The sequence below is a fragment of the Neoroseomonas alkaliterrae genome (assembly GCF_014199195.1).
In the GTDB taxonomy this organism is placed as follows: domain Bacteria; phylum Pseudomonadota; class Alphaproteobacteria; order Acetobacterales; family Acetobacteraceae; genus Neoroseomonas; species Neoroseomonas alkaliterrae.
On sequence record NZ_JACIJE010000002.1, the window covers coordinates 1 to 220317 of the forward strand.

The 220317-nt window shown below is 72.1% G+C and carries 212 protein-coding genes, 2 tRNA genes and 1 pseudogene; 109 read left to right on the top strand and 106 right to left on the bottom strand.

Going from position 1 to position 220317, the window contains the following annotated elements; translation table 11 throughout:
* Nucleotides 1–86 precede the first annotated feature (86 nt).
* Both FHS88_RS03355 and FHS88_RS03360 read right to left on the bottom strand, forming a co-directional pair.
* Nucleotides 87–248: a hypothetical protein gene (locus FHS88_RS03355; RefSeq protein WP_184481357.1), complete on the bottom strand. Its 162-nt coding sequence runs from the start codon at nt 246–248 to the stop codon at nt 87–89.
* Nucleotides 249–412: 164 nt separating this feature from the next.
* Nucleotides 413–790 carry a hypothetical protein gene (locus tag FHS88_RS03360; protein ID WP_184481359.1) on the bottom strand — a complete coding sequence of 126 codons (378 nt, stop codon included), beginning with the start codon at nt 788–790 and terminating at the stop codon, nt 413–415.
* 76 nt (nt 791–866) lie between these two features.
* Between FHS88_RS03360 and FHS88_RS03365 the strand changes: the two genes are divergently transcribed.
* Nucleotides 867–1139 (top strand): type II toxin-antitoxin system ParD family antitoxin, encoded by a 273-nt coding sequence (locus FHS88_RS03365; RefSeq protein WP_184481361.1) that lies wholly within the window; start codon nt 867–869, stop codon nt 1137–1139.
* Nucleotides 1140–1141: 2 nt separating this feature from the next.
* Nucleotides 1142–1465 carry a type II toxin-antitoxin system RelE/ParE family toxin gene (locus tag FHS88_RS03370; RefSeq protein ID WP_184481363.1) on the top strand — a complete coding sequence of 108 codons (324 nt, stop codon included), beginning with the start codon at nt 1142–1144 and terminating at the stop codon, nt 1463–1465.
* Between the two features lie 8 nt (nt 1466–1473).
* Here the strand turns inward: FHS88_RS03370 and FHS88_RS03375 are convergent, their stop codons facing one another.
* From FHS88_RS03375 to FHS88_RS03440, 14 genes are all read right to left on the bottom strand, one after another.
* Nucleotides 1474–2430, bottom strand: a complete 957-nt coding sequence (locus FHS88_RS03375; RefSeq protein ID WP_184481365.1) for a phage tail tube protein — start codon at nt 2428–2430, stop codon at nt 1474–1476.
* 21 nt (nt 2431–2451) lie between these two features.
* The gene (locus FHS88_RS03380; RefSeq protein ID WP_184481367.1) at nt 2452–2880 is read right to left on the bottom strand and encodes a hypothetical protein; all 429 of its coding nucleotides are present in this window, start codon (nt 2878–2880) and stop codon (nt 2452–2454) included.
* A complete protein-coding gene (locus FHS88_RS21175) occupies nt 2877–3599 on the bottom strand; it encodes a DUF6441 family protein (protein ID WP_184481369.1) in 723 nt (240 codons plus the stop codon). Before FHS88_RS21175 ends, FHS88_RS03380 begins: the two co-directional genes overlap by 4 nt.
* 3 nt (nt 3600–3602) lie before the next feature.
* A complete protein-coding gene (locus tag FHS88_RS03390) occupies nt 3603–3911 on the bottom strand; it encodes a head-tail joining protein (RefSeq protein WP_184481371.1) in 309 nt (102 codons plus the stop codon).
* 6 nt (nt 3912–3917) lie between these two features.
* On the bottom strand, nt 3918–4193 hold the full coding sequence (locus FHS88_RS03395) for a hypothetical protein (protein WP_184481373.1): 276 nt from the start codon (nt 4191–4193) through the stop codon (nt 3918–3920).
* A complete protein-coding gene (locus FHS88_RS03400; protein ID WP_184481375.1) occupies nt 4190–4846 on the bottom strand; it encodes a structural protein in 657 nt (218 codons plus the stop codon). The genes FHS88_RS03395 and FHS88_RS03400 overlap by 4 nt, the downstream gene beginning before the upstream one ends.
* Entirely contained in the window at nt 4843–5193 is a 351-nt protein-coding gene (locus FHS88_RS03405; protein WP_109873289.1) for a DUF2190 family protein, read from the bottom strand. Before FHS88_RS03405 ends, FHS88_RS03400 begins: the two co-directional genes overlap by 4 nt.
* A gap of 128 nt (nt 5194–5321) precedes the next feature.
* The gene (locus FHS88_RS03410) at nt 5322–7439 is read right to left on the bottom strand and encodes a prohead protease/major capsid protein fusion protein (protein ID WP_184481377.1); all 2118 of its coding nucleotides are present in this window, start codon (nt 7437–7439) and stop codon (nt 5322–5324) included.
* A gap of 2 nt (nt 7440–7441) precedes the next feature.
* Nucleotides 7442–8917: a phage portal protein gene (locus tag FHS88_RS03415; RefSeq protein ID WP_338146383.1), complete on the bottom strand. Its 1476-nt coding sequence runs from the start codon at nt 8915–8917 to the stop codon at nt 7442–7444.
* A complete protein-coding gene (locus FHS88_RS03420) occupies nt 8914–9150 on the bottom strand; it encodes a phage head-tail joining protein (protein WP_184481379.1) in 237 nt (78 codons plus the stop codon). The genes FHS88_RS03415 and FHS88_RS03420 overlap by 4 nt, the downstream gene beginning before the upstream one ends.
* Complete coding sequence (locus FHS88_RS03425; RefSeq protein WP_184481382.1) at nt 9150–9758, bottom strand: hypothetical protein; 609 nt, start codon at nt 9756–9758, stop codon at nt 9150–9152. Before FHS88_RS03425 ends, FHS88_RS03420 begins: the two co-directional genes overlap by 1 nt.
* Entirely contained in the window at nt 9755–10108 is a 354-nt protein-coding gene (locus FHS88_RS03430) for a hypothetical protein (protein WP_184481384.1), read from the bottom strand. Before FHS88_RS03430 ends, FHS88_RS03425 begins: the two co-directional genes overlap by 4 nt.
* Nucleotides 10109–10121: 13 nt before the next feature.
* Nucleotides 10122–12020: a phage terminase large subunit family protein gene (locus tag FHS88_RS03435; protein ID WP_184481386.1), complete on the bottom strand. Its 1899-nt coding sequence runs from the start codon at nt 12018–12020 to the stop codon at nt 10122–10124.
* Between the two features lie 25 nt (nt 12021–12045).
* Nucleotides 12046–12558: a hypothetical protein gene (locus tag FHS88_RS03440; protein WP_099096615.1), complete on the bottom strand. Its 513-nt coding sequence runs from the start codon at nt 12556–12558 to the stop codon at nt 12046–12048.
* Nucleotides 12559–12725: 167 nt separating this feature from the next.
* Here FHS88_RS03440 and FHS88_RS03445 point away from each other — a divergent pair, with 167 nt between their 5' ends.
* Nucleotides 12726–12983: a hypothetical protein gene (locus tag FHS88_RS03445; RefSeq protein WP_099096616.1), complete on the top strand. Its 258-nt coding sequence runs from the start codon at nt 12726–12728 to the stop codon at nt 12981–12983.
* A gap of 16 nt (nt 12984–12999) precedes the next feature.
* Here the strand turns inward: FHS88_RS03445 and FHS88_RS20720 are convergent, their stop codons facing one another.
* From FHS88_RS20720 to FHS88_RS03540, 19 genes are all read right to left on the bottom strand, one after another.
* Nucleotides 13000–13833, bottom strand: a complete 834-nt coding sequence (locus tag FHS88_RS20720) for a DUF3489 domain-containing protein (protein WP_229678128.1) — start codon at nt 13831–13833, stop codon at nt 13000–13002.
* A 97-nt stretch (nt 13834–13930) separates the two neighbouring features.
* Entirely contained in the window at nt 13931–14155 is a 225-nt protein-coding gene (locus FHS88_RS03455; protein WP_176559886.1) for a hypothetical protein, read from the bottom strand.
* Between the two features lie 88 nt (nt 14156–14243).
* Nucleotides 14244–15512, bottom strand: coding sequence for a site-specific DNA-methyltransferase (locus tag FHS88_RS03460; RefSeq protein WP_184481388.1), 1269 nt, complete (start codon nt 15510–15512; stop codon nt 14244–14246).
* The gene (locus FHS88_RS03465; protein ID WP_184481391.1) at nt 15502–16971 is read right to left on the bottom strand and encodes a site-specific DNA-methyltransferase; all 1470 of its coding nucleotides are present in this window, start codon (nt 16969–16971) and stop codon (nt 15502–15504) included. The genes FHS88_RS03460 and FHS88_RS03465 overlap by 11 nt, the downstream gene beginning before the upstream one ends.
* 365 nt (nt 16972–17336) lie before the next feature.
* On the bottom strand, nt 17337–17888 hold the full coding sequence (locus FHS88_RS03470) for a hypothetical protein (protein ID WP_135468456.1): 552 nt from the start codon (nt 17886–17888) through the stop codon (nt 17337–17339).
* Nucleotides 17878–18105 carry a hypothetical protein gene (locus FHS88_RS03475; protein ID WP_184481393.1) on the bottom strand — a complete coding sequence of 76 codons (228 nt, stop codon included), beginning with the start codon at nt 18103–18105 and terminating at the stop codon, nt 17878–17880. The genes FHS88_RS03470 and FHS88_RS03475 overlap by 11 nt, the downstream gene beginning before the upstream one ends.
* Nucleotides 18102–18575, bottom strand: coding sequence for a hypothetical protein (locus tag FHS88_RS03480; RefSeq protein ID WP_037301628.1), 474 nt, complete (start codon nt 18573–18575; stop codon nt 18102–18104). Before FHS88_RS03480 ends, FHS88_RS03475 begins: the two co-directional genes overlap by 4 nt.
* A gap of 105 nt (nt 18576–18680) precedes the next feature.
* A complete protein-coding gene (locus FHS88_RS03485; RefSeq protein WP_202614864.1) occupies nt 18681–21101 on the bottom strand; it encodes a phage/plasmid primase, P4 family in 2421 nt (806 codons plus the stop codon).
* A complete protein-coding gene (locus FHS88_RS03490; RefSeq protein ID WP_184481395.1) occupies nt 21062–21823 on the bottom strand; it encodes a hypothetical protein in 762 nt (253 codons plus the stop codon). The genes FHS88_RS03485 and FHS88_RS03490 overlap by 40 nt, the downstream gene beginning before the upstream one ends.
* Nucleotides 21823–22197 carry a DUF6511 domain-containing protein gene (locus tag FHS88_RS20725; RefSeq protein WP_246419422.1) on the bottom strand — a complete coding sequence of 125 codons (375 nt, stop codon included), beginning with the start codon at nt 22195–22197 and terminating at the stop codon, nt 21823–21825. Before FHS88_RS20725 ends, FHS88_RS03490 begins: the two co-directional genes overlap by 1 nt.
* 15 nt (nt 22198–22212) lie before the next feature.
* Complete coding sequence (locus FHS88_RS03500; protein ID WP_184481397.1) at nt 22213–23898, bottom strand: DEAD/DEAH box helicase; 1686 nt, start codon at nt 23896–23898, stop codon at nt 22213–22215.
* A gap of 14 nt (nt 23899–23912) precedes the next feature.
* Nucleotides 23913–24557, bottom strand: coding sequence for a hypothetical protein (locus FHS88_RS03505; protein ID WP_184481399.1), 645 nt, complete (start codon nt 24555–24557; stop codon nt 23913–23915).
* Between the two features lie 3 nt (nt 24558–24560).
* A complete protein-coding gene (locus tag FHS88_RS03510) occupies nt 24561–25475 on the bottom strand; it encodes an ATP-binding protein (protein WP_297857086.1) in 915 nt (304 codons plus the stop codon).
* Nucleotides 25472–25774 carry a hypothetical protein gene (locus tag FHS88_RS03515; RefSeq protein WP_184481401.1) on the bottom strand — a complete coding sequence of 101 codons (303 nt, stop codon included), beginning with the start codon at nt 25772–25774 and terminating at the stop codon, nt 25472–25474. The genes FHS88_RS03510 and FHS88_RS03515 overlap by 4 nt, the downstream gene beginning before the upstream one ends.
* Before the next feature lie 147 nt (nt 25775–25921).
* Complete coding sequence (locus FHS88_RS03520) at nt 25922–26134, bottom strand: helix-turn-helix transcriptional regulator (protein WP_184481403.1); 213 nt, start codon at nt 26132–26134, stop codon at nt 25922–25924.
* Between the two features lie 92 nt (nt 26135–26226).
* Entirely contained in the window at nt 26227–27159 is a 933-nt protein-coding gene (locus FHS88_RS03525; RefSeq protein ID WP_184481405.1) for a hypothetical protein, read from the bottom strand.
* Complete coding sequence (locus FHS88_RS03530) at nt 27152–28318, bottom strand: hypothetical protein (protein WP_184481407.1); 1167 nt, start codon at nt 28316–28318, stop codon at nt 27152–27154. The genes FHS88_RS03525 and FHS88_RS03530 overlap by 8 nt, the downstream gene beginning before the upstream one ends.
* Before the next feature lie 120 nt (nt 28319–28438).
* Nucleotides 28439–29146 carry an ImmA/IrrE family metallo-endopeptidase gene (locus FHS88_RS03535; RefSeq protein WP_297857084.1) on the bottom strand — a complete coding sequence of 236 codons (708 nt, stop codon included), beginning with the start codon at nt 29144–29146 and terminating at the stop codon, nt 28439–28441.
* Nucleotides 29147–29169: 23 nt separating this feature from the next.
* Nucleotides 29170–29496 carry a helix-turn-helix domain-containing protein gene (locus FHS88_RS03540; protein ID WP_141853601.1) on the bottom strand — a complete coding sequence of 109 codons (327 nt, stop codon included), beginning with the start codon at nt 29494–29496 and terminating at the stop codon, nt 29170–29172.
* Nucleotides 29497–29974: 478 nt separating this feature from the next.
* Here FHS88_RS03540 and FHS88_RS03545 point away from each other — a divergent pair, with 478 nt between their 5' ends.
* The 7 genes from FHS88_RS03545 to FHS88_RS03575 all read left to right on the top strand — a co-directional run bounded on the left by FHS88_RS03545 (nt 29975) and on the right by FHS88_RS03575 (nt 42317).
* The gene (locus FHS88_RS03545) at nt 29975–30487 is read left to right on the top strand and encodes a DUF2924 domain-containing protein (RefSeq protein WP_184481410.1); all 513 of its coding nucleotides are present in this window, start codon (nt 29975–29977) and stop codon (nt 30485–30487) included.
* The gene (locus tag FHS88_RS03550; RefSeq protein WP_184481412.1) at nt 30484–31833 is read left to right on the top strand and encodes a recombinase family protein; all 1350 of its coding nucleotides are present in this window, start codon (nt 30484–30486) and stop codon (nt 31831–31833) included. Before FHS88_RS03545 ends, FHS88_RS03550 begins: the two co-directional genes overlap by 4 nt.
* Nucleotides 31830–32225 (top strand): hypothetical protein, encoded by a 396-nt coding sequence (locus tag FHS88_RS03555; protein ID WP_184481414.1) that lies wholly within the window; start codon nt 31830–31832, stop codon nt 32223–32225. Before FHS88_RS03550 ends, FHS88_RS03555 begins: the two co-directional genes overlap by 4 nt.
* Nucleotides 32226–32348: 123 nt before the next feature.
* Nucleotides 32349–35321 carry a DUF499 domain-containing protein gene (locus tag FHS88_RS03560; RefSeq protein WP_184481416.1) on the top strand — a complete coding sequence of 991 codons (2973 nt, stop codon included), beginning with the start codon at nt 32349–32351 and terminating at the stop codon, nt 35319–35321.
* Nucleotides 35322–35327: 6 nt separating this feature from the next.
* A complete protein-coding gene (locus FHS88_RS03565; protein ID WP_184481418.1) occupies nt 35328–35771 on the top strand; it encodes a DUF7680 family protein in 444 nt (147 codons plus the stop codon).
* A 4-nt stretch (nt 35772–35775) separates the two neighbouring features.
* On the top strand, nt 35776–38763 hold the full coding sequence (locus tag FHS88_RS03570) for a DUF1156 domain-containing protein (RefSeq protein WP_184481420.1): 2988 nt from the start codon (nt 35776–35778) through the stop codon (nt 38761–38763).
* Entirely contained in the window at nt 38760–42317 is a 3558-nt protein-coding gene (locus tag FHS88_RS03575) for a DEAD/DEAH box helicase (protein ID WP_184481422.1), read from the top strand. The genes FHS88_RS03570 and FHS88_RS03575 overlap by 4 nt, the downstream gene beginning before the upstream one ends.
* 265 nt (nt 42318–42582) lie before the next feature.
* Here FHS88_RS03575 and FHS88_RS03580 read toward each other — a convergent pair.
* Together FHS88_RS03580 and pip are read right to left on the bottom strand one after the other, a co-directional pair.
* Nucleotides 42583–42659: transfer RNA gene (locus tag FHS88_RS03580), tRNA-Arg, on the bottom strand.
* Nucleotides 42660–42684: 25 nt separating this feature from the next.
* Nucleotides 42685–43632, bottom strand: coding sequence for a prolyl aminopeptidase (gene pip, locus FHS88_RS03585; RefSeq protein WP_184481424.1), 948 nt, complete (start codon nt 43630–43632; stop codon nt 42685–42687).
* Between the two features lie 99 nt (nt 43633–43731).
* Between pip and FHS88_RS03590 the strand changes: the two genes are divergently transcribed.
* The 4 genes from FHS88_RS03590 to FHS88_RS03605 all read left to right on the top strand — a co-directional run bounded on the left by FHS88_RS03590 (nt 43732) and on the right by FHS88_RS03605 (nt 47463).
* Nucleotides 43732–44487 (top strand): hypothetical protein, encoded by a 756-nt coding sequence (locus FHS88_RS03590; RefSeq protein WP_246419425.1) that lies wholly within the window; start codon nt 43732–43734, stop codon nt 44485–44487.
* A gap of 81 nt (nt 44488–44568) precedes the next feature.
* Entirely contained in the window at nt 44569–45537 is a 969-nt protein-coding gene (locus FHS88_RS03595; RefSeq protein ID WP_184481426.1) for a metal ABC transporter solute-binding protein, Zn/Mn family, read from the top strand.
* A 35-nt stretch (nt 45538–45572) separates the two neighbouring features.
* Nucleotides 45573–46748 (top strand): hypothetical protein, encoded by a 1176-nt coding sequence (locus FHS88_RS03600; RefSeq protein ID WP_184481428.1) that lies wholly within the window; start codon nt 45573–45575, stop codon nt 46746–46748.
* 19 nt (nt 46749–46767) lie between these two features.
* The gene (locus FHS88_RS03605; RefSeq protein ID WP_211842684.1) at nt 46768–47463 is read left to right on the top strand and encodes an endonuclease V; all 696 of its coding nucleotides are present in this window, start codon (nt 46768–46770) and stop codon (nt 47461–47463) included.
* On the opposite strand, the gene pap is transcribed toward FHS88_RS03605, so the two are convergent.
* The 4 genes from pap to fsa all read right to left on the bottom strand — a co-directional run bounded on the left by pap (nt 47447) and on the right by fsa (nt 51318).
* Entirely contained in the window at nt 47447–48931 is a 1485-nt protein-coding gene (pap, locus tag FHS88_RS03610; RefSeq protein WP_184481430.1) for a polyphosphate:AMP phosphotransferase, read from the bottom strand. The genes FHS88_RS03605 and pap overlap by 17 nt on opposite strands.
* A gap of 116 nt (nt 48932–49047) precedes the next feature.
* Nucleotides 49048–49980 (bottom strand): tyrosine recombinase XerC, encoded by a 933-nt coding sequence (locus FHS88_RS03615; protein WP_184481432.1) that lies wholly within the window; start codon nt 49978–49980, stop codon nt 49048–49050.
* A 1-nt stretch (nt 49981) separates the two neighbouring features.
* Entirely contained in the window at nt 49982–50665 is a 684-nt protein-coding gene (locus FHS88_RS03620; protein WP_184481434.1) for a DUF484 family protein, read from the bottom strand.
* On the bottom strand, nt 50662–51318 hold the full coding sequence (fsa, locus tag FHS88_RS03625; protein ID WP_184481436.1) for a fructose-6-phosphate aldolase: 657 nt from the start codon (nt 51316–51318) through the stop codon (nt 50662–50664). The genes FHS88_RS03620 and fsa overlap by 4 nt, the downstream gene beginning before the upstream one ends.
* A 90-nt stretch (nt 51319–51408) precedes the next feature.
* On the opposite strand from fsa, the gene FHS88_RS03630 reads away from it, so the two are divergent.
* Nucleotides 51409–53610: a primosomal protein N' gene (locus FHS88_RS03630; protein WP_184482284.1), complete on the top strand. Its 2202-nt coding sequence runs from the start codon at nt 51409–51411 to the stop codon at nt 53608–53610.
* 110 nt (nt 53611–53720) lie between these two features.
* Here the strand turns inward: FHS88_RS03630 and ppk2 are convergent, their stop codons facing one another.
* From ppk2 to FHS88_RS03645, 3 genes are all read right to left on the bottom strand, one after another.
* Nucleotides 53721–54686 carry a polyphosphate kinase 2 gene (gene ppk2 / locus FHS88_RS03635; protein WP_184481438.1) on the bottom strand — a complete coding sequence of 322 codons (966 nt, stop codon included), beginning with the start codon at nt 54684–54686 and terminating at the stop codon, nt 53721–53723.
* A gap of 72 nt (nt 54687–54758) precedes the next feature.
* Complete coding sequence (locus FHS88_RS03640) at nt 54759–55502, bottom strand: metallophosphoesterase (protein WP_338146386.1); 744 nt, start codon at nt 55500–55502, stop codon at nt 54759–54761.
* Nucleotides 55499–56929, bottom strand: a complete 1431-nt coding sequence (locus FHS88_RS03645; RefSeq protein WP_184481440.1) for a cryptochrome/photolyase family protein — start codon at nt 56927–56929, stop codon at nt 55499–55501. The genes FHS88_RS03640 and FHS88_RS03645 overlap by 4 nt, the downstream gene beginning before the upstream one ends.
* Before the next feature lie 119 nt (nt 56930–57048).
* Here FHS88_RS03645 and FHS88_RS03650 point away from each other — a divergent pair, with 119 nt between their 5' ends.
* Both FHS88_RS03650 and FHS88_RS03655 read left to right on the top strand, forming a co-directional pair.
* Entirely contained in the window at nt 57049–57612 is a 564-nt protein-coding gene (locus FHS88_RS03650; protein ID WP_184481442.1) for a YeeE/YedE thiosulfate transporter family protein, read from the top strand.
* A 16-nt stretch (nt 57613–57628) separates the two neighbouring features.
* Nucleotides 57629–58192: a DUF6691 family protein gene (locus tag FHS88_RS03655; protein WP_184481444.1), complete on the top strand. Its 564-nt coding sequence runs from the start codon at nt 57629–57631 to the stop codon at nt 58190–58192.
* Nucleotides 58193–58229: 37 nt separating this feature from the next.
* Here FHS88_RS03655 and FHS88_RS03660 read toward each other — a convergent pair whose 3' ends face one another.
* Both FHS88_RS03660 and FHS88_RS03665 read right to left on the bottom strand, forming a co-directional pair.
* Nucleotides 58230–59834, bottom strand: coding sequence for an MBL fold metallo-hydrolase RNA specificity domain-containing protein (locus tag FHS88_RS03660; RefSeq protein ID WP_184481447.1), 1605 nt, complete (start codon nt 59832–59834; stop codon nt 58230–58232).
* 6 nt (nt 59835–59840) lie between these two features.
* Nucleotides 59841–60602 carry an SDR family NAD(P)-dependent oxidoreductase gene (locus FHS88_RS03665; protein WP_184481449.1) on the bottom strand — a complete coding sequence of 254 codons (762 nt, stop codon included), beginning with the start codon at nt 60600–60602 and terminating at the stop codon, nt 59841–59843.
* 210 nt (nt 60603–60812) lie between these two features.
* Here FHS88_RS03665 and FHS88_RS03670 point away from each other — a divergent pair, with 210 nt between their 5' ends.
* The 5 genes and pseudogenes from FHS88_RS03670 to ykgO all read left to right on the top strand — a co-directional run bounded on the left by FHS88_RS03670 (nt 60813) and on the right by ykgO (nt 64834).
* On the top strand, nt 60813–61565 hold the full coding sequence (locus FHS88_RS03670) for a Crp/Fnr family transcriptional regulator (RefSeq protein WP_184481451.1): 753 nt from the start codon (nt 60813–60815) through the stop codon (nt 61563–61565).
* Nucleotides 61566–61673: 108 nt separating this feature from the next.
* Nucleotides 61674–62571: pseudogene (locus tag FHS88_RS03675) on the top strand (hydrogen peroxide-inducible genes activator).
* 29 nt (nt 62572–62600) lie between these two features.
* A complete protein-coding gene (locus FHS88_RS03680) occupies nt 62601–63356 on the top strand; it encodes a DUF533 domain-containing protein (RefSeq protein ID WP_184481453.1) in 756 nt (251 codons plus the stop codon).
* 1 nt (nt 63357) lies between these two features.
* Nucleotides 63358–64584, top strand: coding sequence for a 3-sulfinopropanoyl-CoA desulfinase (gene acdA, locus FHS88_RS03685; protein ID WP_184481455.1), 1227 nt, complete (start codon nt 63358–63360; stop codon nt 64582–64584).
* Between the two features lie 124 nt (nt 64585–64708).
* Nucleotides 64709–64834: a type B 50S ribosomal protein L36 gene (gene ykgO / locus FHS88_RS03690; protein ID WP_137125466.1), complete on the top strand. Its 126-nt coding sequence runs from the start codon at nt 64709–64711 to the stop codon at nt 64832–64834.
* A gap of 66 nt (nt 64835–64900) precedes the next feature.
* Here the strand turns inward: ykgO and FHS88_RS03695 are convergent, their stop codons facing one another.
* Entirely contained in the window at nt 64901–65281 is a 381-nt protein-coding gene (locus FHS88_RS03695; RefSeq protein WP_184481457.1) for a hypothetical protein, read from the bottom strand.
* Between the two features lie 123 nt (nt 65282–65404).
* Between FHS88_RS03695 and FHS88_RS03700 the strand changes: the two genes are divergently transcribed.
* From FHS88_RS03700 to FHS88_RS03715, 4 genes are all read left to right on the top strand, one after another.
* Entirely contained in the window at nt 65405–66850 is a 1446-nt protein-coding gene (locus FHS88_RS03700; protein ID WP_184481459.1) for an FAD-linked oxidase C-terminal domain-containing protein, read from the top strand.
* Nucleotides 66847–68022: a glycolate oxidase subunit GlcE gene (gene glcE / locus FHS88_RS03705; protein ID WP_184481461.1), complete on the top strand. Its 1176-nt coding sequence runs from the start codon at nt 66847–66849 to the stop codon at nt 68020–68022. The genes FHS88_RS03700 and glcE overlap by 4 nt, the downstream gene beginning before the upstream one ends.
* A 122-nt stretch (nt 68023–68144) precedes the next feature.
* Complete coding sequence (locus FHS88_RS03710; protein WP_184481463.1) at nt 68145–69218, top strand: tartrate dehydrogenase; 1074 nt, start codon at nt 68145–68147, stop codon at nt 69216–69218.
* Between the two features lie 114 nt (nt 69219–69332).
* A complete protein-coding gene (locus FHS88_RS03715; protein ID WP_184481465.1) occupies nt 69333–69587 on the top strand; it encodes a hypothetical protein in 255 nt (84 codons plus the stop codon).
* A gap of 148 nt (nt 69588–69735) precedes the next feature.
* Here FHS88_RS03715 and cuyB read toward each other — a convergent pair whose 3' ends face one another.
* Nucleotides 69736–70443 carry a cysteate racemase gene (gene cuyB / locus FHS88_RS03720; protein ID WP_184481467.1) on the bottom strand — a complete coding sequence of 236 codons (708 nt, stop codon included), beginning with the start codon at nt 70441–70443 and terminating at the stop codon, nt 69736–69738.
* Nucleotides 70440–71201, bottom strand: a complete 762-nt coding sequence (locus FHS88_RS03725) for a sulfite exporter TauE/SafE family protein (protein WP_184481469.1) — start codon at nt 71199–71201, stop codon at nt 70440–70442. Before FHS88_RS03725 ends, cuyB begins: the two co-directional genes overlap by 4 nt.
* A gap of 16 nt (nt 71202–71217) precedes the next feature.
* Here FHS88_RS03725 and FHS88_RS03730 point away from each other — a divergent pair, with 16 nt between their 5' ends.
* Nucleotides 71218–72102, top strand: coding sequence for a sulfite exporter TauE/SafE family protein (locus FHS88_RS03730; RefSeq protein ID WP_338146388.1), 885 nt, complete (start codon nt 71218–71220; stop codon nt 72100–72102).
* A gap of 44 nt (nt 72103–72146) precedes the next feature.
* Here the strand turns inward: FHS88_RS03730 and FHS88_RS03735 are convergent, their stop codons facing one another.
* The gene (locus FHS88_RS03735) at nt 72147–73763 is read right to left on the bottom strand and encodes a long-chain-fatty-acid--CoA ligase (RefSeq protein ID WP_246419428.1); all 1617 of its coding nucleotides are present in this window, start codon (nt 73761–73763) and stop codon (nt 72147–72149) included.
* Nucleotides 73764–74015: 252 nt separating this feature from the next.
* Here FHS88_RS03735 and FHS88_RS03740 point away from each other — a divergent pair, with 252 nt between their 5' ends.
* Together FHS88_RS03740 and FHS88_RS03745 are read left to right on the top strand one after the other, a co-directional pair.
* Nucleotides 74016–74405 carry a rhodanese-like domain-containing protein gene (locus tag FHS88_RS03740; protein ID WP_184482290.1) on the top strand — a complete coding sequence of 130 codons (390 nt, stop codon included), beginning with the start codon at nt 74016–74018 and terminating at the stop codon, nt 74403–74405.
* Between the two features lie 43 nt (nt 74406–74448).
* Nucleotides 74449–74916 (top strand): DUF3237 family protein, encoded by a 468-nt coding sequence (locus FHS88_RS03745; RefSeq protein WP_211842364.1) that lies wholly within the window; start codon nt 74449–74451, stop codon nt 74914–74916.
* 24 nt (nt 74917–74940) lie between these two features.
* On the opposite strand, the gene FHS88_RS03750 is transcribed toward FHS88_RS03745, so the two are convergent.
* Genes FHS88_RS03750 through FHS88_RS03765 form a run of 4 tightly spaced genes read right to left on the bottom strand, consistent with a single transcriptional unit; the run spans nt 74941 to nt 77922 of the window.
* Nucleotides 74941–75633: an amino acid ABC transporter permease gene (locus FHS88_RS03750; RefSeq protein ID WP_338146389.1), complete on the bottom strand. Its 693-nt coding sequence runs from the start codon at nt 75631–75633 to the stop codon at nt 74941–74943.
* Nucleotides 75621–76301 (bottom strand): amino acid ABC transporter permease, encoded by a 681-nt coding sequence (locus FHS88_RS03755; protein WP_184481474.1) that lies wholly within the window; start codon nt 76299–76301, stop codon nt 75621–75623. The genes FHS88_RS03750 and FHS88_RS03755 overlap by 13 nt, the downstream gene beginning before the upstream one ends.
* 3 nt (nt 76302–76304) lie before the next feature.
* On the bottom strand, nt 76305–77048 hold the full coding sequence (locus tag FHS88_RS03760) for an amino acid ABC transporter ATP-binding protein (RefSeq protein WP_184481476.1): 744 nt from the start codon (nt 77046–77048) through the stop codon (nt 76305–76307).
* A 31-nt stretch (nt 77049–77079) separates the two neighbouring features.
* Complete coding sequence (locus tag FHS88_RS03765; RefSeq protein ID WP_184481478.1) at nt 77080–77922, bottom strand: transporter substrate-binding domain-containing protein; 843 nt, start codon at nt 77920–77922, stop codon at nt 77080–77082.
* A gap of 148 nt (nt 77923–78070) precedes the next feature.
* Between FHS88_RS03765 and FHS88_RS03770 the strand changes: the two genes are divergently transcribed.
* On the top strand, nt 78071–78277 hold the full coding sequence (locus FHS88_RS03770; RefSeq protein WP_184481479.1) for a hypothetical protein: 207 nt from the start codon (nt 78071–78073) through the stop codon (nt 78275–78277).
* On the opposite strand, the gene FHS88_RS03775 is transcribed toward FHS88_RS03770, so the two are convergent.
* The 5 genes from FHS88_RS03775 to FHS88_RS03795 are packed head-to-tail and all read right to left on the bottom strand — an operon-like array spanning nt 78265 to nt 83203.
* Nucleotides 78265–78936 (bottom strand): NUDIX hydrolase, encoded by a 672-nt coding sequence (locus FHS88_RS03775; protein ID WP_221244326.1) that lies wholly within the window; start codon nt 78934–78936, stop codon nt 78265–78267. The two genes, FHS88_RS03770 and FHS88_RS03775, sit on opposite strands and share 13 nt — an antisense overlap.
* Nucleotides 78929–79741 carry a nitroreductase family protein gene (locus FHS88_RS03780; protein WP_184481481.1) on the bottom strand — a complete coding sequence of 271 codons (813 nt, stop codon included), beginning with the start codon at nt 79739–79741 and terminating at the stop codon, nt 78929–78931. The genes FHS88_RS03775 and FHS88_RS03780 overlap by 8 nt, the downstream gene beginning before the upstream one ends.
* A 21-nt stretch (nt 79742–79762) precedes the next feature.
* A complete protein-coding gene (locus FHS88_RS03785; RefSeq protein WP_184481483.1) occupies nt 79763–81814 on the bottom strand; it encodes an acetate--CoA ligase family protein in 2052 nt (683 codons plus the stop codon).
* 7 nt (nt 81815–81821) lie between these two features.
* A complete protein-coding gene (locus FHS88_RS20730) occupies nt 81822–82271 on the bottom strand; it encodes a hypothetical protein (RefSeq protein WP_184481485.1) in 450 nt (149 codons plus the stop codon).
* Nucleotides 82272–82288: 17 nt separating this feature from the next.
* Nucleotides 82289–83203 (bottom strand): SDR family NAD(P)-dependent oxidoreductase, encoded by a 915-nt coding sequence (locus FHS88_RS03795; RefSeq protein WP_184481486.1) that lies wholly within the window; start codon nt 83201–83203, stop codon nt 82289–82291.
* Between the two features lie 133 nt (nt 83204–83336).
* On the opposite strand from FHS88_RS03795, the gene FHS88_RS03800 reads away from it, so the two are divergent.
* Together FHS88_RS03800 and FHS88_RS03805 are read left to right on the top strand one after the other, a co-directional pair.
* Nucleotides 83337–84638, top strand: a complete 1302-nt coding sequence (locus FHS88_RS03800) for an SAM-dependent methyltransferase (protein WP_184481488.1) — start codon at nt 83337–83339, stop codon at nt 84636–84638.
* Nucleotides 84635–85084: a GNAT family N-acetyltransferase gene (locus tag FHS88_RS03805; protein WP_184481489.1), complete on the top strand. Its 450-nt coding sequence runs from the start codon at nt 84635–84637 to the stop codon at nt 85082–85084. The genes FHS88_RS03800 and FHS88_RS03805 overlap by 4 nt, the downstream gene beginning before the upstream one ends.
* Here FHS88_RS03805 and FHS88_RS03810 read toward each other — a convergent pair.
* Complete coding sequence (locus FHS88_RS03810; RefSeq protein ID WP_184481491.1) at nt 85081–85968, bottom strand: alpha/beta fold hydrolase; 888 nt, start codon at nt 85966–85968, stop codon at nt 85081–85083. The two genes, FHS88_RS03805 and FHS88_RS03810, sit on opposite strands and share 4 nt — an antisense overlap.
* 133 nt (nt 85969–86101) lie before the next feature.
* Between FHS88_RS03810 and FHS88_RS03815 the strand changes: the two genes are divergently transcribed.
* Genes FHS88_RS03815 through FHS88_RS03850 form a run of 8 tightly spaced genes read left to right on the top strand, consistent with a single transcriptional unit; the run spans nt 86102 to nt 92568 of the window.
* Nucleotides 86102–86548, top strand: a complete 447-nt coding sequence (locus tag FHS88_RS03815) for an SUF system Fe-S cluster assembly regulator (RefSeq protein WP_184481493.1) — start codon at nt 86102–86104, stop codon at nt 86546–86548.
* A gap of 14 nt (nt 86549–86562) precedes the next feature.
* Nucleotides 86563–88059, top strand: a complete 1497-nt coding sequence (sufB, locus tag FHS88_RS03820) for a Fe-S cluster assembly protein SufB (protein WP_184481495.1) — start codon at nt 86563–86565, stop codon at nt 88057–88059.
* 2 nt (nt 88060–88061) lie between these two features.
* Complete coding sequence (gene sufC / locus FHS88_RS03825) at nt 88062–88808, top strand: Fe-S cluster assembly ATPase SufC (protein ID WP_184481497.1); 747 nt, start codon at nt 88062–88064, stop codon at nt 88806–88808.
* The gene (sufD, locus tag FHS88_RS03830) at nt 88805–90097 is read left to right on the top strand and encodes a Fe-S cluster assembly protein SufD (RefSeq protein WP_184481499.1); all 1293 of its coding nucleotides are present in this window, start codon (nt 88805–88807) and stop codon (nt 90095–90097) included. The genes sufC and sufD overlap by 4 nt, the downstream gene beginning before the upstream one ends.
* Nucleotides 90097–91344, top strand: coding sequence for an aminotransferase class V-fold PLP-dependent enzyme (locus FHS88_RS03835; protein ID WP_184481500.1), 1248 nt, complete (start codon nt 90097–90099; stop codon nt 91342–91344). Before sufD ends, FHS88_RS03835 begins: the two co-directional genes overlap by 1 nt.
* Nucleotides 91341–91814, top strand: a complete 474-nt coding sequence (sufU, locus tag FHS88_RS03840; protein WP_184481502.1) for a Fe-S cluster assembly sulfur transfer protein SufU — start codon at nt 91341–91343, stop codon at nt 91812–91814. The genes FHS88_RS03835 and sufU overlap by 4 nt, the downstream gene beginning before the upstream one ends.
* Nucleotides 91807–92190, top strand: a complete 384-nt coding sequence (locus FHS88_RS03845) for an SUF system Fe-S cluster assembly protein (RefSeq protein ID WP_184481504.1) — start codon at nt 91807–91809, stop codon at nt 92188–92190. Before sufU ends, FHS88_RS03845 begins: the two co-directional genes overlap by 8 nt.
* A 9-nt stretch (nt 92191–92199) precedes the next feature.
* Entirely contained in the window at nt 92200–92568 is a 369-nt protein-coding gene (locus FHS88_RS03850; RefSeq protein ID WP_184481506.1) for a HesB/IscA family protein, read from the top strand.
* Between the two features lie 63 nt (nt 92569–92631).
* On the opposite strand, the gene FHS88_RS03855 is transcribed toward FHS88_RS03850, so the two are convergent.
* Both FHS88_RS03855 and FHS88_RS03860 read right to left on the bottom strand, forming a co-directional pair.
* Nucleotides 92632–93585 carry an MBL fold metallo-hydrolase gene (locus FHS88_RS03855; RefSeq protein ID WP_184481508.1) on the bottom strand — a complete coding sequence of 318 codons (954 nt, stop codon included), beginning with the start codon at nt 93583–93585 and terminating at the stop codon, nt 92632–92634.
* Between the two features lie 71 nt (nt 93586–93656).
* Entirely contained in the window at nt 93657–94640 is a 984-nt protein-coding gene (locus FHS88_RS03860) for an MBL fold metallo-hydrolase (protein ID WP_246419430.1), read from the bottom strand.
* A gap of 214 nt (nt 94641–94854) precedes the next feature.
* Here FHS88_RS03860 and FHS88_RS03865 point away from each other — a divergent pair, with 214 nt between their 5' ends.
* Entirely contained in the window at nt 94855–95910 is a 1056-nt protein-coding gene (locus tag FHS88_RS03865; protein ID WP_184481512.1) for a class I SAM-dependent methyltransferase, read from the top strand.
* On the opposite strand, the gene FHS88_RS03870 is transcribed toward FHS88_RS03865, so the two are convergent.
* The 3 genes from FHS88_RS03870 to FHS88_RS03880 form a co-directional block, all read right to left on the bottom strand.
* Nucleotides 95883–97205, bottom strand: coding sequence for a class I SAM-dependent RNA methyltransferase (locus tag FHS88_RS03870; RefSeq protein WP_338146391.1), 1323 nt, complete (start codon nt 97203–97205; stop codon nt 95883–95885). The genes FHS88_RS03865 and FHS88_RS03870 overlap by 28 nt on opposite strands.
* Before the next feature lie 36 nt (nt 97206–97241).
* Nucleotides 97242–98438, bottom strand: coding sequence for an acyl-CoA dehydrogenase (locus FHS88_RS03875; protein ID WP_184481514.1), 1197 nt, complete (start codon nt 98436–98438; stop codon nt 97242–97244).
* Between the two features lie 92 nt (nt 98439–98530).
* A complete protein-coding gene (locus FHS88_RS03880) occupies nt 98531–100360 on the bottom strand; it encodes a DEAD/DEAH box helicase (protein WP_184482298.1) in 1830 nt (609 codons plus the stop codon).
* A gap of 247 nt (nt 100361–100607) precedes the next feature.
* On the opposite strand from FHS88_RS03880, the gene FHS88_RS03885 reads away from it, so the two are divergent.
* The 8 genes from FHS88_RS03885 (at nt 100608) to FHS88_RS03920 (ending at nt 111974) form a co-directional block, all read left to right on the top strand.
* On the top strand, nt 100608–101303 hold the full coding sequence (locus FHS88_RS03885; protein ID WP_184481516.1) for an alpha/beta fold hydrolase: 696 nt from the start codon (nt 100608–100610) through the stop codon (nt 101301–101303).
* Nucleotides 101304–101378: 75 nt separating this feature from the next.
* Nucleotides 101379–102965, top strand: a complete 1587-nt coding sequence (locus tag FHS88_RS03890) for an MFS transporter (protein WP_184481518.1) — start codon at nt 101379–101381, stop codon at nt 102963–102965.
* Between the two features lie 63 nt (nt 102966–103028).
* The gene (gene dps, locus FHS88_RS03895) at nt 103029–103526 is read left to right on the top strand and encodes a DNA starvation/stationary phase protection protein Dps (RefSeq protein ID WP_184481520.1); all 498 of its coding nucleotides are present in this window, start codon (nt 103029–103031) and stop codon (nt 103524–103526) included.
* A 194-nt stretch (nt 103527–103720) separates the two neighbouring features.
* Nucleotides 103721–104518 (top strand): SH3 domain-containing protein, encoded by a 798-nt coding sequence (locus FHS88_RS03900; RefSeq protein WP_184481522.1) that lies wholly within the window; start codon nt 103721–103723, stop codon nt 104516–104518.
* A gap of 73 nt (nt 104519–104591) precedes the next feature.
* The gene (gene parE / locus FHS88_RS03905) at nt 104592–106571 is read left to right on the top strand and encodes a DNA topoisomerase IV subunit B (RefSeq protein WP_184481524.1); all 1980 of its coding nucleotides are present in this window, start codon (nt 104592–104594) and stop codon (nt 106569–106571) included.
* A gap of 160 nt (nt 106572–106731) precedes the next feature.
* Nucleotides 106732–107808, top strand: coding sequence for a TauD/TfdA family dioxygenase (locus tag FHS88_RS03910; protein ID WP_184481525.1), 1077 nt, complete (start codon nt 106732–106734; stop codon nt 107806–107808).
* Nucleotides 107809–108111: 303 nt separating this feature from the next.
* Nucleotides 108112–110745, top strand: a complete 2634-nt coding sequence (locus FHS88_RS03915; RefSeq protein WP_184481527.1) for an AMP-binding protein — start codon at nt 108112–108114, stop codon at nt 110743–110745.
* Between the two features lie 74 nt (nt 110746–110819).
* Nucleotides 110820–111974 carry an aminotransferase class V-fold PLP-dependent enzyme gene (locus tag FHS88_RS03920; protein WP_211842316.1) on the top strand — a complete coding sequence of 385 codons (1155 nt, stop codon included), beginning with the start codon at nt 110820–110822 and terminating at the stop codon, nt 111972–111974.
* A gap of 109 nt (nt 111975–112083) precedes the next feature.
* Here FHS88_RS03920 and FHS88_RS20510 read toward each other — a convergent pair whose 3' ends face one another.
* The 3 genes from FHS88_RS20510 to FHS88_RS03930 form a co-directional block, all read right to left on the bottom strand.
* Nucleotides 112084–112614 carry a DUF6973 domain-containing protein gene (locus FHS88_RS20510; protein ID WP_211842315.1) on the bottom strand — a complete coding sequence of 177 codons (531 nt, stop codon included), beginning with the start codon at nt 112612–112614 and terminating at the stop codon, nt 112084–112086.
* Between the two features lie 191 nt (nt 112615–112805).
* Nucleotides 112806–114245, bottom strand: a complete 1440-nt coding sequence (gene glnA / locus FHS88_RS03925; protein ID WP_184481528.1) for a type I glutamate--ammonia ligase — start codon at nt 114243–114245, stop codon at nt 112806–112808.
* Between the two features lie 206 nt (nt 114246–114451).
* Nucleotides 114452–114790, bottom strand: a complete 339-nt coding sequence (locus FHS88_RS03930) for a P-II family nitrogen regulator (protein WP_184481530.1) — start codon at nt 114788–114790, stop codon at nt 114452–114454.
* Nucleotides 114791–115236: 446 nt separating this feature from the next.
* Between FHS88_RS03930 and FHS88_RS03935 the strand changes: the two genes are divergently transcribed.
* Together FHS88_RS03935 and FHS88_RS03940 are read left to right on the top strand one after the other, a co-directional pair.
* A complete protein-coding gene (locus tag FHS88_RS03935; RefSeq protein ID WP_184481532.1) occupies nt 115237–116433 on the top strand; it encodes an aminotransferase in 1197 nt (398 codons plus the stop codon).
* A 388-nt stretch (nt 116434–116821) separates the two neighbouring features.
* Complete coding sequence (locus FHS88_RS03940; protein ID WP_184481534.1) at nt 116822–117055, top strand: hypothetical protein; 234 nt, start codon at nt 116822–116824, stop codon at nt 117053–117055.
* Nucleotides 117056–117160: 105 nt separating this feature from the next.
* Here FHS88_RS03940 and FHS88_RS03945 read toward each other — a convergent pair whose 3' ends face one another.
* The 3 genes from FHS88_RS03945 to FHS88_RS03955 all read right to left on the bottom strand — a co-directional run bounded on the left by FHS88_RS03945 (nt 117161) and on the right by FHS88_RS03955 (nt 120230).
* Complete coding sequence (locus tag FHS88_RS03945) at nt 117161–117403, bottom strand: DUF3297 family protein (protein WP_184481536.1); 243 nt, start codon at nt 117401–117403, stop codon at nt 117161–117163.
* A gap of 69 nt (nt 117404–117472) precedes the next feature.
* Complete coding sequence (locus tag FHS88_RS03950) at nt 117473–118045, bottom strand: GATA-type transcription factor (protein ID WP_184481538.1); 573 nt, start codon at nt 118043–118045, stop codon at nt 117473–117475.
* 37 nt (nt 118046–118082) lie between these two features.
* Nucleotides 118083–120230, bottom strand: coding sequence for a malate synthase G (locus FHS88_RS03955; protein ID WP_184481540.1), 2148 nt, complete (start codon nt 120228–120230; stop codon nt 118083–118085).
* A gap of 138 nt (nt 120231–120368) precedes the next feature.
* On the opposite strand from FHS88_RS03955, the gene FHS88_RS03960 reads away from it, so the two are divergent.
* From FHS88_RS03960 to FHS88_RS03975, 4 genes are all read left to right on the top strand, one after another.
* Entirely contained in the window at nt 120369–121940 is a 1572-nt protein-coding gene (locus FHS88_RS03960) for a gamma-glutamyltransferase (RefSeq protein WP_184481542.1), read from the top strand.
* A gap of 90 nt (nt 121941–122030) precedes the next feature.
* The gene (locus FHS88_RS03965) at nt 122031–122456 is read left to right on the top strand and encodes a PilZ domain-containing protein (RefSeq protein ID WP_184481544.1); all 426 of its coding nucleotides are present in this window, start codon (nt 122031–122033) and stop codon (nt 122454–122456) included.
* Between the two features lie 131 nt (nt 122457–122587).
* Nucleotides 122588–123580: a Bug family tripartite tricarboxylate transporter substrate binding protein gene (locus FHS88_RS03970; RefSeq protein ID WP_184481546.1), complete on the top strand. Its 993-nt coding sequence runs from the start codon at nt 122588–122590 to the stop codon at nt 123578–123580.
* A gap of 108 nt (nt 123581–123688) precedes the next feature.
* Nucleotides 123689–124669, top strand: coding sequence for a Bug family tripartite tricarboxylate transporter substrate binding protein (locus FHS88_RS03975; RefSeq protein ID WP_184481548.1), 981 nt, complete (start codon nt 123689–123691; stop codon nt 124667–124669).
* A 149-nt stretch (nt 124670–124818) separates the two neighbouring features.
* On the opposite strand, the gene FHS88_RS03980 is transcribed toward FHS88_RS03975, so the two are convergent.
* Complete coding sequence (locus FHS88_RS03980; RefSeq protein ID WP_184481550.1) at nt 124819–125730, bottom strand: polysaccharide deacetylase family protein; 912 nt, start codon at nt 125728–125730, stop codon at nt 124819–124821.
* 64 nt (nt 125731–125794) lie between these two features.
* Here FHS88_RS03980 and FHS88_RS03985 point away from each other — a divergent pair, with 64 nt between their 5' ends.
* From FHS88_RS03985 to FHS88_RS04005, 5 genes are all read left to right on the top strand, one after another.
* Entirely contained in the window at nt 125795–127216 is a 1422-nt protein-coding gene (locus FHS88_RS03985; protein ID WP_184481552.1) for an amidase, read from the top strand.
* 15 nt (nt 127217–127231) lie between these two features.
* Nucleotides 127232–128107 (top strand): fumarylacetoacetate hydrolase family protein, encoded by an 876-nt coding sequence (locus tag FHS88_RS03990; RefSeq protein WP_184481553.1) that lies wholly within the window; start codon nt 127232–127234, stop codon nt 128105–128107.
* 35 nt (nt 128108–128142) lie between these two features.
* Nucleotides 128143–129111: a tripartite tricarboxylate transporter substrate binding protein gene (locus tag FHS88_RS03995; protein ID WP_184481555.1), complete on the top strand. Its 969-nt coding sequence runs from the start codon at nt 128143–128145 to the stop codon at nt 129109–129111.
* Between the two features lie 64 nt (nt 129112–129175).
* Nucleotides 129176–130354 (top strand): M20 family metallopeptidase, encoded by a 1179-nt coding sequence (locus FHS88_RS04000; RefSeq protein WP_184481557.1) that lies wholly within the window; start codon nt 129176–129178, stop codon nt 130352–130354.
* 32 nt (nt 130355–130386) lie between these two features.
* Complete coding sequence (locus tag FHS88_RS04005; RefSeq protein ID WP_184481559.1) at nt 130387–130947, top strand: TetR/AcrR family transcriptional regulator; 561 nt, start codon at nt 130387–130389, stop codon at nt 130945–130947.
* Here the strand turns inward: FHS88_RS04005 and FHS88_RS04010 are convergent, their stop codons facing one another.
* The gene (locus FHS88_RS04010) at nt 130948–131916 is read right to left on the bottom strand and encodes a tripartite tricarboxylate transporter substrate binding protein (protein WP_184481561.1); all 969 of its coding nucleotides are present in this window, start codon (nt 131914–131916) and stop codon (nt 130948–130950) included.
* 145 nt (nt 131917–132061) lie between these two features.
* On the opposite strand from FHS88_RS04010, the gene FHS88_RS04015 reads away from it, so the two are divergent.
* Nucleotides 132062–132508: an acyl-CoA thioesterase gene (locus FHS88_RS04015; RefSeq protein ID WP_184481563.1), complete on the top strand. Its 447-nt coding sequence runs from the start codon at nt 132062–132064 to the stop codon at nt 132506–132508.
* 148 nt (nt 132509–132656) lie between these two features.
* Here the strand turns inward: FHS88_RS04015 and denD are convergent, their stop codons facing one another.
* Complete coding sequence (gene denD / locus FHS88_RS04020) at nt 132657–133640, bottom strand: D-erythronate dehydrogenase (protein ID WP_184481565.1); 984 nt, start codon at nt 133638–133640, stop codon at nt 132657–132659.
* Nucleotides 133641–133704: 64 nt separating this feature from the next.
* Between denD and FHS88_RS04025 the strand changes: the two genes are divergently transcribed.
* The 6 genes from FHS88_RS04025 (at nt 133705) to FHS88_RS04050 (ending at nt 140242) form a co-directional block, all read left to right on the top strand.
* Nucleotides 133705–134889, top strand: coding sequence for a diaminopropionate ammonia-lyase (locus FHS88_RS04025; RefSeq protein WP_184481567.1), 1185 nt, complete (start codon nt 133705–133707; stop codon nt 134887–134889).
* A gap of 77 nt (nt 134890–134966) precedes the next feature.
* Nucleotides 134967–136304, top strand: coding sequence for a sn-glycerol-3-phosphate ABC transporter substrate-binding protein UgpB (ugpB, locus tag FHS88_RS04030; protein WP_246419431.1), 1338 nt, complete (start codon nt 134967–134969; stop codon nt 136302–136304).
* Nucleotides 136305–136348: 44 nt separating this feature from the next.
* Nucleotides 136349–137230, top strand: a complete 882-nt coding sequence (ugpA, locus tag FHS88_RS04035) for a sn-glycerol-3-phosphate ABC transporter permease UgpA (RefSeq protein WP_184481571.1) — start codon at nt 136349–136351, stop codon at nt 137228–137230.
* Nucleotides 137230–138117 carry a sn-glycerol-3-phosphate ABC transporter permease UgpE gene (gene ugpE / locus FHS88_RS04040; protein ID WP_184481573.1) on the top strand — a complete coding sequence of 296 codons (888 nt, stop codon included), beginning with the start codon at nt 137230–137232 and terminating at the stop codon, nt 138115–138117. Before ugpA ends, ugpE begins: the two co-directional genes overlap by 1 nt.
* 4 nt (nt 138118–138121) lie before the next feature.
* Complete coding sequence (gene ugpC, locus FHS88_RS04045) at nt 138122–139189, top strand: sn-glycerol-3-phosphate ABC transporter ATP-binding protein UgpC (protein ID WP_184481575.1); 1068 nt, start codon at nt 138122–138124, stop codon at nt 139187–139189.
* A 75-nt stretch (nt 139190–139264) separates the two neighbouring features.
* Nucleotides 139265–140242, top strand: coding sequence for a Bug family tripartite tricarboxylate transporter substrate binding protein (locus FHS88_RS04050; RefSeq protein ID WP_184481577.1), 978 nt, complete (start codon nt 139265–139267; stop codon nt 140240–140242).
* Between the two features lie 6 nt (nt 140243–140248).
* Here the strand turns inward: FHS88_RS04050 and FHS88_RS04055 are convergent, their stop codons facing one another.
* From FHS88_RS04055 to FHS88_RS04070, 4 genes are read right to left on the bottom strand one after another with little or no spacing between them, the layout of a single operon-like run.
* On the bottom strand, nt 140249–141052 hold the full coding sequence (locus FHS88_RS04055; RefSeq protein ID WP_184481579.1) for a shikimate dehydrogenase family protein: 804 nt from the start codon (nt 141050–141052) through the stop codon (nt 140249–140251).
* Nucleotides 141052–143184, bottom strand: coding sequence for an alpha-ketoacid dehydrogenase subunit alpha/beta (locus FHS88_RS04060; protein WP_184481581.1), 2133 nt, complete (start codon nt 143182–143184; stop codon nt 141052–141054). The genes FHS88_RS04055 and FHS88_RS04060 overlap by 1 nt, the downstream gene beginning before the upstream one ends.
* Before the next feature lie 3 nt (nt 143185–143187).
* Nucleotides 143188–143940 (bottom strand): SDR family NAD(P)-dependent oxidoreductase, encoded by a 753-nt coding sequence (locus FHS88_RS04065; RefSeq protein ID WP_184481583.1) that lies wholly within the window; start codon nt 143938–143940, stop codon nt 143188–143190.
* A gap of 9 nt (nt 143941–143949) precedes the next feature.
* Nucleotides 143950–145173 (bottom strand): ABC transporter substrate-binding protein, encoded by a 1224-nt coding sequence (locus tag FHS88_RS04070; protein WP_184481585.1) that lies wholly within the window; start codon nt 145171–145173, stop codon nt 143950–143952.
* Nucleotides 145174–145311: 138 nt separating this feature from the next.
* Here FHS88_RS04070 and FHS88_RS04075 point away from each other — a divergent pair, with 138 nt between their 5' ends.
* The 7 genes from FHS88_RS04075 to FHS88_RS04105 all read left to right on the top strand — a co-directional run bounded on the left by FHS88_RS04075 (nt 145312) and on the right by FHS88_RS04105 (nt 151126).
* Nucleotides 145312–146319, top strand: a complete 1008-nt coding sequence (locus FHS88_RS04075; protein WP_184481587.1) for an NAD(P)H-quinone oxidoreductase — start codon at nt 145312–145314, stop codon at nt 146317–146319.
* A gap of 1 nt (nt 146320) precedes the next feature.
* Entirely contained in the window at nt 146321–147058 is a 738-nt protein-coding gene (locus FHS88_RS04080; RefSeq protein WP_184481589.1) for an SDR family oxidoreductase, read from the top strand.
* A 20-nt stretch (nt 147059–147078) separates the two neighbouring features.
* Nucleotides 147079–147819, top strand: a complete 741-nt coding sequence (locus tag FHS88_RS04085) for an SDR family NAD(P)-dependent oxidoreductase (RefSeq protein ID WP_184481591.1) — start codon at nt 147079–147081, stop codon at nt 147817–147819.
* 7 nt (nt 147820–147826) lie between these two features.
* Nucleotides 147827–148012, top strand: a complete 186-nt coding sequence (locus FHS88_RS04090) for a hypothetical protein (protein WP_184481593.1) — start codon at nt 147827–147829, stop codon at nt 148010–148012.
* A gap of 19 nt (nt 148013–148031) precedes the next feature.
* A complete protein-coding gene (locus FHS88_RS04095; RefSeq protein WP_184481595.1) occupies nt 148032–149369 on the top strand; it encodes a Gfo/Idh/MocA family oxidoreductase in 1338 nt (445 codons plus the stop codon).
* A gap of 111 nt (nt 149370–149480) precedes the next feature.
* Nucleotides 149481–150368, top strand: a complete 888-nt coding sequence (locus FHS88_RS04100) for a DMT family transporter (RefSeq protein WP_184481596.1) — start codon at nt 149481–149483, stop codon at nt 150366–150368.
* Nucleotides 150365–151126: an alpha/beta fold hydrolase gene (locus tag FHS88_RS04105; RefSeq protein ID WP_184481599.1), complete on the top strand. Its 762-nt coding sequence runs from the start codon at nt 150365–150367 to the stop codon at nt 151124–151126. The genes FHS88_RS04100 and FHS88_RS04105 overlap by 4 nt, the downstream gene beginning before the upstream one ends.
* Before the next feature lie 256 nt (nt 151127–151382).
* On the opposite strand, the gene FHS88_RS21180 is transcribed toward FHS88_RS04105, so the two are convergent.
* Together FHS88_RS21180 and FHS88_RS04115 are read right to left on the bottom strand one after the other, a co-directional pair.
* The gene (locus tag FHS88_RS21180; RefSeq protein WP_184481601.1) at nt 151383–152618 is read right to left on the bottom strand and encodes an O-antigen ligase family protein; all 1236 of its coding nucleotides are present in this window, start codon (nt 152616–152618) and stop codon (nt 151383–151385) included.
* Between the two features lie 89 nt (nt 152619–152707).
* Nucleotides 152708–154111 carry an aspartate aminotransferase family protein gene (locus tag FHS88_RS04115; RefSeq protein ID WP_184481603.1) on the bottom strand — a complete coding sequence of 468 codons (1404 nt, stop codon included), beginning with the start codon at nt 154109–154111 and terminating at the stop codon, nt 152708–152710.
* A gap of 119 nt (nt 154112–154230) precedes the next feature.
* On the opposite strand from FHS88_RS04115, the gene FHS88_RS04120 reads away from it, so the two are divergent.
* On the top strand, nt 154231–156546 hold the full coding sequence (locus tag FHS88_RS04120) for a molybdopterin-dependent oxidoreductase (RefSeq protein WP_184481605.1): 2316 nt from the start codon (nt 154231–154233) through the stop codon (nt 156544–156546).
* Complete coding sequence (locus FHS88_RS04125) at nt 156543–157982, top strand: PhoX family protein (RefSeq protein ID WP_184481607.1); 1440 nt, start codon at nt 156543–156545, stop codon at nt 157980–157982. The genes FHS88_RS04120 and FHS88_RS04125 overlap by 4 nt, the downstream gene beginning before the upstream one ends.
* Nucleotides 157983–158360: 378 nt before the next feature.
* Here FHS88_RS04125 and FHS88_RS04130 read toward each other — a convergent pair whose 3' ends face one another.
* The 8 genes from FHS88_RS04130 to FHS88_RS04165 form a co-directional block, all read right to left on the bottom strand.
* Entirely contained in the window at nt 158361–160415 is a 2055-nt protein-coding gene (locus FHS88_RS04130) for a PhoX family protein (RefSeq protein WP_184481609.1), read from the bottom strand.
* 441 nt (nt 160416–160856) lie between these two features.
* Complete coding sequence (locus FHS88_RS04135) at nt 160857–161192, bottom strand: hypothetical protein (protein WP_184481611.1); 336 nt, start codon at nt 161190–161192, stop codon at nt 160857–160859.
* A 128-nt stretch (nt 161193–161320) separates the two neighbouring features.
* Nucleotides 161321–161707, bottom strand: coding sequence for a hypothetical protein (locus FHS88_RS04140; protein ID WP_184481613.1), 387 nt, complete (start codon nt 161705–161707; stop codon nt 161321–161323).
* Nucleotides 161708–161838: 131 nt separating this feature from the next.
* The gene (locus FHS88_RS04145) at nt 161839–162675 is read right to left on the bottom strand and encodes an ABC transporter permease (protein ID WP_184481615.1); all 837 of its coding nucleotides are present in this window, start codon (nt 162673–162675) and stop codon (nt 161839–161841) included.
* Complete coding sequence (locus FHS88_RS04150; RefSeq protein WP_338146396.1) at nt 162672–163604, bottom strand: ABC transporter permease; 933 nt, start codon at nt 163602–163604, stop codon at nt 162672–162674. The genes FHS88_RS04145 and FHS88_RS04150 overlap by 4 nt, the downstream gene beginning before the upstream one ends.
* On the bottom strand, nt 163601–163990 hold the full coding sequence (locus FHS88_RS04155) for a VOC family protein (RefSeq protein ID WP_184481617.1): 390 nt from the start codon (nt 163988–163990) through the stop codon (nt 163601–163603). Before FHS88_RS04155 ends, FHS88_RS04150 begins: the two co-directional genes overlap by 4 nt.
* The gene (locus FHS88_RS04160) at nt 163990–165747 is read right to left on the bottom strand and encodes a peptide ABC transporter substrate-binding protein (protein WP_184481619.1); all 1758 of its coding nucleotides are present in this window, start codon (nt 165745–165747) and stop codon (nt 163990–163992) included. Before FHS88_RS04160 ends, FHS88_RS04155 begins: the two co-directional genes overlap by 1 nt.
* Nucleotides 165748–165754: 7 nt before the next feature.
* Complete coding sequence (locus FHS88_RS04165) at nt 165755–166477, bottom strand: orotate phosphoribosyltransferase (protein WP_184481621.1); 723 nt, start codon at nt 166475–166477, stop codon at nt 165755–165757.
* Between the two features lie 63 nt (nt 166478–166540).
* Here FHS88_RS04165 and FHS88_RS04170 point away from each other — a divergent pair, with 63 nt between their 5' ends.
* Nucleotides 166541–167485: a mitochondrial fission ELM1 family protein gene (locus FHS88_RS04170; protein WP_184481623.1), complete on the top strand. Its 945-nt coding sequence runs from the start codon at nt 166541–166543 to the stop codon at nt 167483–167485.
* 17 nt (nt 167486–167502) lie between these two features.
* Nucleotides 167503–167979 (top strand): STY0301 family protein, encoded by a 477-nt coding sequence (locus FHS88_RS04175; protein WP_184481625.1) that lies wholly within the window; start codon nt 167503–167505, stop codon nt 167977–167979.
* Nucleotides 167980–168095: 116 nt separating this feature from the next.
* Here FHS88_RS04175 and FHS88_RS04180 read toward each other — a convergent pair whose 3' ends face one another.
* From FHS88_RS04180 to speB, 5 genes are all read right to left on the bottom strand, one after another.
* Entirely contained in the window at nt 168096–170030 is a 1935-nt protein-coding gene (locus FHS88_RS04180) for a TRAP transporter permease (RefSeq protein WP_184481627.1), read from the bottom strand.
* 81 nt (nt 170031–170111) lie between these two features.
* Entirely contained in the window at nt 170112–171263 is a 1152-nt protein-coding gene (locus tag FHS88_RS04185) for a TAXI family TRAP transporter solute-binding subunit (RefSeq protein ID WP_184481629.1), read from the bottom strand.
* Between the two features lie 66 nt (nt 171264–171329).
* The gene (locus tag FHS88_RS04190) at nt 171330–173042 is read right to left on the bottom strand and encodes an acyl-CoA dehydrogenase family protein (RefSeq protein ID WP_184481631.1); all 1713 of its coding nucleotides are present in this window, start codon (nt 173040–173042) and stop codon (nt 171330–171332) included.
* A 41-nt stretch (nt 173043–173083) separates the two neighbouring features.
* A complete protein-coding gene (locus tag FHS88_RS04195; RefSeq protein ID WP_184481633.1) occupies nt 173084–174319 on the bottom strand; it encodes a type III PLP-dependent enzyme domain-containing protein in 1236 nt (411 codons plus the stop codon).
* Between the two features lie 482 nt (nt 174320–174801).
* Nucleotides 174802–175698 carry an agmatinase gene (gene speB / locus FHS88_RS04200; protein ID WP_184481635.1) on the bottom strand — a complete coding sequence of 299 codons (897 nt, stop codon included), beginning with the start codon at nt 175696–175698 and terminating at the stop codon, nt 174802–174804.
* 68 nt (nt 175699–175766) lie between these two features.
* On the opposite strand from speB, the gene FHS88_RS04205 reads away from it, so the two are divergent.
* The 4 genes from FHS88_RS04205 (at nt 175767) to FHS88_RS04220 (ending at nt 181052) form a co-directional block, all read left to right on the top strand.
* Nucleotides 175767–176945 carry a pyridoxal phosphate-dependent aminotransferase gene (locus FHS88_RS04205; RefSeq protein WP_184481637.1) on the top strand — a complete coding sequence of 393 codons (1179 nt, stop codon included), beginning with the start codon at nt 175767–175769 and terminating at the stop codon, nt 176943–176945.
* Between the two features lie 64 nt (nt 176946–177009).
* Nucleotides 177010–177204, top strand: a complete 195-nt coding sequence (locus tag FHS88_RS04210) for a hypothetical protein (RefSeq protein WP_184481639.1) — start codon at nt 177010–177012, stop codon at nt 177202–177204.
* The gene (locus FHS88_RS04215) at nt 177201–178586 is read left to right on the top strand and encodes an amidase (RefSeq protein WP_184481640.1); all 1386 of its coding nucleotides are present in this window, start codon (nt 177201–177203) and stop codon (nt 178584–178586) included. The genes FHS88_RS04210 and FHS88_RS04215 overlap by 4 nt, the downstream gene beginning before the upstream one ends.
* 78 nt (nt 178587–178664) lie before the next feature.
* The gene (locus FHS88_RS04220; RefSeq protein WP_408902325.1) at nt 178665–181052 is read left to right on the top strand and encodes a recombinase; all 2388 of its coding nucleotides are present in this window, start codon (nt 178665–178667) and stop codon (nt 181050–181052) included.
* Here the strand turns inward: FHS88_RS04220 and FHS88_RS04225 are convergent.
* Entirely contained in the window at nt 181049–181840 is a 792-nt protein-coding gene (locus FHS88_RS04225) for a sterol desaturase family protein (protein WP_184481642.1), read from the bottom strand. The two genes, FHS88_RS04220 and FHS88_RS04225, sit on opposite strands and share 4 nt — an antisense overlap.
* 58 nt (nt 181841–181898) lie before the next feature.
* On the opposite strand from FHS88_RS04225, the gene FHS88_RS04230 reads away from it, so the two are divergent.
* On the top strand, nt 181899–182522 hold the full coding sequence (locus FHS88_RS04230) for a HupE/UreJ family protein (protein WP_184481644.1): 624 nt from the start codon (nt 181899–181901) through the stop codon (nt 182520–182522).
* A gap of 2 nt (nt 182523–182524) precedes the next feature.
* On the opposite strand, the gene FHS88_RS04235 is transcribed toward FHS88_RS04230, so the two are convergent.
* On the bottom strand, nt 182525–183730 hold the full coding sequence (locus FHS88_RS04235) for an MFS transporter (RefSeq protein ID WP_184481646.1): 1206 nt from the start codon (nt 183728–183730) through the stop codon (nt 182525–182527).
* 99 nt (nt 183731–183829) lie between these two features.
* Here FHS88_RS04235 and FHS88_RS04240 point away from each other — a divergent pair, with 99 nt between their 5' ends.
* Nucleotides 183830–184288 carry a MaoC family dehydratase gene (locus tag FHS88_RS04240; RefSeq protein WP_184481648.1) on the top strand — a complete coding sequence of 153 codons (459 nt, stop codon included), beginning with the start codon at nt 183830–183832 and terminating at the stop codon, nt 184286–184288.
* 17 nt (nt 184289–184305) lie between these two features.
* A complete protein-coding gene (locus FHS88_RS04245) occupies nt 184306–185016 on the top strand; it encodes a metal-dependent hydrolase (RefSeq protein ID WP_184481650.1) in 711 nt (236 codons plus the stop codon).
* Between the two features lie 42 nt (nt 185017–185058).
* Here FHS88_RS04245 and FHS88_RS04250 read toward each other — a convergent pair whose 3' ends face one another.
* Genes FHS88_RS04250 through FHS88_RS04260 form a run of 3 tightly spaced genes read right to left on the bottom strand, consistent with a single transcriptional unit; the run spans nt 185059 to nt 188039 of the window.
* The gene (locus FHS88_RS04250) at nt 185059–186048 is read right to left on the bottom strand and encodes a tripartite tricarboxylate transporter substrate binding protein (RefSeq protein ID WP_184481652.1); all 990 of its coding nucleotides are present in this window, start codon (nt 186046–186048) and stop codon (nt 185059–185061) included.
* 34 nt (nt 186049–186082) lie between these two features.
* A complete protein-coding gene (locus FHS88_RS04255; RefSeq protein ID WP_184481654.1) occupies nt 186083–187576 on the bottom strand; it encodes a tripartite tricarboxylate transporter permease in 1494 nt (497 codons plus the stop codon).
* A gap of 4 nt (nt 187577–187580) precedes the next feature.
* Nucleotides 187581–188039 carry a tripartite tricarboxylate transporter TctB family protein gene (locus tag FHS88_RS04260; protein ID WP_211842298.1) on the bottom strand — a complete coding sequence of 153 codons (459 nt, stop codon included), beginning with the start codon at nt 188037–188039 and terminating at the stop codon, nt 187581–187583.
* Nucleotides 188040–188288: 249 nt separating this feature from the next.
* Between FHS88_RS04260 and FHS88_RS04265 the strand changes: the two genes are divergently transcribed.
* The 10 genes from FHS88_RS04265 (at nt 188289) to FHS88_RS04310 (ending at nt 197994) form a co-directional block, all read left to right on the top strand.
* Nucleotides 188289–189917, top strand: a complete 1629-nt coding sequence (locus FHS88_RS04265; protein WP_184481658.1) for a thiamine pyrophosphate-requiring protein — start codon at nt 188289–188291, stop codon at nt 189915–189917.
* 47 nt (nt 189918–189964) lie between these two features.
* Nucleotides 189965–191011, top strand: coding sequence for an ABC transporter ATP-binding protein (locus FHS88_RS04270; protein WP_184481660.1), 1047 nt, complete (start codon nt 189965–189967; stop codon nt 191009–191011).
* A gap of 29 nt (nt 191012–191040) precedes the next feature.
* Nucleotides 191041–192378, top strand: a complete 1338-nt coding sequence (locus FHS88_RS04275) for an ABC transporter substrate-binding protein (protein WP_184481662.1) — start codon at nt 191041–191043, stop codon at nt 192376–192378.
* 58 nt (nt 192379–192436) lie between these two features.
* Nucleotides 192437–193390, top strand: coding sequence for a carbohydrate ABC transporter permease (locus FHS88_RS04280; protein WP_184481664.1), 954 nt, complete (start codon nt 192437–192439; stop codon nt 193388–193390).
* Nucleotides 193383–194285 carry a carbohydrate ABC transporter permease gene (locus FHS88_RS04285; protein ID WP_184481666.1) on the top strand — a complete coding sequence of 301 codons (903 nt, stop codon included), beginning with the start codon at nt 193383–193385 and terminating at the stop codon, nt 194283–194285. Before FHS88_RS04280 ends, FHS88_RS04285 begins: the two co-directional genes overlap by 8 nt.
* A 25-nt stretch (nt 194286–194310) precedes the next feature.
* Nucleotides 194311–195354 (top strand): C-terminal binding protein, encoded by a 1044-nt coding sequence (locus FHS88_RS04290; protein WP_184481668.1) that lies wholly within the window; start codon nt 194311–194313, stop codon nt 195352–195354.
* 126 nt (nt 195355–195480) lie between these two features.
* Entirely contained in the window at nt 195481–195885 is a 405-nt protein-coding gene (locus FHS88_RS04295) for a DUF3830 family protein (RefSeq protein ID WP_338146433.1), read from the top strand.
* Nucleotides 195886–195951: 66 nt separating this feature from the next.
* Complete coding sequence (cnbZ, locus tag FHS88_RS04300; RefSeq protein WP_184481672.1) at nt 195952–196707, top strand: 2-amino-5-chloromuconate deaminase CnbZ; 756 nt, start codon at nt 195952–195954, stop codon at nt 196705–196707.
* A 301-nt stretch (nt 196708–197008) separates the two neighbouring features.
* Nucleotides 197009–197881: a glycine-rich protein gene (locus tag FHS88_RS04305; protein ID WP_184481674.1), complete on the top strand. Its 873-nt coding sequence runs from the start codon at nt 197009–197011 to the stop codon at nt 197879–197881.
* Nucleotides 197878–197994, top strand: coding sequence for a PEP-CTERM sorting domain-containing protein (locus FHS88_RS04310; protein ID WP_184481676.1), 117 nt, complete (start codon nt 197878–197880; stop codon nt 197992–197994). Before FHS88_RS04305 ends, FHS88_RS04310 begins: the two co-directional genes overlap by 4 nt.
* Nucleotides 197995–198644: 650 nt before the next feature.
* Here FHS88_RS04310 and FHS88_RS04315 read toward each other — a convergent pair.
* A tRNA-Gln gene (locus tag FHS88_RS04315) sits at nt 198645–198718 on the bottom strand.
* Nucleotides 198719–198874: 156 nt separating this feature from the next.
* Here FHS88_RS04315 and FHS88_RS04320 point away from each other — a divergent pair.
* Together FHS88_RS04320 and FHS88_RS04325 are read left to right on the top strand one after the other, a co-directional pair.
* Nucleotides 198875–199936 carry a Ppx/GppA phosphatase family protein gene (locus tag FHS88_RS04320; RefSeq protein ID WP_338146399.1) on the top strand — a complete coding sequence of 354 codons (1062 nt, stop codon included), beginning with the start codon at nt 198875–198877 and terminating at the stop codon, nt 199934–199936.
* Nucleotides 199937–199946: 10 nt separating this feature from the next.
* A complete protein-coding gene (locus FHS88_RS04325; RefSeq protein WP_184481678.1) occupies nt 199947–200636 on the top strand; it encodes an RlmE family RNA methyltransferase in 690 nt (229 codons plus the stop codon).
* Between the two features lie 65 nt (nt 200637–200701).
* On the opposite strand, the gene FHS88_RS04330 is transcribed toward FHS88_RS04325, so the two are convergent.
* Entirely contained in the window at nt 200702–201547 is an 846-nt protein-coding gene (locus tag FHS88_RS04330) for a hypothetical protein (protein ID WP_184481680.1), read from the bottom strand.
* Between the two features lie 81 nt (nt 201548–201628).
* Between FHS88_RS04330 and guaB the strand changes: the two genes are divergently transcribed.
* From guaB to guaA, 5 genes are all read left to right on the top strand, one after another.
* On the top strand, nt 201629–203134 hold the full coding sequence (gene guaB / locus FHS88_RS04335) for an IMP dehydrogenase (RefSeq protein WP_184481682.1): 1506 nt from the start codon (nt 201629–201631) through the stop codon (nt 203132–203134).
* 60 nt (nt 203135–203194) lie between these two features.
* Entirely contained in the window at nt 203195–203872 is a 678-nt protein-coding gene (locus FHS88_RS04340; protein WP_184481684.1) for a haloacid dehalogenase type II, read from the top strand.
* Nucleotides 203869–205194 carry an RsmB/NOP family class I SAM-dependent RNA methyltransferase gene (locus FHS88_RS04345; RefSeq protein WP_184481686.1) on the top strand — a complete coding sequence of 442 codons (1326 nt, stop codon included), beginning with the start codon at nt 203869–203871 and terminating at the stop codon, nt 205192–205194. Before FHS88_RS04340 ends, FHS88_RS04345 begins: the two co-directional genes overlap by 4 nt.
* Entirely contained in the window at nt 205191–205745 is a 555-nt protein-coding gene (locus FHS88_RS04350) for a GNAT family N-acetyltransferase (protein ID WP_184481688.1), read from the top strand. Before FHS88_RS04345 ends, FHS88_RS04350 begins: the two co-directional genes overlap by 4 nt.
* Nucleotides 205746–205826: 81 nt before the next feature.
* Nucleotides 205827–207407 carry a glutamine-hydrolyzing GMP synthase gene (gene guaA, locus FHS88_RS04355; protein ID WP_184481690.1) on the top strand — a complete coding sequence of 527 codons (1581 nt, stop codon included), beginning with the start codon at nt 205827–205829 and terminating at the stop codon, nt 207405–207407.
* A 34-nt stretch (nt 207408–207441) separates the two neighbouring features.
* Here guaA and FHS88_RS04360 read toward each other — a convergent pair whose 3' ends face one another.
* A complete protein-coding gene (locus tag FHS88_RS04360) occupies nt 207442–208101 on the bottom strand; it encodes a glutathione S-transferase family protein (protein WP_184481692.1) in 660 nt (219 codons plus the stop codon).
* A gap of 107 nt (nt 208102–208208) precedes the next feature.
* Between FHS88_RS04360 and FHS88_RS20515 the strand changes: the two genes are divergently transcribed.
* Nucleotides 208209–208565: an ArsC family reductase gene (locus tag FHS88_RS20515; RefSeq protein ID WP_211842302.1), complete on the top strand. Its 357-nt coding sequence runs from the start codon at nt 208209–208211 to the stop codon at nt 208563–208565.
* 57 nt (nt 208566–208622) lie between these two features.
* Here FHS88_RS20515 and FHS88_RS04370 read toward each other — a convergent pair whose 3' ends face one another.
* Genes FHS88_RS04370 through FHS88_RS04380 form a run of 3 tightly spaced genes read right to left on the bottom strand, consistent with a single transcriptional unit; the run spans nt 208623 to nt 210067 of the window.
* Nucleotides 208623–208976, bottom strand: a complete 354-nt coding sequence (locus FHS88_RS04370) for a DUF1428 domain-containing protein (RefSeq protein WP_184481696.1) — start codon at nt 208974–208976, stop codon at nt 208623–208625.
* Nucleotides 208977–208997: 21 nt separating this feature from the next.
* Nucleotides 208998–209471 carry a VOC family protein gene (locus tag FHS88_RS04375; protein ID WP_184481697.1) on the bottom strand — a complete coding sequence of 158 codons (474 nt, stop codon included), beginning with the start codon at nt 209469–209471 and terminating at the stop codon, nt 208998–209000.
* Nucleotides 209468–210067, bottom strand: coding sequence for a TetR/AcrR family transcriptional regulator (locus FHS88_RS04380; protein ID WP_184481699.1), 600 nt, complete (start codon nt 210065–210067; stop codon nt 209468–209470). The genes FHS88_RS04375 and FHS88_RS04380 overlap by 4 nt, the downstream gene beginning before the upstream one ends.
* Before the next feature lie 145 nt (nt 210068–210212).
* Here FHS88_RS04380 and FHS88_RS04385 point away from each other — a divergent pair, with 145 nt between their 5' ends.
* A complete protein-coding gene (locus FHS88_RS04385; protein WP_184481701.1) occupies nt 210213–210428 on the top strand; it encodes a hypothetical protein in 216 nt (71 codons plus the stop codon).
* Between the two features lie 148 nt (nt 210429–210576).
* On the opposite strand, the gene FHS88_RS04390 is transcribed toward FHS88_RS04385, so the two are convergent.
* Entirely contained in the window at nt 210577–211602 is a 1026-nt protein-coding gene (locus tag FHS88_RS04390) for a hypothetical protein (protein WP_184481703.1), read from the bottom strand.
* Between the two features lie 120 nt (nt 211603–211722).
* Between FHS88_RS04390 and FHS88_RS04395 the strand changes: the two genes are divergently transcribed.
* The 5 genes from FHS88_RS04395 to FHS88_RS04415 all read left to right on the top strand — a co-directional run bounded on the left by FHS88_RS04395 (nt 211723) and on the right by FHS88_RS04415 (nt 219210).
* Nucleotides 211723–213297: an ABC transporter substrate-binding protein gene (locus tag FHS88_RS04395; RefSeq protein WP_184481705.1), complete on the top strand. Its 1575-nt coding sequence runs from the start codon at nt 211723–211725 to the stop codon at nt 213295–213297.
* Nucleotides 213298–213377: 80 nt separating this feature from the next.
* On the top strand, nt 213378–214949 hold the full coding sequence (locus FHS88_RS04400; RefSeq protein ID WP_184481707.1) for an ABC transporter substrate-binding protein: 1572 nt from the start codon (nt 213378–213380) through the stop codon (nt 214947–214949).
* Nucleotides 214950–214967: 18 nt separating this feature from the next.
* Nucleotides 214968–216248, top strand: coding sequence for an ArgE/DapE family deacylase (locus tag FHS88_RS04405; protein ID WP_184481709.1), 1281 nt, complete (start codon nt 214968–214970; stop codon nt 216246–216248).
* Between the two features lie 31 nt (nt 216249–216279).
* On the top strand, nt 216280–217983 hold the full coding sequence (locus tag FHS88_RS04410; RefSeq protein WP_184481711.1) for a GMC family oxidoreductase N-terminal domain-containing protein: 1704 nt from the start codon (nt 216280–216282) through the stop codon (nt 217981–217983).
* Nucleotides 217984–218175: 192 nt separating this feature from the next.
* On the top strand, nt 218176–219210 hold the full coding sequence (locus FHS88_RS04415) for an amino acid ABC transporter substrate-binding protein (protein ID WP_184481713.1): 1035 nt from the start codon (nt 218176–218178) through the stop codon (nt 219208–219210).
* Nucleotides 219211–219311: 101 nt separating this feature from the next.
* On the opposite strand, the gene rpoH is transcribed toward FHS88_RS04415, so the two are convergent.
* The gene (rpoH, locus tag FHS88_RS04420) at nt 219312–220196 is read right to left on the bottom strand and encodes an RNA polymerase sigma factor RpoH (protein WP_184481715.1); all 885 of its coding nucleotides are present in this window, start codon (nt 220194–220196) and stop codon (nt 219312–219314) included.
* Between the last annotated feature and the right edge of the window lie 121 nt (nt 220197–220317).

Here is a 220317-nt window from a genome sequence, read left to right on the forward strand (position 1 = left end):
AGAGACCCCAAACCATGTGCGGCGACCCTCTCCCAGCGACCGCCGCGCCACCCTAGCCAAAGAGGGCGCACCGGCAGGGACACCAGTTACAAGCCATGCGGCTTTCCCTCCCCGTCCCGGTGAGCGGTGGCGCCCTCGGCCATGCCGATGCGGATGGCGAGCAGCAGTTCGGCGGCGGCCCAGCCGGTGGCGCCGAGATCGCGCGCCGCGGCGAGCGCGCCGGCGGTGTCGAGGGTCAGGCCGGCCATGGTGACCGCAGCGCAGGTGGTGCCCGCCGCCCAGCAGGCGTGCCCTTCAACGCTGGCGGGGGTGTGCGCGGCGTAGGGGCAGGCATCGGCGCAGTCGCGGCCGAGGGCAGCACAGCCACGGCAGTATTCGGGCCCGCGGCCGAAGTGCCAGGCGGCGCGGGCCCTCAGCCGTTTCCCTCGGCGGCCACCGTGGCGACGGGGGCGGTGGCGCGATCCCAGAAGGCGGCGGCGATGTCGTCGAGGTCCATCAGCCGCTCGACCGCCTCGGGCGAGAGCGGCAGCGGCTTGCCGCCGGTGTCGCCGACGCCCTCCCAGGCGGTAACGGCGTGGCGGGCCAGCGCCTTGACCAGGAAGGCGAAGGAGAGCCCGCGCGACATGTCGGGGTCGAGGTCCGGGTCCGCGACGCGGATCGCGGCGAGGCGGCGTGCGGCGGCGGCCTGCGCGGCGGCCATCACCGCGGTGGTCACTGGTCGGATCTCGACGCGGACGCCGCGCGGGAGGTCGAGCCAGTACGGCTCGGTGGGAAGGTCCAGGGTGAGCATGGTAAGGTGGCCTCCGAGGGAAACATGGGTCCGCGCCCGGGCGTTGGCTGGGACAGCTTGGGCTGAGGAGATTGCGATGACGGTCGTTCGGCTGACCGAGGAGCAGGAGGCCATCGCCCAGTCGGCGATGGCGACCGGCCGCTACAACGGGCCGCAGGAGGTGATCGACGCGGCGCTCAAGCTGCTCAAGACGCGCGAGGAGCAGCGCGAGGCCTTCCTGCGCTCGCTCGACGATGCGCGCCGGGAGGGCGAGGAGCAGGGCTACGTCGAGATCGACGAGGTGGCGGTGGAGCTCGATGCCATCATCGCCGAGGCGGAGGGGAAGCTCGACGCGCGCAGCGGCCACTGACCTTGGAGAGATCGGCGCCTCGCGCGCGGCTCACGCCGCGGGCGCAGCGGGAGCTCACCGAGGCGGTGCGCTGGATCGCGCAGGAACAGCCCGCCGCCGCGCGCGCCCTTCGGGATGCTGTGCTCGGCGCGGCAGAACGCATCGGCCGCCACCCGGAGAGCGGCGCAGTGCGCGAGGACCTCGCTCCGCTGCCGGTGCGCTTCGTTGCCCTGCCGCGGTTCCGCTATGTCATCGTGTATGAGGCGCGGCCGCAGGAGCGGCCCGTCATCCTGCGCATCGTGCATGGTGCGATGGATCTGCCGGAGGTCCTCGGCCGGCGCGGCTGAGCGAAGGCTCACGCATACTCCGTCCCCGCCTGCTGGTTCTTCAGAACGGCGGTCATCATGCGCGTCGCGGTCGCGTTAAAGGCAGCCCTGAACTCGAAGCTCGCCTCGACGCCAGCGGGCCCCTCGATCGGGGTCTTCGCGAGCGCCAGGTACACCTCGTGCAGCGTGAAGGTGAGGCTGCGGTTGGCGTCGATGGTGAACGCGAAGGCGAACTCCGCCGCCGTGCCGTTCTGCGCCTGCGTCAGCAGCGTGGTGTCCGCGAAGCGCGCGGTGATCTGGCCGGTGGCGCGCGCGATGCCGGGATCCGCGCCCTCGATCTTGCGGTCGGCACGGATCGTGCGCACGGCCTCGACGCTGTTCGAGTAGGTGAGCCGCGCGCCCGTGACCTGCGCGAGCGCGGATCCGGCACGAGAGATGGAGCCCTGCGCCTTGTTGAAGGCGGTGTAGGCCGCCGAGACCGGCGTGCCGCCCGAGGAGGAGCCCGAGCGCGTCGAGCCCTGCGCAATGAGCTTGATCGTCGCGGTGGCCGGCCCCGTCGGCGAGAAGTCGATCTCCAGAGCATCCGCTCGCACGCCGGCGCAGACGTCGTAGCTCGGCACGTCGGGATAGCCGATCTCGATCGCCTGCGAGGGCAGCGTCGCCGCGCCGGAGCCGAAGGTGTGGGTGAAGTTCGGATTGGTGCCGGTGGTGGTGGGCGCGCCGAGCAGCAGCCGCAGCCAGTGGCCGATGTTGATCAGGTCGACCGGCACGACGACGTCACCCTCGACCGTCACCGTGTCGAAGAACGGCGCGGCGGGGTCGCGATTGCCGCCGAGGCCGATGACGTCGGCGTCGAGCAACGGTTGCTCGGCGCCGAGGTTGCAGGAGAGGAAGGGCACGCGCCGCCAGTTGCCGCCCGGGGCGGTGCCATAGGTGACCTCGGGGATCATCAGCAGGCGCGAGTTCGCGCCGATGGCACGGGGCATGGGGCGTCTCCGGGAGCGGGATCAGGCCAGCGGCGAGCCGGCGACGGTGAAGGACAGCGTGACGGGGACGGAGGCGGCGCGCGCCGCGGCGGCGCCCTCCGTCTCGGCATCGTCGAAGGTCGGCGCGCCGGGCTGCGCCCACTCGACCGCCCCGCCGAGGGTGCGATCGCCGGCGATCGCGGTGGCGATGTCGACCAGCAGCGCATCGAGGGTCGCGCCCGAGGCCGCGACGACCTCGACCTCGGCGCGATGCTCGATCGCCCAGGCGAGCGGCGAGAGGATCGGCGTCTCCTCCACCGTCTCGCCGTCACTCACCACGACGAGGCCGCCGGGCGGCAGGCGCTGGGGCACGGTCTCGTTGCGGAGGACCTTCGGGGCCGGGTTCCGCGCGGCCAGGGCGGCGCCCAGGCGGGCGTACAGGGCGGCCAGGGCCGTCTCGCGAACACTCACGCGGACCTCCCGGCTTCGGCCTCCCAGGCCGCCGCGAAACGCCGCGGCAGGCGCCGCAGGGCGCGCAGGGAGGCGCCGCGGACGTCGAGCCGCTTGGCCAGCTTCACCTGCGGCAGCAGGAGGAACATCGGCACCATCCCCTGTTCGAGCAGGCCGCGGGCCCAGGCCTCGCGGCCCTTGCGGTTGGCGGTGCCGACCTCAGCCACGCCGCCGGCGATGAGGCGGGTCCGCCGCCGTCGGCCCGTTGCTGCGCCCTGGCGCAGCGGCAGGCACCAGACGAAGCCGCGGCCGGAGCGGAAGGGCCGGAGGAAGCCCTGGCCGGAGGCGACCATCTGCGCCGGCGTGACGCGCAGCCCCTTGTCGCCGCGGCCGCGCCAGCCGCGGGCGGCGTTGAAGCCGGTGGCGATCGCCAGGAACCGCCCGCCGCCCTTGGGCCTAATCAGCGCGCCGCGCTCGAAGGCGTCGATCACCAGCGGGGTCTTGCTCCAGACCAGACCGGCGGCGCGCAGCGACACGCCGGTGCGCGGGAAGACCTGCGAGCGCCAGGCATTGGCGATGCCGCGCGCCTTGCCGCCGAGCGAGCCCGTGACCTGGCTGCGCAGTTCCCCCTTAAGTGCGTCGGTCTCAGAACGCACGACGCGGGAGGCGGCGCGCTCGCCGGCGCGGACCTCCTCGGCGAGCGCCTTGCGGAGATCGCCGACGATGGCGGTGAGCCGCACGGCCTACCGCCGGCAGAGCACGCGCCAGGCGACCCCGGCGGCGTCCCGCTCGGCGCTGTCCACCGTCAGCAGGTCGGCACCGATGGCGAAGGTGTCGCCGGGCTCGATCGCCGGCAGGGCAGCGATGGCGACCGTCAGGACGTCGGTCGCGCGCAGCACCGGCGTGTCGAAGGCGTCCACCACGCGATCGGGGCTGGAGCGCAGGATGCGGAGGGACACGGGCGCGCCGGTGCCGGCGGCACGGTAGGTCGCCTCGACGCCGAGGTTCGGATCAGCCGCGAGCACCGCCAGCGCATCGTCGAACACGCCCATGACGGGTCAGCCGAGCCCGAGCCAGGAGGCGAGCTTCGCGCCGACCGCGGCGCCGACGATGCCGCCGGCTGCGGCCGCGCCCGTGGCCGGGATTGCAGGCGATGCGCCCGGCAGGCCGGCGGCCGCCAGCGACAGCCGCGCCGTCAGGCCGGCCATTGCCTTGACCAGCTCGGTGACGGTGCGGGTCAGCTCGCGCATGTCCTTGTCACCCTCGGCCAGGCGCCGCTCGATCTCGGTCAGGCGGGTGACGATGGTGCCGAGTTCCCGATCATGGTCCGTCATCGGGTGACCTCCCGCTGCCGCTGCAGCCGCTGGTGGATGGTCCAGGCCGCGACGCCGATCACCGCGGCGGCGACGCCCCAGGGGCCGAGCGCCCGCAGGACCGAAGCCAGGCCCTCGCCATGCGGCGCCAGCGTGGTGACCGCATCGACCACCGCCGCCGCCGTGACGCCGGCGACCACCGAGCCCGCGGCGGCCCGGACCGTCCCACTGTGGGCAAGGCCGGGCTGGACCAGCCCCGCCATGCGCAGGCCCTCCGCGATCGTCTCCGGCGCGTAGGGCATGCCGCCGAGCTCATGGCGGATGATCGCCTCGACCAGCCCGCGCATGGTGGCCGCGTCGTGCAGATCGATCGGGTCGTCGAGCCCGACCCCGAGCCGCGCGGCGACCGCCGCCTGATAGGCGCGGGTGTCGTTCTCGGCGCTCGGCGCCCAGCGCGCGACGATGCCGCGCACCGTGCGCAGCCCGTGCCGGTCCTGGTAGCTCTGCAGCAGCAGGGCCAGCGCGCGAATGCCGTGCTGGTGCGACCGGAAGCGGCAGAACCGCCCGTCCGAGGGCGGCGTCTCGAGGCCAAGCCACTTGTTCGTGGGCAGGTGCTCGATGTTGCCGGGGTTGCGGTTTCGATAGCCCCGGCTGAGCTTCGGATCGCCGCTCATGCGCCGCTCGCCGGCACGCGGGCCAGCATCACGCGCACTGTGGCATCGGCCGCCAGGGCAGCGACAGTGCAGAGGCCGACCTGGAAGTTGCCGGTCGCGGTAGTGGTGATGCGGCGGTTGGTGTTGTCCCAGAACACCCGCGCGCCCTGGCTGATGGCCAGCGAGGGCTCCTTGGTCAGTTCGAACTCGCCGCGAGTCTCGCAGTCGACGCTGGCGTTCTGGGCGGCGTCGGACGCCGCCACCCCGAAGAAGGCGCCGACCAGCATGCCCTGGCCGGAGAGGATCCCGCCGGCATAGGGCACCACCATCGGGATGGAGCGCGCGTCGGGGCGGATGCAGTTGCGCATGGGAGGGTCTCCTGAAAGCGCGCAGGGCGCCGACCGACTCTCCGGGACCCCATCGCAGCCTGCTGCGATGGGAACCCGTCCGGCGGCGCCCTGGCGCGATGCGGATGGGGAGGAAGGAAGCGGCGGGATCAGGTGCCCGGGTTGAACCAGGCGCCGCGCCAGTCGATGGCGCCGACGCCGAAGTCGAAGATCACGCTGACCTCGACGCCATCGGCGCCCTGCACCGGGCCGGTCGTGACCTGCGGCCCCTCGGCACCATTGAGGTAGCCGTAGACATAGACCGGCGCGGCGACCGGGTCGGAGAACAGGTACCAGCGGTTCGCCTGGATCAGCGGCTCGATCACCGGCTGCACGAAGCCGGCAAAGACGTTCGCCTTGCCGATCTCGTTCGCCTGCACCACCACCGTCGCCTGGCGCGCGGCGAGTTCGAGGTTTGGCCCCACCAGCAGCCGCATGGTCTGGCCCATCGAGATGGGCAGCCCGTCCAGCGTGCGCTGCTTCATGATGGCGGTGCGGCCGGCGCCGATGGTCGTGGTGTCGAGCACCGTGCCGGTGCTGGCCTTGTTGGCGCGCGCCGCACCGGTGGCGAATACGGGCGCGCTGCCGGTGGTCAGCGTCGGACCGTCACCATTGGCGCTGTTGAGCAGGTTGTAGGCGGTGGCGTTCTCGAACTCGGCGACGCGCCGGCCGATCGCGGCGGCGAAGTCGGTGAAGGCACCCAGATCGTCGTTCACCAGCATCGGTCGCGTGACGCGGATACGCCGCGCGAAGGTCTGCAGGAGCACGATCTCCTGGCTCTCGGACATGGTGCCGACCTGGATCTCGCCGTTCTCCGCGAGCGGCAGCAGGGTCGGGAAGTCGCCAATGCGCAGGTGCCGGTGCGGCTTGAAGTCGCGGAAGTCACGGCGGAGGAAGATCTGGCGGTAGGTCGGCTGCGCCGGCTGGTAGGCGGCGAGCAGCATCTTGTTGGCAGCGGCAGCCAGCAGCAGCGGAAAGTCGGAGCTGGTGTGGAAGGCGCGCTCGGCGAGGAGCGTCGGGTTGCGGGGCACGCTCCGCGCGCCGCGGGCGCGCAGCAGTTCGCCGATCATGTCGGAGGGGCGCCAGCCCATGAACTCGGCATGGCGGCCCGAACCCTGCGGCTGGTAGCCGGGCATGGCACGGGCGGCGAGCGCTTCGGCCATGGCGTCGAGGATCTGCGCCGGGTCGTCGTGGCCGGGGCCGGTCTCGGGGCGGGCCGGGAGCGTCGGGCGGCTCGTCTGCGTCTGGGTGAAGGCGTCCCACAGGCGGCCTCGCAGCACCTCGGGGCTGACACGCTCGCGGATGGCGGCCTGGCGCAGCGCGTCGATGGTGTCCGCGGCGAGCAGGCCGCGGGCAGCGGCGAGGACCGGCTCGTAGCTGGCAATGCGCTCGGCGGCGGCGCGCTCGGCCTCGGCCCGGACGGCCTCGAGGTCGATCGCCGGCACGGCCGGTGCGGGCGCGGCGCGGGTCGGCTCGGGCGGCGTGGTCGGCGCGGGGCTGGTGGTCACGGTGGTCTCCTGGAACGGGGCGGTGGACGGCGACGCGGCAGGCGGCGCCGACGGGGCAGCAGCCGGCTCGGCCGGCGTCGTCTCGGGCATGGGTGGTTCCTCGTCAGGCAGGGCGGGCTCGATGGCGATGGCTGGCGCGCCCTGCGGCGCCTCGCCACGCACCGCCGCATCCCGGTCCACCGGGACCGGCACGACGGAGATCTCAAAGGGCTCCCAATCCACCGCACGGTGGACGGTCTCGCCGGTGGCCGGATCAGGCCGCGGCTCGTAGCGGTGCACGCGATAGCCGACGCTCACCGCCCGCAGCGTGCCGTCAGCGATGCGCTGCCAGACAGGCTCGACGTCGGCGGCAGTGCTGAACTGCAGCGTGGCATAGCCGCGCCCGCGCTCGAGGCGGGCGGCGGTGACCCGACCGAGCACGTCGCGCGCGCCACCGCGGCGGTGGGTATCGAGCACCGGGGCGCGACCGGAGCGCAGCGCCTCCATGCGCACCGCGTTGGGCGACATCTCCAGCTCCTCGGTGATCAGGCCGAGGGCCGGGACGAAGTTCCGCGCGCGAGCGCCGGTGGACCACACCACCTCGACGGTGCGCGCGGCACGATCGACGGTGGCAGGCGCTGTGATGGCACGCTGCGCCACGAGCGGAACGTCCGCCGCGGTGGGCGCAGCTGCCGGCTCCGGCGTGGCATCGCTGCCGCCCGGTTCGGTGGTCTCGGTCATGCTCAGCCCTGGGGTGCTGTGTCTCGGGGTGGCGCCGCTGCGCCGGTGGCGGCGATCTCGACCGCGGCCATCTGCGCGGCGTCCTGGGCGGCGCCGGACTTCGCGACGCGGCGCGGGTCGGTGTCGAGCGAGATGCCCGCCTCGTCCAGCAGGGCGTTGGCCTCGCGGATCATCTCCACGGCGGCGCGGAAGTCGTAGCCGAAGGCGCCGGCCGCCTCCGGCTGCGGCACAAAGCCGGCGCGCACCTGGGCGATCAGCGCCGTAGTGTCCTTCAGCGGGTCGATCATCTCGTGCGCCGGCGGGACGTGGCTGACGCCGTCCGGCAGCTCCGCACCCCACAGCCCGAGCAGCGCACCCTGCGCGTGGAAGCGGTCCGCGATGGGCCGCACGAGCATTGGGATGAGCATGCCGTACTGCACCTGCTCGCAGAGGCGGCGGAACTCGATCTTGCCGGCCCGCAGCGAGGAGTAGTTCGCCTGGGTCAGGTCGCCCGAGACCTGGTCGTAGGTGAGGCCGGCGCCGACCGCGGCCGCCTCGAGGGCGCGTCGGGCGAAGGCGGCGTGGCTGCCGCCGCCGGAGGGGTTCACCACCTCGACGCTGCCCATGCCGCGGCGATAGAGGATCATCCCCGGCTCGAAGCTCTCGACCGTCCGACCCTGGGCGTCGCGGAGCAGGCCGGTCGCCGCACCGGTGAGCGCCTCATCGCCCTCCTCGGTGACCACGGCTGCGAGGCAGGCTTCGATCTTGGCCTTCATCAGCAGCGCCGCCTCGTAGTCGCCGAGGTCGCGCAGCCGAAGCAGCACAGGAGCCAGCCAGGAGACGTCACGCAGCTGGCCGGGGCGGCGCTTGCGGTAGATGTGCAGCACCTCGGCCGCAGGGATCCGCTCGCTGCTCTGCCAGGTCGCACCCGGCAGGATCCAGGCCGCGCCGGGGTGGACCCGATGCAGCCAGTAGCCGACCGGCGCGCCCGCCTCGCCGAGGGCGATGCCCTGGATGGTCGGCGTGCCGTCCACCGTGCCGGTCCGCGCCGTGTCGAGGTGATCGCTCTCCAGCACCTGCAGGCGTAGGCCGATCGGGTTGGTGAGCGATGGCGACACCGTCAGGAAGCGCACGAAGCACTCGCCGCTCTCGACCACCGCCCGCATGACCAGCGCCTGCAGGCCGTAGAGGTCCAGCCGCCCCTCGGCGTCGCAGGCGGTGCTCTCCGCCCAGCGTTGCCAGGCGCGGCCATGCGCGTCGTCGGGCCAGCGCGTGGTGATGCCGGCGCCGACCGCGTTTCCGGTCCACAGATCGACGATGCGGCTGGCATAGGGATCGTTGCGGACCGCATCACGCGCGCGCCGCGCCACCGTCGTTGCCGCCAGGCCGACCTCGGCGTTGGGGCTACCGCCAGACGGCGCCCAGGCGGACGCCCGCTGGTCCTGTGCCGCGGCATAGCCGCGCAGCACCTGCCATGCATCGCGGAGGCGTCGGATCACCCGGTTCTCTCCCGCGAGAAGCTAGCGAGTGTCACGGAGGGACGGCGCGTTGCGCTCATCTCCGCACCGCGCAGCACGGCCAGCGCGCGGCCAAGCTCATCGAGGCTGCGATACTCCACCGTCCGCCCGTCGAAGCTCACGCGCGTCGTGCCGCCCGTGTAGGCGGCCGCCAGCGCCGCGGCGCGGCTCCCCTCCGGCTGCGCCAGCGCCCACGCGAGAACAGTCGGATCCATCACGCGGCCCGCAACGTCGGCAGCGGTGTCGCCGCGTTGACCAGGTAGGACAGCCCGGTGGGCGGGTTCGGCATGATCGGCACACCGGCCTGGTGCGTCAGCGCCGCGAAGAACCCGTTCTCGCTGCCGGTCGTGCCACCGCCGGCGCCGCCATCCGCCGCGGCCGAGCCGAGCAGCAGCGTGTTCCCGCCGCTGAACGCCTGCGTGCTGGTACCGCGTACCGAGGGAACCCCGGAGAAGCACAGCAGCAGCCACCAGATGCCGGCCGAGATCCAGCGCGGCTGCGCGAAGGGGCAGAGTGCGTTGCCAGTGGCGGCGGTGTCGGCGTCCACCACCGGCTCTTCGATCACCGCTCCCGGCCGGCCGGCACCATTGTCCGCCGCGAGCGCCATACGCAGGAGTCCGGCCGCGCCCGTCGTCACACTGACAGCCATGGCCGAGAACAGCCCGGGACGCGCCAGCACGTAAGGGACGCAGTACAGCCGGTTCGCCGTCATCGCGACCGCGCCGCCGACGGCGCGCGCATGCTGCGAGGCGTAGAAGCGCCCCGAGACGTGGGGCAGCATCGCCGGCGCCGGCGGCAGGTAGTGCTGGAACAGCGCGGTCATGCCAGGGGCCGGATGCCGAGGGTGAGAAGGCGCTCCGCCACCTGGTTCACCGGCGCAGCGGCGAGGCCGGAGCGCATCCGCAGCCAGCGCCAGCCGAGCAGAAGGGTGGGCGGCAGGGTGAGTGCCCGGCCGGCGGCGGCGGCCAGCACCAACTCATTGCCGAGATGGTCGTAGAGATCCGCCCAGCCGGCGGGCTCCCCCTCGTCGAGCGAGCCCTGCAGGGTGAGCGGGGCGTCGGTCCAGGCGGCGGGCAGCAGCAGCAGGCAGACGCCGTAGCCGACGCTGGCGACGGGTCCGCTCAGCGCCTGGCCGGCGGCGATGCTGGTGCGCACCGGGACGATGGCGGTCATGGGGTTCTCCAGGTCAGCGCAGCCAGCCGCTGCGCGGCGCGAGCCAGCCACGCGGGCGATGAGTGTCGGTCGCGACCGGTGGCGGTGATGGGGGAGCGACATTCCCGCCGGTGGGAAGCTCGCTCGGTTGGAGTGGGGCGTTGGCGACCTGCTCGCGCAGCTGCGCCCAAAAACGCTCGCCGTAGCGGTCGGCGCCGAGCAGCCAGAGCGCGGCACGCGCCAGTACGGCGCAGTCCAGCGCTTCATTCCTCTCGCGCAGCTTCGCCCATTCCTGCCGGGCGAAGCCGCGGCGGTCCTTCACCGTGCGCAGCTGCTCGGCGACCAGCTGCTTCACCCACTCGGCCTCGATGCCCTGCGGCAGATGCACCCAGCCGGGCGGGAACTCCTCTGCGTCGCCGCGGCCGAGCCAGAGCCGGCGGTAGAGGTCGGCCTTCCAGGTCGAGACCGACACCGTCCACAGCTTGAGGCCGCGGCGGAGCTTGCGGCCATCGACCAGCGCATCGACCGGTGTCGGACCCTGCACCGGCTGCGCCCGGTTCCAGCCCTCGACGCCCTTGGTCGGCGCGATGCGCGGGTCCCGCAGCCGGCGGAGATGGCCGTAGACGGCGGCGGTGTCGCGCCCGCCGGTGTCGACGCAGGCCTTGGCTATGCGGATGGTGCCGCCGCCTTCGCGCGGCCAGTCCCTGGCGAGCAGCTTCGCCAGCGCATCCCACGGCTCCCGCTCGCGCGGGCTGCCGGGGATGACCAGGTGGTCCACCAGCCAGGAGGAGAACCCCTCCGCCCAGCCCCAGACGTCGCACTCGAGCCGGTCGTCCTGCACGTCCACGCCCGCCGTCAGCACCAGCGCGCCTGGCGGGACGATGCCCATCCGGAAGTCCTCGCGCCGCTCGACCAAGCGCTCCCAGTCCGGCGCCTCGCCCTGCTCCTGCCAGGTCTCGCCGAGCACCGTGTTCTTGAAGGTCTTCAGGTCCTCGGGCTTCCCTTGCGCCGCCTCCCAGTCGCGGGCGATCTGCTCCCAGGAGAGCCAGCCCACCGGCGAGTAGAGTGCGGAGATGTGGAAGCCGACCGTGTGCGGGTCCTGCGCTTCCGCCGTGGGGCGCCACTCGCCGCCGGCCAGCATCGCGGTCTTGTGGTGCTCCTCGATCCCTTCGTCGCAGGCTTCGCAGTGGTAGCGGACCGAGCGCGGGTCGCCCTTCTCCCAGCGCAGGCGCTCGAACTTGAGCCACTGCATCTCCTGGCAGTGGGGACAGGGCACGAAATAGCGCCGCTGGTCGGAGGCAGCGTATTCGCGCTCGATCCGGCTGCGGCCGGCGATGGTCGGGGTCGAGACCAGGAAGGCCTTGCGCCGCCAGCCGAAGGTCCGCGCCCGCGCCTCGGCCAGCGCGATCGGGTCGCCTTCGCCCTCGACGTCGCCGGGATAGGCGTCCACCTCGTCGAGGAAGAGGAACCGCGCGGTCATCGAGCGCAGCCCGACCGCACTGTTCGCGCCGGTCAGCACCAGGATGCCGCCCGGGAATTCCTTCGACAGCAGCGTATTGCCGCTGTCCCGGGCGCGGGCGGGCGCGACGCGCTCCTTGAGCGCCGGCGTCTCCTCCAGCAAGGGGTCGATGCGCTGGCGCGAGAAGCGCTTGGCCAGCTCGACGGTGGGCTGCACCGCGAGCACCGGGGCCGGCACATGGTGGAGGATGTAGCCGAGCCAGCAGTTGCCGCTCTCGGTGGCGCCGACCTGGGCGCCCTTCATGAACACCACGCGCCGGGCGGGGTGCACCGCCGAGAGCGCGTCCATCACCTCGCGCAGGTACGGGGTCCGGCTGGTGCGCCAAGGGCCGGGTTCCGAGGAGGCACGGCTGCCGAGGATGCGGTGCCGTTCCGCCCATTCCGAGACCCTGAGCTGCGGCGGCGGACGGAGCATGGAGCCCGCCCGGCGCCGGACATGGTCACGGGTCCTGGGCCCGATCTCCGAGGCCTGGGGGATCGAAGCGATCGGCCGCCTCCGAAAGCAGGTCGGTGATGTGCCCCTGCAGGACCGTCTGCAGCAGGTGCGGGTCGACGCCGAGCTCGGCGGCAATCAGCCCGGAGACGCGGGCCGGCCAGTTCAGCAGCGCGTCGCGCATGGCGCCCGCGATCTCGTCGATCGTGGCGTTGACCTCCGCCACATCGAGCAGCCGGCGCTTGTTCTCATCGAGGGCAAGCCGCTGCGCCTCGACCTTGAGGGCGAGCTGCGCGACCTTCAGTCGGGCATAGGGCGTGCCCTCGGCACCCGAACCGCCAGCGAGCGGGGAGCGGTGCGGATCCGCGGTCTCCACCAGGCGGCGGCGGGTCTTGTCGATATCCCACTGGCCATCCGGCTCGCGGACGATGCGGCCGCTGCCCTCGGCCTTGCGCAGCGCCGTCTCGCTGATGCCGATGCGGCGGGCCGCCTCGCGGTTCGATGGGGTCATCTCGGGCATGGCGGCGACCTCCCGCCGCGCGCGACGATGATGCAGGCCTCGTCAGGTTGGATTGACGGCGCGCCGGGAGGATCGCCGGCGTATGTGATCGCGCGGCACCGCGCATTCTGCGTGCGTCTCACGGGGCACGCGGCGCATCATCGCCGCGACATCAGCGGAGAAGCGGGATGTCGCCGAAGGATCCCGAGAAGATGGTGATGGCGACCGCTTACGCGATGGCCATGGCGGACGGTGGCGTTGGCACGCCGCGGGTGGTTCGGCTCTACGTGGATGACGCGCGGAAGGTGCTGGTCGATGTACTGAAAGCGGCGAAGCGCCAGCAATGGGAGCTGTCGGAGATGCTGCTGGCGCTCGATCCGCCGAAGCCCAAACCGAAGCCCTGGGAGAAGTATCAGGGCCCGCTGCCGTCGCGCCGCGAGCCCTGAGCCGTTCTGCGGGGCGTCACCCGGCGATGCGGTACACCGTGTAGGAGCCGCGGGCGCCCTCCTTGTTCGGCCCGACCTGGCGCACCCGCTCCAGCACCTCGACCGCGATCCCCTGGCGCTTCTTCAGCCCGGCGAAGAAGCCGCGGACCGTGTGCGGCGCCCAGCCGGTCGCCTCGGCGATCTGCGCCACCGTCGCGCCCTCGGGCCGACGCAGCATGGCCAGCACCTGCTCCTGCTTCGTGCCCTCGCGCGGCTTGCGCGGCGCTCCGGGCTCGCGCGGCATGCGTGCCGGCTTGCCGGCCAGGGCGGCGCGGAGACGCGCCATCGGGCCTTCGAGGGCGCCGATCATGTCGGTGTCGCGGTTGGTCGCGTCCTCCCAGGCGGTGAGCACCGCCGCGGCGGCATCGCGCAGGCTGCCCCGCGGCGCGGGGCCTGGCGCCGCGAGGGCCTGGTCGAGCAGGGCAAGGTCCTCCGCGCGGGTGGCGTCGTCCGGCGCCGCAGGCGCGGCCTGGGTGGGTTCGGTGGCGCCGGCGGGGTTGGCCTGCGGTGGCGCCTCCGGTGCGCCCTTGGGCGCCGCGTCCGGGGCCGGTGCGGCGCCCTGCGGGTCGATGCCGATGGCGCGCAGTCCCTCGTCCGTGATCTTCAGCAAGACGCTGTCGCCATCCACCATCCAGAGGGCCTGCGCATCGTAGGCGGGGCGGTGCACCGCGATCACCAGGTCGTTCTTCAGCAGCGCCTTCGCCACCGCCTGCCGCGCCGCGGCCGGCAGGCGCTCGGGCGGGTAGGCCAGGTGCTCGGGGTGCCGCGCGGCGGCGGCCAGGATCGCCATCTGCGTCTCGGTGAGCTTCATCCTCGGGGTCCTCGGTCCGGCACCCGACCAGCCGGGTGCTACCGCCCCGAGCCCCGCCGGGCGCCACCCGGTCGGGGCCATGCGGGTGGCGACCGCATCAGCCGGCGTATTCGCCGCGCTTGAAGTGCTGGTCCGCGATGTCCTTCAGCTTCGCGGCGGCGTCCGCGAGCCAGGCGGTCTCGCCCCAGAGCACCGCCTCGGGATCGGCGCCGAAGTGATCCGCGCTGGCCTGCTGCAACTCCGCGAGCAGCGCATCGAACTCGGCCTTCTTGGCCAGGAAGGCCTCGAGGCTCCGCTGCTGGTTGGCTTCGCGCTTGGTCATCGGGCTCTCCGTCCTGCTCATCGCGTGACGGACCATTCGCGCTGCGGCGCGCCCGAGCCAAGCAACATGCAGCGTCAGATGATTGCTCTTATTGGGCTTTCTCGGTCATCCCAGCTTCGCCGACGCCGCGGGCCGCGGCGATGTCGCCGAAGGTGCGGTCCTCGCCGTCCAGGACGGCGGCCTCCCCGGTGGCCTCCTGCCAGCGCCGGACGATGACGTCGGCGTAGGCGGGATCGAGCTCGAGCAGCACGGCGCGCCGCCCGGTGCGCTCCGCCGCGATCATGGTCGTCCCGGAGCCGCCGAAGGGATCGAGCACGGTGTCGCGCTGCTTGCTGCTGTTGCGGATCGCGCGCTCCACCAGCGCCACCGGCTTCATGGTGGGGTGCAGGTCGTTCCGCGCCGGCTTGTCGAAGTGCCAGACGTTGCCCTGGTCGCGGGCGCCGCACCAGTAGTGCTGGGCGCCTGCCTTCCAGCCGTAGAGCATCGCCTCGAACTGCTGGTGGTAGTCGGCGCGGCCGAGCGCGAAGGTGTTCTTCGCCCAGATGATGGTGCTCGACCACTTCCCACCGGCCTCCTGCCAGGCGCGATGCAGCGTCGGCCACTCGGACGAGGACATGCAGACGTAGCAGGCGCCCTTCGTCACCGAGAGCAGGTTCGCCAGCGCCGGGCGAAGGAAGTCGAGGAAGCCAGAGCCCAGCGCGTCGTTGGCGATGGTCATCCTGGCCGCTGTGCCGCCCCGGTAGGCGACGTTGTAGGGCGGGTCCGTGAAGGCCATGTCGGCGAGGCGATCGGCACCGAGCGCCCGCTGCACGTCATCTAACCTGGTCGCGTCGCCGCAGAGCAGGCGGTGCTCGCCGCAGCGCCAGAGGTCGCCCGCGCGGGTGACCGGGACGGCGGGCGGCGGCGGGGCGTCGTCGGCGCCGTCTTCGCCGAGCCCGGCGTCGGCCGCGGCCAGCAGCCGGTCGAGCTCCATCCCTGAGAAGCCGAGGACGTCGAGGTCCACCGCCGCCTCGTCGCGGATGCGGGCGATCTCGGCCGCCAGGAGCGCCTCGTCCCAGCCGGAGTTGAGCGCGATCTGGTTGTCCGCCAGCCGCAGGGCCCGGGCTTGCGCCTCGGTCAGGTGGGCAAGGCGGATCGCCGGCACCGCCGCCATGCCGAGGCGCTTGGCCGCCATGACCCGGCCGTGGCCGGCCACCAGGACGCCGGCGGCGTCGACCAGCACCGGGTTCACGAAGCCGAACTCGGCGATCGAGGCGGCGATCTGCGCCACCTGCGCCTCGGAATGGGTGCGGGCGTTCTCGGCGTAGGGGATCAGCGCCGCCACCCCCAGCGTGGTGACCTGCAGATCAGGCTGCATCGGCCAGGGCCTCCGCACGCGCCGCGGCGATGGCGTCGTAATCCCGCCCGTCCTCCGCCAGCGTCACCGGCAGGTCCGGATGCAGCAGGCGCCAGCGGGCGATGGCCAGATCGACATAAGCCGGCGCGAGTTCGATAGCCCGCACCTGCCGGCCGATCCGCTGACCGGCAAGGAGGGTAGTGCCGGAGCCGGCGAAGGGCTCGAACACCGCCTCGCCCTCGTCCGTGTAGGCCCGCATCAGGAACTCCGGCAGCGCGACCGGGAACACCGCCGGGTGCTCGGTCTCGATGCCGCGGCCCTTGTGGCGGGTGATCCGCAGCACGCTGTCCGGGATCCGGCTCTCCTGCACCGGCAGGCCGATGTGGGTGTAGGCCTTCACCTCGCCGTCGGCGGCACGCAGGCCGCTACCCTTGTTCGGGGTGCCGGCCCACTTGCAGGGCACGATCTTGTTGGGCTGGCGCGGCTGGCGATTGAGGTGGAACACCAACTCGAAGGCCGGGGCGAGGCGGCCGTTCCAGTCACCGGGCAGGCCGGGGCCCTGGTCCCAGGCGTAGAGCCCGAACCGCCGCCAGCCCTGCGCTCGCATCCAGTCGAGCCAACCGGACCAGTAGGGCAGCCATTCCCCGTCGCGGTGGATCAGGCCGAGGTTCACCAGCACCTGGCCGTCAGCCTGAAGGGCCTCGCTCATGGCGCCGAACACGCCCCGCATCAGGGCATCCCAGTCCGACACGCCACCGGTGGTGTAGTCGCGCTGGTTCCCGTAGGGCGGGCTGGTGAAGAGCAGCGCCGCGCGGTCGCCGGCCATGACCTGAGCTACCGAGGCAGCGTCGGTGGAGTCCCCACAGAGTAGACGGTGGTCGCCGAGCAGCCAGAGATCGCCCGGGCGAGTGACGGCCTGACGCGGCGGGTCCGGTTCGGCATCGGCGGGATCATCCGCCGGCGCCTCGTCCGTGTCCGTCGCGCCGGGCGCGCCACCGCCGCTGGCCTCCGGCTGATCTGCCTCCTCGGGCGCATCGCCATCGGTGACGGCCGCATCCGCCGCCGCGAGGATTGCGGTCAGCTCGTCCGCCGAGAAGCCGAGCATGGCCACGTCGATCTCCGCCGCGGCCTGCACACCGGCCAGCGCCTCGCGCAGCAGCGCCTGGTCCCAGGTCGCGTTCTCGGCGATGCGGTTGTCAGCGAGCCGGAGCGCGTCCTTCTGCGCCGGCGAGAGGTGGCGCAGCACGATCACCGGCACCCGCTCGATGCCGAGCGCCACCGCCGCCTCGAGCCGGCCATGACCGGCGATCAGCACGCCGGCCTCGTCCACCAGCAGCGGGTTGGTGAAGCCGAAGGCCAGCATGCTGGCCTTGATCTGCTCGAGCTGCGCGGCGCCGTGCACGCGGGCATTGCCGGGGTGGGCGCGCAGCTCCGCCACCGGGCGCAGCAGGATCTTCGCCGCCATCCAGGGGAGCGTCATCGGGCCATCCGGGATCAGGGTGGTGCGAACCGTGCGCGCGGCCGGCGCGAGCCTCGCGCCGCCACGGTTCGCAGCTAAACGATTGAGATCAGGGCCGTGTGGTGCGAACCGCGAACCATGTTTTCGGCCTGGCGCTAGCGAAGTCGCGCGCTTCCGCTTCCCGCATACGCCAGGCCCAGGAAGGACCCTGCGGCTCGCGAGCCACTGTCTCGATCGAGCGACGCTGTGGCTGGTCGGCCGCTTCGCGCTCGCGCATCTTCAAGTTGGCCGCAGGATAGGACAGACGGATTCCAGGGCGCAACGCGACATTTCCGCGCAGGCGTTCCTTTGTTTTCGCTCCGAAGCCGGGTCACGGCGTGCGGCCGTCACGCCGCCCTCGTCCGCGGCACGAGGCCGAAGTGCCCCGCCAGCACACCGAGCGTTGCGACCAGCATGCCCTGCGCCTGCGGCGGCGAGACCGGCCGCCCTCCCCAGCCCTGGCGCGTCGCCCACTCGCGCACCGACATCTCGAGGCCGAGCACGTGCCAGGCGCAGGAGCCGGCGGCGCTGTCGTGACCGCCCAGCGCGTCGAGCGCCTCGGCCACGCGCCGTCGCGCGTCCATGGCGCGCTCGGACAGCGCGTCGGCGGTCCGGCCTGGCAGGCGCAGCAGGGAGGCGCGCACCATGCCGTCCAGCGCGGCGCGCCGGAACAGCACCCGGAAGCAGCCGCCCGCATCGTGCATCTCCTGGGTGATGGTGCCGTTGGCGAGCATCAGGCCAAGGGTGTCGATGGCGCGGCGATGGAGGACGGGCGCGCCGGTCTCCGGATCGGCCTCGCGGACGGGCTCGCTGAAGCCGCCATGCTGCAGGCGCCACCGGCTCGGCAGGGCGAGGCTCTCCTCCCGGGTGCGGGCCTTCTTCTTGCGCTTACCGGCCATGGCTCGGGCCTCCTGTGCGCGGCCCCCAGCGCCGCGTCGCTTCGTTGGTGAGGGCCTGGCGGAGCCAGGGATCGGCGATGTCCTCGAGGCGGAGGGCGACGACGCCCTGCTCGCGCCAGACGCGCCGGCGCATGGCCTCGAGGTCGGCCGGGTTGGCGGGGCTCGGCTCGCGGCCGAGGGGGCATCGCGGCAGCGCCGGCGCGCCGGGCAGCCTCACTGCACACCGCCCCGGGCGTCGATCGCCCACAGCAGCAGGGCGAGGGCATCCGCCTCATTGTCGTCCGCCGGCGCGAAGCCGCGCGCCCGCATGGCGGCGATCACCGCCTCCTTCGGTGCATTGCCCTTGCCGGTCGCGAAGCGCTTGATCGTGCCGACCGGGACGCCCTGGTAGGGGACGCCGGCGCCTTCGCACCAGGCGGTCAGGTGCGCGAGGAAGCCGCCATAGACATGGGCGGCGGTGGTGCCGGCGTGCCGCCGCACCTCCTCGAAGACGACGCTGCCGAGCGGGCCGGCGCTCGAGCCCATGCTGTCCAGCCAGCGGCGGAAGCGCAGCCAGCCCATGCCGCCGCCCTCGAAGCGGCCGGGCCGAAAGGCGGCGGTGCCGGAGGCGATGCTGCCATCCGGCAGCCGCAGCGCCCAGCCGAGAGAGCTGCCGAGGTCGAGGGCGAGCAGGCTTCCGTGACGCATGGTGACGATTGCGGCGGGTTTTTCCATTGACTGCTCACGCGCGCGCGCGCACGCGAGGGCATCAATAGGGGAGTGACGCGTCAATCCGTCACAATCGGTCATCGCTCAGAACTCCATCTCGATTTCGGAATGGGTTGTGTTCGCGCGCAGGCGCAGGCCGATGAAGCAGCGCTGCGCGCTGGTGCGGTGGGGCGAAAACCCGCGCGCGCTCAGCGTCTGCGAGAAGCGCTTGATCGAGCCGACGAATTCGCCGCTGGCTTCGGCCCAGGCCTTCCACGACGCGTAGAGGGCCGCAGTCGCCTCGCTGTGCTGGCTGCCGCGCTCGCAGCACTCCTCGATCCACCGCCCCAGCGCGTCCTCCGCCTCGAAGTACTCGTCGGTGGCGGCGAGCACGGTGGCGGGCGGGCGGAGCCCGACGCGCTGCCATTCGAGGCAGCCCTCGATCGCCCAGGCGAGGATGCCGTCGCGCTCCGCGAGCAGCCGCTCGGGCAGGCGCTTGTCGCGCCGGGCGGGCGGGATGGTGACCGTGAACGGCACCATGTGCAGCCGCCGCCGCATCGCCTCGTCGACATTGCGGATCGCTGGCTTGTGGTTGCCCGCGACCAGCAGCTTGAACTGCGGGGTGAACTCGAAAAAGTCCTGCCGCATGAAGCGCGCGGTGATGCGGTCGCCCCCCGTAAGCGCCTTGAGCTTGCTCTCGGCCCAGCGGCTGCCCTGCTCGGTCTCGATCGAGGTGACGATGCGGGCGCCGCGCAGCCCGGCCATGTCGGTCGGATGGCGTTCGCCGCTGGTCGCCATGAACATGTCCATGGGCGCGACGGTGGCGTAGTCGCCGAGGAGGGCGGTGAGCGTGTTGAGGAACACCGACTTGCCGTTGGCGCCGGTGCCGTAGAGGAAGAACAGCGCGTGCTCGGTGGTCACGCCGGTGAGCGCGTAGCCGACCACCCGGCGGAGGTAGGCCTGCAGCTCGGCGTCGCCGCCCGTGACCTGGGCGAGGAAGGCGAGCCAAGCCGGGCAGTCGCCCCGGGGCGCGGCGGTGGTGATCTTGGTCATGCAGAGGGCGCGGTCGTGCGGGGCGAGCGCGCCGCTGCGCAGATCCACGACGCCGGCCGGGGTGTTCAGCAGCCAGGGATCGCGGTCCCAGACCTCGGCGGTGGTGGCGTGGCGCCGATCGGCGCGCGCCAGGCGCTCGACGGCGGCGACGGTTGCGGCCTGGGAGAGCTTCGTGCGGACCCTGGCGTTGTTGGCGCGGTTGGCCGCGGCGCGGCAGACGTGGCGGGCGAGGTCGAAGGCGCGCAGCGTGCCCTCGCGCTCCCAGCGCGTTCCGGTCCAGGTGAGCCAGGCGCCCCAGACCGCGACATGCCGCCAGTCCTCGCCATGCTGCGCGCTGAACGCGGCGGCGAGGGCGTCCTCGGTGAAGCCGACCGGCAGCGGGCCATCGTCGCCCGGCCCATCGCCCTCGGCTACGGCCTGGTCGGGCTCGCCTGCACCTGTGCCGGGGTGACTGGCCTCGGCGCGGCGCCACAGCCGCTCCGCCTCCTGGCGCAGCCGGTCCTCGGGCCAGGGCGGGCTGATCCGTGCGGCGTTGTAGTCCTGGATCTCCTGCCAAGCCTGGGCCGCGGTGACGAAGCCGTCCTGGCAGCGGCGGATCCAGTAGCCGATGATGCGGGAGAGCGCCTCGAAGCGGGTGAGGCCATCGGCGCCGCCCTCGCGCACCACCTGGGCGAAGAGCTCGGTCACCTCGCCGCGGCCGGCGCCGTTGAAGTCGAGCGGGTCCTCCGCCGGGTCCGGCGCCACCTCGCTGCCCACCCCCGCCAGGGGCGGCATGGCGAGCACCGCCTCGGCGAACTCCGTGAGGTCGCGGTCCGCGCCGCCCGAGGAGAGGATGGCGACCAGCCTCGGCTGCCCGCCCTTGGCATGGACAGACCCGGCGACGCGGATCGGCTGGTGCGCCGAGCGGAAGGCCGGATCGCCGCCGACCTTCACCGCGATCGCGTGCCGCAGCCGGCACACCGTGGCCAGGTCCTCGCCGGTGGCCGGCTCGGTGAGCCGCCAGTAGAGGTGGAGCTTCGCCTGGCCCTCCGGCGTGACGCCGCCGGAGGCGACCTCGAGGCTGGGCGGGCCGAGGTGCCGGACCAGATGCGCCCGCTTCGCGGCGATGTCGCCGCCGTCGAGATCGACCAGCACCACCTGCATCTGCACGATGTGCTCGGCGCTGGCCTGGCCGGGTGCGACGACCGTGCCGGGGATGACGTAGAGCGCCATGCCCGCCTCGGCGGCCCAGCGCGCCTGCACGGCGAGCTTCGCCGGCAGCTCGCCATCGGCGGGCAGGAAGGGCGTGTGCGGCGCGCGGTCGGGCCCGCCCTTCTCGGCCAGCGCCCGGACCGCGACCCAGCCCTCGCACCAGCCGAAGACCATCTCGGCATAGGCCGCGACCATGGCGGGATCGGGGGCGACCGGCATCGGCGGGTTCACCTCGGCGGCGCTCATGACCAGCACCGCGTGCGCCAGGGGCAGCGCGCACATTCGGGGTGATCGGGCTCGGCGGCGATGCGCGGCAGCCACTCGCCGGCGTCGCAGGCCTGCAGGACGCGCACCGCCTTGTCGCTGGTGGCCTGGGCCAGCGCGCCGTCGAAGGGCACCAGCTCGTGGTGCAGCTCGGCGGTGTCCTTGTTCACCGCGGTGAACAGGGCCGGCGCCTCGGTCAGGCCCATGTACGCCTGGTAGAGCGCGACCTGCGCCGCGTAGATCGGCTTGGCCGCGGCGACGCCGCGCCGGACGATCTCCTTCCAGTTGCGGGCGTTGGCCGACTTGCATTCCCACAGCGCCGGGACGGCGACGACGCTCTGGGCGGAGGCTGGCGCTGCCACGACCACGCCGTCGATGTGGCCCTGCACGCGGCCGGCCGCGACCGAGAAGCCGAACTGCTCGCCGGCGCGGCTGCGGGTGCGGAGGTCGAAGCCGGCGCGGCGGAGCCAGCCGATGGCGAGGTCCTCGAAGACGTGCCCCACCGCGAAGATCCGCAGCGTCTGGCCCGAAAAGGCGGTCTCCGGGTCGCGCGGGACGTCCAGGAACTCGTACTGCAGCCGGCGGACGCAAGGGTCGCCGAGCCGGGAGCCGCCGAGGTAGTCCCGGCGGGGCCGGGTGCCGTTCTCCGCCACCAGCGCGGTGTCGATCAGGGCGTTGATCGCCTCCGCGGCTGTCGGCGGCTTCGGGCGATGGTTGAAGTCGAGGCTGTGCTCCGCCATCAGAACGGCACCTCCGGCGACGCTGTGGAGGCGGAGGCGCGCATCGCGTCCTGGAAGGCGCCGACCGCGACCTCCGCCAGCGTCAGCACCTGCTGCTCCGAGAGCGCGTTCAGCGCCGTGGTCCAGCCGATCTCGGCCATGACCTCGGCCATGGCCCGCATGGCGGCGCGGAGGGCAGCGCGCTCGTGTTCGGTGAGGTCAACCATGGCGGTGGACCGCCGCGCCAAGCGCACCCACCAGCCCTGGCAGGTGATGGAGCAGAAGGAGACCGAGGGCCGCGGCGGCCTCGACGATGTCGGGTCGAACCAGCCGAAGCCGCGCTCCGGCCGCCGACAGGCGGCGCAGAGCGAGCGCGGCGCGGGTGCGAGGGGCATGGTCGTGCGCCGGGGTCATGCCGCCCTCCCCAGGCCGCCGGGAAACACCGCGGCCAGGATCTGCGGCCGGTGCCAGAGGAAGTTCAGCCGGCAGTTCGCGGCGTACTTCGACAGGCCGAAGTCCAGCGCAGGATCGGCGTCCCCGGCCTTGACCAGCAGCTCGCGCTGGCGTGGGCTGGCGGGGTGGTTCAGCCACAGGCGGCTCTTGGTGGCGGCGGCCCCGGTCTCGGCCTGGCGCAGGAAGTCGTCGGCCCCGGCCAGGACCTGGGCGCGCTCGCCGACCCCGAGGTGGCGCAGCCGCCCCTGGCGCAGCTTGCCGACCGCGTGCCAGTGCTCGCCGTCGAAGAACACGCCGGCCCAGGCGTCGAAGCCGGAGGCGATCATGGCGTGGCCGTCGCCGTGCATGTCCCACCAGCGGAAGGGCGAGCGGTCGAGCAGGTCGATCTCGGTCAGCCCGAAGCACTGGAGCGGGCGCTTCTCGCGGAGCTTGCGCTCCCAGACGTGGCCGCAGAACGGGCAGGCGAGGGTGCCGAGCGGCACCTCCGCCTCGCAGTCCGGGCAGGTCTTGTAGGGCGCCTGGCCCGGCTCGGCTTCCTCCTCCTCGGAGAGCATCCCGTCGTGCTCGATCGAGCCGTGGCGCTGCGCCGCGCCGGCGAAGTCGAGGACGACGCAGTCGGTCTTCACCACGCCGGGGAAGCGCTCCGGGTCCACCTTCCGCAGCCCCCGCCCGATCGCCTGGATGAAGGTGCCGCGGTGGAGCATCGGGCGGAGGACGACGATGCAGCCGACCGGCTGGCTGTCGAAGCCCTCGGTCAGCACCATGCAGTTGGTGACCACCTGCACCTCGCCGCGGTCGAAGCGGGCGAGCAGCGCCGCGCGCTCCTTCGCCGGCATCTCGCCGGTCACCGTCTCGGCGGTGATCCCCGCGGCGCGGAAGGCGGCCGCGACCGCCTCGGCGTGGGCGACCGTGGCGCAGAAGGCGATGGTGCGGCGGTCGCCGGCCCGCTCGCGCCAGTGCTCGACCACCGCCTCGTTCACCACCGCCCGGTTGAGCACCCTGGCGGCGGCGTCCATGTCGTACTCGCCGGCCGTGGCGCCCACCTGGTCCAGGTCGTCGGAGACGCCGACATCGATGGTGAAGGTGCGCGGCGGCACCAGGATGCCCTGGGCGATCAGCGCCGAGATCGGCAGGTGGAAGGCGATGTTCGAGAAGGTCTTCCGGAGGCTCCGCCCGTCGCCGCGCTCGGGCGTGGCCGAGAGGCCGAGCAGCTTGACCTTCGGGTTCGCGGCTCGCGCGTCGGCGATGATGGCCTGGTAGCTGTCGGCGGCCGCGCGATGGCACTCGTCGATGACGAGGTGCGAAACCTGCCCCATGCGGGCGCGCCGCGCGGAGCGGGCCAGCGTCTGCACGCTGCCGAACACGACCTGGCCGGACCAGTCGTCCCGCTCGGCCTTCACCACCGAGGCGGACAGCCCGGCGACCCGGCCGATGGTGGCGCGGTTCTGCTCGATCAGCTCGTCCGTGTGCTGCAGCACCAGGATGCGGGCGCCGGGCTCGGCCGCCGCCTCCTCGCCGATGTAGAAGCCGGCAACCACGGTCTTGCCGGCGCCCACGGGAAGCGCGACCAGCGTATTGCCCTCCGTCGCGGTCTTGGCGCGGGCGGCGGCGACCGCCGCCCGCTGGTAGTCGCGCGGGATCATCGGGGGCCTCCCGCTCAGCGCGCCCAGAAGGGCGCGTTGCCCGCCGCGGCGGGCGGCTGGGAGGGCTGAGCCGCTGCCCAGGGCGGCGCGGCGCCGCCAGTGGCCGGGGCCGCCGGGCCGGGCGGCATGGGCTGCGCCGGCGCCGCCCCCATCAGCCGGGCGTAGTCGGCATGCTCGGGCCCGATGGCGGCGGCGATGACGTTGCGGCCCGGGCCGCGCGGATCGTCGCGGTCCTTCTCAAGCCCGATGCGGGCGACGAACTCCATCCCGTTGAGGTCGCCGTAGCCGCGGATGGTGCGCGCGGCGCGGGCGCGGTCGGAGCTGTCCTTCGCGGCGATGCCGCGCGCGCTCTCCAGGATCCCGCGGATCAGGGCGCGACCGCGGTTGGCGTAGGTGTCGTCCCCGCCCTGCGCGCCCTTCCCGCGGAGGCCGATGCGCGTGTAGACGCGCCGCCGCGCATGCGGCCCCTCCACGATCACCGCCTCGGTGTTGAGGTACTGCGCCTCGCTGGTGCGGCTCTGCGTGACCCAGCCCTCCGGACCGACGCCGCCGGGCCGGATGGTGAGGCGGACCTTCGCCAGCGTGCCGGCGGGAATGGGCTCGAAGGCGTCCTGCTGCGCCTCGGCGCCGTTGAAGTCGTGCGTGAAGTTGCCGGACATGGCTCAGCCCTCCTGCGCCGTCGTGCTGGTGGTGGGGGTCGCGGGCGCCGCCGCGAGCAGTGCGACCTGGAACTGCGCCGCGGGCGGCGAGGCGAGCGGACGGCGGATCTTCTCCATCAGCCGGCCGAGATGCGGCTCCTCGATCGTCGCGAGACGACCGCTGCGGTCCTTCGCCGGGTAGCCGAAGGGATTGAGCGTGGTGCAGACGAAGGCGCGATACGGCGCCTCCTTCTCGCGCGGGATCTCGGCGAGGGTGATGACCTCATCGACGATGCCCGGCAGCTCGAGCCCGGTCTTGCTGCCCTCGATCTGCAGCGAGAAGTACGGGCGGTTGAAGTCGTCGAGCTGCTTGTTGAGCAGGCCGACCAGCCAGACGTTCTTGTCCGGCGTGTGCTGGAGGTGCGTCAGCCAGCCGATCATCTCCTGGCCGAGCAGGCCGTAGGCGCCGCGCAGGTCGGGCTTGCCGCTGCGGTCGGAGACCGCCTGCGGCTGCCCTTTGCACCACTGGAGGCACAGGCGCGAGGCGACGGTGATGCTGTCCACGAAGATGGTGTCGTACTTCGCCAGCTGCTCGGGGCTGCCGAAGGCGGCACAGACGCGCTCGTAGTGGGTCGTGTCGTAGGGCTGGTCCGGTCGCATCGCCGGGTTCGGCCCGCCGATCCAGCACGCCAGGTCGCGCGCCATCTCCCAGCTGCGCACGCGAACCTCGTCGCCGGGCCAGCCCTGCACGGCGAGTTCGCCGGCCTCGAGGTTGATGAACAGAGTCCGGCCCGCGTCCAGCGTCCAGAGCTGCGAGGTCTTGCCGATACCCGAGATGCCGATCAGCACGCCCTTGATGCCGCGCCGCTCGGCCATCCGCTCGTCGGCGGTGATGATGCGGAAGCCGCCCGGCGGCCGGCTGTCGAAGGGGGCGCTCACGTGCGGCGCTCCTCGAAGCGGGCGGCGGCCTCCACGGCCAGGTCCGCGCCGCGGGCACCGGCGCGGCGCGCGCGGTCGTGCAGCTGCTTCAGCGCGGTGACGCGGCGGTAGATCGCGTCCGCCTCGTCGCCGAGCGCCTGGATGGCGAAGGCGACGTCGTCCACCGTCGCGTCGGTGAGCGCCTTGCTGAGCGGCTGGCCGTACTCGCCGAGCTCGCCGGTGCGGAAGCTGTCCGGCAGGTCGGCCAGTGCGTAGGAGGACTCGCGGAGCCGCTGCAGCGGCGTCGTGGTCTTGAACATGGGAGCTCGACTCCTTCGTCGTCGCGCTCCTGGTCCGTCGATGGAGGTGCTGCCGGGCCCCGACGCGGCGGAGCAGACCGTCCCGGTGTTTCCGCCTCGCGGCGGTGTTGCATTCCCAGGAAGACCCGGCAGGAAAGCCGGGCGCGGTCAGGCGGCGTTGCGGGCGTCGGAAACGGCGGAGCTGGAGGTGCGCAGCTGCGCCGCCTCGTACGCCTCGATGTCCTCGAGGCGATAGGCGACGCGGCCGCCGATCTTGAGGAAGCGCGGCCCCTGGCCGAGCCAGCGCCAGCGCTCCAGCGTGCGCGGGCTGATATTCCAGCGGCGAGCCAGATCGGCCTGGTGCAGATGCCTGACGGACATGGCGACTTCCCTCGAAGACCTGCGGGGAAGGTCGCGCCGAGGCAGGCAGAAAACCGAGCCGGCGATCGGCAGAAGAAGCGGCAGAAATTCGGTTAGGGCTCGAACCCCCAGAGGCCCCCGTCGCTCTTCAGGAACGGCGCCAGCCGTGACCACTTCGCCTTGCCGAAGAAGGTCTGCAGGCTGTGGTGGTGGGTCAGGTCCCGTGCGCGGAGGCGGGTGCCCGCATAGAAGGCGTCGACCAGTTTCCGTATGGCCTCCTTCTGCGCTTCACTCCGGAAAAGGATTGGGTCGCCATCGTTGATCGAGAGCTTGGTGCCGTCAGGGGACAGGACCAGCGGCCCCGCCGCAACTGGCGGCACTCCCCGAAGCCGGGCGTCGAGGATGTCGGGGCTGACGGCGAGACGGTCCGGAGCGGCGAGTACGTCGTGCAGGGCCACCACGACGGCCCCCGGAATGGCGACGTTGGTCAGGCGGGCCGGGCGCGTGCTCGTGAGGATCACCCGCTGGCGGGTGTTTGGTCGGGCTCGAGCTGCTTCGGCGACCTGCCGATTGACCGCGGGATCGCCGAGGCGGCGTGTGAACCAAAGCGGGTCGCGCTCGCGACGACGCCCAATACGCACATCGCCGAGCTCCCACAGCAATCCATCGACGAGGGGAAAGGCTGGCCGATTGCGCGGCCGGTCCAGGCGTTCGGCAACGGCATCGAGGACCACGTCGATATCGACGCGGTGCCGCACCAACCGTTCCCGAGGCACAGCCACCGGCCCCACGGCGGGACTGAAATAGGCGAACCCCCCAGCCGCTTCGGACCAGATGAGCGAAACCGGCGTGTCCTCGTGATCGGCCAGGGATGCGCTGACCGCTTCATGGTCATGCGGCACGAGCAGGCCGGCCGCCTTCAGCAGCGCCGCGGCTCGGGGGCCTAGCTCTGCCGCAGCGCCGGACAACAGCGGCTCCCGAAGCTCAAGGATCTCAAGGATTAGGTCCACCGCCTCGGCATCGAGCGGCGGCTGGCCCTCAGACATCGCGCAGCAGCCGCCAGCGCCGGAGGTACTTCTCCCCGATGATGCGCTCGCGCTCGGTGCGGTCCTTGAGATCGCAGCCCTTCGGCATGGTGATGGTGACCGGCAGGGTGCGGCCGCCACGGGTCCCGGGCGCCGCGCGGAACTTGATGGTGAGCCGCACCACAGTGATGGCATAGCCCTCGATGCCATGCTCCTGGCCCCTCAAGCAGTCCGCGGCGGCCTGCCAGATCGTGGAGTCGTCGCCGCGCATGCACTCGACGGTGATGCGCCTTCCCTGAGTCTCGTAGGGCATCAGCTTCATCATGGTGATGCGCACCGATTCGATGCCGTCCTCCGGGTCGGTCGGGAAGTCGAAGGGCTGCCGGAGGCGATCGAGGCTGAATTGACGGATGGGCAGCCGCTCCCCCTGGAAGGCCGTGCCCAGGAGATGCTCGGCGAACAGCCGGACGAGGTCCTCGCGGGTCTCCCGGGCCGCGGCGACCACCTCGATCGCCCCCGTCGCCGGCTCATAGGTCAAGGCCGCCTCGACCACCGGCTTGTGGGGGCGGCGCGAGAGCCTGCCGTCCACGAATTCGAGGACGTCGCCCGCGCGTCCCTCCCGGTAGACGGCGGCCTGGACCAGCGCCGCGTCAGGGCCTTCGAGCATCGGGCGGGAGCGATCGCAGATCTCGACCTCGACGTTCGCGCTGCCGAAGCGCTCCGCGACGGCCTGCCGGAACGCTTCGACGGCGGCGCCGCCGCGCGCGACGGTGAGGTGCGGCCGACCGGCGAAGCCGTCCCACATGCGGCCGAAGCGCTTCTCGTCGGCGAAGCGGACCTCCTCGGCGTGGCGGAAGGTGGTCTGGTCGTGCAGGAACACCCACAGGGCCCGCGCATGACCGTTCTCCATCCCGTCGAGCAGCTCGTGGTGGGGGCACACCGAATAGATCGCCGCCTGGCCCGGCTCGTCGGCCATGGCGCCCACCCGCTCGGCGTCGTTCATCACCCGCAGCCGATCGGCCTCGTCCATGGCGTCCACCGCGCGGAGGAGCGGCGCCGCGATCGCGCCGGCCGGGCCGTCCCAGGGGATCTCCGCCGGCAGGGGGGCGGCGAGGGTGCTGAAGTAGCTGCGCAGCGACGTCGGCGGGGTGCTGCGGATGAAGCTCGCCAAGGTGAGCATGCTCGGACTCCGATGGGCGAATCGCGCCGGGTCATCCGGCGATCCGCTCATTGCCGTATCAAAGGGACGGCAGCGAAATCAACCGCAATTCTACGCGGAGTGGCGTAGCGGCGCCGGCGCTCAGTCGAACAGCGTCGGCGCCCGGCGCTCCGTGGTCAGGAAGTCCAGCTTGAGGAGGCGGACCCGCGCCGCGTCCGGGGAGACCCGGAAGGCCTCGACCACCCGCCCGACCATCTCCGCCGCGAGCGGCGATTCGACGTGCACGGCGGCGTGGATGCCGCGGGGGACGCAGAGCTCCGCCACCAGGCGGCCGAGGACGGAGCGCGGCATCAGGATGGCGCCACTGACGTAGCCCGCCTGCCACTCCATCCAGTCCACCTCGCGGGCCTCCAGGATGGAGTCCCGCTTGCAGATCGCCTTCGCCTCCGGGTCGGCGCGGTCGAACAGGCCACCGCGGGAGAACCGCTCGGCCCAGAGGGCGCGATGGAACTGGGCGTGGCCGAGCTCGTGCGCCAGCGTCGTCCGCAGCCGGTTCTCGCGCCTCGGGTCCGAGGACAGGCGCTCGGACACCGCCACCGCCGGCAGCTCGTCCGGGAAGAACTCGGTCATGCCCTCGACGTCCTCGCCGTGGGCGGACAGGTCGGCGTAGAGGTCGAGGCTGGAAGTGTACCGCTCCACCAGCACCGTGAGGTCATCGGTCGAGATCGGGTACCGCGCCTCGCCGTACCGGCCGCGGAGGAAGGTGCCGACGATCGCCTCGCACTCCCGGTCGAGCTCCTCCCGGCTGAAGTGCGGGCGCCGGCCGAATCGGCCGGATCTGTCGGGCACCCAAGCCACCATGCGCCACCCCCTCAGTTCGACACGCTCTTCCGGAAGTTCCGGAACGCCGCGGCGACCTTGTCAGGATCGCGGGCCTTCAGCCGCACCTCGTCGGGGATCTTGCCGGCCAGCACGAAGAGGTAGTTCTCGTCGACGCCCAGGGCCCTCGCGAACTGGCGGATCAGGTGGTCCGAGCTCGGGCTGCGCCGGTCGTGCTCGATGTCGTTCAGGTACTGGGGCGAGATCGGTCCGGAGCCGTCGTCCTTCAGCACGGACGCCGCCAGGTCCTTCTGGCTGATGCCCTTCTCCTTGCGGGCCGCCACGATGGCCTTGCCCAGCGTCGTCGCCCGCGACGTCATCGCGCGTCCATCCCGCGGCTTCCCATCCTACGGTGCTTCGCGGATTGACGTATCTTGGCTGGCGGCTCCGAGGTCAAGCAGGGATTAGGAGCCCGCCGGGAGGCGATGGCCGCGACTCGGGCTGCCGGCCCGGGAGCGAGGCGGGCGGCGGGTGCGAGGGAGGCTGCGCACGGCTGCCTTCTTCTTCGCTGTGGTTCGCTAAGAGATTGTTTTGGCTATCCAAATTGGCCGGTCAGGGTGATCTTGGGTGCGAACCGATGATCCCGAGCCCCTCACCCCACTCCGCCGCCCTGCAGCACCTCCCGCCGCACCTCCGCGAGGTCTGCGCCCTCCTGGCCGCCGGCCTGCTGCGGCTGCGCAGCCGCGCCGCCGAGGAACTGGCGCGCGACGCCGCCGAGGCCCGGGACCGGGGAGAGGTTCGCCTACACTCCGCGCCCCGGCAGCGCCGTCATGCCAACCCGACTCGTCGGAGACAGGCATGACGAAACGCCCGAATCGCAATCGCGAGGCCACCGCGCAGACCGCGGTGGTCACCAGCATCCCGCCCGCCAGCGTGCTGCCCCGGCTGGCGGCCCTGCAGACCGCCGACATCGCCGAGCTGAAGCGGCAGTGGCGCGAGCTCTGCGGCACCGAACCGCCGCCCTACAATCGGAAGTTCCTGGAGAGCCGGCTCGCCTACCGCATCCAGGAGATGGCCTACGGCGGGCTGAAGCCCGAGACCGTCGCCAGGCTCGAGGCCCTGGGCGAGCAGCTCGACGGCGGCAACGTGGTGCTGCGCCGGATCCGCGCCGGCGAGGACCGGCCGATCGCGGGCACGCGGCTGGTCCGGGAGTACCAGGGTGTCCAGCACACCGTCACCGTGCTGGCGGATGGCTTCGAGTACGAGGGCCGGCCCTACCGCTCCCTCTCGGCCATCGCCCGCGCCATCACCGGCACGCGCTGGAACGGCTGGAGCTTCTTCGGCCTGAAGAACCAGCGGGGGCAGGCATGAGGCGGAAGGCCACCGCCGCGGCCCACGCCGGCACGCCGGCCACGGTGAAGAAGCTCCGCTGCGCCGTCTACACCCGGAAATCGACCGAGGAGGGGCTGGAGAAGGAGTTCAACAGCCTCGACGCCCAGCGCGACGCCTGCGAGGCCTTCATCGCCAGCCAGCGCGCCGAGGGTTGGGTGTTGGTGCCGGACCACTACGACGATGGCGGCGTCTCTGGCGGCACCCTGGAGCGCCCCGCCCTGCAACGCTTGCTGCGCGACATCGAGGCCGGCCGGGTCGACGTGGTGGTGGTCTACAAGATCGACCGCCTGTCCCGTTCCCTCATGCACTTCGCCAAGCTGGTCGAGGTGTTCGACGCGCACAGCGTCACCTTCGTCTCGGTGACGCAGAGCTTCAACACCACCACCTCCATGGGCCGGCTGACGCTCAACATCCTGCTCAGTTTCGCCCAGTTCGAACGCGAGGTGATCGGCGAGCGGGTGCGCGACAAGATCGCCGCCTCGAAGGCCCGCGGCATGTGGATGGGCGGCTCGGTCCCGCTCGGCTACGAGGTGCGCGACCGCAAGCTGGCGGTGAACGAGGACGAGGCGGCGCGGGCGCGACGGGCGTTCGAGCTCTTCGCCGAGACCGGCTCCGGGGTGGAGGCCGTCCGGCGGCTGCGCGCGGAGGGCGTGCTGACCAAGACCGGCCGGCCCTTCGACAAGGGGGCGCTCTACCGGCTGCTGAACAACCGGACCTTCCTCGGCGAGGTGACCCACAAGGGGAAGGTCCATCCCGGCGAGCACCGGGCCATCGTGCCCAGGGAGCTGTGGGACCGGGTCCACGTCATCCTGCAGGAGAGCCCGCGGGTCCGCGCCAACCGGAACCGCCGGCAGACCCCGGCCCTGCTCAGGGGCCTCATCTTCGGGCCGGACGGCCGGGCCATGTCGCCCACCCACACCCGGCGGCGGGGGCGGCTCTACCGCTACTACGTCAGCCAGGCCGTGCTGAAGGGCGAGACCAGCGACTGCCCGGTCCGGCGCCTGCCGGCGGCCGAGATCGAGGCCGCGGTGGTGGACCAGGTCCGGGCGCTGCTGCGCCAGCCCGAGGTGGTGGTCGGCACTTGGCGGGCGGCGCGGGCCGAGGCGCTGGACCTGACCGAGGCCGAGACCCTGGCCGTCCTGGAGCGGCTGGACCCGCTGTGGGACGAGCTGTTCCCGGCCGAGCAGGCGCGCATCGTCCGGCTGCTGGTGGAGCGGGTCGACATCAGCGGCGCCGGTGCTGACGTCCGCCTTCGGCTAGAGGGGTTGGCCAGTCTAGTGCGCGACCTCGGCGGCATCGGGGCCGACACGCGGAGGGCGGCGTGACGGCGGCCACCAGCATCACGGTCCGCGTGCCACTGGTGATCCGCCGGCGCGGTGGGCGGAAGCTGGTGGTCACGCCGGACGGCGGCGCGCCTGGCGCCGCGCCGGCGCGACTGCGGGCCGACCCGGCCCTGGTCAAGGCACTGGCCCGGGCGTTCCGGTACCGGAGGCTGCTGGACCAGGGGCGCTACGGCTCGATCAGCGAGATGGCCACCGCCGAGCGAATCGACCGCGGCTACCTCGGCCGCCTCCTGCAGATCACGCTGCTCGCGCCGGACATCGTGGAGGCAATCCTGGACGGGCGGCAGCCGGACGGGCTGGGGCTGCCTCAACTCCTGAGGGTGCTACCCGTGCAATGGGAAGCGCAGCGACAGCTTGCCCGGGGAGCTGGATAGGGGACACCGGCAGGGAGCGGCGCTACCCGCCCGCAACCCGAGGGGTATAGCCTCGACCGATCTGCAATCTTCCGGTAAGCGTGCTTGCTGGCACGGAGTCCGCTCTACGGATCATGAGCAGGCATGTTCCCGGACGGTGCCAAAGCATTCGGGCGGGGTCTATCGGGCATGGGTGTCAAGGCTGGCAGTAAGCCCCGTGACGATGTTCGTCATGGAGAGCTTGATGACGCGATCTTCGCCGCGAGCTTCGGAAAGCTGATCCGGAACGAAGGTCCAGACATCTACAAGAAGCCCGGTCCCTTCTTTCAGAACACCCATCCCACAGCGGCCCTGTCAAAGCTTTGCCGTGACGTCTTCGGCCGCCTTGCATCCCCGACCGAAGGGGGGGCTGTCCTCCGTCTCTCCACCGGATTCGGCGGCGGCAAAACCCATGCGCTGATGACCCTCTGGCATCTCGCGCAGAACATCGGCGACCCCACGATGGGGACCGACCTGCTGCCGCCCGCCGGGCGCCCGAAGAGCGTCCGGGTTGTCGGCATCGACGCTGAGGGAGCGGGCTATCCGATCTTCGCCCGGCATGGCGACCAGGAGGCCCGCAGCCTGGCCGCGGAACTGGCTTTCCAATTCGGCGGCGCAAGTGCCTTGAATGCCTTCGGCCCCGCCAACTCTGCCGCTGCGTCGCCCGATGCCGCAACAGTCGAGGCCATGCTTCCGAACGAACCCGTCCTGATCCTGCTGGACGAACTCGTTCTCTACATGGCCAAGCTGACGGCACAGGAGGTTGGCAACCTCATCGGTTTCCTCCGCACGCTGATGACGGCGGTCGTCACGCGCAAGCAGGCCGTCCTCGTCATCACAGATCCGAAGGACCAGCCGGCCGACGCCGAGAATGCGGCGCGGCTCGAGCACCTGGCTCGAATGATCGAGCAACAGACCGGGCGGCAGGCGACCGTCATCGAGCCGATCGGTGATGAAACGGCCCAGGTCATCATCCGGCGCCTGTTCGATTCCGTAGACCCGGCCGCGGCTGCCAAGGCCTCGGCCGATTACCACGCGCTGTACCAGCGGGTTGCCGAGGACCACCCCAACTTGGTCCCAGAGGAAGCCCGATCCCCGAAGTATGCGGAGCGGATCCGCATCTGCTACCCGCTCCATCCTCGGCTGCTAAAGACGGCCGAGGAGCGGCTGCGCGTGCTGCCGGACTACAACCTGTCCCGCGGCACCCTGCGCCTCTTTGCTCGCGTGATCCGCGGCGTTTGGGAAGACCCGACCCGGGATCCGGACCTAATCACCGCCGGGGAGATCGACTGGTCCAGCCGACCCATTCAGACCGACCTGCTCGAACGCCTCGACCGTGAGAAGTTCCGTGCGGCTGTCAGCGCCGACGTCGTGGGCCACGCGCGAGAGCTCGATCAGGCCGATTGGGGGGCGCACCGCCGCGTGGCCTCGGCACTCCTGCTGGAGAGCCTGCCGCTCGAGGCGAACAGCGGGCTGGCGCCGGCCGACCTGACCCTCGCGGTGCTCCGCCCGGACGAGGCCGGCACTGAGCCGGCGGAGGCGCTTGACCGGCTGGCGGGCGCCTGTTGGCACCTCTATCCCATGAGCGGCTCGGCCAATGCCTGGCAGTTCCGCTATGAGCCGAACATCCTGAAGCAGATCGAGGAGCGGATGGGCCAGGTCCAGCGCCCCGACGCGCTGGATCGCCTCAAGACGGAAGTTCAGAAGTCGTTCCAGGGCGCCTTCGCCCGCCTTCTGCCCTGGCCGCCCAACGCCAAAGCCGTCCCCGAGCGGCCGGAACTGCAGCTCGCCCTCTGCGAGAGCGAGGACATCGCGAAGTCAGTCGTGACCTACAGCGACGACACCCCGGGCGCGCAGATCATCCGTACCTACCGTAACGCCATGCTCGCCGTCGCCCCGGATGCCTCTGGGCTGGAAAAGGCCATCCAACGGATCCAGCGCCTGAAGGCCGCCGAGGACATCGAGGATGAGACGCCGAACTCCGAGGCCGGCAAGCTCGCCCGCGAGCAGCTCAAGAAGCAGAAACCCGAGCTCATCAAGGCCGCCCGGCTCGAGGCGGCGCGCGCCTTCAATCGCCTGGTGCTGGCCGATGGCGGCGTGCTCACGATCGATGAGCGCTTTATCGCGCCGCCCGACACTTCGCCCCTCCAGCTTCCCTCCGGCCAGGACGCGGTGCGGGCCTTCGTCGAGGACCGCAAGCTGATCTACGGCCCTCAGGACAGCCTGCACCCTGACTACTTCATCGAGCGCGTGTTCAGCGGCGCCGTGCCGGTGGCCGACACACCTGACGCCCGCACCACCGCGGGCCTCCAGAAGCGCTTCCTCGGGGCGCAGGGCCTCAAGCTGGTCAGCGACCCCAGCGTCATCCGTGCCTCCATTCTCCGCGCGGTGACCGAAGGCCGCCTGGTGGTGCGCCTTGAGGACGGAACCGCCTTCGACAAGGACGGCGCGGTCGCGACCAGCAACGGCATCCGCCAGCGAGACCCGGGACGGAAGCTCAACACCCTGCCGATGGACGAGGCGACGCTGGTGGCCGAAGCCGGCAGCACGGCCGCGCAGGACTGGCTCAAGACGACCAAGGGTATGGGGGAGAAGCCGATGACGCCCGGCAGCCTCCCCCTGCCTCCGCCGCCACCCAAGGGCTCCGGCCCCATGACCGCGACCGATATTGCCGTGGCCTGCCAGTTGGCGGACAAGCGACGGCTGCTCTCTCTGCGCATCACCTGCCTCTCCGCGGCCGATGCACAGAAGATCCTTGGCGCGGCATCCCCCCTGGGCGCATCCAGTGTGCACATCGAGGCGGAACTGACCGGCGACCTGAAGGACGGCGGCAAGCTGTCCTTCAGCGTGGCGGAGGCGAAGGTCTCGGCCGCCATCAAGCCCCTAACCATGGCGCAGACGCTGGGCAATGCCCTGGTGCCCGGCAGCAGCATCCGGGTCTCGGTCGTCCTCGGCTTCGGCCCGGACGGCAAGGCCGATCTCGGCGCATTGCTGCGGACCCTGGAGATGCAGCTGCCCGACACCTCCAGCATCGAGGCCCGTTTCGCGCCGCTCTCCGACACTGTCTCGGCGGGCTGAATTGCCATGGCAAGCGCCAAGGCGCAGGCGACCCGGGCCGCCCCCTTCGCCCTGCGCGTGGTGCAGCGGAGCGAGGGGCTGGCCGCAATCATCTACCGCCGCCGCGTGAACGACCGCATGGAGGAGCGCTTCGACCGCGTCGCGGCGCTCTCTCCCCTAGCCCTAACGGCGGCGAGCGGCTTGCTGCGCACGGCGGTGCGTGCCGGCGGCGGCGCCGCGAAGCTGGAGCCCGGGCCCTTCCTGCCGCTGGACGCCGATTGGGGCGCGCGTGTCGCAGGTTTCGCCATAGTGGCGCGCGGGCTGCGCGACCCACGGCGTCTGTCGAAGGCGGCCGAGCATTTCCGCACGGCCGATGCCGCCGAGGCAGCGGCCTGGTTCGGGCGCATGCAGGATGGGCGGGGTACCCGCTGGGTGCGCGCCCTGAGGATCATCACGGAGGCGGTGGCGTAGGACGATGCCGGAGGGGATGGGGGCGGCGCAGCCGCGGCTGCTGATCGAGGAATGGCTGCCCGCGGCAGCGATCGGCGTGGAGTGCATGCGAGAGCGCGGGTCCGCCAGCGCGTTGGCGCCGACGACGTTCCTGCATGTGTGGTGGGCGCGTCGCCCGCTGGCCGCGAGCCGCGCGGCTGTGCTGGCCAGCGTACTGCCGGCGGATTTCCCACGCGAGACTTTCGAGCGGCTGCTGGGCTTCGGCCGGTCCGGCCAGGAGCTCGTCGCCATCCGTGAGCTGATGAACACCGGCGTGAAGGTGGAGGGCGGCTTTGGCGCCCCACGCGCCTTCAAGGCCGGGCTGCGCGAGAAGGATGTCGAGGTCGCGCACGCAGCCGCAGCGCGTCTCTGGGGTCATCTGCCGACCGTGATGGACCCCATGGCCGGCGGCGGCTCCATCCCGCTGGAGAGCGCGCGGCTCGGCTTCCCGACGCTCGCCAATGAATACAACCCCGTCGCCTGCAGCGTGTTGGAAGCGACCCTCGACTATTCCTTTCGCTTCGGGCCACGGCTCGCGGAGCGCGCGCGGCACTGGGGACGCGTCTGGGAGAAGCGGGTGGCCGAGCGACTCGGGCGGTTGTTCCCGAAGGAGACAGGCGCCACCGTCCACGCCTACATCTTCGCCCGCACCATCCCCTGCCCGACGACGAAGCACCCGACGCCGCTGGTGCCGGACTGGCACCTGCTGAAGCCGAAGGGCGGCGTGGCGGTGGTGGCGGTGCCGGTGGTGGACAAGGCGGCCGGCACCTGGACGACCGAGATCCGCAAGGTAGGCGTAGGCCCGGGCGCGGTGGCCGCCCCGCCGCCGCGCACCTACAGCAAGGGCAAGGGCATCAGCCTGTTCACCGGCGAGAGCATCCCGGCCGATTGGATCAAGGCACAGGCGCAACAGGGCAGGATGGGCAGCGCGCTTTACGCCGTGGCGCTGAAGACACCGCAAGGCTTGCAATTCCGCCCACCCCTGCCAGGCGATCTTGAGGCGCTGGAGGCCGCCGAGGCACAGCTTGCGCAATGGCGCGCCGACTGGGAGGCGCGGAACCTGATCCCGACGGAGGAATATCCCGAGGTCTCGAGCGACCCGCGCCCGCGCGTGTATGGCATGAAGCGCTGGGCCGACATGTTCAGCCCGCGCCAGTTGCTCGGCTTTGGCGTGCTGATGGAGGAGCTGCACGCACTGCGACCAACCATCCTCGCCGAGGAGGGCGAGGAGATGGGCGAGGCGGTGGTCCATCTCCTTGCATTCGCGCTAGACAAGCTCGCGAACTGGAACTGCATCCTTTCCTCCTGGAATGTCCGGGCGCAGACAGTTCGGTCGCTGTTCGATCGTCACGATTTCTCGTTCAAGGTGACTTTCTCGGAGTTGGCACCGGTTGTGGCCGGCGGAGGGTTGGCCTGGGCGCTGGACAATGCCTGTTCGGCCTTCGAGGACATCGCAAAGCTGCCTCATGCGGAGGCGCGTCAGCACATGGAGCTTTCGCAAGGCTCCGCCGCTTCGCTCATCCACCTCGCCGACCACTCAGTTGATGCGATCGTCGTGGACCCGCCATACTCAGATAACGTCCAGTATAGCGAACTTGCCAACTTCTTCTATGTTTGGCTGAAGCGCAGCCAAGGCCACCGCCGGCCCGAATGGTTCTCCTCACTCCTCAGCGAGAACACCGAGGAGGCGGTGAAGAACTCCGCCCGCTTCCGCGCCCGTTTCAAGACGGCGAAAGAGGCTGCCGCCGCCGCGCAGGCTCACTACCAGGCGCTGATGACCCAGGTCTTCACCGAGGCCCGCCGCGTGCTGCGCACTGAAGGCGTGCTGACGGTCATGTTCACCCACAAGAAGCAGGAGGCGTGGGAGGCGCTCTTCGCCTCGCTGATCGAGGCCGGCTTCACCATCTCCGCCACCTGGCCGGTGATGACCGAAGGGGCGCACAGCCTGCACCAGGCAAAGAAGAACGCGGCACAGTCCACCGTCATCCTCGTCGCCCGGGCGCGGGCGCCCAATATCGGGACGGGCTACTTCGATGCCAAGATGCAGGCGGACATCAAGGCGGCGGCGGAGCGCACCGCCGAGCGCCTCTCGGCCGAGGGTCTGAACCCCGTGGATCAGCTCGTCGGCAGCTTCGGTCCCGCCATGGCGGTGTTCAGCGCCTACGACCGGGTGCGGACCGACACGGGCGAGCCGGTAAGCGTGGGCGCGGCCATCGACATCGCCGCCGATGCAGTCGCCGGCTGGCGCATCCGTCAGCTCGCCAGGGGCGGGCTGCAGGACGTGGAGGCCGAGGCGCAGTTCGCTCTGCTGTGCTGGGCCACGCTGCGCGCCGCGGAATTCCGCTTCAACGAAGCGAAGCTGCTCGGCCACGCCGTCGGCATGGATGTCTCCGCCTTGGAACAGGCGGGGCTTATCACGGTGAAGGCGGACAAGGTGAACATCCTCTCCGCCGCCCAGCGCCGGCGCGAGGCCCCGCTGCGCGAGGACGAAGCACAGCAGCTTCTGTTCGGCTGGACACCCGGGGAGAGCAGGCGCCTAAAGAAGGCCGACGCATTGAAGATCCATCCCCGCGACCCCGCCTTCCGGACACACTTGGACAAGGCGCAGGCCCTGGCGCTGGTCTATGCCGATGCGGGCGGAGGAGCGGCTGGTATCGGCGCCGCGAAGTCCTTCGCCCTCAAGCACGGCATCAAGGCCGGCGATCCGACCGTGCGCCTGATCGAAGCCCTGCTCAATGCGGCCCCGCCGGCGGTGCGGCGGGAGAAGACAGCGGTCGCCGCCCAGTTCCCCGAGTTCCGCGCCTGGCACGCCATGCTGCAACCCCTCTTCGGGATCACGCCGCCGGATTGGACAGAGAAAGGCCCCGACCAACGCGTGCTCGAGTTCCTCTCCCGCCCTGCCGCCACTACTGAGGAGGATGAGGCGGAGATCGAGGAGGAGGATGAGGCGGAGGACGAAGAGGAGGAGGAATGAGCGCCTCCCTTCGCGACGTCACCTGGCCTCGTTTCCTGCGGGCGCCGGACGGACAGTTGGTGGCCCGGCTTTATGAGCCGGCCCTACGCCGGGCGGTGCGCTACGACCGCTGCTGCGCCTACTTCTCCTCCTCCGTCCTCTCCGCCGCGGCCTCCGGTTTCGGCGCCTTCATCCAGCGAGTGCTGGACGGCGAGGTGGTGAACAAGCCGGCGATCCGCCTGCTGGTGAATGAGGAGCTTTCGGAAGCGGACGTAGCGGCGTTGCTGGATGCCGGGCAGGAGGCGCCGCTGGTCCAGGCGCTCCTGGCACAGCTCGGCAGCCCCGAGACGGCGCTGCAAAAGCGACGGCTGGAGATGCTGGCCTGGCTGGCCCGCGAAGGCTGGCTCGAGGTTCGGGTCGGCATCATGCGCCAAGCCGACGGGATCCTGCATGCCAAGTTCGGCCTGTTCGTTGACGCGCAGAAGGACGCGGTCGTCTTCGCCGGCAGCGGCAATGAAAGCGCCAATGGTCTCCGTGGCAACTACGAGAAGCTCGAGATCAGCTGGAGTTGGGGCGACGCCGAACGCCACGTGCACTTCCGTGATGAATTCGAGGCGCTGTGGTCAGGCAATGATCCGGCCGTCGCCAGCGTCCCCCTGCCGCAAGCGGTGCGCGACGCGCTGATCAAGCTTGCGCCCGATGTACCGCCGGTCGCGGAGGCGGAGGACAATCTGCGACGCCAGCGTGCGGCGATGCTTTGGAGCTACGCCCTGGCGGCGCCCTATATGCCGGAGGGCGGGGCGGCGACCTGCGACGCCATGGCGCCGGTGACGCTGTGGCCGCACCAGCGCCGCGTGGTGGCGGAGGCCGCCTCCGCTTGGCCGGAGGGCCGCCTCCTCTGCGATGAGGTGGGCATGGGCAAGACGGTGGAGGCGATCCTGATCCTCCGCCGCCTGCTGGCGGGGCGCGGCGTGAAGCGAGCCCTGCTGCTGCCGCCCGCCAATCTTCTGCCGCAGTGGCAGGGGGAGCTGCGTGAGAAGGGCGGACTGCGTGTGCCGCGCCTCGAAGGCCCGCGCACGCTGGTCTGGCCCGACGGCACCAAACAGACCGTGGCGGGCCTGGCCGAGGCCCTGGAGCAGGATCTGCTGCTGCTCAGCCGCGAGACGGCGCGCACCGAGGGCAATCTCCCGATCCTACTCGCCGCCCGCCCCTGGGATCTCGTGCTGCTTGACGAAGGCCATGCCGCGCGGCGCGCTAGCCAGATCGAGGGCGAGTTCAACACCCCGACTCTGCTCCTCGGGCTACTGCGGCGGCTCCAAGCGACCGGCCAAGCGCGGAGCTTCATGATCCTGTCGGCCACGCCCATGCAGACCCACCCCTGGGAGCCCTGGGACCTGCTCCAGGTGCTGGGCGAGGGCGGCCTGTGGCTTTCGGGGTTCCACGTCGTTTCTCGGTTCTACGAGGCGTTGGCGGCCTTGGAGCGCGGTCAGCTCTCGCGGCGAGAGGCCTTGGCACTCGCACGGATCCTCGCCGCGACACCCCAGCGCCCGAGCCCACCCGCTGAGCTCTCGCTGCCGCCGGTGGAGGATGCCGAGGCATTCGCGCAGGCGCTTCGGTTCTTGCCGGCCGAAGCGCGCACACGGACGGTCGCGTGGCTGCGGAGCTGCTCGCCACTGGCGCGACGCATGCACCGGAACACGCGGCGTACGCTGCGACGCTATTACGAGATGGGCTTGCTGGAACGCCCGCCGCCCCAGCGTGACGTCCGCGAGGATCCCTTTGACTTTGAGACGCAGGAGGAGCGGGAGGTCTACGAGGCCGTCACGCGCTACATCGACCGGCGCTTCGACGAGCTGGAGGGGCAGAAGCCCGGCAAGGGCTTCGTGATGACCATCTACCGGCGCCGGGCCGCCAGCTCTCCAGTGGCCCTGCGCAAGAGCCTTGAACGGCGCGCGATGGGCCTGAAGGCCGTCATCGCGCAGCGCGCCTACGACGATACGGTTCTCGACCTCGAAGACGCGGAGGAACTCGAGGATCTGCTGAACGTGAAGCTGACATCGGCGCTGCCCGAGACTCCGCAAGAAGCGGCGGCAGAGCTGGCCGAAGTCGAGGACCTGCTCTCGCGCATCGCCAGTCTCGGTGGGTTGGACACGAAGCGCGACCGATTGGTCGCCTGGACGAAGAAGCTGACGGCGGACGGCCGGGGCGTCCTGATCTTCACCGGATACACGGACACGATGGAGTATCTGCGGGATGCTCTGGCCAGCGCCTTCGGGTCCGCCGTCGCGTCCTACTCCGGCGAAGGTGGTGCCGTTCGCGCAGGCCAGGCATGGATTCCGGCGTCGAAGGAGGCCGTGACGGCGGCCCTCCGCGCCGGGACGATCAAGGTCCTGGTCTGCACGGATGCCGCGAGCGAAGGTCTTAACCTGCAGGCCGCCGGCGCGCTGGTGAACTTCGACCTGCCCTGGAATCCGTCGAAGGTCGAGCAGCGCATCGGGCGCGTGGATCGGATTGGGCAGGAGCTGCCCGTCCTTCCCATCGTGAACCTATACCTGCAGGACAGTGTGGACGAACGGGTGTACCGCGCGCTGGCCCGCCGCTGCGGCCTATTCGAGACGTTTGTCGGCCCCATGCAGCCGGTGCTGTCGCAGGCGATCCGCATGCTCATCGGCAAGGAGCATGTGGACGAGGAAGCCCTGGCGAAGGCGGCGGAAGCGATCAGGAAGAACCCGGCTGTCATGCAGGCCTTCCCGGAGGACGAGCCAGCGGCCCTCCAGGCCGAGGAAGGATTGTTCCGCCCCGAGCAAGTGGAAACGCTCCTTTCGGCCTTGGAAGGGACAGGCATCCGCGTGAAGGCCGAGAGCAATACGGTGCATCTCATCGGCACGGGGCCCCTCCGTATCGTGACGCACCCATCCGGTGTTGTGGCGCATCCGGAGGCGAGCTGCGTCGATGGACTTGATGCCCGCCAATGGCGGCTCCTGCGGGAGCTGCAACAGCCCGGCGAGCGCCTGCCCCTGGTCCTCGCTTCTGCCGAGGAGGGGGCCTTTCGAGCCGTGGTCTGTGGTTGGGTTTCCGCCGAGGGGCTCCATGAGGTCCGGTCATTCGCGGACCTGCAGGCTCTCATGGTTGATTGGGACGGCCAGGAACCGCCCAATGGAGCCTGGAAGACCGCGCGCCTGCAGTTGGCGGCCAAGGCGCGGCAGCACGTCTCGGAGCTGGCTCAACGATGCGCCGCCGCTGCGGCGGTGAGCCGAGTCGCGCAGGCGGAGGCGGCGCGGCTTCGACTGATCGAAGAGCTGGGCCGAACCCTCATCTGCTTCGAGCCAGATACGAACGACCTCAACGGCAAGTTTCACCGCCTTGCCACCGAGCGGACCGCCACGGCAGAGCGACTCCAGCATGTGTATGGCCGCCTCGGCGGCTACCCAGAGTGGGACGAGTTCCAGCTCGCTGACTTGCGCGAATTCCGCACGGGTCTAACGGGAAACCAGGTCAAGACCCGCCTCACTGGGCGCGAATTGGACGCAGCGATGGCCGACCCTCGGTGGGCGTTGGCGCTACCCACGAGCTGACTCGGTGGCGGGGTTTGTTCCAAGGGCCACTCGCGATGCGAACTTGCCACACGCCCGTGGCTTCAAATTCAGAATAATATCAGTCTCTTAAAGCTTGTAGACTAGATCGCCGAAGTCCCAAGGTGCGGAGAGAACCACCGTTGCCGAGAGAGAATTCCAGCCCGCCTTGACCTTGGCGCCCCCCAAGGTCGCCGCGCCAACCCTGGCCCAACCTGCGGTTCCAGGCGCCACCCGCCCAACCGGAGAGCGAGTTTGCAGGAAGAAATGGTGTCCCCGAGAGGATTCGAACCTCCGGCCCCAGGATTAGGAATCCTGTGCTCTATCCTGCTGAGCTACGGGGACATCCAGCATCACGTCTACCACGCTCTCACCGCCGCCGGAACCGCTCCACCGCCGCGACGAGCGCCGTCCGCACCCCGGGTTCAAGCGCCGAATGCCCCGCGTCCGGCACCACTGTCAGCCGGGCCCCCGGCCAGGCGGCCGCCAGTTCGAACGCCGTCTCCGGCGGGCACACCATGTCGTAGCGGCCCTGCACGATCTCGGCCGGGATGTTCGCGATCCGCCCGATCCGCCCGAGCAGCCCTTCCTCCGGCAGGAACAGATCATGCGCGAAGTAGTGTGCCTCGATCCGCGCGAGCCCCAGCGCGGTCCGGTCCTGCGCGAAGGAGGCGACGGTCTCCGGCGAGGGCAGCAACGTCGAGCACGAACCCTCGTACTGGCTCCAGGCCCGCGCCGCGGGCAGATGCACCGCCGGGTCGGGGTGGCACAGGCGCTTCAAATAGCCTCCGAGCAGGTCGCCCCGCTCCTCGGGCGGCAGGTGCTCGGCAAAGGCCGCCCAGGCGTCGGGGAAGACGCGCCGCAGCCCGGTGAGGAACCACTCCACCTCGGTCCGCCGGCCGAGGAACACGCCGCGCAGCACGCAACCTGACACGCGCTCGGGATGCTCCTGCGCATAGGCGAGGGCGAGCGTCGAACCCCAGGAACCGCCGAACAGGAGCCACCGTTCGATGCCGAGGAAACGGCGCAGCGTCTCGATGTCGCCAACCAGATGCGGCGTCGTGTTCTCGCGCAGCTCGCCGAGCGGGCGCGACCGCCCCGCCCCGCGCTGGTCGAAGATGACCACGCGCCAATGCCCGGGGTCGAAGAAGCGCCGATGCACCGCGCCGGCGCCCGCACCGGGACCACCGTGCAGGAACAGCACCGGCTGGCCGCGGGGATTGCCGACCTGCTCCCAATACATGACATGACCGCCCGAGAGCGGCAGCAGGCCGGTCTCGTAGGGCGCGATATCGGGAAAGAGGTCGCCGCGGGGCATCGGCGCAAGATGTGCCCAAGGCCGCGCCGGGCTGCAACGGTCTGTCGTCATGCCTCCGCGATTCCGGTGCGGCGCGTCCTGCTGTATCGTGGAGGTTCCATGGCAGAAACGCCGTCCGCCTCCCCCCGCTCCGCCGCCGCCGGCCAGACCGCCTGCGGGGTCTGCGGGCGCGAGAGCCGCCAGCCGCCGTTCCGACCGCCGCCGCCCGAGCAGGCGCCCGACCTCGACCTTCGCCCCGGCGAGCCGGTGCGCTCGACCATGGCGCGCTGGCTGCAGCAATGCCCGCATTGCGGATACGCCGCCCCCTCGATCGCGCGGGCGCACCCGGCCGCGGCGGCGGCGGTCCATGCCGCGCCGTTCCGCGCGCTGATCCAGGACGCCTCCCACCCGCCGGTCGCGAGGCGCTTCCTCGCCTGGGCGCATGTGCTCGAGGAGACGGGCGCGCTGCACGCCGCCGCCGAGGCCACGCTGCAGGCCGCCTGGGTGGCCGATGACGCGGGCCGTCCCGACCTTGCCAGCGCCTGGCGGCAGGAGGCAGTGGCGCTCTGGCGCTCCGGCCCGCCGCTCGATGCCGAGCAGACGGTGCGCGTCATTGACGCCCTGCGACGCGCGGAAGCCTGGGAGGATGCCGAGGCCACCGCCGCCGAACTCGCCGGCCTGCATCCGCCCGAGGCGGTCGCGCAGGTTGTCGCGCTGGAGCGGCGGCTGATTGCCGCGCGGGATTCGGGCCGGCACACGGTCGCCTCCGCGCTGCCGCCGCCGGCCCGGCGGCCCCATGCGACGCATCAGCGGCGCGACCACGCCCCGGGTGGCGGGCTGATGGGCTGGTTGCGCCGGCTGTTCGGGCGGGGCTGAGGGCTGAAGGGGCAACCAGGTTGACCACCCGCCCGTATCGCTGCTAGATAACGTTATTATATAACATTGCGTGAGTGCGAGATGCTCCGCCGAACCTTCCTCGCCCTGCCGCCGGCGCTTCTGGCGGCGCGGGTTTCCGCCCAGCCTGCCCGCCTGCCCGTGGTCGCCTCCTTCTCCATCCTCGGCGACATGGCCGCGCAGATAGGGGGGGAGCGGATCGCCCTGACGGTGATCGCCGGCGCCGATGCCGATGCGCATGGATTCCAGCCCCGTCCGTCCGATGCCGCCGCGTTGCGCGGGGCAAGGCTGGTCCTGCGCAACGGCCTCGGTTTCGACGCCTGGATGGACCGCATGCTGCGCGCGGCCAGTTTCCAAGGCGCCGTTGTCACGACGACCGAGGGCATCACCCCTCGCATGATGGAGAGCCATCATCACCATGGCCACGGCCATGGGCACGCACACGGCCACGACCACGGCGCCGGCCGTCGCACGCAGCACAGCGTCGGCCCCCGCCGTGTGCCCGACCCGCATGCCTGGCAGGATCTCCGCCATGGCCAGGCCTATGTCCGCACCATCGCCGCGGCGCTCGCCGCCGCCGATCCGGGCGGCGCGGATGGCTATCGCGCACGCGCTGATGGCTATCTCGCTCGCCTCGCCGCTCTCGACTCCTGGGTCCGCGCCGAGATCGCAGCCGTGCCGCCGGCGCGCCGTCGCGTCGTCACCAGCCATGATGCCTTCGGCTATTTCGGCGATGCCTATGGGATCACCTTCCTCGCTCCACAGGGTGTCTCGACCGAGGCGGAGCCTTCCGCCCAGCAGGTCGCGCGGCTGATCCGGCAGATCAAGGCAGAGAACATCACCGCAGTATTCATGGAGAACATAGCGAATCCGGCCACGCTGCGCCGTATCGCGGCCGAGGCGGGGGTCACGGTCGGCGGCCGCCTCTATGCGGACGCGCTCTCCGGGCCGGGCGGTCCAGCGCCGACCTACGAAGCGATGTTCGGCCACAATGTCAGGCTGCTGGTGCCGGCCATGCGGGGCGCCGCATGATGCACGGGCGGATAGGGCTCGCGGCTGCGCTGCTCATGGCTGCGCCGGCCGTCGCGCAGGAATTCCCGCAGCTCTCGGTCGAGACCGATCTCGGCCTCTATTCCATCACAACGACACGCGCGTCCGATGCCGAGCGCCGTGGTACGAGCATCTTCCTCTTCGGGGAGATCGCCGCCGGCCTGCATATCGCGCGCGGCCTCTCGATCCAGGGCGTGCTGGCCTTCGAGCCGATCGGAGAGGGGGATTCGACAGGCGGCACGCCCCAGGACGGCGTGATCGGCTTCCGGCGGCAAGCGGCCTTCCTCGAGGCGCTGTTCCTGGAGTGGAAGCCGGCCGAGACGCTCACTCTCCATGGCGGCCGCTTCGTCGCGCCTTTCGGGCGAGGTCATCATGACTTCCCCGGGATCCTCACGCGCGTCCGCGCGCACGAGGTGCAGATGATCGGCGACAGTCTTGGCGTCGGCGGCAGCTGGACGTTCCTCTCGCACCCGGATTTCGGCGAGCACGACATCTCGGCCGCGCTCTTCACGCTCGACCGCACCTTTCTCTCATCGACTTGGCTGACGCGCCGTCGCTGCTGCGACGAGCGGTACGAACGCTTCAATCGCAACACGCGGCAGCAGGGCGGCCCCGCCAATACCGGGCAGCTTGACAGTTTCGCCCTCGCCCTTGATGGGGATGGTATCTCCTGGGCGCCGGGCCTGTCCTACCATCTCGCTCTCGTCAGCCGGGCGGCCGGGCTGGATGGCACCGCCCGCGAATGGGGCTATGCGGCTGCGCTGCGCTACCAGCACCGCTGGTCGGCGGACCATTGCACGCTGTTCTTCGCCGAGGCCGTGCAGTTCCGCGGGGCCGGAGGCCGCCCACGCACCGAGCTGACGATCCTGGGAAGCGATCCCAATACCGGCGATCCGGTCGAGGCGATTCTGGACACCACCCTTTCCGAGCGCCGGACCTTCACGACGCTCGGCGTCCAGCACCGCTACGGCGACTGGCGCGCGACGCTCGCCTGGCAGCGCGACCAGCGCAAGCGCAGCACCGACTCGCTGCCAACCGAGAACTATGTCGAGGCCTCGGTCGGCCGCGATCTCGGCGCCGGCTTCGGGCTCGATGTCGGCTACCAGTACGGGCGCTCGGTGCGGGAGGAGACGGGCCGCCTCGGCACCTCCCACGCCGTGCTGCTGCGCCTCGGCTACAGCGGCGGCTTCTGATCCGTGGCAGACTCCGGCCATGGCGCCGGATACGCTCCGCCACTGGCTCCACCCGAGGGACATCGCCGAGGCGCGTGCGGCGCAGGCGGAGATGGCCGCCCGCCTCGTCACCACGGACGACCTGCCGCCCCCACCCTGGCGCCTGGGCGGCGCCGATGCCAGCAACACGCGCTTCGATCCCGCGCGGCGCGTGCATGCGGCGATCGTCACGCTCGATCCTGCCGGCGGCGTCCTCGCCACCGCCACGGAAAGCCGCATCGCCGATTTCCCCTACATCCCCGGCTATCTCGGCTTCCGCGAGGTGCCCGCGCTGGCCGCCTGCTGGGGGCGGCTTGCCGTGAAGCCCGACATCATCCTGGTGGACGGGCAGGGCATCGCGCATCCGCGCGGCCTCGGGCTCGCCTGCCATCTCGGCCTCGTGCTCGGCGTGCCCACCATCGGCGTGGCGAAATCCCTGCTGGTGGGGGAGGGCGAGCCGGGCCCCGATCCAGGCGATTCCGCGCCGGTCCGCTGGAAGGGCGCGGTCATCGGCATGGCGCTGCGCACGCGGCGCGGGGCGCGGCCGCTCTACCTGTCCTCCGGCCACCGCGTCGGGCTCGCCACGGCGGCCGCGATCGTGCTCGGCGCGACGGGCGGCCGCCGGCTGCCGGCGCCGATCCGCGCCGCGCACCAGGCCGCCAATGCCGCCCGGCGCGGCGCTACTTCGCCGCCTTGAGCGCCACCTCGAGCCGGTCGGCGAGGGTGGCGATCACCTTGACCCGGGCATGCAGCTTGTTGTCCGCCTCCACCAGCGTCCAGGGCGCCTCGCGTGTCGAGGTCCGCTCGACCATCTCGCAGACCGCGGCCTCGTAGGCGTCCCATTTCTCGCGGTTGCGCCAGTCCTCGGCGGTGATCTTGTGCTGCTTGAAGGGCGTCGCCTCGCGGTCCTTGAAGCGGCGATGCTGCTCGTCCTTGCTGATGGCGAGCCAGAACTTCGCCACCACCGCGCCATGGCCGGCGAGTTGCGCCTCGAAATCGTTGATCTCGGCATAGGCGCGCCGCCAGTCCGGCTCCGCCGCGAAGCCCTCCACACGCTCGACCAGCACGCGCCCATACCAGGAGCGGTCGAAGATCGTCAGCCGCCCGGGCCGGGGCACATGCCGCCAGAAGCGCCACAGATAGGGCTGCGCGCGCTCCTCCTCCGAGGGAGCCGCGACCGGCACGATTCGGTAGGCACGCGGGTCGAGCGCGGCGGCAAGCCGCCGGATCGCGCCCCCCTTGCCGGCCGCGTCATTGCCCTCGAACACCGCGACCACGCTGATCCGGCCATAGCGCTTGTGGCGCGTCGCGCGCGCAAGCCGGCCCTGCACCTCGGCCAGCCGGCGCTCGTAATCCTCGCGCGACATCGCTTGCCGCAGTTCGAGCGCGCGAATCACATTGACCTTGTCCGGCACCGTCGCCGCCGGTGCAGGGGCCGCGGCCGGCGGCTCCGGCGCATCGAGCCGCGCGCGCAGCGCGGCGAGCAGGTGCCGGCCGACGAAGAGCGCACGGTAGCGGTCGTCGGCCGCCGGCACGACGGTCCAGGGCGCCTCGGCGGTCGAGGTTTCGCGCACGAAGGGCTCGCAGACCGCGATGAAGTCGTCGTAGTGCTCGAACAGTTTGCGGTCGTAGCGGGTGACCTTCCAGGAGGTCTCGCGGTCCTTCTCCAGCGCCTTGATGCGGCGCTTCTGCTGCGCCTTGGAAAGGTGGAACCAGTATTTCAGCAGCAGCACGCCTTCCTGGGCGAGCATGCGCTCGAGGCGCATGATCTCCTCCATCCGCGCGGCGAAGTCGCCGGCGGAAAGCCTGCCGAGCACCCGCTCGAGGATCGGAATGGTGTGCCAGGCGCCGAAGAAGACGCCGATCCGCCCCTTGGGCGGCAGCGCCCGCCAGAAGCGCCACATGGGCGGGTGGGCGGCCTCCTCCTCGGTCGGCAGGCCGAAGCCCGAGACCTCGATGAAGCGCGGGTCCATCCATTCGTTGAGCAGGTGGACGGTCTCGCTCTTGCCCGCGCCCTCCACGCCGGCGATCAGGATCAGCACCGGGAAGCGCGGCCTCTGCCCGAGCGCGCGCTGCACGGCGAGAAGGTCGCGGCGCAGCGTCTCCTCCTCGCGCTTGTAGTCGGCCTTGGCGACCTTGTGCTCGAGTTCGGCCGCTTCGAACATGACGCTTTCCTCACCCTGCGCGCCTGACGCGGGCGCATCCTTCATCCGGTATCATGCATGGTGCTGCGGGGCGACGGTAGCGCGAAGCGAGCAGGGGGAGGGTTCGCGCGGGCCGCTCAGCCGGCGCGCGGATGGGCGCGCCGCCAGGTGGCGAGCAGCGCCTCGGCATCCACCGCGGTGTAGCGCTGCGTGGTCGAGAGGCTCGCATGGCCCAGCAGTTCCTGGATGGCGCGCAGATCCGCCCCGCCGCCCAGCAGATGCGTCGCGAAGGAATGGCGGAGCGCATGCGGCGTCGCGTGCTCGGGCAGGTTCGCGAGGCGGCGGAACGCCCGCAGCGCCCGCTGCGCGACCGCGGCATCGAGCCGCCTGCCGCGCGCGCCGATGAAGAGCGGGTCTCCGGGGGCGCCCGGCCCGCGCACGCGCAGATAGGCCGCGATCGCCTCCCGCACCGCGGGCAGCACCGGCACCAGCCGCGGCTTCGCGCCCTTGCCCATCACCCGCAGCGCCGCCTCGCCGCCGGGCAACGGCGCGTCGCCGAGGTTCAGCGCCAGCGCCTCCGCGATGCGCAGGCCCGCCCCGTAGAGCAGGGCGAAGAGCGCGACATCGCGCGCGGCCTGCATCGCCGGCCGCTCGTGCCGCCCGGTGGCATAGGCATCGCCCGCCTCGGTCGCCACCGCGCGCGCCTCTTCCGCGCTCAGCGCGCGCGGGATGGGCGGCTTCGGGCGCGGGCCGCGCAGCGCGCCGAGCGGCAGCGCCGCCATGCCGTGATGGCGCGTGAGGTAGCGCAGGAAGCCGCGCACGGCGGCAAGCCGCCGCGCCCGCGTCGCGGTCGAATCCCCCTGCGCCGCCCGCTCGGCGAGGAAGCCGCGCAGATCGGCCGGCCGCAGCGCACCGAGCGCGGCGAGATCCGGCTCCCCGCCCAGGTGCCGCGCGAGGAAGCCGAGGAACTCGGCCACGTCGCGGCCGTAGGCCTCGAGCGTATTGGCGCTCGCCCGCCGTTCCCGCGCCAGCCAGGCGAGCCAGGCGGTGCGCGCCTGATCCCCCATCATTTCAGCGCGACAGGGCGGCGGCGACCGCGCGGCCGAGGAAGGCGAGCACGGCCACGCTCTGCCGCGCCGGCAGCGCCCCGGCCTCCCGCGCGCCGACGGCGATCAGCATCGGCGGCCCCGCCGCCATGGGCACGCGCGCCAGCGCATCTCGCACCACGAGCGGCGCCGCCTCGGCATGCAGCAGCGCCGTCTCGCTCGGGCTGGTGCGCACCACGGCGTCGCGCCCCCGCCCGATCAGCCGCGTGACACTGCCCGCGGGCAGCAGGCGCAGGCCGGCCGGGCGCGGCCCGTCCGCGGGGCCGCACCAGGGCTCGGCACAGAGCGTGCAGGTCTCGACGCCGAGCAGCGCCGGCACTTCCTGCGTCAGCGCCTCGATGACGTCCTGCGCGCGCATCAGCGCCAGCACCGCGAGGCGGATGCGCAGGCCGAGCCCGGCCCCGGCGCGCCCGGCCTCGACGGCGGCGCGCATCTCGGCCTCGATGGCGCGGGTGCGGCTGCGCTCGGCCTCGAGCATCGCGGCCATGTGGTCGGTCAGGTGCTCGCCATGCACCCGGCGCGGCGGCACGAGGATGCGGTAGATCTCGGGCCGCTCGGCCAGGAAGGCCGGGTTGGCGCGCAGGAAGGCCTCGACCTCCTCCGCCTGGAGGTCCTGCTGGACGTCCGGGACGGGGAGGCGTTCGCTCACAGGATGCTTTGCCCCGTCTTCTTCCAGTCGGCCAGGAAGGCCTCGAGGCCGCGATCGGTCAGCGGATGCTTGAGCAGCATGCGGATCACGCCCGGCGGCAGCGTCGCCACATGGGCGCCGAGCTTCGCCGATTCCACGAGGTGGATCGGGTGGCGGACCGAGGCGACGAGAACCTCGGTCTTCAACTGAGGATAGTTGCGGTAGATCTGGATGATGTCCGCGATCAGCCGCATGCCGTCGGTGGAGATGTCGTCGAGCCGGCCCACGAAGGGAGAGATGAAGGTCGCCCCGGCCTTGGCCGCGAGCAGCGCCTGCGCGGCGCTGAAGCACAGCGTCACGTTGACCATCGCGCCCTCGCCGGCGAGCGTGCGGCAGGCGACGAGTCCGGCCTCGGTCAGCGGCACCTTCACCGCAACGTTCGGCGCGATGGCGCGCAGCGCGCGGCCCTCGGCGATCATGCCGGCGGCGTCGGTGGCGGTGACCTCGGCGCTCACCGGGCCCTGCGTGATGGCGCAGATCTCGGCGATCACCTCCTTGAAGTCGCGGCCGGATTTCGCGACCAGGGAGGGGTTGGTGGTGACACCGTCCACGAGGCCGGCCTCCGCGAGCGAGCGGATCTCGGCGACCTCGGCGGTATCGACGAAGAACTTCATGCGATGGACCTTCCAGCGGCAGTCTGCGGCCGTTCATGGCGGCTGGTTGTGCTGAGGGCCACAGTCTAGCCGATGGGGGCGGCCGCGGACATGGAGGAGGGCGCGGCGGGCGGGAGTGTTGCCCGCGGGGCACGCCTGAGGGTGCTGTTGCCGCTGCCGCTGGCCGACGCCTACGACTACCGCGCCCCGGCCGGCCCGCCGCCGCCGGCCGGCTCCTTCGTGCTGGTGCCGCTCGGCACGCGGCGCGCCATCGGGGTGGTCTGGGACGGGGAGGCGGATTCGCGCCTGCCCGAATCGCGCCTGCGGGCTGTGATCGAGGTGCTCGACGCCCCGCCCATGACCGCGACGCTGCGCCGCTTCGTGGACTGGGTGGCTGCCTACACGCTCAGCCCACCCGGGGCGGTTCTGCGCATGGCCATGAGCGCGCCGGCCGCGCTCGAACCCCCCGCGCCGCAGGCCGGCTGGCGGCTCGCTTCCGCGCCGGAGGGTGCGCGGATCACGCCCGCGCGGCGGCGGGTGCTCGACCTTCTCGCCGATGGGCGGCCGCGGGCCGGGGGCGAGATCGCCGAGGCCGCCGGCGTCACCCCCGCCGTGCTGCGCGGCATGGCCGAGGCCGGTCTCATCGCCCCCGCGCTGCTGCCCCACCGGCCCCGCTTCGCCCCGCCCGATCCGGCGCGGCCGGGCCCCGCCCTCGGGCCCGAACAACAGGCCGCGGCCGACCTGCTGCGCGAGGCGGCCGGGCGGCGGGCCTTCTCGACCACCCTGCTGACCGGCGTGACCGGCTCTGGCAAGACCGAGGTCTATTTCGAGGCCATCGCCGAGACGCTGCGCAGCGGCCGCCAGGCGCTGGTCCTGCTGCCCGAGATCGCGCTCTCCGCCCAGTGGCTCGAACGCTTCCGCGCCCGCTTCGGCGCCGCGCCGGCGCTGTGGCATTCGGAACTGACCGCGCGCACCCGCCGCGACACCTGGCGGGCGGTGGCGGAGGGGCAGGCTCCGGTGCTGGTCGGCGCCCGTTCCGCCCTGTTCCTGCCCTTCCCCGATCTCGGCCTGATCGTGGTGGACGAGGAGCACGAGACCGCCTTCAAGCAGGAGGAGGGCGTCGTCTATCACGCGCGCGACATGGCGGTGGTGCGGGCGCGGCTATCGGAGGCCGCCTGCGTGCTGGCCAGCGCCACGCCCTCGCTCGAGAGCGTGACCAATGCCGCGACCGGGCGCTACGCCTCGGTCCATCTGCCGGCCCGGCACGGCGGCGCGGCGATGCCGCAGGTGACGCTGGTGGACCTGCGCCGCAGCCCGCCCGAGCGCGGCCGCTTCCTCTCCCCCCCGCTCGTCGCCGCGGTGGGGGAGACGCTGGCGCGCGGGGAACAGGCGATGCTGTTCCTCAACCGCCGCGGCTATGCGCCCATGACCCTGTGCCGCGCCTGCGGCCACCGCCTGCGCTGCCCCAACTGCACCGCCTGGCTGGTCGAGCACCGCGCCGCGCGCCGGCTGCAATGCCACCATTGCGGCCATGCCGAGGCCCCGCCCGAGGCCTGCCCCTCCTGCGGGGCGCCGCATTCCACCGTGCCCATCGGCCCCGGAGTCGAGCGCGTGCTCGAGGAGGCCTCCGCCCTCTGGCCCGAGGCGCGGCGGCTCGTCATGGCCTCGGACACCATCGCCGGCCCGGCGGCCGCGGCGGCGGCCGCGGCGGCGATCCGCGACCGCGAGGTGGACCTGCTGATCGGCACCCAGATCGTCGCCAAGGGCTGGCACTTCCCGCATCTGACGCTGGTGGGCGTGGTGGATGCGGATCTCGGCCTCGCCGGGGGCGACCTGCGCGCGGCGGAGCGGACCTTCCAGCTCCTGCACCAGGTCGCGGGGCGGGCGGGGCGGGAGGAGCATCCGGGCCGCGTGCTACTGCAGACCTTCGCCCCCGAGCATGCGGTGATGCAGGCGCTGGTCTCGGGCGACCTCGACGCCTTCATGGCGGCCGAGGCCGAGGCCCGCCGCCCGGGCCACTGGCCGCCCTTCGGGCGCCTGGCCGCGCTGATCGTCAGCGCGGAGGAGGATCGCGCCGCGGATCGCGTGGCGCGCGACCTCGGCCTGGCCGCGCCGGGCGGGGAGGGGGTGGAAGTGCTCGGCCCCGCGCCGGCGCCGCTCGCCATCCTGCGCGGGCGGCACCGGCGCCGCCTGCTGCTCAAGACGCGGCGGGACATCGCGGTGCAGCCGCTGCTGCGCGCGTGGCTCGCCCGCGTCGAGGTGCCGGGCCATGTGCGCGTGCAGGTGGACGTGGACCCGGTGGGCTTCCTCTGACCGGGCACCGGCCTGCCTGAGACGGGCCGCGCCCTTCCTGCGCGCGGCCGGCCCGCGCGCCGAGCGAGCGGACCGAAGGCGGAGACCGCCCGCCGCCTGCGCCTCGCGCCTTACCGCCGGCCGTTGCGCCGCTGCTCCGGGTGCAGCGTCTTGCCGAGGATATGCGCGCTGTTGCCGATCACATGCGCGGTGGACCCGACGATCAGCGGGTCGGGCTCGTGCACCACGCTCGTGTCCTTGCCCTCGTAGGGCAGGTGGAACAGGAAGTGGCGCATCGCCTCGATGCGCGCGCGGCGCTTGTCGTCGGACTTCACGATGGTCCAGGGCGCGTCGGCGGTGTCCGTGTAGAAGAACATCGCCTCCTTGGCCTCGGTGTAGTCGTCCCACTTGTCGAGGCTCGCCTTGTCGATCGGGCTGAGCTTCCACTGCTTCAGCGGGTCGGTCTCGCGCGCCTTGAAGCGGCGGGCCTGCTCCTCGCGCGTGACGCTGAACCAGAACTTGAAGAGCCTGAGGCCGGAGCGCACCAGCATGCGCTCCAGCTCGGGCGCCTGGCGCATGAACTCCAGGTATTCGGCCGGCTTGCAGAAGCCCATGACGCGCTCGACGCCGGCGCGATTGTACCAGGAGCGGTCGAAGAAGACGATCTCGCCCCCGCTCGGCAGGCGGCTGACGTAGCGCTGGAAGTACCACTGCGAGCGTTCCTGCTCGCTCGGCTTTTCCAGCGCCACGATGCGGGCGCCGCGCGGGTTCAGGTGCTCCATGAAGCGCTTGATGGTGCCGCCCTTGCCGGCGGCGTCGCGGCCCTCGAAGAGCACGGTCACGCGCTCGTTGGCCGCCTTGATCCAGGACTGCGCCTTCAGCAGCTCGACCTGCAGGGGCATGATGCGCGTGACGTATTCCTTCTCCGTCAGGCGCGTCGCGTAGGGGTAGGCGCCGGATTCGAAGGCGCGGCGGATGGCCTCGGGGTCGCGCGACGGGCGCGGCGGGCGCCGTTCGGGCGCGCCGAGCGCGGCGGCGGCGGAGGCGATGGAGCGCGCGCCGTCGTCCTCTGCGGGCGGGATTCTGTCCTGGTCCATCGGGCTCGGCCTCGCCTGTCACATGCGGGCTGTCATGCAGACGTCACGGAACGGACATGTCCTTGACCTCCCTCAATCCAGCAGCGCATCGAGGGGGAAATCCTGCCATGCGAGCGCGCCACCCTTGCCCGCGCCGGTGTCGAGGAAGACCACGCGCCCGCCCCGCGCGCCGCCCAGCACCGCGGGCCGCCCGTCCTTCGAGCGGTTGTCGTGCCCGACCAGCACGGTCATGCCGGCCGGCACATGGTCCACCCAGCCGGTCAGGCGGATCGGGAAGCCGTCGGGTCCGCGCCGGCTGGTGACCTGGCCGTAGATGGCGCGGCCGACATGCCCTTCGGGCCGCGTCGCGCCGGCATCGGGTGGCGGGGGGTGCAGCAGCATCCCGTCATGGAAGGCGGCATGGACGCAGAACAGCGGCCCGAGTCGCAGCCAGGCCGGCGCGCGGCCGATCTCGGCCACGGCGCGGGCGGCGAGCGGCCCGGCATCGGGCGCGGCGGCGATCTGCGCGAGCGTTCGCCCGAGCCCCGCCGCCTCCACCCGCACGGCGCCGCCGGTCAGCGCGCGCCTGAGCTTGTGGTCGTGGTTGCCGAGCAGGAACAGCCCGCGCCCGGCATCGAGCAGCCCGAACATCGCGCGCAGCACCGCCGGGCTGTCCGGGCCGTGGTCGGTGAGGTCCCCGAGCTGCACGAGGAACAGCCCGGCCGCCTCGGCGCCGGCGATGGCGGCGGCGAAGCCCTTCGCATCGCCGTGCACGTCGCCGACCACGCGGATGCCGCGAAAGCCCGCCTCGCGCAGCGCCCTTGGTGTGGGGCTCACGCCGCCTCGCCGCCCTTGATGGCGGCGAAGGCCGCGAGCGCGCGCGCGCGCCCCTCGGCGAGGTCCACCAGCGGCGCCGGCCAGTCGCGGCCGATCACGATGCCGGCCTCGCGCAGCACGGCCTCGGGCGCCTCGTGCGGGCGGTGGATGAAGCGGTCGGGCAGGCGCGCGAGTTCGGGGCACCAGCGCCGCACATAGGCGCCCTCCGGGTCGAACTTCTCACCCTGCAGGACGGGGTTGAAGATGCGGAAATAGGGCGCCGCATCGGCCCCGCAGCCGGCCACCCATTGCCAGGAGGCGCAGTTGTTCGCGAGGTCGGCATCCACCAGCGTGTCCCAGAACCAGGCCTCGCCCGCCTGCCAGGGCTGCAGCAGGTGCTTCACGAGGAAGGAGGCGGCGATCATCCGCACCCGGTTGTGCATCCAGCCGGTGCGCCAGAGTTCGCGCATGCCCGCATCCACGATGGGATAGCCGGTGCGGCCACGCTGCCAGGCGCGCAGCAGGGCGGCGTCCTCGCGCCAGGGGAAGGCCGCGAATTCCGGGCGCAGCGGGGTGTCCACCATCTCCGGCCGGTGCCAGAGCAGGTGGTGGGAGAATTCCCGCCAGAGCAGCTCCTTGAGGAAGGTCTCGAGCCCCGCCCCGCCCTTCTCGCGGGCCGCGTGCCAGACCTGGCGCGGGGAGATCTCGCCGAGATGCAGGTGCGGCGAGAGGCCGGATGTTCCCCACGCCACGCCGGGCATGTTGCGCCGCGCGGCGTAGCGGTCGAGCCCGTGTTCGAGAAAGGCGGCAAGCCGCGCATGGGCGCCGGACTCGCCGGGCGTCCAGTGCTCGCGGAACTCCGCCGCCCAGTCCGGCACGGGCGGCGCCGGCAGCAGGCCGAGCCCATCGAGCGGCAGGCCCGAAGGTGCCCCGGCCGCCGGTCTCAGCCTCCCGGGCGCGGGCAGCGGCGGGGGCAGGCCCTCGAGCAGCGCGAACACGGCGCGGGAGAACGGGGTATAGACGCCATAGGGCCTGCCTTCCCCGGTGCGGACGCGGTGCGGCTCGTGCAGCAGCGCGTTGCGGTGCAGGACGAGGCGCCGGCCGGTGGCCTCGAGCGCGGCATGCGTCGCGGCGTCGCGGCTGCGGGCGAGGGGCTCGGTCTGCCGCCCGGCATGGACCTCGGTGGCGCCGATCTCCGCTGCGAGGCGGGGGATGATCTCCCGCGCATCGCCGCGCAGGATCACGAGCGGCGCGCCGCGTTCGGCCAGCGCCCCGGCCAGCGCGGCGAGGCTGTGATGCAGCCACCAGCGCGCCGCTCCGCCGGGCGCGCGGGGGCCGTCCTCGAACACGAAGACCGGCAGGACGGGGCGCTCCGCCGCGACGGCGAGGACGGGGTTGTCCCCCAGGCGGAGGTCCTGGCGGAACCAGAGGATCGCGGGATCGGTCATGGCGACGAATGTGGGATGCCCCGGCGCGCGTCAATCGGGGCTCGGCTTGAGGCTTGCGCGATAATCACAGTTTCCTTATATTCGGATGACCGAACTGACTGGAGCAAGGAGCCCCCACCATGAGTGGCCTCGCCCTTCGCCAGGCCCTGCCGGCAGCCTCCCCGCGCGAGGAAGCCGCTGCGGGGCGCTGGAACCCCTATCTGATCGGCGCCGGCATCGGCGTCCTGTCCTGGCTGGTCTTCGTCATCGTCGCCGCGCCGATCGGCATCACCACCGCCGGCGCGCAGGTCGCGGGCGGCATCGCGGCGCTGTTCGTCGGGCAGGAGGCGGTCTCCGCCAATGCCTACTGGGCGCGCAACCCGATGCGCCTCGACTACGGCACGCTGTTCCTGATCGGCACGGCGGCGGGCGCCTTCCTCTCGGCGCTCGCGCGCGGCAGCCTGCGGGTCGAGCACGTGCCCACGGTCTGGGCCGAGCGTTTCGGTCCCTCCGTCGCGCGGCGCTTCGCCTGGGCCTTCATCGGCGGGGCGATCATCATGTTCGCCTCGCGCCTCGCCAATGGCTGCACTTCCGGCAACGGCATCTCGCAGAGCCTGCAGATGGCCGTGGTCGGCTGGACCTTCTTCGCCACCATGTTCGCCTCGGGCGTCGCCACGGCGTGGCTGATGTTCCGCGGCCGCTGAGGGAGGCAGACGCATCATGTTCCCCGTCGCCAAGGAAACCGCTCTCTGGCTCGCGCCGCTCTTCGGCCTCGCCTTCGGCTGGCTGCTCGAGCGCGGGCGCGTGCTCGACTACAACGTCATCGTCAACCAGCTGCGGCTGCGCGACTTCACCGTGCTCAAGGTCATGCTGACCGCGGTCGTGGTCGGCGGCATCGGCGTCTTCGTGCTGGTGCAGATGGGCGAGGCGCGCTGGCACCTGCGCGACGCCAACATGGGCGGCGTGGTGCTCGGCGGGCTGCTGTTCGGCGTGGGCATGGCGATCTACGGCTACTGCCCGGGCACCGGGCTCGCCGCGGCCGCGACCGGGCGCACCCATGCGCTGGTGGGCGTGCTCGGCATGATCGCCGGCGCCATCGCCTATGCCTATGCCTTCGAGTGGCTGCGCGGCACCGTGCTCGCCTGGTGGAACCTCGGCCGGGTCACGCTGGCCGACATCACCGGCCAGCCGCTCTGGGTGCTCTATGCGGTGCTCGCGGTCGTCGCGCTCGGCGTCTTCGCGGCTATCGAGCGTTGGGAGGCCGGCCGCCGCACTGCGGGCTGAGGCCGGGGCTCTATGTGCCGCCCCTGCGGGGGCGGGCTCAGCCGGGCGGTGCCTCCAGCGCCGCCCGCAGCCGTGCCAGCAGCGCGTTGCGCGCCGCGGCGTCCGGCGCCTTCTCGATGGCATCCTCGATCGAAAGCAGCAGCGCCGCGCGCGCATTGTGCCAGTCCGGCCGGCCGGCATCGGCAGGGTCGGGCCGGCGGCGGGCCACCTCCATCGGCAGCGGGGCGGTGCCGCGCGCGAGCCGCCAGCCATCGTCCAGCGTGGGCAGCACCACCCGGCCCGGCGCGGCAAGCCCCTCCGCCTCGATCCGCCCGGCCAGCGCCTGCATCGCCGGCGGCTCGCCATGCACGAGGAACACCCCGCCCGAGACGGGCCCGCGCGCCTTGAGCCAGGCGGCGAGTTCCGGCGCGTCGGCATGGCCCGAATAGTCGCGGATCTCGCGGATGTTCGCGCGCACGCGGATGGTCTCGCCCTGGATGCGGACCTCCTGCTTGCCCTCCAGCAGCAGGCGGCCGAGCGTGCCTTCCGCCTGGAATCCTGTCAGCAGCACCGTCGCCTCGGGCGACCAGAGCCAGCGCTTGAGGTGGTGGCGGATGCGCCCCGCATCGCACATCCCCGACCCGGCGATGACGATGTGGAAGCCCTCGACCTCGGCGATGCGGCGCGACTGCTCGCCGGTCTCGGTGTAGTTCAGCAGCGGCGAGCGCAGGGCGCGCCTGACCGAACGCCCGTCCTCGAGTTCCGCCGCATGCTCGAGGAAGACCTGCGTCGCGCGGATGGCGAGCGGGCTGTCCACCATGATCGGCGCCATCGGGATGCGCCCGGACTGCATCAGCGTCACGAAGTCCCAGCAGATCTCCTGCGTGCGTTCCACCGCGAAGGCCGGGATCAGCAGCGCACCGTCGGGATGCACGGCATCGTGCACGATCCCGGCGAGGCGATCCCGCCGCGCGGCATGGTCCACGCAGGGCCTGTCCTCGTCGCCATAGGTGCTTTCGAGGAAGACGTGGTCGAGGCCGTCCGGCCCCTCCGGGTCGCGATGGAAGGCGGCGCAGTCGGGGCCGAGATCGCCTGAGACCAGCACGCGCAGCGGCGCCTCGCCATCCTCGTGGAACGCGATCTCGATCGAGGCCGAGCCGAGCATGTGCCCCGCGTTCCACCAGCGCGCGCGGATGCCGGGCAGCTCCTCGAACTCGAGCCAGCGGTTCATCGGCACGGAGCGGAAATGGCGCAGCGCCGCGGCGGCGTCGTCCGGGGTGTAGATGGGCTCGACCTCCGCCCGCCCGCGCCGGCGGTTGCGGCGGTTGAGCATCTCGACCTCCATCACCTGCACATGCCCCGAATCCGGCAGCATCACGCCGCAGAGATCCACCGTCGGCGTGCTCGCGCGGATGGGGCCGCGGAAGCCTTCCTTCACGAGCCGGGGCAGCAGGCCGGAATGGTCGATATGCGCATGCGTCAGCAGCACGGCCGCGATGTCGCGCGGTCGGTAGGGGAAGGGCTCCCAGTTCAGCGCCTTGAGCGTCTTGGGCCCCTGGAACATGCCGCAATCCACCAGGAAGCGCGTGCGCGGCGTCTCGAACAGCAGCGACAGGCCGGTGACGGTGCGCGCGGCGCCGCAGGTGCGGACGGTGACGGCCATGGCGCGCTACTCCGCCGTCACGCCGCCATCCACCGGCAGGGCGATGCCGGTGATGCCGGAGGACGCGCCCGAGAGCAGGAACACCGCCGGGCCGGCGATGTCCTCGGGCTCCATGATGCGCCCGAGCGGGATGCGCGCGCGCGTGGCCGCGACGAAGGCGGCATCGGCCATCAGCTCGGCCGCGAGCGGCGTGTTCACGAGGCCCGGGCAGACGGCGTTCACGCGGATGCCCAGCGGCCCGAGTTCCAGCGCCATGCTGCGCGTCAGCCCCATCACCGCGTGCTTGGTCGCGGCGTAGAAGCTGCGGTTGCGCGCCCCGACCAGCCCCGCGACCGAGGCGATGTTGACGATGGAGCCGCCGCTTCCCGCCCTGGCCATCGCGCGCGCGGCCTCCTGCGCGACGAGGGTCGCCCCCTTCACGTTCAGGGTGAGGACGCGGTCCAGCTCCGCCTCGCTGGCTTCGAGGAACGGTTCGCGCGTGACCGAACCGGCATTGTTCACGAGGCCGTCGAGCGGCCCGGCCAAGGCGAAGGCCGCGCGGATCGCGCGCGGATCGGCGGCGTCGAAGGGCAACACCCGGGCGCGGCCGCCCGCCGCCGCGATCTCCTGCGCGAGCGCCTCGAGTCCCTCCCGCCGGCGCGCGGAGAGGATCACCTCAGCCCCGCTTGCCGCAGCCGCGGCGGCGATAGCCCTGCCGATGCCGAGCGAGGCGCCGGTGACGAGGATCCGTCTGCCATCGAGACGAAAATCCGGGGCTTTGACGGTCATCGCGCTTTCCTGGCTGGCTTCGCGCGCAGTCTGGACGGCCCGGCGCGGCGCGCAAGCCTCGGCTTCGAGCCGGCGCGGAACGGGGATGTCCTGCGAGGGATGCGTTTGTTCTTGATCTACCTCAATCCGCGGGGGACATTACCCCAAGACGCCTCTGGACGACGGGGAGTAGGCAGGCGATTACGCCGCCGTGTCAGGTGAATGATCCTCATGAACCCGCTCGACGCGACACGCGCCCTGATGGATGGCCTCGGCTCCGAGGCCAATGTCTGCATGAAATGCGGTTCGCGTTCGATCGGTCTCTGCGCGCCGCTCGACGTCGCCGCGCTCGACGACATGTCGGGCGAGAGCGAGCGCCATGCGCTCGAGCCGCGCGACGCCATCTTCCACCAGGGTGATCCCGCCCGCCACATCTATACCCTGACCGAAGGCACCGCGCGCCTGACCCGCGTGCTGCCCGATGGGCGGCAGGCGGTGATCGGCTTTCGCTTCGCCGGCGACATCCTCGGCTTCACGCCGGACAAGGAACACGCCGTGGGCGCCGAGATGCTGACCAAGGGAACGGTCTGCCGGCTCGACCGCCGCCGGCTCGAGCATCTGTTCCGCCGCTATCCGGTACTCGAGCGTCGCTTTCTCGATCTCTGCGTCAAGGAACTGGCCGCGAGCCAGGACCATATCCTCGCCCTCGGGCGCTTCAGCGCCGAGGAGCGCGTGGCGGGCTTCATCATCTCCCTCGTCGAGGCGCAGGAGCGCCGCGGCCGTGTGGGCCCGGTCTTCGACCTGCCGGCGACGCGGGCGGATATCGGCGAGTTCCTCGGCCTGACGCTGGAGACGGTGAGCCGCGCCATCTCCGCCTTCCGCAAGCGCGGCTGGATCCGGCTGCACGGCCATTCGGGCATCGAGATCACCGATCGGCCTGCGCTGATGGGCCTCGGCAGCGGCGAGGGCGTGCACGCCGCCTGAGCCGGCAGGCTCCGGCTCGCCGCGGGCGTCGCTCGGCACCCGGCCTTGCGCAGCGGCCGGCGCTCCCCATGCTGGCGCGATGCCGAGACCGCACCACCCACCCGCGGCATGAGCACGCTGCCGAGCCCGCAACAGCTCCGCTACCTCGTCGCGCTCGCCGAGCATGGGCATTTCGGCCGCGCCGCCGCCGCCTGCGCGGTGACGCAATCCACCCTCTCCTCCGGCATCCTCGCGCTCGAACGCCAGCTCGATGCCGCGTTGCTCGAGCGCAACGGCGGCAAGCGGCCGGTCTTCACGCCGCTGGGCCGCGAACTCGTCGGTCGCGCGCGCGAGGCCCTCACCGCGCTTGCGGCGGTGATGGAGACGGTGGAGGGCGCGCGCCCCGCTCGCCGGGCCGCTGCGCCTCGGCACCATCCCCACCATCGGGCCGTTCCTGCTGCCGCGGCTCATGCCCAGGCTGCGCGAGGCCTTTCCGCGCCTGCGCCTGTGGCTGCGGGAGGATGCGGCCGACATGCTCGCGGACAGGCTCGCGGCGGGGCGGCTCGACCTGCTGGTCATCGCCCTTCCCGGCGACTGCGGCGGGGCGGAGACGCTGCCGATCGCCGAGGATCCCTTCCTGGTCGCGCTGCCCGCCGGCCATCGCCTCGCCGGCGCGGAGGCGATCGCGCCCGAGGCCTTGGCCGGGGAGAGGCTGCTGCTGCTCGAACAGGGGCATTGCCTGCGCGATCACGCGCTGCTCGCGGCCGGCTTGCCCTCGGCCGGGGCGGTGGAGGGCTTCGCCGCCTCCTCGCTGCACACGCTGCTGCAGATGGTCGGCAACGGGCTGGGGGTGACGCTGCTGCCGCGCCTCGCCATGGCCGGCGGCGCCGCGGCGCCGGTGGTCCTGCGGCCGCTGGACGGCGGCTTCGCGCGGCGCATCAGCCTCGCCTGGCGTGCCGGCGATCCGCGGGCGGAGGCGTTCCGCGCCCTCGCGCCCACCATTGCGGCGGCCCTCGACGGCCTGTAGCAGTCTCGGCAGTCGGAGGGTCCACGCCCATGGCGAAGTTCGATCTCGGCAGTGTCCTCGGCGCGGTGCTTGGCGGCGGCGGGGCGGCGCGCCGGCCGCGGCGGCGCTCCGGCAACCAGGATCTGGGGCGCGCACTCGCGGTGCTCGCCGGTGTCGCGGTGGAAGCCATGACGCGCGGGCAGACCGCGCCCGCGCCGGCACGGACCGGCGGGCGGACCGCCGGGGGCTGGGGCGAGCCCAGCCCGGCCAAACCCGCGCCTGCCCCGGCACCCCGGGGCAAGCCCGCCCCCGCGCCGGCCCCGAAGCCCGGACCCGCGCGCACCAGCGTGCCCTCCGCCGGCGGATGGGGCGCCGAGCCGGCCGCGAAGCCGGCGCCTGCGGGGGGCGGCTGGTTCCCGGTGCCGGGCGCGCCGCCGCCGCCTGCCATTCCGGCCGAGGAGCGCGAGGCGCTGCTGATGCTGCGCGCCATGATCGCCGCTGCCCGCGCCGATGGCCATGTGGACGCGGAGGAGCGCGCGCGGATCGCCCAGCAGCTCGACGCCGCGGGCCTCTCGCCCGCAGCGCGCGATGCCGCGCTCGCCGGGTTCGATCAGGCCGCCGCGCCGGAGGAACTCGCGCGCGAGGCGCGGGATCCGATGCTCGCCGCGCAGCTCTACGCCGCCGCCGTGGCCGGCGCGGGCCGCATCGAAGGCGCCGAACGCACCTGGCTCGACGGCTTCGCGAAGGCGTTGCGCCTCGACCGCGCCGCGACCGAGGCGATCGAGCGCCGCATCATGGGAGGATGACATGCACGCCCTGACCGCGGCCGAGGCGAGGCTGCGCGACCGCGCCCGCGAGGTGGCGCGCGAGGCCGCCGCCCAGGCCGCCGCCACCGACCGCTCCGAACAGTATCCCTGGCCGATGGTCCGCCGCATGACCGAGGCTGGCTTCATGGGGCTGACGGTGCCGAAGGAATGGGGCGGGCCGGGCCTGTCCTACTTCGACGCCGTGCTGGTCATCGAGGAGTTCGCCAGGGCCTGCGCCGTGTGCGGCCGCATCGCGGTCGAGGCCAACATGGGCGCGATCGGCGCCATCATGGCCTACGGCACGCCGGCGCAGAAGCGCATCGCGGCCGATTGCGTGCTCTCGGGCGACAAGCCGGCCATCCTGATCACGGAGCCCGAGGCCGGCTCGGCTGCGACCGAGATGCGCACCCGCGCGGTCAGGCGCGGCGACGGCTGGGAGATCACGGGCGAGAAGACCTGGATCACTGGCGGCGGCATCTCCCGCCTGCATCTCGTCTTCGCCCGGGTGATCGAGGATGGCGAGGAGAAGGGCATCGGCGGCTTCATCGTGGTGCGCGACGGCGAGGCCATGCCCGCCGGCATGGAGGCGCGGCGCATCCCCTCCATGGGCCTGCGGGGCATGCCGGAGGCGGATGTGACGATGCGGGGCCTCGTCGTGCCGGATTCGATGGTGCTGCGCCCGCCCGGCGGCTGGGCGCGCGGCTTCGGGCGGCTGATGGACGCCTACAACGGCCAGCGCGTGGGCGCGGCGACGGTGGCGTTGGGCCTTGCCGCCGGGGCCTATGACCACGCGCTGGAGCGCGCCCAGGCGCGCCGCCAGTTCGGGCGGCCGATCGCGGAGTTCCAGGGCCTCGCCTGGATGCTGGCGGACATGTCCATCGCCATCGAGGCCTCGCGCGCCCTGGTCTGGCGGGCGGCGCGCTCTGCCGGGCCCAACGGCTTCCCGGACCGCCTCGCGGCGGCCCAGGCGAAGGTGATGGCCGCCGACATGGCGATCCGCGTGACCAACGACGCGCTGCAGGTCTGGGGCGCGGCGGGGTATTCGCGCGACAACCCGATGGAGCGCTACGTCCGCGACGCGCGGATGTTCGCCATCGCCGGGGGCACCGCGCAGGTGCTCAGGACGCAGGTGGCCGAGCAGATCCTGGGGCGGAAACTGCCGCAGACGCGCGACGGGTTCGCGCGCATCGCGGCGGAGGAAGCGGCGGCGCGGGCGGCGGCGCAGTGAGGCGGGTGGGGGATGCGCCGCCCTCCCCCGGACGCCTTGTCGCGGCAACCCGGTCAGCGCCGTGCCGCATGATGTTGACTTGCCTGCCCCACCCCCCTAGAAGCGCGCCTCCACGAGGTTTGCCATGAAGATCCGTAACTCCCTCAAGACCGCCAAGACGCGGGACAAGAACTGCGTGCTGGTGCGCCGCCGCGGCCGCGTCTACGTCATCAACAAGAAGAACCCGCGCCTGAAGGCCCGCCAGGGCTGAGGGCGGCGCCGGGGCCGCGCGCCCCGGCCCGATCCGTTCTTCCGCAGGGGGCTTCGGCCCCCCTTGTCATTTGCGGGCCGCGCCGGCCGCGGGCGTGAGCGTCTCGTAGCCGACGCCGCCGCCCTCGCCCTGCGTCCAGGTGCCGAGTAGGCGGCCGTCCGGTTCCACGGCATAGGCGACAACGCCGATCTCCCGGCCCGCCATCTCGTAACCGACGACGAGCAGCGGGCCTTCGGGGATCAGCAAGCCCACGCCCCGCGCGGTGTCCGCGCCGACCTGCCAGGTCACGCGCCAGGTGTTGTGCCCCGTGTTCTCGAGCAGCGCCGTGCCGCGATAGGCCTGCCCGTCGCCGCCGCGCCCCTCGACATCATAGGCGCCCTGCCCCTGGGCCCCGGCCGGCGCCGCCAGCACCAGCGCGAGCGTGGCCGCGATCCATGCCGTCTTCATGCGCCGCCCTCTCCCGTGCGCGCCCGGCACGCCAGGATGCGGGCGGAATGCCGCCCGGCGCAACCGCGCGCTTGCCGCGCGGGCGGGTGATGCGCATCTTCCCGCCATACGGAGGACCTCGCCGTGATCGCGCTGCCTGCCCCCAAGCCCGGGATCCTCGCCCGCCGCGAGGAGATCATTGCCGCGCTCAGCGCCATCGTGCCCGGCGACGGCGTCATCGCCGACGAGACGCGTCTCAAGCCCTACGAGACCGATGGCCTCGCGGCCTATCGCCAGGTGCCGCTCGCGGTGGTGCTGCCCGGCAGCACCGAGCAGGTCGCCGCCGTGCTGCGCTACTGCCACGAGAACGGCGTGCGCGTGGTGCCGCGCGGGGCGGGCACCTCGCTCTCCGGCGGCGCGCTGCCGCTGGCGGACGCGGTGGTGATCGGGCTGATGCGGATGAACCGGATCCTCGACATCAACCTCGATGACCGCTTCGCCGTGGTCGAGGCCGGCGTGACGAACATCGGCATCACCCGGGCGGTGGAGGGCGACGGCTTCTTCTACGCGCCCGACCCGTCGAGCCAGCTCGCCTGCATGATCGGCGGCAACGTGATGATGAACTCGGGCGGGGCGCATTGCCTGAAATACGGCGTCACCGCGAACAACCTGCTCGGCGTGAAGTTCGTCACCATCGAGGGCGAGGTGATCGAGATCGGCGGCGCGCATCTCGATGCCGCGGGCTATGACTGGCTCGGGCTCATCACCGGCAGCGAGGGCCAGCTCGGCCTCGTCACGGAGGTGACGGTGCGCATCCTGCGCAGCCCGGAAGGCGCGCGCGCGATGCTCGCCGCCTTCAAGGGGACGGAGATCGCGGGTGCGGCGGTGGATGCGATCATCGCCTCGGGCATCATTCCCGTGGCGCTCGAGTTCATGGACAAGCCCTGCATCCATGCCTGCGAGGCCTTCGCCCATGCGGGCTACCCGCTCGATGCCGAGGCGATGCTGATCATCGAGGTGGAGGGCAGCACTGCCGAGCAGGACGAGCTGCTGAACCGGATCAAGGCGATCTGCGAGCGCTTCGACCCGATCAGCCTCAAGGTCGCCGAGACGGCCGAGCAGTCGCTCGCGATCTGGAAGGGCCGCAAGGGGGCCTTCGGGGCGGTCGGGCGGATCAGCCCCGACTACCTCTGCATGGACGGCACCATCCCGACCTCGGAACTGCCCTTCGTGCTGAAGCGCATCGGGGAGATGAGCGCGCAGTACGGCCTCGGCGTCGCGAACGTGTTCCACGCGGGCGACGGCAATCTCCATCCGCTCATCATGTTCGACGCCAACGACCCCGACAGTTTCCGCCGCGCCGAGGCCTTCGGCGCCGACATCCTGCGGCTCTGCGTCGAGGTCGGCGGCTGCCTGACCGGCGAGCATGGCGTGGGCGTGGAGAAGCGCGACCTGATGAGCGTGCAGTTCGCCCCGCACGAGCTCGACCAGCAGCGCCGCATCAAGACCGCCTTTGACCCGCAGTGGCTGCTGAACCCGTCCAAGGTCTTCCCGCTCGAGGGCGCGCCGGTGCCGCTGGCGGCCGAATGAGCGAGGTCCTGGCGCCGGCCGACGAGGCCGGCATCTCCGCCGCGATCGCCGACGCGCATGCGTCGCGCGAGCCGCTCGCCGTCGAGGGCAACGGCTCGAAGCGCGGGCTGCTGCGGCCGGTGCAGGCGGCGCGCACGCTCTCCACCCGCGGCCTCACCGGCATCACCCTCTACCGTCCCTCGGAACTGGTGATCTCCGCGCGCGCGGGCACGCCGGTGCCGGAGATCGAGGCCGCGCTGGCGGAGAAGGGCCAGCACCTGATCGCCGAGCCGCCGGACACGCGCGCCCTGTTCGGCACGGAAGCGCCGGCGACGCTGGGCGGGATCGTCGCGGCGAACCTCTCGGGGCCGCGGCGCATCGCCTGGGGCGCGATGCGCGACCACGTCCTCGGCATCCGCTTCGTGAACGGCACGGGGGAGGTCATCCGCTCCGGCGGGCGGGTGCTCAAGAACGTCACGGGCCTCGACCTGTGCAAGCTGCTCGCGGGTTCCTACGGCACGCTCGGCGTGATGACGGAGATCACGCTCAAGGTCCTGCCGGCGCCCGAGGCGCAGGCGACGGTGGTCGTGGCCGTGCCCGATGCCGCGGCCGGCGTGCGCGCCCTGAGCGCGGGGCTCGGCAGCCCCTATGGCGTCAGCGGGGCGGCGCTGCTCGACGGGCCGGACGGGATGCAGGCCCTGCTGCGGATCGAGGATTTCGCGCCCTCGGTCGCCTATCGCGCCGGGCGTGTCGTGCATGAGATGGCTGCGCATGGCGGCACGCGCATCGCCGACGCCGATGAATCGCGCGGGATCTGGGCGGCGATCCGCGACGGCGCACCGCTCGCCGCCACCGGAGGAGAGGCGATCTGGCGAGTCTCGGTGCGGCCCTCGGCGGGGCCCGGGATCATGGCGGCGGCCCGTGCGGCCGGGGGGCGCGCCTATCTCGACTGGGGCGGCGGGCTGGCCTGGATCGCCGGGCCCGCGACCGAACAGGTGCATGATTCGATCGCCGCGGCCGCGCGGGCGGCGGGCGGAACCTTCACGCTCTTCCGCGGCCCCGAGGCGCTGCGCGCCGCGGTCGCCGTGCTGCCCGAGGAGCCGCCGCCGCTCGCCGCGCTCGCGCGGCGGGTCAAGGCGGCGCTCGATCCGGCGGGCATCCTGAACCCGGGGCGCATGCGGGCGGGGGGCTGAGCCGCACCGACCCCGACCAGCCGGCGAAAGGCATGACCGTTCGGCCGCCGGTGTGGCACCGGCGGCGACTTGCGCTCTGCGTCCGCGCCCCTAGGGTGCGCGCCGACCGCAAGGAGACGCCCATGGCCCAGCGCAAGCATCGCATCGCCGTCATTCCCGGCGACGGTATCGGCAAGGAGACGACGCCCGAGGGGCTGCGCGTGCTGGATGCCGCCGCGCGGCGCTTCGGCTTCGACCTCGAACTGACGCATTACGACTGGTCCTGTGAGACCTACGCCCGGACGGGCAAGATGATGCCCGATGACGGGATGGACCGGCTGCGCGACTCGGACAGCATCTTCCTCGGCGCGGTGGGCTGGCCGGGTGTGCCCGACCATGTCTCGCTCTGGGGGCTGCTGATCCCGATCCGGCGGCAGTTCGACCAGTATGTGAACCTGCGCCCCTGCCGGCTGCTGCCGGGGGCGAAGTCGCCGCTGGCCGATCGCGGCCCCGCGGATATCGACTTCTACGTCGTGCGCGAGAACACCGAGGGCGAGTATTCCTCGATCGGCGGTCGCATGTTCCCGGGCACCGAGCGCGAGTTCGTCTCCCAGCAGACGGTGATGACGCGCATCGGCGTGGACCGCGTGCTGCGCTATGCCTTCGAACTCGCCATGACGCGCAGGCGGAAGAAGGTGACGAGCGCGACCAAGTCCAACGGCATCACCTTCACCATGCCCTACTGGGACGAGCGCTTCGCCGAGATGGCGAAGAACTACCCGGAGGTGACGACGGACCAGTTCCACATCGACATCCTCTGCGCGCATTTCGTGCAGCACCCGGACTGGTTCGACGTGGTGGTGGGCTCGAACCTGTTCGGGGACATCCTCTCGGACCTCGGCCCGGCGGTGGCGGGCTCGATCGGCATCGCGGCCTCGGCCAACATCAACCCGGAGAAGACCTTCCCCTCGATGTTCGAGCCGGTGCACGGCTCCGCCCCGGACATCGCGGGCAAGTGGATCGCCAACCCGATCGGGCAGATCTGGTCCGGAGCGATGATGCTGGAGCATCTGGGGGAGAAGGAAGCGGCGGACTGCATCCTCGCCACCATCGAGCGGCTGCTCGCCGAGGGCGGGCCGCGCACCCGCGACATGGGCGGCCAGGCCGGGACGGTGGATGTCGGCAAGGCGATCGCGGAGGCCGTCGCGCGCGGTTGAACGCGGCGACACTTGAACGGAGGTTCAAGTGTCGCTACGCTGCCACGCGTTGCGAACGATTCGCAACTCGATGTTGCGAATGCCTCGCAACTGGATGCCTCGGAGGGGTCGGCAATGGGCCGGGACTTCAGCCACATCGCGCGGCGTTGCGAGCGTGCCGTGGTCACGGCCTATCGCGAACTGCGCGAACAGGGCGCCGACGACCTCAGCGCCTTCGGGGCCTGCACGGCGCTCTACCGCATCCACCACCCCGAGGCCTCGGTGAACGAGGCGCGCCGCCTCGTCGCCGAATGGATCGACCACCACGTGGTGCGCGCCTCCGACGGGCCGACCCCGGGCTGCGAATGCCCGCCGGGCGGGACGCACTGAACGCTCGGCCATCGCCATCCGGCCATTGAGGGCCGTGCATCCCGCGAGCGGCTGACGGGACGGCCGGGCCTGCCGCGAGGGCGCAGCGGGGTCGCGCGCGCGTCCGGGGCCGGGCTGATGCCCGGAGCACCCGTGCATCCCGCCCGGGTCAGCCCGCCGGGCGCGCCCAGGCCAGCGCCGCGCGGGCCAGCGCGTCTATCGTGTCGGCCACCGGAAAGGGCAGGGCCGGCCCGGCGGCGATGCCGAGCGGGATCTCGGTGCAGCCGAGCACCACGCCACGCGCGCCCCGCTCGACAAGGCGCATGGCGGCTTCGGCCAGCGGCGCATAGGCCTCGGCCACGCGGTTGGCCTTCACGCGCTCGATCGCGGGCATGACCGCCTCGTCCATCTCGGCCTCCGGCGGCACGAGGCACCGGTAGCCGCGGCCTTCGAGCCTGTCCTGGTAGAGCCGCATCGCCAGCGTGCCCTTGGTGGCGAGCAGCCCGACGGGCCCGGCGGCGAGGCCGAGCCGGCCGAGTTCGTCCGCCGCCGCCTCGACGATGTGCAGGATCGGCAGCGGCGTCGCCGCCTGCATGGCGTCGAACCAGCCATGGGCGGTGTTGCATGGGATGGCAATGGCGCCGCAGCCCGCGGCCTCCAGCCCGCGGATGCCGCGGACCAGCCAGGGCAGCGGATCCTCCCCGCCGGCGAGCCGCGCCGCGGTGCGGTCCGGCACGCGCGGGTCGGACCACAGCACGGCGGGGATGTGCTCCTGGTCGCGCGCGGCCGGCGTCAGCAGCGTCAGCCGCGCCATGAAGGTCGCGCCGGCCAGCGGCCCCATGCCGCCGAGCACGCCGAGCATCCGCGTCTCCGTCATCCGAACACCCCGTCCCAGGTCAGCTTCACGCCGGTGACGAGCAGCAGCGCGTAGAGCAGGCGGTAGAACTGCGCGTCGCTGACATGCCTCTGCATCCAGATGCCGAGATACACGCCCACCGGCGCGAGCGGCAGCAGCACCGCGCTGGTCGCGAGGTTCCCGGCCGAGAGATTGCCCAGGAAGAAATAGGGCACGATCTTCACGTAGTTGACGATGCCGAAGAAGACGACGGTGGTCGCCGCCATCGCCTGCCGCTCGAGCCGGCGCGGATAGAGGTAGATCGCGAGCGGGGGGGAGCCCGCATGGGCGATGGTGCTGGTGAAGCCCGAGGCGGCGGCGCAGATGCCGCCCTTGAGCGGGTCGTGCGGCGCGGGCGGCGGCGCCTCCCGGTGGCGGGACAGCCACAGCGTGCGGGCGAGGAAGAGCAGCGTGGTGATGCCGACCATGCCGAGGATCGCGCGGTCGGACATGAAGCGGAAGGCGAGCGCCCCGGCCAGGATGCCGACGAGCGCGCCGGGGATGAGCACGCGCATCTCCCGCTTGTCCCACTTGCCCCACCAGGCCTTGAGGCCCGAGACATCCATCGCGCAGAGCAGCGGCAGGGCGATGCCGGCGGCGACCGGCGCCGGCACCGAGAGCGCCATCAGCGGCACGAGCAGGTTCCCCGCGCCGGAGGCGAAGCCGCCCTTGCTGATGCCCGTCAGCAGGACCGCGGGCACGGCAAGCGCGTAGAACCAGGGATCGGTGATCAGGGCCAAGTCGGGGTGACGCTCGGTGGATCAGCGTGTATGGCACGGCCCCTCGCCGCCGCCCATCCCGGACCACACCGCCATGGAACACCTGAACGACCCGATCTGGCTCTTGGCGCTCGCCGCGGCGATGGCCGCGACCGGGCTCGTCTCGGGCACGCTCGCGGGGCTGCTCGGCGTCGGCGGGGGCATCGTCATCGTGCCGCTGCTGTTCAACGTCTTCCCGCTGTTCGGCATACCGGAGAGCATCCAGATGAAGGTCGCGGTGGCGACCTCGCTCGCCACCATCATCCCGACCTCCATCCAGTCCGCGCGCAAGCACTTCGCCACGGGCACGATGGACGTGCCGCTGCTGCGCTCGATCTGGCCCTCCATGCTGGCCGGCGTGATGCTCGGCACCTTCCTCGCGGTCTATGTGCGGGGGGAGGGGCTGACGGCGGTCTTCGCCATGGTGGCGCTGCTGGTCGCGCTGAACATGGGCTTCACGGGGGTGGACTTCAAAATCACCGAGCGCGTGCCCGAGGGGCCGCCGCGGCAGGCGCTGGGCATCGGCATCGGCTCGGTCAGCGCGATGATGGGGATCGGCGGCGGGACGCTCGGCGTGCCGATCCTGTCCATGTGCGGGCACCCGATCCGCGCGGCGGTGGCCACGGCCTCGGCCTTCGGGCTGATCATCTCGATCCCGGCGACCATCGGCTTCATCTGGGGCGGATGGGGCGACCCGCTGCGGCCGCCCTTCTCGCTCGGCTACGTCAACCTGATCGGCTTCGCGCTGATCGCGCCGACCTCGATCCTGGCGACACCCTGGGGCGTGAAGCTCGCGCATTCCATCCCGCCGCTGTGGCTCAAGCGCGCCTTCGCGGTGTTCCTGGCGGTGACGAGCCTCAGGATGTTCTGGAGCCTGTTCTAGGCCGGTTTCCGCACGAGCCGGCCAGGCGGCCCTTGGCGCCCGCCCTAGCCGGGCGGGCGATGGTCGCGGAACATCTCCCTCAGCTTCGTCTTGAGGATCTTGCCCGTGGCCGTATGCGGGATCTCGTCCACCACCGCGAGGTCGTCCGGCAGCCACCACTTCGCAACCTTGTCGGCGAGGAAGTCGCGCATCTGCGCGAGGCTCGGCGGCGCGGCGCCGGGCTTCATGACCAGGATGAGCAGCGGCCGCTCGTCCCATTTCGGATCCTTCATCGCCACCACCGCGGCCTCGGCCACGCCGGGATAGCCGACCGCGGCATTCTCCAGCGCGATGGAGGAGATCCACTCCCCGCCCGACTTGATCACGTCCTTCGAGCGGTCGGTGATCTCCATGTAGCCGTGCTCGTCGATGGTCGCGACGTCGCCGGTGTCGAAGAAGCCTTCCTCGTCGAGCACCGCCTCGTCCTCGCGGCGGAAATAGGCGCGCGTGATGGCGGGGCCCCTGACCTTCAGCCGGCCGAAGGTGGCGCCGTCCCAGGGCAGGGGGCGGCCCGCATCGTCGGTGATCTTCATCTCGACCGTGTAGGGCGGCGTGCCCTGCTTGGCCTGCAGGCGCAGCATCTCCTCGCCCTTCAGATGCGCCACCTCCGGCTTGACCGCGAACAGCGTGCCCACGGGAGAGAGCTCGGTCATGCCCCAGGCATGGATCACCCGCACGCCGTATTTCTCCTGGTAGGCCTTGGTGATGGCGGGCGGGCAGGCCGAACCGCCGATCGCGACGCGCTGCATGGAATCGACGCGCCCGCCGGTGGCCTCGAGGTGCTGCAGGAGCATCATCCAGACGGTCGGCACGGCGGCGGAGAAGGTGACGCGCTCGCCCTCAATCAGCTCGTGCACCGAGGCGCCGTCGAGCTTCGCCCCGGGCATGACCAGCGCCGCACCGACCATCGGCGCGCAGAGCGGCAGCGACCAGCCATTCGCGTGGAACATCGGCACCACCGGCATGACCCGATCTGCCGCCGCGAGGCCGAAGGCGTCCACCTGGTTGCACACCATCGCGTGGATCACGTTCGAGCGGTGCGAATAGACCACGCCCTTGGGGTCGCCCGTGGTGCCGGAGGTGTAGCAGATGCCCGCCGCCGCCTGCTCCTCCACCTTGACCCAGGCGAAGTCGCCGTCCGCCGCCGCGATCCAGTCCTCGTAGGCGATGGCATTGCGCAGGCCGGTCTGGGGCATGTGCGCGGCGTCGGTCAGCACGACGAAGCGTTCGACCAGCGGCAGCTTCGCCGCGAGCTGCTCGATGAGCGGCACGAAGGTGAGGTCGAGCATCAGGATGCGGCTGCCCGCATGGTTGAGGATCCAGGCGATCTGCTCGGGGAAGAGCCGCGGATTGACCGTGTGATAGACGGCGCCCGCACCGGTGATGCCGTACCAGGCCTCGAGATGCCGCCAGGTGTTCCAGGCGAGAGTCGCGACGCGGTCCCCGGGGCGGATGCCCTCGCGGGCGAGGCGCTGCGCGACCCGCAGGGCGCGGGCGCGGACGGTGGCGTAGTCGGTGCGGTGGATCGGCCCCTCGACGGAGCGGCTGACCACCTCGCGCTTCGGGTGCTGGATGGCGGCATGGTCCAGCACCGTGTGCATGAGCAGAGGCCAGTCCTGCATCAGGCCGAGCATGGCGTTCCCTCCCTTCCTGGCCCGTCCCGCCCGTTCGGCGGGCGGCGGCTGCGCGGATGCGTGAAGGCTACACCGAATCCATGCCGCGTCAGGAGGCCGCCCCCGTACCGCGCCGGCCGGTGACCCCGGCCGGGGCGCGTTATTCCGGCGGTTGCCGAGCGTTCCGCGCCGCACCATTTTGCGGCAGGACGGGCGGATCGAGGAGCGACAGCCGTGGCAGGCGTGCCGGATATCGGGCCGATGGAGACCTGGCGGATCCTGAGCGAGGATCCCGAGGCGGCGCTGGTGGATGTGCGGACCGACGCGGAATGGACCTTCGTCGGGGTGCCGGACCTTTCCTCGATCGGCAAGCAGCCGGTGCTGATCCCGTGGCAGATCTATCCCACCATGCAGGTGAACACGCATTTCGCGGACCATCTGCGCAAGGCGGGGCTGACGCCGCTGCACCGGCTCTACTTCATCTGCCGGTCCGGGGCGCGTTCGCTCGCCGCGGCGCAGGCGGCGCAGGCGGCGGGTTTCCCGCACGCCTTCAACGTCGCGGACGGTTTCGAGGGGCCGGTGGACCCGGCAGGCCATCGCGGCACCGTGGCGGGCTGGAAGGCGGATGGGCTGCCCTGGCGGCAACGGTGAAGGCGGGGCATCCTTCCCTCATCGTCGAGGAGGGGAGATCGCCGTGACGCCACTGCCGCTGCAAACCGAGTTCCTGTTCCGCATGGTGCTGAGCGTCGGCGCGCCGCAGATGGCCGGCACCGCGCGCAACGGCGAGTTGCGGATCATCCCGGTCACCGGCGGCACGGCGGAGGGCCCGCGCTTCAAGGGCGAGGTCCTGCCCGGCACCGCCGCGGACTGGCTGCGCGTGGACCCGGATGGCACCGCGCACATGGATGTGCGGCTGACGCTGAAATCCGAGACGGGCGGCATCGTGTATGTCCAATACACCGGCATCCGCACCGGCACGCCCGAAGTGCTGGCTCGGCTCAACGCGGGCCAGCCGGTCGAGCCCTCGGAATACTATTTCCGCACCGCCGTGCGCTTCGAGACCGGCGCGCCCGAGCTCGCCTGGATGAACAAGGTCATCGCGATCGGGGTGGGCCAGCGGCCGCCGAGCGGGCCGACCTACGACGTCTATGCGGTGAGGTGATGCCGGCGGGGCCTCGCCCCGCCGCTACCTCCGCCCCGCGAGCTGGCGGTTCTCGAGCCGCGACAGCAGGCGCACCACCGGCCAGAGCAGGACGAAGTAGGCGACGGCGGCGGCCATGATCGGCGTCGCGTTGTAGGTCACGCTCTGCGCCTGGCGGGCCTGGAACAGCAGTTCCGGCAGCGCCACCACCGAGGCGATGGAGGTAAGCTTCACCACCTCCAGCGTGTTCGAGATCAGGTCCGGCAGCACGTTCCGCACCGCCTGCGGCAGCACGATGTAGGCCATCGCCTGCCCGCGGGTGAGGCCGGTGGAGCGCGCCGCCTCGATCTGCCCGCGCGGCACGCTCTCGATCCCGGCCCGCAGGATCTCCCCGTAATAGGCGCCGGTGTTGAGGAAGAAGCCGATCGCCACCGCCCCCCATGCGCCGACATCGAGCCCGATGAAGGGCAGCCCGGCGAAGATGAACACCAGCAGCACCAGCGGTGGCAGCGCGCGGAAGGTGTCCACCCAGACGCGCAGGGGCCATCTCACCCACGGGGTCGTCGCGGTGGAGAGCAGCGCGATCATCACCCCGCCCGCGAGGCCGAGCGGCACCACCAGCGCCGAGAGCAGCAGCGTCGCCTGGAAGCCCTGCCAGAGGATCGGCCAGGCCTCCTGCACGATCCGCCAGTTCAGGAAGGTCTCGAGGAAGACATCCATCGCCGCTAGCGCCGCCACGCGAAGCGCGTCTCGATCCAGCGGCCGAGCACGACGACGGGAAAGAACAGGATCAGGTAGGCGATGGCGCCGAGCGTCAGCGGCGAGGGGTTGAAGGAGAAGGAGACGCCCGCATTCGCCGCGCCGAGGATGTCCTGCACCGCGACCACGGAGGCGAGCGCCGTGCCCTTGGTGATGGCGATGGTGCGGTTGGTCAGCGGCGGGATGGTGATGCGCAGCGCCTGCGGCAGCACGACGAAGGCGAGCGTCTGCACGAAGCCGAGGCCGGTGGAGCGCGCCGCCTCCCACTGCCCCTTCGGCACCGAGGTGATGCCTGCCCAGAAGATCTCCTCGGCGAAGGCCATCAGCACCAGCGTCAGCGCGAGCCAGGAGGCGACGAAGCCCGAGAGTTCGATGCCCGCATTGGGCAGGCCGAAGAACAGCAGCACGATGATGACGAGCGGCGGCAGCGCGCGGAACAGGTCCACCGTGAAGACGATCAGCCAGTTCAGCGGCCTGAGGCCGAAGGCGCGCAGCACCGCGAGCAGCAGGCCGAGCGCGAGGCCCGCGACGATGATGAGCAGCGCCAGCCAGACCGTGAGGACGAAGCCGTCCACGATCTTCGGCAGGTATTCCGCCATGACGCGGGCGTTGAAGAAGCTGTCGGTGAAGCGCTCCCAGCCGGTCATGGCTCAGTGGCGTTCGATCTGGGAGATGAAGGCGCGGGTGCGCTCGTGCTGCGGGTTGGCGAAGATCTCGCCGGGCGGGCCGGTCTCGACGATCAGCCCGTCGGCCATGAACACCACGCGGTCGGCCGCGGCGCGGGCGAAGCCCATCTCATGGCTGACGACCACCATGGTCATGCCGTCCTCGCGCAACTCGCGCATCACCGCGAGCACGCCGCCGACCAGTTCCGGGTCCAGCGCGCTGGTCGGCTCGTCGAACAGCATCACGCGCGGTTCGAGCGCGATGGCGCGCGCGATGGCGACGCGCTGCTGCTGCCCGCCCGAAAGCTGTGCCGGGTAATGGTCCGCGCGGTCGGCAAGGTGGACGCGCTCGAGCGCGGCCTGGGCCTTGGCCTCGGCGTCCGCGCGGGGAAGGCCCTGCACCTTGCGCAGCGCCAGCGCGACATTCCCGAGTGCGGTCATGTGCGGGTAGAGGTTGAAGGACTGGAACACCATGCCGATGCGCTGGCGCGCCTTGTTGATGTCCGTGCGCGGGTCGAGCATGTCGATCCCGTCCACGGTGACGGAGCCGGCGGAAGGTTCCTCCAGCCGGTTCAGGCAGCGCAGCAGCGTGGACTTGCCGGACCCCGAGGGGCCGATCAGGAAGACGAGCTCCTTCTCCGCCACCTGAAGGTCCACGCCCCTGAGCACGTGCAGGTGGCCGAAATGCTTGTGGATCGCGCGCGCGTCCACGATCGGGGCGGGGCTCATGCGCCCCGCCTGGCGGCCCGGGAAAGGCGCATCAGCCGCAGTTCGGGTTCTGCGGCGTCGGGTCCCAGCCCGGCATGTCCGGCGGGCCGTAGCCGGGGAACTCGATGCGCTCGGCCTGGTCGGGGCCGGGGGCGTTGCCGAACCAGCGCTCGGACAGGCGCGCGATGGTGCCGTCGCGCTTCATGCAGGTCAGCACGTCCTCGACCTGGTTGCGCAGGGCGCCCGAGTCGCGGCGGAAGGGCGTGCCCCAGTGCAGGCGCGTGCCGGGGATGACCCAATCCGCCACATACTGCGGATTCCGGGAGGCCGAATACCGCACCACCGTGTTGCCCGAGAGGTTGGCATAGGCGCGGCCCTGGATGACCGCCTGCGCCGCGTCGGCCTGGCTGTCGAAGGCGAGCAGCGTGAGGTTCAGCCGCTCCCTGTTGCGCGTCACCCACTGTTCGTAGGGCGTGCCCTTGTTCACGCTGATGGTCTTGCCGCGCAGGTCCTCCTCCGAGCGGATCGGGGGGCTGCCGCGGCGGATGCCGAACTGCAGCTCGGTCCAGAGGTAGCCCTCGGTGAAGAGCAGCGCCTCCGCGCGCTCGCGCGTGACCGTGGTCGGCGCGCAGAGGAAGTCGTAGCGCCCCGCGTTCAGCGCCGGGATCAGGCCCGAGAAGGCCGCGCTGTCGATGATGATCTCGCGGCCCATGCGGCGCGCGACCTCGCGGAACAGGTCGATCTGGAAGCCCTGCACACCGCCCTGCAGCGAGGGGAAGGCGTGCGGGGCGAAGGTGCCGTCCACCGCGCAGCGCAGCGGCGGCTGGGCCTGCTGGGCGATGGCCGGACCTGCGACGGTGGCCGCGATCAGGGCGGCGGCAAGAAGCCTGCGCATGACGGAAACCTCCTCTTCACGCTTGTGGGCGGAGATTTCCAGATGGCTGCCCCGCTGTCCATGCGGGGCCGCGCCACAAACTTGCCGCGGAAGCGTCCCGCTGCCGCCGTTGCGGGCAGTTCCACTCCAGGATGAACGGAGCGTCGCCATGCCCATCATCCCGCTGATCCTGATCGCCGCCGGCTTCGCCGGGAACCTGCTGCTCGTCGTGCTCCTGCTGGGCGACGCGACGGCGCCGGGGCGCATGCCGCTCGCCGTGGCGGCGGTGCTGGCGCTCGGCGGGGCGGGGCTGATGCTGGCGGGGCTGAGGATGCTGGAGCCGCGCCGGCGCGAGGGGCTCGATCAGCGCTCCTGATGCCGATTGTCCATGCCGCGGAACACGATCAGCGGCCGCGTCGCGCGGCGGCGCGGGGACATCTCCAGCCAGTCGAGGAACTCGACCAGCACCTTGCCGGTGATGTCCGCGACGTGATGGCGGTGCGCGGCCTCGGGCGTGTACCAGCCGAGGTTCTCGAGCTCCCCTGAACCGGCGATCTCGCCCTGCACCGCCTCGGCCGGCGCGGCGAGGAAGCGGGCGTTGAATCGGATCGGCCGCCCGCCGGGGGTGACCGCACGGCATACGTAGTGCAGGGAAGCGAGATCGGCCGCGACCCCATCCCCCTGCCGCCGCCCGAGCACGAGGCCCGTCTCCTCGAACAGTTCCCGCGCCGCGGCGATGCCGATGGCGCGCGCGCGGCCCGGCGTTGCGCGGCGTTCGAGCATCCGCCGCGTGACGGGCTGCAACTCGCTGGCGGCGGGCTGGCGGTGGTCGTCGGGATCCACCCGGCCGCCCGGGAAGACCATCACATCGGGCATGAACCTGTGGCGCGCATGGCGCCTGCCCATCAGCACCTCCGGCCCCCTCGGGCCGATGCGCCAGAGGATCAGGCTGGCGGCGTCGCGCGGGCGCACGGTCCGGCGCGCATGGCCCTCGGCATCCGCGCCGCCGGGATTGTCGGCGGTCGGGTCAGTCAAGCGCGAAGCCCCTCAGGCGCAGCCAGGCGCGGAAACCGAAGCGTTCGGGCACGCTCAACTGCCGCGCGGCGTTCTCCGACCATGTGCAGCCCCCGGGCGCGGGGCCGTGCACCTCCGGGTAGCGCGGCTTCTGCCTCGGGCGCAGCGCGTCATAGGCGGCGAGCGCCTCGGCCAGGCCCGCATCGTCGTAGTGCTCGCGATGGATCACGACCGAGGGCGGCAGCCGCGGCGTCGGCTCGTTGCGCGCCTCGGGCCAGCCGAGCGTCAGCCCGGCGACCGGATAGACGCCTTCGGGCAGGCGGAAGAGCGGGCCCACCTTCTCGAGGTGGTTGCGGACGTAGGAGATCGGGCAGGTGCCGAGGCCCTCCGCATCCGCCGCCGCGATCGCCATGCCCATCGCCAGCGCCGCATCCACCGCGGTGTTGAGGAAGGTGTCCATGCCGTTGTTGGCATGGGTGCGGCCGTGCCGCTCGCAGGCGCGCTGGCCGCGGCGCATGTCGCCGCAGAACAGGAGGAAGACCGGCGCCTCCTTGATCCAGGGCATGGTGCCGATCCAGTCGGCGACCTGGCCGATCTTGGCCGCGTCGCGCGTGACGACGATCGAATACTGCTGCAGGTCGGACTTGGACGGCGCGGATTGCGCGGCGGCGAGGATGGTGTCGAGCAGCGGGTCGGGCACCGGATCCGGGCGGTAGCGGCGCGTCACGCGGCGGTCGAGCAGCGCGGCGAGGGCGGGCGCCAGCGCGGCCGGCGGCTCGAAGGGCAGGCTGCCGTAACGGGCGCGGATCAGGTCGGCGGGGCTCATGGCGCTACCCTCGCATGCGGTTCAGGCGCGGACCACCCAGGCATCGGCCACCGTCACGCCCTGGCCTTCGGCGTGGATGATGAGCGGGTTGATCTCCGCCTCCGCCACCTCGGGCAGGGCGGCGAGGCGCGAGGCGGCGACGATCGCCCGCGCGAGGGCCTCGAGGTCGCCCCGCGGCAGGCCGCGCCAGCCGGACAGCGGTAGCAGGCCCTTCACCTCCGCGATCATGGCGCGCGCCTGCTCGATCCCGACCGGGGCGCAGCGCAGCGCGGTGTCGCGGTGAAGTTCCGCCATCACGCCACCGGCGCCGACCAGCACCATGGGGCCGGTCTCGGGGTCGCGGCGGAAGCCGAGGATGGCCTCGGCGAGGCCCTTCGCCATGGGCTGGACCAGGAAGCCGGTGATGCGGGCGCCCGGCGCCCTGGACGCGACGCGGGCGGCCATGGCCTCGGCCTCCGCGCGCAGCGCCGCAGCATCGGGGATGCCGAGCGCGACGCCGCCGACCTCCGTCTTGTGGGCGAGATCGGGCGAGAGGATCTTCAGCGCCACCGGGAAGCGCAATCCCTCGGGCAGATCGGCGGGGCCCGCCATCACCGCGAAGCCGCTCTCGAGGCCGAGCGCGGCGAAGAGGCGGCGCGCATCGGCCTCGTCGGGCCGCACGGGCAGCGCGTGCGGGATTGCGGAGGCCTCTTGCACGGGGGCCGGTGCCCGCCAGTCGAGGAAGGCGCGGATCACATCGGCGCAGGATTCCGGCGTGCGGAAGGCCGGGATGCCGGCCTCGCCCAGCATGCGCAGCGAGACATCGGCCTGCGGCACGAGGAAGGCCGCGACGGGCTTCGCCAGCCCTGCCCTGGCCGCGCCGAGGATGCCCGCCACCGCGTCATGCGGCCGGAACTGCGCCGAGGATCCGATCACTGACAGCGCCAGGTCCGTGTCCGGGTCGGAGGCTAGCGCGGAGAGTGCGGCCTGCACCTTGTCCGCCCGCGTGCCGGCCAGCGTGACGTCGATCATCCGCCCATGATGCGGCAGGCCGGCGGCCTTGAGGCCTTCCACCGCGGTTTCGTTCGGCGCGCGCGTCTCGATGCCGGCGACGCCGAGCGCATCCACCGCCATCGCCCCGCCGCCGCCGGTGGTGGTCATCACCGAGACGGCGCGCTTCGGCGCGGCGAGCGGCCTGCGCCCGATGAACAGGGCAGGGGCTTCGAGCAGCGCCTCGATCATCGTCACCCGGGCGATGCCGTGGGCGCGGAAGAAGGCGTCGGCGGCGGCATCCGAGCCGGCCAGCGCGCCGGTGTGGCTGTTCGCCAGTTCCGCGCCGAAGGCCGAGCGGCCGAGCTTGTAGGCGATGATCGGCTTGCCCGCCGCATGCGCCCGCCGCGCCGCCTCGGCGAGCAGATCGGCGCGGCGGATGGCTTCGAGGAACAGCAGGATGGCATCCACCTGCGGGTCGTCCACCAGCAGGCCGGCGATCTCGCTCGCCGTCAGGTCCGCCTCGTTGCCGGTGCTGATCAGGTGGGAGAAGCCGAGGCCGCGCGCCGCGCCGCGCGCCATGATGGCGCCGAGCATCGAGCCCGACTGGGAGACCAGCGCGAGGCGGCCTGCGGGCAGGCTCTCCGCCTCCAGCGCCGCGTTCACCGAACACGCGGTGCGGCTGTTCAGGTTGATCAGCCCCATCGAGTTTGGCCCGAGGATGCGCACGCCGGCCGCCCGCGCGGTGGCGAGCAGCCGCGCCTGCCGCGCCTGGCCCTCGGGCCCGGCCTCGGCGAAGCCGTCGGCCAGGATCGCCGCGACCGGGATGCCCTTGGCCGCGACATCGGCGATGACGCCTTCGACATGCTCGGTGCCGAGCAGCAGATAGGCGAGGTCCACCGGTCCGGGGATGTCGGCGATGCTGGCGTAGGACGTCTCGCCGAGCACCGTCGCGGCGCGCGGGTTCACCGGGTAGAGCGCGCCGTCGAAGCCGTGCTTGCGGAGGTAGATCTGCGCGCGCGCGGTCAGCCGCGCCGGATCGGCCGAGGCGCCGACAAGCGCGATGCGGCGCGGGTTGAGCAGGGCGGAGGCGAGGGCGGTCATGCGGGGCTCATCCGGTCTGGCGGGCGGCGGGTGCGACGCAGGTTTCGGGCACGGCGACAGAGGGCGCGACGTGCAGGGCGAGGTAGGCAGGCGCCGGCGCGTCCTCCGCCAGGCGCTCGAGCGCAGGGCCGTGCAGGCTGATGCCGCCCTGCGCGATGCGTTGCCGCGTCGCGGCCCGCGCGAGCAGTTCGCGCGTCGGCCGCAGCACCACGGCACGGTGGCCCGGCGCGAGGCCGGGCAGGCCGTCGAACAGGACCGTCGCGTGCAGCCGCGCCCAGGGGAGGTTCGATGGTAGCGCGCCGAGATGGCGCGCCTCCGCCGCGAAGGCGCAGGGGGCGGCGCGGAGCGGGGCTTCCAGCGCCGTGGTGGGCGCGAGGCGCTGGACGGCATCCAGCACCGCGCGCGGCGCCTCGGCGGCGGCGGGCAGGGTGGCGGCGCAGAACGCGGCCGCCGCCACCCGCCGCATCGCGATCGTCAGATCGGATCCCAGCAGAACACGTCGCCGGACCGCTCGAGCTTCGAGAAGGCCTGCGAGAGAGAGGGCAGCGCATATTCGGCGATAGCCTCGGGCGTCCAGCCGTTCTCGCGATGGACGGACTTGATCGGGCGGATCTGGGAATAGACGAAGAGCTCGTTCATGCGCGGGGAGAAGATCTGCCCCGTCACGTCCTTCGCCGCGTCGGAGGCCAGGAAGACCGCGAGCGGGGCGTTCTTGTCCGGCGTCATCTGCATGATGCGCTCCACGCGGCGCTTCTGCTCGGGCGTCTCGGCCGGGATGGTGCCGGTCATCCGGCTCCAGGCGAAGGGCGCGATGCAGTTCGAGCGCACGTTGAAGCGCGCCATGTCGAGCGCGATGGACTTCGACAGCCCGACGATGCCGAGCTTGGCGGCCGAGTAGTTCGCCTGGCCGAAATTGCCGATCAGGCCGGAGGTCGAGGACATGTGCACATAGGCGCCGGACTGCTGCTGGCGGAAATGCGTGGCCGCGGCGCGCGAGACGTAGAACGAACCGTTGAGGTGGACGGCGATCACCGCGTCCCATTCCTCGGGCGTCATGCGGTGGAAGATCTGATCACGCAGGATGCCGGCATTGTTCACCACGATGTCGATGCGGCCGAAGTGGTCGAGCGCGGCCTGCACGATCTTCTGCGCCGAGGCCCAGGTGGCGACGCTGTCGGTGCTGATCTCGGCCTGGCCGCCGTTCTGCGCGATGATCGCCTTGGTCTGCTGCGCGGGCGTGGCGTCCTGGCCCTCGCCCGAGACGGAGGCGCCGACATCGTTGATGATCACCTTCGCGCCCTGCTGGGCCATCATGATGGCGATCTCGCGCCCGATGCCGTTGCCGGCCCCCGTCACGATCGCGACCTTGCCCTCGAGCATGTTCGGCATGCGGCGTTCCCTCCTGCGGTGTCTTGCCCCGCCGGTTCTAGACCCGGGCCTTGCGCGCGTGAAGCCGGGTTGCCCCGCGGGCATGCCAGCCCCTAGAACCGCGCTCGCGAAGGGCAGGGCGGGACCGGCGGGCATGGCCATGGCAGATCGGCGCATCGCGGGCGTGCAGCGCCTGATCCGCCATGTGGCGGAGGTCGCGCCGCTCGACCTCTCGGTGCGGCTGTGGGACGGCTCGGTCCTGCCGCTCGGGCCCGGGGCGGGGGCGGGCCTGATGCTTGTTGTCTCCTCCCCGGCGGCGCTGACGCGGCTGGTGCGCCGGCCGAGGCTGACGACGGTGGTCGAGCTGATCGCCGAGGGCGCGATCGACCTCGAGGGCGGCACGCTGCTCGACCTTGCCGCGCGCATCGAGGGCTCGACGCGCGGCATGGCCCGGCGCATCGACAAGATGCTCGCGGCGCGGGCGCTGCTGCCCTTCCTCTTCGGCCCCGGGGGCGCCGGGCAGGGCCATGCCTATGCCGGCGCGCAGGCCGAGAAGCACGGCCGCGGCCGCGACGACCGCGCCCTGGTGCAGTTCCACTACGACCTGTCCAACGCCTTCTACGCGCTCTTCCTCGACCCCGAGATGGTCTATTCCTGCGCCTATTTCCCCGACTGGAGCGCGGACATCGCGACGGCGCAGAAGGCCAAGCTCGAGATGATCTGCCGCAAGCTGCGCCTCAGGCCCGGCGAGAGGATGCTCGACATCGGCTGCGGCTGGGGCGGGCTCGTCTGCCACGCCGCGCAGCATCACGGCGTGAAGGCGCATGGCGTGACGCTCTCCAGGGCGCAGCACGATTTCGCGGTGGAGAAGGTCCGCCGCCTCGGCCTGCAGGACCGCGTGACGATCGAGCTGCGCGACTTCCGCGATCTCGCGGGGTTGGAGTTCGAAAAGATCGCCTCCATCGGCATGTACGAGCATGTCGGCCTCGCGAACCGCGAGGGCTATTTCGCGCAGATCCGCGCGCTGCTGCGCCCGCGCGGCATCTACCTGCACCACGCGATCACCCGCCCCGCAAAGCGCGACGCGCGCGCCTTCCGACGCAAGAGGCCCGAATACTCGGCGGTGGTGAATTACGTCTTCCCCGGCAGCGAACTCGACCACATCGGCAACACGGTGCAGGACCTCGAGCGGTCGGGCTTCGAGGTGCATGACGTCGAGGGATGGCGCGAGCATTACGGGCGGACCTGCCGGCTCTGGACCGAGCGCCTCTACGCCAACCGCGCTGCGGCGGAGGCGGAGGTGGGCGCGGCGCGCACGCGGCTGTGGCTGCTCTACCTTGCCGGCGTCTGCCTGGGCTTCGAGCGCGGCACCATCGGCATCTTCCAGACGGTGGCGACGAAGCGGGCGCGCGGCGCCGCGGGCCTGCCGCCGACGCGGGCGGATCTCTACGCATGAGCGCGCTTCTGTTCCGGCGCGCCACGGCCGCCGACGTGCCGGCCATCGTCGCCCTGCTGGCCGACGACGTGCTGGGCGCGGCGCGCGAAGCGCCTGGCGATCCGGCCTATGACGCCGCCTTCGCGGCGATCGAGGCCTCGCCCAACGAGTTGCTCGCCGTCGCCGAGCGCGACGGCCGGGTGGTCGGCTGCCTGCAGATCACCTTCCTGCCCGGCCTGTCGCATCGCGGCGCCTGGCGAGGGCAGATCGAGGGCGTGCGGATCGCGGCGGGCGAGCGCGGCAGCGGGCTCGGCCGGCGGATGCTGGCCTGGGCGGTCGAGCAGTGCCGCGCGCGCGGCTGCCGGATGGTGCAGCTCACCACCAACAAGACACGGGCGGATGCGCGGCGCTTCTACGAATCCCTCGGCTTCCGGGCGAGCCACGAGGGCATGAAGCTCGATCTCTAGCTGCCCTTCGCGGCGATGATCGCGCCGCTCATGCTCTCCGGGATGCGCGGGCGCCAGGTGCCGGCGTCCACATGCGTGATGAAGTCGAGCACCGCGCGGTTGAAGGCGTCCGGATCCTCGAGGTTCATGGTGTGCCCGCATTTCGGCATCACCAGCAGCGCGCTCGTCGGGATGGTGCGCTTGAGGAAGAGCGAGGGCTCGAGCGTTGGGTCGTCCTCGTCGCCGGCGATGATGAAGGTCGGCAGCGTCATGGCGCGGAAGCCGTCCTCGAGGTCGGAGAGCGCAGGCCGTTCGCGCTGCACGCCCATCATCGTGGCGGCGGAGCCCTCCGCCGAATGTTCCATGAGCTGCGCGCGGAACTCGGCATAGCCGCGCGGATCCTTCTCCTCGAAGATCAGCCGGGTCGGGCCGCGGGCGTAGACGGCGCCCATCTCCCGCATTCCCTCGGCGCGGATGCGCCTCGCGGTCGCCTCGACCTCGGCGCGGAACTGCTCGCGCTTGCCCGGGGCCGCGCCGTAGCCGACGCCCGCGGCCGTCAGGCTGCGCGCGAGCGCGGGATAGCGCAGGCCGAGATGCAGCGTGGCGAAGGCGCCCATCGAGAGGCCCACCACATGCGCCCTGCCAAGGCCGAGCCCGTTGATGACCGCCGCGATGTCGTCGGTGGCGCGGTCCTGGCTGTAGGCGGCGGGATCCGACGGCACGGAGGAGGGCGGATAGCCGCGCGCGGCATAGGCGATGCAGCGGTAGCGGCGGGCGAAGAAGCGCAGCTGCGGCTCCCAGGAGCGGTGGTCGCCCGCGAATTCGTGCACGAAGACGATCGGGATGCCGCTGCCGGCCTCCTCATAGTGGAGGTCCACGCCGTCATCGGTGCGGATCGTCGGCATCCCAGGGGCTCCGTGCTCTGCCCGCGCAGGATGGAAGCGCCATCACGGCCCGTCCAGGCGCCTTGACAGGGGGCGTTGCAGGGCGCATCTGCAAACCGTACCTATGCGGTCCTGTTTCAGGAGGCCAACGGCCGTGCTGCGGCTGTCGAAGTTCACCGACTATGCCGTCGTGGTCCTGACCCGGCTGGAGGAGGCCGAGGAAGGCGGGGTGCTGACCGCCCCGGGCCTTGCCGCGGCCACGGGCCTCGGGGAGCCGACGGTGTCGAAGGTGCTCAAGATCCTGTCGCATGCGGGGCTCGTGGAGAGCCGGCGCGGCGCGGCCGGCGGCTATCGCCTCACGCGCCCGCTTTCGCAGATGCCACTGACCGAGGTGATCGCCGCGATAGACGGCCCCATCGCGTTGACGGCCTGTGTGGACAATTCCTTCGGCGTCTGCGACGCCGAGGCGACCTGCCCCGTGCGCGGCCGCTGGGACCCTGTGAACGACGCCATCCGCCGGGCGCTGTCCGGCATTTCCATCGCCGACCTCGCGGGGGCGCCGCCCGGCCTGCCGCATGCCGCGCCGGTCGCCGCCGAGTAGGACGGAGAGAAGCCATGCCCGCCGTCACCGAGACGATCGAAACCGTCCAGTCCGTCACCGAGTCCGGCTACAAGTGGGGCTTCGAGACGGACATCGAGATGGAGTTCGCCCCGAAGGGGCTGAACGAGGAGATCGTCCGCTTCATCAGCGCCAAGAAGAACGAGCCCGAATGGCTGCTCGAATGGCGTCTGCGCGCCTTCGCCGCCTGGAAGGCGATGGAGGAGCCGCGCTGGGCGGCGGTGAAGTATCCGCCGATCGACTACCAGGACAGCTACTACTACGCCGCGCCGAAGCAGAAGAAGGCGCCGAAGTCGCTCGACGAGGTGGATCCCGAACTGTTGCGGACCTACGAGAAGCTCGGCATCCCGCTGCGCGAGCAGGCTATCCTGGCCGGCGTCGAGGGCGCGGGCGAGACGCCGGCGGAAGGACGCATGCCGGTCGCGGTGGACGCGGTGTTCGACAGCGTCTCCGTGGCGACCACCTTCAAGGATCGGCTGGAGAAGGAAGGCATCGTCTTCTGCTCGATCAGCGAGGCGGTGCAGACGCATCCCGAACTGGTCCGCAAGTATCTCGGCACCGTGGTGCCGCAGGGCGACAACTTCTTCGCCGCGCTGAACAGCGCGGTCTTCACCGATGGATCCTTCGTCTACATCCCCAAGGGCGTGCGCTGCCCGATGGAGCTGTCCACCTATTTCCGCATCAACGCCAAGAGCACCGGGCAGTTCGAGCGCACGCTGATCGTCGCCGACGAGGGCTCCTACGTCTCGTACCTGGAAGGCTGCACGGCCCCGATGCGCGACGAGAACCAGCTGCACGCCGCGGTGGTCGAACTGGTCGCGATGGATGACGCGACCATCAAGTATTCCACCGTGCAGAACTGGTATCCCGGCGATGCCGAGGGGCGTGGCGGGATCTACAACTTCGTCACCAAGCGCGGCGCCTGCCGCGGCGCGCGGTCGAAGATCTCCTGGACGCAGGTGGAGACGGGCTCGGCCATTACCTGGAAGTATCCCTCCTGCATCCTGCAGGGGGAGGATTCGGTGGGCGAGTTCTACTCCGTCGCCATCACCAACAACTACCAGCAGGCCGATACCGGCACGAAGATGTTCCACATCGGCCCGCGGACGAAGTCCACGATCGTCTCGAAGGGCATCAGCGCGGGGCACGGGCAGAACACCTATCGCGGCCTGGTGCGCATCGGCGCCAAAGCGCATGGCGCGCGCAACTTCACCCAGTGCGACAGCCTGCTGATCGGCGATCTCTGCGGGGCGCATACCGTGCCCTACATCGAGAACCGGTGCCTGTCGGCCAAGGTGGAGCACGAGGCGACCACCAGCCGCATCGCCGAGGACCAGCTCTTCTACTGCCGCCAGCGCGGGCTGACGGAGGAAGAGGCTGTGGGCCTCATCGTCAACGGCTTCTGCCGCGAGGTGCTGAAGGAACTCCCGATGGAGTTCGCGGTCGAGGCGCAGAAGCTGCTCCAGATTTCTCTCGAAGGTTCCGTGGGCTGACCATGCTGAAGATCGAAGGACTGACCGCCGAGGTCGAAGGGAAGCAGATCCTCAAGGGGATCGACCTGGAAGTGCCCACGGGCGAGGTGCACGCGATCATGGGCCCGAACGGGTCCGGCAAGTCCACGCTGTCCTACGTGCTCTCGGGCCGCGAGGGCTACGAGGTCACGGGTGGCACCGCCACCTTCAACGGCCAGGACATCCTGGCGATGGAGCCGGAAGAGCGCGCGGCCGCCGGCCTCTTCCTCGCCTTCCAGTATCCGGTCGAACTGCCGGGCGTGGGCAATGCGACCTTCCTGCGCACGGCGCTGAACGCGCAGCGCAAGGCGCGTGGCGAGAGTGAACTCGATGCGATGCAGTTCCTCAAGCTCGCGCGTGAGCGGATGAAGGCGCTCGCCATGCCGGAGGACATGCTCAAGCGCGGCGTGAATGTCGGCTTCTCGGGCGGCGAGAAGAAGCGCAACGAGATCCTGCAGATGGCGCTGCTGAAGCCGTCGCTGGCCATTCTCGACGAGACGGATTCAGGCCTCGATATCGATGCGCTGAAGATCGTCGCCGACGGCGTGAACGCGATGCGCGGACCCGGTTTCTCTGCGCTGGTCATCACCCACTACCAGCGCCTGCTCGACTACATCGTGCCGGATCGCGTGCATGTGCTGATGGGCGGGCGCATCGTGAAGTCTGGCGGGCCGGATCTCGCGAAGGAGCTGGAGGCGCAGGGCTACGCCGCCGTCCAGGCCGCCGCATGACCACTGCCGCGCAGACCGGCGCCGCGGGATTCCTTGCCCGCTACGAGGGGCTGAAGGACCACCTGCCCGGCGCGCGCAAGCCCTGGCTGAATGCGCTGCGCGCGGACGCCGCGGTGCATTTCGCCGCGCGCGGCTTCCCCACGCGGCGCGTCGAGCAGTGGAAGTACACCGACCTCGCCCCCGTCGCTCAGGCCTCCTTCGCCGAGCCGCTGACGATGGTGGACGGCGCGATCGCCCTGCCGGTGCCGAATGCGAAGCACCGCGCGGTGTTCGTGGACGGGCGCTTCCGCCCTGATCTCTCGGCGCTTGAGGGCCTCGCCTTCCGCGCCGGCGGGCTGGCGCAGGACCTGAACGCGGCGGAGGGGCTGCTCGGCGCGCTCGCGAAGCCAGCGACCGAACCCCTCGCGGCGCTGAACACCATGCTGTTCGAGGATGGGCTGCTGCTCGACATCCCGGACGGCGTGGATGGCGGGCTGCTCGAACTCGTCTCCATCGCCGTGGATCCGGGCCGTCCCTTCGCGTTCCATCCGCGCCACTTGATCCGCCTCGGCGCCGGCGCGCGGCTTACGCTGATCGAGACCGCGACGGGCCGCGGCCAGTGCCTGCACAACCCCGTGTTCGAGATCACCGTGGCCGAGGGCGCGAGCCTGACACACGGGCGGATGCTGCAGGAGGAAGTGACCGTCTTCCACCTCTCGACGATCTACGCGACCATCGCCGCCGGCGGCACCTATGACAACTTCACCGTCGCCGCCGGCCCCCGCCTGACGCGCAACGAGATCCATGCGGCGCTGACCGGCCCCAGGGCCGCCTGCCACATGAACGGCGCTCAGATGGCCGCGGACGGCCAGCATGTGGACACCACCACCTCGCTCGATCACGCCGCACCCGACTGCGCCTCCCGCCAGACCTACAAGACGGTGCTGGCCGGCCGCTCGCGCGGCGTGTTCCAGGGCAAGATCCACGTCCATCGGGTGGCGCAGAAGACCGATGGCTACCAGATGAACCAGGCGCTGCTGCTGAGCGAGGAAGCCGAGATCGACAGCAAGCCGCAGCTCGAGATCTATGCCGACGACGTGAAGTGCAGCCATGGCGCGACGGTCGGCGCGCTCGATGCGGACAGCCTGTTCTACCTCCGCTCCCGCGGCATCCCCGAGAGCCAGGCCAAGGCCATGCTGGTCGAGGCCTTCCTGCACGAGGCGGTCGAGACCGTGACGGACGACACGCTGCGCGCCGCGCTGACGCGGGCGCTCGACACCTGGTGGGCGCGCCAGAGGAAGACCGCGTGATGGACGGCGTGACCACGGCCCCCTTCGACGTCGCGCGCATCCGACAGGATTTCCCGATCCTGTCGCAGCCGCAGGCGCGCGGGCGGCCGCTGGTCTTCCTCGATTCCGGCGCCTCCGCGCAGAAGCCGCGCGCCGTGATCGAGGCGATGGTCCGCTGCATGGAGACGGCCTATGCCAACGTCCATCGCGGGGCCTACCGGCTGAGCGAGCTCGCCACCGACGCCTACGAGGCGGCGCGTGCCGCCGCCGCCCGTTTCCTCAACGCCGCGGATGCGCGCGAGGTCGTCTTCACCCGCAACAGCACCGAGGCGATCAACCTCGTCGCCCATGCCTGGGGGCGCGGTGTGATGCAGCCCGGGCAGGCGGTGCTGATCAGCGAGCTCGAGCACCACGCCAACATCGTGCCCTGGCAGATGCTGCGCGACGACAAGGGCAACGAGCTGCGCGTCTGCCGCGTGACCGATGCCGGCGAGCTGGACATGGAGGATCTCGCGAGCAAGCTCGCCGACGGCAAGGTCGGGCTGGTCGCGATGGCGCACATGTCCAACGTGCTCGGCACCGTCACCCCGGTCGAGCGCATCGTGGCGCTCGCCCACGCGCATGGCGCGAAGGTGCTGCTCGACGGATCCCAGGCCGCGGTGCACCGCCGCGTGGACGTGCAGGCGATCGGCTGCGACTTCTACTGCTTCACCGGCCACAAGCTCTACGGCCCGACGGGCATCGGCGTGCTCTGGGCGCGCCTCGAGCATCTCGACCGGATGCCGCCCTTCCTCGGCGGCGGGGACATGATCGCCTCGGTGACGTTCGAGCGGTCCGAATGGGCGCCGCCGCCCGCGAAGTTCGAGGCCGGAACGCCGGCGATCGTGGAGGCGGTCGGCCTGCATGCGGCAATCGACTACGTGACAGCCATCGGCATGCCGGCCATCGAGGCGCACGAACGGGCGCTGGTGGACCACGCCATGGGCGCGTTGTCCGAGGTGCCGGGGCTGACGCTGCTCGGCCGCGCGCAGGACCGCGGCGGCGTCTTCGCCTTCGCGATGGACGCGGCGCATCCGCACGACCTCGCGACGCTGCTCGACCGCGCGGGCATCGCGGTCCGCGCGGGCCGGCATTGCGCCGAGCCGCTGCATGCGCGCTTCGGCGCCGAGAACGGCACCACGCGCGCCTCCTTCGGCCTCTACACCACGAAGGAGGAGGTCGATCTCCTCGCGCGCGCACTCATCGAGGCGCGGGAGTTCTTCCGATGAGCGGCCTCTTCGACGACCTGCGCGACCTCTACCAGGAGGTCATCCTCGACCACGGCCGCCGCCCGCGGAACTTCCGCCGCCTCGAGGACGCCGACGCCACGGCGCGCGGCGACAATCCGATGTGCGGCGACCGGATCGAGCTCTTTCTCAAGCGCGCGCCCGACGGCACCATCGCGGACGCCGCCTTCCAGGGCCGCGGCTGCGCGATCTCGACCGCCTCGGCCTCCCTGATGACCGAGGTGGTGAAGGGCAAGGCGCCCGAGCAGGCCAAGGCGCTCGGCGCGGCCTTCCGCGAGCTGGCGATGACCGGCGCCTGCCCCGACTGCGACGCGGCGCTCGCCGAGGACATGGAGCGCCTCGCGCCGCTCTCCGGCGTGCATGAATTCCCCTCCCGCGTGAAATGCGCGACGCTCGCCTGGCACACGCTGAACGCCGCGCTCGACGGGACGAAGGAGGCGAGCAGTGAGTGAGGACGCCACCGTCAACCGCGCCGAGACACGCGCCGCCTGGACGCCGGAGGGCGAGGTGAAGCCGCCCGCGCCGAAGGTGGACGAGGACGCGGTGATCGCCGCGATCTCCACCGTCTACGACCCCGAGATCCCGGTGGACATCTACCAGCTCGGCCTGATCTACGCGATCGAGATCGAGGATGACGGCCGGGTGAAGATCGAGATGACGCTGACCACCCCGGCCTGCCCCTCGGCGCAGGAACTGCCGAGCCAGGTCGAGGAGGCTGTGCGCGGCGTCGAGGGCGTGACCGACGTGCTGGTCGAGGTCGTGTGGGATCCGCCCTGGGACCAGTCGCGCATGAGCGAGGACGCGCGCCTCGCCCTGAACATGTTCTGAGCGAAGCCGATGAGCACCACCACCGAGGCACCCCGGAAGCCCCGCGCCCTGCCGCCGCTGATGTCGCTCACCGATGCCGCCGCCGAGCGTCTGCGCGCGCTCTATGCGAAGGGCGAGCAGGGCCGGCTGCTGCGCATCGGCGTCAAGACCAAGGGCTGCTCGGGCCTGTCCTACGACCTCTCCTGGACCGATGCCCCGGCACCGAGCGACGAGGTCATCACCGACAAGGGCGTGACCGTGCTGATCGACCGCAAGGCGACGCTGTTCCTGATCGGGACCGTCATGGATTACGAGGTGAAGGCGATGACCTCGGGCTTCACCTTCACCAACCCGAACGAGAAGGGCCGCTGCGGCTGCGGCGAATCCTTCCACGTCTGACCGGGGCGGCGCGGTGATGCAACTGCGCCGTCCCGTGGAGCGTGCCCTTCGCCCCGGGGCTGGTCAGGCCGTTGCCGGCACCAGCCGGTAGCCCATACCGGCGCGCTCGACGCGCCCCGTCGCCGGCATGTCGAAATGGTAGCCCACCACCGGCATGCGCTCGCTCGCCGCGCGGTCGAGCAGGCGCTTGCGCGTCTCCACCGCCATCGGCGGATCCATGTCGAAGATCGGATACCATTCGGGATTGGCGATGAAGAACATCGGCGTGGTGATGGCATCGCCCAGCACCAGCGCCTGGGCGTTGCCGTCGTGGATCAGGAAGCTGGTGTGGCCGGGGCTGTGGCCGTTGCTCGCGACGGCGCGGATGCCGGGCGCCACCTCGGCGTCCGGGCCGAAGCGGGTGATGCGCTCGGCATAGGGCGCGAAGCGGCGGCGGACATTGGCGAAGGCGGGGCGGCGGGCCTCGGTGGCGCGCGATTCCTCGCCGGCATCGGTCCAGAAGGACCATTCGCGTTCGGGCACGGCCAGGGCGGCCTGGGGGAACACCGCCGCGCCGTCGCCGCCGGTCAGCCCGCCGATATGGTCGCCGTGGAAATGCGTGAAGACGATGCGCGTCACCCGTGCCGGATCCAGCCCGGCCGCGCGCATGTTCGCGTGCAGCGTGCCGGTGTCGGTATTCGGGAAGCCCCCGGTCCCGGCATCCAGTGCGACGAGGCCTGCCGGCCCCTCGACGAAGGTGACGTTGTAGGGGTTGCGAATCGCCGTGCCGGCGATGCCCGCCGCCTGCATGGCGGCGGCGACCTGCTCGCGGCTGGCGTTCACCACGAGGCCCCGCGTCGCGTCGGGCCGCAGGGCCGTGCCGTCGGTCACGACGGTGACGGTCAGCGCGCCGACGCGGAAGCGGTGGAAGGGCGCCGCTGCGGGCGCAGCTTGGGCGGCCGCGTCGCGCCCGCTCGTCAGCAATGCCGGGACGGCAAGCGAAGCTGCGGCGAGCACGCCGCGACGATGGAACGGCATCCGGTAACCTCCCTGCCCGATGCGGGCGCGACAGCAGATCGTCCCGCCGCGCCCGGAATCAAGCGACAAGGTCACACCGCGCTCGACCACTCCGCCGGCACGAAGCGGAAGCCGTTGCCCGCGCGCGCGACATGGCCGTTGGCGGGGAAGGGGTAGTGGTAGCCGGTGACGCGGATGCGGTCCGTCGCCACCATGTCCAGGATGCGCCGCCGGGTCGCCGCCGCCGCGTCGCCGTCGAGGTCGAAGACGATCTGCCAGTCCGGCCGGGCCATCATGATCTCCGGCCGGTTCGTGGTGTCGGCGAGGAACATCGCCTGCTCGGCACCGTCGGCAATGCGGAAGACGGTATGGCCCGGCGTATGGCCGAAGGCGGCGATCGAGGTGATGCCGGGGATCACTTCCGAGCCCGGCTGGAAGGTCTTCACCCGGTCGCGATAGGGGGCGAAGCGGCGCGCGACATTGGCGAAGGTGGGGCGCTGGCCCTCAGGGGTGCGCGTCTGGTTGCCTTCATCCGTCCACCAGGCCCATTCGGGGGCGGGGACATGGACCTCGGCATTCGGGAAGGCGCGGTTGTTCTGCGCGTCGAGCAGGCCGTTGATGTGGTCGCCATGGAAGTGGCTGTGGATCACATGCGTCACGCGGGCCGGGTCAATGCCCGCCGCGGCCATGTTCGCGATCATCCGGCCGTTGGTCGCGTTCGGCGCGGTGACGCCGTTGCCGGCGTCGAAGACGGCGATCGTGTCGCCGCGCTGGACGAAGGTGATCGTGAAGGGGATGGCCGTGCGGTCGGTCGGCAGGAAATGCTCCTGCGCCAGCGCCTGCACCTCGGCGAGCGGGGCGTTGCGCACGAAGCCCTCGAGCGGCCGCGCGAAGAAGCCGTCATGGACCATGGTCACGACCGCGCCGCCGACGCGGAAGCGGTAGAAGCCCGGCGCCTGCGCGGGTGCCGCGGCGGGCGTGCCGGCGGGCGCCTGCGCGGCGGCGCCCCGGAGCAACGCGGGCAGGGCTGCCATGCCGGAGGCGGTGGCAATCAGGGCGAGACGGCGGCTCGGCATCATGGTCGTGGTCCTCCCGGTCAGGGTCCGGCCGGTGGCGGGGAAGGCGGTGGAGCGGGGCATGGGCCGACGGCGCCAAGCCGCTCGGCAGGTCGGCCGGGACCCGGTAAGGGTGTGGTGCGGGATAGGCCGGGATCAAGCCCCGGCTGCGCCATTGGCCTTCCGCCGCCGCTGTGCCATTCCGGCACTCCGACGCAATGAGCCGCCTGGAAGGATGCAGGGACAGCCCTTGCCGAAGGACAATCCGCCACTTCCGAACCCGCCGCGGCGCCCGGGCCTCGTGCCGCGCATCCTCTCCTGGCTCTTCGCCACGGGCGGCGGCGAGGCGCGCGGCGGCGGCTTCAGCACCCAGGAGGAGCTGTTCCGCATCAGGGGCGAACTGGCGGTGCTGCGCGCGGGCCTCGAAGCCGTGCGCGCCGGGGTCGGCCGGCGCGACATCGCGACCCTCGAGGAACTTCTGCGGGCGGGCAACCGGCGCGAGATCGAGGCGCTGATCCGCGACCGCACCCAGACCGTGCCGCTGCCCGACGGCAGCGTGCTGTGCCGCGCGCTCGGCCGGTTCAAGATGTTCGTGGACGCGGCCGATCCCGGCATCGCGCCGCACCTTCTGCTCGACGGCTACTGGCAGTACTGGGTCACGGAGTTCATCTGCCGCAACCTCTCGCGCGGCGAGGTCGCCTGGGACATCGGCGCGATCTACGGCTACTACACCATCCTGATGGCGGACCTCGTCGGCGCCGAGGGCCGGGTTCTCGCCTACGAGCCCAATCCGTGGCTGCACTGGCTGCTCGGCCGCAACCTCTTCCTCAACGGTCTCGGCGCCATTGCCACCGCGAAGCGCCTCGCCGCCGTCGAGGCGGCGGAGGAGGCGGTGACGCTGCCCGCCATGCTGACCGGCCCCGCCGACGGTCCCTTCGCCGCCGAGTTCACCGAGGCGAACGGCCGCCGCGTGCACACCGCGCCCGGCGTCGCGCTCGAGGAGGCCGAGACGGCGGGTGTGGACTTCATCCGCATCGGCACCGCCGCGATCGCCGACCGCGCCGTGGCCGGCATGGGCGGCGTGCTGGACCGCAACCCCAACCTGCGCATCCTGCTCGACTTCGACGCCGCGCGCTGCCGCGAGGCCGCGGCGATGCTCGCCGCCCTCGCCGCGCGCTTCCCGCTGCGCGTCGTGGACGGCGATTCCTTCGCGCGGCCGACCACGGTGGAGGAACTGCTCGAGCGCCGGCGCGTCGCGACGCTCTATCTCTCGCGCCTCGAGCCGCGCTGACGCGGCGCCTCGCGCAGGTAGGCGACCACCGCCTCGAGCTGCGCGGAATGGACGAACTGGTCGATCGGCGTCGCCGCCGCGACACGCCAGCCGGCGGCGGCGAAGGCGCGCGCGTCGCGCGCGAGCGCGGCCGGATTGCACGAGACATAGACGACGCGCGGCACTTCGCTGCGCGCGAGCAGAGCGGCCTGCGCAGCCGCACCGGCATGGGGCGGGTCGAGCACCACGGCGGCGAAGCCCGCAAGTTCCGCGAGGCCGAGCGGCTGTCGCGCGAGGTCGCGCCGCGTCGCGGCAACGGGCAGCCCCGCGCGGCCCGCGGCCGCCGAGAGCGCGGCGACGGCGGCCGCATCGCCCTCGAAGGCGGCGACGCGCCCGCGCCTGGCGAGGGGAAAGGTCAGCGTCCCGAGGCCCGCATGCAGGTCCGCGATGCGCCCCCGTCCGGGCAGCCGCTCCGGCAGCGAGGCGAGCACCGCGGCCACGATCGCGGCCTCGCCCTCCGGGCTCGCCTGCAGGAAGGCGCCGGGCGGAGGCGCGACCGGCACGCCGCCGAGCGCGATGGAGACGGGACCGAGCTGCGCGGCCGGCTCCGCAGGGCCTTCGCCCTGGGCCCAGGCGATGCGCGGCACGCCCTGGTCCTGCGCGAAGCGCGCGAGCAGCGCGCGATCGGCCGCGGCGAGCGGCCCGTCGGTGCGCAGCAGCAGGTCGGGGCCGGTGTCGAGCAGGTTGACCACCGCCGAGCCCTCCCGCCGCAACGCGCCGAGGCCGCGCAGCATCGCGCGCAGCGGCTGCAGCAGCGCCACCAGCCTCGGGTCGAGCACGAGGCAGGCGGTGATGTCGAGCACCTCGGCGCTGCCGGCGCGATGCAGCCCGGCGGTGATGCCGGCCGGACCGCGGCGCAGCGCGAAATCCGCGCGGCGCCGGCGGGCGGGCGGGGTGGTGATGGTCGTGGCCACCGGCGCGTCGCGGAAGCCCGCGCGCGCCAGCGCCTCGACGAGGCGCGCGCGCTTCCAGGCCGCCTGCGCCGCGGGCGAGGCGTGCTGCAGCACGCAGCCGCCGCAGCCCTGCGCGACATGCGGGCAAGCGGGGGTGACGCGCTCGGGGCTGGGTTCGAGAACCGCGGTAAGCCGCGCCACCCGGCCCTCGCCGCGGCGCGGGCCGGGTTCGGCCCGCACCGTCTCGCCGGGCAGCGCGCCGGGGACGAAGCAGGGCGTGCCGTCGGCGAGCACGGCGAGCCCGTCGCCCGCCGCGCCCATGCCGGAGATGCGCAGGGTCTCTGCCGCGGCGCTCACCGCCACGGCGGCCCTGCGGCCCCGGGCCGCCTGCGTGCCATCTCAGCCGAAGGCGTTCAGCCCGGTCTGCGCGCGGCCGAGGATCAGCGCGTGCACGTCATGCGTGCCCTCGTAGGTGTTCACCGTCTCGAGGTTCATGACGTGGCGGATCACGTGGTACTCGTCCACGATCCCGTTGCCGCCGTGCATGTCGCGCGCCATGCGCGCGATGTCGAGCGCCTTGCCGCAGTTGTTGCGCTTGACGAGCGAGATCATCTCCGGCGCGACCTTGCCCTCGTCGAACAGGCGGCCCACGCGCAGCACGGCGTGCAGGCCGAGGGTGATCTCGGTCTGCATGTCCGCGAGCTTCTTCTGGATGAGCTGCGTCTGCGCCAGCGGCTTGCCGAACATCTTGCGGTTCAGCGTGTAGTCGCGCGCGCGGTGCCAGCAATCCTCGGCCGCGCCCATCGCACCCCAGGCGATGCCGTAGCGCGCGCGGTTGAGGCACTGGAAGGGGCCGGCGAGCGACTTCACACCCGGCAGGCGGTTCTCCTCCGGCACGAAGACCTCGTCCATCATGATCATGCCGGTGACCGAGGCGCGGAGGCTGAACTTGCCCTCGATCTTGGGGAAGGAGAGGCCCTTCATGCCGCGCTCGAGGATGAAGCCGCGCAAGGTCCCCTCGTCGTCCTTCGCCCAGACCACGGCGATGTCGGCGATGGGCGAGTTGGTGATCCAGGTCTTGGAGCCGTTCAGGATGTAGCCGCCATCCACCTTCCGCGCGCGCGTGCGCATCGAGGAGGGGTCGGAGCCGGCATCGGGCTCGGTCAGGCCGAAGCAGCCGACCCATTCGCCGGTGCGCAAGCGCGGCAGGTACTTGTCCTTCTGCGCCTCCGAGCCGAAGGCGTGGATCGGGAACATCACCAGCGAGGACTGCACGGAGAAGGCGCTGCGGTAGCCGGAATCGACGCGCTCCACCTCGCGCGCCATCAGCCCGTAGGAGACATAGCCCACGCCCGCGCAGCCATGGCTGTCGAGCGTCGCGCCGAGGAAGCCCATCTCGCCGAACTCGTTCATGATCTCGCGGTGGAAGTGTTCCTTGCGGAAGGCTTCCTGCACGCGCGGCAGCAGCTTCTCCTGGCAGAACTGCCGGGCGCTGTCGCGGATCATGCGCTCGTCCTCGGTGAGGACGTCATCGAGCAGCAGCGGATCGTCCCAGACGAACTGCGCGCGGGTGGCGGGCTTGGTGACGACGTTCATGGCAAGTCCTCCGGCGTCGGGCCGGCAGGATGCGGTCCCGCCGGCGCTCGGGCAATGATGAAGCGGCCGGGCCGGGCGGGCCCGGCGGGGTCTCAGGCGGCCTCGCTCTCCGGCGCCGCCTCGGGCAGCGCCCCGGCCGGCGCGGGCTTCTCGGCGCGCGGGCGCGGCAGCGGGATCAGCATGAAGGCCGGCACGGCGTCGCCGAAGCCCTGCACGGGCGGGCCGAGATCCTCCTGCCGGTAGCGGCGCTCGCGGCCCGCCTCGCGGTCCCGGTCACGCTCGCGGCGCGGCTCGCGCTCGGGGCGGGCGGCGGCCTCGGCGGTCTCGCGCTCGATGCGCGCGCTGCGGTCGCGCTCGCCCGGACGCTCGCCGCGTTCGCCCTGGCGGGGGCGGTCGCCGCCGCGCTCGCGCCGCGGGCGGGCCTCCTGGGCCTCCGCGGCTTCGCGCGGGGCGCGCTCACGCGGGGCGGCGTCGCGGCGGGCACCCTCGCGCCGGCCGCCGTCGCGGCGCTCGCCGCCGCGGCCCCTGGCGGGGGCGGCGCGGCCGCGGCCGCGGCCCTTGGGGGCGTTGCGCGCCTCCTCGATCTCCTCCTCGGGCACGGGGTCGAGGCCCTCGACCACCATGCGCGGGATGGGCTTGCCGGTCAGCTTCTCGATCGCCGCGACGTTCTTGGCGTCGTCGGCGGTGGCGATGGTGTAGGCGTGGCCCTCGCGCCCCGCCCGGCCCGTGCGGCCGATGCGGTGGACATAATCCTCGTCGCGGAAGGGCACGTCGAAGTTGAAGACGTGGCTGAGGCCGCCGATGTCGATGCCGCGCGCGGCGACATCCGAGCAGACCAGGAGCTGCAGCTCGCCCGCCTTGAAGGCGTTCAGCGTGGCGAAGCGGGTGGACTGGTCCATGTCGCCATGCAGCGCGCCGACGCTGAAGCGGTGCTTCTTCAGCGACTTGTAGAGGATGTCCACATCCACCTTGCGGTTGCAGAAGATCAGCGCGTTCTGCACCTTCTCGGAGCGGATCAGCCGGCGCAGCGCCTCGCGCTTGTCGTGCGGCTGCACATAGACGAGGCCCGTGGTGATGGTCGTCGCCACCGAGGCGGGCGGGGCGACCGTGATCTCCTTCGGGTTGGACAGGAAGGCATCGGCCAGGCGCCGGATCTCGGGCGCCATGGTGGCGCTGAAGAACAGCGTCTGGCGCATCTTCGGCAGCAGGGAGACGATGCGCTCGACATCGGGGATGAACCCCATGTCGAGCATCCGGTCCGCCTCGTCGATCACCAGCAGCTTGACGTCCGCCATCAGGATGCGGCCGCGGTCGAAGAGGTCGAGCAGGCGGCCCGGTGTGGCGATCAGCACGTCCACGCCCTTCTCGAGCACGTCGCGCTGGTCGTTCATGCTCTCCCCGCCGATCAGCAGGGCGTGGGTGAGCTTGAGATACTTGCCGTACTTCTCGAAGTTCTCGGCGACCTGCAGCGCGAGCTCGCGCGTGGGCTCCAGGATCAGGCTGCGCGGCATGCGCGCCTTGGCGCGGCTGCCGGTCAGGATGTCGAGCATCGGCAGCACGAAGGAGGCGGTCTTGCCGGTGCCGGTCTGCGCGCAGCCGAGCACGTCGCGGCCCATCAGCACCCAGGGGATCGCGCTCTCCTGGATCGGCGTCGGGTGGACGTAGCCGGCCTCGGCGACGGCGCGGAGCAGCTCCTCCGACAGGCCGAGATCGGCGAAGGTGGTGCGAGGGGGCGCGGGCTCATCCTCCTCGGTGTATTCGGGCACCTCCTCCTCGATGGCGTCCTCGGCCTCGGGGGGTGTTTCCGCGATCGGCGCCGCCGCGGCGGTGGCTTCCTCGGGGGGGGCTGGCGGCGTGGCCCCGGCCGCGGCCTCGGCCGCCTCGGGGGCAGGGCCCGGCTGCGCCGGGGCATCGGCGGCCATCCCGGCCGCAACGGTCTGTTCGTTCAAGAGACGCTCTTTTCCATGGGCCCGGCAGGGCGGGCCGACCTTGGGGATGCGGTGGGTGGCCGAGCCCCGGCGGGGCGCACTCCGGGGCCGGCGATCCGGCCCGCCATTCCACGAGCGCGCCGGATATGGCGCGTTCCGGCCCAGAGATCAAGGTTTTCCGCGCCTGACGGCCTGCGTCCGGCGCATGGACGGGCCGTGCGCGCCGGGATAGAGCGCGCCGATGCAACGCCAGACCCTGCTGCTGCTGCCCGGCCTGCTCTGCGACGCGCGCCTCTGGCGCGACCAGATCGCCGCCCTCGCCCCGCTCGCGCGCGCGGTCGTCGCGGACCTGACGCGCGACGACCGGGTGGAGGCCATGGCGGCGCGCGCCATCGCCTCCGTCGAGGGGCCCTTCGCCCTCGCCGGCCTGTCCATGGGCGGCTATGTCGCGCTGGAAGTCATGCGCCAGGCGCCGGAGCGGGTGACGCGGCTCGCGCTGCTCGACACCTCGGCGCGCCCGGACACGCCGGAGCAGACGCGGCGACGGCGTGGGCTGATCTCCCTCTCGCGCTCGGGCCGGTTCCGGGGCGTGACGCCGCGGCTGCTGCCGCAGCTCATCCATCCCTCGCGCCTCGATGGCCCGCTCGCGGCCGAGGTGATGGAGATGGCCGAGCGCGTCGGCCAGGACGCCTTCCTGCGCCAGCAGGCGGCGATCATGCATCGCCCCGATTCCCGGCCGGGCCTCGGGCGCATCGCGGTGCCGACGCTCGTCGGCGTCGGCGCCGAGGACGCGCTGACCCCGCCGCCGCTCGCCGCCGAGATGGCGGCGCTGATTCCCGGCGCGCGGCTGCGCCACTTCGCCGGCGCCGGCCACCTGCCGACCATGGAGACGCCGGAGGCCGTGAACGCGGCGCTGGCCGCGTGGCTCGCGGGCTGAGCCGCGGGGGGGCGCATCGCACGCTGGCGCGCGGCGCGCTTGGTCAGGGCGCGCCCCTTCTGCCACCCTGGAGCGATGCCCGCCGCCTTCGCGCCGCTTCGCCACCCCGCCTTCCGCCTGCTGTGGTGGGCCAACCTCGCGGCCAATATCGGGCTGTGGGTGCAGAACACCGGCGCGGGCTGGATGATGACCTCGCTCGACCCGTCCCCGGTGATGGTCAGCCTTGTGCAGGCGGCCTCGATGCTGCCGGTCTTCCTGCTCGCGCTGCCGGCGGGTGCGGCGGCCGACATCGTGGACCGCCGGCTCTACCTGATCGGGGCGCAGGCCTGGGTGCTCTGCGTCGCGGCGCTGCTCGCGGTGCTCGCCTTCGCCGGCTGGATCGGGCCGTGGGGGCTGCTCGCCTTCACCTTCTGCATCGGCATCGGCAATGCGCTGAACTTTCCGGCCTGGGCCGCGACCACGCCGGAACTCGTCCCGCGCGAGGATCTGGTGCAGGCCATCGCGCTGAACGGCATCGGGTTCAACCTCTCGCGCGCGCTGGGCCCCGCGATCGGCGGCTTCGCCATCGGCGCGGCGGGGGTGGAGGCGGCCTTTGCGCTGAACGCGCTCTGCTTCCTCACGCTGCTGCTCGCGCTGCTGGCCTGGAAGCGGGAGGCGCCGGTGCGCAGCCTGCCGCCCGAGCACTTCCTCGGCGCGATGCGCGCCGGGATGCGCTTCGTCGCCGCGAGCCCGGCCATGCGCGCGGCCATCCTGCGCGCCTGCGTGTTCTTCTTCTTCACCTCTGCGGTGTGGGGGATGCTGCCGCTGGTGGTGCGCAAGGGGCTCGGCCTCGGGCCGGAGGCCTTCGGGCTGATGCTCGGCGTCATGGGCGTCGGCGCGGTGGCGACCGGCTTCGCGCTTCCCGCGCTGCGGCTGAGGCTGCCGACGCGCGGGGGCATGGTCACCGCCTTCTCGCTCGTCTCGGCCGCGGCGCTGGCGCTGCTCGGCGTCTCGGGCCACTGGCTGCCGGCCGGGGTGGCGATGCTGATGTTCGGCGCAGGCTGGCTCGCCGCCGCCTCCACCCTGCAGGCGGCGGCGCAGTTCGCCACGCCGGCCTGGGTACGGGCGCGCGCGATCGGCATCTACCAGCTCTGCTTCTTCGGCGCGATGACGGTGGGCGCGGTGCTCTGGGGCTGGGCCGGCGCGCGGTTCGGCATCGCGCCGGCGCTGCTGATCGCGGCGGCCACCTGCGCGATCGCGGCGCTGGCGGTGCGCGGCTTCCCGCTCGACGCCGCCCCGCCCGCCGAGGCGCCGAGCGTCGCCATGCCGAGCCCCGAGGCACCGGCGGACGAGCTGCGGCACATCCTCGGCGCCGATTCCGGGCGGGTGCTGGAGGTCGTCCGCTACACCGTGGACCCGGCCGAGCGCGCCCGCTTCCTCGCCGCGATGCGCGAGGTGCGGCGCGTGCGCCTGCGCAGCGGCGCGACCGCTTGGCGCCTGCTCGAGGATGTGGCGCATCCCGAGCGGTGGATCGAGCTCTGGAGCGTCGAATCCTGGACCGAACATCTGCGCGAGGCCGGGCGGCTCGACGCCGCGGACCGCGCCGCGCTGGCGCGCGCCGCCGCCTTCCAGAGCGCGGATCGGCCGATCGAGGCGGCCCGCTACCTCACCGTCCAGCCGTGACTCCGCAGCCCCGCGGCACCATATGACCTTATGCATATTGACGGCATGAGGAGACCACGACCGATGCCCAAGAACCGGAACGCCGGCCTGCACGCGACGATGAACGACCTCGGCGAGAATGCCCGCGAGGTCTCGGTGGGCGTGCTGAATGCCACGCTCGCGGATGCGATGGATCTCACGAACGGCGTGCGCATGGCGCACTGGACCGTGCGCGGCCCGCAATTCGCGGCGCTGCATGCGCTGTTCGAGACCTTCTACGACCAGCTCGGCGAGGCGACGGACGAGATCGCCGAGCGCGTCGTCCAGCTCGGCGGCACGCCCGACGGCACGACGCAGATCATCGGCGAGAAGAGCCGGCTCGACCCCTACCCCGCCGGGCTGCGCGACGGAATGGACCACGTGAAGGCGCTCGCCGCGCGCTACGCCGCGCTCGCCAAGACGGTCCGCGAGGGGATCGGGGCGACCGACGAGGCCGGGGACGCCGACACCGCCGACCTGCTGACCGGCTTCTCCCGCACGCTCGACAAGGCGCTGTGGATGCTGGAGGCGCATCGGGGCTGAGACCCCAACCGGCCGTGAAGGGCTTCACTGGCTTGGCTGCGCCGCGCGTGGTGATCTGGAGGCTCGTGAAGAGCGCAGCGACGGGAGTGCCGGGCATGTCGGATGCCTTTCAGGGCAGGGAAGGGAAGCCGCGGCGGCGAGGGCCGCGCTGGCCGATCCTTGCCACGGCGGCCGCCCTCTCGCTCGCCGGGTGCATGGCGCCAGGCGGCGGCTTCGATGGCGAAGAAGGCTGCCGCCCCCAGCTCACGAGCTTCAACGCGGCGGGGGATGCGTTCCTGGGCAATGCGCGCCGGGATCCCTCGGGCCTGCTGCCCCTGGGCACCGTGCCGACGAATTTCGGCCGCAGCGCCGAGACGCTCGACGCAGAGCTCCGCCAGGAGAATGCTGAGCTGGACGCGCTGCAGATTGCCTTCGACGCGCTGCTCTATTGCCGCTGGATCGAGGCGCGGTTGGTCCGCGCCGAGCTTGCTGCCGGGCGCATAGCCCGGCCGGTGGCGGAATCGCGCATGGCCGCGCTGCGGTCCCGGTTACAGCGCGATCTCACGCGCGCGCAGGCGGTGCTCGACAGCCTCGAGCAGAGGGCCTCGGCGCGCGAGGCCGCGCTGGAGGCAGCGGCCCCCGGAACGCGCGAGGCGACGCGGCGGGCCCGCGCGGAGACCGGCGCCACACGGCGCGTCGTCGCCGCCGCGACCGTGCCGCTGCGGTTGCGCCCGGAGGCCGCCGCGCCCGAGATCGGCCGCGTCCCGGCCGGCCAGGCCGTGACCGTCCGCCCCGCCCAGTCTGGCTTCGCCCTGGTGGAGGGCCAGGGCGGCCTGCGCGGCTATGCCCCGACCGGCGCCTTCCAGATCGCGGAGCGGACGGCGCGCGCGGTGGCTGGTGGCGGACCGCTGCGGCAGCTCGCCGCCACCAACATCGCGCGGCGGGACAATTTCGCCGAAAGCCTCGGCCTGGCGCGGGAGGCCGCCGTCTCGGGCTTCGAACTGGCCAGCTGAACCCCCGACTCGTGCGCCGCGTTGTTTCCGGCCGCCGCCACCGGTATCCTCGCCGGTCATAGGGGAACAAGACATGAACGACCTGTTCGGTCGCGGCGGCGTCCGCAAGGGCGCTGCCGGGCAGAGCGAGTATTCCGCCAAGGACATCGAGGTGCTGGAGGGGCTCGAGCCCGTTCGCCGGCGCCCGGGCATGTATATCGGCGGCACCGACGAGAACGCGCTGCACCACCTGGCGGCCGAGGTCATCGACAACGCCATGGACGAGGCGGTGGCGGGCCATGCCGACCGCATCGAGGTGACGCTGGAGCCCGGCAACTGGCTCGCGGTGCGCGACAACGGCCGCGGCATCCCGGTGGACCCGCACCCGAAATTCCCGAAACTCTCGGCGCTCGAGGTCATCCTCACCACGCTGCATTCGGGCGGGAAGTTCTCGGGCAAGGCCTATGACACCTCGGGTGGGCTGCATGGCGTCGGCAGCTCGGTGGTGAATGCGCTCTCCGAGCGGCTGGAGGTGGAGGTCGCGCGCGACCGCACCCTCTGGACGCAGGCCTATGAGCGCGGCAAGCCGGTCACGAAGCTCAGGAACGCGGGCAGCGCGCCAAACCGGCGCGGCACGATGATCCGCTTCCGGCCCGACCCCGAGATCTTCGGCGAGCGCGGCTTCAGCCCGGCGCGGCTCTATCGCCTGTGCCGGTCGAAGGCCTACCTGTTCCGCGGCGTCGAGATCCGCTGGTCCTGCGACCCCTCGCTCATCAAGGACGACACGCCCGCCCAGGCCACGCTGCACTTCCCTGGCGGCCTGACCGACTTCCTCGCCTCCGCGATCGAGGGCCAGGCCACCGTCGTGCCCGCCCCCTGGGCCGGGGAGGCCGAGTTCCCCGAGGGTGCGGGCCGCGTCGAATGGGCTGCGACCTGGGTCGAGCGCGGCGAGGGCTTCCTCAACACCTACGCCAACACCATCCCGACCCCGCAGGGCGGCACGCATGAGGCGGGCTTCCGCGCCGCGCTGGTCAAGGGGCTGCGCGCCTATGGCGAACTGAAGAAGGAGCGGCGCGCGGGCAGCGTCACGGCCGAGGACCTGCTCGGCGGGCTTGCCGGGATGCTGAGCGTGTTCATCCGCGACCCGCAGTTCCAGGGCCAGACCAAGGACAAGCTGACCAGCCCCGAGGCCGCGAAGCTGGTCGAGAACGCGCTGCGCGACCATTTCGATCACTGGCTCGCGGGCGATCCGGCGACGGCGGACAACCTCCTCGCCTTCGCCATCGAGCGCGCCGAGGAGCGCCTGCGCCGCCGCGCCGAGAAGGACACGCCGCGCAAGAGCGCCACGCGCAAGCTGCGCCTGCCGGGCAAGCTCGCAGACTGCTCCCGCGAATCCGCGGAAGGGACGGAGCTGTTCCTCGTCGAGGGCGATTCCGCCGGCGGTTCCGCCAAGCAGGCGCGCGACCGCGAGACCCAGGCGGTGCTGCCGCTGCGCGGCAAGATCCTGAACGTCGCCAGCGCCTCCACCGAGAAGCTGCGCCAGAACCAGGAACTCAAGGACCTGATCGAGGCGCTGGGCTGCGGCGTCGGCGATCGCTTCGACATCGCGAGGCTGCGCTACGGCCGCGTCGTCATCATGACCGACGCCGATGTGGACGGCGCGCACATCGCCGCCCTGCTCATGACCTTCTTCTACAAGGAGCTGCCGGAACTGGTGCGGCAGGGCCGCGTCTTCCTCGCCCAGCCGCCGCTTTACCGGCTGCAGGCGGGCGGCGTCTCGGTCTATGCGATGGACGATGCCGACCGCGAGCGGGTGCTGAAGCAGCGCTTCAAGGCCAACCAGAAGGTCGAGGTCAGCCGCTTCAAGGGCCTGGGCGAGATGCCGCCGGCCGCGCTCAAGGAGACCACCATGGACCCGCGCAAGCGCACCCTGCTGCGCGTGGTCCTGCCGCCTGAGGACCGCGCCCGGACCTCCGACCTCGTGGAGGCGCTGATGGGCCGCAAGCCCGAGCTGCGCTTTCGCTTCATCCAGGAGAATGCGGCGAGCCTGGAGGCCGAGGCGCTCGACGCCTGACACCCGGCGGAGGAAGGCCGGACCCTTGCCCGTGCCCCTGATCCGGCGTGCGGCCGCCCCGCCTGCCGCGCGTGCCGGCGTCAACGCCGCCTTTCCCCTTGCCTCGCCATCCCGGGCTGCCCACCCTGCGGCCTGAAAAGCCAATCGAGGGAGGAAACGGATGGCCGGCGCGGAGACCGAATCGCAGCCCGTGGCCCTGCCGCCCGGCCCGGTCGGCAGCCCCGCCGCCTGGACCGGCGCGGAGATGGCGCGGCGCAGCGACTGGATCGTGCATTTCACGGCCGGGGAGCTCGCCGAGATCGACGCCGCCATCGCCGCGCACAAGGCGGCCGGCCGGGCGATGGGCGAGATCACGCCGGAAACCTTCCGCCTGCCCGGCCTCGCGCCACGCCTCGCCGCGATCCTGGACGAGCTGCTGCACGGCCGCGGTTTCGTGCTGCTGCGCGGCTTCGACGTCGCCTCGCGCAGCATCGAGGACGCCGCGATCGGCTATCTCGGCATCGGGGCGCATCTCGGGGGCTTCCGCAGCCAGAACGCCAAGGGGCACCTGCTGGGTCATGTGCGGGATCTCGGCCTCGACATCCGCGACCCGAAGGTCCGCTACTACCAGACCAACCGGGAACTCGAGTTCCACACCGACAGTTGCGACATCGTCGGGCTGCTCTGCCTGCGCACCGCGAAATCGGGCGGCGGGTCGCGCATCGTCTCCTCCGTCACGCTGCACGACGCGATGCTCGAGCGCGCGCCGGCGCTCTGGCGCGCCCTGTTCAACCCCATGCCGACCGACCGGCGCGGCGAGATCCCGCCCGGCATGCTGCCCTGGTTCGAGATCCCGGTGTTCAACTGGCACAAGGGGCTGCTGAGCACGATCTACGCCGGGCAGTACATCCGCTCGGCACAGGAGAACTTCCCCCAGGCGCGGCGCCTCACGCCCGAGGAACGGGCGGCGATCGACATGCTCGATGCGCTGGCCGAGGAGTTCGCCCTGACCATGGAGTTCCGCCCGGGCGACATGCAGTTCATCCACAACCACCAGATCCTGCACAGCCGCGCCGATTTCGAGGACTGGCCGGAACCCGAGCGCCGCCGACACCTGCTGCGGCTCTGGCTCTCGCCGCCGGGCGGGCGCGAACTGCCGCCGGCCTACGCCCAGCGATACGGGGATATCACGCCGGGCAACCGTGGCGGCATCGTGGTGAAGGACACGGTGCTGCATTTCAGCCTCGAGCCGGCCTGAGACCCTGCGGACAAAGGATCGCCCTTTGTCCGCAGCGCATCGGAACCTGGTTCCGCGCACGGCCGCCCCAGCAGCCCCGCGCGCCATGCCAGGGGGCAACCTTTCGCCCGGCGGCATGAGACCCGGGCGGGGCAGGGACCGGCCAGCCTCAGCCGGCGAGCGGCCCCCGGGCTCGCGCGCGATCCCGGGAAGGCTGGACCCCGCGCCTTCCATCGTGATGCGCCGGCCACGGCCGGCAGCCGCGCGGCCTGGAAACCGGGCCGCCGGAGGGCGACATCCGCAGCGCAGCCCCGGAGCCTCCGCATGAGCAGCCCCTGGACCCCCGCGCGCCTGATCGCCGCACTTGCCGCGCGCGGGAATGCGCCAGCCATCATCACCATGGCGGGCGGCAACCCGGTGGAATGGCCGGCCGCCGCGCTGGCCGAGGATGCCGCGCGGCTTGCCGGCGGCCTGCTCGCGGCGGGCCTCGCGCCGGGCGAGCCGGTCGGGCTGCACGGCCCGAACGGGCCGGACTGGATCGCGGCGCGTCTGGCGATCGGCGCGGCGGGCGGCGTGCCGGTGGCGGTGGACGACCTGACCGCGGCCGGGGACGCCGCGCCGATCCTGGCCCGTGCGGGGTGCCGCTGGCATTTCACCACCGCCGCCCACGCCGCGGCGCTGCCGCCCGAGGCCGGGTTCCGCACCGTGCTGCTCGATGGCGGTGAGGAGGCGGGGGGCTGGCGCGCCCTGCGTGCCGCCGCCCCCGGCCCGCTCCCCGATGCCGCCCCCGATGGCGAGGCGATGCTGGTGACGACCTCCGGCACCACCGGCGCGCCGAAACTCTTCGCGCTGAGCCACGCCAATCTCGACGCCAACCTCTCGGCCGTCCTGGCGGTCGGCCTGGTCGGGCCGCAGGACCGCATGCTGCTGCCGCTGCCGCTCCATCACGTCTATCCCTTCCTGGTCGGGCTGATGACGCCGATCGCGGCGGGCGCGACGCTCGTTCTGCCCGAGACGGCGACCGGCCCCGACCTCGTGCGCGCGCTGCGCGAGACGCGCGCGACCATCCTCGTCGGCGTGCCACGCATCTATGTCGCGCTGCTCGCCGGGCTGCGCGGGCGGGTCGCGGCGCGCGGCGCGCTGGCCCGCGCGATCTTCGAGGGGATGCTGGAGTTCTCGGCGAGCCTCAGGCGCGGCGGGCTCGATCCCGGGCGGCGCCTGTTCGGCAGCGTGCATGCCCAGATGGCGCCGGCCCTGCGCGTGCTGGTCTGCGGCGGCGCGCGGCTGGATGGCGAGGATGTCTGGGCGCTGGAGGCGCTGGGCTGGCGGGTCTGCAACGGCTATGGCCTCGCGGAGACGGCCTCGCTCTTCACCGGCAACACGCCGGCGGCGCGGCGCGTGGGCTCCGAGGGCCGCGCGCTCGCCCCCGGCAGCGCCGTGCGCATCGCCGATCCCGACGCGCAGGGGATCGGCGAGATCCAGCTCAAGGGGCCGAACGTCTTCGCCGGCTACCGCGACAATCCGGAGGCGAATGCGGCCGCCTTCACCGCCGATGGCTGGTTCCGCACCGGCGATCTCGGGCGGCTCGACACCGACGGCTTCCTGCACGTGACCGGCCGGCTCAAGGAACTGATCGTGCTCGGCGGCGGCAAGAACGTCATGCCGGAGGAGGTCGAGGCCGCCTACGCCGCGCATCCGGCGATCCGCGAGATCGCGGTGCTGGAGCGCGCCGGCGCGCTGGTCGGCGTGGTGGTGCCGGACGAGGCGGCGCTGCGCGCGGCCGGGGCGACGCGGCCCGAGGACGCGCTGCGCGTCGCGCTCACCGCGGCGGGGCAGGGGCTCGCCCCCTATCAGCGGCTCGCGGGCTATGTGATGGCGCGCGAGCCGCTGCCGCGCACGCGGCTCGGCAAGATCCAGCGCTTCCGCCTGCCGGAGATGTACGAGGCGCTGCTCGCGGGCCGCGCCGCCCCGCCGCCGCCGCTCACGCCGGAGGACGAGGCGCTGCTCGCCCAGCCCGGCGCGCGGGAGGCGTGGGACATCCTTGCTGCGCGCTATCCAGGCCGGCCGCTCTCGCCGGCCGCCTCCCCGGCGCTCGATCTCGGCATAGACAGCCTTGAATGGGTCGCGCTCGCGCTCGAACTGGAGCAGCGGATAGGGCTGCGCCTCGGCGAGGAGGACATCGCCGCGATCGGCACGGTGCGCGACCTGCTCGAACGCGCGCGCGAGGCACACGGCGCAGGCGCCAGCCCGCCAGCGCCGCGCGGCGCGGCGGAGATCGCGGCCGAGGCCGAGCGCATGACGCGCCCGCCATCGCCCGCGCTGCTGCCGCTGCGCGCGGCGGGATGGGCGGCGGCTCGCGGCATTGGCGCGGCGCTGTTCAGCCTCGAGACGCGGGGGCGGGAGCACCTGCCGCGGCGCGGGCCCTTCGTCATCGTCGCCAACCATGTCAGCGACCTCGATCCGGGGCTGATCGCCGCCTCCCTCCCGTTCGGGCTGATGCGGCGGCTGTGGTGGGGCGGGGTGAAGGAGCGCCTCTTCGTGACCGCGGCGAGCCGCGCCTTCGCCCGCGCCTTCCAGGTCTTCCCGGTCGAGGAGCGGCAGCCCTCGCAGGCGGTGGCGATGGCGCGCGCGGTGCTGGCGCGCGGGGAGGCGCTGGCCTGGTTCCCGGAATCCTGGCGCTCCCCGGACGGGGCGCTGCAGCGCTTCCTGCCGGGCATCGGCCTGATCCTCGACGGCCTGCCCGGGGTGCCGGTCATCCCCGCGCATATCCGCGGCGCCTTCGAGGCGATGCCGCGCGACCGGCGCCTGCCGCGCCGCCATCCGGTGCGCATCACCTATGGCCTGCCGGTGGCGCCCGCGCTGCTCGCCCCGCCCATCGAGGATCCGCGCCGGCGCGCGGAGGCGGTGGCCGAAGCGCTGCACGATGCGGTCGCGGACCTCGCCGCCGGGGCGGGCTGAGCGGACAGGCGCGCCCTCGCTCCCGCCGGCGCGGTGCCATAGGCTGCTGGGGCACCGTTCCCGGGAGACGCCGCATGCTCGCCTCGCAACGCCACCTCTTCGACATCCCGCGCGAGGTCGCCTACCTCAACGCCGCCGCCTGGTCGCCGCTGCCGCTCGCGGTGCAGGAAGCCGGGCGCATCGGCGTCGGGCGCAAGGGCCGGCCCTGGGAGGTCGGCCCCGACCACCAGGCCGCGCAGTTCGCGCGCGCCCGCGCCGCCGCCGCCGCGCTGATCGGCGCCGCGCCCGAGGACATCGCGCTGATCCCCTCGGTCGGCTACGGCGTCGCGACCGCGGCGAAGATCTTCGCCCCGCCGCCGGGCACGCGGGTGCTGGTGCTGGAGGACGACCATTCCTCGCCGGTGCTCGAATGGATGGTCCGCGCGCCGGCGCAGGGCTTCACGGTCGAGCAGGTGCGCTTCCCCGCCGATGGCGACTGGACGGCAGCGGTGGAGGAGGCGATCGCGCGGCCGGGCCCGCCGGTCTCGCTCGCCTCCATCGCCAATGTCCACTGGTCGGATGGCGGCGCGCTGGAGATGGACCGCATCGCGGCGGCGCTGCGCGCGCAGGGCGCGGCGCTGCTGATCGACGCGACCCACGGGGCGGGAATGATGGATCTCGATGTCGGCCGGCTCGATCCCGACTTCCTGATCTTCCCGACCTACAAATGGGTGCTCGGCCCCTATGGCCGCGCCTTCCTTTATGTGGCGAAGCGCCGGCAGGATGGCGTGCCGCTGGAGCAGACCGCCCACGGCCGCCGGGGAGTCGCGGCCGAGCGCACGCCCTATTTCTCCGACCTCGCCTATGTGGACGGCTCGCGCCGCTTCGACATGGGGGAGCGCGACCACTTCATCAGCCTCGAGATGGCCGCGGTCGGGATGGAGATGATGGCCGCCTGGGGGCAGCCGGCGATCGCCGAGCGCTGCGCGATGCTGACCGCGCGGCTCGAGGACGGGCTCGCGGCCTCGGGCGCGATCCTTCCGCGCCGGCACCTGCGCGCGCCGCACATCCTCTGCGCCGCCTTCCCCGGCGGGATGCCGTCAGGCCTCGCCGAGGGCCTCGCCGCGCAGGGGGCCTTCGCCGCGCCGCGGCTCGGGCGGCTGCGCATCAGCCCCCATGTCTACAACGACGAGGAGGATGTGGACCGCTTCGTGGCGGCCTTCGCGCGGGTGATGCGCAAGGCCGCCTGATGGCGGAAGGCGCGGCGGCGGCCTCGCTCCGCCGCGCATCCGGCTCCGGTGCCGCGCGCGATGCCGCAGGACGGGACGGCGGGCCTTTCGCCCGCGGCCATCGGTGGCGCTACCGGCCGAAGGTCAGCGAGCGCGTCGGCACGAGCTTGTCGCCGTCGGCCTTGTCGAGCACGCGCAGCCGCCCCTGCAGGAAGGCGTCCACGACGGCGACCGTGAGGTCGGTGTCGCTTGCCGTCTTCATGCGCACGCCGATCTCGAGGCCGACCGCATTGTTGTGCAGGTCCATCCGGCTGGCCGGTGTGCCGAATTCGGAGTTCATCTCATGCGCGGTCAGCAGCGTGAGCGCCTCGGTGTAGCCGAGGTCGCGGCCGAGCAGTGCGGCGAGGTAGCAGTGGCGCAGGGCATCCGCCGGCCCGTTGGTGCGCGAGGCCTTCGCGACCTTGTCCGCCACATCCCGCGGCAGATCGTCGGTGAAGGCGTAGGAGACGGCGCGCGACCAGCTCTCCGCCTCCTCCTTCGCGCGCAGGATCTTCGGCAGCGAGGCGGGATTGGCGATCAGCACCATCGCCTCGGTGATGTTCGAGCGCTTCTTCTCGAGCAGCGCATTGGCTGCATGCATCAGGTCGTCCGCGAAGGACATGGCTGGGGATCTCCGGATGCCGAAACGGGGAGCGGCGCGGAGAGGATGCCGCACCCGAGGCGCCTCCGGGAAGGAAATCGTTCACGGCCGGGTGAAGGCCCGCAGCCCGATGGCCGGGCGCGTACCGGGCACGAAATAGGGGCCCCGCGCGCCGCGCGGAGCCCCCTTCGTGCCGTCCGGTCTGGAGCGGATCAGACGGAGTAGTACATCTCGAACTCGACCGGGTGCGGGGTGTGCTCGAAGCGGTACACCTCCTGCCACTTGAGCTCGATGTAGGACTCGATCTGGTCCTTGGTGAAGACGTCGCCGGCGAGCAGGAACTCGTGGTCGGCGGCGAGCGACTGCAGCGCCTCGCGGAGGCTGCCGCACACGGTCGGGATGCCCTTCAGCTCCTCCGGCGGCAGGTCGTAGAGGTCCTTGTCCATGGCGTCGCCCGGATGGATCTTGTTCTTGATGCCATCGAGGCCGGCCATGAGCATCGCCGAGAAGGCGAGGTAGGGGTTGGCACCCGGATCGGGGAAGCGGACCTCGACGCGCTTGGCCTTCGGGCTCGTCGCGTAGGGGATGCGGCAGGAGGCGGAGCGGTTGCGCGCCGAATAGGCGAGCAGCACCGGCGCCTCGAAGCCCGGGATCAGCCGCTTGTAGGAGTTGGTCAGCGGGTTGGTGAAGGCGTTCAGCGCCTTGGCGTGCTTGATGATGCCGCCGATGTAGTAGAGCGCCGTCTCGGACAGGTCGGCATAGCCGTTGCCCGCGAAGGTCGGCTTGCCCGCCTTCCAGATGGACTGGTGGACATGCATGCCCGAGCCGTTGTCGCCGTAGATCGGCTTCGGCATGAAGGTCGCGGTCTTGCCGTAGGAATGGGCGACGTTGTGGATGCAGTACTTGTAGATCTGCAGGTGGTCGGCCATGCGCACCAGCGTGCCGAACTTCATGCCGAGCTCGTGCTGCGACTGCGCCACCTCATGGTGGTGCTTCTCGATCACGACGCCCATCTCGCCCATGGTCGAGAGCATCTCGGCGCGCAGGTCCTGCTCGCTGTCCACGGGCGGGACGGGGAAGTAGCCGCCCTTCACCCCGGGGCGGTGGCCCATGTTGCCCTCGGGGTAGTCCTTCAGGGACGCCTGCGGCCCCTCGATGCTGTCGAGCTGGTAGATGCCGTAGTTGCCGCCGGTGCCGAACTTCACGTTGTCGAAGATGAAGAACTCGGCCTCGGGGCCGAAATAGGCGGTGTCGCCGATGCCGGTGGACTTCAGGTACTCCTCGGCCTTCTTCGCCGTGCCGCGCGGGTCGCGGTTGTAGCGCTGGCCGGTCGAGGGCTCGTAGATGTCGCAGAACAGGATCATCTGCGGCTTGGCCGAGAAGGGATCCATCACCGCCGTCTCGGGGTCCGGCATCAGGATCATGTCGGACTCGTTGATCGCCTTCCAGCCGGCGATCGAGGAGCCGTCGAACATGATGCCTTCCTCGAAGATCTCGGGCTCGATAGTCGAGACGTGCTGGGCCGTGTGCTGCCACTTGCCGCGCGGGTCGGTGAAGCGGAAGTCCACGTATTCGACGCTGTGCTCCTTGATCATCTCCATGACCTTGGAGACGGGGGAGCTGCCTCCGGCGGCGGCGGGCTTCTTGGCCATGATGTGCGGTCCTGTTCCCTGACTGCGAAAATCCCGAACCCTGTTCGCGCGCCGCGGCTTCGGTGCCCCGCGGCGCGGCCCGGCTTGCCCGGCGGGGCGGCGTTCAGGCCGACCTGCCCGGCTGGTCCGGTCCGGGCCGCGCCATCGCGCCGCATCCGGGCCGGGCGCCGCCCCCCGCCGAGGAGGGGGCGGCGGAAGCCTCGCGGCTAGACGGCTTCCTCGCCGCGCTCGCCGGTGCGGATGCGGATCACCTCGGCGATGTCGGAGACGAAGATCTTGCCGTCCCCGATGCGCCCGGTCCGCGCCGCCTGCTGGATCGCCTCGACCGCGCGATCGAGCATGTCGTCGGAGCAGACCACCTCGACCTTCACCTTGGGCAGGAAGTCCACGACGTATTCGGCGCCGCGGTAGAGCTCGGTATGGCCCTTCTGGCGGCCGAAGCCCTTGGCCTCGATCACCGTCAGCCCCTGCAGGCCGATCTCGTGCAGCGCGTCCTTCACCTCGTCGAGCTTGAAGGGCTTGATGATGGCCTCGATCTTCTTCATCGGCTCCTGTCCAGCGGCCTTCGCGCCCCGCGGGGCGCCTCGGCCTTCCTCCCGGTTGCCTGCCCGGTTCGTTGTTGCCCGTGTGCTCCAGCGCCCGCCTGCCGCCCCAGGGCGGTCGTCATGCGCCGCACCCTCGCCGACCCGCGAGCGCTCCGGGTATTGCACGCGGCGTGCCGGGCCAGCAATCCGAGGGGGCCACGGAAAATCCCGCTTCCATGCCGATTTCCGCCGAGGGAATGGGCTTTATGCACAAGAAATAGGCGAAATCTGCCGCGCTCCTGGTCAGTTTCGGGTTGTGCGGTGGCTCATCCCATCGTGCTTGGCGCACCCCGAGGATTCGCGGGCGGTCTGCGCCGCGCCCGGCGCCGATGCGTCGCCCGTTGCCGCCCCGCCGCGCCGGCCCCATAACGCGCGAACGCCCGTCAGCAGCAGGACAAGCGCCGGCCATGAAGCCGCAGAACGCCCTTCTCTCCGCCACCGGCACCACGATCTTCACGGTGATGTCGGCGCTGGCCAACCAGCACCAGGCGATCAATCTCGGCCAGGGCTTCCCGGACTATGACGGGCCGGAGGACGTGGTGCGCGCGGCCGCCGAGGCGCTGCTCGACGGCCGCAACCAGTACCCGCCCATGACCGGCGTGCCGGAACTGCGCAATGTCGTCGCCGCCCACAACCGCCGCTTCTACGGGCTGGAGGTGGACCCCGATGCGGAGGTGGTGGTCACCTCCGGCGCGACCGAGGCGCTGACCGCCTGCCTGATGGCGGTGCTCAACCCGGGCGATGAATGCGTGCTGATCGAGCCGCTCTACGACACCTACCTGCCGGTGGTGAGGCTGCTCGGCGCGGTGCCGCGGCTCGTGCGCCTCTCGCCGCCGAACTGGGAACTGCCGCGCGCGGAACTGGCCGCGGCCTTCGGGCCGAGGACGAAGGCGATCCTGTTCAACACGCCGATGAACCCGACCGGCAAGGTGTTCACCGCGGCCGAGCTCGCCTTCCTCGCGGACCTGATCCAGCGCCACGACTGCTACGCGATCTGCGACGAGGTCTATGAGCACCTGACCTTCGACGGCTGGAAGCACATCCCGCTGATGACGCTGCCCGGCATGCGCGAGCGCTGCATGCGCATCGGCAGCGCCGGCAAGACCTTCAGCCTGACCGGCTGGAAGGTCGGCTACATCACCTGCGATAGGGGGATCGCGCCGAACGTGGCCAAGGCGCACCAGAACCTCACCTTCACCACGCCGCCGAACCTGCAGCGGGCGGTGGCGGTGGGGCTGGCGAAGGACGACGCCTATTTCGCCGGGCTCGCGGCGCATCTGCAGCAGAAGCGCGACCGGCTGGGGGAGGGGCTGAAGCGCCTCGGCTTCGGCGTGCTCGCGACCAAGGGCACCTACTTCATCACCACCGATGTTCGCCCGCTGGGCTGGAACGGGGACGACGTCTCCTTCTGCCGCACCCTGACGGAGGAGGCGAAGGTCACGGCCATCCCCGTCACGGCTTTCTACGCCAGCGAGAATGCGCCCAACCACTATGCGCGCTTCGCCTTCTGCAAGGGCGATGCGCTGCTCGACGAGGCGCTCGTGCGCATGGAGCGCTGGCTGCGTGCCCGCGGCGCCGCGCCGCCGCGCGCCGCGGCCGGATGAGGGCGCCTCCGCGGACGATTCCTTGACGCCGGGCTGACGGGCGCCCGCCCCGCGCGCGTTCATCGGTCGCGCGGAATGCGCGCCCAGGATGCGGAGGCGGGCTGGGAGTGGCGGGAACGAGCCGGAAAACCGAGCGTCTCGCACGTCTCAAAATGCGACAGTAACCGTTAAATCTGCGTTACGCTAGATGTAGCGTATATTCACGTTTTTGTACCGCTAGATAAAGTGTCCGAGATCAATTGTCTAAAAAATACGAGCAGATTAACTATTGCATACGAAACGTGCTTGGTGTTCCCTTATCGCGTTCTGATTGCACAAGGGGGTTGGTGCCATGCGGGATAGGGGCGGCAGCGCGCTTCGGAAGAAGGCGGAAGTGTATGAGTTCGGGATGTCGCCCGACGGCAGGGCCGCTCTCGCCCTCGGGATGATCGCGCTGGTCTTCGGCTTCGCCGCCGTCGCCGCCGGCGCCTACATCGCGCTCTACGGCGGCATGCCGAGGATCGCCCTGCCGGGCGGTCTTGCCGCGGCGGACCGGGACATGGTGGGGATGTTCCTTTCCGCGGTCGGCGCGCTGACCACGCTGATCGGGGGGGTCAGCATCTACAGGTCGCAGGAGATGTGAGCCGCGCCGGGCCGCCATCGGGGGAAGGCGGCCCGTGCAGCAGGCTCCATTGCCGCGACTTGCCGCGGGGGCCGGGCGCTGGGGGGCGCCCGGCCCTTCGCATTCTCACGCCGGTTCGCGCAGATAGGGCTCGACCGGGCCGTGCAGCTTCATGGTCAAGGGCTTGCCGCGCCGGTCCACCGCCTTGCCGACGCTGACCCGCACCCAGCCCTCCGAGACGCAGTATTCCTCGACATTGGTCTTCTCCTGGCCGCGGAAGCGGATGCCGACCCCGCGGGCGAGCAGAGCCTCGTTGAAGAAGGGGCTGTCGGGGTCGGTGGAGAGACGGTCGGGCAGCGATTCGGTCACGGGTGTCGTTTCCCTTTGGCGGAGGAAGATTCCGGCAGCGGACCGAAGGTCGCTTCCGGCCGGCCGCGGTCAGATGCGCGTGTGGACAAGCACGACATCATGGCCGAGCCGTCTGGCGAAGGCGGCGACGAAAAGTGGGTCGAGCCACCAGTTGGCGAAGGCGAAGCCGAGGCAGCCGAACCCCCAGGCGGCCTCGAAGCGGTAGCCCGTCAAGGGTGCCGCCAGGCCGCAGGCGTGGCAGGCGAGGGTGTCGCCCGTGCCGTCGCGATGCCAGGCTGAGAACGCCTCGCTCCAGTCCCCGCTGCCTTCCGTCTGCTCGGCGCCGCAGGACGGGCAGTGGATCCCGAGGCCGAGTTCCCCCGCATCGAAGATCCGCCGGCCGATCTTCACCTCGAGCCAGTTGAACACGAGGCTGGAGGGCCGATCGTCCAGGCAGGCCCGCCGGTAGGCGGGGCCGGGCCGGTATACGATCCGGCTGTCGCCGGTCAGCGCTGGATCGTCGGCGCCGCCGATGGAGGCGATCCAGCGGCGATGAATGTCCCCGACCGTCTCCGGCGGACCGATGATGCCTTCCGCCTGCAGCCAGGCGAGCATGCGCGCGGCCACGCCCTCCGCCGCCTCGGCCGACGTGCGCTGGTCCACGAGGGTGGATACGTCATCGCTCAGCGGCGCGCTCCGCTCACGCGGCCGCCTTGGCTTCGCGCCGGCGGCGGGTCAGCACGAACTCGGTGTAGCCGTTGGGCTGCTTCGCACCCTCGAACACCAGGTCGCAGGCCGCCTTGAAGGCCGGCCCGTCGAAGCCCGGCGCCATCGGGCGGTAGGCCGGATCGCCCGCGTTCTGGCGGTCCACCACCGCGGCCATGCGCTGCATCGTCTCCATCACCTGCGCGGAGGTGACGATGCCGTGGCGCAGCCAATTGGCGATGTGCTGGCTGCTGATGCGCAGCGTCGCGCGGTCCTCCATCAGCCCGACATCGTTGATGTCCGGCACCTTCGAGCAGCCCACGCCCTGGTCCACCCAGCGCACGACATAGCCGAGGATGCCCTGGGCGTTGTTGTCGAGCTCCGCCTGCACATCCGCCGGCGACCAATTGGTGTCGCGCGCGAGCGGCACGGTCAGGATGTCCTCGAGCTTCGCGCGCCGCCCGCCCTTGGCCAGCGCGTCCTGCACGGCCGCGACATCCACCTCGTGGTAGTGCAGCGCATGCAGCGTCGCCGCGGTGGGCGAGGGCACCCAGGCGGTGTTCGCGCCTGCCCTGGGGTGGCCGATCTTCTGCTCGAGCATCGCGGCCATCATGTCGGGCATGGCCCACATGCCCTTGCCGATCTGCGCGCGCCCGCGCAGGCCGCACATCAGGCCGACATCCACGTTCCAGTCCTCGTAGGCGCGGATCCAGGGCTGCGCGCGCATGTCGTTCTTGCGCACCACCGCGCCCGCTTCCATGCAGGTGTGGATCTCATCGCCCGTGCGGTCGAGGAAGCCCGTGTTGATGAACACCACCCGGTCCTTGGCCGCCGCGATGCAGGCCTTGAGGTTGACGGTGGTGCGCTTCTCCTCGTCCATGATGCCCATCTTGAGCGTGGCGCGCTTGAGGCCGAGCGCATCCTCCACGCGCGCGAACAGCGTGTCCGCCCAGGCCACTTCCTCCGGCCCGTGCATCTTCGGCTTGACGATGTAGACCGAGCCCGCGCGGCTGTTCATCCGCTTGCCGCGAATGTCGTGCAGCGCGATCGCCACCGTGCACATGGCATCGAGGATGGTCTCGGGCGTCTCCTGCCCGTCCAGCGTCACCGCATCGGTCATCATGTGGTGGCCGACATTGCGCACCAGCATCACCGACCGGCCGTGCAGCGTCATCGCCCCGCCCGAGGGCTTCTGGAAGATGCGGTCGGGATTGAGCCGCCGCGTCATCACGCGGCCGTCTTTCTCGAACTCGGCCGTCAGGTCGCCCTTCATCAGCCCGAGCCAGTTGCGATAGACGCCGACCTTGTCCTCGGCATCCACGGCGGCGACCGAATCCTCGCAGTCCTGGATGGTGGTGAGCGCCGCCTCCAGCACCACGTCGCAGACGCCCGCGGGGTCGGTCTTGCCGATCGGGTGCGCGCGGTCGAACTTCACCTCGATGTGCAGCCCGTTGTTCACGAACAGCAGCGAGGACGGCGCATGGGCATCGCCGAGGAAGCCCACGCACTGGCCGGGCCGCGCGAGGCCGGTCGTCCCGCCATCCTTCAGCGTGACCTCGAGCGCGCCGGCCTCGAGCCGGTAGAGCGTCGCCTCCGCATGGCTGCCGCGCGCGAGGGGGACGGCGCGGTCCAGCACCTCCCGCGCCTTCGCGATCACCTTGGCGCCGCGGGCGGGCTCATAGCCCTTGGCGCGCGGCCCTTCCTGCGGGATGGCGTCGGTGCCGTAGAGCGCGTCGTAGAGCGAGCCCCAGCGCGCATTGGCCGCGTTCAGCGCGTAGCGCGCGTTGGAGACGGGCACGACGAGCTGCGGGCCGGCCAGCGAGGCGATCTCGGGATCCACATCGGTGGTGCCGACCTTCACCTCCCCGGGCTCGGGCAGCAGGTAGCCGATCTCCTTGAGGAAGGCGATATAGGCCGCGAGGTCCACCGGCCTGGCCGGATGGGCGCGGTGCCAGGCGTCGATCTGCGCCTGCAGCTCGTCCCGCTTGCGCAGCAGCGCGGCGTTCTGGGGCGCGAGCTCGCGCAGGATCCGCTCCATCGCCTCCCAGAAGCGCGCGGGTTCGACGCCGGTGCCGGGCAGCGCCTCGGTCTCCATGAACGCCTTCAGCACGGGAGCGACGACGAGGCCCTTCGTTGCGGACATGAGCATACTCTCCTGAACGGGCGGCGATTCCGGAAGGCTTCCTAGGCGCAAAGCCGCTCGCTCGGCAAACCGGGGGGTTGCCCGAACGGCCCCCCGGCGCGAGGCTCGGCCTGGACCACGCAACGAGGAACGCCCGCCATGGCCTGGACACCGCCCCCGCATGTCACGCAGCACTGGCAGGTCCGCAAGCCCGGTGCGACCGGCCGGCGGGGCATGGTCGCCTCCCAGGCGCGGGATGCGGCCGAGGCGGGCCTCGCCATCCTTGAGGAGGGCGGCTCGGCGGCCGATGCGGCGGTCGCCACGGCCTTCGCGCTCGCCGTCGTCGAGCCCTGGAACTCGGGCCTGGGCGGCATCGGCTTCGCGCAGGTGGCAGCCCCCGGGCTCGCGCCGCAGACCTTCGATTTCGGCCCCGTCGCGCCGCATGGCCTCGACCCCTCGGCCTTCCCGTTGACGGGCAGGATGAAGGCGGACCTCTTCACCTGGCCGGAGGTGGAGGGCGACCGCAACGTCCATGGCCCGCTCTCCTTCGCCATCCCCTCCGCCGTCGCGGGCTATGCCGCGCTGCATGAGCGGCACGGCAAGCTGCCGCTCTCGGTGGTGATGGCACCGGCCGTGGCGCTGGCCAGGCGCGGCCTCGCGCAGGACTGGTTCACCACGCTCAAGATCGCCAACAGCGCGGCGGTGCTGCGGCTGTATGAGGAAAGCGCGCGCATCTACCTGCCCAACGGCCTGCCGCCGGTGCCGCCCTATCAGGGCGCGCCGGGATTCTTCCGCCAGGGCAGGCTCGCCGAGACGCTGGAGCGCCTCGCCCATGCCGGCCTCGCCGATTTCTACGAGGGCGAGGTCGCGGGCGAGCTGCTGGCCGATTTCCGCGAGATGGGCTCGCCGATCAGCGCCGCCGATCTCGTGGGCTGCAAGGCCGTGGTGCGGCCGGCGCTGGCGGCGGACTGGCGCGGCCGGCAGGTGTTCCTCGCCAATGGGCTGACCGCGGCGCCGACGCTGCTGCGCGTGCTCGAAGGCATGCGCGAGGCCGACTTCTCCGGGCCCGTGCCCTCCCCCGCCTGGTATGCGCGGCTCGCGCGCGTGATGCGCGCGGCCTATGCCGAGCGGCTTGCGGGCCTCGGCGATGCCGAGCCGAAGGCCGCCGAATCCTGCACCACGCACCTGACGGTCTGCGACAAGGACGGGATGATGGTGGCGATGACCACCACGCTGCTGTCGAGCATGGGCAGCCGCGTCGTGCTGCCGCGCTCGGGCGTGCTGATGAACAACGGCATCATGTGGTTCGACCCGCGGCCGGAGGCGAAGAACGCCATCGCCCCGGGCAAGCGGCCGCTGACCAACATGTGCCCGGTGATCGCGGCGGAGGGGGATGCGCCCTCGATCGCGCTCGGCGCCTCGGGCGGGCGGCGCATCATGGCCTCGGTGTTCCAGATGCTGTCCTACGTCGCGGATTTCGGCATGAGCCCCGAGCAGGCCGCCCACCATCCGCGCCTCGACGTCTCGGGGCCGGAGGGCGTGACGGCGGATATCCGCCTCGGCGCCGAGACCATCGCGGCGCTGGCCGCGGAAGCCGCGGTGACGGAGGTCGAGCACGCCGTGCTGCCGGTGAACTTCGCCTGCCCGAACCTGATCCGCATCGCCCCGGACGGCACCCGGCAGGGCATCACCGACGCGATGAGCCCCTGGAGCGCCGCCCTCGCCCAGTAGCGTCCGGCGCCGTGACATTCCTCGTTCCGTGCGGCGGCCGGCCGCTCTAGGCTGGCCGCGATTCGCAGCCCGACGCGGCGCGGGAGGGCCATGTCCGACAGGGAACGCGATCCGGGCCAGCCGCCGGCTCCGGCCAATGACGTATCCGCGGACCCCCGTGCCGAGGATGCGGCGCTGCGCGCGGCCCTGAACCACAGCCTGGGCGAGCGCCGCGCCAGCCCGCGCGTCATCGTCGAGGAGCCCTGCATCGTCCAGTACGGCCCGCATGTGGTCAGCGGCGTGCTGCGCGACGTCTCGGCCGGCGGGGCGATGCTGCGCGGCGTCTCGGGCCTCATCCAGGGCGACATCGTGGCGTTGAACGTGCCGCGGCTCGGCACCCGGCGCTTCCTGGTGGTGGTGCGCGGGATCACGCTGCTCGGCGCCCATCTCGGCTTCGCGGACGAGGACGAGGCGGCGGCCTGGCGCATCGCGCTGAACCCGCTGCTCGGCGAGGCGGCCGGGCCGGGCGCGGGCTGAGGCGCGCCTTCGGCACTGGCACGCGGCTTGCGGATCCGGCGACGGGGTCGGTCCCGGACCGCTCGGCGGCGGCAATCCTGCCTGAAGCCTGATCAGGCCGCGGCGACCCTGCCTCGACAGGGAGCAGAACCATGAATCGTCGTGCACTACTCGGGCTCGCGGCCACGGGCGCGCTGGCGCCCTTCGCCGCCCCGCGCATCGCCACCGCCCAGGCGGCGGCCTGGCCCTCGCGCGGGCCGATCCGCCTCGTCGCGCAGTTCCCCCCGGGCGGGCTGGTGGACACCGTCAGCCGTCTGATGGCGCCGGTGATGACGCAGGCGCTGGGCCAGAACGTCGTGGTCGAGAACCGCGCCGGCGCCGGCGGCGTGATCGGGACCGATTACGTCGCCAAGCAACCCGCCGATGGCTACACGCTGCTGGTCAGCCATGCCTCGGTGCATGTCTTCTCGACGGCGACGATGCCGACGCTGCCCTTCCATCCGATCAGCGACTTCACCCATATGGGCCTGCTGGTCGAGGCGCCGAACGTGCTGCTCGTCCGCGCGCAATCGCCCTTCCGCACGCTCGACGAATACATCGCGGCGGCGCGCGCCCGCCCGGTGCGCTTCGGCTCCTCGGGCATCGGCTCGGCGCCGCACCTGCTCGGCGCGATGCTGAGCAGCGAGGCCAGTGCGCCGAACCTCGACCATGTGCCCTATCGCGGCTCCGCGCCCGCGATGCAGGACCTGATGGCGAACCAGATCGAGTCCATGATCGACCCGATCACGACCAACGTGCAGCTCATGCGCGACGGGGTGCTGCGCGCGCTCGCCGTCTCCTCACCGCAGCGCCTGCCCGCCTTCCCGAACGTGCCGACCTTCGCCGAGCTCGGCTTCCGCAAGCTGACCTCGGCGCAATGGCTCGGCCTGTCGGGGCCGCGCAACCTGCCGCAGCCGGTCGTCGAGCGGCTGACGGCGCTGATTCCCTCGCTGCTGACGCGCCCCGAACTCGTCGCGCGCTTCGAGGAGCTGCAGACCCTGCCGCGCAACCCGAGCCTCTACGGCGCGGACTTCACGGCGCTGATCCAGCAGCAGATCAACGACTGGAGCGCAGTCGCGCGGCAGTTCAACATCGTCGTGACCTGATGGGCGAAGGGCGGCGGGCCGGGCCGCCGCCTCGCGCATTGTGATTGGATCGCGATTTCCGATCATGGAACGATCGGCCGCAGGACACGGATTTCAAGGGGGTTTCCGATGAGACGTCGCGTTCTTCTCGCGGGCGGCGCCTCGCTGCTCGCATCACCTGGGCTGGTCAGCGCCCAGGGCGCCGCATGGCCGGCGCGCGGGCCCATCCGGCTGGTGGCGCAGTTCCCGCCCGGCGGCCTCGTGGACACGATCGCGCGGCTGATGGCCCCGATCATCGCCCAGAGCCTCGGCGCGACCGTCGTGGTCGAGAACCGCGCCGGCGCGGCCGGGATCATCGGCACCGACCATGTCGCGAAGGCGCCGGCCGACGGCTACACGCTGCTGATGAGCCACGCCATCGTGCATGTCTTCGCCGCCGCGACGCGCCGGAGCATGCCCTTCGATCCGGTCGAGGACTTCACGCACATGGTGCATCTGGTGGATGCGGCCATGGTGCTTCTGGTGCGCGCGCAATCGCCCTTCCGGACGCTGGAGCAGTATCTCGAGGCGGCGCGCACGCGCCCGGTCCGCTACGGCTCCTCGGGCATCGGCTCGGCGCCGCACCTGCTCGGTGAGCTTCTGAAGGCAGAGGCGCGCACGCCCCAGCTCGACCACGTGCCCTATGCGGGCAGCGCGCCGGCCATGCAGGACCTGCTCGCCAACGTGATCGAGAGCTTCATCGACCCCATCACCACCAATGTCGCGCAGCTTCGCGACGGCTCGCTGCGCGCGCTCGCCGTTTCCTCGCCGCAGCGCCTGCCGGCCTTCCCCGATGTGCCGAGCTTCGCCGAACTCGGCTTCCCGCGCCTGACCGCGGCGCAGTGGCTCGGCCTGTCGGGGCCGAAGGGGCTGCCGGCGCCGGTGGTCGAGCGGCTCACCGCGCTGGTGCCGCCTATGCTCGCCCGGCCGGAGCTGATGCAGCGCTTCGAGGATGTGCAGACCCTGCCGCGCAACCCGCCGCCCGTGGGCGAGGCCTTCGTGCGCCTGATCCGCGAGCAGCTCGCGCAATGGCGCGCGGTGGCCCGCGCGGCCAACATCGAGGTGACCTGACCCCCTGCGGACACAGGGACGCCTTTGCCCGCAGGCCATCCGGACCTGGTCCCGCGCGCGGCCGCCCCACCCGCGCCGCGCCCGATACCACCGCGCGAAAGGTCTGACCTTTCGCCCGCTGGCATGGCGCCTCCCGCTCGCGCCGTGGCTCAGCCCCGCGTCGCGAGGCCGGCCCGGGTGGCGCACCAGCGCGCCACCTCCTCATGGGTTGCGAACCACACGCCGCCGCGCGCCTTCATGTGCTCCACCAGCCTTTCGAGCAGCCCGATGCGGCTGCGATGGCCGATGACGTGCGGATGCATGGTCAGCAGGAACAGCCCGCCCTCGGCATGGGCGGCATCGAACTCGGCGCGGAAGATCTCCTCCACCGCCGAGGGCGGCGTGTAGGGCCTGAGCGCGGAGAAGCGCAGCATGTTGAAGTACACCGCGTCGTCGCGGATCCATTCGGGCGGCAGTTCGACGATGCCGGTGGGCTCGCCCTGGTCGGTCAGCTCGTAGGGATCGTCGTCGGCCATCAGCGAGGAATCGTAGAGCAGGCCGAGCTCGCGGATGATGTTCATGGTGTCCACCGAGAAGTCCCAGGACGCGGTGCGGATGCCCACGGGCCGCCGGCCGGCGATGCGTTCCAGCGTGTCGGCGGCGCGGAAGGTCAGCTCGCGCTCGACGCCGGGTGGCAGCTGCGTGTTCGCCTCGTGGATCCAGGAATGGATGCCGATCTCGTGGCCCTCCTCCGCGACCGCGCGCACCTCCTCGGGGTGCAGCAGCGCGGAGACGGCGGGGTAGAAGAAGGACGCCCTGACGCCGTGCCGGCGGAGCAGCGCGCGGATGCGCGGCACGCCCTGGCGGTTGCCGTACTGGCCCTGGCTGATTCGCATCGGGCTTTCGTCCGCATCGCGCAACGGGATGGTCTCGTGGTCGGCATCGAAGGAGAGTGCGACGGCGCAGCGCGCCGCGCCCGGCCAGGACTCGGGCGCGAGCGAGCGGCCGGCGCGGGCGCGGCCGACGATGCGGCGCCATTCCGGCTCGCTCCATTCCCAGGGCTTCTTCGCGGCTTCGGCCATGCGGGGTATCCCTTCGCGTGATGGAGCGCCATGCTGCGCCCGACCTGCCCCGACCGGAAGACGCATGTCCGAGACAGACCCTGCCCTGATGTCCGCCGAGACGCTCCTCGGCCTCTATGCCCGCCGCGCGCTCTCGCCCGTCGAGGCGCTGAAGGCGGTGATGGAGCGCGTCGCGCGCTACAACCCCTGGGTCAACGCCTTCGCTGCCATGAACCCCCGCGCCGTGCAGGCGGCGGGGGAGAGCGAGGCGCGCTGGATGGCCGGCCGCCCCATCGGCCCGCTGGACGGCGTGCCGGCGACGGTGAAGGACCTGCTGAACCTCGCCGGCTTCCCGACCCGCCGCGGGTCCCGCGCCACCGACGCCGCGCCGGCCACCGAGGACGCGCCCGCGGTGATGGGGCTGAAGGAGGCGGGAGCGGTCATCATCGGCAAGACCACCACCACCGAGTTCGGCTGGAAATCCCCCGGCGACTGCCCGCTGCACGGCATCACGCGCAATCCCTGGAACCCGCAGCGCACGCCGGGCGGCTCGTCCAGCGGCGCGGGCGCGGCGGGCGCGGCCTGCTTCGGCCCGCTGCATATCGGCACCGATGCGGGCGGCTCGATCCGAATCCCGGCGGCCTTCTGCGGCCTGGTCGGCATGAAGCCGAGTTTCGGGCGCATCCCGCAATGGCCGCTCGGCGCCTTCGGCCATGTCGCGGTGGCCGGGCCGATGACGCGCACCGTGCGCGACGCGGCGCTGATGTTCGGCGCCATGGCGCGCCACGACCTGCGCGACCCCTATTGCCTGCCGGATGATGCGCGGGACTGGCGGCGCGGCATCGAGGACGGCGTCGCCGGGATTCGCGTGGCCGTGGTGCGCCGCATGGGCTTCGAGCCGCCGCTCGATGCGGATGGCGAGGCGGTGCTGATGGGTGCCGCGCGGATGCTCGAGGAACAGGGCGCGATGGTGGAGGAGGCCGACCCGGGCCTGCCCGACACCCGCGCCATCTTCGGCCGGGTCTGGGGCGTGGCGCTGGCCCGCGTCGTCGCGACCATCCCCGAGGAGAAGCGGGCGCTGCTCGATGCCGGCATCCTCGATGTCGCGCGGCGCAATGGCGACATGTCGGCGGTGGATTACCTCGCGGCGGAGGCGATGCGCCTCGAGGCCGCGCACGCCATGGCGCGCTTCCACCAGCGCTACGACCTGGTGCTGACCGCCTGCACGCCGACGGCCGCCTTCGCCGCCGACCAGCCGACGACGCAGCCCGAGCTCGCGCTCTGGCGCGACTGGGCGCCCTGGACCTTCGCCTTCAACCTGACGCGGCAGCCCGCCATCAGCGTGCCGGTCGCGCTCGACGGTGAAGGGATGCCGCGCGCGGTGCAGGTGGCCGCCGCGCTCTATCGCGACGACATCGCCCTGCGCGGCGCGCGGGCGCTCGAACGCGCGGCGAGCCTGCCGCTGGCCGACCCCGCCGGGGCCGGCCAGGCGGCCTCGGTGCAATAGGGACGGGAGGCGGCGATGCGTCTGGTCACCTTCAGGGACGGCAGGGGCACGCGCATCGGCGCGCTGGACGAGGCGGGAACGGTGCTCGACCTTGCCGCCGCCGATCCCGCGCTGCCGCGCGACATGCTGGCGCTGATCGCGGGCGGGCCGGAGGCACTCGCGGCCGCGCGCGCGGCGATGGCCCGCGCGCCGGTGGCCGAGGGCGCGCGCCTTCTGGCGCCCATCCCGCGCCCGGCGAAGAACGTCTTCTGCGTCGGCAAGAACTACCACGAGCATGCGAAGGAGTTCGCCTCCAGCGGCTTCGACGCCACCGCGAAGGAAGTGGTGCCCGAGGCGCCGGTCGTCTTCTCCAAGCCGCCCACCAGCGTGATCGGCCCGCACGAGCCGATCCCCTCCTTCCTCGATCCCACGGGGAGCACGGATTACGAGGGCGAGATCGCGGTCGTGATCGGCAAGGGCGGGCGCGGAATCGCAGAGGCCGAGGCCTACGCGCATGTGTTCGGCTACACCATCGTCAACGATGTCACCGCGCGCACGCTGCAGCACCGCCACCGGCAATGGATCCTGGGCAAGGGGATTGACGGCTTCTGCCCGATGGGGCCGGCCATCGTCACCGCCGATGCCGCCGGGGTGCCGCCGCGCCTGTCGCTCTCGACCTGGGTGAACGGCGAGTTGCGCCAGCGCGCGCCGGTTACCGACCTGATCTTCGGCATCCCGACGCTCATCGCGACGATCAGCGCAGCCATCACCCTGGAACCGGGCGACATCATCGCCACCGGCACGCCCGCCGGGGTCGGCATCGGCTTCACCCCGCCGCGCTTCCTCAAGCCCGGCGACGTGGTGCGCATCGAGGTGCCGGGGATCGGCGTGCTGGAGAACCCCGTCGCGTGAGCTGATCATCGGCCAGATCAAGGGAGGAACAAGCCATGAAACGTCGCGTGCTTCTCGGTGCCGCCGCCGCAGCCGCTGCCTTCCCGGCCGCTGCGCAGGAGACCTATCCCGCGCGGCCGGTCAGCATCATCGTCGCCTTCCCGCCGGGCGGGCAGGCCGACGTGGTGGGGCGGCCCGTCGCCGCCGCGCTCGAGCGGATCTGGCGCGTCGCCGTGCCCATCGTGAATCGCGGCGGCGCGGCGGGCGCGGTGGGCAACGCCTTCGTCGCGCGCGCCGCCCCCGACGGCTACACGCTGCTGATGGCGCTCTCCTCCATGGCGCTGCTGCCCGAGGCCGCGCGGGTGAACGGGCGCGAGCCCAACTACACGCCCGAGATGCTGACGCCGATCTGCCTGTTCTCGGCCGATCCGGTCGTGCTGGTGGTCCCGAGCGCGAGCCCGATCCAGACCATCGAGCAGTTCATCGCCGAGATCCGCGCCAGGCCCGGGCAGTTCGCCTATTCCTCTGCCGGGAACTACTCCGCGCTGCATGTGCCGATGGCGCAGCTCGCCCAGGCCGCGGGCCTCGACATGCTGCATGTCCCCTTCCAGGGCGGCGGGCCGGCGCTGCAGGCGATCCTGGGCGGGCAGGTTCAGTGCCTCGCCTCCGGTCCCGGCCCCGTCGCGCCGCATATCCGCAACGGCACCCTGCGGCCGCTCGCGACCTGGGGGCGCAACCGTCTCGCCGCCTTTCCCGATGTGCCGACGCTGATCGAGAAGGGCTACCCGGATTGCGAGTTCTACATCTGGGTGGGGCTCTTCGCGCCTGCCGGCACGCCGGCGCCGATCCTCGAGCGCATCCGTGCCGCCGCCGCCCAGGCGGCGCAGGACCCGGACTTCCAGCGCGCCATGACGGCGAGCGGCAACACGGTGGACCACCGCGACGGCGAGGCCTTCCTGCGCTTCTACACCGAGGACGCGGCGCGGCTCGTCCGCGTGGTGCGTGCGCTGGGGCGGATCGAGTAGCGCCCCGCCCCCTTTGCGCCGCGCGCCGGCGGTGCCAGCCTTGCGGGGAGAAGGAGAGCCCCGCATGAGCACCGAAGCGCAGATCACCGCCTGGCTGGCATCGCAGAAGGAGGCGATGCTGGCCGAACTCGCCGAGATGGTGAACACAGACGGCGGCTCCTACGACAAGGCCGGTGTTGACCGCACCGGCGCGCAGGTGCGGCGCTTCCTGGAAAGCCACGGCATCCGCACCGAGACGGTGCCGGGCCGCAACCATGGCGACTGCATCCGCGCCTTCGTCGAGGGCGGGCACGCCATCGGCACCGGCAACCAGCGCAGCAACATCGTGCTGATGGGCCACCGCGACACGGTCTTCCCCAGGGGCGAGCCCGAACGCCGGCCCTTCACCATCGAGGGCAACCGCGCCTATGGCCCGGGCGTGGCCGACATGAAGGCCGGCATCGTGATGAACATGTTCGTCCTCGCCGCCTTCAAGAAGTTCGGCGGCGCGCCCGGCCCGCTGGTCGGCCTCTTCACCGGCGACGAGGAGATCGGCAGCCCGGAAGGCCGGCCCGTCATCGAGGCCGAGGCGAAGTACGCCCGCGTCGTCTTCAACAGCGAGCCCGGCCGCGCTTCCGGCAACGTCGTGAAGGCGCGCAAGGGCGGCGTGTTCAGCGTGGTGGACATCGAGGGCAAGGCCGCCCATTCGGGGGGCAATTTCGAGGCCGGCATCAGCGCCATCGGGGAGGCGGCGCACAAGATCGTCGCCATCCACGCGCTGACCGACCTCGCGCGCGGCATCACGCTGAATGTCGGGCTGGTGCAGGGCGGGCAGAGCGTCAACACCGTCGCCCCCGCCTGCCAGTTCCAGATCGACCTGCGCTATGTCGAGCCCGACCAGCGCGACGAGATCATGGGCCGCATCCACGACATCGTGGCGCGCGCCTACGTGCCCGGCACGCGCGCGAGGCTGACCGTGAAGGGCGAGTTCCTGCCGCTCAACCCGACGCCGGAATCGAGCCGCCTGTTCTCGATCTACCAGGCCTCGGCCGCCGAGAGCGGGCTCAAGGTGGAGGCGGAGTTCACCGGCGGCTGCGCCGATTCCGGCTTCACCGCGGCGATGGGCGCGCCGACGCTGTGCGGCGTGGGCCCGGTGGGCGGCAAGGCGCACAGCCCGGAGGAATACCTCGAACTGGACAGCGTGGTGCCGCGCGCGCAGGCCATGGCGCGCGCCATACTGAGGCTGGAGCAGGCGGGGCTCTGACCCCACATGGGGCGGCGGGAGGGTCCGCCGCCATGACATCCCCTGTCGCCGACCGCATCCTCGATGCCGCGCTCGCCGAGGGCGCGGCCTCGGGATGGTATGACCTGCGCCTCGCCGCCGTCGCCGCCCGCGCGGAGGTGCCGCTCGCCGCCGTGCTGAAGCACTACCGCGATGCGGATGCCATCGCCGATGCCTGGTTCGCCCGCGCGCTCGCCGCCATGGTCGGGGGCGATCCGCCGGATCCGGCTGATCCGCCCTCGGCGCGCGTGGAGACGGTGATGATGCGCTGGTTCGCAGCGCAGCAGGCGCACCGGCGCGTCGCCGGCGCGATGCTGCGCACAAAGCTGCATCCATCGCACCCGCATCACTGGGTGCCGATGGTCTTCAGCCTCTCCCGACTGATCCACTGGGTGCTCGATGCCGCGCGGCTTGATGCGCGGGGGCTCGCGCGGCAGGCGCAGGAGGTCGGGCTGACGGCGCTGTTCCTGCGCGCGCTGCCCGTCTGGCAGCGCGACGACACGCCGAGTCTCGAACGCACCCGGGCCGTGCTGCGGCGCAACCTCGGCTGGCTCGACCGCCTGCCCGCGCGCTGATCAGCCCCGCCAGGGGCGCGTCTGCCAGAGGCGGCGGATGTTGTCGTCGATGGATTGGGCGAAGGCGCGGTATTCCTCGCCCACCAGCGGACGCAGCGGCATGAACTGGCGCTCGGCCTCGCGCCGGAAGCCCTCGTCGTTCAGGGCGGCGCGGAAGGCGGCGGTCAGGCGCTGCACCACCGCGGGCGGCATGTTGGGCGGACCGACGATCCCGCGCGAGGCGCTGCCGATGACATCGAAGCCGGCCTCGCGGAAGGTGGGCACGTCGCTCGCTTCCGGGCGGCGCTGCGCCGCGCCCTGGGCGAGCATCCTGAGCCGCCCTTCGCGGACGAGCTGCGGCGCGTCGTTCACGTTGAGCACCGCGAGATCCATGTTGCCGCCGAGCAGCTGCGGGATCAGCGGCGCCGCCCCGGCGAAGGGAACCTGCACCATCGGCTGCAGGCCGGCCGCCGCCTCGAAGGCGAGCATGAAGAGGTGGTCGTCGCTGCCGATGCCGGTGGTGCCGTAGGTGACATGCCCGGGCCGGGCACGCGCGGCCGCCACCACATCCGCCACGGTGCGGAAGGGGCTGTCCGCACGCACGAAGAAGGCGTTGGGGTCCTCGACGACATTGGCGATGAAGGTGAAGTCCATCGCCCGGTAGCGCACCTGGCGCTCGAGCGGGATGGCGTTGTGCGCGGGAATGGTGGTGGCGCCGATCGTGTAGCCGTCGGCCGCCGCGTTGAAGGTGGCTTCCAGCCCGATCTGGCCGGCGGCGCCGGTGCGGTTGACGACGACGTGGCGGAGGCCCGGGATCTGCGCCGCGACGAGCGGCATGATCAGCCGCGTCATCACGTCCACGCCGCCGCCGGGCGGGAAGGGGACGATCACCTCCATCGGCTTCTCGCCCGGCCAGGCGGCCTGGGCGCGCAGCGTGGCGGGTGCGGCAAGCAATCCGGCCCCGGCAAGCAGGGCTCGACGCGTGGCCATGGCAGGCTTCCTCCCGTGCGGTTCTCGTTGCCGGCAAGGCTAGGCCGCCGACGGAGGCTGCCGCAAGGCCGCGCCCCCGGGGGCGTCTTTCCGTATGGTTCCGCGCGCCGCAGTATCAGGCCCTGGACAGGGCGGGAATGCCAGGATGGATGCGGCACTGCGCACACGCTACGGGGTCGAGGGCGAATGGGCCCTCTGGCAGGAACACACGATCCGCTGGGCGGAATGCGACATCTACGCGCATGTCAACCATGCCGCCTACCTGACGCTGTTCGAGGACATGCGCATCCGCTGGTGGCTCGAGGCGGGCGGGGGCTTCTCGGCGAGCGAGCCGGGCCCGGTGGTGGGATCGCTCGAGGTGAAATACCTGCGCCCCGGCCATTTCCGGGACCGCGTGCTGCTGACCGCGCGCACCGCCTCCTTCCGCCGCACCTCCTTCGTGCATGAATACGGCATGTGGCGGGATGGGCTGCTGTGCTCGGCGCGGGCGCTCTGCGTTGTCGTGGACAACGCGACCGGCGCCAAGGCGGCGATACCCGAGGCGATGCGGCGGCTGATGGCCGAGCGCGACGGGGCCTCGGCGGAGGGCTGAAGCCCGGCAGGCATGCGGCTTTGCCCGCCGGGCATCAGGCGTTGGTTTCGCGCGCCGCCGCCCCACCAGCCCCGCGCGCATCACCGGCGGACGAAAGGGCACGCCTCTCGCCCGCCGGCATGGGCCTTCCGCCTCGCCGCTTGCCGGCCTACAGCCCGCGCTCGGCGCGCGTCGCCGCGAGGTCGTCCTCGATGAAGGCGCGCACCAGGTCCTCGAGCGATTCCTGCTCGGCGAAGCCGAGCCGGCGCGCGCGGGTCGCCGCGAAGGCGGCGGGCCAGCCGGCGACGATGTCATAGACCTCCCTGTCGAAGACGAAGCCGACCTTGGCCCGCGCCGCGGGCCCGGCCACCGCCTCGAGCGCGCCCAGCATCTTGCCGACCGTGGCGCTGCGCCCGGGCGGGTTGATGCCGCGATCGGCGCCGAGGGCCGCGGTGTCCATCGTCGCCGCGTGCAGGAACCACTCCATCGCGCTGCGCGGGGAGCAGATCCAGACGGCGAATTCCGGCGGCACCGGGCAGTCGGTGGAAAGCCCCAGCAGCGGCTCGCGGATGATGGCCGAGACGAAGGAGGAGGCCGCCTTGTTCGGCCGCCCGGGCCGGACCATCACCGTCGGCAGGCGGATGTTCACCGCATCGAGGAAGCCCTTGCGCGTCGCGTCCTGCAGCAGCAGCTCGCCGATTGCCTTCTGCGCGCCGTAGGAATTGGTCGGCAGCTGGCGCCCGTCATCCGGCACCACCGCATCCTGCCCACCGCCGAAGGAGGCGACGGAGGAGGTGAACACGACGCGCGGCCGCGTGCCGAGCGCGCGGCACGCCTGCAGCACCGCGAGCGTGCCATGCAGGTTGACCTTGATGCCGAGGTCGAAATCCGCCTCCGCCGCCGCGCTGACGACCGCGGCGAGGTGGAACACCACCGCGGTCCCGGCCGGGATCGCCGCCGCGACGGCGGCCGGATCCGCCACGTCGCCGCCGATACAGCGGACCGGAAAGCGCGCCTCGGGCGCGGGCGGCGAGGCAAGGTCGAACAGCGTCAGCCCGGTGATCGCCTGCCCGCCGAGGCTGCCGTCCTTCGCGAGCCTGTTCGCGAGCTTCCGCCCCAGGAATCCGCCGCCGCCGAGGATGGTGATCTGCATGCCGTCGCCTCCGATGCCCTTCCCGTTTGGCGCGGGGCGCGGCCCGGCGCAATATCCGCAGGCCATGATTCCCGCCGTCCCGTTCCGCTTCCTGATCAACCGCCACCACGGCACCCCCGGCGTCGTCGTGCTGCCCGATGGCGGCTTCCGCCGAGCGCGGGAGGAAATCGCCTCCTGGCCCGGCTATGCGCCGACGCCGCTGCTCGACCTGCCGGACGTCGCGGCCGCCGCGCGCGTCGGGCACGTCGCATACAAGGACGAGGGCGGGCGCTTCGGCCTCGGCTCCTTCAAGGCGCTGGGCGGCGCCTACGCGGTCATGCGGCTGCTGCAGGCGGAACTCGCGAGGCGCGGCGTCGCCGATGCCGCGACCGCGGCGGACCTGATGGAGGGCAAGCACAAGGACGCGACCCGCGCCATCACCGTGACTTGCGCGACCGACGGCAACCACGGCCGCTCCGTCGCCTGGGGCGCGCAGCGATTCGGCGCGCGCTGCGTCATCTTCGTGCACGAGACGGTCAGCCAGGGCCGGCGCGACGCGATCGCGAAATGGGGCGCCGAGATCCGTGTCGTGCCCGGCAACTACGACGACGCGGTGCGCGAGGCCCAGAAACAGGCCGATGCGCATGGCTGGTTCGTCGTCTCCGACACCTCCTATCCCGGCTACACCGAGGTTCCGCGCGACGTGATGCAGGGCTACCGCGTCATGGCCGATGAGGCCGCCGACCAGATCGGCGCGGCGCCGAGCCACGTCTTCATCCAGGGCGGCGTGGGCGGCGTGGCCGCGGCGGTCTCGGTGCAGATGCGCGCGCGCTTCGGCGCCGCGGCGCGGATCGTGGTGGTGGAGCCGGACAAGGCCGCCTGCCTGCTCGCCAGCGCCGAGGCCGGGCAGCCGACGACCGTGCCCGGGGATCTCGACACGCTGATGGCGGGGCTCGCCTGCGGCGAACCCTCGCTGCTCGCCTGGCAGGAGCTCGAGCGCGCGGCCTTCGCCTTCATGGCCGTGCCGGACGAGAGCGCGGTCGCCTGCATGAAGGCGCTGGCCGCGCGGAGGCCGCCGGTGGTGGCGGGCGAGAGCGCGGTGGCCGGCATGGCCGGGCTGCTGCTGGCCGCCCGCGAACCCTTCGCGCGCGCGGCCCTCGGCCTCGAGGAAACCAGCCGCGTGCTGCTGTTCGGCACGGAGGGCGCGACCGATCCGGAGGTCTATGAACGCCTCGTCGGCCGTGCGGCGGATGCTGCTTCATCTGACTGACACGGACCTGTAATCTCCGCGTCAAGGGAGGCGGCTACCTCGCCGCCTCCCCAACACGTGGAGAGGACAGCGTCATGATGCGCCGCACGATCCTGGCCGGGGCTTTCGCCCTCGGCCTCGCAGGGCCGGCCACGGCCCAGCAGCAGCCGGTCGAGATCCAGTTCTGGCACGGCCTGACGCAGCCCCTCGGCGGGATGCTCGAGCAGATCGCCGCCGACTTCAACGCGAGCCAGAACCAGTATCGCGTCGTCGCCTCCTTCCGCGGTTCCTACCCCGAGACGATGGTCGCCGCGATCGCGGCCTTCCGCGCCGGCCAGGCGCCGCACATCGTGCAGATGTTCGAGGTCGGCACCGGCACGATGATGGCCGCGGGCCGCGCGGTGAAGCCCGTGCACGAGCTGCTGGCCGAGACGGGCGTGCAGATCCCCTTCGACGACTACCTGCCCGCGGTGCGCGGCTACTACAGCCTGCGCGACGGGCGGATGATGTCCATGCCCTTCAACTCCTCGACCGCGGTGGTGTTCTACAACAAGGATGCCTTCCGCCGCGCGGGCCTCGACCCCGAGGCCTTCCCGCAGACCTGGCAGGCGCTCGAGCAGGCGGCGCGGAGGCTCAAGGCCGCGGGCGTGGAATGCCCGATGACCATGGCCTGGCCGACCTGGACGCAGGTCGAGCAGTTCAGCGCCATCCACAACATCCCGCTCGCCACGCAGGGCAACGGCTTCGGCGGGCTGAACGCGGAACTGCGCATCAACAACCCGCTGATGGTGCGCCACCTGCAGAACCTCGTGGACTGGCAGCGCGAGGGCCTGTTCCGCTATGGCGGGCGCGACGGGCAGGGCGACGCGCTGTTCCCCAACGGCACCTGCGCGATCATCTTCGGCTCCTCGGGCCTGCGCGCGCGCATCCAGCGCGAGGCGCAGTTCCCCTGGGGTGTCGCCATGCTGCCCTACTACGACGGCGTGGCGGGCGCGCCGATCAACTCGATCATCGGCGGGGCCTCCTTCTGGGCCATGAACCGCGGGCCGAACGCGACCCGCAGCGCCGAGGAGAACCGCGGCATCGCGCAGTTCTTCGCCTGGCTCGCGCGGCCCGAGGTGGTGCGCAAGTGGCATGTCGAGACGGGCTTCCTGCCGGTGCGCGTCTCGGTGTTCCGCGCGCTGGAGGCGGAGGGCTTCTACCGCCAGAACCCGGGTGCCGACATCCCGATCAACCAGCTCCTGCGCGGCGGCGGGCAGATGACCGAGAACTCGATGGGCATCCGCCTCGGCGGCTTCGTCGAGATCCGCACCATCATCCAGGAGGAGATGGAGCGCGCCTTCCAGGGCCAGCAGAACGCGCAGCAGGCGCTCGACAATGCGGTGCAGCGCGGCAACGTGGTGCTGCGCAACTTCGAACGGCAGAACCGCCAGTAACGGGGCAGGGGGGCGCGAGCCCCCCGCCTTCCGGACGCTCAGGGATGCAGAAGAAGGTCATCTTCCGCGGCGTGGCGCTGCCGGTGGCGCTGCTGTTGCCGCAGCTCGTCATCACCGGCATCTTCTTCTTCTGGCCGGCGGGCCAGGCGATCTGGTCCTCCTTCCTGAGGGAGGACGCCTTCGGGCTCAGCCGCGAGTTCGTCTGGTTCGAGAACTTCGCCGATATCCTGACCGATCCGAACTACCTTGCGGTCGCCTGGAACACTGCGATCTTCTCGGCCGCCGTCGCCGTGCTGGCGATGGGCGTTGCGCTCTTCCTCGCCGTGCAGGCCGACAAGGCGATCCGCGGCGCCACCGCCTACAAGACGCTGCTGATCTGGCCCTATGCGGTGGCCCCGGCGGTCGCGGCGGTGCTGTGGCTCTTCCTCTTCCACCCGCAGATCGGCCTCTTCGGCCGCGCGCTGAATGCCGCCGGCATCGCCTGGGACTACAAGATCAATGGCGGGCAGGCGATGACGCTGGTGATCATCGCCGCGGCCTGGAAGCAGGTCTCCTACAACTTCATCTTCTTCCTCGCGGGGCTGCAGTCCATCCCGCGCAACGTGCTCGAGGCCGCGGCGATCGACGGCGCGCGGCCGACGCGCCGGTTCTGGACCATCGTCTTCCCGCTGATCTCGCCCACCACCTTCTTCCTGCTGGTGGTCAACCTCGTCTACGCCTTCTTCGACACCTTCGGCATCATCCACGCGCTGACCCAGGGCGGGCCGGGGCTTGCGACCACGACGCTGATCTACCGCGTCTATGTGGACGGGGTGCAGAACCTGAACTTCGGGTCGAGCGCCGCGCAATCCGTCATCCTGATGGCGCTCGTCATCGCCATGACGGCCGTGCAGTTCCGCTTCATCGAGCGCAAGGTGCACTACTGATGGCCGGGACCGAGGCGCTCGCCGCCGCCACCCGCCGCCGGCAGCGGCGCGGGCGGGCGCTGGCCTATGCGGCGCTGACGATCGGCGTGCTGGTCTTCGCCTTCCCGATCTGGATGACGCTGGTGGGCTCGACCCACGATGTCGGCACGCTCGGCCGCGGCGACGTGCCGCTGTGGTTCGGCCCGCACGGGGCGGAGAACTACGCCACCGCCTGGACCACGGGCGGCGCCGGCACGCGCAACACCTTCGTCGTCCCGGCCTCGACCATGCTGCTCAACAGCGCGCTGATGGCGGCGCTGATCGCGGTCGGCAAGATCGCGATCTCGCTGCTGTCGGCCTATGCGGTGGTGTTCTTCGCCTTCCCCGGTCGGATGCTCGCCTTCTGGCTCATCTTCATCACCCTGATGCTGCCGGTGGAGGTGCGCATCATCCCGACCTTCGAGGTGATGGTGGATCTTCGCCTGACCAACACCATGGCCGGGCTGACGGTCCCGCTGATGGCGAGCGCGACGGCCACGCTCCTGTTCCGCCAGTTCTTCCTCACCATCCCAGACGAATACGTGGAGGCGGCGAAGATGGACGGCGCTGGCCCCGTGCGCTTCTTCCGCGACGTGGCGCTGCCGCTGTCGGTGACGAACATCGCCGCGCTCTTCGTCATCCTCTTCATCTACGGCTGGAACCAGTATCTCTGGCCTCTGCTGATGGTGAACGACCGGACGCTGGAGACCATCGTCGTCGGGCTGACCAAGATGATCGGCACCGGGGATTCCCAGAACGAGTGGAACACCATCATGGCCACAGCGATGATGGCGCTGCTGCCGCCCGTGCTCGTGGTGGTCCTGATGCAGCGCTGGTTCATCAAGGGCCTGACCGAGACGGAGAAGTAGCGGCGTGGCAAGCCTCGACATCCAGGGCGTCACCAAATGCTTCGGCGCGACGCAGGTGCTGCACGGCATCGACCTCGCGGTGCAGGACGGCGAGATGGTGGTCATCGTCGGCGCCTCGGGCTGCGGCAAGTCCACCCTGCTGCGCATCGTGGCGGGGCTCGAGACGCCGACCTCCGGCGCCGTGCTGATCGAGGGGCAGGACGTGACGCCGCTCGAACCGGCGGACCGCGACATCGCCATGGTGTTCCAGACCTACGCGCTCTATCCGCACATGTCGGTCTTCGACAACATGGCCTACGGCCTCAAGATCCGGCGCCTGCCGAAGGCCGAGATCGCCGCGCGCGTGCAGGAGGCGGCGGAGCTTCTCTCCATCGGCCACCTGCTCGAACGCAAGCCGCGCCAGCTCTCCGGCGGTCAGCGCCAGCGCGTGGCGATGGGCCGCGCCATCGTGCGCCATCCGAAGCTGTTCCTGTTCGACGAGCCGCTCTCGAACCTCGACGCGAGGCTGCGCGTGCAGATGCGCGCCGAGATCCGGCGGCTGCAGAAGCGCCTTGCGGTGACCTCGCTCTTCGTCACCCACGACCAGGTGGAGGCAATGACGCTCGGCGACCGGCTTGTGGTGATGCATGAAGGCCGTGCCGCGCAGGTCGGCACGCCGATGGAGGTCTGGTCGCGGCCGGCCGACACCTATGTCGCCTCCTTCATCGGCAGCCCGGCGATGAACCTCCTGCCGGCAAGCCTTGCCGAAGGCGGTGCGGCCGCGCGGCTCGCCGACGGCACGGTCTGGCGCTTCGCCGATGGCGCGCGCCCCGGCGGCGAGGGGCGCGAGGTGATCGTCGGCATCCGCCCCGAGCACCTCGTGCCGAACGGCGCCGAGGGCCTCGCGCTCGCCGTCGAACTGGCCGAGCCCCTCGGCTCGGAGACCGTGGTGCATGGAAGGCTCGCCGACGGGACGGCGCTGACCGCGCGCGTGCCGGGGGCGGTCGTCGCGGACAGTCTCCGCGTCGCGCCCGAGGCGGCTGCGTTGCACGTCTTCGACGCGGCCACCGGGCGCCGTCTCGATCCCGCGTGAGCGGCCATTGAACCCGCGGCGCGCCGCCGTCACATAATCGTCATCGGCGTTGTGCCGCACGTCCTGGAGAGAAGCATGAACCGTCGCACCCTGTTCGGCCTTGGCGCCGCAGCCGCCCTCGCGTCCCGCCCCGCCTTCGCGCAGGCGCCAGCCTGGCCGACCGGCCCGGTGCGCATGATCGTGCCCTTCGCGGCCGGCGGGCCGACCGATGTGCCGGCGCGGCTCCTCGCGGACCAGATGTCGGGCTTCCTGCCGCACCGCGTCGTGGTCGAGAACCGCACCGGCTCGGGTGTCGTTGTCGGCACCGATGTCGTGGCCAAGGCGCCCAAGGACGGCCAGACCATCCTCTACACCACCGTCGGCCACGCCTATCTGCCTGGCCTGTTCGACCGCCTTCCCTTCGACCCTGTCGCCGATTTCACGCCCGCCGCCTTCATCGGCCAGATCCCGCAGATCCTGCTGGTCCACAAGGACTTCCCGGCGCAAACCCTGCCCGATCTGATCCGTCTGCTGCGCGAGAATCCGGGGCGGTTCGACTACGCCTCCTCCGGCAATGGCGGCGCGGTGCATCTCGGCACCGAGCTGTTCCTGCACATGGCGGGCGGCCTGAAGGTGAACCACATCGCCTTCCGCGGCTCCTCCGCCGCGCTGCCGGAGGTGCTGTCCGGCCGCGTGCCCATGATCTTCGACGTCGCCGCCAGCGCCCTGCCCTATATCGAGCGGAACGAGCTTCGCCCGCTCGCGATCAGCACGCGCACGCGCATGCCCTATGCGCCGAACATCCCCACCTTCATCGAGGGTGGGGTCGCGGATTTCGAGTGCTACACCTGGCACATGGCGATGGTGCCCTCGGGCACGCCGATGCCGACGGTGCGCGCGATCAACGCCGCCTTCAACCGCGCGCTCGCCATCCCGGCGGTGCAGCAGCGCCTCCAGCAGCTCACCATGAACGTCACGACCGACAGCACGCCCGAGAGCGCGGCGCGCTTCCTCGCGAGCGAGATGGCGAAGTGGACGCCGGTGATCCGCGCCGCCGGCATCCGTCCCTCGTAAGGCGCGCTACCCCGCGCCCATGAATCGCGCGAGCAGCGCGATCTGGGCGGCGAGCATCGGCTTGCCGCCATGGGTCGCGCAGCCGCGCTGCGCGGCTTCCGCGAGGAAGGGCGTCACCTCCGGCGCCATGATGACCTCCGCCGCGAGCATCGGCGGCGCAAGGCGTGTCACGTCGAGCGGCAGGGCGTCGCCGTCCTTCATGCCGAGCGAGGTGGCGTTCACCACCACATCGTGCCCGGACGGGTCGGGGCCGCCCGTGCGCGTGTCGCAGGCCGGATAGGCGGCGCGCACCCGTGCGGCGAGCGCTTCCGCCTTCGCCGCCGTCCGGTTGTGGATGGTCAGCCGCCGCGCGCCGTGCCGCGCGAAGGCGAAGGCGAGGCCCGCCGCCGCGCCGCCGGCGCCGGCCATGAAGATGGCGCGCCCCGCGACCTCATGGCCCGCCGAGCGCAGCCCGGCGACGAAGCCCTCGCCGTCGAACTGCCCGCCGGTCAGGCGGCCATCGGCGTCGCGGCGGATGACGTTCACCGCGCCGACCTGGCGCGCTTCCTCGGTGAGTTCGTCGCACAGCGCGGCGATGGCTTCCTTGTGCGGCACGGTCACGACGATGCCGCTGAGGTTCCGCATCCGGCGCAGCGCCGCGACGACCTGCGCGAGGTCCTCCGGCAGCACGTGCAGCGGCACCATCACGGCATCGAAGCCGAGGGCGTCGAAATGCGCGTTCATCGCCTGCGGCGTGCGCACATGCGCGACCGGATGGGCGAGGATGACGGTGATCGCCGTGCGCCCCGAGATGCTCGCGCGCGACTGCATCAGCGGCGGCCCCGGTCGCGTTCCATGGCGAGCAGCGCCGCCTCGACATCCGCCTGCGTCGCGCGCGCGGCATGTTCGAGCACCTTGGAGATGGTCGGGCTCGCCTCGCCGCCCGTCACGCGGGCGACGGGCGCATCCAGCCAGTCGAAGAGCCACCGCTGCGCCGCGTCGGCGAACCAGCCGCCCCAGGAGGGACCCTGCGCGCCTTCCTCCACCACGATCAGCGCGCCGGTGCGCTTCACGCTCGCTTCCACCGTCGCCCAGTCGAGGCTCGCGCGGTCCAGCGTGCGCAGGTCGATCACCTCCGCGTCCGCCCCGGTCGCATCCGCGGCGGCGACGCATTGCGACACCATGTTGAGGTAGGTCGCGACCGTCACCGCCGATCCGCGCCGCACGGTCTTCGCGGACCCGATCGGGATGACGTAGTCCCAGTCGCCTTCCGGTGCCTCGCCCTCGCTCTGGTAGAGCGCGACATGCTCCAGCACGAGCACGGGGTCGTCGCAGGCCAGCGCCGCGTTCATCAGGCCCACATAGTCGTAGGGCGTGGAGGGTGCCACGATCCGCCAGCCCGGCGCGGTGGCGAAGATGCCGGCCGGGTCCATCGAATGCTGGCTGCCGTATCCGGTGCCGATCGCGACCTTGGTCCGCAGCACCAGCGGCGCCTTCGCCGTGCCGCCGAACATGTGCCGCGCCTTGGCCGCCTGGTTGAACACCTGGTCCGCCGCGACCCAGAGGAAGTCCGGGTACATGAACTCGACCACGGGGCGGAAGCGGCCATCCATCGCCATGCCGCCGGCAAGCCCCATGAAGGCCGCCTCGGCGATCGGCGTGCCGAGGATGCGGCCGGGGAAGGCTTCCGCGAGGCCGCGCGTCGCGCCGTTGGTGCCGCCGCGCAGGCGGTGGATGTCCTCGCCCATGACGATGATGCGCGGGTCGGTCGCCATGCGGCGATGCATGACCTCCGAGACGCAGTCGATGAATTTGCGCGACACGATGCGGCCGCGGAACTCGGTGCGCATGCCGCGCAGTTCCGACAGGTCGCCGCGGATGTGCTCGTCCTTCGTCGCCGGGTCGGGCCAGAGCGCAGGGCGGATACGGCGGGCATTGCCGGCGGGTTCGGTGAACTCCTCGACGATCTCGGCCATCGCGGCCTCGATCTCGGCGCGCATGCGCGTGGTCTCGGCCTGCGGGAGGCGCCTGCCGAGCGCGGAGATCGGGTCGCGCGCGCGCCAGGCGGCTTCCTCCTCCTTCGTGCGATAGCCGAAGGCGGAGCCGGGCAGCGGGCCGTTCTGGTGGAAGAAGCGGTAGCATTCCGCCTCGATCAGCGCGGGGCCTTTCCCGGCGCGGCACAGCGCGACGGCCTGCTCCATCGCCAGTTTCACCGCCAGCGGATCCATCCCGTCCACCTGCCAGGACGGGATGCCGAAGCCCATGCCGCGGGCGGCGAGGCGCGTCTCCCGCGTGCTCTCCGCCACCGTGGTCGAGACGGCGTAGCCGTTGTTCTCGATGAAGAACACCATCGGCAGAGACCAGGCCGCGGCGAGGTTCATCGTCTCCAGCGCCGCGCCGATATTGGTCGCGCCGTCGCCGAGGAAGGTCACGGCGACATTGTCCGTCCCCGCGAACTTCATCGCCGCCGCCGCGCCCGCGGCCAGCGGCACGCCGCCGCCGACGATGGCATTGGTCCCGAGGCATCCGGCTTCCGCCCAGCGCAGGTGCATCGAGCCGCCGCGCCCGCCCGACCAGCCGGGGGACAACCCCATGATCTCCGCCAGCGCCTGCCGCATCACGCCGCGCGCCTCGGGCGTCACCGCATCCGTCGCACCGACATGCCGCAACGCCTTCGCCAGGAACTGATGATGCCCGCGATGGCTGCCGTTGATCTGGTCGCCCGGCTTGAGCGCGAAGATCGCGCCCGTGGCGCCGCCTTCCTGGCCGATGGAGGAATGCGCCGGGCCATGGACCAGCGTCTCGGAGGCAAGGCGCAGCACCGCTTCCTCGAAGGAGCGGATGGCCTGCATGGACCACCACATCGCGCGCGCCTCGGCGGGCGACAATGCGTCCCAGTCGGCCTCGGTCGCGCGCAGGCGCAGGCAGGGGGCGGAAGGCAGGATCGGTGTCGTGTCGGGCATGGGTCAGGGCGCGCCATTGGCCGCCCAGCCGGCGTCCACCGGCAGGACGGCGCCGGTGATCGCGGATGCGGCGGGCGAGGCGAGGAAGCAGGCGAGCGCGGCGACTTCCCCGGGCTGCACGAGCCGCCGCAGCGGCGCGCGCGCGGTCAGCGCGGCGGCGTCGAGGCGGCCGCGCGCCACGAGGTCGCCGACCAGCGCCGTCTCGGTGTAGCCGGGCGCGAGCGCATTCACCCGCACCCCGCGCGGGCCCCATTCGCAGGCCAAGGACCGCGCGAGGTTCGCCACCGCCGCCTTGGTCGCGCAATAGGCCGCGCGCTCCGCCCCGCCGATGGTGCCGTAGAGCGAGGAGGTGAAGAGGATCAGCCCGGCGCCGTCGCGCAGCATGCGCCGCGCGGCCGCCTGCGCAGTCAGGAAGGCGCCGGTCAGGTTCACGTCCAGCGTGCGCCGCCAGTCCTCGACGGAAAGATCGAGCGTCGGCGTGTTCATCGCGAAGCCGGCATTGGCGAGCGCGACATCCACGCCGCCCCAGGCCTCGTCCATCGCGGCGAAGGCGGCCTCCACCTCCGCCGCCTCGGCGACCGAGCCGCGCAGGCACAGCCATCCCGCCGGCGCGTCGGGCACGGCGTCGCGGTCGAGGATGGCGACACGCGCGCCGCAGGCCGCGAAGGCATCGGCGACGGCGCGCCCGATGCCCCGCGCGCCGCCGGTCACGAGCAGCCGCGTGCCCGGCGGCGGGGAGGGCGGGATCAGGCTCATGCGCGCGCCTCAGCCCGTGCCCATGCGCGGGCGCAGCGGCGCGACCGCGGCGAGCGCGGGGAAGACGGCGGCGATGCGCCCGTCCTGCCATTGCGAGAGGACCGGCAGGGCGCGGATGTTCTGCCCCTTCTCGTCGAAGCGCGCGCCCCAGCCCGCCGCGGTGCCGCCATCGGGGATGTCGGTCGCGAGCACCGCGGCGTGCAGGCGCTCGCGATCCGTCCCGCCGGCGCGATGGATGGCGTCCAGCGCGACGATGGCGCCGGCATAGTTGACCAGCGAATGGCCCGAGCGCGGATCCGCGCCGTGGCGCCGCTTGTAGGCCTCCTGGAAGGCTTGCGCGCCGGGGGCGAAGCGGTCGCCGACGGCGAGCGGCGTCACCTCGACGCTCAGCACGCCCTCGAAGGCCGGCCCGATCGCGCGGGCGGTGTCCGCGAGCGCATAGGCCGCGCCGGCGCCGATGACGAGGCGCGGGCGCCAAGCTGCCTCCTCCATGGTGCGGAAGAAGGGGGCGATGTCGGAGCGGATGGCGGTGTGCAGCAGGATCTCGGCATTGGCCGCCCGCAGCCGCTGCAGGGCGGCGGCGAGGTCGGCCGGGCGCGTCGCGGCGGCGATGCGCTCGATGAGCTGCAGGCCGCGCGCGCGCAGCTCCGTCTCCTGCGCCTGCGCGATGGCCTGCCCGTCCATCGATTCCTCGTGCAGGATCGCGATGCGCAGCGCGCGGGCTTCCGCGCCGAGGGCGGGCGCGATGGCCTGCTCGATCGCCGTCGCGGTCACCATGCCGTAGCCGCTCGCGCGCGGGCCGGTGCGGAAGACGCTGCGGAAGCCGCGCTCGGTGACGGCATCGGCGACGGCGCCGAGTTCGAAATAGGGCACGGCCTGCAGCTCGGCCGCCTGCGTCGCCGCGACGGAGAGCGAGGAGGCCGCGGTGCCGAACACCACCGCCGCGCGCTCGGCCGTCATCAGCCGGCGCACCTCGGCGGTCGCCTGCGCCTGGTCGCTCGCGTCGCCGCGGATCAGGCGAAGCGGACGCCCGGCCGCGCCGCCGGCCGCGTTGCGTTCCTCCACCGCGAGTTCGAGGCCGCGGAAGCTCTCGTCGCCGAGCAGGGCGAGGCCGCCCGAGAAGGGGAACAGCGCGCCGAGCCGGATCTCCTGCGCCTGCGCGCGCGCCACCGCCGGCGCCATGACGGCGCCGGCGAGCCCCGCGAGCAGCGGGCGGCGGCGGATGGCGCGCATGCGGTGTCTCTCCCTCCCGGCGGTTCCGGCGGGCCGGGATGTTCCGCGCCCCGGGCCGCGCTGGCAAGCCCGTGCCAGCCTTGACGCGCGGCGCAAGCGGGAGGATTGCTCCGCCGCAGCATTCGGGAGGAGAACGCCATGACAGCCCTGCCGCGGGAGATGACCTATATCGCGCATGGCGCGGGCGGCGGCGCCGAGGTCCTGGTGCCCGCGCGCGGCCCGGTTCCCGTTCCGCAGGCGGATGAGGTGCTGATCCGCGTCATGGTCGCGGGCGTGAACCGGCCCGATGTGCAGCAGCGCAGCGGCTCCTATCCGCCGCCGCCGGGCGCGAGTCCGATCATCGGCCTTGAATGCGCGGGCGAGGTGGTCGCGACCGGCGCGGCCGTGTCGCGCTACCGCGTCGGCGACCGGGTCTGCGCGCTGACCAATGGCGGCGCCTATGCGGAATACTGCACGGCGCCCGAGGCGCAGGCGCTGCCCTGGCCGGCCGGCTACGATGCGACGCGCGCGGCCGCGCTGCCCGAGACCTACTTCACCGTCTGGGCCAACCTCTTCGGCCATGGGCGGATGCAGGCGGGCGAGACGGTGCTGATCCATGGCGGCACCTCGGGCATCGGCGTCACCGCCATTCAACTGGCGAAAGCCTTCGGCGCGCGCGTCTTCGCGACCGCTGGGACGGATGCGAAATGCGAGGCCTGCCGCCGCTTCGGCGCCGATGCCGCGATCAACTACCGCACCCAGGACTTCGCCGAGGAGGTGAAGCGCCTGACCAAGGGCAAGGGCGTTGACGTCATCCTCGACATGGTCGGCGGGTCCTATTTCCAGCGCAACCTGCGCAGCCTCGGCTGGGACGGCCGCCTCGTGCTGATCGCCTTCCTCGGCGGGCATGTCGCGGACGAGGCGGACCTCCGCCCGATCATGCTGCGCCGCCTCACCGTCACGGGCAGCACGATGCGCCCGCGCAGCACGGCGCAGAAGGGCGCGATCGCCGCCGCGCTCGAGGAGAAGGTCTGGCCGCTGCTCGCGCGCGGGGAGTGCGGGCCGGAGATCTACCGCACCTTCCCCCTCGCCGAGGCCGCGGCGGCGCACCGTCTGATGGAAAGCAGCGAGCACATCGGCAAGATCATGCTGAAGGTCGCCGACTGAGATGGCGGCGGCGACCCATGCCGGGCGCGTCGCCGTCGTCACCGGCGCGGGGCGGGGCATCGGCGCGGCCATCGCCGCCGAACTCGCCGCGCGCGGCGCCAGGGTCGCGGCGCTGGAGGCCGACCCGGCGCTTGCCGCCGCGGCCGGCGCCATCCTCTGCGACGTCGCCGACCGCGCCGCCGTGGACGCCGCCTGCGCGCGCGTGGAGGCGGAACTCGGCCCGGTGGACATCCTGGTCAACAACGCCGGCATCAGCCCCAAGCATGACGGCAAGGCCGCGCCGGTGCAGGAGATGGACCCGGCCGAATGGGACCGCGTGCTGGCGGTGAACCTGACCGGCGCGTGGAACCTGATCCGCCGCCTCAGCCCCGGCATGGTGGCGCGCAGGCGGGGCTGGATCGTCAACCAGTCCTCCATCGCCGGGAAGGCCTACACGCCGATCGTGGCCTGCCACTACGCGGCGACCAAGGCGGCGCTGATCGGGCTGACGCGCCACCTCGCGGGCGAACTCGGCCCGCACGGCATTACGGTCAATGCCGTCGCGCCGGGCCGCATCGCCACGCCGATGGTCGCCGCGGCGGGCGGGGCGACGAATGCGGCCGTGGTCGCCGAGACGCCGCTGCGCCGCCTCGGCACGCCGGAGGAGGTGGCGCGCGCCGTCTGCTTCCTGACGGGCCCGGATGCGGCTTTCGTGACCGGCCAGACGCTCGATGTCGCCGGCGGCTGGATGATGACCTGACGGGAAGGAGGGGGGCGGGCATGTTCGACCTGAAGGACAAGGTGGCGCTGATCACCGGCGCGAATGGCGGGATCCCGCGCGCCACGGCGGCGCTGTTCCACCGGCTCGGCGCGCATCTGGTGCTGACCGACCTCGATCGCGCCGCGCTCGACGCCTTCGCCGCGGGCCTGCCCGCGGGCGGGCCGCGGGTGCTGACCGCGCGCGCCGACGTGACCGACCGCGCCGAGGTGGACGCCGCCGTCGCGCTGGCCGCGCGGGAGTTCGGCGGGCTCGACATCCTCGTCACCGGGGCGGGCCTTTATGTCGAGCGCGAGGTGCCGGCGATGACGGACGAGGAGTGGCGCCAGACTCTGGCCATCAACCTCGATGGCGTCTTCTACGCCTGCCGCGCCGCCATGCCGCTGCTGCGCGAGGGCGGGGCCATCGTCAACATCGCCTCCATGGCGGGGCATCGCGGCTCGATCCGGCATGCGCATTACGCGGCGTGCAAGGGCGCGGTGCTGTCCTTCACGCGCTCCCTCGTGCACGAACTCAGCCCGCGCGGCATCCGCGCCAACTGCGTCTCGCCCGGCGTGATCGCGACGCCGATGACCGAGACGATCATGCGCGAGAACGGGGCCGCCCTGCTCGCAGCCACGCCGATGAAGCGCTTCGGCACGCCGGAGGAGGTCGCCTCGGTGATCGCCTTCCTCGCCTCGGATGCCGCCTCCTACGTCACGGGCGAGACCGTCCAGATCAATGGCGGCGTCTACATGGGCTGAAGGGCGGATGTTCATCGCCCTGCTGATCGCGGCGGCGCTGCTGGCGGTGCTGGTGACGCGGCTGCCGCATGGCGGCGGGCGCGCCTTCGCCGCCGGCGGCGCCGTGATCGCGCTGGCCGGTGCGGCGCTGGTGCTGCTCCGGCGGGGCCATCTGCCCGGGCATCGCCAGCGGCCCTGGCGCAGCCCGTCCTGACCCTCTCCGCGGAGTTGCCGTGAACCTGCATCGCCTTCTTCTCGCCCGCGCCGCCGAGGGCCGACCGATCCGCATCGCGCAGATCGGCGCCGGCAAGTTCGGCTCGATGTTCCTCCACCAGGCCCGCATCACGGCGGGGATGCATGTGGCGGGCATCGCCGATCTCTCGATCCCGCGCGCCCGCGCCGCGCTGGCGCGCATCCACTGGCCCGAGGGATCCTTCGATGCCGCCAGCCTCGACGACGCCATCGCCTCCGGCGCCACGCATCTGACGCAGGATGCGATGGCGCTGATCGCCGACCCGCGCATCGAGGTGGTGGTGGAGTGCACCGGCCACCCCGAGGCCGGGCTGCGCCATGCCCGCGCCGCCATCGCGCACGGCAAGCATGTGGTGATGGTCAATGTCGAGGCCGACGTGCTCGCCGGCCCGCTGCTCGCACGCGAGGCGGCGCGCGCGGGCGTCGTCTATTCCATGGCCTATGGCGACCAGCCCGCGCTGGTCTGTGAACTCGTGGACACGCTGCGCGCCGGCGGCTTCACCGTGATCGCGGCCGGCAAGGGCACGAAGTACCTGCCGCATTTCCACGCCAGCACCCCGGCCACGGTCTGGGGCCATTACGGCCTGAGCGAGGCCCAGGCGCAGGCGGGGGGCATGAACCCGCAGATGTTCAACTCCTTCCTCGACGGCACCAAGTCGGGCATCGAGATGGCGGCCATCGCCAACGCCACCGGCCTCGCCCCGCCCGAGGACGGCCTCGCCTTCCCGCCTGCCGGCACCTCGGAACTGCCGAGCGTGCTGCGCCCGCACAACGAGGGCGGCATCCTGCCGCGCAAGGGGATGGTGGAGGTCGTCTCCTCCGTCCGGCGCGACGGGGCCGAGATCCCGGACAATCTCCGCTGGGGCGTCTATGCGGTGTTCGAGGGCGAGACGGAGTATGCCCGCCGCTGCTTCACCGAATACGGCGTCGCGACCGATCCCTCCGGCCGCTACGCCGCGCTGTGGCGGCCCTACCACTTCATCGGGCTGGAGCTTGGCGTCTCGGTCGCCTCCGCCGCGCTGCGGCGCGAACCGACGGGCTGCGGCACCGAGTGGCGCGGCGACGTGGTCGCGGTGGCCAAGCGCCCGCTCAAGGCCGGCGAGGTGCTGGACGGCGAGGGCGGCGCCTGCGCCTGGGGCAAGTGCATTCCCGCCGCGCGGTCGCGCGCCCTCGATGCGCTGCCCATCGGGCTCGCCCACGGCATCCGGCTGAAGCGGGACGTGCCCGAGGGCGCCATCCTGACCACGGCCGATGCCGCGCCCGATCCGGCCGGCGATGCTGCGCGCATCCGGGCCGAGATGGTCGCGCTCTGCGCCTAGCCGCGGGCGGCGCGGGGCGGCTTTGCAAGAGCCGGCGCTTGGGGGGAAGATGCCGCCGAGAGCCGCGTCGCCACACGGTTCCTAGCATCATCGGGATCCGCGCCCCACGCCATGCGATCGGCCTTCCACCTCCTCGTCGTCGCCATCCTTCTGTTCGGCGGGGCCTGGCCGGTGACCAAGGCCGCGCTCGAGCACGCAACGCCCATGTGGTTCGCGGTGGGGCGCGCGGGGCTCGCGGCCATCGTCTCGGCGCTGCTCCTCGCCGCGCTGGGGCGGCTCCATCCACCGAGGCGCGGGGACATGCCCTCCGTCCTCGCGCTCGGCCTGCTGCAGCTCGGCGCCTTCTTCGTGCTCGCCCATGCGGCGGTGGCGATGGTCCATGCCGGGCGCACGGCCATCATCTCGGCGGTCGTGACCTATTGGCTGATCCCGCTCTCGGTGCTGGTGCTGGGCGAGAAGGTTCCCGCCCATCGCTGGGTCGCGGCCGCGCTCGGTCTTGCCGGCGTCGCCGCGCTCGCCGGCCCCTGGGCGGTGGACTGGTCGGACCGGACGGAACTGCTCGGCCACCTGATGCTGGTGGCCGCCGCGCTGTTCTGGACGCTCGCCATCGTCGCCACGCGCAAATGGCCGCCGCCGACGCCGGTGTTCGAGCTCCTGCCCTGGTGCTTCGGCCTCGCGACGCTGCTGATCCTGCCCTTCGCGCTGGCGCTGGAACCGCAGGGCGGCATCGGCGGCCCGTCCTGGCCCTACATGCTCTACATCGGCCTGATCGTGGCCCCGATCGGCACCTGGTGCGTCATCGAGGTCGGCCGGCGCCTGCCCGGCGCGGTTGCCTCCGTCGCCTTCCTCCTGGTGCCGGCCTTCGGCGTGCTGGTCAGCACGCTGTGGCTGGGCGAGCCGGTGGGCTGGGACATGGCGCTGGGCGGCGGGCTGATCGTCGCCTCGGTGGTGCTGGCCTCGCGCGAGGCGCGCCCGGCAGCGGCGGATGCGCGCGCATGAGGCTCACCGTCACCGAGGCGGGGCAGGGGCCGCCGCTGATCCTGCTGCACGGGCTGTTCGGCGCGGGGCAGAACTGGGGCGCGATCCGCAAGGCGCTCGCCCCGCGCTTCCGCGTGCTCACGCCCGACCTGCGGAACCACGGCGCCTCCCCGCGCGCGGCGGGGATGGCCTACGACGCCATGGCGCAGGATGTCGCGGATACGCTGGATGCGGCGGGCATCGCGCGCGCCGCGGTGCTCGGCCACTCGATGGGCGGGAAGGTGGCCATGGCCTTCGCCCTGGCCCATCCCGGGCGCGTCGAGCGCCTCGTCGTCGCGGATATCGCGCCCGTGCGCTACCCGCCCGCGCTGCGCGGGTATGTCGCGGCGATGCAGGCGATCCCGCTGCATCCGGGCCTGACGCGGCGGGAGGCCGATGCGGCGCTCGCCGCGACCATCCCCGAGGCTGGCATCCGCGCCTTCCTGCTGCAGAGCCTGCGCTTCGAGACCGACCCGCCGTCCTGGCGCCTCGCCCTGCGCGAGATCGCCGCCGCCATGCCGGAGATCGAGGATGCGCCGCCGGCCGGCGGGCGCCGCTACGACGGCCCCGTGCTGGTGCTGGGCGGCGAGCGGTCGCGCTACATCCTGCCCGAGCACCACGCGCTGTTCCGCGCGCTGTTCCCGCGCGCCCGCTTCGCCACCGTCGCGGGCGCGGGCCACTGGGTGCATGCCGAGAACCCGCAGGGCTTCCTCGCGGCGCTGGAGGGCTTCCTGGGCTGATACCCTGCGACCAAAAGGATCGACCTTTGTCCGCTGGGTTTCAGGGCTTGGTCCCGCGCGCGGCCGCCCCCCTGCCCCGCGCGCCATGCCAGGGGGCGAAAGGTCAAAGCTTTCGCCCCCTGGCTATGGGTCGGTCGGTCCGGCAGGCGGCGGGGGAACGGTCGGGTCCTGCGTGCGCGGCCTGATCGGGCGGGGCTGGCGGGATGGTCGTGCGCGGCTGCGGGCGCCGTGACGCCGGCCGCTCCGGCGCCGCGCCTCAGGCCCGCGGCGGAGCGGCGGAGCCTGGAGCGCCGCAGCGCAGGGACCCCGCGCAGGCCGCTGCCGCCAGCAGCCCCGCCGCGATCCACCACGCCTGCCACGCGCCGAAGGAGAGCATCGCCGTCACCGCCCCCGAGGCCAACGCGCCCGTCGCGGCGGCCGGGCAGGGCGCGCGTGCGGCCGCGACGCCGAGCAGCCAGGCCAGCGCGGCCGCCAGGGCCGCGCCGACCGCGCCGAGTTCCAGCCATACCTGCAGCGCCGCATTGTGCGGATGCAGCGGCAGGATCTGCACATGCGGCTCGGCGAACCAGGCCCGGCGCGCGGGGTCCGTCACGCGCATCCGGTCCAGCACCTCGGCGGGCGGGTTGCCGCGGCCGCCCGGGATTGCGCGGCTCGCCTCCATGCCCCAGCCCAGCACCGGCCGCTCGGCGATGCGCGCGGCGGTGAAGTCCCAGATCAGCATGCGGTGCAGCGCCGAGATCGGCAGGCGCTCGACCGGCAGGGCCGGAACGGCCGCCACCAGCAGCGGCATGAGCAGGACAAGCGCCGCCAGCCCGCCGCCGATCGCCCGCGGCACGAGCCGCGGCGCGCGCAGCGCCGCGAGCGCCGCGGCCACGCCGAGCACCGCCGCGATCTTCGCCGTATCCCCCGGCAGGGCGACGATCACCGCGGCTCCGCCGCCCAGCAGCAGCGCGCGCGGCAGCAGCGGCCAGGGCAGCGCGACGGCGAGGGGCAGAAGCAGCGCCATCACCGAGGCCGCCGGCTTCAGCCCGAAGGCGAGGGTCGGCGGCACCTCCGCGAGGCCGCGCACGGCGGCGCGGACGGCATTGCCGCTCAGCGCGTCGAGTGCGGCCGCGCCAAGCCCGATCACGAGGCCGATGGCGAGAGCGCGTGCCAACCCGCGCCGCGCCGCCTCGTCGCTCGCTTCCAGGGCACGCCCCGCGCCGCCGGCGAGCAGGGCCATGCCGGCGAGGGACAGGCCGGTGGACAGCGCGCGGCCCGGCTCCGCCGCCCAGGCCGCGCTCGCCGCGCCCCAGAGGCCGAGCGCCACCGCCAGCCATGCCGCCATGGCGCGCGGCCAGGGCGGCACGCGCGCGAGGCGCCATTGCGCGACCACGCAGAGCGCCAGCGCCACCAGCCCGATCGGCGCCATGGCCTTGGACTGCAGCACCACGGCGAGCGGCGCGACCAGCAGCGCCACCGCGACCGGCAGGGCAGGGGAGGTGAGGGTCACGCGGGCCTCGCTTGCCTGCCGGGGCCGCGGACAGGGCGGACGCCGCGCCCCGCCGCTCAGCCGTGGCTTCGGCGCATCGCGCGGCGGTGTCAGACCGCCGCGATGCTCTCTCGCCGCAGCTCGACCGCCAGGGCATCGAGCGCGCGGCCGACGCGGTCGAGCATCTCGTTCACCTCGTCCTTGGTGATGATGAGCGGGGGCGAGAAGCCCATGCTGTCGTTCACCATGGCGCGCAGGATCACGCCCTGTTCCTCGCCATGCTTGACGAGGCGCGGTCCCGCCTTGCGCGCCGGGTCGAAGGGCTTGCGCGCCGCCTTGTCGGCGGAGAGCTCGATGGCGCCGATCAGCCCGACGCCGCGCACCTCGCCCACGATCGGGTGGTCGGCGAAGCGGCGGCGGAGTTCCGCCTGCATGTGCGCGCCCACCTCCGCCGCATGGGCGACGATGTTCGTCTCGTCGTAGATCTTCAGCGTCTCGATGGCGACGGCCGCCGAGACCGGGTGGCCCGAATAGGTGAAGCCGTGGCCCCAGGTGCCCACCGTGCTGCTGCCCTCGGCGATGCCCTGGAACACCTGCTCGTTCACCATCACCGCCGAGATCGGCAGGTAGGAGGAGGAGAGCGCCTTGGCGCAGACCAGGATGTCCGGCCGGATGTTGAAGGTCTGGCTGCCCCAGTAGCTGCCGGTGCGCCCGAAGCCGCAGATCACCTCGTCGGCCACGAAGAGCATGTCGTACTTCTTCAGCACGGCCTGCACCTTCTCGAAATAGGTGCGCGGCGGGACGATGACGCCGCCCGCACCCATCACCGGCTCGGCCCAGAAGGCGGCGCATTCCTCCGCCCCGCCTTCCTCGATGATGCGCGCCTCCAGCTCCTCGGCCAGCCGCGTCGCGAAATCCTCCTCCGACTCGCCGGGCTTCGCCTCGTGGTAGTGGTGCGGCGTGCGCACATGCACGAAGCGGCCATTGGCGATCGGCGCGTCGAACAGCTTGTGGTTGGCCGGCAGGCCGGTGAGCGAGGCGGCGGCGAGGGTGATGCCGTGATAGGCCTTGATGCGGCTGAACACCTTCTTCTTCTTCGGCCGCCCGAGCGCGTTGTTCATGTACCAGATCATCTTCAGCGCGGAATCGTTCGCTTCCGACCCCGAATTGCCGAAGAAGACCTTGGACATCGGCGCGGGCGCGCGCTCGATCAGCATCTCCGCGAGGTCGATCATCGGCTCGTGCGACTTCGCGGTGAAGGCATGGTAGAAGGGCAGCTTGCGCATCTGGTCGGTCGCGGCCTTGACCAGACGCTCGTTGTCGAAGCCGAGGCTCGCGCACCACAGCCCGGCCAGCGCCTCGATGTATTCCTTGCCCTGCTCGTCGTAGATCCGCACGCCCTTGCCGCGGGTGATGACCAGCGGGCCGTTCTTCAGATGCGCCTTCGCATCCGTGTAGGGGTGCAGGACATTGGCGATGTCCCGGGCGGCGTTGGAATTGCGCGGCGGTGTCATGTCGTTGGCCTTCCTCGGCGGGCGATGGGGGCAGTCTAGGGCCGGATGCCGCCCCGCCCAAGGGGCGCGGTTGCCCCGCCGCCCCGCCCGCGCCACCTTTGCCGCAGAAGGAGCGCGCCATGACCGAGATCAAGCCGCACGCCGCCCATTGGGGCAGTTTCGACGCCGTGGTGAAGGATGGCCGCCTCGTCGGCGTGCGGCCCTTCGCGCGCGACCCCTTCCCCGGCTCGCTGATCGAGGCCATGCCCGACATCGTCCACGCCGCCTGCCGCGTGGACCGGCCCTACGTGCGCAAGGGCTGGCTCGAGGGGCGCCGGCGCGGCCACCTGCGGGGCGGGGATGCCTTCGTGCCGGTCTCCTGGGACCGCGCCGTGCGGCTGGTGGCGGAGGAAACCCGCCGCGTGCGCGCCGAGCACGGGCCGGCCAGCATCTTCGGCGGCTCCTATGGCTGGTCCTCGGCCGGGCGCTTCCATCATGCGCGCAGCCAGTTGCAGCGCTTCCTCGGCCTCGGCGGCGGCTACACCGGGCAGATCAACGCCTATTCCTACGCGGCGGCGCAGGCGCTGCTGCCGCATGTGCTCGGCACCAACGAGGTGCTGCTCGGCCGCGTGACCGACTGGGCGGCGATCATCCGTCACGCGAAGGTGATGCTGTGCCTCGGCGGGCTGCCGCTGCGCAACGGCCTCGTCTGCTCGGGTGGGGCGGGCGAGCACGCGAACGAGATCCACCTCCGCCGCGCCGCCGAGGCCGGGCTGCGCTTCGTCCAGGTCTCGCCCAACCGCGCCGACGTGCCGGATTGGTGCGGCGCGGAATGGATCCCGATCCGCCCGGGCACCGACACCGCGCTGCTGCTCGCGATGGCGCATGTGATCGTGACCGAAGGCCGCGAGGACCGCGCCTTCCTCGCCAGCCACTGCGTCGGCTGGGACCGCCTGCGCGCCTACGTCCTCGGGCAGGGCGACGGCACGCCCAAGTCGCCCGAATGGGCCGCGCCCATCACCACCATCCCCGCCGCGCGCATCCGCGCGCTGGCGCTGGAACTCGCCGCCGTACCCGCGATGCTCACCGCCACCTGGTCGCTGCAGCGCGCCGATTTCGGCGAGCAGCCCTACTGGATGCTCGCCGCGCTCGCCGCGATCCTCGGCCTGATCGGCAAGCCGGGCCAGGGCGTCGCCTATGGCTACGGCAGCGTGAACGGCATGGGCAATCCGCGGCAGGAGGTGCCCTCCTTCTCGATGCCCGCCACGCGCAACCCCACGGGCGCCTTCATCCCGGTCGCGCGCATCACCGACATGCTCGAGAACCCGGGCGGCGCCTACCACTTCAACGGGCGCGAATGCCGCTACCCGGACACGCGCATCATCTGGTGGGCGGGGGGCAACCCCTTCCATCACCACCAGGATCTCAACCGCCTGCTGCGCGCCTGGGCCAATGCCGAGACGATCATCGCGCAGGAGCAGCACTGGAACGCGCTCGCCCGCCACGCCGACATCGTGCTGCCGGCGACCACCACGCTCGAGCGCAACGACATCGCCTCGTCGGGCCGCGACCGCTTCCTGCGCGCCATGCACAAGGCGATCGAGCCCGTCGGTCAGGCACGCAACGACCACGACATGCTCGCCGACATCGCCGAGGAGCTCGGCTTCCGCGACCGCTTCACCGAGCAGCGCAACGAGGAGGCCTGGCTGCGCCACCTCTTCGAGCAGTGGCGGCGGCATTGCGCCGAGCGTGGCTTCGAGACGCCGGATTTCGACAGTTTCTGGGAAGCCGGCTTCTGGGAAGCCCCGCCGCCCGCGCGCGGGCAGGAATACACCCAGTTCTCCGAGTTCCGCGCCGACCCCGAGGCGAACCCGCTCGACACCGCCACCGGCAAGGTCGAGCTGTTCAGCGAGACGGTCGCATCCTTCGGCTATGACGATGCGCCTGGCCACCCGGTCTGGATCGAGCCGCGCGAATGGCTCGGCGCGCGGCAGGCGGAACGCTTCCCGCTGCACCTGCTCTCCTTCCAGCCGGCGACGCGACTGCATGGCCAGCTCGACCCGGGGCGCGTCGCCGCGACCGACAAGATCGCCGGGCGCGAGCCGATCACGCTGAACCCCGAGGATGCCGCCGCGCGCGGGCTGAAGCCGGGCGACATCGTGCGCGTCTTCAACGAGCGCGGCGCCTGCCTGGGCGGCCTGCGCACCGATCCCGGGCTGATGCGCGGCGTCGCCATGATGGCGACCGGCGCCTGGTTCGACCCGCTGGAGCCCGGCGTGCCGGGCAGCCTCTGCGTGCACGGCAACCCGAACGTGCTGACGCCGGATGTCGGCACCTCGCGGCTCGGGCAGGGGCCGTCCGCGCAATCCTGCCTCGTGGAGGTGGAGAAATGGACCGAGGCGCTGCCGCCCGTCCGCGCCCATCTGCCGCCGCGCATCGAGGAAGCCCCGGCATGATCGCGCGCCGCGCCCTGCTGGCCGCGGTCCCGGCGCTGCTCGCCGCGCCGGGCCTGCGGGCGCAGACCGTGGCGATGCGCCTCGACGACCAGGTCGCGCCCGGCTGGCGGCGCGGCGTGCTGATCCGCTGGGGGGACCGCGTCACCTTCGACGCCCCGCCCTTCGATCCCGCGCGCCCGAGCGCCGCCGCCGCCGCCGCGCAGTTCGGCTGGGATGCGCGCATCCTGGCGGCGATCCCCACCCCGGCGCCGGACGGCGTGCCGCGCGCCCTGCTCGCGGTCGGCCATCCGCGGGTGGAGGCGCGGCTCGCCTTCCCGGGTGGGCGGGACATGCCCGAGGTCGCCGGCGCGATGCAGGGCGCGAGCCTGCTCAACATCGAGAAGCGCGGCGGCGCCTGGCTGGTGGTGGATGGCGGCTACCAGAACCGGCGCCTCACTGCGGCGACGCTGTGCCGCCTCGGCTCCGATGGCGGACCGGCGACCGGCATCCTGGGCGTCACCGGCGGCTGCGCCACGCCCTGGGGCAGCCTGCTGCTGGCCGAGGGCGCGGCGGCCGCCTGGCGCGCCCGCCTGCCGGGCATCGAGCCCGGAACCGCCGGGCTGGTGGCGGAGCTCGACCCGTCCGACCCCGTCTCGGTGCCGGTGAAACGCCCGGCGCTCGGGCGCTTCGGCGCGGTGGACGCTGCCGCCGCCCTCGCCGCCGACGGGCGCGCCGTGGTGTGGCTGAGCGATGGCCGGCCGGGCGGGCATCTCTACCGCTTCGTCTCGGACGAGGCGGCCGGGGCGCGCGCGCTCGACGCGGGGCGGATGTGGGCGGCGCGGATCGAGGCCGGCTCCCTGCGCTGGCTGCCGCTGCCCGAGGGCGACCCGCTCGCCGCCGCGCGCGATGCCGGCGCGTCCCGCCTCGACGAGCCGAGCGGCCTCGCCTTCGAGCCGCGGCAGGGCAGGCTCTGCGTCGCGCTGCGCGGCGGCGCCGGACAGGTGCTGGAGATCCGCGCCGCGGCGGGCGACGCGGCGGCGGAAACCGGTGTCGCGGAGGTGCTGGTCCAGGGGCGCGAGGCGGTGGCGCCGCCGAGCCGCGACGGCGCCGTGCCCGCGCTGCCCGCCTGGCCCTGGGCGCCGGCGGCGCTGTCCTTCGATGGGGACGGCGCCCTGCTGCTCGCCACCGATCGCGGCCAGCGGCCGGGCCCCCTACCCGAGATGCTGTTCCGCGTGCCGGTCGAGGGCGCAGATCGCGGGCGGCCGGCCTTCGTCCTGGCGGCACCGGTCGGCGCCGCGATGGGCGGCGCGGCGCTGGTGCCGGACGGGGCGCTGCTCGCCGCCGTCGCGCATCCCGGCAATACGCCCGGCGCGACATGGGAGGCGCCGGCGACGCGCTGGCCGACCTTGCGGCCCGAGGAACCGCCGCGCAGCACGGTCGTCACGCTGGCGCGGTAGCGCGGCCTTCGCGTCGGGCGGAGTTGCGCGCCGGTGTGACGGGGCTTGCTGGGCCGCAAGGCCCGCAGCCGGGCGGACAGACGTTCGAGTCCTGCCCGCCGGTTGTCGGGCTATGCGGTCGCGCGCGGCCCCGGACTTGGGCTGCAAGCGGTTCCCGCGAGCGCGGGGCCGTAAACATGGCGCGCTGGCACGAGGCGCCGCAGCGAGGCCGCACGAACGGGACGTGGGCGTCGTCCACCGCCGCCGCCCCGCGCGCGCGGCCGCCTTCCTGCCTGCCGCGTGGCGCTGAGCCCACCTGCCGGTTCCCCGCGCGGCGCTGCTCTGCCGCGCCCGGAGCCCGGCCGGCCGCGGCTTGAACCGCGCCGGCCGGCCGCCCGTTCAGGTGCCGATCACCCCGCCATCGGCCTTGGTGATGACCAGCGTGGCCGAGAGCGGCACGCCCTCCCCGCCATGCGGCCAGCGGCTGTTGATCCGCCCGGCCGCGAAATCCGCCGCCGGCGTCGTCGCACCGGGGTGCTGGACGTTCACGAACATCGTGCGGCGGTCGGGCGTGGTGATCACGCCGGTGATCTCTTGCCCGATCGGGCCGGTGAGGAAACGGCGGATCTCGCCGGTCACGGGATTCGCCGCCAGCATGGCATTGTTGCCGAAGGGCGCGAGGTTGCCGCGGAGCTGCTCGCGCTCGCCGATGTCGGTCTGGATCCAGAGGCGGCCATCGGCATCGAACCACAGCCCGTCGGGGCAGGCGAAGAGGCTGTCCGCGCCGAGCGGCGCGCCGCTCGCGGTGCGGCTGTTGCCTTCGGGGCCGGCGATGACGAACAGGTCCCAGGTGAAGCGCGTCGCCGCGTGTTCGTCGTTCTGCTCGCGCCAGCGGATGATCTGGCCGAACTCGTTGCGTGCGCGCGGGTTCGCCGCGTCCACCTGGCCGTCCTGGCGGCGGGCGTTGTTGGTCAGGGTGAAGTAGACGCGGCCGTCGCGCGGATCCACCGCACCCCATTCCGGGCGGTCCATCTTGGTTGCACCCAGCGCATCGGCGGCGAGGCGCGTGTTCACCAGCACCTCGCCCTGGTCCGCGAAGCCGTTGGCCGCCGTCAGCGGGCCCTGGCCATGCACGAGCGGCAGCCACTCGCCGCTGCCATCGGCGTTGAACTTCGCGACATAGAGGATGCCCTCGTCCAGCAGCGAGCCGTTCGCGGTGGCGCGGTGGAAGGGGCGGGCGGAGACGAACTTGTAGATGTATTCGAAGGTGCTGTCGTCGCCGGAATAGGCGACGACGGGGCGGCCCTCGCGCGCCGGGGCGAAGATGACGCCCTCATGCGCGAAGCGGCCGAGCGCGGTGCGCTTCACCGGCACGCTGGCGGGGTTGAAGGGGTCGATCTCGACCATCCAGCCGAAGGCGTTGACCTCGTTGCGGTAGTCCTCGGTGGCGGAGGCGCCGGTGCGCGAGACGTTGAAGCGGATGAACTCGTCCCCGCCGCCCGCCACCTGGTCCCAGTTGTAGCGGGCCTGGCCGGTCGGCACGCCGTAGCGCGCATGCTCGCGCGGCAGGTCGGGCTTCTGGTCCTGCTGGTCGGTGTTGCGGAAATAGCCGGCCCAGTTCTCCTCGGCAGCGAGGTAGGTGTTCCACGGGGTCACGCCATGCGCGCAGTTGTTGAGCGTGCCGCGCACGCGCGTCCCGTCCGGGCTGTACTTCGTGCGGACGAGGGGATGCCCGCGCACGGGGCCCGCGATCTCCATCGGCGTCGCGCCATGGATGCGGCGGTTGCGCGGGTCGGGCACGACCGCCCACTGCCCGTCAGCCTGGCGGGCGATGCGCACGATCGAGACGCCATGGGCGAAGATCTCCTTGCGCACCTCCTCGGCATCACGGCCGCCTTCCGGCACGGGCAGGCGGCCGTCGCCGACGGAGAGGCCGGCGGCGCGGGCATGCATGAAGCGGGGCGCGATGTATTCGTGATTCAGCACGAGCAGGCCGTCAGTGCTGCTGCCCTGGTCCGGCTCGCGCCCCTCGATCGGAAAGAAGTGCATCCCGTCGTGATGCGCGCCGATGGCCTGTTCCTGCTCGGCGGCAGTCATCTCGAGCACGGATCTGGTCGCCGGCCGGCCGTTCAGGGGCGTGCCGTGGGGGATGATGACCTGCACGCGGTAGCCCTCGGGCACGACCACCGTGTCCTGGGCGCTGACCGGGACCGCGCGGAAGCCGATCACCGGGCCGCCGGGCGTCGCCGCCGCCGCCGCACCCTGCGCGGCAGCGGGGCGCGCACCGGCGCCGATGAAGCCGGCGATGGCCGCGCCGAGGCCGCCCATCAGCATGCCGCGGCGGCCGAGCCGCGCCTGGGCGATCTCGGCGAAGGTCGGGTTGGGGGATTTGTTCGACGGGATCTCGTCGCCCGCCTCGAGGTCGTAGGGCAGGTGGCTCAGATCATCCGGCATCGCGGCATCTCCCTGGCATGGGGCTTGGGGTACCGGGTGATAGCCGTCCTGCGCGACAGGGTGGCGACGGCGATGTTGCGATTGGATGACGCGATGGGGGCAGGCCGATCCGCGCCGGCGCGCCGGGAACGGCCGTGTGCCGGGCGGGAGCGAAGGGCGTTCGCGACGGTCGCCCCGCGCGTCAGGCAGGGCGCGGCGGGCGGCCCGCGCCGATCGCCTCACCCCGCTTGCCGGGCGCTGTCTGTCGCGTCTGCCGGCCGATGCCGGGCAGGCGCCACGTCATCCACCCGGCGATGCGGCTGCCGCCGCCCATGCCTGGCGGAGACAGGCATCCACCGCGACCCTTTGGGCATCAGCCCCGGGTTCCGCGCCTCGCCGCCGCAACGGCCCTGCGCGCGATGCACGGAGGCGAAGGGCCGGCCCCTTCGCCTCCCGGCCTCCTCACTGGGTGGTGGCGGGCGCGGCCGGCGCCACGCCGCGCGCCGCGCGGCGCGACCCGTTGGCAGAGGCGTGCTGGCCGCCGCGGCGCTGGCGGTTCGCCGTGGCTTCGCCGCGGTTGCGCCGCTGCGTCGTGGCCTCGCCGCGGCTGCGGCGCTGCTGCCGGGCCTCGGTCCGCCGGGTGCGGCGGGTGGAAGAGGCGCGCGGCGCCTCGGCCGAGGCGGCGGTGGCCTCGGTGCCGGCGGTGGCGGCGCGGGCGCGGCTGCGGGCCGCGTCGGCGGGGCTGAGCGCGCCGAGGGCCAGCATCAGCCCTGCGGCAATCAGGAAGGCGCGGAACATGGGTGTCGGATCCTTGCGACCGTGACAGACGGGGGTTTCGGCAGGGTCGGGGGCCCGCAGCCTCCTGCCATCCATACACCTCATCTCCTGTCACAACGCTAAAGCCGAAGTGACTGATTCTCCATGTTTCAGCGCAGGGCGAGGCGCGCCCTTCGCACCGCCTTCAGCGCCTTGCCGGGGTGGTTCTCGCCGAGTTCGGTCATGGCCGTCCTGAGATGCGCGGCGAGCCATTCGACATGCCGCGGCGGCGTCACGCCGCGCACCGCATCGAGGCCGACGCGCGTGCCGGCGAGGCCGAGCGCCGTGACCGCGGCCTGCTGGCGCCCTTCGAGCAGGTCGCGCTCGACCTCGGCGAGCAGGTGGTCGATCACCGCATGGGGGCCGGAGAGGTCCTCCGGCAGCGGCGTCTGCGGGTCGCTCAGCGCGGCGTTCTCATGCACCGGCGCCTCGGCGGCCGGCAGGCTGAAGCGCGAGAGCAGTTCCATCATGGACTGGGTGAGCGGCGAATTGGGCATGGTCGTCCGGCGTCCCTTCTGCGGTGTCCGGGCCCGAGGCTCCGGCTGGCAGGCCAGACTTGCCGCATGGCGGCCGGCGCGCCTTGATCCGGAGCAAGCCGTCTGCGGCAAGTGCCCGTGACGTCAGGCGATCATACACCGCCGCGCCGGCGCCGGATGCCGTCCGCGACCAAGGTGCAGGCGGCCACCGTCGCCATGATGGCAAGCCCCGGCCAGACCGCCGCCCAGGGCGCGCTGAACACCAGCTCCTGCGCATTGGCCAGCATGTTCCCCCAGGAGGGCGCGGGCGGGCTGATCCCGAGGCCGAGGAAGGAGAGGGTGGATTCGGCCAGGATCGCCCCGGCGACGGCGAGCGCCGTGGCGACGGCGACCGGCGGCAGCAGCGCGGGCAGGACGTGGCGGAGCAGGATGCGCGGCTCGCTCGCCCCGAGGGCGCGCGCGGCCCGCACATGGTCGCGCGAGAGCGTGGCGAGGGCTGCCGCGCGCGCCAGCCGCGCCACGCCCACCCAGCCGAACAGGGCGAGGATGACGACGATGCGCAGCACGTCGCCCGCCGCCTCGCCGCGCGCCGGCAGGCCGATGCGCGAGGGGTCGGCGGCGGCGAGCAGCACCAGCAGCGGCAGGGCGGGCAGGGCGAGCATGAAGTCGGCGAAGCGCATCACCAGCGCATCCGCCACGCCGCCGCGCCAGGCGGCGAGCAGCCCGGCCAGGGTGCCGATCGCGGCCGCCGCCAGCGCCGCGGCGAGCCCCACCGCGAGCGAGACCCGCGCGCCGTAGAGCAGGCGCGTCAGGATGTCCCGCCCGAGATCGTCGGTGCCGAGCGGATGCGCGGCCGAAGGCGGCGCGAAGCGCGCGAGCAGGTCCGGCGCGAAGGGATCATGGCCGAGCCAGGCCGCGACGAGCGGCGCCGCGGCGGCGGCGAGCGCGAGCAGCCCGAGCAGCCCGAGCCCGAGGGAAAGGCGCGTCATCGCTCGCGCAGCCGCGGGTCGAGCGCGCGCTGCGCGAGATCCGCCCCGAGCGTGGCCAGCATGGTGACCAGCGCGACCAGCAGCAGCGCAATGAGCGCGAGGTTGGTGTCGTTGCCCATCACCGCGTCGTAGAGCAGCTTGCCCATGCCGGGCCGCGCGAAGACCGTCTCGGTCACCAGCGCGCCGCCCGCCAGCGCGCCGGCATCGAGGGCGGCGATCTGCAGCACCGGCAGCGCGGCATTGGGGAGGGCGTGGCGGAGCAGGACGGCGCGTTCGGAGGCGCCGCGCGCCCGCGCGGTGCGGATCCAGGGCTCGGTCAGCGTCGCTTCCAGGCTGGCCACCGAATGGCGCGCATAGGCGGCGAGATGCGCGATGGCCAGCGTCGCCACCGGCAGCACGAGGTAGCGCAGGCCGGGGCCGTGCTCCGCCGCGCCGCCCGCGGGCAGCCATCCGAGCGTGACGGCGAAGGCGATGATCAGCAGGATGCCGAGCCAGAAGGTCGGCATGGCCTGGCCCATCACCGCGACCGCATCCACCGCCGGTGCGGCGCGCGGCCGCGCGGCCGCGAGGGCGCCGAGCGCGACGCCGAGCGTCAGCGCGATCAGCAGCGCCGTGCCGGCGAGCGCCAGGGTGGAGAGCAGTGCCGGGCCGAGCAAGGCGGCCACCGGCTGCGCGAAGAGGCGCGAATAGCCGAACTCCCCGCGCAGCAGCCCGCCGGCCCAGGCGAGGTAGCGGTCATGGAAGGGGCGATCGAGGCCATGCAGCGCGCGCAGCCGCGCGGCGTCCTCCGCGGTCAGGCGCGGGTCGCCCGCGATGGCGACCTCGATCGGGTCGCCGGGCATCAGGGCGATCAGGGCGAAGGCGCAGAAGGAGAGGACCGCGAGGGTGAGCGCGATCTGCAGCAGCCGTGTGGCGAGGATGCGGGTCACGGCGCGCGGTGGGAGACGGCCTCGACCCGGTTGCCGTCCGGGTCGATCAGGAAGGCGGCGTAGTAGTGCGGGTGGTAGTGCGGGCGCGGCCCCGGCGCGCCGTCATCCGCGCCGCCCTGCGCGATGCCCGCGGCATGGAAGGCATCCACCGCCGCGCGGTCCGGGGCGCGGAAACACCAGTGGCGGCGGTCGGCGGCGATGGCCGCGCCGGTCGCCCGGATGGTCAGGTAGGTGTGGCTGTCGTCGTCGGCCGTGTTGCGCGTGCCGTAGCCGATGGCGTCGGCCTCGCGCCACACGCAGGGCACGCGCAGCGCCGCCATCACCGCGTCGTAGAACCGTGCCGCGCGCGGCAGGTCGCTCACGGTGATGGAGACATGGTCGAGCATCAGCGCACCCCCCATTCCTCCGCCCAGAGCGGCGAGGCGTTGAGATGCCCGGTCGGCCGCACGCCATCGAGCCATTGCGGCCAGACATGCGCGTCGGCGCGGAACCACAGCGGGATCGCCGGCAGGTCCTCGGCGTAGATCGCCTGCAGGCGGCGCCACATCTCGCGCCGCCGCGTGGGGTCGAGTTCCTCGGGGATGGCCTGCGTCAGCGCGTCCATCTCCGCGTTGCGGTAGCCGCCGTAGTTCTGGCCGGACCAGTTGCGCTCCTCGCGCGGGATCTCGTCGGAATGCAGCGCGGAGCGCGGCACGGATTCGGGTGCGCTGATCCAGGCGAACAAGGCAAGGCCCTGGAAGCGGCGGCGCGAGAGCGTCTCGGCGAAGAGCACGCGCGGCGGCTCGTTGCGAATGCGCGCCTCGATGCCCGCCTGCCGCCACATCCCCTGCAGCACCTGCTGCACCGCCTCGCGCGAGCGGTTGCCGGCGGTGGTCATGAATTCGAGCGAAAGCCTCTCGCCCGCCGCGTTGCGGCGGATGCCGTCCGGGCCCGGCGTCCAGCCGGCCTCCTGCAGCAGCGCCCGGGCGCGGGCGAGGTCGAAGGGCCATTGCCGCACATCCGGATCGTGCATCGGGTCGAGCGGGTTGACGGAGCTATGCGCCACCGGCTGCCGCCCGCCGAAGAGCCGCTCGGTGATCTGCGCGCGGTCGGTGGCCATCAGCAGCGCCTGACGCACGCGGCGGTCGCCGAGCGCGGGGTGGTCGTGGCGCAGGTCCATGTGCTCGTAGATCAGGCCCGCCTGGTAGGTGAAGCGGAAGCGGCTGCCGGTGCGGCGTTCCAGCGCGATGGCCTGCTCGATCGGCAGGCCGAGCTCGCCCGCGATCATGTCCACCTGCCCCGCGAGCAGCTGCGCCTCCAGCGCCGGCGTGTTCTCGACGGTGCGGATCACGATGCGGCGGAAATGCGGGGTGGCGCCGGCCCAGGCGGGGTTGCGCTCCAGCGTGACGGAGGCGCCCGGCTGCACCGCGGTGATGCGGAAGGGGCCGTTCCACAGCGCGGGGTTGGTGGTCTCGGTGTCGTAGGCGGTGCGCGTGCGGTAGGTGCGCGGATCGGCCTGCCAGCGCGCGCGCTCGACATGCGCGGGCAGGGGCTGGAAGTCGCCGGCCGAAGCGTATTCGAAGGTCACGCGGTCGAAGCGCAGCGTGACGGTGCGCGGGTCCATGACGATGAGTTCGTAGGCGCTGCGATAGTATTCCGCCGGGCCGAAGCCGGTGGCGGGATCGCGCCCGGCTTCCCAGGCGAAGCGCAGATCCTCGGCCGAGACCGGCGTGCCGTCGCCCCAGCGCAGCCCCTCGCGCAGCCGATAGGTGACGCGGATGCCGGGCCTGCCGTCGGGCGTCGTCTCCCGCACCGCGAGGCCGTTCTCGAGCGAGGGCAGGCTCTCGCAGGCGAGGCAGGCGAGGCGCCAGTCGGCGCCATAGGCGGTGAGAGGGCGGCGCGCGAAGCCCAGCACGTAGGACTTCGCGGCCATGTTCTCGATGTTGGGGTGGAAGGTGGAGGGATACTGGGTGATGCCGATGGTCAGCGTGTCGCGCGGCTGGGCGGTGGCGGGCGTGGCCAGGGCCAGCAGGAGCGCGCCCGCGGCGACGGCGCAGCGGCCCCATGCCGCGCGCCGGGCCGTGGCTGCGAAGCCCGGTCGTGCCGCGGCCATCAGCGCCGCGAGTGTCGCCGCGAGGCGCGCGCGCCGCCGGCCGGGGCGCATGCGCGCCTCACTCCGCCGCGTCCTTCGGGCTCGCCTCCTCCGCGCTGCCCACGCCGCCATGCGCGCGCGACCAGGACACCGGATCCTCGAGGAACTTGCGCACCTCCTTCAGCGCCGTCTCGCTGAAATAGGGCCGCTCGCGGCAGACCTCGAGCACATCCCACCAGGTGCAGAGGTGATGCAGGTTCAGCCCCATCTCCTTCAACTTCTCGAAGGAGCCGGGGAAGACGCCGTAATAGAACACCACGAAGGTGTGGTCGCAGATCGCGCCGGCCTCGCGCAGCGCATTGGCGAAGCGGATCTTCGAGCCGCCATCGGTGGTCAGGTCCTCGACCAGCAGGGTGCGCTGGCCGACCGGCACCTCGCCCTCGATCAGCGCGTTGCGCCCGAAGCCCTTGGGCTTCTTCCGCACATAGGCCATCGGCGCCATCATCCGGTCGGCGATCCAGGCGCCGAAGGGGATGCCGGCCGTCTCGCCGCCCACCACGATGTCGATGGATTCGTAGCCGACATGGCGGCCGATCTTCTCGACGCCGAGTTCCATGATGCGGTTGCGCGCGCGCGGGAAGGAGATGATCCTGCGGCAGTCGATATAGACGGGGCTCTTCCAGCCGCTCGTGAAGGTGTAGGGCTCCTCGGGGCGGAAGTTGACGGCCTTGATCTCGAGCAGGATGCGCGCGGTGGTCAGGGCGGCGTCGCGATCCCATTCGGAGGCGTGCAGCGCGGTCATGGCGGTTCGTCCTGGTGCTGGTCCGGTTCCCCTCTCTGGTAGTCGGGCGAAGGGGCGGCGTCCATGACGGAGGCGGGGGCGGAGCGCATCTGGGTTCTGGCCGACCCGCGGGCGGGCACGGCGGCGCAGGCGCTCGGCATCGCCGAACGGCTCGGGCGCCCCTTCCGGACGGTGCCGCTCGCCTGGGGCCTCGCCGCGCGGCTGCCGCTGCGCTGGGCGAGCCTTGCCGGCCTCGACGCAACGGCCCGGCCCGCCTTTCGCGAGCCCTGGCCCGACATCGCCATCTCGGCGGGGCGGCGGAGCGCGCCGGTGGCGCTCTGGCTGGCCGGCAAGGGCGTCCGCACGGTGCACTGCATGCGCCCGGGCTTCGGCGAATCGCGCTTCGACCTGCTGGTGGTCGGCCGGCACGATTCACCGCCTTCGGGGCCGAACATCCTGCCCATCCTCGGCGCCACGCATCGCATGTCGCCCGCCCGGCTCGCCGCGGCGCGGGAGGAATGGGGCTTCTTCGCGGAGTTCCCCGGCCCGCGCGTGGCGCTGCTGCTCGGTGGCCCGCCGCGCGCCGAGGGCCTCGCACCCGAGGTGGCGGCCGCCATCGCCCGGCAGGTCGCCGGTTTCGCGGGCAGCGTGCTCGCCACCGGCTCGCGGCGCACCGGGCGGGCGGCGGAATCGGCGGTGGGCGAGGTCCTGGACGAACTGCCCCACCACCTGCATCGCTGGGTCGAGGGCGGCCGCAACCCCTATGCCGGCATGCTCGCCTGGGCGGATGCGGTGGTGGTGACGGGCGATTCGGTCTCCATGCTCTCCGAGGCCCTGGCCACGGCGGCGCCGGTCTTCATCGCCGACCCCGGCGGGCTCGGCGAGCGGCACCGGCGCCTGCACCAGTCCATCCTGGCCGCGGGCCAGGCCCGACTGCTGGCCGAGGCGCCGACGCCCTTCGCGCGGGAGCCGCTCGACGAGACCGGCCGCGTCGCCTTCGAGATCGCCGAACGTTTCCTCGCCACCTGACGAAGGAAGGCGCCGCCATGCGCGCCGTGCTGATCCTGCCGCTCCTCGCGGCCTTCGCCGCACCGGCCCTCGCGCAGGCGCTGCAGCAGCGCCGCCCAGCCGGCCCGCCGCCCGTCCCGCTGATCGCCTGCCCGCCGAGCGTCGAGGTCGAGCCCGCCGAGCGGCCGCGTGCCCCCCTGGGCTGGGAGGTCCGCCCGGAGCGCCAGCGCCACTGGCTGCGCGGCGCCGACCTGTTCGAGGGCGACCCGGCCGACCGCGTGCAGCTCAGGCCCGAGACCGGCGGCCAGCCGCGCCGCACCTGGTGGGAGCTGGGCGGGAGCGCCCAGCCCTATCGCCTCGTCTGCCGCTACGAGGGGCTGGCGGCGGGGCTGGTTGCGCCCGTCCCGGCGGCGGCCAGGCTGTGCGAGATCCAAAGCGTCCGCGAGGACAGCCGCGGCATGCGCCACGGCCGCGTGGTGCACGGGCCGGAGCAGGTCGCCGTCACCTGCCGCTGAGGGCGCGCGCCGCGCTCAGGCCAGCGGGCGCAAGGCTTGCCCCTTCATCCGCCGGTTTCGCGCGCGGGACTGGCGGGGCGGCCGCGCGCCAGAGTTGATCTCGCGTCCGCCGCGCATCAGGCCGCGGCGCGCCCTCGCGTCACCGCCAGCGCGGCGATGCTGGCGGCGCCGATGGCAAGGCCGATGATGTCGGTCGTCGCCTCGGGGATGAGCATGAGCAGCCCGCCCGCGCCGATGGGCAGCCGCGCCCAGAGCGGCGTCGCACCCACCTTGTAGACATAGCCCTCGAAGGCCGAGGCGATCAGCACCACCGCGACGCTCGCCGTCAGCACCGATTGCAGGATGGTCACGAGGTCCCCGCGCAGGATGAGCGCCGGCTGCAGGACGAAGAGCACGGGCAGCAGCATCAGCAGGATGCCGATGCGCAGGGCCATCAGGCCGGTGACCATGGGCGAGGATTTCGCGATCGAGGCCGCGGCGATGGCCGCGAGCGCCACGGGCGGCGTGATGAAGGAGACGATGCCCCAGTAGAGCACGTAGAGATGCGAGGCCATGGGGTCGAGCCCCGCCTGCACCAGCGCCGGCGCCAGCACGATGGCGAGGAAGATGTAGCAGGCCGAGGCCGTCATCCCCATGCCGAGGATGAAGGAGGTGACGGCGCCGAAGAACAGCAGCAGCGCGACATTCCCGGCCGCGTACTGCACCAGCTCGCGCGAGAAGGAGTTGGCGACGCCGGTGATGGAGAGCGAGCCGATGATCAGCCCGATGCCCGCGATCAGCGCCACGAGCTGCGCCACCGCCTGCCCGGAATCCACCACCAGGCCGCAGAAGCGGCGCAGGTCGAAGCCGGTGCTGCGCGCCCTGAGCACGGCGACGACGAGCAGGAACAGGCAGACCCAGAAGGGCGCCTCGGCCTCGATGCGGAAGGCGAGCAGCAGCACCGTCAGCCCGACGATCGAGGCGATGTAGTACCAGCCCGAGGCGAGCGTCGGCAGCAGCGGCGGCACCTCGGAGCGCGGCACGCCGCGCAGGCCGTTGCGCACGGCATAGAGGTCGGTCTGCAGGAACAGCGCGCCGTAGTAGAGGAGGGAGGGCAGCACGGCGGCCACCATCACCTCGGCGTAGGGCACGTTGAGGAAGTTCGCCATGATGAAGGCGGCCGCGCCCATGACCGGTGGCATCAGCGCCCCGCCGGTCGAGGCGCAGGCCTCCACGGCGCCGGCGTAATGCGGCGCGTAGCCGCAGCGCTTCATCGTCGGGATGGTCAGGGTGCCCGTTGTCAGCACGTTCGAGGTGGGGCTGCCCGAGAGCATGCCGAAGGTGGCCGAGGAGACCACGGCGACCTTGGCCGGCCCGCCGCGGCTGGTGCCCATCAGCGCCAGCGCGAAATCCATGAAGAAGGCCGCCCCGCCCGTCGCGGAGAGCACCACGCCGAAGACCAGGAAGCCGATCAGCGTGTCCGAGACCACCTGCATCGGGATGCCGATGATGCTCTCGGTGCCGAAGACGTGCTCGCGCACGGTGTCGAGCGGGCTGAACTGCACGCCCCAGAGGAAGCCGGGGGCGCTGTCGGCGACGATGGGAAAGACGCCGAAGATCAGGCAGGCGAAGAACAGCACGATCTCTCCGGTGCGGCGCACGCCGTCGAGGATCAGCACCAGCAGCGCGAGCGCGAGCCAGGCCGCCCAGTCGGGCGCCGTCGCGTTCCAGCCGGCGAGCTGGATCCGCAGCGCCTCGGTCGCGAGCCAGATGCCGAGGCCGAGCGTCGCCGCCGCCAGGATCCAGTCGAACCAAGGCACGCGCGCCTTGTGTGCCTTCACCGCGGGGAAGGCGAGGAAGGCGAAGGCGCCGAAGAAGCCGATGATGAGATAGTAGTAGGCCGTGCTGATCGGCCTGAAGCCGCCGAGGCCGAGGTTGAAGACCTGGTTGACGGTCAGCATGAGGCCGCAGGAGGCCAGCACGAAGGCCGCCCAGAAGGCGGGGCCGGACAGCCGCGTCGAACGCGCCTCGGGATCCTCGGGGATGGGCGGTGCGGCGGCGGTGCTGGACATGGAGGCTGGTCCTGGGGCGGATGCGAAACCGCCGCCGGCGGCAAGGCCGGCGGCGGCGGGTGACAGTCCTGGCGGCCGGGTTCAGCCGAGGGAGGCGAGGGTGGCCTCGCGGCGTTCGTTCCAGGCCTGGGCGAAGGCCTCGCCCTCGAGGTTGCGGCTGCGCGCGGCGGGCAGGAACTCGCCCCAGGCGCGGCGCAGCGCGTCGTTGCGGCGGATCATCCCCTCCTGCCAGGACTGCGATTCCGCGGTCCAGAGCCCCGCCTCGCGCAGGTAGCGGATCGCGCCGGGGTGGAAGGCGGCGTCCATCGGCGGCGCGCCGGCCTCGCGCATCGCCCAGCGCGGCATGGTGGCATTGACGCCCTTGTAGGCGTCGAAGCTGTCGTTGACGGCCTTCATCAGCGCATAGACCTCGGCCTCGGGCGTGTCGGCATTCACCGTGATCATGGGATAGCGGTAGCCCATGACATTGGCCGGGTTGCTCTCGGAAACGCCGGAGCCGACCGTCTCGCGCAGCGGCTCGGCGAAGGAGACGACGCGGCGCATCGCCGCCCAGCCCGCCGCGTTGTTGGGGTCGAGCTGCACCCAGGAGATGCCCCGCGGGCTCGCTTCCAGCTCGCGCAGCACGGCGGTGTTCACCGCGGCGCCGGCGCAATCCGCGCGGCCCTCGATCAGCGCGCGCAGCGAGGCGACATAGGAGGGGAACTGCACGAGCTGCACGTCGTTCAAGGTCAGCCCGGCGAAGGCGAGGACCGGCAAGACCTTGATGTTGACCGAGGAATTGGCCGGCACCCAGGCGAGGCGCTTGCCCTTGAGATCCTCGGGCTTGGTGATGCCGCTCTCGCGCGTCGCGACGATCGAGAAGGCGTTGCGCCGGCCCATCAGCACGCGGAAATCCTGCGGGCCCCAGTCCGGTGTGGCGTATTCGTAGATGCCCTCGGCGGCGAAGTAGAGCTCGTTCGCGAGCCAGGCATGGGAGGCGCGGCGCTGCTTCAGCGGCAGGATGCGCCCGATCGAGGTGCCCGAGGGCTGCAGCCGCACCCGCGTGCCATGGGCGCGGCCGAGCGCGTCGGAGATCGCCGAGGCCTCGACATAGCCGGCCGAGCCGACATCATAGACCGACCACACCATGGTCGCGGGCAGGTTCGCGAGCGGCGTCTGCGCAAGCGCAGGGCGGGCGAGCGCCCCTGCGCCGATGGCGGCGGAAAGGGCGAGGCCCTGGCGGCGTGTGAACATGGACGCTTCTCCCCGAGCGATGGTTTGGTTGAGCGCCGCACACTTCCCCCATCGGCCGCCGCACTGTCAACGCGCGCCGGCCATCGCGCCGGGATCGGGCAGCAGCGCATCGGGGATCGTTCCGCCTTCGGGCGCGAGCGGGTCGCGCGGCAGCACGCGATGCGCGAGGACCATGGCAGCGAGTTCGCGCCTTTCGGGCAGCCCGGCCATCGCCGCCTCCCAGGCGAGGGCGGTGGCCGAGGCGATGTTGTAGAGCGCGGTCCCGGCCGAGCGCGCCAGCACCGGCCCGCCCTCCCCGAGCGCATGGCGGGCGAGGGCGAAGGCGCGCTCCGTAGAGTGGGTGAGGTGCGGCAGCGGCTCCGGGGTCGCCGCGCGCAGGGCGGCGAGATGCGCCTCGAGCGCCTCGAGCGAGCCCTCCCGCTGGGCCGCGCGCAGCACGTCGAGCGCGACGATGTTGCTCGTGCCTTCCCAGATCGAGCCGAGATGCGCGTCGCGCACGAGGCGCGCGTCCGGGAAGTCCTCGATGTAGCCGCAGCCGCCGCGCACCTCCATCGCATCGCCGGTGACCACCCGCGCGTCGCGGCAGGCGCGGAACTTCAGCAGCGGCGTCAGGATCCGCAGCAGGGCATAGGCGCCCGGCTCGCCGGCATCGGAGCGGCGCAGCGCCTCGGCGGTCTGGAAGACCATGGTCCGGGCCTGCTCGGCGCGGACCAGCATCTTCGCGAGCTGGCGGCGCATCAGCGGCAGTGTCACGATCGGCGCGCCGAAGGCGATGCGGCGATGGGCGATGTAGAGCGCCTCCGTCACCGCCTTGCGCATCATCCCCGCCGCGCGCACCCCGTTCGACAGGCGCGAGTTGTTCACCATGTCGGCCATCTGGCGCATGCCGGCGCCGGGCTCGCCGATCATCCAGGCGGTCGCGCCCTGCAGCGTGATCTCGCCGCTCGCCATCGAGCGCGTGCCGAGCTTCTCCTTCAGCCGCACGATGCGGTAGCGGTTGGGCGTGCCGTCGGGCAGCACGCGCGGCAGCAGGAAGAGCGAGACGCCCTTGATGCCCGCCGGCGCGCCCTCGGGCCGCGCCAGCACCATCGCGAGTTCCGCATCGGCGTTGGAGCAGAACCACTTCTCCCCGGTCAGCGCCCAGGACCCGTCGGCATTGGGCGCGGCGGTGACCGCCGTGTTGGCGATGTCCGAGCCCGCGCCCTGCTCGGTCATGAACATCGCGCCCTGGTGGAGATCGTCCAGGTCCTGCGTCGTGAGCATGGGCAGGTAGCGCTCGATCAGCTCCGCGGAGCCGAAGCGGCGCAGCGTCCGCGTCAGGCTGTCGGTCATCGAGACCGGGCAGCACAGGCCGAACTCCGCCTGCACGAACAGGTAGGTGATGGCGTATTTCGCCGCCGCCGGCATCGGCGCCGGCCAGCCCAGCACGCCGCCGCGATGCGACAGCGCGGCGAGGCCGTATTCGCCGAAGGCGATGCGCTCCATCTCGCGATAGGCGGGGTGGTAGGCGATGGACTGCGCATCCTCGCCGCGGCGCGTGCGATGGACGAGCTCGGGCGGGTTCACGTCCGCCGTCGCGGCGAGTTCGGCGAGCCGCCCGCCTGCCAGCCCGCCGAGCCGGTCGAGATGCGGCGTGAGGTGATCGAGCAGGTCGCGCGGCAGGTAGAGCCGCAGCAGCGCGGCGAGCGTCGGGTCTGCCCGCCAGAGGTTGAGGCCGTGGCTGTCCGGGACGGCCTCGGCGCCCACGGGGGCGGGGCGGTTCGGGCGGATGATGGTCATGGGCGTCTCCTGCTCGGGGCAGGATACGCCCATGCCGGGCGTCAGGCGATGCGCGCGGCCGCCGTGCCCGCGCCATAGCCCGCGGTCGCGAGCATCGGCGGGTCCGCGACCTCGACCACCAGCGCCCGGTCGAAGCCGTTGAAGGCCGTGCGCAGCGCCGTGCCATAGGCGCCGAGCTGGCCGATCTCGATCCAGTCGCCCTCCCGCACATCGGCGGGAAGCGTCCATGGTCCGCGCATCACGTCGGCGCTGTCGCAGGTCGGGCCGAACAGCGTGAAGTCGCGGCGCACCGCGGCCACCGGGTCGCCGCCGGCGCGGATCAGCCGGTGCGGGAAGCGGAAGCCCGGCGCGCCCGCATCCGACAGCGCGCCATAGACGCCGTCGTTCACATGGAGCGCATCGCCGCGGCGCTGCTGCACCTGCACCACCACGGAGGCGCCGCCGGCCACCAGCGCGCGGCCGGGCTCGGCCCAGAGGCGCACGCCCGCGGGCAGCAGCGCCGCGCCGGCGGTGATCGCGGCCATGAAATCGGCGAGCGGGGGCGGCTCGCTGCCTGGATAGGCCACCGGGAAGCCGCCTCCGACATCCACGATCTCGACCGCCACGCCGGCCTCACCGATCACCTCGGCGGCGAGCGCGAGCGCCCGCGTCCAGGCCGACGGATCGAGGCACTGCGAGCCGACATGGAAGGACAGGCCGAGCCGCGCCGCATGCGGGCGGGCGGCGCGCAGCAGCGCCGCGGCTTCCGCCGGCGCGGCGCCGAACTTGCCCGAGAGGTCGTAGGCCGCCGAGCCCTTCGGCAGCGCGAGCCGCACGATCAGGCCGAGATCGCCCGCCCCGCCTTCCGTCTCCTGCAGGATCTTCGTCAGTTCGGCATCGGTGTCGAGCACGAAGTCGCGCACGCCATGCCGCTGCCAGGCGGCGCGGATGGCCCCGCGCGACTTCACCGGATGCATGAAATGGATCGAGGCCTCCGGGAACAGGCTGCGGACGAGGCGCACCTCGCCCTCCGAGGCGCAGTCGAAATGCGCCACACCGCCGGCCGCGACGGCGCGCAGCATGGCGGGCTCGGCGTTGCACTTCACGGCGTAGAGCACGTCGCCCGGGAAGGCGGCGACGAAGGCGCGCGCCGCCGCACGCACCGCCTGCGGGCGCAGGCAGTGCAGCGGCTCCTCGGGGCGCAGGGCCGCGACCGCGGCATCCACCGTGAGGCGGCGCGGCATGGAGGCGGGGCGGCGGAGCGGCGCGACGGCGCCGCGGGGGCGGAACTCGGTCATCGCGGTGGACTTTCGGGGCGACGGGACGAAGAGGGCCCGCCGCCGCGCCTCGCGGCCCATCGGGGCCGGGCGCGGCGGCGGGGAAGGAGGGAGCCTGCCGGCGCCCCGCCGCCGACGCCCGCCCGCGATCCCCCCGGCCTTGCGGCTTGGGGGCGGGAGGGCGGCGCGGCGCGGCCGGTCAGGCGCGGCGTCTGGTGCGATGGGCTTCCATCGCGGGGCGGCGGACAGGCGACACAGGCGGCTCCCTCGAACCTTCCGGCCCATGGGTGCGGCCGGATCGAACAAGGACGCGTCCCGTCGTTGCTGTGGCCCGGATCAGGCGGGCCTCGCGGCACGTGCGATGGCGTCAGCGCCCCTGGCGAGGCACGGGCCGGAAAATATGCAGGCCGGCCCGAGGATTCAAGTGAAATCCTGCGGATCGGCCATGAGCCTGACGCATATCCGCCGGAGAAGCCGGGGTAATGGCCGGAAACTCTCCGGCCTCAGCGCTTCGCCGCCTGCAGGCAGAGATATTCCCAGGCCACGGTCGCGGCGGCGAGCGCGGTGATCTCCGCGACATCGAAGGCGGGGGCCACCTCCACCACATCGGCGCCGCGGAGATCGAGCCCGCCGAGGCGGCGCAGGATGCCCTGCGCCTGCCAGGTCGCGAGCCCGCCCACCTCCGGCGTGCCGGTGCCCGGCGCGAAGGCGGGATCGAGGCAGTCCACGTCGAAGGAGAGATAGGCCGGCCCTTCGCCGACCACCTCGCGCACCTGCGCGGCGATGGCCGCAGGCGTGCTCTCGTGCACCTGCTGGGCGGAAAGGATCGTCACCCCCTGGCCGCGCGTCCAGTCGAACATCTCGGGCCAGGCGGGGGCGCGGATGCCGATCTGGATCATGCGCCGCGGCGCGACCAGGCCTTCGGTGATGGCGTGCCAGAACACCGAGCCATGGGCGAAGCGCTGGCCGAAATTCTCCTCCGAGGTGTCGAGATGGGCGTCGAAATGCACGAGGCCGACCGGCCCGCCGAGCCGCCTCGCCAGCGCGCGCAGCAGCGGCAGCGTGATCCCGTGCTCGCCGCCCAGCGCGACGAGGTGGTTCAGCCCCGCCGCCTGCTCCTCGATGCGGGCGAGGCTTGCGGGGATGTCGCCCAGCGCGATCTCGAACTCGCCGAGGTCGGAGAGGTCGAGCGCGGTCGGATCGGCGCCGGTCTCCGGATGGCGGCCGTCGGTCAGCATCCGCGCCGCCGCGCGGATGGCGCGCGGCCCGTCCCGCGTGCCGGCGCGGTTGGTGGTGCCGATGTCGAGTGGCACGCCGGCCACGCAGAAGGCCGCGCCGCGGTCGTCCGGGCGGGCGCCGAGGAAGGCATGCGGGGCGGCGAAGGTGACGGGGACGGGCATGGCCTCACCTTAAGCAGCCGGCGCGCGGGCCTGTCCAGGACCGCGCCGCTTCGCTACCACCTTCGGCCATGACGCGCTTGCCCACCGGCCCGCGGGCCGCCCTCGACGCCATTCCCGGCTCCCTGATCCGCGAGGTCTCGGAGGCCGGGCGCGGCATGCCCGGCCTGATCCGCCTCTTCTTCGGCGAGCCCGACACCGTCACCCCCGCCTTCATCCGCGAGGCCGCCAAGGCCGCGCTCGATGCGGGAGAGACCTTCTACGCGCCCAATCCCGGCATCACGCCGCTGCGGGAGGCGATCGCGCGCTACCTCACGCGCAACGGGCGGCCGGTGGGGCCGGAACGGGTCTCGGTCACCGCCTCGGGCGTCAATGCGCTGATGCTGGTGGCGCAGGCGCTGCTCGACCCCGGCGAGCGGGTGGTGATCCCGATGCCGGCCTGGCCGAACATGGACGGCATTGCGCGGGTGATGGGCGCGCGGGTCACGCCGCTGCCCATCCGCATCGCCAACGGTGCCTGGCGGGTGGAGATGGACGAGCTGCTCGCCGCCGTGACGCCGCAGACGCGCCTGCTCTTCCTCAACAGCCCGGGCAATCCGACCGGCTGGACGCTGACGGCGGAGGAGCAGCGGACGATCCTCGATCACTGCCGCAGGACCGGCACCTGGATCCTGGCCGACGACGTCTATGAACGCCTCTATTTCGCGGCGGAGGCCGCGCCGTCCTTCCTCTCCATCGCCGGCGCCGAGGATCGTGTCGTCTCGGTGAACTCCTTCAGCAAGGCCTGGTCCATGACCGGCTGGCGGCTCGGCTGGATCGTCGCGCCGCCGGCGCTGATGGAGCCGATCGCCAAGCTCAACGAGTTCAACATGTCCTCCGCCCCCACCTTCGTGCAGCATGCGGGCGTGGTCGCGCTCGACCGCGGCGATGCCGTCATCGCCGAGACGCAGGCCCGCTACCGCGCGGCGCGCGATCTCGCCCACGGCATCCTGTCCGCCGTGCCCGGGGTGCGGGTGCCGCGGCCGGAGGGGGCGATGTATCTGTTCCTCAAGGTCGCGGGCTGCACGGACAGCGTCGCGCTGGCGAAGGAACTGCTCACGACGGCAGGTGTCGGCCTCGCCCCCGGCGCGGCCTTCGGCGCGGGGGGCGAGGGCCATCTGCGCCTCTGTTTCGCTCAGAGCGAGGAGCGGCTGCGCACCGCCTGCACGCGCGTCGCGCAGGCTCTGGCGGAACGCGCCTCGGGGCGCTGAGCGGCGGGATTGACCTGCGCGCCCAGGGGCGCAGCATCGCCCGCGCGAAGCAGGAGCGCCCGCCATGCCCGACCCGATGGACAAGCCCGAATTCGACGCGCTGATGGCGCGCCATGGATTGCCGCTGACCGAGGCCGAGCGCGAGGGCATCCGCGCCGCATCCGGCCATTTCCGCGCCTTCGCCGAGAATGTCCGCACCCCGCGCGACTGCTTCGCCGAGATGGCGCTCACCTTCGCGCCGAAGGCCGCGGAGCGATGATCCCCACCATCGCCGAGGCGGCGCGCCTGATCGCCGCGAGGAAGCTCTCGCCCGTCGAACTCGCGACCGACCGGCTGGCCAGGGCCGAGGCGCTGAACGGTACGCTGCACGCCTTCATCCGCTTCACGCCCGAGATCGCGCTGGAGCAGGCGAGGGCGGCGGAGGCACGGCAGATGGCCGGCACGCTGAAGGGCCCGCTCGACGGCATCCCGATCGCGCACAAGGACATCTACGAGACGGCGGGCGTGCCCACCACCGGCCATTCCCGCGTGCTGATGGAGCACGTGCCGGGCGCCGATGCCGCCGCCGTGCGCGCCTGGGCCGAGGCCGGCGCGGTGATGCTGGGCAAGCTCGCCACGCACGAATTCGCCTGGGGCGGACCGTCCTTCGACCTGCCCTGGCCGCCGGCGCGCAACCCCTGGAACACGGAGCATTTCACGGGCGGCTCGTCCTCCGGCACCGGCGCGGCGGTGGCCGCGGGGCTGATCCTGGGCGGCACCGGGTCGGACACCGCAGGCTCGATCCGCATGCCGGCCTCGCTGTGCGGGACGGCGGGAATGAAGCCGACCTACGGCCTGTGCTCGCGCATCGGCGTTCTGCCGCTGGCGCACAGCCTCGACACGGTCGGGCCGCTGGCATGGACGGTGGAGGACTGCGCGCTGCTGCTCGACGCGCTGACCGGCCACGACCCGGCCGACCCGTCCTCGGCCGGGGTCGCGCGGCCGGACTTGCTGTCCGGCCTCGATGGCGGCGTGCGGGGCCTGCGCGTCGGGGTGATCCGCCACTTCCACGAGGCGGACAATCCCGTGACGCCAGGCATGGCGGCGGGCGTGGCGCATGTGGAGCGGACGCTGCACGACCTGGGCGCCGAGATCAGGGAGGTGACGCTGCCCTCCCTCGGCGCCTTCAACGCGGCCGGCTGGCTGATCCTCGCCGCCGAGGCCTTCGCCGTGCACGAGCCCTGGCTGCGGACGCGCTTCCGAGACTATGGCGAGATCCTGCGCGAACGCCTCGCCCTCGCCGCGGTCGTCTCCGCGGCCGACTACCTGCAGGCGCAGCGGCGGCGCCGGGAGTTGTGCGAGGCGGTGGCGCGCGCGATGCGCGATTGCGACCTGCTGCTGACCGCCGCCTTCCGCAGCGAGGCGCCGCGCATCGACCGCATGGGCAAGTGGGCCTCCTTCGAGGCGCCCAACTTCACCATGCCGTTCAACCTGACCGGCCAGCCCGCGCTGACCGTCTGCGCCGGCTTCGGGGAGGGCGGGCTGCCGGTCGGGGCGCAGATCGTCGGCCGTCCCTTCGAGGATGCGACGGTGCTGCGCGCGGGCCATGCCTACGAGAAGGCCGCCGGCTGGCGGGCGCGGCGGCCCGCGCTCGCCGGATAGGCCGGCGGGGACCGCGGCCCCGGCATCTGGGGTGCATCCGCCGCCGCGATCCCCATATGATGTGGCGCGTGATGGGGGATGCGCCGCATGGACGGTCCGCCGACCTGCCCCGACCCGCCCGGCGCCTCCTTCGGCGAGGCGCCGGCCGCGCCCCGCGCCTTCGATCCGGGCATGGGCCTCGCGGTCGCCCGCCGCACCATCCTCCGGCCCGAGGACGGGGAGGATTTCGGCCGCGTCGCAGACCGAGTCGCGGCGGGCAACATGTCCCTGCTCGGCCGTCCCGCCGGCGAGGCGGAGCGCCGCGAGCAGGCCCGGCTGCGCAACGCCATCGCCACCGGCGCGCTGATCACCTCGGGCCGCCACCTCCAGCATGGCGACGCCGGGCAGGCCGCACGGAACATGGAGGTGTTCACCAACTGCGCGACCGCCTGCGCGAGCTTCACCAAGTTCTACCTCCTGCTCAACGGCGCGGGCGTCGGCCGGGCCTATGACGACGACCTCTGCCCGGTGGACTGGGCGGAGGCGCCCGATCTGCTGCTGCACCTCTCCCCGAGCCACCCCGACTGGCCCAAGGACCGCGCCGGCCTGCACCGCTTCGGCGTGGAGTTCGGCCTGCTGCGCTGGGGGATGGGCCCCGACGCCTTCGGCGAGGCGGAGGAGGCCGATGTCCGCGCCTTCCTCGCGCGCGAGCTGGTGCACGGCCTCGCGCGCCTGCCGCCCGGCACGGTTCGGCACCGCGTCGCCGACACGCGCGAGGGCTGGGCCAAGGCGGTCGAGATCCTGGAGGCCATGGCCTTCCGGCGCGAGCGCGGGCGGCCGCTGCTGCTCGACCTTTCGGCCGTGCGGCCGCTCGGCGCGCCGATCCGCGGCATGCAGGGGCGGCCGGCCTCGGGCCCGCTGTCGCTGCTGCGCGCCTTCATCGCGCTGCGGCGCGAGGTGATCGAGGCGGCGCGCGACCGCGACCCGCAGGGCGAGGCGATGCGCCCCTGGGAACAGGCGCTGCGCGCCGACCACATCCTCTCCACCGAGGTGCAGGTCGGCGGCGCGCGCCGGGCGGCGCGCATGGCGACGAAATCCTGGCGCGACCCGGGCGCGCTGCGATTCGTCCGGCTCAAGGCCGAGGGCGGCCTCTGGACCGCCAACCATTCGCTGATGGTGGATGCGGAGTTCTGGGCGCGGCTCGAGCCCGGCGCCGACGAGTCGGAACCGCTGACGCGCCACGCCCGCGCGCTCTTCGCCGCGGCGACCGCCTGCGCCTATGTCAATGGCGAGCCCGGCTTCATCAACGGCGACCGGCTGGAGGATGCGCGCACCGGCTTCGCCCGCGCCAAGCCGGCGACCGCCGAGACCGGCTCCGGCCGCTACCGCATCGAGGACGGCGCGCCGCTGCTCGCCGAGGTCGCCCGCCGCGCCGCGACCACGCGCTTCCCCGTCACGACCAACCCCTGCGGCGAGGTGGTGCTGCATGTCACCGGCGGCTACTGCGTCATCGCCGATTTCGCGCCGCTGCTCGCCTGCCCGGTGCCGCTCGAGGCGCTGCGCCCGGGCGCGATCCCGGGGGAGGTGGCGGCCGCCTGGGATGCGCGCGTCGAGGATGCGGTGCGCCTCGGCGTGCGCTTCCTCATCCGCGTCAACCGGATGGACGCGCTCTACGGGCAGGAGGTCGCGCGGACCAACCGCATCGGCATCGGGCCGACCGGGCTGCACGAATGGGCCTGGGCGCGGTTCGGCCTCGGCTTCCGGGACCTGCTCGACGAGGCGCGGGCGAGGCCCTTCTGGGAGGCGCTCGCGCATCTCTCGGCCGTGGCGAAGCAGGAGGCGAGCGACTATGCGCGCGCCCTCGGCATGGTGGAGCCGGCGACGGTCACCACCATCAAACCCGCCGGCACCACGAGCAAGCTGTTCGGCCTGACCGAGGGCGCGCACCTGCCGGCGCGGCGGCAATACCTGCGCTGGGTGCAGTTCCGCAGCGGGCCGGATGGCGACCCGCTGCTCGCCGACTATGCCGCGCGCGGCTATCCGGTGCGCGCGCTCGAGACCTTCCCCGGTGTCGCGATCGTCGGCTTCCCGACCCTGCCGCTGATCCAGCGCCTGGGCATCGGCGAGCGGCTGGTGGTGGCCCCCGAGGCGAGCCCCGCCGAGCAGTATCGCTGGCTGATGCTGCTGGAGCGCCACTGGATCGGCGAGGCGCGCGGCAACCAGGTCTCCTACACGCTGAAGATCGCGACCGACCGCGTGGACCTCGAGGCGTTCCGGGCGCTGCTGCGGGCCAACCAGCCGCGCCTGCGCTGCTGCGCCGTGCTGCCGAGCCGGCCCGATCGCGACCTCGGCTACGAATACCTGCCCGAGGAGGAGATCCCGCCGGAGCGCTTCGCGGCCATCCTCGCCGCCATCCGCGACCCCGGCCTCGGGGAGGCGGTGGACCTCGCCCGCCTGCAATGCGAGGCGGGGGCCTGCCCGATCTAGCCGCCGCGCCGGAAGGGCTGCGCGAGCAGGCGGTCGAGCCGCTGCTCGGCATCCTCGCGCCAGCCCTCGACCCCGATCACCATGCCGAGCTGCCCGAGCCGCGGCTCCGCGCGATAGGTGCCGAAGAGCCGGTCCCACCAGGAGAGGCAGAAGCCGAAATCGCTGTCCGTCTCCTCGCGGATCTCGGAATGGTGGATGCGGTGCATGTCGGGCGTGACCAGCACCCAGCGCAGGGGACGGTCGAGCCAGCCCGGGATGGCGACATTGGCGTGGTTGAACATCGAGGTGGCGTTGAGCAGCACCTCGAAGGCGAGCACCGCCTCGGGCGGCGCGCCGAGCGCGACCACGGCGGCCGCCTTGATGCCGAGCGAGAGCAGGATCTCGACGGGATGGAAGCGCAGCCCGGAACTCGCATCGAGCTCGGGGTCCGCATGGTGCACGCGATGCAGCCGCCACAGCAGCGGCACGGCGTGGAAGACGCGATGCTGGGCGTAGATCAGCAGGTCGAGCAGCACGACGGCGAGCGGCGCGGCCACCCAGAAGGGCAGCCCGAGCGCGGGGAACAGGCCGAGCCCGCGCGATTCCGCCCACAGCGCCACGCCGACCGCGCCGGCCGGCGCGAGCAGCCGCAGCAGCCCCGAGGACAGCGCCACCAGCCCGAGATTGGACGGCCAGCGCCGCCAGGACAGGCGCTGCGGCCGCCGCGGGAAGCCGCGTTCGAGCAGCGCCATCGCGACCAGCACGACGGCGAAGACGGAGAGGCGGATGACGGGTTCCAGCTCCAGCATCGGGACAGCATGTAGCGCGCCGCTGCCAGCCTTGCAGGTCCGCCCCGGCGCTGCGACCATGGCCGCCGAGAAGGAGACGACCATGACGCGCCTCGCTGCCCTGCTCGCCCTGCTGCCGCTGCCCGCCCTCGCGCATCACCCGATGGGCGGGGCGGTGCCTTCGACGCTGTGGGAAGGGCTGGCCTCGGGCGTCGGGCATCCGGTCATCGGCCTCGATCATCTCGCCTTCCTGCTGGTCGCGGGCGTGCTGGCCGCCGCGCTGCCGCCCGCGCGCGGGGCGCGCGCCGTGCTCGCCTTCGTGGCCGGCGGCTTCGCCGGCAGCCTCCTGCATGTCGCGGGGATCGGGCTCGGCCCGGTCGAGATGCTGGTGGCGGCGAGCCTGGTGCTGGCCGGCGCGGCGCTGCTCGCCGGTGCGGCGGGCGCGCTGCTGTCGGTGGGCTTCGCACTCGCCGGGCTGTTCCACGGCCATGCCTTCGCCGAGGCGATCATCGGGGCGGAGCAGGGGCCGCTCGTGGCCTATCTCGCGGGCCTCGCGCTGACCCAGGCGGCGATCGGGCTCGCGGCGATGCTGGCGGCGCGCCGCGTCGCGGCCGCCGGGCACGGCGTGGCGCTGCGCCGCGCGACGGGCCTCGCCGGCGTGGCGGCGGGGGTGGCCTTCCTCGGCATCGCGATGGCCGGCTGACCTCAGGCCCCCCGTTCCAGCCGGCGGAGCACCGCGAAGCCCGCGAGGGTGATCAGCGCGACATGCCCGAAGGCGAGGCCCCAGGCGAGCGCGCCCTCGCCGCCCGCGAGGTCGAGCACGACGCCGCACAGCAGCGGCCCCGCGAAGCCGCCCGCATAGCCGGCCATGGAATGCAGGCCCATGGTCGCGCCGCGCAGCGCGGGATCGGCGGCCTGCACCGTGCCCGCCGTGAGCGCGGAGGAATCGAGGTAGATCGCCGCATTCCACGCAAGCACCAGCGCGAGCGCGAGCAGCGGCGCGGCGCCGGCGGCGAAGCCCGTCACCGCCGAGAGCGCCGCGCCGCCGAGCATCGCGATGCCGACGATGCGCGCGCGCCCGAAGCGCAGGGATGCCTCGTTGCCCGCAAGCGAGACGGCGATGCCGAGCAGCCCCGCCAGGGTGAAGAGCACCGTCGGCCCCGGCAGCCAGGCGGGAGGCGCGCTGACGGCGAAGGCGGCGGCGAGGAAGGCCACCGCCCAGGCGCGCAGCACCGCCATCTCGAGCGTGTGCACGCAATAGCCGGCGATCCAGGCCATGGCGCGGCGGTTCGCGAGCACCGGCCTGAAATCGAGCAGGCGCGCGGACCCTGGGCGCGCGGGCGGCCTCGTTTCCGGCAGGACCAGCAGGGCAATCAGGAAGGCGCAGGCCGCGAGCGCCCCGCCCAGGATGAAGGCCGCCTCGGCCGTGGCGAGGGCGGCCGTCGCGCCCGCCACGGCGAAGGAGAGCGCGCCCGCGATCCCGACGCCGGCCGCATGCCAGGAGACCGCGCGCGCCTGGGCGGCACCGCTCAGCGGATCGGCGATCGCCTTCAGCCCCGGCATGTAGGCGCCGGCCCAGCCGATGCCCGCCAGCGCGCGGAAGGCGAGGGCCGACCAGAACCCCTCGGCGAATAGGCCGAAGCCGAGATGGGCGAGCGCCGTTGCGCCGGTGCCGAGCAGGTAGATGCGCCGCGCCGGCACGCGGTCGGTCAGCGCGAGTAGCACCGGCACCGCCGGCACATAGGCGGCGAAGAAGATTCCGATCAGCCAGCCGGCCTCGGTGCCCGAGAGCGACCAGCGCGCCATGTAGCCGGGCAGCAGGGCGGGCAGGGTGAAGGCGCCCATCTGCGTCAGCACCTGCGCGGCGACCATGGCGGCGGTGAAGCGCGGCGTGCCGGGGAGGAGGGCCATGGCGCCACGCTAGGCGCCTTGCGCGCCGGCGCAAGGCCGCGGGCTTGATCGGGGCGCGCCCTGCCCCGACACTCCGCCCCGCACAGGACGGAGGAACGCATGCGCGTGGTGGAAACCCCCGAGGCGCTGAAGGCGCTGGTCGGGCAGGAACTCGGCGTCGGCGAGTGGCTCGAGGTGACGCAGGAGATGATCGACCGCTTCGCCGACGTCACCGGCGACCACCAGTGGATCCATGTGGATGTCGAGCGCGCGAAGCGCGAGATGCCCGGCGGCAAGACCATCGCGCATGGCTACCTGCTGCTCTCGCTGCTGCCGAAGCTCGGCGCGGGCGTCTACAAGGTCACCTGGCCGTCGCGCACGCTGAACTACGGATCGGACAAGGTGCGCATCATCAACCCCGTCCAGGCCGGGGACCGCGTGCGGCTGCGCCAGGCGCTGGTGGCGGTGGACGACGGCGCGAACGGCACGCACCGCATCGTCGTGCGCCAGACCATGGAGATCGAGGGCAAGGACAAGCCCGCCCTGATCGCCGACACCATCCGCATGACCTTCCCCTGAGAGACGGAGACGCCGCGATGAAGATCACCTGGTTCGGCCATTCGGCCTTCCGGCTGGAGTTCGGCTCCTCGGTCGTGATGATCGACCCGTTCCTGAGCGGCAACCCCGCCTTCTCCGGCGATGCCGAGGCGGCGAGCGCGGGGGCCACTCACGTGCTGCTCACGCACGGGCACGGCGACCACATCGGCGACACGGTCGCCATCTGCAAGCGCACCGGCGCGAAGCTCGTCACCAACTACGACCTCGCGATGCATCTCGGGCGCAAGGGCGTGGCCGCGCTCGACCCGATGAACACAGGCGGCACGACGGACCAGGGCGAGTTCACCGTCTCGCTCACCCAGGCGCTGCATTCCTCGGTCGAGCAGGACGAGAACGGCATCTCCCACTGCCTCGGCCTGCCCAACGGCATCGTCGTCACGCCGAAGGACAAGGCCGAGCCCGTCGTCTACCACATGGGCGACACCGACATCTTCTCGGACATGGCGCTGATCGACGAGCTGTATCGCCCGCAGGTCGCGATGGTGCCGGTGGGCGACCGCTTCACCATGGGTCCGCGCGCGGCGGCGATCGCGGTGAAGCGGTTCCTGCCCTCGGTGCGGGTGGCGATCCCCTGCCACTACGCGACCTTCGGGCTGCTGCTGCCCGATGCCTCGGGCTTCGTGGCGGCGATGGATGGCGGCACCGCGCGCGTCGTGGTCCCCGAGAAGGGCGTGTCCTTCACGCCCTGACGGCACGTGCGGCGCCGGATGGACCCGGCGCCGCGCTTCGCCTCAGCCGCGCACGAGGCCCGCAGCGCGCATCGCGGCGCCCAGCGTGCCATCGGTGCGTTCCATGTGCGCCGCAAGGCCCTGGGCATCGCCCCAGATCATCCCGAAGCCGCGGGCGTTCATGAAGTCCTTGAACTCCTGACTGTTCCAGACCTTCTGGAGTGCTGCGGTCAGCGCCTGCGCGATCTCGGCCGGCATGTTCAGCGGGCCGGCCATGCCGCGCCAGGCGCCAACGCTGTAATCCACGCCGATGCTCTCCTTCAGCGTGGGCACGTCGGGGAATTGCGGGTTGCGCTGCGGCGCCATCACCGCGAGCGAGCGCGCCCGCCCCGCCTCGATGATCGCGCGCGCCTCGGGCACCGAGCAGGTCACCAGGTCCACGCCGCCCGCCGCGAGGTCCTGCATGGCCGGCGCCGCGCCGTTCGAGGGCACCCAGCGCACATGGTCCGCGCGCAGCCCCATGGCACCCAGCCAGCCGGCGAGCGCGAGGTGCCAGATGCCGCCTTGGCCGGTGCCCGAGGCCTTGAGCCGCCCGGCCGGTGCCGCCTTGATCGCATCGGCGAGCGACTTGATGTCGCGGTGCGGGGAGTTCGCGTTCACCTGCACGCCGGGCGGATCCTCGTTCATCAGCGCGAGCGGCGTGTAGGAGTTGCGCGTGAGCTGCGTGAGGCCCTGCCAGTGCATCATGCAGATCTCGACCGTGATCATGCCGATCGTGTAGCCGTCGGGCGCGGCCTGCGCGATCGCGCTGTGGCCGACCACGCCCGAGCCGCCGGTGCGGTTCACGACGTTGAAGGGCTGGCCCATCTCCTTCTCGAGCACCGCGGCGACGATGCGCGCGGTGGCGTCGGTGCCGCCGCCCGCGCCCCAGGGCACGATGACCTGCACCGGGCGGTTGGGGTAGCGGCCCTGGCCGAGCGCAGGCCGCGCGAGCGGCGCGATGCCCGCGAGGGCTCCGGCGGCGAGCGCGCCGCGGCGGGAGAGCAGGGTCATGGTTCGTTTCCTCCTTGCGATGGACGGGACGCTATCAAGCGGGAACCGGCCGCCGCAAGCGGCGCAGCAGCCAGACGAAGGCCGGCCAGAGCAGCGCCGCGACCGTCATCGCGGCCAGCACCGAGGAGACCGGGCGCTCGAAGAAGGGCAGCAGGTCGCCATCCGACTTGATGAGCGAGGTGACGAAGTTCTGCTCCACCATGGTGCCCATCACGATCCCGAGCACCATGGCCGCGACGGGAAAGCCGTTGCGCTCCATCACGTAGCCGATCACCCCGAACACCGCGACAAGCACGATCGCGAAGGGGTTGTTGCCGATGGCGAAGGCGCCGACGGCGCAGAGCAGCAGGATCATCGGCATCGCCGCCGCGCGCGGGGCGCGCAGCACGTGCCGCGAGGCGCGGATCATCATGATGCCGAGCGGGATCATCAGGATGTTGGCGATGATGAACACCATGTAGAGCGCGTACATGCTGCTCGCCTTCTCGGTGAACAGCGTGGGGCCGGGGTTCAGCCCCTTCATGTAGAGCACGCCGATCGCGATCGCGGTGATGGTGTCGCCGGGGATGCCGAACAGCGTCGCCGGCACCCATCCGCCGGCGAGCGCGGAATTGTTCGCCGCCCCGGATTCCACGAGGCCCTCGGGGTGGCCGGTGCCGAACTTCTCCGGCTCCTTCGAGAATCGCTTGGAGTTCGCATAGGCGATCCAGGCGGCCATGTCCGCCCCCGCCCCGGGCAGGGCGCCGACGAGCACGCCCACCACGTTGCCGCGCCACATCTGCTTCTGGTAGCGCCGCGTCAGCGCCCATTGCCCGCCGAGGATCGAGCCCAGCGGCCGGTGCGGGATGGGCGGCGGCGGGGCCGCGGTCATCGCGCGCATGATCTCGCTGACGGCGAAGACGCCGACCAGGGCGGGCAGCACCTCGATCCCGCCGAGCAGGTCCGTGAAGCCGAAGGTGAAGCGCGGCACGCCGCCCGGATTCTCGATGCCGATGCAGGTGACGAGGAGCCCGAGCAGCGCCGCGGCGATCGCCTTGATGGGGGAGGAGCGCGCGACCAGCGTCGCGCACATCAGGCCGAGGAAGGAGAGCCAGAAATACTCGAAGGTCGAGAAGGAGAGCGCCATCTCCGCCAGCGCGGGCGCCATGATCATCAGCGCCACCGTGCCGAAGATGCCGCCCAGCGCGCTGAACCACAGCGAGGCGCCGAGCGCGATCTCCGCCTGCCCCTTGCGCGTCAGCGCATAGGCCTCGTCGGTATAGGCCGCCGAGGCGGGCGTGCCGGGGATGCGCATCAGCGCGCCCGGGATGTCGCCCGAGAAGATCGCCATCGCCGAGGCGGTGATGATGGTCGCGATCGCCGCGATGGGCGAGAGATAGAAGGTGACGGGGACGAGCAGCGCCGTCGCCATGGTGGCGGTCAGCCCCGGCAGGGCGCCGATGACCATGCCGTAGGCGGCGGAGGCGAGGATGGCGATCGCGACCTCCGTGGTCGCGACCATCCCGAAGGCTTCGAGCACCGCGTTCATCGGCTCACCACGGCGCCGGCAGCACGCCCGCGGGCAGCGGCACCCGCAGGAGCTTGTAGAAGACGAGATGGACCGCGAGCGGCCCGGCGAGCGCGAGGCCGAGCGCGAGCCGCCAGCCCGCGCCGAGGGCGAGCGCGGCGGCGAGCAGGATGATCGCCGCGGTGGGCAGGAAGCCGAGCCGTTCGGCGACGAGCACGTAGAAGATGAGCAGCACCGGAGGCAGGAAGGCCGCGAGGCCGCCGATGCGCGCGGCGAGGCCGGGCGGGGCCTCGGCCGGTGCCTCCTCCGGCGCCTCGAAGCTGCGGCCGATGCCGATCGCGATCAGTGCGCCGCACAGCACGAGCCCGCCGCCGATCACCATTGGGAAGGCGGCGGGGCCGACATCCTGGCCCGGCACGGCCGGCAGGCGCGATCCGCCCCAGAATGCGAGCACGCCCAGCATCATCAGGATCGTGCCTGTCATACGGTCGGACAGATGCATTCGGGCGCTGCCTCCCCTCCACGGTCGTTGCCGTCACCGCAGGCTAGACGATTGTGCGGCGCGCGCCAGCACCCCGGCTTCGGCCTCGCGCATCGCACGCCCGATGCGCGGTGGTCTTAACTCCGCAAAGCCTGCACGGCCGGAGGGGGGTTGCGGCCTGGCTCCGGCGGTGTCTAGGCTGCCATAGCAGACGGCGCCACGAGTGTGCCGAGGATGTGAGGAAACGGCACGATGAAGCTTGGCGCCGCGATCGCCGAGATCATGAAGCGTGAGGGCATCTCGATCCTCACCGGATACCCGGTCAATCACCTGATCGAGTTCGCCGCGGCTATCGACATCCGGCCCATCATGGTGCGGCAGGAGCGGATTGGCCTGCACATGGCCGACGCGATCAGCCGCGTCACCTCGGGGCGGACCATCGGCGCCTTCTGCATGCAGCACGGGCCGGGCTCCGAGAACGCCTATGGCGGCGTCGCGCAATGCTATGGCGAGAGCGTGCCGGTGCTGGTGCTGCCGATGGGCTATCCGCGGCGCCTCGCGCATATCGACCCGAACTTCAATTCCTCGGTGCAGATGCGCGGCATCACCAAATCCGCCGAGCCGATCATGTCGGCGGCCGAGGTGCCGAACATCCTGCGCCGCGCCTTCACGCGGCTGAGGAACGGCCGCGGCGGCCCGGTCCTTGTCGAGATCCCGACCGACATGTGGAACGAGGAGGTTCCTGAGCCGCTCGCCTACACGCCGGTGATCGCGACGCGCTACGGCCCCGATCCGGCCGATGTCGCGCGCGCGGCCGAGGCGCTCGCGGCGGCGAAGCGGCCCGTGATCTACGCCGGGACGGGCGTGCACTGGGCACGGGCCTGGCCGCAGTTGCGCGCGCTGGCGGAACTGCTGGCCGCGCCGGTGACGACGAGCCTCGGCGGCAAGTCGTCCTTCCCCGAGGACCATCCGCTCGCGCTCGGCTCCGGCGGCCTCGCCATCCCGAAGCCGGTGCGGCACTTCCTCGACAATGCCGATCTCATCCTCGGCATCGGCTGCTCCTTCACCGAGACCAATTTCGGCGTGAGGATGCCGTCGGGGAAGAAGATCATCCACGCCACGCTCGACCCGGATCACCTGAACAAGGACATCGCCTGCGAGATCGGCCTGGTGGGCGATGCGGCGCTGACGCTCGATGCGCTGCTCGCGGAACTCGCCGGGCGCGTGAAGGAGAAGCGTGACCCCGGGCCGGTCGCGCGGGAGATCCAGCAGCACCGCGCCGAATGGCTCGCCGCCTGGGCGGCCAAGACGGACAGCGAGGAGGAGCCGCTCAACCCCTACCGCGTCCTGCGCGACCTGTGGCGCACGGTGGATGTGGACAACACCATCATCACCCATGACGCGGGCAGCCCGCGCGACCAGCTTTCGCCCTTCTGGGTGGCGCGCACGCCGCTCTCCTATCTGGGCTGGGGCAAGACGACGCAGCTCGGCTACGGGCTTGGCCTCGCGATGGGGGCGAAGCTCGCGGCGCCGGACAAGCTCTGCATCAATGTCTGGGGCGATGCGGCGATCGGCTTCACCGGCATGGACTTCGAGACCGCGGTGCGCGAGCGCATCCCGATCCTCTCCATCCTGCTGAACAACTTCTCCATGGCGATCGAGCTGAAGGTCATGCCGGTCAGCACGGAGAAGTACCGCTCGACCGACATCTCCGGCGACTATGCGGCAATGGCGCGCGCCTTCGGCGGCTATGGCGAGCGGGTGACGAAAGTCGCGGACATCATTCCGGCGATCCGGCGCGGCATCGAGCAGACGCGCAACGGGACGCCAGCCCTGCTGGAATTCATCACGTCCAAGGAAACCGCCGTCTCCCGCCTCTGAGGCGGGGAGGGCGCGCGGCGCGCTCGCGCCGCCACACGGGAGGCTGAATGGCGACGGTCGATATCCGCGATGTGCGGAAGGCGTTCGGCAGCACGAAGGTGCTGCACGGGGTGAGCGTGTCGATCGAGGACGGCCAGTTCGTCGTCCTGGTCGGGCCGTCGGGCTGCGGCAAGTCCACGCTGCTGCGCATGCTGGCAGGCCTCGAGAACATCACGGGCGGGGAGATCGCGATCGGCGGGCGGGTGGTGAACAACGTCCCGCCGAAGGACCGCGACATCGCGATGGTGTTCCAGAACTACGCGCTCTATCCGCACATGACCGTGTTCCAGAACATGGCCTTCTCCATGAAGCTCGCAGGGGCCCCGCGCGAGGTGATGGAGCGGGAGGTGCAGAAGGCCGCGAAGATCCTCGGGCTCGAGCAGCTCCTGCACCGTTTCCCGCGGCAGCTCTCGGGCGGGCAGCGGCAGCGTGTTGCGATGGGCCGGGCCATCGTGCGCAACCCGCAGGTGTTCCTCTTCGACGAGCCGCTGTCGAACCTCGACGCCAAGCTGCGCGTGCAGATGCGCTCCGAGATCAAGGAGCTGCATCAGCGCCTCAAGGTCACCACGGTCTATGTCACGCACGACCAGATCGAGGCCATGACCATGGCCGACCTGATCGTGGTGATGAACCACGGCCGCATCGAGCAGTCCGGCGCGCCCCTCGAACTCTACGACCGTCCGGCCAACACCTTCGTCGCGGGCTTCATCGGCTCGCCGGCGATGAACATGCTCGAGGGCCACATCGCCGACGGCGCCTTCCACGGCCCCGGCGGCGTGCGCTGGCCGCTGCCGCCCGGCGCGCCAGCCTCCGGGGAGGTGATCTACGGCATCCGGCCGGAGCATCTGCGCCTCGACCCCGAAGGCATCGCCGCGACCATCCAGGTCGTCGAGCCCACCGGCTCGGAGACCCAGGTGCTGCTCCGCATCGGGGAGACCTCGGTGCTCGGCGCGTTCCGTGAGCGCATCGCGGAAGGGCCCGGCGCGGCGCTGCCGGTCAGCCCCGACATCTCGCTGGTCCACCTGTTCGACAAGAAGACAGGGCAGCGGATCTGACAACGACAGGACCTGGAAGGGAGAGAGACATGGCCAACATCATCACTCGACGCAGCATCCTCGGCGCCGGCGCCGGGCTTGCCGCATTGGGCGCGGGCGGGCAGGCCTTCGCCCAGTCCCGCATCCGGACCGCGCCGGCGAGCCCGCCGAACCTGCCGATCGAGAACGGCGCCAGCTTGCGCATGCTCCGCCCGGTGCGCTTCGTCCAGCCGGACGAGGAGGTGTTCCGCGCGAACTGCGCCCGCTTCACCCAGCAGACCGGCGTACAGGTGCGGGTGGACTTCGTGGGCTGGGAGGACATCACCCAGCAGACCGCCGTCACCGCCAACACGGGCGCCGGCCCCGACCTGATCATCGGCTTCAACGAGGCGCCGCACATCTATGCGGACAAGCTCGTGGAACTGACCGACATCGCCGAATACATCGGCACCAAGTACCGTGGCTGGCTCACCCTCGCGCAGCGCTACGGCAAGCGGCACGGCACGAACAACTGGATCGGGCTTCCCTTCGGCGCATCCGGCGGGCCGCTGGTCTGGCGCAAGTCGGCGGTGAACGAGGCGGGCTACCAGGCGCCGCCGGATGACCATGCGGGGTTCCTCGATCTCTGCCGCAAGCTGAAGGCGAACAACAAGCCGCCGGGCTTCGCGCTGGGCAATGCGGTGGGCGACGGCAACGGCTTCGCGAACTGGCTCGTCTGGTCGCATGGCGGCTACCTGGTGGACGAGAACAACAACGTCGCCATCAACAGCCGCAACACGATCGAGGCGCTGAACTACCTCAGGGACCTCTATCCGACCTTCGTGCCGGGGACCATCGCCTGGGGCGACATCAGCAACAACCGCGCCTATGCGGCGAACGAACTGTTCCTCACCTCGAACGGCGTGTCGCTCTACTTCGCGCTGAAGAACGACCCGGCCACGCGGCACATCGCGGACGACACCGAGCACACGCTGATGCCCAAGGGCAGGCTCACGCAATCCCCGATGGCGGGGCTGACGCTGAACGCCATGGTGTTCCGCCACAGCCGCTTCCCGAACGCGGCCAAGGCGCTCCTCACCTTCCTGATGGAGACGGAGCAGTACGATCCCTGGCTGCAGGCCAATCTCGGCTACTGGTCGCAGCCGCTCGAGGCCTATTCGGACAGCGCGGTCTGGGACAGCGATCCGAAGGTGCGCATCTTCAAGGACGTCATGCGGACCGAGTTCTACATCGGCTACAAGGGGCCGATCAGCCAGGCCTCCGCCGCGGCGAACGCGGACTACATCATGGTGCAGATGTGCGCCTCGGTCGCCTCCGGCCAGGCCACGCCCGAGGCCGCGGCGCGCGAGGCCGAACGCCGCGCCGCGCGCTTCTTCCGCCGCCGCTGACACGCCTGCCCGCCGGCGGCTCCGCCAGGGGCCGCCGGCACCCCGCGAAGGAGCCACGATGTCCGCCACCGCCGCCGAGACCTGGAGGCGCCGCGCAGCCGAGCAGAACTGGCTGGTCCGGCTGTTCGACAACAAGGCCTTCCTGATCGTCATGTGCCTGCTGCCCGCGGTCGGGCTGCTGACGGTGTTCCTCACCTATCCGCTCGGCCTCGGCGTCTGGCTCGCCTTCACCGACACCACGATCGGCCAGCGCGGGGTCTTCGTGGGGCTCGAGAATTTCGAGTTCCTGTTCAGCGACCCGATCTTCTGGAACGCCGTCTTCTTCAGCGTCTTCTACACGGGCGTCGCGACGATCGGGAAGTTCGCGCTCGGTCTGTGGCTGGCGCTGCTGCTCAACAACCACCTGCCCTTCAAATCCTTCCTGCGCGCCATCATCCTGCTGCCCTGGATCGTGCCGACGGTGCTCTCGGCGATCGCCTTCTGGTGGATCTACGACCCGCAATTCTCGATCATCTCGTGGGTGCTGATCGAGCTCGGCCTGCGCGAGACGAATGTGGACTTCATCAACACCGCCTGGCCCGCGCGCTGGTCGCTGATCTGGGCCAATATCTGGCGCGGCATCCCCTTCGTCGCGATCTCGCTGCTCGCCGGTCTGCAGACCATCTCGCCCTCGCTCTACGAGGCGGCGATGCTGGACGGGGCCACAGCCTGGCAGCGCTTCCGCTACGTCACCTTCCCGATGCTGCTGCCGATCCTCGCGATCGTGATGACCTTCAGCATCATCTTCACCTTCACCGACTTCCAGCTCGTCTATGCGATCACGCGCGGCGGGCCGGTGAACTCGACCCATCTGCTCGCGACGCTCGCCTTCCAGCGCGGCATCCCGGGCGGCCAGCTCGGCGAGGGTGCCGCGATCGCGGTGTCCATGGTGCCGTTCCTCGTCTTCGCGACGCTGTTCTCCTACTTCGCGCTCGCGCGCCGGAAGTGGCAGCAGGGAGAGACCAATGACTGACGCCGCCGCCGAGGAACAGGTCCCGACCTCCCGCACCGCGCCGCCGGAGCGGCTCTCGTGGGACAGCGGCATGCGGCGCTTCGTCGTGCTGTGGCTGCCGCTCGTCTGCTTCGTCTTCATCCTGCTGTTCCCGTTCTACTGGATGACGGTGACGGCGTTCAAACCCGACGCCGAGCTCTACGACTTCCAGACGCACAACCCGTTCTGGATCAGCTCGCCAACCCTCGCGCACATCCACAAGCTGCTGTTCGAGACCGCCTATCCCTCCTGGCTGCTCACCACGATGGGTGTCGCGGTGGGCGCGACCTTCCTCTCGCTCTTCGCGAGCACGCTCGCCGCCTATGCCATCCAGCGGCTGCGCTTCACCGGCAGCCAGTATGTCGGGCTAGCGATCTACCTCGCCTATCTCGTGCCGCCCTCGATCCTCTTCATCCCGCTCGCGACCATCATCGTGCAGCTCGGGCTGTTCGACAGCCCGCTCGCGCTGATCCTGGTCTATCCGACCTTCCTCGTGCCCTTCTGCACCTGGCTGCTGATCGGATACTTCAAGTCCATCCCCTTCGAGCTCGAGGAATGCGCGCTGATCGACGGCGCGACGCGGCTGCAGATCCTGCGCCAGATCACCCTGCCGCTGGCGGTTCCGGGGCTGATCAGCGCCGGCATCTTCTCCTTCACGCTGTCGTGGAACGAGTTCATCTACGCCCTCGCCTTCATCCAGAGCAGCGAGAACAAGACGGTGCCGGTCGCGATCCTGACCGAGCTCATCACCGGCGACGTCTACCAATGGGGCGCGCTGATGGCGGGCGCGCTGCTGGGCTCGCTGCCGGTCGCGATCTTCTATTCCTTCTTCGTGGACTACTACGTCTCCTCCCTCACCGGCGCGGTGAAGGAATAGGGGCGCGCAACCAGGAGAGACACCCTTGGCGAAGTACACGATCCTCACGCCCGCCGGCGCCTCCTTCACCACCGCCGGCGGCGGCTACGAATACGAGATGGAGGCGCTCGAGGGACTCGACGCCGAGATCGTCGAATGCCCCGCCACCGAGGAAGGCTTCATCGCCGCGGCGCCGACCGCCGATGCGGTCTATGCGAAGGGCATGAAGTTCACCGCGGCGATGATCAACGCACTGACGAAGTGCCGCCACATCGCGCTCGGCACGGTCGGCGTGGACTATGTGGATGTCGCGGCGGCAACGGCGAAGGGCATCCCGGTCACCAACTGCCCCGACACCTTCATCGAGGAGGTGGCCGACCACGCGATGATGCTGCTGCTCGCGACCCATCGCCGCTGCATCGAGCAGGACCGCATGGTGCGCGAGGGCCGCTGGGCGGAGGGCCGTCCGCAGCTGTTGAAGATCCCGCGCCTGATGGGCCAGACGCTCGGCTTCATCGGCTTCGGTCGCGTCGCGCGCGCGACCGCCCGCCGCGCCAAAGCCTTCGGGCTGCACATGAAGGCCTATGATCCGTATGTGGAGGAGCTGACGCTCTCGGCGCTCGGCGTGGAGCCCGCCACGCTGTCGGAAGTCCTCTCGACCTCCGATTTCGTCTCCATGCACCTGCCCGACACGCCAGAGACGCGCGGCTTCCTCAAGGAGCGCCACTTCCGCCAGATGAAGCCCAACGCGATCTTCATTACCACCGGCCGCGGGCCGACGGTGAACGAGGCGGCGCTGATCAAGGCGCTCGAGGAGAAGTGGATCGCCGGCGCGGGCCTCGATGTCTTCGAGGTCGAGCCGACGCGCCCCGACAACCCGCTGCACCGCATGCCGCATGTCATCCTCTCGCCGCACAACGCCTCGGCCTCCTCGCGCTTCGATCCGGCGCGCAAGCGGCGGGTGGGGCAGGAACTCGCCCTCACGCTGCAGGGCAAATGGCCGATGTCCTGCGTGAACCCGACCGTGCTCGAGAAGTCCGGGCTGCGGCGCTGGCAGCCCTATGCCATGGAGCGCGGGCCGAACTCGTGACGCGCGGCGGAGGGGTGCGGCCCCTCCGCGCCTGCCCGCCGCAGGGCCGCTGGAAACCGGTTTGCCGGCGGGCGGGCAGGCGCTAGACGGAAACGGCAATCAACCGGAGCGGCAGCCTTGGCGGACGTGATCATCGACATCGGCGGCGAGATCTTCGAGGCCTTCTACGAGACCAAGGACGCGCCCAGGACGGTCGCGCGCTTCCGCACCTTCGTCCCCTACAGCAACCGCATCATCCATGTGCGCTGGTCGGGCGAGGCCTGCTGGATCCCGATGGGCGATTTCGACCTCGGCATCGGCTTCGAGAACGCCACCTCCTACCCCGCGCCCGGGCAGGTCATCGTCTATCCGGGCGGGGTCAGCGAGACCGAGATCCTGGTCGCCTATGGCCCGACCTGCTTCGCCTCCAAGGCCGGGCAGCTCGCCGGCAACCATGTGCTGACCATCCGCGAGGGGCTTGATCGCCTCGCCGTCGTCGGCCGTTCGGTGCTGTGGGACGGCGCCAAGCCGATCACCTTCCGCCCCGCCTGACGCGCCGGGGCTTGCCGCCTCCCATCCCGCCCCGCACCATCGCCCGGTGCGAGCGGGAGGGGATGCATGAGCGGGACCATCAGCGTGCCGGAGGGCGGTTTCCGCTTCATCCCGGCGGTCTATCAGTACAGCGGCGGCGTCGCGGCCGAGCCCGGCTTCACGCTCGAGCGCGTCCGCTTCGCCGAACCGGTGCCGCTGATGCAGGGCTTCGCCCGCATCGCCGAGGTGCTGGAATCCGCGGGCCGGCCCAAGGCTGCCTTCGCCGCCTGCGAGTTGCGCTCGCCCGCCCCCTTCACCGAGGAGGGTTTCGCCGCCTTCAACAGGGTCTATGGCGGCGTGCTGCAGGAATGGGGCATCTTCCGCGACGGGCGGAACCCCGTGGCCCGCAGCAATGTCTGCCCGGACATCGCCCCGCCCGCCGAGCCCTGCTTCCATGCCTTCGTGTTCACCGTGCCGGATGCCGGCGCCGCGCCGTCCTTCGCCGTGGCGGGCAGCGGCGAATCCGCGGAGGGCAAGGGCGACTACCGCAGCAACACGGTGGCGTTGGGCGATGTCTCGCCGGCCGGGATGCTCGCCAAGGCGCGCTGGGTGCTCGGGGAGATGGAGCGCCGGATGGGCCTGCTCGGCGCCGGCTGGGCGGCCACGACCGGGGTGCAGGCCTATACCGTGCACGACATCCATCCCTTCCTGGCGACGGAGATCGTGGCGCGAGGCGCGGCCCGGCACGGGCTGACCTGGCAGTTCTGCCGCCCGCCGGTGGTGGACCTGGAGTTCGAGATGGATTGCCGCGGGCTATGGCGGGAGACCGTGCTGCCGCGGTGAGGGGACGGCGTTAGGGCCGGACGTCCTTTTCCGGTTCCGAACCCGTCGGTTTCCCTGGCCGAGCCTGGGCGCATCGTCGTGCGCCCTCGGCAGGCCGCCGCGTTGATGCGGGCGGCGCGTCGGGACACCCCATGAGAGTCGCGCGCCGGGGCGGCCGAGGCACAGGCTGAACCCCTGGTGCGCGAGCGCCCACAACCATAGGTCGCATTCCTTTCACGCCTGCCCACGCGCCATGGATCTTGCCATCGTTCCGGCAGGAGATTGTATGGAGCGCTTGCGCGATAGAAGGGAGCCTCAGGGAATGACTGCCACCCGCAGCCGTGTTGCCGGATGCCTTCTCCTGGGCGTCCTCGCGGCACCCGCCGCGGCGGTGCCGATCACCTTCAGCTACACGGGCGGCTTCCAGAGCCTCACGCTGACCGAGCCGGGCGACTACCGCATCGTCGCCGCGGGCGCGGCCGGGGGCGGCCCACTGGGCGGCTTCGGCGCCCGGGCCGAGGGCATCTTCACCCTCAACGGCACCGAGACGCTCTCCATCATCGTGGGCGGGCGCGGCGATTACAGCCAGACGCTGGGCTATGCCGGCGGCGGCGGCGGCAGCTTCGTCTTCCTTCCGGGGCCCACACCCATCCCCCTCGTGGTCGGCGGCGGCGGCGGCGGGCAGGGGTATCAGCAGCCCAACCCCGCTCCGTCCTCGATCGGACGCGACGCCTCGCTCACGCCCTCCGGCACGGCGGGGAACGGCCTGCCGACCTCCACGCCCGGCACGGGCGGGGGGGGCGGGCGGCACGGCCGGCTTCGGCGGCACCATCTCGGCCAACTTCTCCAGCACGAGCCCCATCGGCCTCTCTCCGAATGCGGGCGGCGGCGGCGGCTTCTACGGTCCCGGCGAGGTGGGCCCCTTCCTCCCGAGCGTCTCCACCACCCTGAACAACACCGCGGTGAATCGGAACGGCGACGCGGCGATCGCCACGGCGCGGGGCGGGATCGGCGGCGGGGTCATCCCCGATGTGGGTTCGGCGGCGGCGGCGCGGGTGGCGGGCAGGGCTTCAACGGCGGCGGGGGCGGGGGCTTCAGCGGCGGCGGCGGCTCCTTCGTGAACGACTTCTTCGGCGGCTACATCCGAACAGCACCTCGCTCAGCCTGCTCACCGAGCGGGGCCACGGCTTCGTGACGATCGAGTTCCTCGGGCGCGGCGGCGGACAGGCGGCGGTGCCGGCCCCTGGCCGGCTCGCCATGCTGGCGGTGGCGTTGCTGGGTTTCGCGTCGGTCCGGCGCCGCGCCTGAGGCGCCGTCGCTGCGCCGTAGCAGCCGGCTCGACCGTGGCCTGGAGAGCTCGGTCGAACCGGGGTGCGCTGCGCGATTTGCCTGGGGAAGTGCGGCCGCCGCGTTATTGCGGCGATCTTCACGGCGGGCTTCCCGGTGGGTGGCTGGCTCAGGCGAGCGGATGATGGAATCGCCATGTTGGCCGTGGGTGGTGCCGTGGATCGGCCAAGTCGTCGAGCAGCGCCTCGTGGCGCTCGCCTGCGCAGCGTGCCAGTCGGTCCGGATGGCGACCTGCACGATGGCGGAGGCGATGCGGCGCGGCGCGTTCGCGCGCCATACGGCGGAAGGCGGCGTGGCCGGGGCGCGGTGTCCGGGGCCTTGCGCGTGCCCCGTGCCCACGCAGGCGAAGCGACCCCGCCGGTAGACATACGCCCACCCGTCGCCTGAAACGACGTTGATGGGCCGGGTCATGCGGTCCGGTTCGCGCTCACGGGAGGTCGGGCTGCATGCGCCCGAAGAGATATCCACGGGAATGCTGAACGAGATGTTGCACGCGCCCGGTCATCCGTGCCGTCTCCGGTCGGCGGGACGGCGGGATGTGACCCGCTGGTGTGTCCCGCTCAGGTTCGCCGGAGCAACGACCGCTGCGGATGACTGGGAATCCCGAGGGGTGGCTGGGGGACCTGGATTCGAACCAAGGCTGCCCGGGTCAGAGCCGGGAGTTCTACCGCTAAACTATCCCCCAAGCGGTGACGGCCATCGGCCGGGGTCGCGCATGTAGCATCCTCGCCCGCGCGGTTCAACACCATCCGGGGCGGCATGGAAACCGCTTGCTCCGCGCCCCACATCTCCGGATCATTCGCTACTGGCCCGCGATCTGCGCCGCCGGCCCGGACCCAGGATGACCGAGAGCACCGCACGCGACACCCCGACCAGCCCGCCCGTGATGGCGGTTTCGGCGGGCGCGCGCACCGAGCACGCGCAGGGCATCTTCGCCGCGCTTGACCTCGGGACCAACAACTGCCGCCTGCTGGTGGCCGCCCCGACCGCAACCGGCTTCCGCGTGGTGGATTCCTTCAGCCGCATCGTCCGCCTTGGCGAGGGGCTCGCGCAGACCGGGCGGCTCGCCGACAGCGCCATGGAGCGGGCGGCAACCGCCTTGCAGGCCTGCGCCGACAAGCTGATGCGCCGGCCCGTCCGGCGCTTCGAGGCGGTGGCGACCGAGGCCTGCCGGCGCGCCGCCAATGGCCGCGCCTTCCTCGCCCGGATCGCGGCCGAGACGGGGCTGCACCTGCGCGTCATCTCGGCGCGCGAGGAAGCCGAGCTCGCGATGGAATCCTGCGCCCCGCTGCTCGAGCCCGGGGACCGGCGGGCGCTGCTGTTCGACATCGGCGGCGGCAGCACCGAGATCGCCTGGATCCGCGTGCCCTGCGCGCCGGGCGCGCCGCCCGAACTGATCGGCTACCTCTCCCTCCCGCTCGGCGTCGTCACGCTCGCCGAGCGCGCGGGGCAGGACTGCTTCACCGAGCGCGGCTTCTGCGAGGTGGTCGAGGAGGTGGCCGCGCATCTGGCGGAGTTCGACCGCATCCACCGGATCGGCCAGGAGATCCGCGCGGGCGGGGTGCGGCTGATGGGCACCTCCGGCACCGTGACCACGCTCGCCGGCGTCGCGATGGCCCTGCCGCGCTACCGCCGGCCGCTGGTGGACGGCAAGACGCTCGATTGCGGCGCGGCGGACCTCGCGCTCGGGGACCTCTTCGCCCTGGGGCGGGAAGGGCTGGCGCAGCATCCCTGCGTGGGGCCCGAGCGGGTCGAGTTCGTGCTGCCGGGCTGCGCCGTCTATGCCGCGATCCGGCGGGTCTGGCCGACGCCCCGCATCACTGTGGCGGACCGCGGCCTGCGGGAAGGGATGCTGACCCGCATGATGCGCGCCGAGCGCGGGCCGCGCCGCCGCGCCCGTTGAAGGAGAGAGCATGGCGAAGAAGCCGCCGGCCGCGGGACGCGGCGTGGCGACCCGGCTGCGCACGGCCGAGGGCCGCAGCACCGCGAGCCAGCGCTGGCTGACCCGGCAGTTGAACGACCCCTATGTGCGGGCGGCGAAGGAGCGCGGCTTCCGCTCCCGCGCCGCCTTCAAGCTGCTGGAGATGGATGAGCGGCTGAAACTGCTGAAGCCGGGGATGCGGGTGGTGGACCTGGGTGCGGCGCCAGGCGGCTGGACGCAGGTGGCGGTGGAGAAGGCGGGCCCGCGCGGGCAGGTGGTCGCGATCGACATCCTGCCGATGGACCCCGTGCCGGGCGCGACGGTGCTGCAGGGCGACTTCACCGAGGAGGAGGCGGAGGCGCGGGTCATCGCGGCCATGGGCGGCAAGGCCGATCTGGTGCTGTCCGACATGGCGCCGAACACCACGGGGCACCAGGCGACGGACCACCTGCGCATCATGGCGCTGGCCGAGATCGCGCTGGACTTCGCGGGGCGCGTGCTGGCCCCCGGCGGGGCCTTCGTGGCGAAGGTGCTGCAGGGCGGGACCGAGAAGGAGATGCTGGCGGTGCTGAAGCGGGACTTCGCCACCGTGAGGCACGTGAAGCCGCCGGCGAGCCGGAAGGACAGCGCGGAGATGTATGTGGTGGGGTTGGGATTCCGCGGTAAAGGCGGCGAACCCTAGGGGGCGGGCGGAGGCGCCGGCCGCCCGGCGCCCGTGCAGAACGCGCTGCCGCGGCCCGCGGCGCGTCACCTTCGGCCCACGCCATCATCCTCGGCGACGCGCAGCATCGCCTCGCGGAAATCGCGCCCGCCCCGTGCCATGACCTCGCGCAGCGTGTTTGCCAGCAGCATCTGGTTGCCCACGACCTGGTAGCGCAGCCGTACCGTCTCCACCGCGCGCCGGTAGGCGGCATCGGAGGCGTAGGCGCGGATGGCCCGCCACGCGGCCTCGCCCGTGATCGGGCGGCTGAGGTCCACTGGCGGAGGCGCCACGCGCCGCGCCAGCGCCGCCGGATCCATCCCGAGGGTGCGGAAGGCATCCTGCGCCTCATCCCGCCTTCCGCCTGCCCGGCGCCTCCAGAGGATGAAGGCGGCCACGGCAAGCACGCCTCCGGCACCCGCGAGGTACAGTCCGAGTGCCGGGTCCATGGATCGGATCACCCTCCCGAAAGCATCCGCCTCGACCGGCGGCACATCGAGGCGCCGCCAGTAGGTCACATAGCACTGCAGCCAATCCGGCAGGCCCTCGCTGCGGAACGTCGTCGCCGGAAGGCCGCGCCGCGACGCGCTTCCCGTCTCCGCCCCATGGCGGAGGAGCAGGCTTCGCAGGGCCGGACAGGGCCCGGTCACGCCTTCCCGCACCAGCGGGAACACCGCAAGGCCACCGAGCACGATCCCCGCCATGAGCACGAGCACGCCGCAACCGGCCAGAAGCCGGGACACGGCGCCGCCGCGCGTCCCGTCCGGCAGAGCGGTCCGAAAGCCCTCCTGCGGCCGGCCCTGGTTGAGCGCTTCGAGCCGTCGCCGCCAGGGATCATGTCCGGGGTCGCTCATCGGCGGTTTGTAGCACCCATCCGCCGCGAGTTTCAGCAACACGGCCCGCCCCATGCTTGCCCTTGCCCCCGCCCCGCACTAAGGAGGGCCGCCAAGGTCGCGGATCGCGAAAGGTCCCCCATGGCTCCCGACAGCACCCCTGACACCCCCCGCATCGCCGCGCGCATGATCGAGGAGGCCTACGCCTTCGACGACGTGCTGCTGGTCCCCGCCTTCTCCACCGTGCTGCCGGCGCAGACCGACACGCGCACGCGGCTGACGCGCGAGATCGCGCTGAACATCCCGCTCGTCTCCGCGGCGATGGACACGGTGACCGAGGCGAACATGGCGATCGCCATGGCCCAGGCCGGCGGGATCGGCGTGATCCACAAGAACCTCTCGCCGGAGGAACAGGCCGCCCAGGTCCGGCAGGTCAAGAAGTTCGAATCGGGGATGGTGGTGAACCCGCTCACCGTCCACCCGGACCAGACGCTGGCCGAGGTGCGCGCCCTGCAGGATCGCCACCGCATCAGCGGCATCCCGGTGGTCGAGCGCGGCACCGGGCGGCTTGTCGGCATCATCACCAACCGCGACGTCCGCTTCGCCACCGACCCCAACCTGCGCGTCTATGAACTCATGACGCGGGAAAACCTGGTCACCGCCGGGCCGGACGTGACGCCGGACCAGGCGCGGGCGCTGCTGCACAAGCACCGCATCGAGAAGCTGCTGGTGGTGGACGACGCCTATCGCTGCGTCGGCCTCGTCACGGTCAAGGACATGGACAAGGCCCAGGCCAACCCCAACGCGGTGAAGGACGCCATGGGCCGGCTGCGCGTCGCCGCCGCGACCGGCGTGGGCGAGGACGGGATCCGCCGGGCCGAGATGCTGGTCGCCGCCGATGTGGACGTGGTGGTGGTGGACACCGCCCATGGCCATTCCCAGGGCGTGATGCGCGCGGTCGAGGCCATCAAGCGCATGTCCAACTCCGTGCAGGTGGTCGCGGGCAACATCGCGACGCCGGAGGGCGCGCTGGCGCTGATCGAGGCGGGGGCCGATGCGGTGAAGATCGGCATCGGGCCCGGCTCGATCTGCACCACGCGCATCGTGGCCGGCGTGGGCGTGCCGCAGCTTACCGCGGTGATGGAGAGTGCTGCGGCCTGCCGGGAGAAGGGCGTTCCCGCGATCGCCGATGGGGGCATCCGCTCCTCGGGGGATCTGGCCAAGGCGCTCGCGGCCGGGGCGGATTGCGCGATGATGGGCAGCGTCTTCGCCGGCACCGACGAGGCGCCGGGCGAGGTGTTCCTCTACCAGGGCCGGTCCTACAAATCCTATCGCGGCATGGGCTCGCTCGGCGCGATGGCGCGGGGCAGCGCGGACCGCTACTTCCAGGCCGAGGTGCAGGATTCGCTCAAGCTGGTGCCCGAGGGCGTGGAGGGCCGCGTCGGCTACAAGGGGCCGGTGGGCGCGGTGCTGCACCAGATGGTGGGCGGCCTGCGCGCCGCCATGGGCTACACGGGCTGCGCGACCATCGCCGAGCTGCAGCGCAATGCGCGCTTCCGCCGCATCACCGGCGCGGGCCTGCGCGAGAGCCATGTGCACGACGTCGCGGTGACGCGCGAGGCGCCGAACTACCGCGCCGATACCTGAGGGCGCTTCCGGCGCGGCGCGGGATCGGCCATCCTCGCCGGAGTGCGAAGGAAGGCCGTCATGCCCACGCCTGAAGCCGTCGTGTTCGACGCCTATGGGACGCTGCTCGATGTCAATGCCGCGATGGAGGGCCACGCGGCGCGGCTGGGCGAGCGCTGGCCGGCGCTGGCCGCGGAATGGCGGGCCAAGCAGCTCGAATACACCTGGGTGCGCAGCCTGACCGGTGCGGCGATGCACGAGGATTTCTGGCTCTGCACGCGCGATGCGCTCGCGGTGGTGCTGGCGCGGCACGGCATCGCCGACGAGGCGCTCGCCAAGGGGCTGATGGAGGCCTACCGCACCCTGCCGGCCTATCCCGAGGTGCCGGGCGTGCTCGCGGCGATCCGCGCCCGCGGCATTCCGGTCGCGATCCTGTCCAACGGCACGCCGGGCATGCTGGAGGCGGCGGTGAAGGCCGCCGGCATCGCCGGGCTGGTGGACGAGATCCTCAGCGTCGAGGAGGTCGGCGTGTTCAAGCCCGACCCGCGCGTCTACCGGCTAGCGATGCGGCAGTTCGGCTGCGAGCCGGAGGATCTGGTCTTCGTCTCGGGCAATGCCTGGGACGCCCAGGCGGCGCTCGCGGCCGAGATGCGCGTGGTGCGCGTGAACCGCACGGGCGCGCCGGACGAATACGGCCTCGCCGCGGCGGGCGTGCCGGACATCGCGGATCTTTCCGGCCTCGAAGCCCTGCTGGCGTGACGCCCGCGGCCCGTGTCGCCGCCGCGATCGAGCTGGTCGCGGCGCTCGAGGAGCAATGCTTCGCGCCCGGTGCGCGACGCCGCCCGGCCGATGCGGTGGCGAGCGACTTCTTCCGCGCGCGCCGCTTCATCGGCGGCGGCGACAGGCGCGAGGTGTCCGGGCAGGCCTGGGCGGTGGTGCGGCAGCGCATGCGCCTCGGCTGGCATCTGGCGCGCGTCGGCGTCGCGCCGACGGCGCGGCTGCTCGTGCTCGCCCGGATGCTGCTGGAGGCGGGGATGCCGCGCCAGGCGGCGGAGGCGGCCTTCGACGGCTCGCGCTATGGCCCGCCGGCGCTCGACCAGGCGGAACGGCGGGTGGCGGCGGCACTGGCCGGGCGGAGCCTGCTGGACGAGGCGATGCCCGAGGCGGTCCGGCTGAACCTGCCGGACTGGCTGCTGCCGGCCTTCGCCGCGCGCTTCGGCGACCGGCTGGCCGAGGAGGCCGCGGCGCTGGAGGCCGAGGCGCCGCTCGACCTCAGGGCCAACCTGCTCAGGACCGACCGCGACGGCGCGGCGCGCGCCCTCGCGGCCGAGGGGGTGGTCACGGTGCCGACGCCCTTCTCCCCCTGGGGCCTGCGCATACCCGAGCGGCGCCCCGTCACCGGCACCGCCGCCTACCGGGAGGGGCTGGTCGAGGTGCAGGACGAGGGCAGCCAGCTGATCGCGCTGCTCGCCGATGCGCGGCCCGGGATGCGGGTCGCGGATTACTGCGCCGGGGCGGCGGGCAAGACGCTCGCGATGGCGGCGACGATGGGCAATTGCGGGCGGATCACGGCCTGCGACACCTCGGCCCCGCGGCTGGAGGGCGCCGCCCGCCGCCTCCGGCGCGCAGGCGTGGACAATGCCGAGCGGCATCTGCTCGTGCCCGGGGACCGCTGGGCGAAGCGGCGCGCGCGCAGCTTCGACCGGGTGCTGGTGGACGCCCCCTGCACCGGGACCGGCACCTGGCGGCGCAACCCGGATGCGCGGCTGCGGACGCGGCCCGAGGACCTCGCCGAGCTTGTCGCATTGCAGCATGACATCCTGGCGAGGGCCGCAGAATTGGTGCGTCCGGGCGGGAGGCTGATCTACGCTACCTGTTCGCTGCTGCCGCAGGAGAACGAGGAGCAGATGGAACGCTTCCTGGCGCGCGGCCCCGGCTTCGCGCCGGTGCCGCTCGGAGCCCTCTGGGCCGCGCTGGTGCCCGGCGCGCCGCCGCCCTGCGCCGGGCCGTGGCTGAGCCTCTCGCCAGGCCGGCACGGGACGGACGGCTTCTTCTGCGCGGTGCTGGAGCGGGCGGCGTGATCAGCATCCGCCGCGCGCGCCCGGCCGATGCGCCGGCGATCGGGGAGATCCACGCGCAGGTGTGGCGCTCCAGCTATGCCGGCATCCTGCCCGCGGCCTATCTCGCGGGCCTCTCCGCCCCGCGGCTGGCGGGCTTCTACCAGCGCGCGGTGCTCGACCGGCGGGAGGCCCATGCGGTCTTCGTCGCGGTGGCGAACGGGCCGGAGGGGCAGGGCGTGGTGGGCTTTGCCTCGGGCGGCCGGGCGCGGCGGCCGGGCATCGCCGATGGCGAGGTCGAGACGCTTTACCTGCTCGATGACTGGCGCGAGCGCGGCGCGGGGCGGCGGCTGATGCGCGCGATGGGGGCGCATCTGCGCGCGGTGGGCTGCCGATCGGTGATGCTGTGGGTGCTCGCGGAGAATCCGTCGCGCTGGTTCTACCGGCGCCTCGGCGGGCGGGAGGCGGCGCGCGAGGCGATCCGCGTCGGCGGGCAGGAGGTGGTGCAGGCCGCCTTCGTCTGGGACCCGATCGAGAGCCTGCTCGCGGCGACCGCCCCGGCGGGGGAAAGGTAACGCTGGCCCGATCGGCGGGCGATGCGCGGCCGGGCGGATCGCGCGTCTTGCCCCCGCGGCGGCGGTATGCTTCACGCCGCCATGGCCGACCCGAATCCGAACACCGCCGCCCGGCACGAGCATGTGCTGATCCTCGACTTCGGCAGCCAGGTGACGCAGCTCATCGCGCGCCGCCTGCGGGAATCCGGGGTCTATTGCGAGATCTGGCCCTTCAACAACGCGCCCGAGGCGCGCATCCGCGCATTCGCGCCCAAGGGGATCATCCTCTCCGGCGGGCCGGCGAGCGTGACGGAGGGCGAGAGCCCGCGCGCGCCGGATTGCGTCTTCACCCTCGGCGTGCCGGTGCTCGGCATCTGCTACGGGCAGCAGACCATGGCCGCGCAGCTCGGCGGCGCGGTCGAGCCGCATGAGCACCGCGAATTCGGCCGCGCCTTCGTCGAGGTGGTGGCCGACAGCGCGCTGACCAGGGGCGTCTGGGCGCCCGGCGCGCGCGAGCAGGTCTGGATGAGCCACGGCGACCGGGTGACGCGACTGCCCGAGGGCTTCCGCCCGGTCGCCGTCAGCGAGGGCGCGCCCTTCGCCGCCATCGCCGACGATGCGCGCCACTTCTACGGCGTGCAGTTCCACCCCGAGGTGGTGCACACGCCGCATGGCGCCGCGCTGCTGAAGAACTTCACCCACGGCATCTGCGGCTGCTCCGGCGACTGGACGATGGGCGCCTTCCGCGCCGAGATGATCGCGCGCATCCGCGCCCAGGTCGGCAAGGGGCGTGTGGTCTGCGGGCTCTCGGGCGGCGTGGATTCCTCGGTCGCGGCGGTGCTGATCCATGAGGCGATCGGCGACCAGCTCACCTGCATCTTCGTGGACCACGGGCTGATGCGCGCGGGCGAGGCGGAGCAGGTCGTCCGTACCTTCCGCGACCGCTTCAACATCCGCCTGGTGCATCGCGACGCCTCGGACCTGTTCCTCGGCCAGTTGAGCGGCGTGACGGACCCGGAGGTGAAGCGCAAGACCATCGGGCGGCTGTTCATCGAGGTGTTCGAGGAGGAGCAGAACAAGCTCGGCGGCGCGGATTTCCTCGCCCAGGGCACGTTGTATCCGGACGTGATCGAGAGCGTCTCCGCCACCGGCGGCCCCTCCGTCACCATCAAGTCGCACCACAATGTCGGCGGCCTGCCGGAAGGGATGCGCATGCGCCTCGTCGAGCCGCTGCGCGAATTGTTCAAGGACGAGGTGCGGGAACTGGGGCGCGAACTCGGCATCCCCGAGGAGATCGTCGGCCGCCATCCCTTCCCGGGGCCGGGGCTTGCCATCCGCATCCCCGGCGAGGTGACGCGCGAGAAGGCGGACCTGCTGCGCAAGGTGGACACGATCTTTCTCGAGGAGATCCGCAACGCCGGCCTCTACGACGCGATCTGGCAGGCCTTCGCGGTGCTGCTGCCGGTCCGCACCGTGGGCGTGATGGGCGATGGCCGCACCTACGACCAGGCCTGCGCCCTGCGGGCGGTGACGAGCACCGACGGCATGACGGCGGACGTCTACCCCTTCGACATGGGCTTCCTGACGCGCACGGCGAACCGCATCGTCAACGAGGTGCGCGGCATCAACCGCGTGACCTACGACATCACCTCGAAGCCGCCCGGCACGATCGAGTGGGAGTGAGGCGGCGCGCGGCCGCGCCTTCCGCCGCGCGGCATCAATCCCGGTCCGGCGCGCCGAGCGGAAAGTAGTGCCGGTAGGGCCGCGCCGCCTCCACCACGCGGGCGAAGGAAGGCCGCGCGAGGAGCCGCGCGCGATAGGCGCGCAGCGCGCCATGGGCCTCGGGGATGGGATGGACCCAGTCGGCGTAGAAGAGGGCCGGCGCGGCGGCGCAATCGGCCAGGGTGAACTCCTCACCCGCCGCCCAGTCTCTTGCCGCGAGTTGCCCATCGAGCCAGGCATAGGCGCGACCAAGGCGCTCGCGCGCGATGGCAAGGCCCGCCTCGGTCGGCATCGGCAGACGGCCGATCGCCGCCTCCACGGCGACCTGCATCGATTCCATCACATGGAGGTCGAAGAAGCGGTCGAGGAAGCGCACCTCCAGCGCCGCCGCGGGCTCGGCCGGCAGGAGGCGCACGGGACCGGGATGGGCGATGGTGAGGTGCTCGATGATGATGCTGGACTCGGCAATGGCGCGGTCGCCGTCGAGCAGCAGCGGGAACTTGCCCAAGGGCCACAGCCGCATCCATTCGGCCGCGTGCTCCGGAAAGGCCGGTTCGAGTTCGCGGAATGCGAAGGGCGTGGCGTTCTCGTGGAGCGCGACCAGCACCTTCTGCGTGTAGGAGGAGAAGGGGTGGCCGTAGAGCGCGAGCGTCATCGCGGGTTCCTTCGCGGTCAGGGGATGGTTGCGTGGGTCGCGGCGCGGATGGACGACGGGCGGGGCCTCGGCCAGGATCGCCGCCGCATCGCGCCGGAGAAACCGCCTTGCCCGCCACCGTCACCATCCACGGCATCCGCAACTGCGACACGATGAAGAAGGCCCGGGCCTGGCTCGACGCGCGCGGCGTGCCCTACGCCTTCCACGACTACAAGGCCGCGGGGATCGACCGCGCGATGCTGGAGGCATGGGTGCGCCGCCTGGGCTGGGAGGCGCTGCTGAACCGCGCCGGCACCACCTTCCGCAAGCTCCCCGATGCCGAGAAGCAGGGGCTGACGGAAGCGCGCGCCATCGCGCTGATGCTGGCGCAGCCCTCGCTCATCAAGCGGCCGGTCCTGACGGCGGGCGAGACGATCCTGGTCGGCTTCGACCCCGCCCGCTACGCGGCCGCATTCGGCGGCTGAGCGCGCGCCGGCGGCGATCGCCTCCGGCGCGCGGAGATGCGGCGCGGGCACCAGCCGTCAGGCTTCGAGCAGCACGGCGAAGCCGCCGTAGATCATCCGCCTGCCGTCGAAGGGCATGCTGGCCGGGTCCATCTTCATGCGCGGGTCGGCCATGATCCGCTTCCAGCCCTCGTCGCGGGCCTCCTTCGAAGGCCAAGTCATCCAGGAAAAGACGACCGTCTCGTCCTCCGCCTGCTGCACGGCCATGCGGAAGGAGGTGAGCTTCCCCTCGGGCACGTCGTCGCCCCAGCATTCGACCATGCCGGTCATGCCGTGTTCCTTGAGCAGCGGCACCATCGCCTCGGCATGGCGGCGGTACTCCTCTTTCCTCGCATTCGGCACGGCGAGCACGAAGCCGTCGATGTAGGCCATGATGCCTCCTCCCTGATCGGTTCAGTCTGCGTGGAACGCGGCCTCGAGCGCGGCGGCGTCGATCTTCACCATCCGCATCAGCGCGGCCATGACGCGACCGCGCTGCGCGGCGTCGCCCGCCTGCATCAGCCGGGGCAGGGCCTCGGGCACCACCTGCCAGGCAACGCCGAAGCGGTCCTTCAGCCAGCCGCAGGCCTGCGCCTCGCCGCCTTCGAGCAGGGCGGACCAGACGCGGTCCAGTTCCTCCTGCCCGTCGCAACTCACCACCAGCGAGACGCCGTTGGTGAAGCCGGGCGGGGGCGCCGCGTTGAAGGCGAGCACGGGCGCGCCGGCGAGGGTGAAGGTGACCATCATCACCTCGTCCTCCGTGCCCGGAACGCCGGAGGGCCGCCTGATCACCTCGCCGATCGCGGAGCCGGGAATGGCCGCGCAGTAGTGGCGCGCCGCCGCCTCCGCCTCGGTCGCGAACCACAGGCAGGTGGAAAGCGCGGTCATGCGTCATGCTCCCGGAACAGCATCGCCACGTAGCGGCGCAGATGGCGCAGGCTCTCGGCCGCCGCCTCCGGGCCGCCTTCGGCCTTGGCCAGAACGAAGGCGCCCTGAATCACCGCCATGACGTGCTGCGCGAGGCTCCCGGGCGTGAAGCCCGTGACGCCGCGCGCGGCCATGGCCGCGGCGATCTCTTCCTGCAGCGGCGCAAGATGGTCTCGGATGCCGGCCTCGCAGGCGGTGCGCAGCGCGGGATGGGTGGCGTGGACCTCCTGCACCATCGTGCCGATCAGGCAGGTGAAGTGCGGCACATCGCCGCGCAGCAGGCGGATGCGGACATCGATGTAGGCGAGGACGCGATCCAGCGGGTCCGCGTGGTCGCGCCAGCCGGACCGCGCGAAGATCCCGTCGAGCCATTCGATGAACCGCGCCGCGGCGGCGATGCCGAGGTCCTCCTTGGTGCGGAAGTGATGGAAGAAGGCGCCCTTGGTCACGCCGGCGGCGGTGCAGAGCTCATCCACCGAGGTGGCGGCGTAGCCGCGCGCGCGGATCTGGCCGATGGCGGCGTCGAGCAGACGCTGACGGGCTTCTCCGCGGGACATTTTGCATTGATACCAACCGGTCGGTATGTCCGCAAGCCCGATCTTTGTGCGACTGTCAATTTTGGGAGACGCTTAAACACGACAGTTCTTCTTGACTGCCCGACCCGCCGGCGGGAGGTTCGCTCACCCGCGCAGGAGGAACGCCATGGCCGGCACCGGCAGCGGCGCGCGCCGCAACCCCGTCAGCATCAAGGGGCAACTCGTGAGCATGAGCATCCTCGGCAGCGCCGTGGTGCTCTGCATCTTCCTCGAAAACTTCCGCGTGGCGGCGTGGCTGCCCTATGTGCTGCACATCCTGGGGGGCGCCCTGGTGCTGGCGGTGGCGATCCCGCATTTCTTCTTCCGCCGGCCGGTGGAGTAGCTTCGGCGCTCAGAACCAGTTTCGTCCGAACCGACGGCGGAAAGCTTCGGATCGGCACGCCGACCGCTTCATCGAGGTCCAGATCCTCGGGCACGACGCCTCCGACACCTAACGGAGCCGCATGTGTGTTGTTTTCTCCCGCCACTCGTCAGACGTAGGCACGGTCGGACGGCGCGTGCCTGTAGTCACCCGTGACGCCTGCCAGCCGGAAACCTATGCCCACCGGGATCTGCTCGTTCTTGTCCTTGCCGGGGGAGACGACCATGGTCCCGCGCACCATCAGGGCTGCACTGTCGCTGCCGTCCATGAAGGCGCCCTCGTCGAACCCTGCCGCAGCCAGCTTCTCGGCAATCACCGCGAGTTCGACGCCGGTCGCGGCGGCATCCTGGACCGCACCCACAAGCAGGCAATGGCGGCGTTCGTGGTAGGCGATGAAGGACTTCCCGCATCGAGGGCCGCGCGCCTCGTCGAAAGCGCGCAATGTCGCGTTGCTGCGCTGAGTGAGTTTCGCGGTGCTCCGGGGATCCGGCTCGCCATAGGCGGGATAGAGATTGCCTTGCGCGTCCACGTATCCCTCGAACGGCTTTCCCCGGGCCGCGCGTGCTTCAATCACCGTACGGTGCGCAGGATTGTTCGGGTCCAGTTCCCTCAGACGGTCTTGGATGTCGTATCGGTTTTCCAAGCCATAGCGAAGGTCGTTGACAAGAAGCGGTCCCACGCCGCCAACCGCGGTTTGGGTGACCCCGTCTATCGGTGGGTTCCCCTTGCGGACGACATAGTTCGGCTTGAGGCCGGAGACGCCGATCTCGTTGCGTTGGGCGATGTAGAATGATTCCGGTCGGCTGTCGCCTGCGACGACTGCCCCTGCCACGACGATCTGGCCCTCGGGCCGCACGTTCGAGGCATCCAACGAACTGCCGAGCGTGTAGGACCAAACCTTGTACACCTTGTCCATGGCGTAGAAGTTTCCGTTGACGACAGCCTCGCAAAGCTTGCCCTCCCGCGCCAGCGCATCGGAGAACAGTTCGCTTCCCTTGCGCAGGATGACCACCATCTCGCACGTGCCCGAGATCAGCGTATAGGCGAGGTCGCCGTCCCGGCGGACGTCGCCATAAGGGAGAAGGCCGTCCGTCGCCCAGAAGTCGGCCCCATCCCTCGCGGATAGAAGTCCCATGCCACCGCTCCAATCGCCCGGCGTTCGCCCTTTTCTCGCATAGTGGCCCAGGCGTTGCGCTTGACGCCACAGCGCCGAAAGGACGACGCTTGGTGTTCTAGGCAGGTGGAGGCAATCGCAATGTCTGCTTACCTTCGGAGGGGGGTGGTTGCCGCCATCCTCGGCGCCCTTTTCGCCGGCCCTGCCCTCGCGCAGCGCACGCTGACCATCGGCGCCTCCTCCGCGCCCACGGGCATGGACCCGCACTACCATTCCTCGAACATGAACAACGCGCAGCTGCGCCAGGTGTTCAACACGCTGATCGACCTCGATTCCCGGCAGCGCTTCGTGGCCGTGCTCGCCGAATCCTGGCGCGCGGTGGACGACCGGACCTGGGAGTTCCGCCTGCGCGAGGGCGTGCGCTTCCATGACGGCACGCCCTTCACCGCCGAGGATGTGGCCTTCTCCTACGCCCGCGTGCCCACCGTGCCGAACAGCCCCGGCCCCTTCACCCCGGCGGTGCGCCTGATCGAGCGCGTGGAGGTGCTGGACCCGCGCACGGTCCGCTTCATCACGCGCGAGCCGCATCCCTTCCTCGAGCACGACATCGCGGCGGTCTTCATCCTCTCCCGCACCATCCATGCGAATGCGACGCTCGCCGACTTCAACGCCGGCCGGGCGATGATCGGCACCGGCGCCTATCGCCACGTCTCCTACCAGATCGGCGAGCGGCAGGAGGTGGTGCGCAACCCTGATTTCTGGGGCCCTGCGCAGCCATGGGAGCGCGTGGTGACGCGCGTCATCGCCAATGCCGGCGCGCGCTCGGCGGCCCTGCTCTCGGGCGACGTGGACCTCATCGACACCGTGCCCAGCCAGGACGTGCCGCGGCTCGAGCGCGAGCCGCGCATCGCCGTCTTCGGCATCGAGGCCAACACCACCTCCTACCTCTTCCCCGACGCGGTCAGGGAGACGACGCCGCACGCGACGGACAAGCAGGGCCGGCCGCTGCCGCGCAACCCGCTCGCGGATCTGCGTGTGCGCCAGGCGCTCTCGCTCGCCATCAACCGCCAGGGCATCGTGGAGCGGCTTCTGCAGGGCCAGGGGCGCGCCGCCGACCAGTTCGCCGCCCCCGCCCTGCAGGGCCGCGCGCCGGACCTGCCGCCGCTGCCGCACGACCCCGACCGCGCGCGCCGGCTGCTCGCCGAGGCCGGCTATCCGGACGGCTTCCGCCTGACCATCCACAGCCCGAATGGCTGGTTCGCCGGCGATTCCGAGGTGATGCAGGCGATCGCCCAGGGCTGGACCCGCATCGGCGTCGAGACGCGCGTCGAGGTGCTGCCCCCGGCCAACCTGTTCAGCCGCGCGACCAACCGCGAGTTCTCGGTCTTCATGACCACCTTCACCGCCAACTATGCGGCCAACATGCTGCGGCAGGTGGTGATGACGCGCGACCCGGAGCGCGGCACCGGCCCCTTCAACCGCCAGCGCTGGTCGTCGCCGCGCATGGACGAGCTCGTCGCCCGCGCGATGGTCACGATGGACACGGCGCAGCGCAACGCCATCACCGCCGAGGCGATGCGGATCGCGACCGAGGAACTCGGCGTCATCCCCATCCACTTCCTGCGCCTGACCTGGGCCACCCAGAGGGCGCGGGTGCGCTACGAGCCCGACCCTCGCTGGTACACCAACGCGCTGCTCGCGCACCCCGCGAACTGATGACTTGACCGCGCCCGACCGGGCGGTCGAGGCTTCCCGCGACGGCCGGCCCGAGACCGCGCCGCACGGGAGGAAATGGAATGGCCAAGGGGATGGCTGGCGCCGCTCTGGCGGCGCTGATGCTCGCGGGTGCGCCGGCGGCGGCGCAGCGGACGCTGACCATGGCGGTGCAGACGCCGCCCTCCGCGCTTGATCCGCACTACCACAACACCACCAACAACACGATGATGCTCATGCAGATCTATGAGCGTCTGTTCGAGCTCGACAACAAGGCGGTGCCGCAGCCGCGGCTCGCGGAATCCATGCGCGCCATCGACGACCGCACCTGGGAGATCAGGCTGCGCCAGGGCGTGCGCTTCCATGACGGCACGCCGCTCGAGGCGGAGGACATCCCCTACACCTTCGCCCGCATCCCGACCGTGCCGAACAGCCCCGCCCTCTATACCCCGGCCGTGCGCACCATCAGCCGCATCGAGATCGTGAATCCCTCCACCATCCGGCTTCACACGCACGAGCCCAACCCGCTGATGCATTTCGACATGGCGGCGCCCTTCATCCTCTCGCGCCGCATCCACGGGCCGAATCCGGCCACGAGCGACTTCACCTCCGGCCGGCTGGCGATCGGCACCGGCCCCTATCGCCTGGTCTCCTTCGCGCAGAACGAGCGGCTCGAGATCCGCCGCAACGAGACCTACTGGGGACCGGCGGAGCCGTGGGAGCGCGTGACGGTGCGCTTCATCCCGCAGGCCGCGGCGCGCACCGCGGCGCTGCTTGCCGGCGAGGTGGACCTGATCGACTACGTGCCGGTGCAGGATGTCGAGAACCTGCGCCGCGACCCGCGCTTCGCGCTGTTCGAGGTGGACAGCGTGACCTTCGTCTATCTGTTCCCGGATTCGATGCGCGACACCTCGCCCTTCGTCGCGGACCGCGCGGGCAACCCGCTGCCGCGCAACCCGCTCGCCGACCGGCGCGTACGGGAGGCGCTCTCGCTCGCCATCAACCGGGAGGCCATCGCGACGCGGCTCTACCAGGGCCTCGCCGCGCCGGCGGACCAGTTCGCCGCGCCCATCGCCGAGCATCGCCTGCCGACGCAGGGGCCGCTGCCGCACGACCTCGCGCGCGCCCGCGCCCTGCTCGCCGAGGCCGGCTACCCGGACGGCTTCCGCCTGACCATCCACGGACCGAACGGCTTCTTCCCCTCGGACCAGGCGCTGCTGCAGGCGCTGGCGCAGCAGTTCACGCGCGCTGGCGTCGAGACCACGGTGCAGGCGCTGCCCCCGGCCAACCTGTTCACGCGCGCCACGAACCGCGAGTTCTCGCTGTTCATGACCTACTTCTCCTCCTTCCTCACCATCAACCCGCTGCGCCAGGTGGTGGCGACGCGCAACCCGGAGGCGGGGCTCGGCCCGTTCAACCGGCAGCGCTACTCGAACCCCGCGATCGACGAGCCGCTGCGCGAGGCGCTGATCACCATGGACCCCGAGCGCCGGCAGGTGCTCACGCACCAGGCCGCGCGCGCCCTGCTCGAGGACAAGGGCGTGCTGCCCGTGATCTTCCTGCGCAACACATGGGCTGGTCGCCGCGACAGGGTCGTCTACGATCCCTCCCCGCTCAACCATACCTCGGCGGTGCATGCGCGCCCGCCGGGGTAAGCCCGGAGGAATGCCTGCATGCCCGACGCCGAAGCCCGCGACCGCATCTTCGCCGCCATAGACGCGGGCTTCGACAAGCAGGTCGCCTTCCTGCAGGATCTCGTGCGCTTCCCCTCGCTTCGCGGGCGGGAGGCGCCGCTGCAGGACTGGTTCGCCCGCCAGATGGCGGCGCGCGGCTATGCCGTGGACCGCTTCACCCTCGCCGACGTGCCCGAGCACCCGAAGATGGCGCCGATGGTCGGCGTGGACCCGGCAGGCTCGGTGCAGGTGGTCGCGGCGCACCGGCCGGCCAACCCGGCCGGGCGCAGCCTGATCCTGCAGGGCCATATCGACGTGGTGCCCGAGGGGCCGCACGAGATGTGGACGCACCCGCCCTACGCCGCGGTGATCCGCGATGGCTGGATGTATGGCCGTGGCGCGCACGACATGAAGGCCGGCGTCGCCTGCATGGTCTTCGCGATGGATGCGATCCGCGCCGCCGGCCTCGAACCCGCCGCCGACGTCTACATCGAGACGGTGACGGAGGAGGAGAGCACCGGCAACGGCGCGCTGGCCACGCTGCTGCGCGGCTACCGCGCCGATGCCGCGCTGATCCCCGAGCCCACCGGCCACACCATCACCCGTGCACAGACCGGCACCATCTGGTTCCGCCTGCGCGTGCGCGGCGTGCCGGTGCATGTCGCGGTGGCGCAGGACGGCACGAATGCCATCATGTCCGCCTATGCGCTGATCAACGCGCTCTACGAGCACACGAAGGCGCTGAACGCCGCCGCGCGCGACAATCCCTGGTATGCGGGCATCAAGGACCCGATCAAGTTCAACCCCGGCATCATCCGCGGCGGCGACTGGGCATCCAGCACGCCCGCCTGGTGCGAGGTGGATTGCCGCATCGGCCTCGTGCCCGGCACCACGCCCGAGGAAGCGATGGCCGGCATCGAGGCCTGCGTGAAGGAAGCGGCGAAGGGCGATTCCTTCATGGCCAACAACCCGCCCGAGATCGTCTGGACCGGCTTCAGGACCGATCCCTATGTGCTCGAGCCCGGCAGCGAGGCGGAGGCGGTGCTCGCCGCCGCCCATGCCTCGGTCCATGGCGGCGAGATGCCGGAGCGGCGCACCACGGCGGTGAACGACACGCGCTACTACGGCCTTTATTTCGGCATCCCCGGCCTCTGCTACGGGCCGAAGGGGGAGGTTGCGCACGGTTTCGACGAACGCACCTCGATCGAGGACCTGCGCACCTGCACGCGCACCATCGCGACCTTCATCGGCGACTGGTGCGGGCTCCGCCCGCGCGGCTGAGCCATCCAGGACCATCAGGAGACATCCGCACGTGTACGACTACATCATCGTGGGCGGCGGTTCCGCCGGGTCGGTGCTCGCGCACCGTCTCTCCACGCCATCGGCCAATACGGTGCTGCTCTGCGAGGCCGGCCCCGACACGCCACCCGGACAGGAGCCGAAGGAGATCCTCGATACCTATCCGGGACAGGCCTATTTCGACCCGCGCTTCCACTGGACGGAGCTGAAGGTCCGCACCCAGGTCGTCTCGCACAACAACCCCGCCGAGAAGCCGCCCTTGCGCAAATACGAGCAGGCGCGCGTGCTCGGCGGCGGCTCCTCGATCAACGGGCAGATGGCCAATCGCGGCGCGCCGCACGATTACGACGAATGGGAGGCGCGCGGCGCGGCCGGCTGGAACTGGAACGCCGTGCTGCCCTACTTCAAGAAGGTCGAGCGCGACCTCGACTTCGACAACGAGTGGCACGGGCGGGAAGGGCGCATCCCCGTCCGCCGCATCCCCGAAGCGCAGTGGCCCGCGCATTCGAAGGCGGCGGCCGAAGCCTTCCGCCAGGCCGGGTTCAAGCGCCTCGAGGACCAGAACGGCGCTTTCGAGGACGGCTACTTCCCGCTGACGGTCAACGTGACCGAGACGCGCGTCTCGGCCGCGATCGGCTATCTCGATGCCGAGACCCGCAGGCGGCCGAACCTGACGCTCTCGACCGAGACGCAGGTGATGGGCCTGATCTTCGAAGGCACGCGCTGCGTCGGCATCCGCGCGCTGGTGAAGGGTCAGGAACAGGAATTCCGCGGGCGGGAAGTCATCCTCTGCACCGGCGCCATCCATTCGCCCGCGCATCTGATGCGCGCGGGCATCGGGCCGGCCGCGCATCTGAAGGAGCACGGCATCGAGGTGCGCGCCGACCTGCCCGGGGTGGGGCAGGGGCTGATGGACCATCCGGCCATCTCGCTCTCCTCCTTCATCCGGCCCGAGGCGCGGCTGAACCGCACGCAGCTCCGCCGGCACATGCTGGTGGGCCTGCGCTTCTCCTCCGGCATCGAGGGCGCGCCGCCGGGCGACATGTTCATGTCGGTGGCCAGCAAATCCGCCTGGCATGCAGTGGGCGAGCAGATCGCCTCGATGCTGACCTGGGTGAACAAGACCTATTCGCAGCGTGGCCAGGTACGCCTCGTCTCGACCGACTGGCGCCAGCATCCGGATGTCGAGTTCAACCTCCTCTCCGACCGGCGCGACCTCGAGCGGCTGATGATCGGCTTCCGCCTCGCGGCCTCGCTGGTGCTGAGCCCGCCGCTCGCGGCGGTGACGACCGACCCTTTCCCGGCTGCCTATTCCGACCGGGTGCGGCGGATCGGCGTGGTGAACACGAAGAACCGCATCCTGACCTCGGTGATCGCGAAGTTCCTCGACGGGCCGGGCTTCCTTCGCTCGGCCTTCATCGACCGCTTCGTCATCGAGGGCTTCCGCTTCCGCGAGGTGATGGAGGACGAGGAGGCGCTGGAAGCCTTCATCCGCAAGGCGACGATCGGCGTCTGGCACGCCTCCTGCTCCTGCCGCATGGGCGCCGAGGGCGACCCGATGACGGTGGTGGACACCGCCGGGCGCGTGCGCGGCGTGGCGGGGCTGAGGGTGGTGGATGCCTCGGTCTTCCCGGTCGTTCCCTCGGCCAACACCAACTTCCCCACCCTGATGACGGCCGAGAAGATGGCCGACGCCATCCTCGCCGCACCCGGCTGACGACGGCGGGCGCGGCCCCGTGGGGCGGCCGCGCGCCGAACCGCGTCCTGATCCTGGCGGGCACGGGATGAAGCCTGGCCCGCCAGGGCGCAGTCGGCGCAAGGCGCTTGGCGAGGCGCCCGGCCGCGGCGCATGCTCGCCCCGGGCCGGCCGCAGGAAGGGCGGCCCCAGGGCAGCATGGGAGAACCATTCATGACCACCATCGGGACCCGCCTTGCGGGGCTCGCCGTCGCCGGCGCGCTCGCCTGGGCGGGGCAGGCACAGGCGCAGCAGGCGCCGGCGGACACCGTCGCGGCGATCCGCGCGCGCGGCCAGTTGATCTGCGGCGTCTCGGTCAACGCGCCGGGCTTCGCGTTGCCGGACAGCCGGGGCGAGTTCCGCGGCCTCGACGTGGATACCTGCCGCGCCGTCGCCGCCGCCATCCTGGGCGATGCGACCCGCGTGCGCTTCGTGCCCAACACCGCCGTGCAGCGCTTCCCGATGCTGCAATCGGGCGAGGTGGACATGCTCGCGCGCAACACGACCTGGACGCTCGCGCGCGAGAGCCAGCTCGGCCTCGCCTTCGCGGGCATCAACTTCTACGACGGCCAGGGCTTCATGGTGCGCCGCAGTTCCGGCGTGACCTCGGCCCGCCAGCTCGACGGCGCGACGGTCTGCGTGCAGCCCGGCACGACGACGGAGCTGAACCTCGCGGACTATTTCCGCACCAACCGCATGCGCTTCACCCCGGTGGTGATCGAGAGCGTCGAGGAGATCCGCGCCGCCTTCGTGGCCGGCCGCTGCGACGCCTACACCAACGACATCTCAAGCCTCGCCTCCTTCCGCGCCACCCGCACGAACGATGCGGCCGAGTTCGTGCTGCTGCCCGAGGTGATCTCGAAGGAGCCGCTCGGCCCCGTGGTCCGCAAGGGCGACTGGCGCTTCTTCGACATCGTGCGCTGGTCGCTCTTCGCGCAGATCGCCGCCGAGGAGCTCGGCGTGACGAGCGCGAATGTCGAGGAGATGGCGCGCACCAGCACGAACCCCGACGTGCAGCGGCTGCTCGGCCGCACGGCGGAGCTCGGCCGCTCGATGGGCGTGGACAATGACTGGGCACTGCGGATCATCCGCCAGGTCGGCAACTACGGCGAGATGTACGAGCGCAACATCACCCCGATCGGCATCCCGCGCGGGGTGAACAATCTCTGGACCAATGGCGGGCTGCACTACGCGCCGCCGATCCGCTGACGACAGGGAGGGGGGCGGCGACGCCCCCTTCCGCAACCCCGTCATGCGAAGGGGGCGGCAGGTCGCCCCGCCGCCCCCCCTTGATGAATGACTGCGCCGGATCAGCCGACCGTCAGGCGCCGCTCCGCGACCTGCTGCTTCATGGACTTCTGCAGCTTCTCGAAGGCGCGCACCTCGATCTGGCGCACGCGCTCGCGGCTGATGCCGTATTGCTGGGAGAGTTCCTCCAGCGTCGTCGGCTCCTCCTTGAGGCGGCGCTCGATCAGGATGTGGCGCTCGCGCTCGTTCAGCGTCTTCAGCGCACCGGCGAGCAGGTCGCGGCGGTTGGACATGTCCTGCCGCTCGGCGAGCTCGTCCTCCTGGTTCTCGCCGTCATCCACGAGCCAGTCCTGCCATTCGCCCTCGCTGTCGGCGCGGACGGGGGCGTTCAGGCTGTGGTCGGGGCTCGCGAGGCGCCGGTTCATGTTGATGACGTCCTGCTCGGGCACCTGCAGCCGGTGCGCGATCTTGGCGACCTGCTCGTCCTTGAGGTCGCCGTCCTCGAGCGCGGACATCTGCGCCTTCAGCCGGCGCAGGTTGAAGAACAGCTTCTTCTGCGCCGCCGTGGTGCCCATCTTCACCAGCGACCAGGAGTGCAGGATGTATTCCTGGATGGCGGCGCGGATCCACCACATGGCATAGGTGGCCAGGCGGAAGCCGCGCTCCGGGTCGAAGCGCTTGACCGCCTGCATCATCCCGACATTGCCTTCCGAGATCAGCTCGCCCACCGGCAGGCCGTAGCCGCGATAGCCCATCGCGATCTTGGCGACGAGGCGCAGATGCGAGGTGACGAGCTTGTGCGCGGCCCGTTCGTCCCCCTCCTCCTTCCAGCGGCGCGCAAGCGCCAGCTCTTCCTCGGGGGAGAGCATGGGAAACTTGCGGATCTCCTGCAGGTAGCGGGAGAGGTTGCCTTCGGTCGCCATCGGAATGGCCATGCTGGAAGCCATGGTCTCATCTGCCTCCTTGGCCGGGCGGATCTCCCGTGACGGCGGGACCCGCGAGCGGCCTAGCCTCGAACCGTGTCGCCTTCCTCTGGGCCCTGCACCGGGCCGCCTGCCCCGGTCACGG

What these genes read in the sequence shown, in the direction of transcription:
- FHS88_RS03355 (WP_184481357.1), bottom strand. Translation starts at nt 248, where the DNA reads ATGGCCGGCCTGACCCTCGACACCGCCGGCGCGCTCGCCGCGGCGCGC.
- FHS88_RS03360 (WP_184481359.1), bottom strand. Translation starts at nt 790, where the DNA reads ATGCTCACCCTGGACCTTCCCACCGAGCCGTACTGGCTCGACCTCCCG.
- FHS88_RS03365 (WP_184481361.1), top strand. Translation starts at nt 867, where the DNA reads ATGACGGTCGTTCGGCTGACCGAGGAGCAGGAGGCCATCGCCCAGTCG.
- FHS88_RS03375 (WP_184481365.1), bottom strand. Translation starts at nt 2,430, where the DNA reads ATGCCCCGTGCCATCGGCGCGAACTCGCGCCTGCTGATGATCCCCGAG.
- FHS88_RS03390 (WP_184481371.1), bottom strand. Translation starts at nt 3,911, where the DNA reads ATGGGCGTGTTCGACGATGCGCTGGCGGTGCTCGCGGCTGATCCGAAC.
- FHS88_RS03395 (WP_184481373.1), bottom strand. Translation starts at nt 4,193, where the DNA reads ATGACGGACCATGATCGGGAACTCGGCACCATCGTCACCCGCCTGACC.
- FHS88_RS03400 (WP_184481375.1), bottom strand. Translation starts at nt 4,846, where the DNA reads ATGAGCGGCGATCCGAAGCTCAGCCGGGGCTATCGAAACCGCAACCCC.
- FHS88_RS03405 (WP_109873289.1), bottom strand. Translation starts at nt 5,193, where the DNA reads ATGCGCAACTGCATCCGCCCCGACGCGCGCTCCATCCCGATGGTGGTG.
- FHS88_RS03410 (WP_184481377.1), bottom strand. Translation starts at nt 7,439, where the DNA reads ATGACCGAGACCACCGAACCGGGCGGCAGCGATGCCACGCCGGAGCCG.
- FHS88_RS03420 (WP_184481379.1), bottom strand. Translation starts at nt 9,150, where the DNA reads ATGGATCCGACTGTTCTCGCGTGGGCGCTGGCGCAGCCGGAGGGGAGC.
- FHS88_RS03425 (WP_184481382.1), bottom strand. Translation starts at nt 9,758, where the DNA reads ATGACCGCGCTGTTCCAGCACTACCTGCCGCCGGCGCCGGCGATGCTG.
- FHS88_RS03430 (WP_184481384.1), bottom strand. Translation starts at nt 10,108, where the DNA reads ATGACCGCCATCGTCCCGGTGCGCACCAGCATCGCCGCCGGCCAGGCG.
- FHS88_RS03435 (WP_184481386.1), bottom strand. Translation starts at nt 12,020, where the DNA reads ATGCTCCGTCCGCCGCCGCAGCTCAGGGTCTCGGAATGGGCGGAACGG.
- FHS88_RS03440 (WP_099096615.1), bottom strand. Translation starts at nt 12,558, where the DNA reads ATGCCCGAGATGACCCCATCGAACCGCGAGGCGGCCCGCCGCATCGGC.
- FHS88_RS03445 (WP_099096616.1), top strand. Translation starts at nt 12,726, where the DNA reads ATGTCGCCGAAGGATCCCGAGAAGATGGTGATGGCGACCGCTTACGCG.
- FHS88_RS20720 (WP_229678128.1), bottom strand. Translation starts at nt 13,833, where the DNA reads ATGAAGCTCACCGAGACGCAGATGGCGATCCTGGCCGCCGCCGCGCGG.
- FHS88_RS03455 (WP_176559886.1), bottom strand. Translation starts at nt 14,155, where the DNA reads ATGACCAAGCGCGAAGCCAACCAGCAGCGGAGCCTCGAGGCCTTCCTG.
- FHS88_RS03460 (WP_184481388.1), bottom strand. Translation starts at nt 15,512, where the DNA reads ATGCAGCCTGATCTGCAGGTCACCACGCTGGGGGTGGCGGCGCTGATC.
- FHS88_RS03465 (WP_184481391.1), bottom strand. Translation starts at nt 16,971, where the DNA reads ATGACGCTCCCCTGGATGGCGGCGAAGATCCTGCTGCGCCCGGTGGCG.
- FHS88_RS03470 (WP_135468456.1), bottom strand. Translation starts at nt 17,888, where the DNA reads ATGGCCGGTAAGCGCAAGAAGAAGGCCCGCACCCGGGAGGAGAGCCTC.
- FHS88_RS03480 (WP_037301628.1), bottom strand. Translation starts at nt 18,575, where the DNA reads ATGCGTCACGGAAGCCTGCTCGCCCTCGACCTCGGCAGCTCTCTCGGC.
- FHS88_RS03485 (WP_202614864.1), bottom strand. Translation starts at nt 21,101, where the DNA reads ATGTGCGCGCTGCCCCTGGCGCACGCGGTGCTGGTCATGAGCGCCGCC.
- FHS88_RS03490 (WP_184481395.1), bottom strand. Translation starts at nt 21,823, where the DNA reads ATGGCGGAGCACAGCCTCGACTTCAACCATCGCCCGAAGCCGCCGACA.
- FHS88_RS20725 (WP_246419422.1), bottom strand. Translation starts at nt 22,197, where the DNA reads ATGCCCCTCGCACCCGCGCCGCGCTCGCTCTGCGCCGCCTGTCGGCGG.
- FHS88_RS03500 (WP_184481397.1), bottom strand. Translation starts at nt 23,898, where the DNA reads ATGATCCCGCGCGACTACCAGCGGGCGGCGGTCGCCGCCGCCCGCGCC.
- FHS88_RS03505 (WP_184481399.1), bottom strand. Translation starts at nt 24,557, where the DNA reads ATGTCCGGCAACTTCACGCACGACTTCAACGGCGCCGAGGCGCAGCAG.
- FHS88_RS03515 (WP_184481401.1), bottom strand. Translation starts at nt 25,774, where the DNA reads ATGTTCAAGACCACGACGCCGCTGCAGCGGCTCCGCGAGTCCTCCTAC.
- FHS88_RS03520 (WP_184481403.1), bottom strand. Translation starts at nt 26,134, where the DNA reads ATGTCCGTCAGGCATCTGCACCAGGCCGATCTGGCTCGCCGCTGGAAT.
- FHS88_RS03525 (WP_184481405.1), bottom strand. Translation starts at nt 27,159, where the DNA reads ATGTCTGAGGGCCAGCCGCCGCTCGATGCCGAGGCGGTGGACCTAATC.
- FHS88_RS03530 (WP_184481407.1), bottom strand. Translation starts at nt 28,318, where the DNA reads ATGCTCACCTTGGCGAGCTTCATCCGCAGCACCCCGCCGACGTCGCTG.
- FHS88_RS03540 (WP_141853601.1), bottom strand. Translation starts at nt 29,496, where the DNA reads ATGACGTCGCGGGCGACGACGCTGGGCAAGGCCATCGTGGCGGCCCGC.
- FHS88_RS03545 (WP_184481410.1), top strand. Translation starts at nt 29,975, where the DNA reads ATGACGAAACGCCCGAATCGCAATCGCGAGGCCACCGCGCAGACCGCG.
- FHS88_RS03550 (WP_184481412.1), top strand. Translation starts at nt 30,484, where the DNA reads ATGAGGCGGAAGGCCACCGCCGCGGCCCACGCCGGCACGCCGGCCACG.
- FHS88_RS03560 (WP_184481416.1), top strand. Translation starts at nt 32,349, where the DNA reads ATGTTCCCGGACGGTGCCAAAGCATTCGGGCGGGGTCTATCGGGCATG.
- FHS88_RS03565 (WP_184481418.1), top strand. Translation starts at nt 35,328, where the DNA reads ATGGCAAGCGCCAAGGCGCAGGCGACCCGGGCCGCCCCCTTCGCCCTG.
- FHS88_RS03570 (WP_184481420.1), top strand. Translation starts at nt 35,776, where the DNA reads ATGCCGGAGGGGATGGGGGCGGCGCAGCCGCGGCTGCTGATCGAGGAA.
- FHS88_RS03575 (WP_184481422.1), top strand. Translation starts at nt 38,760, where the DNA reads ATGAGCGCCTCCCTTCGCGACGTCACCTGGCCTCGTTTCCTGCGGGCG.
- pip (WP_184481424.1), bottom strand. Translation starts at nt 43,632, where the DNA reads ATGCCCCGCGGCGACCTCTTTCCCGATATCGCGCCCTACGAGACCGGC.
- FHS88_RS03590 (WP_246419425.1), top strand. Translation starts at nt 43,732, where the DNA reads ATGGCAGAAACGCCGTCCGCCTCCCCCCGCTCCGCCGCCGCCGGCCAG.
- FHS88_RS03595 (WP_184481426.1), top strand. Translation starts at nt 44,569, where the DNA reads ATGCTCCGCCGAACCTTCCTCGCCCTGCCGCCGGCGCTTCTGGCGGCG.
- FHS88_RS03600 (WP_184481428.1), top strand. Translation starts at nt 45,573, where the DNA reads ATGGCTGCGCCGGCCGTCGCGCAGGAATTCCCGCAGCTCTCGGTCGAG.
- FHS88_RS03605 (WP_211842684.1), top strand. Translation starts at nt 46,768, where the DNA reads ATGGCGCCGGATACGCTCCGCCACTGGCTCCACCCGAGGGACATCGCC.
- pap (WP_184481430.1), bottom strand. Translation starts at nt 48,931, where the DNA reads ATGTTCGAAGCGGCCGAACTCGAGCACAAGGTCGCCAAGGCCGACTAC.
- FHS88_RS03615 (WP_184481432.1), bottom strand. Translation starts at nt 49,980, where the DNA reads ATGATGGGGGATCAGGCGCGCACCGCCTGGCTCGCCTGGCTGGCGCGG.
- fsa (WP_184481436.1), bottom strand. Translation starts at nt 51,318, where the DNA reads ATGAAGTTCTTCGTCGATACCGCCGAGGTCGCCGAGATCCGCTCGCTC.
- FHS88_RS03630 (WP_184482284.1), top strand. Translation starts at nt 51,409, where the DNA reads ATGGAGGAGGGCGCGGCGGGCGGGAGTGTTGCCCGCGGGGCACGCCTG.
- ppk2 (WP_184481438.1), bottom strand. Translation starts at nt 54,686, where the DNA reads ATGGACCAGGACAGAATCCCGCCCGCAGAGGACGACGGCGCGCGCTCC.
- FHS88_RS03645 (WP_184481440.1), bottom strand. Translation starts at nt 56,929, where the DNA reads ATGACCGATCCCGCGATCCTCTGGTTCCGCCAGGACCTCCGCCTGGGG.
- FHS88_RS03650 (WP_184481442.1), top strand. Translation starts at nt 57,049, where the DNA reads ATGAGTGGCCTCGCCCTTCGCCAGGCCCTGCCGGCAGCCTCCCCGCGC.
- FHS88_RS03655 (WP_184481444.1), top strand. Translation starts at nt 57,629, where the DNA reads ATGTTCCCCGTCGCCAAGGAAACCGCTCTCTGGCTCGCGCCGCTCTTC.
- FHS88_RS03660 (WP_184481447.1), bottom strand. Translation starts at nt 59,834, where the DNA reads ATGGCCGTCACCGTCCGCACCTGCGGCGCCGCGCGCACCGTCACCGGC.
- FHS88_RS03665 (WP_184481449.1), bottom strand. Translation starts at nt 60,602, where the DNA reads ATGACCGTCAAAGCCCCGGATTTTCGTCTCGATGGCAGACGGATCCTC.
- FHS88_RS03670 (WP_184481451.1), top strand. Translation starts at nt 60,813, where the DNA reads ATGAACCCGCTCGACGCGACACGCGCCCTGATGGATGGCCTCGGCTCC.
- FHS88_RS03680 (WP_184481453.1), top strand. Translation starts at nt 62,601, where the DNA reads ATGGCGAAGTTCGATCTCGGCAGTGTCCTCGGCGCGGTGCTTGGCGGC.
- acdA (WP_184481455.1), top strand. Translation starts at nt 63,358, where the DNA reads ATGCACGCCCTGACCGCGGCCGAGGCGAGGCTGCGCGACCGCGCCCGC.
- ykgO (WP_137125466.1), top strand. Translation starts at nt 64,709, where the DNA reads ATGAAGATCCGTAACTCCCTCAAGACCGCCAAGACGCGGGACAAGAAC.
- FHS88_RS03695 (WP_184481457.1), bottom strand. Translation starts at nt 65,281, where the DNA reads ATGAAGACGGCATGGATCGCGGCCACGCTCGCGCTGGTGCTGGCGGCG.
- glcE (WP_184481461.1), top strand. Translation starts at nt 66,847, where the DNA reads ATGAGCGAGGTCCTGGCGCCGGCCGACGAGGCCGGCATCTCCGCCGCG.
- FHS88_RS03710 (WP_184481463.1), top strand. Translation starts at nt 68,145, where the DNA reads ATGGCCCAGCGCAAGCATCGCATCGCCGTCATTCCCGGCGACGGTATC.
- FHS88_RS03715 (WP_184481465.1), top strand. Translation starts at nt 69,333, where the DNA reads ATGGGCCGGGACTTCAGCCACATCGCGCGGCGTTGCGAGCGTGCCGTG.
- cuyB (WP_184481467.1), bottom strand. Translation starts at nt 70,443, where the DNA reads ATGACGGAGACGCGGATGCTCGGCGTGCTCGGCGGCATGGGGCCGCTG.
- FHS88_RS03735 (WP_246419428.1), bottom strand. Translation starts at nt 73,763, where the DNA reads ATGCAGGACTGGCCTCTGCTCATGCACACGGTGCTGGACCATGCCGCC.
- FHS88_RS03740 (WP_184482290.1), top strand. Translation starts at nt 74,016, where the DNA reads ATGGAGACCTGGCGGATCCTGAGCGAGGATCCCGAGGCGGCGCTGGTG.
- FHS88_RS03755 (WP_184481474.1), bottom strand. Translation starts at nt 76,301, where the DNA reads ATGACCGGCTGGGAGCGCTTCACCGACAGCTTCTTCAACGCCCGCGTC.
- FHS88_RS03760 (WP_184481476.1), bottom strand. Translation starts at nt 77,048, where the DNA reads ATGAGCCCCGCCCCGATCGTGGACGCGCGCGCGATCCACAAGCATTTC.
- FHS88_RS03765 (WP_184481478.1), bottom strand. Translation starts at nt 77,922, where the DNA reads ATGCGCAGGCTTCTTGCCGCCGCCCTGATCGCGGCCACCGTCGCAGGT.
- FHS88_RS03770 (WP_184481479.1), top strand. Translation starts at nt 78,071, where the DNA reads ATGCCCATCATCCCGCTGATCCTGATCGCCGCCGGCTTCGCCGGGAAC.
- FHS88_RS03780 (WP_184481481.1), bottom strand. Translation starts at nt 79,741, where the DNA reads ATGAGCCCCGCCGACCTGATCCGCGCCCGTTACGGCAGCCTGCCCTTC.
- FHS88_RS03785 (WP_184481483.1), bottom strand. Translation starts at nt 81,814, where the DNA reads ATGACCGCCCTCGCCTCCGCCCTGCTCAACCCGCGCCGCATCGCGCTT.
- FHS88_RS03795 (WP_184481486.1), bottom strand. Translation starts at nt 83,203, where the DNA reads ATGCCGAACATGCTCGAGGGCAAGGTCGCGATCGTGACGGGGGCCGGC.
- FHS88_RS03800 (WP_184481488.1), top strand. Translation starts at nt 83,337, where the DNA reads ATGGCCATGGCAGATCGGCGCATCGCGGGCGTGCAGCGCCTGATCCGC.
- FHS88_RS03805 (WP_184481489.1), top strand. Translation starts at nt 84,635, where the DNA reads ATGAGCGCGCTTCTGTTCCGGCGCGCCACGGCCGCCGACGTGCCGGCC.
- FHS88_RS03810 (WP_184481491.1), bottom strand. Translation starts at nt 85,968, where the DNA reads ATGCCGACGATCCGCACCGATGACGGCGTGGACCTCCACTATGAGGAG.
- sufB (WP_184481495.1), top strand. Translation starts at nt 86,563, where the DNA reads ATGCCCGCCGTCACCGAGACGATCGAAACCGTCCAGTCCGTCACCGAG.
- sufC (WP_184481497.1), top strand. Translation starts at nt 88,062, where the DNA reads ATGCTGAAGATCGAAGGACTGACCGCCGAGGTCGAAGGGAAGCAGATC.
- sufD (WP_184481499.1), top strand. Translation starts at nt 88,805, where the DNA reads ATGACCACTGCCGCGCAGACCGGCGCCGCGGGATTCCTTGCCCGCTAC.
- FHS88_RS03835 (WP_184481500.1), top strand. Translation starts at nt 90,097, where the DNA reads ATGGACGGCGTGACCACGGCCCCCTTCGACGTCGCGCGCATCCGACAG.
- sufU (WP_184481502.1), top strand. Translation starts at nt 91,341, where the DNA reads ATGAGCGGCCTCTTCGACGACCTGCGCGACCTCTACCAGGAGGTCATC.
- FHS88_RS03850 (WP_184481506.1), top strand. Translation starts at nt 92,200, where the DNA reads ATGAGCACCACCACCGAGGCACCCCGGAAGCCCCGCGCCCTGCCGCCG.
- FHS88_RS03855 (WP_184481508.1), bottom strand. Translation starts at nt 93,585, where the DNA reads ATGCCGTTCCATCGTCGCGGCGTGCTCGCCGCAGCTTCGCTTGCCGTC.
- FHS88_RS03860 (WP_246419430.1), bottom strand. Translation starts at nt 94,640, where the DNA reads ATGCCGAGCCGCCGTCTCGCCCTGATTGCCACCGCCTCCGGCATGGCA.
- FHS88_RS03865 (WP_184481512.1), top strand. Translation starts at nt 94,855, where the DNA reads ATGCAGGGACAGCCCTTGCCGAAGGACAATCCGCCACTTCCGAACCCG.
- FHS88_RS03875 (WP_184481514.1), bottom strand. Translation starts at nt 98,438, where the DNA reads ATGAACGTCGTCACCAAGCCCGCCACCCGCGCGCAGTTCGTCTGGGAC.
- FHS88_RS03880 (WP_184482298.1), bottom strand. Translation starts at nt 100,360, where the DNA reads ATGGCCGCCGATGCCCCGGCGCAGCCGGGCCCTGCCCCCGAGGCGGCC.
- FHS88_RS03885 (WP_184481516.1), top strand. Translation starts at nt 100,608, where the DNA reads ATGCAACGCCAGACCCTGCTGCTGCTGCCCGGCCTGCTCTGCGACGCG.
- FHS88_RS03890 (WP_184481518.1), top strand. Translation starts at nt 101,379, where the DNA reads ATGCCCGCCGCCTTCGCGCCGCTTCGCCACCCCGCCTTCCGCCTGCTG.
- dps (WP_184481520.1), top strand. Translation starts at nt 103,029, where the DNA reads ATGCCCAAGAACCGGAACGCCGGCCTGCACGCGACGATGAACGACCTC.
- FHS88_RS03900 (WP_184481522.1), top strand. Translation starts at nt 103,721, where the DNA reads ATGGCGCCAGGCGGCGGCTTCGATGGCGAAGAAGGCTGCCGCCCCCAG.
- parE (WP_184481524.1), top strand. Translation starts at nt 104,592, where the DNA reads ATGAACGACCTGTTCGGTCGCGGCGGCGTCCGCAAGGGCGCTGCCGGG.
- FHS88_RS03910 (WP_184481525.1), top strand. Translation starts at nt 106,732, where the DNA reads ATGGCCGGCGCGGAGACCGAATCGCAGCCCGTGGCCCTGCCGCCCGGC.
- FHS88_RS03915 (WP_184481527.1), top strand. Translation starts at nt 108,112, where the DNA reads ATGAGCAGCCCCTGGACCCCCGCGCGCCTGATCGCCGCACTTGCCGCG.
- FHS88_RS03920 (WP_211842316.1), top strand. Translation starts at nt 110,820, where the DNA reads ATGCTCGCCTCGCAACGCCACCTCTTCGACATCCCGCGCGAGGTCGCC.
- FHS88_RS20510 (WP_211842315.1), bottom strand. Translation starts at nt 112,614, where the DNA reads ATGTCCTTCGCGGACGACCTGATGCATGCAGCCAATGCGCTGCTCGAG.
- glnA (WP_184481528.1), bottom strand. Translation starts at nt 114,245, where the DNA reads ATGGCCAAGAAGCCCGCCGCCGCCGGAGGCAGCTCCCCCGTCTCCAAG.
- FHS88_RS03930 (WP_184481530.1), bottom strand. Translation starts at nt 114,790, where the DNA reads ATGAAGAAGATCGAGGCCATCATCAAGCCCTTCAAGCTCGACGAGGTG.
- FHS88_RS03935 (WP_184481532.1), top strand. Translation starts at nt 115,237, where the DNA reads ATGAAGCCGCAGAACGCCCTTCTCTCCGCCACCGGCACCACGATCTTC.
- FHS88_RS03940 (WP_184481534.1), top strand. Translation starts at nt 116,822, where the DNA reads ATGTCGCCCGACGGCAGGGCCGCTCTCGCCCTCGGGATGATCGCGCTG.
- FHS88_RS03955 (WP_184481540.1), bottom strand. Translation starts at nt 120,230, where the DNA reads ATGTCCGCAACGAAGGGCCTCGTCGTCGCTCCCGTGCTGAAGGCGTTC.
- FHS88_RS03960 (WP_184481542.1), top strand. Translation starts at nt 120,369, where the DNA reads ATGGCCTGGACACCGCCCCCGCATGTCACGCAGCACTGGCAGGTCCGC.
- FHS88_RS03965 (WP_184481544.1), top strand. Translation starts at nt 122,031, where the DNA reads ATGTCCGACAGGGAACGCGATCCGGGCCAGCCGCCGGCTCCGGCCAAT.
- FHS88_RS03970 (WP_184481546.1), top strand. Translation starts at nt 122,588, where the DNA reads ATGAATCGTCGTGCACTACTCGGGCTCGCGGCCACGGGCGCGCTGGCG.
- FHS88_RS03975 (WP_184481548.1), top strand. Translation starts at nt 123,689, where the DNA reads ATGAGACGTCGCGTTCTTCTCGCGGGCGGCGCCTCGCTGCTCGCATCA.
- FHS88_RS03980 (WP_184481550.1), bottom strand. Translation starts at nt 125,730, where the DNA reads ATGGCCGAAGCCGCGAAGAAGCCCTGGGAATGGAGCGAGCCGGAATGG.
- FHS88_RS03985 (WP_184481552.1), top strand. Translation starts at nt 125,795, where the DNA reads ATGTCCGAGACAGACCCTGCCCTGATGTCCGCCGAGACGCTCCTCGGC.
- FHS88_RS03990 (WP_184481553.1), top strand. Translation starts at nt 127,232, where the DNA reads ATGCGTCTGGTCACCTTCAGGGACGGCAGGGGCACGCGCATCGGCGCG.
- FHS88_RS03995 (WP_184481555.1), top strand. Translation starts at nt 128,143, where the DNA reads ATGAAACGTCGCGTGCTTCTCGGTGCCGCCGCCGCAGCCGCTGCCTTC.
- FHS88_RS04000 (WP_184481557.1), top strand. Translation starts at nt 129,176, where the DNA reads ATGAGCACCGAAGCGCAGATCACCGCCTGGCTGGCATCGCAGAAGGAG.
- FHS88_RS04005 (WP_184481559.1), top strand. Translation starts at nt 130,387, where the DNA reads ATGACATCCCCTGTCGCCGACCGCATCCTCGATGCCGCGCTCGCCGAG.
- FHS88_RS04010 (WP_184481561.1), bottom strand. Translation starts at nt 131,916, where the DNA reads ATGGCCACGCGTCGAGCCCTGCTTGCCGGGGCCGGATTGCTTGCCGCA.
- FHS88_RS04015 (WP_184481563.1), top strand. Translation starts at nt 132,062, where the DNA reads ATGGATGCGGCACTGCGCACACGCTACGGGGTCGAGGGCGAATGGGCC.
- denD (WP_184481565.1), bottom strand. Translation starts at nt 133,640, where the DNA reads ATGCAGATCACCATCCTCGGCGGCGGCGGATTCCTGGGGCGGAAGCTC.
- FHS88_RS04025 (WP_184481567.1), top strand. Translation starts at nt 133,705, where the DNA reads ATGATTCCCGCCGTCCCGTTCCGCTTCCTGATCAACCGCCACCACGGC.
- ugpB (WP_246419431.1), top strand. Translation starts at nt 134,967, where the DNA reads ATGCGCCGCACGATCCTGGCCGGGGCTTTCGCCCTCGGCCTCGCAGGG.
- ugpA (WP_184481571.1), top strand. Translation starts at nt 136,349, where the DNA reads ATGCAGAAGAAGGTCATCTTCCGCGGCGTGGCGCTGCCGGTGGCGCTG.
- ugpE (WP_184481573.1), top strand. Translation starts at nt 137,230, where the DNA reads ATGGCCGGGACCGAGGCGCTCGCCGCCGCCACCCGCCGCCGGCAGCGG.
- FHS88_RS04050 (WP_184481577.1), top strand. Translation starts at nt 139,265, where the DNA reads ATGAACCGTCGCACCCTGTTCGGCCTTGGCGCCGCAGCCGCCCTCGCG.
- FHS88_RS04055 (WP_184481579.1), bottom strand. Translation starts at nt 141,052, where the DNA reads ATGCAGTCGCGCGCGAGCATCTCGGGGCGCACGGCGATCACCGTCATC.
- FHS88_RS04060 (WP_184481581.1), bottom strand. Translation starts at nt 143,184, where the DNA reads ATGCCCGACACGACACCGATCCTGCCTTCCGCCCCCTGCCTGCGCCTG.
- FHS88_RS04065 (WP_184481583.1), bottom strand. Translation starts at nt 143,940, where the DNA reads ATGAGCCTGATCCCGCCCTCCCCGCCGCCGGGCACGCGGCTGCTCGTG.
- FHS88_RS04070 (WP_184481585.1), bottom strand. Translation starts at nt 145,173, where the DNA reads ATGCGCGCCATCCGCCGCCGCCCGCTGCTCGCGGGGCTCGCCGGCGCC.
- FHS88_RS04075 (WP_184481587.1), top strand. Translation starts at nt 145,312, where the DNA reads ATGACAGCCCTGCCGCGGGAGATGACCTATATCGCGCATGGCGCGGGC.
- FHS88_RS04080 (WP_184481589.1), top strand. Translation starts at nt 146,321, where the DNA reads ATGGCGGCGGCGACCCATGCCGGGCGCGTCGCCGTCGTCACCGGCGCG.
- FHS88_RS04085 (WP_184481591.1), top strand. Translation starts at nt 147,079, where the DNA reads ATGTTCGACCTGAAGGACAAGGTGGCGCTGATCACCGGCGCGAATGGC.
- FHS88_RS04090 (WP_184481593.1), top strand. Translation starts at nt 147,827, where the DNA reads ATGTTCATCGCCCTGCTGATCGCGGCGGCGCTGCTGGCGGTGCTGGTG.
- FHS88_RS04100 (WP_184481596.1), top strand. Translation starts at nt 149,481, where the DNA reads ATGCGATCGGCCTTCCACCTCCTCGTCGTCGCCATCCTTCTGTTCGGC.
- FHS88_RS04105 (WP_184481599.1), top strand. Translation starts at nt 150,365, where the DNA reads ATGAGGCTCACCGTCACCGAGGCGGGGCAGGGGCCGCCGCTGATCCTG.
- FHS88_RS04115 (WP_184481603.1), bottom strand. Translation starts at nt 154,111, where the DNA reads ATGACACCGCCGCGCAATTCCAACGCCGCCCGGGACATCGCCAATGTC.
- FHS88_RS04120 (WP_184481605.1), top strand. Translation starts at nt 154,231, where the DNA reads ATGACCGAGATCAAGCCGCACGCCGCCCATTGGGGCAGTTTCGACGCC.
- FHS88_RS04125 (WP_184481607.1), top strand. Translation starts at nt 156,543, where the DNA reads ATGATCGCGCGCCGCGCCCTGCTGGCCGCGGTCCCGGCGCTGCTCGCC.
- FHS88_RS04130 (WP_184481609.1), bottom strand. Translation starts at nt 160,415, where the DNA reads ATGCCGGATGATCTGAGCCACCTGCCCTACGACCTCGAGGCGGGCGAC.
- FHS88_RS04135 (WP_184481611.1), bottom strand. Translation starts at nt 161,192, where the DNA reads ATGTTCCGCGCCTTCCTGATTGCCGCAGGGCTGATGCTGGCCCTCGGC.
- FHS88_RS04140 (WP_184481613.1), bottom strand. Translation starts at nt 161,707, where the DNA reads ATGCCCAATTCGCCGCTCACCCAGTCCATGATGGAACTGCTCTCGCGC.
- FHS88_RS04145 (WP_184481615.1), bottom strand. Translation starts at nt 162,675, where the DNA reads ATGACGCGCCTTTCCCTCGGGCTCGGGCTGCTCGGGCTGCTCGCGCTC.
- FHS88_RS04155 (WP_184481617.1), bottom strand. Translation starts at nt 163,990, where the DNA reads ATGCTCGACCATGTCTCCATCACCGTGAGCGACCTGCCGCGCGCGGCA.
- FHS88_RS04160 (WP_184481619.1), bottom strand. Translation starts at nt 165,747, where the DNA reads ATGCGCCCCGGCCGGCGGCGCGCGCGCCTCGCGGCGACACTCGCGGCG.
- FHS88_RS04165 (WP_184481621.1), bottom strand. Translation starts at nt 166,477, where the DNA reads ATGACCGCGCTGCACGCCTCCGAATGGGATCGCGACGCCGCCCTGACC.
- FHS88_RS04170 (WP_184481623.1), top strand. Translation starts at nt 166,541, where the DNA reads ATGACGGAGGCGGGGGCGGAGCGCATCTGGGTTCTGGCCGACCCGCGG.
- FHS88_RS04175 (WP_184481625.1), top strand. Translation starts at nt 167,503, where the DNA reads ATGCGCGCCGTGCTGATCCTGCCGCTCCTCGCGGCCTTCGCCGCACCG.
- FHS88_RS04180 (WP_184481627.1), bottom strand. Translation starts at nt 170,030, where the DNA reads ATGTCCAGCACCGCCGCCGCACCGCCCATCCCCGAGGATCCCGAGGCG.
- FHS88_RS04185 (WP_184481629.1), bottom strand. Translation starts at nt 171,263, where the DNA reads ATGTTCACACGCCGCCAGGGCCTCGCCCTTTCCGCCGCCATCGGCGCA.
- FHS88_RS04190 (WP_184481631.1), bottom strand. Translation starts at nt 173,042, where the DNA reads ATGACCATCATCCGCCCGAACCGCCCCGCCCCCGTGGGCGCCGAGGCC.
- FHS88_RS04195 (WP_184481633.1), bottom strand. Translation starts at nt 174,319, where the DNA reads ATGACCGAGTTCCGCCCCCGCGGCGCCGTCGCGCCGCTCCGCCGCCCC.
- speB (WP_184481635.1), bottom strand. Translation starts at nt 175,698, where the DNA reads ATGCCCGTCCCCGTCACCTTCGCCGCCCCGCATGCCTTCCTCGGCGCC.
- FHS88_RS04205 (WP_184481637.1), top strand. Translation starts at nt 175,767, where the DNA reads ATGACGCGCTTGCCCACCGGCCCGCGGGCCGCCCTCGACGCCATTCCC.
- FHS88_RS04210 (WP_184481639.1), top strand. Translation starts at nt 177,010, where the DNA reads ATGCCCGACCCGATGGACAAGCCCGAATTCGACGCGCTGATGGCGCGC.
- FHS88_RS04215 (WP_184481640.1), top strand. Translation starts at nt 177,201, where the DNA reads ATGATCCCCACCATCGCCGAGGCGGCGCGCCTGATCGCCGCGAGGAAG.
- FHS88_RS04220 (WP_408902325.1), top strand. Translation starts at nt 178,665, where the DNA reads ATGCGCCGCATGGACGGTCCGCCGACCTGCCCCGACCCGCCCGGCGCC.
- FHS88_RS04225 (WP_184481642.1), bottom strand. Translation starts at nt 181,840, where the DNA reads ATGCTGGAGCTGGAACCCGTCATCCGCCTCTCCGTCTTCGCCGTCGTG.
- FHS88_RS04230 (WP_184481644.1), top strand. Translation starts at nt 181,899, where the DNA reads ATGGCCGCCGAGAAGGAGACGACCATGACGCGCCTCGCTGCCCTGCTC.
- FHS88_RS04235 (WP_184481646.1), bottom strand. Translation starts at nt 183,730, where the DNA reads ATGGCCCTCCTCCCCGGCACGCCGCGCTTCACCGCCGCCATGGTCGCC.
- FHS88_RS04240 (WP_184481648.1), top strand. Translation starts at nt 183,830, where the DNA reads ATGCGCGTGGTGGAAACCCCCGAGGCGCTGAAGGCGCTGGTCGGGCAG.
- FHS88_RS04245 (WP_184481650.1), top strand. Translation starts at nt 184,306, where the DNA reads ATGAAGATCACCTGGTTCGGCCATTCGGCCTTCCGGCTGGAGTTCGGC.
- FHS88_RS04250 (WP_184481652.1), bottom strand. Translation starts at nt 186,048, where the DNA reads ATGACCCTGCTCTCCCGCCGCGGCGCGCTCGCCGCCGGAGCCCTCGCG.
- FHS88_RS04255 (WP_184481654.1), bottom strand. Translation starts at nt 187,576, where the DNA reads ATGAACGCGGTGCTCGAAGCCTTCGGGATGGTCGCGACCACGGAGGTC.
- FHS88_RS04260 (WP_211842298.1), bottom strand. Translation starts at nt 188,039, where the DNA reads ATGACAGGCACGATCCTGATGATGCTGGGCGTGCTCGCATTCTGGGGC.
- FHS88_RS04265 (WP_184481658.1), top strand. Translation starts at nt 188,289, where the DNA reads ATGAAGCTTGGCGCCGCGATCGCCGAGATCATGAAGCGTGAGGGCATC.
- FHS88_RS04270 (WP_184481660.1), top strand. Translation starts at nt 189,965, where the DNA reads ATGGCGACGGTCGATATCCGCGATGTGCGGAAGGCGTTCGGCAGCACG.
- FHS88_RS04275 (WP_184481662.1), top strand. Translation starts at nt 191,041, where the DNA reads ATGGCCAACATCATCACTCGACGCAGCATCCTCGGCGCCGGCGCCGGG.
- FHS88_RS04280 (WP_184481664.1), top strand. Translation starts at nt 192,437, where the DNA reads ATGTCCGCCACCGCCGCCGAGACCTGGAGGCGCCGCGCAGCCGAGCAG.
- FHS88_RS04285 (WP_184481666.1), top strand. Translation starts at nt 193,383, where the DNA reads ATGACTGACGCCGCCGCCGAGGAACAGGTCCCGACCTCCCGCACCGCG.
- cnbZ (WP_184481672.1), top strand. Translation starts at nt 195,952, where the DNA reads ATGAGCGGGACCATCAGCGTGCCGGAGGGCGGTTTCCGCTTCATCCCG.
- FHS88_RS04305 (WP_184481674.1), top strand. Translation starts at nt 197,009, where the DNA reads ATGACTGCCACCCGCAGCCGTGTTGCCGGATGCCTTCTCCTGGGCGTC.
- FHS88_RS04320 (WP_338146399.1), top strand. Translation starts at nt 198,875, where the DNA reads ATGACCGAGAGCACCGCACGCGACACCCCGACCAGCCCGCCCGTGATG.
- FHS88_RS04325 (WP_184481678.1), top strand. Translation starts at nt 199,947, where the DNA reads ATGGCGAAGAAGCCGCCGGCCGCGGGACGCGGCGTGGCGACCCGGCTG.
- guaB (WP_184481682.1), top strand. Translation starts at nt 201,629, where the DNA reads ATGGCTCCCGACAGCACCCCTGACACCCCCCGCATCGCCGCGCGCATG.
- FHS88_RS04340 (WP_184481684.1), top strand. Translation starts at nt 203,195, where the DNA reads ATGCCCACGCCTGAAGCCGTCGTGTTCGACGCCTATGGGACGCTGCTC.
- guaA (WP_184481690.1), top strand. Translation starts at nt 205,827, where the DNA reads ATGGCCGACCCGAATCCGAACACCGCCGCCCGGCACGAGCATGTGCTG.
- FHS88_RS04360 (WP_184481692.1), bottom strand. Translation starts at nt 208,101, where the DNA reads ATGACGCTCGCGCTCTACGGCCACCCCTTCTCCTCCTACACGCAGAAG.
- FHS88_RS04370 (WP_184481696.1), bottom strand. Translation starts at nt 208,976, where the DNA reads ATGGCCTACATCGACGGCTTCGTGCTCGCCGTGCCGAATGCGAGGAAA.
- FHS88_RS04375 (WP_184481697.1), bottom strand. Translation starts at nt 209,471, where the DNA reads ATGACCGCGCTTTCCACCTGCCTGTGGTTCGCGACCGAGGCGGAGGCG.
- FHS88_RS04380 (WP_184481699.1), bottom strand. Translation starts at nt 210,067, where the DNA reads ATGTCCCGCGGAGAAGCCCGTCAGCGTCTGCTCGACGCCGCCATCGGC.
- FHS88_RS04385 (WP_184481701.1), top strand. Translation starts at nt 210,213, where the DNA reads ATGGCCGGCACCGGCAGCGGCGCGCGCCGCAACCCCGTCAGCATCAAG.
- FHS88_RS04390 (WP_184481703.1), bottom strand. Translation starts at nt 211,602, where the DNA reads ATGGGACTTCTATCCGCGAGGGATGGGGCCGACTTCTGGGCGACGGAC.
- FHS88_RS04395 (WP_184481705.1), top strand. Translation starts at nt 211,723, where the DNA reads ATGTCTGCTTACCTTCGGAGGGGGGTGGTTGCCGCCATCCTCGGCGCC.
- FHS88_RS04400 (WP_184481707.1), top strand. Translation starts at nt 213,378, where the DNA reads ATGGCCAAGGGGATGGCTGGCGCCGCTCTGGCGGCGCTGATGCTCGCG.
- FHS88_RS04405 (WP_184481709.1), top strand. Translation starts at nt 214,968, where the DNA reads ATGCCCGACGCCGAAGCCCGCGACCGCATCTTCGCCGCCATAGACGCG.
- FHS88_RS04415 (WP_184481713.1), top strand. Translation starts at nt 218,176, where the DNA reads ATGACCACCATCGGGACCCGCCTTGCGGGGCTCGCCGTCGCCGGCGCG.
- rpoH (WP_184481715.1), bottom strand. Translation starts at nt 220,196, where the DNA reads ATGGCTTCCAGCATGGCCATTCCGATGGCGACCGAAGGCAACCTCTCC.